Source organism: Micromonospora sp. NPDC002575, assembly GCF_042889525.1.
GTDB classification, from domain to species: domain Bacteria; phylum Actinomycetota; class Actinomycetes; order Mycobacteriales; family Micromonosporaceae; genus Micromonospora; species Micromonospora carbonacea.
This window is the reverse complement of sequence record NZ_JBIARA010000001.1, coordinates 290,266-517,333: the sequence shown is the minus strand read 5'-3', so window position 1 is coordinate 517,333 and position 227,068 is coordinate 290,266. Positions and strand designations below refer to the sequence as shown.

The following is a 227,068-nucleotide window of genomic DNA, read 5'->3' as shown; positions in this document are numbered from 1 at the left end:
GGCGTACGGCCTGCGCCGGGCCCCGGCCCTGTGGGGCTGGACGCTGGTCTACGGCCTGCTGATGCTGGTCGGCTTCCTGCTGTGCTACCTGCCCGGCCTGTACGTGATGGCCGCGCTGAGCCTGTTCGGCCCGGTGCTGATCTTCGAGCGGGGCGCGCCGCTCGGCCGGGCCCGGCAGATGTTCCACGCCCGCCTCGGGCCCGTGCTCGGGCGGATCGCGTTGGTCGGGCTCGCCGCCTCCCTCGCGTCCATGGTCGTGGCCCCGATCCAGTTCGCGGCCGTCCTCTTCGCCGACCCGGCCGACGCCGCCTCGCTGGACGTCTGGAACGTCACGTACGCCGTGGGCGCCGCCCTGGTCGCGGTCCCGGCCGCCCTGGTGTACCTGATCGGCCTGGTCGTCACCTACGCCGAGCAGCGGGCCTACGAGGGACCGGTTACCGCCGCCCGGCTGGCGGGTGAAATCGGCTGAACCGGTGCGCCGGGCCGCGCTGGTCAGACGGCGTGGACCCGGCCCGTCCGGCGCATCGTGCTTGCACTCGGCAGGGCAGAGTGCTAAACAAGTCATTGGCACTCGCCTTGGGTGAGTGCCAATGGTCGGGACGGTGGGGCCACGGCCGCGCGGCGGAAATCCGTCGGGTGGCACATGGCCGGTCGTCGCGGGCTATCCGGCCCGGCCGAGGAGACGTCGTCGTCGCCAGGTGGCGACGTCCCAAGGTGCGTACACCAGGCGGCCCATCCGGGACACACACTCGGGTGGCCCGTGAGTGTCCAGGAGGACAACGCCGTATGGCCAAGATGATCGCGTTCGACGAAGAGGCTCGCCGCGGCCTCGAGCGGGGCATGAACCAGCTCGCCGACGCCGTGAAGGTGACCCTCGGCCCGAAGGGCCGCAACGTGGTGCTCGAGAAGAAGTGGGGCGCCCCCACCATCACCAACGATGGTGTGAGCATCGCCAAGGAGATCGAGCTCGAGGACCCGTACGAGAAGATCGGCGCCGAGCTGGTCAAGGAGGTCGCCAAGAAGACCGACGACGTGGCCGGTGACGGCACGACGACGGCGACCGTCCTGGCCCAGGCCCTGGTCCGCGAGGGCCTGCGCAACGTGGCCGCCGGCGCCAACCCGATGGCCCTGAAGCGGGGCATCGAGGCCGCCGTGGCCAGCGTCTCGGAGGAGCTGTCCAAGCTCGCCAAGGACGTCGAGACCAAGGAGCAGATCGCCTCCACCGCCTCCATCTCCGCCGGTGACAGCACCGTCGGCGAGATCATCGCCGAGGCGATGGACAAGGTCGGCAAGGAAGGCGTCATCACCGTCGAGGAGAGCAACACCTTCGGCCTGGAGCTCGAGCTCACCGAGGGCATGCGCTTCGACAAGGGCTACATCTCCGCGTACTTCATGACCGACCCGGAGCGCATGGAGGCCGTCTTCGACGAGCCTTACATCCTGATCGCCAACAGCAAGATCTCGTCGGTGAAGGACCTGCTCCCGATCCTGGAGAAGGTCATGCAGTCGGGCAAGCCGCTGCTGATCATCGCCGAGGACGTGGAGGGCGAGGCCCTGCCGACCCTGGTGGTCAACAAGGTGAAGGGCGTCTTCAAGTCCGCGGCCGTCAAGGCTCCCGGCTTCGGCGACCGCCGCAAGGCCATGCTGACCGACATCGCCATCCTCACCGGTGGCCAGGTCATCAGCGAGGAGCTCGGCCTCAAGCTGGAGGCCGCCGGCCTCGACATGCTGGGCCGCGCCCGCAAGGTCGTGGTGACCAAGGACGAGACCACCATCGTCGACGGTGCCGGCGACGCCGAGCAGATCCAGGGCCGGGTCAACCAGATCCGGGCCGAGATCGACAAGAGCGACTCCGACTACGACCGCGAGAAGCTGCAGGAGCGCCTGGCCAAGCTGGCCGGCGGTGTTGCGGTGATCAAGGTCGGCGCGGCCACCGAGGTCGAGCTGAAGGAGCGCAAGCACCGCATCGAGGACGCCGTCCGCAACGCGAAGGCCGCCGTCGAGGAGGGCATCGTCCCGGGTGGTGGCGTCGCGCTGGTGCAGGCCGGCAAGACCGCCTTCGACAAGCTGGACCTGACCGGCGACGAGGCGACCGGTGCGCAGATCGTCAAGATCGCGCTGGACGCCCCGCTGCGGCAGATCGCCGTCAACGCCGGCCTGGAGGGTGGCGTCGTCGTAGAGCGCGTCCGCAACCTGGACGCCGGCCACGGCCTCAACGCCGCCAGCGGCGAGTACGTGGACCTGCTGGCCGCGGGCATCATCGACCCGGCCAAGGTGACCCGGTCGGCGCTGCAGAACGCCTCGTCGATCGCGGCGCTCTTCCTCACCACCGAGGCCGTCGTCGCGGACAAGCCGGAGAAGGCCCCGGCCGCCGCGGCGGGCCCGGGCGGCGGGGACATGGACTTCTGAGTCCAGCCCCATCCGGGTTCAGCTACACCGCACGTCGAAGGGGCGGGTCGCGTCAGCGGCCCGCCCCTTCCGCGTCGTGCCAGGCCCGGCCGGCGGTCCCACACCGGCCTCACGTCGGCAGGGGAGGCTGGTCGCGTCGCCGCCCGGCCCGGCCGGACGGCCGGCGAATTCGGATCGGCTCGTCGACGCGGATCGGCTCGTCGACCAGGACCACCGGCTCCTCGGCCGCGAGCGCGTCGCCCCCGGCCATCTCCGCCAGTTGCTCGGCGTCGCCGTAGTCCAGCCGGTCGAACGGCAGTTGCCCCGCAAGGTCCTCGACCGGCACCCAGGCGGCGGAACGTGGAGCGTCGGCCTGCTCGTCGTCCGTGGTCATCGCTGCCTCCTCACCTCGACGGTAGGTGACCGTCGATGGCGGGGCGGCCGAACGGCGCTATCCGCCCCCGTGCCCGTTTCGCCCGCCGCTGCCGTCGGGGCGGGCGCAGGCGGGGGTAAGAAGGGGACCCCTCTCTACCGTATGCGTTAACAGGGGGCCCCTCCTTCAGCTCAGCGCGCCGCGCGGACAGCGGCGTACGCGTCGACCAGGCCGGCCCCGGTGATGTTCGCGTCCCCGCCGCAGGCGTCCGCCGGGTCGCGGGAGGCGTGCGTCGGCCCGGCCGGGACGGCGGTGTCACGCAGGATCCGGCGGGTGCGCTCCAGGTCCCCGACCAGCGCCGGGTTCGCCGACCACATCAGCGCCACCACGCCCGCGACCTGCGGGGCCGCCATCGACGTGCCGTCGAGGGTGGCGTACCCGCCGCCCGGCATCGCGGAGAGCACCCCCACGCCCGGTGCGACCACGTCCGGCTTCGCCGCGCCGGGCACCGGCCCCCGGCTGGAGAAGTCGGCGACCTGCCGGTCCCGGTCGGTCGCCCCGACGGTGAACACGTCCGGGTACGTCGCCGGAGGGTCCTCGATCGACCCGCAGTACGGCCCGGTGTTGCCGGCCGCCGCGACGACGAAGATGCCGGCCGCGTCCAGCGCGTCGGCCGCCGGCCGCAGCGCCGCCGGGTCGCAGCCCTCGATCGGCGGGCAGCCCCACGAGTTCGTCAGCACCTGCGGGGCCCGCTCCGGTCGCCCGTCGGTGAACGGGTCGCCGCCGGCCGGGAACGGGGCCAGCATGAACTGCAGGCAGTCGAGGTAGCGCGCCGGGCTGCCGAGGTTGCGGTCCAGGTCGACGCAGCCGACCCAGCTCGCCCCGGGCGCCACCCCGATCCCGTTCCGCCCGACGGCGCTGCCCGTCGTGTGGGTGCCGTGGCCGCCCTGGTCGGTCGGGGCCCGGGTGTGGTCCCACGGGTCGTACCAGGAGTCGTCGCCGCCCCGGAAGCCGCCGGCCAGCGCCGGGTGCCGGCCGTCCACCCCGGAGTCGGAGCTGCCCACCACGATGCCGGCCCCGGTGACCCCGAGCTGCGACCAGACCCGGTCGGCGCGGAGCAGGGAGACGTTCCACGCCGGCCCGGAGGGCGCCGCCTGGTCGCCCCGGCTGGTCGGCGCGGGGGCCGGCAGCGGGCGCAGCCGCTGGCTCAGCAGCACCCGATCCACCTCCCGGCGGCCCGACAGCCAGGCCCGCACCGCCGGCCCGCCGTCCACCTCGATCGCATTGACCAGGTAGTACGGCGTCGGGTCGAGCCCCAGCCGGGTCACGTCGCGGCGCAGGCCGGCCTGGGTGCGCTCGGCCGTGGCCACCAGCCGCCGGTAGACCTCCCGAGCGCGGGCGTCCCGGCCCGCCTGGCCCGGCCCGCCGGCCGGCACGTCGCTCAGGTCGGCCTGCTCGCGCAGCACCACGAGCAGCCGTTCGCCGTGCAGGCCGGGCTGGCCGGGCCCGAGATAGACCAGCGCCGCCCCGGCGAGCAGCACCCCCGCAGTCGCCGCCGCCACCGGCCGGCTCGGCGCGCGCCCGCGCGGGCGGGCCAGCAGCACGCCGTACACGATTGCCAGGAGCGCGGCCACCGCGAGCCCGCCGGTGGCGGCGACCGCCACCCAGAACGGGACGTCCCGGGTGGTCGCCAGGAGCAGGGTGATCTCCTCCGGGTCGGCGAAGGCCAGCGGCCCGAACGCGGCGAGCCCGACCAGCCAGCGCGCGGGCGCGGGGCCGGCGGGCCCGCCGGAGCGCAGCGCGGGCGTCTGGAGGGCGGCCAGCGCGAAGCCGAGCGGGGGCAGGGTCAGCAGGGCGGGCAGTTGCGCGCCGGACTGCCCGGTGCCGGCGGCGAGCAGCAGCAGCGCCACCCCGGCCACCAGGCCGCCGACCAGCACCAGCCGCGCCGGCCGAGGCGGCGGCCCGCCCGCGAGGCGCGCCCAGAACCGGGCGTCGAGCAGCGCACCGGCGAGGACGCCGACGGCCGCCGAGGCCGCCGCCGCGAGCACGGTCTCCAGCAGCCCGCCGAGCGCGCCGAACCACGCCCAGGGCAGCAGCGTCGCCAGCCCGGCGGCCACCGCCAGCCATGTCACGGCCGGAAGGGGTCGGCGCGGAACGCCCGCCGCGGCGGGCTGAGCAGGCGCGCCGGGGTCGTGCGGCCGGTCGGGTTGGTGCGGCCGGTCGGAGCCGGCTGCCGGTGGCGTCGGCGCGGGGGCGGGCGCGGGGGCCGGCGCGGCGCTCCGGGCCAGCCGGGGCAGCACCACGGCGAGCAGGGCGGCCGTCGCCGCCAGCGCGGCCAGGTACGCCTCGTGGTGCACCGGCGGCAGGGCGCGCAGGCCGGTGAGCGCGCCGAGGGCGAGCAGCCCGGCGAGCCAGGCCCGGCCGGTGGCCCGGACCGCCCCGGACCGGGGCAGCAGGGCCAGCAGCAGCGCCGGCACCCCCGCCAGCAGGACCGTCACGGCGGCGACCACCGGCCACAGCCAGACCACCCGGTCCAGGCCGGTGGCGAGCCGGACCTGGTCGGCCAGCCAGCCGACCAACTCGCCCGGCACGGCGACCGCGACCGTCCAGCACCCGACCACCGCCGCCGCGACCACGGGCCACGGGCCGGGGCGGGCCGGCGGCACGGCCCCGGGCGGCAGAAAGGGACGACCTGCGTACGGACCGACCTCCATCCCCCGACAGTACGGCCAGATCACGGCATGCCGCGTGGTGGCCGTGGCGGCTACGGTGGACGGGTGCGTGACCCCAACGTCTCCCGAAGCGTCGCCGGCCAGCTCTCCCCGGCGCGCCGCGCCGCCGACCTGCGGCGACTGCGCGCCGAGCGGTTCGACGTCCTGGTGATCGGCGGTGGCGTCACCGGTGCCGGCGCGGCGCTGGACGCCGCCTCCCGGGGCCTGAAGGTGGCCCTGGTGGAGGCGCGGGACTATGCCGCCGGCACCTCCAGCCGGTCCAGCAAGCTGATCCACGGCGGCCTGCGCTACCTGGAGCAGTTGGAGTTCCATTTGGTCCACGAGGCGCTCACCGAGCGGGGCCTGCTCGCCACCCGGCTCGCCCCGCACCTGGTCCGGCCGGTGCCGATCCTGGTCCCGCTGCCCGCCGGCAAGGGCGTGCGCGACCTGCCCGGCCGCACCTTCCGCCGCTCCTACTACGGCCTCGGCGTGGCCGCGTACGACGCGTTCGCGGGGCTGTTCGGGGGCGGGCGGGGGATGCCGCTGCACCGGCACCTCACCAGGGAGGGCGCGCGGCGGGTCTTCCCGAGCCTGCGCGCCGACGGCCTCGCCGGGGCGATCCGCTACTACGACGGGCAGGTCGACGACGCCCGGCTGGTGGTCACCCTGGCCCGCACCGCCGCCAGCCTGGGGGCGACGGTGGTCACCAGCACCCGCGCCGTCGGCCTCGTCCGGCAGGCGCGCGAGGTGACCGGGGTCCGGGTCCGTGACCTGGAGGCCCCGCCCGGCTCACCGGACGCCGAGTTCGAAGTACGCGCCCGCGCGGTCGTCGCCGCGACCGGCGTGTGGACCGACGACATGTCGCGGATGCTCAACGACGTCGGGCTGCGCCGTGGCGTCCGGGTCCGGGCGTCGAAGGGCGTGCACCTGGTGGTGCCCCGCTCGGCGATCACCGGCGAGACGGGCCTGATCCTGCGCACCGCCACCAGCGTGCTGTTCGTGATCCCCTGGGGCGGGCACTGGATCATCGGCACCACCGACACCGACTGGCGGCTCGACCGGTCCCACCCGGCCGCGTCGGCCCGCGACATCGCGTACCTGCTGGAGCAGGTCAACACGGTGCTGGACCGGCCGCTGACCACCGACGACATCGAGGGCGTCTACGCCGGCCTGCGGCCACTGCTGGCCGGCGAGGCGGACTCCACCTCCAAGCTGTCCCGGGAACACGCGGTCGTCGAGCCCATGCTCGGGCTGCTGCTCGTCGCCGGGGGCAAGTACACGACGTACCGGGTGATGGCCTCCGACGTGGTGGACCGCGCGGCCCGCCGGCTCGGCGGGGTCCGCCCGTCCCGCACGGCCGACCTGCCGCTGCTCGGCGCCGACGGGTACGCCGCGATGTGGCGGGACCGGGCCGATCTGGCCCGCCGGCACGGCATGCCGGTCGGTGTGGTCGAGCACCTGCTGGAGCGGTACGGCACCCTCACCCTCGACCTGTTGGCGCTGGTCGACGCGGATCCGCTGCTCGCCTCCCCGCTGGCCGGCGCGCCGGAATACCTGGCGGCCGAGGTGACGTACGCGGCCCGCGCCGAGGGGGCGCTGCACCTGGAGGACGTGCTGACCCGGCGTACCCGGATCTCCTTCGAGACCGCCCACCGCGGCCTGGAGTCGGCCGAGCACACCGCCGAGCTGATGGGTGCGGTGCTGGGCTGGGACGCGGCGACCCGGGCCCGCGAGGTCGCGCACTACCGGGCCCGGGTGGAGGCGGAGCGGGAGTCCCAGCTCATGCCGGACGACGCGACGGCGGACGCGGCCCGGCTCGGCGCGCCCGACGTGCGGGGCTTCGCGGCGGACCGGGGCGCCGACGGCGATCCGGTCGAACTCCCGTCGTCCCCCCGCTAGCCGAACCCTTACCGGTGGGCGGGCGACCCCTGTCCGGCCGCTCGGCCGGTACCCGGCCGCAGCATGATCGGGTACGTTCCGGCGCGTGATCCGCCCCTTCCGCGCGCGTTCGATCATCCCGGTGGCCGCCGGCACCCTCCTCGCCGCGGCGCTCGCCGCCTGCTCGGCGGTCGGGCCGGTCCGGCGGTCCGGCACGGCGACCGCTCCGCCGCCCGACGGATCGCCGGCCTTCCCGGCCGGTGGCGCGGCGGCCGGCGGGCCGGTGCGGGTGGACCTGGTGCAGAAGCACGGCCAGGACGGCCCGGTGCGGATGCTGTCCGTCCAGCCCGACGGGCGGTGGGACTGCACCAACTGCGCCGGCGACGACGTCCGGTCGTCCGGGCAGCTCGACCCCGGGCGGACGCAGCGGCTGCGCGCGCTGCTCACCGACGAGCGGCTGGCCGCCGAGACCGACAAGGCGCGGGGCTACCGGGTGAGCTGCATCGACGCGCTGACGTCCGTGCTGGTCACCACGCCGGGCCCGATCACCATCGAGGACTGCCCGGGGGAGGAGCGCCCACCCCTGGGGTACGAGATCCTGCTGCTGCTCACCCAGGCCACCCCGGCGGAGGCCACCGCCTGAGGCCGGCCCGAGGGTCGCCTCAGAACACCTTCCCGGGGTTGAACAGCCCCGCCGGGTCGAGCGCCGCCCTGATGGCCTGGTGCACCCGCACCCCGACCGGCCCGATCTCCCGGGCGAGCCAGTCCCGCTTGAGCAGCCCCACCCCGTGCTCGCCGGTGCAGGTGCCGCCCAACTCCAGCCCGAGCCGCATGATCTCGTCGAACGCCCGCCTGCCCCGCTCCACGCTCGCCGGGTCGGCGCGGTCGACCACGATGTTCGGGTGCAGGTTGCCGTCGCCGGCGTGCCCCACCACCCCGATCGGCACGGCGCACTCCTCGGCGATGCGGGCCACCCCGTCCAGCAGCTCGGCGAGCGCCCCGCGCGGCACCGCCACGTCGTCGATGACCAGACCGCCGTTGCCGCCCGGGTACGCGTCGGCGGCGAACTTCTCCATCGCCGGGTGGGCCAGCCGCCGGGCCTGGAGCAGCGCCGCCGCCTCCACGGCGTCGGTGGCCGCGTACACCTCGTCGGCCCCGGCGGCCTCGCACACCTCGGCGATGCGCGCCAGGTCGTCGGCGGCCCGCGACCCGGTGTCCACGGCGGCCAGCAGCAGCGCCTGCGCGTCCGTGCGCAGCCCCATCGGCTGGTACGCCTCGATGGCCCGCAGGTGGGTGCGGTCGAGCAGCTCCAGCAGGCTCGGGGTGAGCCCCTTCGCGGCGATCTGGGCCACCGCCGCGCCGGCGTCCGCCGTCGAGTCGAAGACGGCCACCAGGGTCAGCGACTCCTCCGGGGCGGGCCGCAGCGCCACGGTCACCTCCGTGATCACCCCGAGGGTGCCCTCCGAGCCGACGAAGAGCCGGGTCAGGTCGTAGCCGGCGACGCCCTTGGCGGTGCGCCGCCCGGTGCGCAGCACCTCGCCGGAGGCGAGCACCACCTCCAGGCCCAGCACGTACTCGGTGGTCACGCCGTACTTGACGCAGCACATGCCGCCCGCGTTGGTGGCGACGTTGCCGCCGATGGTGGACGACTCCCAGGAGCCCGGGTCCGGCGGATAATAGAGGCCCTCCCGGCGCACGGCCCCGGCCAGCGCCGCGTTCACCACGCCGGGCTGGACCACGGCGATCCGGCCCACCGGGTCGATCTCCAGGATGCGGTCCATGGCCACCGTGCTCAGCACCACCGCGCCGTCCACCGCGTTCGCCGCGCCGGCCAGCCCGGTCCGCGCCCCCTGCGGCACCACGGGTACGCCGTGCCGGGCCGCCGCCCGGACCACGCCGGCCACCTCCGCGGTGTCGCGCGGGCGGACCACCACCAGCGGCGTGCCGGAGGCGCACAGGTCGGCCTCGTCCCGCTCGTGCATCCGCAGCAGGTCCGGGTCGGTCAGGACGGCGGCGTCGCCGAGGAGGGCGCGCAGGTCAGCGAGGAGGGGGGATCCGGCCATGCAGCAGAGGCTAACCGGCGGCTAGGTTGGCGGCCATGCTGTACGTGGACCGGCCCCTCTGGCCGGCGCGCGGGCGACTCTGGTCCCATTTGATCAGCGACGCCTCCCTCGCCGAGCTGCACGTCTTCGCCGAGACGCTGGGCGTGCCCCGGCGCGCGTTCGACCGGGACCACTACGACATCCCCGCCGAGCGGTACCGGATGGCCGTGCACCTCGGCGCGAGGGTCGTCCCGAGCCGCGACCTGGTCCGCCTCCTCCGCGCAGCCAACCTCCGCCGCCCCAAACACCTCCACCACCCCCGCCCCCCGCCACCCCCACCCTCCCTCCCCGCCTCCCGCCCCGCCCCCGCCAGCCCCGGTGATCAAGAGGTTTGCGTCATCGCCGAGATCGACTTTGACGCATTTCTCTTGATCACCGGGGCGGGGGAGGGGAGGAGGGGGAGGGGGACGGGAGGGGGGAGGGGGTGGGTGGGGGTGGGTGGGTCAGGGGTGGGTGGGTCAGGGGTGGGTGGATCGTTCGCGGGTGAGGTTGGTGTGGGCCTGGGGGGTCCAGTGGGTTTGCAGGTGGGGGTGGTGGTAGAGGGTGGGCAGGGACAGGAGGGAGTCGAGGATCCGCGCGCGGGCCCGCCGGAAGTCCCCGTCCGGGACGTGCGCGTACTCCTGGCGGACGGCGGCGGCATAGCGGTCGTACTCCTCGGGCGTCCCGGCCAGCACGGCCAGGTCGGCGTCGCAGAGCAGCGCCCCGTCGCGGTCGTCGGCGGCGACCGCGTGCCCGGCGGTGAGCAGCACCAGCCGGCGCACCTCGGCCACCGCCGCCGCCGGCATCCCGAGCCCGGTGAGCAGCGCCTCGGCGACGTCGGCGCTGGCCCGCTCGTTGGCGTCCCCGGTGGCGCGCGGGTCGTAGACCGCGTCGTGGCACCAGGCGGCGAGCCGGACCAGGTCCGGACGGCCGGCGAAGCCGGCGTACGCGTCGATCACGTCGAGGACGGCGGTGAGGTGCCGGACGGTGTGGTAGCGGCGGTGCGGCTCCCGCCAGCGGGCCAGCAGGTCCTCCCCGGCGCGGGTCAGCGCGGGGCCGTCGGGCGCGCCGCCGCCCCGGGCCGCCGCCCGCCACCGGTCCATCAAACCGGCCGCCTGGCCGTCGTCCGGCTCGGCCGTCCCGGCACCGGGCGGGCCGGGCTCGCGGGTGTCGTCCAGCTCCGTCACCCGGCCGAGTCTGCCGCAGCGGGCGAGGATTCGCCGCCCCCACCGCGGGTAGTACCCGCCATGGCCGTGGCCCGGGACCGCCGACCCTCGCTGCTGCGGCGTGTCGGGATGCGCGACGGCGACGGCAACGGCGGGGACGTCGACGCGCCACGGATCGCGGCGGCGATGGAGCAACTGCGCCACCGCGGCCGGGCCACGCTGCACGACCGGCTGCACCGGGTCCGGATGGCGCTCGGGCTGGCCGTCCAGGCCGGGCTGGCCGCCGCGCTGGCCTGGCTCGTCTCCTACGAGCTGCTGCACAACGCGCAGCCGGTCTTCGCGCCGATCTCGGCAGTCGGCACCCTCGCCGCGTCGGTCGGCCAGCGGCTGCGGCGAACCGTCGAGCTGATCGTCGGGGTGGCGGTCGGGGTGTTCCTCGGCGACGTGCTGATCTATTTCCTCGGCACCGGCGGTTGGCAGCTCGGGATGGTGGTGACGGCGGCGATCCTGCTGACCATCTTCTTCGGCGCGAGCGTGGCGATCGTCATCCAGGCCGCCGCCACGGCCGTGCTGATCGTCACGCTCAGCCCGTCCACCGAGAACCTGGAGATACCGCGCTTCGTGGACGCGTTCGTCGGCGGCGGGATCGCGCTGGTGGTGACGGCGATCCTGTTGCCGCTGAACCCGCTGCGGGTGATCAACCGGGCCGCCCGGCCGGCGCTCGACCTGCTCGCCGACCAGCTCGAGGTGGCCGCCGGCGCGCTGCGCGACCGGGACCGGGACCGGGCCCAGGGCGCCCTGGAGCGGCTCCGGGAGAACAAGGCGGAACTGGCCACCTTCACGGAGGCGATCGAGGGCGCGAAGGAGACCAGCACCCTCTCCCCGGCCCGCTGGCACCGGCGAAGCGAGCTGACCCACTACGCCGAGGCGGCCGAGCCCATCGACCGGGCGATGCGCAACAGCGGCACCCTGATCCGGCGCTCGGTCACCATGATCGAGGACGGCGAACCGGTGCCCGACCCCATGCCCGACGCGGTGGGCCACCTCGCCGAGGCGGTCCGCCTGCTCCGCCACGAGTTCGCCGTCGGAGCGGAGCCGGAGAAGGCCCGGGAGCGATCCCTGCGCGCCGTCAGCGAGGCCGGTCGGGCGTACGAACACGGGGTCGGGTTTTCGGGCAGCGTGGTGATCGCGCAGGTGCGGACCACGGCCAGCGACCTGCTGGTGGCCTCCGGCATCGAGCAGCAGGAGGCGAACCGGCTGGTCCGGGAGTCCTTCGGCGAGCAGGAGAAGCCGGCGCCGGAGGCGGGCGAAGCCGAGCCCGGGCCCCGGACGCCGCCCGCCGCCCCATCCGCCACCCCGTCCGTCGGCTGAGGGGCGGGACGGCTCCGCATCAGCGCCACCCGGGACGGCTCCGCATCAGCCCCGCCCAGCCGAGTGGCTCACCCCAGCTCGGCGAGGGCGGCCAGCAGGCGGTCGACGTCCCCCGCCGTGCTGCCCAGGCCGAGGCTCGCTCGCAGGGCGGTCGGCGGCAGGTCCGTCCGGCCGCTGCGGGCCGCCGCCTCGGCGAGCAGCCGCCGGGCCAGCGGGTGGGCGCAGAACAACCCGTCGCGGACCCCGACGTCGTGCCGGGCCGCCAGCTCCGCCGCCATTTCGGCCGAGTCCCGCCCGGCGACGACGAACGAGACGATGCCGACCCGGGGCGCGTCCGGCCCGAAGGTGCGCAGCTCCACCACGTGCGGCAGGCCGGCCAGGCCCCGCCGGAGCCGGGCCAGCAGGGCCTGCTCCCGGGCGTGCAGCTCGTCCCGGTCGGCGTCGGCGAGGGCCGCGCAGACCGCCGCGAGGGCGACCGCGCCGAGCAGGTTGGGGGTGCCCGCCTCGTGCCGGGCCGGGCCGTCGGCCCAGCGCACCTCGTGCGTGGCGTCCCCGACGTGGCTGGTCGCGCCCCCACCCGCCAGGTACGGCGGGGCCGCGTCGAGCCAGTCGCCCCGCCCGAGCAGCACCCCCGCGCCGAACGGCGCGTACAGCTTGTGCCCGGAGACCGCCAGGTAGTCCACGCCGAGCGCGGCCACGTCGACCGGGGCGTGCGGAGCGAGCTGGGCGGCGTCCACGGCGATCCGGGCGGCGTGCCGGCGGGCGACGGCGGCCAGCTCGGCCACCGGCCAGCGTTCCCCGGTCACGTTGCTCGCCCCGGTGACCGCCACCAGCACCGGCGGGCCGGCGGAGCGGCCGGCGCCCGCGGTCCCCGGCGTCGCGTCCCGGCGCAGCTCGGTCAGCGCCGCGTCCAGCGCCCGGACCGCCTCTGCGGGGCTCGCCGGCACGGGCAGCCGCACCGAGCCGCGCGGCCAGGGCAGCAAATTGGCGTGGTGCTCCCCGGCGAACGTCACCACCGTCGTCCCGGCGGGCAGGGCGCGGGCCAGCAGGTTCAGCGCGTCGGTCGTGTTGCGGGTGAAGACCACGTGGTCGCCGGGCCGGGCGCCGAAGAAGTCGCCGACGGTCTGCCGGGCCCGCTCGTAGGCGAGGGTGCAGCGCCGCGACAGCGCGCCCGCGCCGCGGTGCACGCTGGCGTACCAGGGAAGCAGCTCGGCCACGGCGTCGGCCGCCGCCCGCGCGCACGGCGCGCTGGCCGCGTGGTCCAGGTTGGTCTGGCCCGGCACGCCGAGCACGTCGAGCGGCCGCGACGGCGGCGCGGTCCGCGTGGGCAGCGGGGCGGGCGGGGGTACGAGGGTGACGGTCATGCCGACCTCCGGGTCCGGGGACCCCGGGTGACGCCACCGGAGACGGGGTCCGCGCTTGCCCAGCGCCGGACGGGGCTGGGCCCGGTCATCACCCGGGGCACCCCACCGCGAACTCGACGAGGGTTGCCGGCCAGCAAGCCGGGGCTTGACGCTGGCGCTCGTGACCTGACGACAGGATAACGGTCGGCGGATGCGCCCGGAACGGGCGGCGGGGGGTGACTACGCTGACAGAATGGCCGACACCCCATCCGGCGGCGCCCCGGTGCCGCCGTGGACCGCGCCCGACGTCCCCGCGCCGCCCGGCGGGTCCGCCCCCCGGATGCCGCTGCGCCGGCTGGGCTGGCGGCGGTTCCTGGTGTTGGCCCTGGTGGTGCTGCTGATCGCGGCGTGCGCGGTCTACATGCTCGTCGTGCTCGGCTCCAACCTCGGGCCGCAGGCGCTGCTGATCGGGGTGGTCGCCGCGATCCTGCCGGTGCCGGTGCTGGTCGCCTGCTTCCTGTGGCTCGACCGCTACGAGCCGGAGCCGCTGAAATACCTGATCTTCTGCTTCGCGTGGGGCGCGTTCGTCTCCACGGCCGCCTCGCTGACCGTCAACGAGTTCTTCGCCGCCCGATTCGCCGACTGGGGGCTGCCGAACGCCCTCACGGGGGTGCTGGTCGCCCCGTTCATCGAGGAGCTGACCAAGGCGCTCGGGCCCATCCTGCTGCTGATCTTCCGCCGCCGCGAGTGGTCCGGGATCACCGACGGCCTGGTCTACTGCGGCCTGTCGGCGGTCGGCTTCGCCATGGTGGAGAACATCCTCTACCTGGGCGGCTACGGCTACGCCTCCGGCGTCGACGAGTACGGCCCCGCCACCGGCGCGCGGCAGGTCATCGCGATCTTCATCGTCCGGATCCTGCTGTTCGGCTTCGCGCACCCGCTGTTCACCTCGATGACCGGGGTGGGGCTCGGCATCGCCGCCCGCACGGCCGACCGGCGGGTGCGGTTCCTCGCCCCGCTCGCCGGCCTGCTGCTGGCGATGATGCTGCACGGCACCTGGAACCTGCTGCCGTCGCTGGCCCAGGCCACCGGCCAGGCCATGATCGCCCTGTACGGCTACCTCGGCGTCATGGTGCCGATCTTCTTCGCCATGGTCGGGCTGGCCGTCTGGCTGCGCGGCTGGGAGGGACGGCTGACCGAACGCACCCTGCCCGACTACGTGCGGGCCGGCTGGCTCACCCCGCCCGAGGTGGCGTCGCTGGGCAGCCTCGGCCGGCGGCACGCGGCCCGCGCCTGGGCCCGCCGGGTGGCCGGCGACGCGGGACTCAAGGCGATGCGGGGATACCAGTTCTCGGCCACCCGGCTGGCGCTGCTGCGCGACGGGATGCGCCGGGGGCTGGACCGCCGGCCCGTCGACCGGGAACGGACGATCAGGGAGGAACGGGAGCTGCTGGACGCGCTCACCGCGTACCGGTCGTTCTTCGTCGGGCGGGACCCGCAGGCCCCCGTCGGCAGCTGGGACGGCCACCGCTACCACCTGCGGTTCCCCGACGGCTCGCAGCGGCCGGTCGACGCGCCGGACGAGCCGGTCGTGCCGATCCCGGTGGTGCTCGTTCCTCCGCCCCCGCCCCCGGCCCACCCGGCGGGCTACGGCCCGTCCGGCTGGTACGGCCCCCACCGGCCCCCACCCTGGCCACCGCGGGTGGGCTGACGGCCCGCCGTCTGCGCCGGCCCGCCGTCCGCGCCGGCCAGTCGGGCCGGAAAGTCGGGCCGGAAAGTCGGGTCGGGCGGGCCGGGTCAGGTCGTCAGGCCGGTGAGGAAGTCGCCCATGCCCTGGGCCATCACCATCAGGCCCCCGCCGACCGACCTGCACACCTGCGCCGCGCCGTCCGGCCGGAACGCCACGAAATAGATCAGGAACGCGACGCCGCCCCAGAGGAACACCTTTTTCCAGAACACCGGCAGGCTCCCCTCCCCAGGGTGCTGGACGTGCCTGGCGTTCCCGTCGCGGACGGCCGCAAACGATGCGCCCCCCGCCAGGCGGCACACGGTGCGCCCGGGGGGAGGAGTGTCAAGGAGGTGTTTGGAGGGGACCCCTGCTATGCAGAAAGCGTTAACAGGGGGCCCTTCCTTACAAGTAGAGGCCCGTGGAGCCCGTCGACTCCGCCTCGACTCGCTCGGCGGCCACCGCGTGCACGTCCCGCTCGCGCAGCAGCACGTACCCCCGGCCGTGCAGCTCGACCTCGGAGCGGTCGTCGGGGTCGAAGAGGACCCGGTCGCCGGAGACGATCGAGCGGACGTGGGGGCCCACGCCGACGGCGGTGGCCCAGGCGAGGCGCTTGCCGACGGCGGCGGTCGCCGGGATCACGATGCCGGCGGTGGAGCGGCGCTCGCCCTCGCTCCCCTCCAACCGCACCAGCACCCGGTCGTGCAGCAGGCGGATCGGCAGGCCGGAGTCGAGGTTGTCATCGGCGGTCACGACGGAACGGTACCGCGTCCCCGCGGGCCGGTCTGCCGGTGGTTACGGGGTTGCCGCCCGGGCAATGTTGGCGCAACCGCCCTAGGCTGGGACGGTCGGACGTATCCTGTCCCCCCTGTCGTCTGGGCGGGCGGGTTCTGCTGCGGGAGGTGCGCTTGAGCCGCTTCGAGCGGGTACGGGGACGGCTGCGCCGCGCGTACGAGTCGGGACGGGACGCGGTGCGGCAGGCCCGCGCCGACCCGACCGGGCGGGCCGACGCGCCGGGCCACCGCGCGCTGCCCGGCAGCATCGACGCGTCGGCCGAGGCCGGGGTGGCCTCGCCCCGCTCGCCGGGGCCGGCGGCATCGCCGTCGGCGGTCGTGGTCGGCGCCGAGCCGCCCGCCGCGCTGCACAACTCCACCGCCAGCCGCGACGACGCGGACGTGCCGCACGCGCTGCGCATCGGCGCCGCCTGGTCGTGGCGGCTCATCGTCATCGGGGTCGTGCTCTGGGCGCTGCTGAAGGTCGTCGCGACCGTCAGCATCGTGATCATCCCGTTGGCCATCGCCATGCTGCTCTCGGCGCTGCTCGCGCCGGCCGTGGGCTGGCTGCTGCGGGCGCGTTTCCCGCGTTCGCTGGCGACCGCGGTGGTGCTGGTCGGCGGCCTGGCCGCCGTGATCGGCACGCTGACGCTGGTGGTCAACGAGTTCATCAAGGGTGTGCCGGAGCTGAGCAAGAAGTCCTCCGAGGGCGTCCGGCAGATCCAGGACTGGCTCAAGACCGGCCCGCTGCACCTGTCGGACAGCCAGCTCGACCGGTACATCGAGGAGGCGCAGACCTGGATCAACAACAACACCGAGCGGTTCACCAGCGGGGCCGTCTCCACGGCGGCGACCCTGGCCGAGGTGCTCACCGGCATCGTGCTGGTGCTGTTCGCCACGTTCTTCTTCCTGCGCGACGGCAACCGGATCTGGCGGTTCCTGGTGCGGCTGCTGCCGGTGGCGGCCCGGTGGAAGGTCGACGACGCCGGCCGGGCGTCCTGGGAGACGCTGGGCGCCTACGTGCGCGCCACGGTGCTGGTCGCGTTCATCGACGCGGTCGGCATCGGCACCTTCCTGGTCGTCTTCGACATCCCGTTCGCGTTCCCGCTGGCGGCGCTGGTCTTCCTGGGGGCGTTCATCCCGATCGTCGGGGCGGCGCTCTCCGGCGGGGTCGCGGTGCTGGTGGCGCTGGTCGACAGCGGCCCGGTCACCGCCCTGATCATCCTCGGCGTGGTGATCGGCGTGCAGCAGGTCGAGGGGCACGTGCTCCAGCCGCTGATCATGGGCCGGGCGGTGGCCATCCACCCGCTCGCGGTGATCATCGGCATCGCGGCGGGCGTGGTGCTCGCCGGGATCACCGGCGCGCTGGTGTCGGTGCCGCTGATCGCGGTGCTCAACACGGCCGTCCGCCGGCTCGCCGCGCGTACGGTGCCGGACACCCCGCCCGACGCCGTGGTGGTCGCCTCGCAGGCGCCCTGACCGGCCGGCGGGTGAACAGCCCACGCGGCGGCGCGGGCCCGCGTCACGACCTGCCGAGCCGCTCCAGCGCCCCCCGGGCCACCTCCGGGCGCGTCGTATACCAGAACGGGGGCAGCGAGCGGCGCAGGAACGGGCCGTAGCCCCGGGCCGTCTCCAGCCGCGAGTCGAGCACCGCGACCACGCCCCGGTCGCCGGTGGCCCGGATCAGCCGGCCCACCCCCTGCGCCAGCCGGACCGCCGCGATCGGCACGCTGACGGCGGAGAACCCGGAGCCGCCGCCCGCGTCCACGGCGGCGGCGCGGGCCGCCGCGAGCGGCTCGTCCGGACGGGGGAACGGCAGCCGGTCGATCACCACGAGCTGGCAGGAGTCGCCCGGCACGTCGACCCCCTGCCACAGCGACATTACGCCGAACAGGCAGCTCGACTGCTCCTCCCGGAACCGGCGCACCAGCAGCGGCAGCGCCTCCTCGCCCTGGAGCAGGATCGGCAGGTCGGTCTTCGCGCGCAGCAGCTCCGCCGCCTGCTGCGCGGCCCGCCGGGAGGAGAACAACCCGAGGGTACGCCCACCCAGCGCCCCGACCAGCGCCAGCAGCTCCTCGCCGGCCGCGTCGGGCAGCCCCGAGGCGGCCGGGCGGGGCAGGTGCGCCGCCACGTAGAGGATGCCCTGCCGGGCGTAGTCGAACGGGGAACCGACGTCGAGCGACCGCCAGCCCGGCCCCTCGGTGGCGGGCACGGTGCCCGTGGTGGGGCGGCTGCCCGGGGCGGCGGCCACCGGCGTCGCGCCGGCCGGGGCGTCCCCCCGGGCGGTGGCGGCGGCCAGCGCGGCGGCGGCCGGGGACGGCGGGGCGGGCGGCGGCGCCTCCAGCCCCAGCGCCCGGGCCACCGTGTCGAACCGCCCGCCCAGCGCCAGGGTCGCCGAGGTGGCGACGACGGTGCGCTCGTCGTACAGGTGGGTGGCGAGGGTGCCGGCGACCGACAGCGGGGCCACCACCAGGGCCCGCCGGCTGCCGTTGTCGGGCTTCTCCACCCACGCCACGTCGTGCTCGGACTCCTCCAGCAGCCGCTGGGCGGTGGCGGACAGCTCGTCGAGCACCGCCTTGGCCTGCTGCTTGCGGACCGGGTCCGGATCGTCGGACTTGACCTCGCCGATCGCGTCCAGCGCGGCCCGGGTGGCGGCGTCGAGCAGCGTGCACGCCTCGCGCAGCGGGCCGGGGAGCCCGGCCGTGAGCCGGCCGGCGGGCACCTCGGCCAGCCCGACGGCGAGCGCGTCGCCGGCCCCGGTGAGCCGCTCGGCGACCTCCGGGCGCAGCAGCGGCCGGGCCCGCCGGGTGGACCGGTCGATCAGCTCCGGCACCAGCTCGGCCTGGGCCGCCGAGGAGACCCGGTCGGCCAGCTCGTGCGCCTCGTCGACGATCAGCAGCTTGTGCGGCGGCACGATGTGCCGGCCGGCGATCATGTCGACGGCGAGCAGGCTGTGGTTGGTGACCACGATGTCGGCCTCCCGGGCGCGGGCCCGGGACGCCTCGGCGAAGCACTCCGCGCCGAACGGGCAGCGGGACGCCCCCACGCACTCCCGGGCCGGCATCGACACCAGCCGCCAGGCCAGGTCGTCGACGCCCGGGTCCAGCTCGTCACGGTCGCCGGTGTCGGTCTCCATCGCCCAGTCGCGCAGCCGCTCGATCTGCTTGCCGAGCCGGCCCGCCTCGCCGAGCCACCTCCCGCCCCCGCCGCCCGGCCGGGGCTCGACGGCGTCGAACAGGGTGTCCGTCGGCTCGTCCTCCGTCGAGTTGTCCAGCCGGGCCAGGCACAGGTAGTGGTGGCGGCCTTTGAGCACGGCGAAGGTGGGCCGGCGGCCGAGCACGGGCTCCACCGCCTCGGCGAGCCGGGGCAGGTCGTGCTCGACGAGCTGGGACTGCAACGCCAGGGTCGCGGTGGAGACCACCACCGGGCCGTCCACGGTCAGGGCCGGGGCCAGGTAGCCCAGCGACTTGCCGGTGCCGGTGCCGGCCTGCACCAGCAGGTGCTCGCCGGAGGCCACGCACTCGGCGATCGCCGTGGCCATCTGCTGCTGGCCGGGGCGGGCCGCGCCGCCGGGGACCGCGCCGACCGCCGCGGCGAGCAGTTCCGCGGCGTCGGCCCGCTTGCCGCGTCGCCGGGCGGAGGCGCGGGGAAGGGCGGAACCGGGAGCGGTGCGCGGCGGAGTCACCGTGCGAAGGTACCCGTCGCCGCCGACACCGGTCCGCCCCCGCCCCGCGTGGCGGGGTCACGGTACGAAATCTCCCGGCATCGATTCCGTTACTTCCCACCGCGCGACAGGTGGGTGGAATCGACTAGGGTGCGACTCATGCCGAGCGACGTGGTCCGCGTGATCTACCGCAAGTACGACGGCAGCGCCCACCGCGACTACCCGGCCCGCCGCCTGACCACCGACGACCTCGGCGTGTGGCTCGGCGTGCCGGCCGGCACCGAGTCCGTCTACCATGGTCGGCCGTCGGTCGAGCAGATCCCCTTCGTGCTGCTGGTGCCGCACCACGCCTGGTGGACGTGCATGTTCAACCCGCCGCCGCGCACGAGCGAGGTCTACTGCGACATCGCCACCCCGGCCCGCTGGGAGGGCGACGACACCGTCCACCTGTTCGACCTCGACCTCGACGTGGTGCGCCGCCGGGGCACCGGTCTGGTCGAGCTGCGCGACGAGGACGAGTTCGCCGAGCACCGGGAGCAGTTCGGCTATCCCGACGACCTGGTGGCCGAGGCGGAGGCCGCCTCCCGCTGGCTGTTGGGCGCGCTCGGCGACGGCAGCGAGCCGTTCGCCACGGCGTACCGGAAGTGGCTGGCCCTGGTGGTCTGAGCCCGGCGCGGCGCGCGGGCCGTGATCGGCGCGGCGGGCCGGCCCGTCACGAGCGCGGCGGCCAGCCGGCCTCCGGCCCGAGGCCGGGCACCCGGGTCAGCTTGTCCGGGTTGAGCTGGTTGAAGATGCCGGTGATCCGGCCGTCGTGCACGGTGAACGCGGTCACCAGGCGCAGCGGCCGGCCGTCGGTGTGCACGGTCTCGAACTGCAACCCGAGCGCGCCGTCCACCAGCACCGGCCGGGTCCGCAGCCGCGCGCCGTAGCGGCCCGCCCGCCCGAACAGGCCCAGGGTGAACCGGCCCACCGCGTCGGCGCCGGTGACCGGCCGCCGGGCCGCCGGGAAGTGCCCGCCGGAGTCGCCGACCAGCACCACGTCCGGGGCGAGCACCCGGACCAGCTCGGCCAGCTCGCCGGACTCGGTCGCCGCGACGAACGCGGCCACCACCCGCCGCTGCTCGGCCGGGCCGGCGCTGTGCCGGGGCGCGTCGGGCGCGGCGAGGGCCCGCCGGGCCCGCGAGGCGAGCTGCCGGGCGGCCACCGCGGTCGTGCCGAGCACCTCGGCGACCTCGTCGAACGGCACCGCGAACACGTCGTGCAGGACCAGGGCGACCCGCTGCTCGGGGCCGAGCCGCTCCAGCAGCACCAGCAGGGCCGTGCCGAGCCGGTCGGCCCGGACGGCGCGCTCGGCCGGGTCGGGCGCGAAGCCCTCGCCGTCCAGCGGCGTCACGACCGGCTCGGGCAGCCACTGCCCCGGGTACGTCTCCCGGCGCACCCGCGCCGAGCGCAGCACGTCCAGGCAGATCCGCCCGCAGGTGGTGGTCAGCCAGGCGGCCAGGTTGGCGACCTCCGCCCGCCGCGCCGGGTCGCCCAGCGCGCCCGCGCAGCGCAGCCAGGTCTCCTGCACGGCGTCCTCGGCCTCGCTGCGGCTGCCCAGCATCCGGTACGCCAGAGCGGTCAGCCGCCCCCGCTCCGCCTCGAACCCGTCGACCAGCTCCGTCAACGCCGCCCACCTCCCGCGCGCACGATTCTCCCCACCACCTGACGCCCCGGCGACCCCGGACGTGACATCGGCGCTCGACGGGCGGGAGTGGCCGGGGTGGGTGATGATCCAGTCATGAGCGGGTTCCATGGTTCGCGGGCGGACGCCGCCCACGCTGATCGTGACGTCGTGCCGCCCGAGGGGGCGACGATGCGGGAGCTGCTGCGGGTGGGCGGGGACGCCGTCGACCTGGCGGCGATCGATCCCCGGTCGACGCCGGGGCTGCCGGCGTCCGCCGCCGAGGGCGGCGGGGGCCGCAAGGCGTGGGCGCGCGGGCAGGTGCGGCTGCTCGGCGCGACCCTGGGGCGGCAGCAGGAGATGCTGTACGCCGCCGCGCAGGCCGCCGCCGGTCCGGGCGTGCCGACCGGCGCTTCCCCGGCGGACGACGCCGCCCCGGGGCGGGGCCGGCCCGACCGGGTGCTGCTGGTGCTCCAGGCCATGGACTGCGGCGGCAAGGACGGCACGATCCGGCGGGTGGCCGGGGCGATGAACCCGCTCGGGTTGCACATCCGCTCGTTCGGCCGGCCCACGGCCCAGGAGCTGCGGCACGACTTCCTGTGGCGGATCCGGCGGGCCCTGCCGCCGCCCGGGCACGTCGGGGTCTTCAACCGGTCGCACTACGAGGACGTGCTGGTCGCCCGGGTGGAGTCGCTGGTGCCGGAGGCCGTCTGGCGGGCCCGGTACGACGAGATCAACGCCTTCGAGCGGAAGCTGACCGACACCGGGGTGGCCCTGGTCAAGGTCATGCTGCACATCTCGTACGCCGAGCAGGGCGAGCGGCTGCTGGCGCGGCTGACCGACCCGACGAAGCACTGGAAGTACCACCCGAGCGACCTGGACTCCAGGGCCCGTTGGGGCGACTACCAGGCCGCGTACGCCGAGGCCCTGAGCCGGTGCGGCACGGACGCCGCGCCGTGGCACGTGGTGCCGGCCGACCGGAAGTGGTACCGCGACTGGGCGGTGGCGCACCTGCTGCGGGAGACGTTCGACGACCTGGATCTCGGGTATCCGCCGGCGGACTTCGACGTGGCGGCGGAGCGCAGACGCCTGTGCGGCGACTGACCGGCGGCGCGCTCGCCCGACGGTCGACCGGCCGCTCGTGCGGCGGCCGGCCGGCGGTTGCGGGCCGGCTGACCGGTTCCAGGTGAACGACAGGTGAACGACCAGTAAATGGCGGCTGGCCAGGGGTGGGCCGACGAATTCGCGGCCCGGCCGTTTCCTAGCATTCCCGTTGCAGGCACCCCCGGGCGTCCGCCACCCTTCCACCGACACGACGAGGTCCAGGCTGTGAAGTTTTCCTTCCGCCCCACCGAGGGCGCCTTCTACGAGCTCTTCACCAGGGCCGCGCAGAACCTGGTGCGGGGCACCGAGCTGCTGAACGAGCTGGCCCTGCCGGGCGTGGACGTGCAGTCGGTGAGCGAGCGGCTGACCGAGGTCGAGCACGACAGCGACCAGATCACCCACGACCTCTACAAGAAGATCAACTCCACCTTCATCACCCCGTTCGACCGGGAGGACATCTACCGGCTGGGGTCGCTGCTCGACGACGTGATGGACCACCTGGAGGCCGTCGGCAACCTGCTCTACCTGTACGGGCTGACCAAGCTGCCGGCGCTCCCGCGCGAGCTGCACGAGCTGGTCAACGTGCTGGACCAGCAGGCGAAGCTGACCGCCGAGGCGATGCCCCGGCTCAAGTCGATGAAGGATCTCGAGGACTACTGGATCGAGTGCAACCGGCTGGAGAACGACGGGGACCAGGCGTACCGGATGCTGCTGGTCCGCCTCTTCTCCGGCGAGTACGACGCCTTGACGGTGCTCAAGATGAAGGAGGTCGCCGACGAGCTGGAGGCCGCCTGCGACGCCTTCGAGCACGTGGCCAACACCGTCGAGACCATCGCGGTCAAGGAGTCCTGATCCTGTGAGTCCCGAACTCATCGCCGTGCTGGCGGTGATCGCGGTGGCCCTGGCGTTCGACTACACCAACGGCTTCCACGACGCCGCCAACGCGATCGCGACCAGCGTCTCCACCCGTGCCCTGACACCCCGGGTCGCGCTCGCCCTCGCCGCCGTCGGCAACTTCGTCGGCGCCCACTTCGGCGCCGGGGTCGCCAAGACCGTCGGCGACAACCTCGTCACCCTGCCCACCGGCATCGCGAGCCTGGGGGTGGTCTTCGCCGGGGTGCTCGGCGCGATCGCCTGGAACCTGATCACCTGGTACTTCGGCCTGCCGTCGTCGTCCTCGCACGCGCTGTTCGGCGGCCTGGTCGGGGCGACCCTGCTGGCCACCGGCGGCGTCGTGCAGTGGATCAACATCGGCGAGAAGGTGCTGCTGCCGATGGTGCTCTCGCCGATCGTCGGCCTGACGCTGGGCTACCTGCTGATGCTGGCGATCCTGTGGCTGTTCCGCAACGGGCAGCCGGGCAAGCTGAACCGGGGCTTCCGCTGGGCGCAGACCGCGTCGGCGGCGGCCATGTCCGTCGGCCACGGCATGCAGGACGCCGCGAAGACCATGGGCATCGTGGTCCTCGCCCTCTACACGGGCGGTTTCCAGGACGACAAGACCCACATCCCCGGCTGGGTGTTCTGGACGTCGGCGGCGATGCTGGCGGCCGGCACGTACGCCGGTGGCTGGCGGATCATCCGGACGCTCGGTCGCAAGATCATCGACCTGGGCCCGCCGGAGGGCTTCGCCGCCGAGACGGTGGCCAGCTCGGTGCTCTACTTCAACGCCCTGGTGCTCCACGCGCCGATCTCCACCACCCACACGATCACCTCGGCGATCATGGGCGTGGGGGCGACGAAGCGGCTCTCCGCGGTGCGCTGGAACGTGGCCGGCAACATCGTGGTCGCCTGGATCATCACGTTCCCGGCGGCGGCGCTGATCGCCTGCGTCACCTACCTGCTGGTCCGCCCCCTGTTCGGCTGACCGCCGGTAAGGAGGGGCCCCCTGTTAACGCATTCTGTTGTACAGGGGGCCCCTCCTAACCCCTCACTTGTAGTGCACGCCGATCTGCCCGCGGATCTCGTCCAGCAGGCCCATCACCTCCAGCGTGGTGGCGTGCGGCACCAGCGGGCTCTCCGTCAGCCCCGCCGCGAGGCAGCGCTGCACCTCGATCGCCTCGTACTGGTAGCCGCCGCCGGTCAGGTCGGCCGGGATCGTCTCCGGCTCCGCGCCGGCCCGGTGCAGCGTCGCCGACGGCGGCCGGAAGAACGGCGCGGGCAGGTCGACGCGGCCGGCGGTGCCGGTGATCGAGGCGACCAGCGGGCTCGCCCCGATCATGCCGCAGCTCAGCGTCGCCACGGCCCCCGAGTCGTAGCCGAACACGATGCCGGTGTTTTCGTCCACCCCCTCCGGGCCGATCTTCGCCCAGGCCCGCACGTGCTGCGGGACGCCGAGCAGCAGATGGGCCAGGCTGACCGGGTAGACGCCCAGGTCGAGCAGCGCGCCCCCGCCCAGCACGCGGGCCCGCATCCGGCTCTCCGGCGCGAACGGCCCGGCCACCCCGAAGTCGGCCTGTACGCCGGTGACCTGCCCGATCGCCCCGTCGGCCAGCAGCTCGACCACCCGCAGGATCAGCGGGTTCGTGCGCATCCACATGGCCTCCATGAGGAAGACCCCCCGGGCGCGGGCCGCCTCGACCAGCTCGGCGCTGTCGGCCAGGTCGAGGGTGAACGGCTTCTCCACCAGCACCGCCCGGCCCGCCGCCAGGCAGGTCATGGTCGCCTCGTGGTGCGCCGCGTGCGGGGTCGCCACGTAGATCGCGTCCACCTCGTCATCGGCGGCCAGCTCCGCCCAGGACCCGTACGCCCGCTGCGCGCCGTGCCTGTCGGCGAACGCCCGTGCCGCCTCCGGCGTGCGCGAGCCGACCGCGACCAGCTTGGCCCCCGGCACGTGCCGCAGGTCCTCGGCGAAGCGGCCGGCGATGTGGCCGGTCGCCAGAATGCCCCAACGTGTCATGCGCTCACGCTAGCTGGGCGGGCGTCGGCTCCCCGCCGTCGCCGGACCGGCCGATCCATCCTGCGGGACTACGCTCGCGGCATGACGATCGACAGTCACGGCTTTCCCGCCCCGCCGGCCCTGGTCGAGCACGCCCGGCGGTTCCGCGCCGAGGGCGGCACGCCCGCGCCGCCCCGGGTCGCGGCCACCGTGCTGCTCCTGCGCCCGGCCGGCGACGACTTCGAGGTGTACGTCATCCGTCGCGTCGCCGCGATGGCCTTCGGCGGCGTGTACGCGTTCCCCGGCGGCGGGGTGGACCCGTCGGACTCCGCGGCCCACCTCGACTGGGCCGGGCCGGAGCCGGCGGGCTGGGCCGGGCGGCTGGGCGTCGCGCCGGACGCCGCCCAGGCGGTGGTGTGCGCCGCCGCCCGCGAGGTCTTCGAGGAGTCCGGGGTGCTGCTGGCCGGGCCGGGTCCGGCGACCGTGGTGGGCGACGTCAGCGGGGACGACTGGGAGACCGCCCGGCAGGACCTGGAGGCCCGTCGGCGGGGCTTCGCCGACCTGCTCGCCGGGCGGGGGCTGACCCTCCGGTCGGACCTGCTGCTGCCGTGGAGCCGGTGGATCACCCCCGAGTTCGAGCCGCGCCGCTTCGACACGTACTTCTTCGTGGCCCTGCTGCCGGCCGGGCAGCGGACCCGGGACGTCTCCGGCGAGGCCGACCACACCATGTGGGTACGCCCGGCGGACGCCCTGGCCCGCGCGGAGGCCGGCGAGCTGACCATGCTGCCGCCGACCCTGGTGACGCTGGCCGAGGTGGCCGCCGCCGGCGACCTGGCCGGGGTGGCCCGGGCGTCGGCCACCCGCGACGCGGCGACGCCGATCACCCCCCGCCTGGAGCTGCCGGCCGACGGCGAGCCCCGCTTCGTGCTCGGCTGAGCGCCCTCGCCCTGACGGCCGACGGCCCGCTCGGCGTGGCGCTGGGTTAGGAAGGGCCCCCTGTGCAACAGAAAGCGTTAACAGGGGGCCCTTCCTTGCAAGCACCTCAGCCGAAGCGGCCGGTGATGTAGTCCTCGGTCTTCTTCTGGCTCGGGTTGCTGAAGATCTTCTGGGTGTTGTCGTACTCGATGAGGCGGCCCGGGTCGCCGGTCTTCTCGATCGAGAAGAAGGCCGTGCGGTCGGAGACGCGGGCGGCCTGCTGCATGTTGTGCGTGACAATGATGATGGTGAACTTGTCCTTGAGCTGGAACATCAGGTCCTCGATCGCCAGCGTGGAGATCGGGTCCAGCGCCGAGCACGGCTCGTCCATCAGCACCACCTGCGGCTCGACGGCGATCGTGCGGGCGATGCAGAGCCGCTGCTGCTGGCCGCCGGACAGGCCCGCGCCCGGCTTGCCGAGGCGGTCCTTCACCTCGTTCCAGAGGTTCGCCGCGCGCAGCGAGTTCTCGGCCGCCTCGTCCAGGATGGACTTCTTGCGCACCCCGTTGAGCCGCAGCCCGGCCACCACGTTCTCGTAGATGCTCATGGTGGGGAACGGGTTGGGCCGCTGGAAGACCATGCCGATCATCCGGCGTACGGCGGTGACGTCCACGTCGCGGTCGTAGATGTTCTGCCCGTCGATGGTGAGGTCGCCCTCGACGCGGGCGCCCGGCAGCACCTCGTGCATCCGGTTGATCGACCGCAGGAACGTCGACTTGCCGCAGCCGGACGGCCCGATGAGGGCGGTCACGGTCTTCGGCTCGACGGTCAGGTTGATGTTCTCGATCGCCTTGAAGCCGCCGTAGTAGGCGGTGACGTTGGTGGCGTCGACGCGCTTGGCCATGGTGGTGGTACCTCCGGGATTCATCGGCCGAGCCGGTTCCGGCGAGCCAGCAGCTTCGCCGCGATCGTCAGGATCAGCACGAGGGCGACCAGGGTCAGCGCCGCCGTCCACGCGCGGGCCGGGGCGTACTTCGACGCGTCGCCGGCCTGCTGGTAGACGAACAGGGCCAGGGACGACTGGTTGTTCTCGAACGGGTTGAAGTTGATCGCCGCGCCGCCGCCGGCCACGAGCAGCACCGGCGCGGTCTCGCCGGCCGCCCGCGCGATGGCGAGCATGACGCCGGTGACGATGCCGGGCAGCGCGGTCGGGAGCACGACCCGCAGGATGGTCTTCCACTTCGGCACGCCGAGGGCGTACGCCCCCTCGCGCAGCGGCGCGGGGACGAGCCGCAGCATCTCCTCGGTGGAGCGGACGACGGTGGGCAGCATCAGCACGCTCAGCGCCAGCGCGGCGGCGAAGCCGGAGAAGCCCGGCCGGCCGTCGTTGAACACCGGCGAGACGACCAGCACCCAGAAGGCGAGCACGAACAGGCCGGAGACGATGGACGGGATGCCGGTCATCACGTCGACGAAGAACCGGATCGCGAAGGCGAACCGGCCCCGGCCGTACTCGACGATGTAGATCGCGCAGAGGATGCCGAGCGGGACGGTGATCAGCGCGGCGATGCCGACCTGCTCCAGCGTCCCGACGATCGCGTGGTACGCCCCGCCGTTGGCGTCCCGGGCCCCGATGTTGTTCATCGAGGTGCCGAAGAAGTTGCCGTCGAGCCGCTCGACGCCCTTGCTGACCAGCGTCCACACCACGGAGGCCAGGGGCAGGACGGCCAGCACGAACGCGGAGTGGATCAGCGCGCTCCAGGTGCGGTTGCGGGCCGAGCGCCGCCCCTCGACGGCGTGCGCGGCGGCGAAGAGGCCGGCCAGGTAGAGCAGCGCGGCGACGGCCACGACGAGCACGGGGCCGCCGATGCCGGCGCCGTATACGACGGCGGCGGCGACCGCGACGGCCCCGACGGCGATGGCCGGCGGGGCGTACTTCGGCAGCCGCTTCGCCCGGAGCGTGGCCGGCTGGGCCGGCGGCCGGGTGCGGTGGTGGGCGACGGTGGTGCTCATGCGGCCGACTCCGTGAACTCCCGGCGACGGTAGATGATCGCCCGTGCCGTGATGTTGACGATCAGCGTGATGGTGAACAGCACCAGGCCGGAGGCGATGAGGGCGCCCCGTCCGGTGTCGTTCGCCTCGCCGAACGCGTTGGCGATGTTGGCGGCGATGGTGTTGCCGCCGTTGGAGATGAGGTTGAACGAGATGCCGAAGGTGATGCCGAGGGTCATCGCCAGCGCGATGGTCTCGCCGAGCGCGCGGCCGAGGCCGAGCATCACGGCGGCGATGATGCCGGGGCGGCCGTACGGCAGGACGGCGGTGCGGATCATCTCCCACCGGGTCGCGCCGAGCGCGAGGGCCGCCTCCTCGTTGGCGGTCGGGGTCTGGAGGAACACCTCGCGGGAGAGCGAGGTGATGATCGGCAGCACCATGATCGCCAGCACCAGCGCGCCGAGCATGATCGACTTACCGAACGGGCCGTCGCCGCCGAAGATCGGGATCCAGCCGAAGTAGGTGTTCAGCCACACCGAGAAGTCCCGCACCGGGTTGACGAAGATGTCCCGCCCCCACAGGCCGAAGACCACGCTCGGCACGGCGGCCAGCAGGTCGATCAGGAAGCCCAGCGCGGTGCCGAGCCGGCGCGGCGCGTAGTGGGACAGGTAGAGCGCGATGCCCAGCGCCACCGGCACCGCGATCAGCAGCGCCAGCGCGGAGCTGAGCACCGTGCCGAAGGCGAGCGTGCCGATGCCGAACTTCGGGGCGGTGTCGTTGGGCGACCAGCCCTCGTACGTCCAGAAGTTCGCGGTGTTGGCGCGCAGGGCTGGCACCGCCTTGGCGATCAGGAAGACCGCGATGGCGGCGATGATCACCAGGACGGCGGCGCCGGCGGCCAGGGTCAGGCCGCGGAAGGCGCGCTCCGCGCCGAAGGCCCGCGCCCGGGGCAGGCCACCGCCGCCGCCGAGGCCGCCCCCGTCGGGGGTACGGGTGCTGACTGGTGCCTCGGCCACACGCGCCGAGGCACCGGCGGGCCGCTCGTGGCCTGAGGCCACGCGGGTCCCGCCGGTGCCGGCGTCGGCCGAGCGGGGAGGGGTTTCACCCATCTGCTCGCTCGCTTCGAGTTGAGGGAGGTGTGGTGGTGTCGGTGGCGGTCAGGAGAGGTTCTTGACCGCGGCCTCGACCTTGGTGCGGACCGAGTCCGGCAGCGGGGCGTAGCCCAGCTCGGTCAGCTCGGCCTGGCCCTGGGCGCTGGCGGCGTGGCCCAGCAGGCCCTTGACCAGCGGCAGCTTGTCGGCCGCGATGCCCTTGCTGCAGACGATCTCGTACGTCACCAGGACGATCGGGTACGCCCCGGCCTCCTTGGTGCTGTAGTCGACCGACATCTTCAGGTCGTCGCCCTGGCCCTCGATCTTGGCCCCGGCGATGGTCTTGCCCGCGTTCTCGGCGGTCAGCTCGGCGAACTCGCCCGCGCCGTTACCGATCTTGGCCATCTTCAGGCCGGCGTTCTCGGCGAAGGACCACTCCATGTAGCCGATCGAGCCGTCCGCGCCCTTGACGGAGCTGGCCACGCCGTCGGAGCCCTTCGCGCCGGTGCCGCCCGGGGCCTTCCACGCCTTGGCGTTCTCGAAGGTCCAGTCCGCGGCGGAGGTCTTGGCCAGGAACTTGGTGAAGTTGTCGGTGGTGCCGGACTCGTCGGAGCGGTGCACCGTCTGGATGGTGGTCGACGGCAGCTTGGCGTCCGGGTTGTCGGCCTTGATCGCCGGGTCGTCCCACTTGGTGACCTTGCCCGCGAAGATCTTCGCGAGGGTGGCCGGCTTGAGCTGGAGGTTGTCCACGCCGCTGACGTTGTAGGCGACGGCGACCGGGCCGATCACCATCGGCAGGTGGATCGCCGCGCCGCCGCTGCACTTGGCGTCGGCCTGCGGCTGCTCCTCGGGCTTGAGCGCCGAGTCGGAGCCGGCGAAGTCGGCGGTGCCGGCGATGAACGCCTGGATGCCCGCGCCCGAGCCGGACGGCTCGTAGTTGATCGTGCTGCCGGCGCACTTCTGCTGGTACGCCTTGATCCACTCGGCCATGGCGTTCTTCTGGGCCGACGAGCCCTGCGCGTTCAGGGTGCCGGTGGCGCAGTCGGCCGCGCCGGCCGAGCCGGACGCGGAGGCGCCGCCGGCGGGCTCGTTGTTGTCCGAGCCGCATGCACTGAGACCGAGCACCGCAGTAAGAGCGAGGCAGGCGATAGTGCCGTGCCGCTGGAGCTTCACCTGAGGGGTTTCCCTTCACGTCTGGACGGGCCGTTCCCGGCTGGGTGGCCCGGGGGAGGGCCGGCGTGACCCGGCTGAACTGAAAGTTAGGAGGGCCAGGTAGCCGGATCGCCGGTCGCAAGTGAACGAGGAGTGAACAGGTGCGGCCGGGCGGGTTGCCGTGGGCTGAGGAAGGGTTGTCCATTTCGTGAACTCGCGGCCGACTATCGCTATTAATGCGATATATCCGGGCAGCCGTTATCGCGCCGAGGCCGTGGCGTGACACCGCCGTGACTCGCGAAGCGAGGGAAACGCGAAGCGAGGGAAACGCGAGGCCGTCAGCCGAGGTGGTAGTTGACGTGCGCGGACCACCGGGCGAAGCCGGCCCGCTCGTAGAGGGCGACCGCCCCGGCGTTCGACTCGTCCACATAGAGCATCACCCGGTCCAGCCCCCGCCCGCGCAGGTACGCCAGCCCGGCCGAGGTGAGCGCCCTGCCGAGCCCGCCGCCGTGCGCGGCCGGGTCGACCCCGAGCACGTAGACCTCGCCGATGCCGGCCGTGCCGGGCCGGGTGTGCACCTTGGTCCAGTGGAAGCCGAGCAGCCGGCCGGTGTCCGCGGTGACGGCGAGCAGGAACCCGGCCGGGTCGAACCACGGCTCGGCGAGGCGTACCCGCAGGTCGGCAGCCGTCCAGCGGCCCTGCTCCGGGTGGCTGGCGAAGGCCCGGGCGTTGAGCGCGAGCCAGGCGTCGTCGTCGCGCCCCGGCACGAACGCGCGCAGCAGCACCCCGTCGGGCAGGCGCGGCTCGGGCAGCGGGTCGACCAGCGGCCGGCGCAACTGCCAGAGCACCCGGGCCCGGGTGAGGCCGAGGTCGACGCCGAGCGCGGCGGCGGACGGGTGGTCGCCGTGCGCCCAGGCGCGTACCGGCCCGGTGGCGGCGGCGAGGGCCGCGCGGGCCAGCGCCCGGCCGGTGCCCCGCCGCCGGTGCGCGGGATGCACGGCCAGCTCCACGCCGACGCCGCCGGCCGGGTCGGTGGTGTCCAGGTGGGCGTACCCGGTCAGGGTGCCGTCCGGCGCGCGGGCCGTGAGGTGCACGGCCGGGGCGTGCGGGTCGCGCAGCCGCAGCAGCGTGTGCTCGTCGAACGGGTCGGCCCCGTCGGCGTCGCCCGCCGCGCGGGCCAGGGCCAGCACCTCGGCCGTCTCGCCCGGCGTCAGCAGGTCGGCCCGGTTCACCCGGTCGGTCGTCGGCTCGGCGCTGCTCATCGGACCAACGGTAGCCGGTACGCCGCTCGCGCGCGGCCGTCGGCTCGGGCGCCCGTGGGCGGCAGGCCGACGCCCGGGCGACGCCCCGGCTCAGGTGGTGCCCGCGGCCAGGGCCTCCAGCCGGAACCGCGCCGCCAGGTCCGGCAGGAGGCTGCGCAGCGCGTCCACCGTGCCCTGCCGGTTGCCGCCGGCGTCGTGCAGCAGCACGATCGAGCCCGGCTGTGCCTCGGTGGAGACGTCGTGGACGATCCGGGCCGCCCCCGGGGCCCGCCAGTCCGACGGGTCGACGGTCCAGTGCAGCGGGACCAGCCCCAGTTCCTCGGCCACCGACACCACCGGGTACGTCCACGCGCCGCCCGGCTGGCGGTAGTAGGCGATCTCGGCGTCCGGCACGGCGGCCCGGATCGCCGCGTTGGTGCGCAGCAGGTCGGCCCGGATGACATCGGTCGACCGCTTGCCGAGCAGCTCGTCGTGGTGCCATGAGTGGTTGCACAGGGTGTGGCCGTCGGCCACGATCGCCTGGATCAGGTCGGGGTGGCTCTGCGCGTTCTCGCCGACCACGCAGAACGTGGCCGTGATGCCGTACTTTCGCAGCAGCGCCAGGACCTGCGGCGTGTACTGCGGGTCCGGCCCGTCGTCGAAGGTGAGCGCCACCTGCGCCGAGCCCGTGGTGACCCGGGCGCCGAACAGGCCGTCGCCGGCGTCTTCCGGTGGCGGCGCGGTCCGGCCGTCCTGACCGGCCTCGGTGGGCGCGGCAGGCCCTCCGGAGGTGGGCGGCGGCCCGCCCGGGCCGGGGCCGGTCTGCGCCGGCTGGTCGGCGAAGCTCGGGTCGTCCGCGCTCGCGGTGACCCCGGTGGCCTGCCGGGCCGGGCCGGGCACCATGCTGCGGCCCAGCACGTACGCGGAGCCGAGCAGGGAGACCACCACGAGGGTGGCGAGCGCCACGAACCGCCTGGTCGCGTCGACGCGCATCAGTGGTCGCCGCCGCTCGGTCGCGGGGGCCGGCCCCTCGTCGCCCCCGTGTTGATCGCACGCACCGTCGCCCCTTTCCTCGACCACTCGCCAATCAGGGTAAAACTGGCGAGTGCCGCAAAAAGGGCAAACCGGTAATCGGGTCGGTCAGACGGGGATCGGGGCGTGCTCCGACTCGGGCAGCGACCGCGACGGCGGCACGACGAACTTGTAGCCGACCTGGCGCACGGTGCCGATCATCGACTCGTACTCCGAGCCGAGCTTCGCCCGCAGCCGCCGCACGTGCACGTCCACGGTGCGCGTGCCGCCGAAGTAGTCGTAGCCCCAGACCTCGCGCAGCAGCTGGTCCCGGGTGAAGACCCGACCCGGGTGCTGGGCCAGGAACTTCAACAGCTCGAACTCCTTGTACGTCAGGTCGAGCGGCCGGCCCTTGAGCTTCGCGGCGTACGTGTCGGGGTCGATGCTCAGCTCGCCGGCCCGGATCGAGCCGCCGGCCCCGGACGTGGCGTTGCTCAACCGGCCGACCGCCAGCCGTAGCCGCGCCTCCACCTCGGCCGGACCGGCGCTGGCGAGGATGACGTCGTCGACGCCCCAGTCCGCGTTCAGCGCGATCAGCCCGGCCTCGGTGACCACCGCGACCAGCGGCACCCCGAGCCCGGTGGCGTGCAACATCCGGCAGGTGGCCCGGGCCTCGCTCAGCTCCGAGCGCGCGTCCACGAGGACGGCGTCCGGGCTCGGGCCGGCAACCAGCGTGCGGACGTCGCGGGGCGCGGTGCGCACCGAGTGTGGCAGCAGGTCGAGCGCCGGCAGCACCACCGATGGTTCACCTGCGCGCGCGGTCACCAGCAGCAGGATCTCCACACGATCACCTCCGTCCCGGCGGCCCTCAAGGCCGCGCGCGACCAGCAGCACCCTGAGGCGGGGTGCGCTGAGAACTTGCGTGGGTCCCGGCGTCGCTGACGGGCGGGTAACGCCTTGAGCGTAACCGATCGCTCCGTCCGTGCCTCCAGGTCGTTTCCCGTTTGTCTGGCTTGCCCACGATCGCGCCGCAGGTTTTAACGTCGCGGAAACCGTGGCCACCGATCCGACACCCCGGTCTGGCACGATCAGGGCGTGTTTCCCTCGACCTCCTCCGAGGCCGGCCGGGACCCGTGGGCCGACGACGTCCACCCTGGGCCGGCCGGCCGTGCGCACCCACCGGCCCCGCGCACCGGCCCGGACGTCGACGACGACGGGCCCCCGGCGCGCCGCGGGCGACCCCGCCGGCTGCGCCGGGGCGGCGAACCCGCCCGGCGACCCGACGACGAGGCCGTCGACGAGCTGGACGAGGAGGAGATCGAGCCGGTCGAGATCCGCCGGCCGCTCGCCCTGACCGTCGCCGGGTTCGCCGCGCTGCTCGGCGTCGGCCTGGTGCTCGGCGCGCAGACCGCCGGGCCGGGGCACCGGCTGCCGTTCGCGCTCATCATCTTCGGCGTGCAACTGATCTTCGTCCTGGCCTGGACGATGGCCATGCGCCCGCCCGCGTTGCTGCTGGTGGCGCTCACCAGCGCCGTGGTGGCCGCCGCCGCCGACGTCGCCGCCGTGCAGTCCGACGTCGCCGGCCTCGCCCCGCTGGGCTACCTGGCCGCCGGAGGCTTCCTGCTCGGCGTGCTCGGGCAGCTCGTCCGCCGCGTCGACCGGGTCCGGGTCACCGACTCGCTCGGCACCACGCTGCTGATCGTGGTCGGCGTGGTCGCGTTCGCCACGCTGATCGTGCTCAGCCGGATCCCGGCGGGCACCCAGGCCATCACCGTCTGCCTCACCGCCACCGGCGTCGCGCTGACCGTGGCCCGGATCACCGACGCGGTGCTGCCCTGGCCCCGGCTCGCCCCGCAGGTGCCCCGGGGCGCGGCCGGCGTCGTGATCGGCGCGATGGTCGGCACCCTCGCCAGCGCGGTCCTCGGCAGCTTCCTGGTCAGCTTCACCCCGACCAGCGGCGCGCTGATCGGCCTGGTCACCGCCGCCACCGCCGTGCTCGCCGACCTCGCCGTCGGATACGCGGAGGCGGGGCGGCTGATGGCCGGCGAGCCGCCGACGATGTGGGTCGCCCGGCACATGCAGGGCCCGCTCGGCGGCTTCGCCCTGGCGGCACCGGCGGCGTACGCCATGTGCGTGCTGTTCCTCTGACCGTGCCTTCGGCCGCCGGGGGTCGGCCGGTCGGGCGGCTCGGCGCGACGGACGGTTGGGGATTTCCCGCTTCGGGTACTCTCCGGGGCGCCGCGCGGGCGGCACCGGTGCCAGGGGCGCGCCGGCACGACAGAAGGAGGCGGCGTGACGACGGCCCACCCGGCGTACGAGGAACGTCCCCGGCGACGCGGGCGCAAGGTGCTCATCACGCTGCTGGTCCTGCTGCTGATCCTGGGCGGGCTGCTGGTCGCCGCCGACCGGGTGGCCGCCGGGGTGGCCGAGCGGGCCATCACCGACCAGGTCAGCCAGGAGATCGCCAAGCAGGGCGCCCAGTCCTCGCCGCCCGAGGTCGAGGTCGGCGGCTTCCCCTTCCTCACCCAGGTGCTCGACGGCCGGTACGAGCGGATCTCCATCCGGCTGCGCGACGTGCAGGGCTCGGTGAACGGCGACGCGGTGGCCCTGCCCGAGCTGGACGTCGACGCCCGCAACGTGCGGGCCTCCCTGGAGACGCTGCGCACCCAGCAGGGCGACGTGGTCGCCGAGACCGTCGACGGCACCGGCACCATCACGTACGAGAGCCTGGCCGCGCTGCTCAACCGGCCCGGCCTGACCCTCGGCGAGCGCGACGGCCGGCTCGCCGTCACCGCCCCCGTCGACATCCTCGGGCAGAAGCTGACCCTCACCGGGACCGCCGACGTGACCGTCGGCAAGGAGGGCGCGATCTCGCTGCGCTTCAACGACGTTGACGCCGAGGGGCTGCCGAACATCCCGCTGGCCCGCACCATGCTGAGCAACTACGCCAGGGACATCTCGATCGACGTCCCCCTGCCCGACCTGCCCTTCCAGCTCGCGGTGCGCGAGGTCAGGCCGCTGCCGCAGGGCCTGGCGGTGACCGCCGCCGCCAAGGACGTCCCGATCAACTCGGCCGGCTGACCGCCCGCGCCCGCCCACACTGCGCGCGCCGGCCCGGCGACTGTCCGTCGGGACGCGCGTCCCGGATGCTGGTCGGGGCGGTGGCGGTCCCCGGGATGGCTGGTAGTGTCCCTGCTCATGGGGACGCTCCTCACCAAACGGCGCGCGGTCGACCTGTGCCGCGTGGCCACCTGCCTGTGTCGCCCCGTCATCTGACGGCGGGGCTGTCCTCGGCCGCCTGACGGCGGCCACCGGCCACAGGGTCTGCGTACCCTTCCGGTTCTTCCCCCTGAACGCCCGGCAGCGGCGCCGTCGCACGAACCCGTGATCCCGTCCTTCCTCTGGGTCCCGCGCGTGGTGCGACAGCCACAGACTTCGTCCTCGCGCAGGCTCACCATCCACCTCACCAGGGAGTGATCTGATGAGTCGCGACACCGCACTCGTCTCGGCCGAGTGGGCCGAGAAGAACATCGACGCCCCGGGCGTCGTCTTCGTCGAGGTCGACGAGGATACCTCGGCCTATGACACCGGCCACATCGCCGGCGCGATCAAGCTCGACTGGCGCAACGACCTCCAGGACCCGGTCCGCCGGGACTTCGTCAACAAGTCCCAGTTCGAGGCGCTGCTCTCCGAGCGCGGCATCTCCAACGACGACGTCGTCGTCCTCTACGGCGGCAACAACAACTGGTTCGCCGCGTACGCGTACTGGTACTTCAAGCTCTACGGCCACCGCGACGTCAAGCTGCTCGACGGCGGCCGCAAGAAGTGGGAGCTGGACGCCCGCCCGCTGGTGACCGACGCGGTGACCCGCCCGGCCACCCAGTACGTCGCGCAGGAGCCGGACACCTCGATCCGCGCCTTCCGCGACGAGGTCGTCGCCGCCATCGGCACCAAGAACCTGGTCGACGTGCGCAGCCCCGACGAGTTCGCCGGCCGGCTGCTCGCCCCCGCCCACCTCCCGCAGGAGCAGGCCCAGCGCGCCGGCCACATCCCCACCGCGATCAGCGTGCCGTGGTCCAAGGCGGCGAACGAGGACGGCACCTTCAAGTCCGACGACGAGCTGCGCAAGATCTACGCCGCGGCCGGGCTGGACGACAGCAAGGAGACCATCGCCTACTGCCGGATCGGCGAGCGCTCCTCGCACACCTGGTTCGTGCTCCAGGAGCTGCTCGGCCACGCCAACGTGAAGAACTACGACGGATCCTGGACCGAGTACGGCTCGCTGGTCGGCGTGCCGGTCGCGCTCGGCGACGAGCCCGGGGAGGCCTGAGCCATGACCGCTCCCACCGCTCCTACCGCTGCCGGGTGCGCCGCGCCCGACCAGGCCGCCCCGCTGCCGGCCAGCCTGGACCTGGAGAAGGAGACCGTCATCACCGGCCTCGTCCGGTCTGAGGTGGGCGACGCCGTTCCGGGCGCGTACGTCCGGCTGCTCGACTCGACCGGTGAGTTCACCGCCGAGGTGGTCACCTCCCCGGCCGGCCAGTTCCGGTTCTTCGCCGCGCCGGGCACCTGGACGCTGCGGGCGCTGTCCCGGCACGGCAACGGCGACACCACCGTGACGGCCGCGCGCGGCATCAACGAGGTGACGGTCACCGTAGCGGCGTAGGTGCAAGGAAGGGCCCCCTGTTAACGCTTTCTGTATAGGAAGGGCCCCCTCCTAACACCTGCGCACCGCACGCGCATCGGCTCGGGCCGGTCGCCCCGCCCACGGGGTGACCGGCCCGAGCCGTGCGCGCCCCCGTCGCGGCGGTCACCCGCGCACCACCCGGGGGGCGTGATCGTGCTCGATCTCGGATGGAGTGGCCTCACACGTGGGGCGATGCCACTCCTTCCCTGATCGAGCACGATCTTGAGCGACGGACGGGGGTGCTCCGGACGGGTGAGCCCCGAACGGACGCGGCCGGCCCGGTGCGCCCGTTCGGCAGCCCCTACCCGTCCGACGCCTACCCGTCCGACGCCTACCCGTCCGCCGCCTGCTCGGCTGCGCGCTGCACCCGGGCGCGGTGCTCCGCCCACCGGCTCGCCTCGCCGTACGGCAGGTTGTCGGTGCCGTGGAGCAGCCCGGCGGTGCCGTCGATCGTCTCCCGGACGATGTCCGCGTGCCCGGCGTGCCGGTGGCTCTCGGCGGTCACGTGCACCAGAATCCGGTGCAGGGTCAGCCGGTTGCGGCCGGCCGGCCACCAGGCGACGGCGCCGATCGCGTCGAGCGGCAGCGCCTCGATCGTCGCGTCGGCGTGTGCCCAGGCCCGGCGGTAGAGCGCGACGATCTGCTCGCGGGACTCGTCGGCGGTCGCCCACATGTCGGCGTTGGGGTCGGTGTCGGAGTCGATCCAGGGCATCGGCTCGTCGTACGGTCGGCCGAACGTGGGCCCGAAGTAGCCGAACTCGACGCCGGCCAGGTGCTTGACCAGCCCCAGCAGGTTGGTGCCGGTCGGGGTCACGGGCCGGCGGATGTCGTACTCGGAGAGCCCGTCGAGCTTCCACAGCAGGGCCTCGCGGGCGTCGCGCAGGTATTGGTGCAGGTCGGCCTTGGCGTCGGGTGGCGTCATCCGCACACCCTCCCACCCGCACCCCCGCCCCGGGCCGGGCGGGGGCGGGACGGGCAGGGCCAGTTGCCTCGGCGGTCGCGGCCGGTCGGGGGCGCGAGGGGCCGGTCGGGGGCGCGAGGGGCCGGTCGGGGGCGTGAGGGGCCGCGCGCCGGGCGGGCGTTCGGCCCCACGTGACACGATGAGCGGGTGAGTGGTGCTGCCCCTGCCGGATACGCCCCGCCGACCGGCCCCGGCGGAAGCGGAGAACCGACGCCGCCGGCCCGCCGGTCCCGTTGGCTGCTCGCGGCGACCGTGGCCTGGGCGGTGCTGCTCGGCGTACTCACCTGGGTCTCGGTGCGCGACGACGGGCCGACGGTCCGCGAGCAGCGCAGCCTGGCCCAGGCCGGGCCGGTGGTCGACCGCGCGGTGGGTGAGCTGGTCGCGGCGGCCGGCGACCGGGCCGTCGCGCTCACGCCGGCCCGGACGGAGCCGGGCTGCCGGGTGACCCCCCTGCTCGACGGCGCGACCCTGGAGCGCGGCGTGGAGATCCTCGACCCCGCCGCCGACCCGCGCGCGGTGCTCACCGAGGTCGCCGACCGGCTGCCGGCCGGCTGGGAGGCCGGGGTCCGGGTGACCGGCGACGGCCCCCGGCTGCGGGCCGACGCGGGGGAGTTCGTGCTGGTCGAGGGCCGCCCGGCTGGCGACGGCCGGCTCCGGCTGACCGTCCGCACCGGCTGCCGGCCCGTCGGCGACGGCTACCGCCCGCCGTCGGCCCAGGGCGGCCCGGAGGCGGACGCGCTCGCCGCCGCACTGCGGGCGCTGGCCGCCCCCGCCGGGCCGGCCCCCGAGCTGCTCGCCGCGCCCTGCCCGGGCGGCGACCGTCAGGCCCGCACCGCCCGCGTCGCCCTCGACCCCGCCCCGGCCGCGCCGGCCACCGCGCTCGCCCCGGCCGCCGGCCGCGCGGTCCTGTTCGACACCCCCGAGGGGTACGCCTACCGTGCCGGCGCGGTCACGGTGGCCCTGACCGGCGGCGACCTCACCGCCACCACGCCCTGCCCCTGACGCCCGCCGCCACCACGCCCCGCCCCTGACGCCCGCTGCCACCACGCCGCCGAGCCGGATGGGGCTCAGCGGCGCACCGGGTCGCTCGCGGTGCGGCTGCGGCCCAGCGCGTCGACCAGCCCCCACCGGCCGGGAATGTCGAGCAGCTCCACCCGGCCCATGCCCTCCGGCACCGCCGGATCGATGATCAGGTGCTCGCCCTGCGGCTGAAGGCCGAGCATCACCCGCAGCAGCAGCAGCGGGCTGCCGGCCGACCACGCCTGCGGGCTGCACGCCGTCGGATACTCCACCGGATAGTCGGTGAGGTCCCGCTCGTAGCCGGCGAACGCCTCCGGCAGCCGCCCGCCGAAGTGCTGGGACGCCGACAGGATGCCCTCGCAGATCCGGCCGGCCTCCTCGCGGAAGCCGTACCGCCACAGGCCCCACGCGATGATCGAGTTGTCGAACGGCCACACCGTGCCGACGTGGTAGCCGATCGGGTTGTAGCGGCCCTGGTCGTCGGCGAGCGTACGCACGCCCCAGCCGGAGAACAGCCGGGGCCCGAGCAGGTGCGCGGCGACCCGGCCGGCCTTGTCGGCGTCGACGATCCCGCTCCACAGCAGGTGGCCGATGTTCGACGACAGGGCGTCGACGGGCCGCCCGTCCGGGTCCAGCGCCAGCGCGTAGAACTCGCGGTCGGGCAGCCAGAAGTCCCGGTTGAACCGTTCCTTCAGCTCCGCCGCCTCCCGCTCCAGCCGCTCGGCGTACGCGGGATCGTTCCAGACCTCGCGGGCCAGCCGCGCCCCGCGCAGCTTCGCGTCGTACGCGTACCCCTGGGTCTCGCAGGTGGCCCGGGGAAAGCCCGGCAGCCGGCCGTCCGAGTAGGAGATGGCGTCCCAGGAGTCCTTCCAGCACTGGTTCGCCAGCCCCGTCGCCGGGTTGCGGGTCCGGTACCAGACGTACCCGGTGCCCAGCAGGTCGCCGTACGTGTCGATCCACGCCAACGCGCCCCGGGCCGGGGCCTCCAGTTGCCGCACCAGCGCGGTGTCGCCGGTCCACCGCTCGTACTCGTCGAGCAGGATCACGAACAGGGGCGTCGAGTCGGCGGCGCCGTAGTACGGCGAGTGCGGCTGCTCCTCGAACCCGGCCGTCTCGCCGTACCGCAGCTCGTGCAGGATCTTGCCGGGCTCCTCGTCGCGGAAGTCGTCGACCCGGAACCCCTGGAGACCGGCGAGCATGGTGATCGTCGGCGGCACCAGGTCCGGCAGGAACGGCAGCATCTGGAGCGAGGTGAAGATGCTGTCCCGCCCGAACAGGGTCATGAACCAGGGCAGCCCGGCGGCCAGCAGCCGCACCCCGAGGGCGATCGACTCGTAGCGCAGGGCCGCCAGGTCGCTCAGGCTGCGCCGGTACGCCCCGGCCAGCGGCTGGCAGTCGCAGCCGAGCTTCGGCGCCCGCGCGACGACCTCCTCGTGCTCGGCCTGGATGTCGGCGATGGACCGGTGCGCGCCGAGCGGCAGGCTGTCCCGGACGTCCTCCTCCCGGGCCCCGTAGATCACCGTCTTCACGTCGAGCCGGGTGGTCCACTCCCCGTGCGGCTCGACACGCATCCGGAACGTCATGCCCGCCGGGTCGACGGCCGCCGCGGCGCTGCTGCCCACCACGGTCTCCCGGTGGAACCCCTCGCGCCGGTACGTGAACCGCAGCTCGTTCTCCCCCGGGGCGGCGGTGGCCCGGCCCTTCTTGCGCCGGGTCTGCTTGATCTCGAACAGGTCGGCGAAGTCGGCCCCCATGTCGATCCGGACGACGAACTCGACCTCCCGCCCGGAGTGGTTGAGCACCGTCAGCTCCTCGACGAAGCTGCCGCCGACGGACCGGCTGCGGATCACCGACACCTTCGCGTCCAGGTAGTGCGTCGGCGCGCCGGGCACCAGGAAGAACCGGGAGCGGTACGAGAACGCGTCGTCGATGGAGAGCGGATGCAGCCGCTCCCCGTCGACGGTCAGCACCCAGGTCGACAGGAACCGCGTGTCGAACGAGAACAGCCCGGTCGGGAAGTTCTGCGACGGCTCGATGTCGCCCCGCCGGTCGCTGACCAGGAAGGTGTTGCCGTCGAGGATGCTGACCTGCTCCCTCACGCGGGCTTCCTCACACCGGCCGCCCGCTCTGCTCCCGGGCCACCGCCCGGGGATCCCGGGTGCCCGGCGGGTCGGGGAAGAACTGCCGGAAGACCAGGTAGAGCAGCACGTCGCCGGCGAGCGTGCTCTCGTTGCGCAGCATCGACGAGATGCCGTGCGCCCGGCCGGTGACGAGCCGGTCGAACAGGTCGGCGCTGCCGAACCAGTAGGCGTCCGCCGGCCCGGTGTCCCGGGTGACCCGGGCCGAGCCGGGAGCCATCTCCACCCGCCAGTGCTCGCTGTCGGCGCCGGAGGTGAGCCGGAGCAGGAGCGTGCCGCGCACCGGACCGCGCAGGACGGCGGGGGCGCGCGCCGGCAGCGTCGCGAAGAACCGCTCCGTCGCCTCGGTCGTCGCCCCGGTCACAGGGAAGATCGTAGGCAGGGCAGGGGACGAGCCGGGTGGTTATCGACACTCAGTAGACGAGTGCCCGCGCCCCCTCGGCCATCGCCTCCTCGACGAAGACCGCCGCCCCGGCGATCCGCACGCCGGGCAGCACGTCGCCGGGGCCGATGTCGCGCCGGGCCGCGCACTGGGTGCAGGCGGTCACCCGGCCCGTCGTCAGGATCACGTGCAGCAGCTCGCCCAGCGGTGCGGAGTGCGGCAGCTCGAACTGCTGCGCCCGCCCCGGCAGCGCGAACCAGGTCGACTCCCCGGTCAGCCAGAGCGACACGTCCACCCCGGCGGCGGCGGCCGTGGCGGCGACGGTGAATGCCTGGGCGCACCGCTCCGGGGCGTCGGCCCCGGCGGTCGCCTTGACGACGAGAGAGCGGGCCATGGGGCCCAGCATAGGATGGCCGGGATGGTTACCGAGATCGGGTTCGTCAGCCTGCTGGTCGCCGGCCTGGGCGCGCTCGCCGGTGGCCTGGTCTACGCTGCCGTACGCATCTCGAGAGGACGTTGGTGACCTGGTGAGCGAGAACCCCCTCCAGCCGCCGTGGCTGAACGCGCCCCCGGTCGAGGAGTACCCGTACGAGGAGAGCCACGACCTGCGCGTCGGCCCGAAGCTGCACCCGACGCTGGACGGCCTGCTGCCGTACGTCGGGGTGTGGCGTGGCCGGGGCCGGGGCGGCTACCCGACGATCGAGGACTTCGACTTCGCCCAGGAGATCCGGATCAGCCACGACGGCCGGCCGTTCCTGCACTACGAGTCGCGGGCGTGGATCCTCGACGAGCAGAGCCGGCCGGTGCGCCCCGGTGGCCGGGAGATCGGCTGGTGGCGTCCGGTGCTCGACGGCGACGGCCGGGCCACCGACGAGCTGGAGGCCCTCATGTCGGTGCCGACGGGCGTGATGGAGCTGCACATCGGCAAGCGCAAGGGCACCCAGGTCGAGTTCGTCTCCGACGCCGTGGTGCGCACCGCCACCGCCAAGGAGGTCACGGCCGGCCACCGCCTCTTCGGCATCGTCGAGGGCGCTCTGCTCTACGCGCAGGACATGGCCGCCATGGGCCACTCCCTGACCCCGCACCTCTCGGCCCGCCTGATCCGCGTCGCCGGCTGACCCGCGCCGCCCGGCCTCGCCGCTCCTGCCCTCAGCGGGGGTGGGCCAGCAGGGCCTGGGCGGCGTCGGTGTGCGCCGAGCGCGGCAGACGCGCCCCGTCCAGGGTGTGCACCGGGGCCAGGCCGCGCAGGGACGAGGTGAGCCACACCCCGTCGGCGGCGCGGAGCCCGGCCGGGGTGACCATCCGCTCCTCGGCGGTCAGGCCCAGATCGGCGGCGTGGTTCAGCAGCCAGGCGGCGGTCACCCCGGGCAGGATGCCGGTGGCGGCGGCCGGCACCGTGCACAGGGTGCGCCCGGCCACCCAGACGACGTTCGCGGTCGGCCCCTCCAGGGCGTAGCCGTCGGTGGAGATCCACAGCGCGTCGTCCACGCCGTGCCCGGCGGCCCAGCGGCGGGCGGCGGCGCTCGCCGCGTACGACGTCGACTTGATGCCGACCGGGAGCCAGCCCAGGGCGGGGCGGGCGGTGGCGGCCACGCCCAGCGGCAGGGTCGCCACCGAGATCCCGGCGCGCCGGGCCTGCCGCGCGGCGGCCGGCACCTCGGCGAGCGTCGCGTGCGTCGACGGCGGCCCGCCGGCCTCCGGCCCCCGCGTGCAGACCAGCCGCAGCGCGCCCTCCGTGTCGACCGGCCAGCCCGCGCAGACCTCCGCCAGCAGCTCGACCAGCAACCCGGCCGGCGGCAGCGGCAAATCGATCCGGGCGGCCCCCCGGGCCAGCCGGGCCAGGTGCTCGTCGCGCAGCCAGGGCCGCCCGCCGCGCACGTGCATGGTCTCGAAGAGCCCGTCGCCCTGGAGGGCGCCCAGGTCGTCGCCGCGCAGCACGGGCGCGCCGGCCGGCACGACGCCCCGCCCCAGCACCGCGACCCGCGCGCCCGCCCCGCCTGCCGTCTCCGCCCCGCTCTCGGTCCCCGCCACGACCGGTGAGCCTAGTCGCGTACCCACGTGGCGGCCGGCGCGTCGCGGCGGCCGAACTATGATCGGACGGTGTCCGAGTCATCCCTCGCGGAAGTGCTCCGCGCCCGTGGGCTGCGGCTGACGGCGCAGCGGCAGCTGATCCTCCAGGCGGTGCTGGATCTCGGGCACGCCACACCCGAGCAGGTGCACACCGCCGTGCGCGAGGTCGCCGCCGGGGTCAACATCACCACCATCTACCGCACGCTTGAGCTGCTGGAACGCCTCGGCCTGGTGACACACACCCACCTGTCGCACGGCTCGCCCACCTACCACGCGGCCGGCGAGCACCAGCACGTCCACCTGGTCTGCCGGGAGTGTGGCGCGATCGACGAGATCGACCCGGAGCTGCTCGGGCCGCTGGCCGACCGGCTGGTCGCCGAGCGCGGCTTCCGGGTGGACATCGGGCACGTGGCGCTGTTCGGCGTCTGCGGGCGGTGCGGCGAGGGCGGCGCGGACGACGGCGCGCCGGGCCGGGGCGAGGACGGGGAGCGGAAATGATCGACATCGCGGGCGCGGTGGCTGCCGACGCCATCGACGAGGAGACCCGGGACCAGCCGGAGCCCGCCCACCGGGCGGCCGGGGTGCGGTCCGTCGCGGCCCACTACGGCGACCCGCTGCGGGAGCAGCGCGTCCTCGACACCGCCGTCGGCCTCGTCGACCGGTCGCACCGGGGCGTCGTCGCCGTGCCCGGCGAGGAGCGCATCGGCTGGCTGCACACCCTCACCACCCAGCACCTGGCCGCGCTGGCCCCCGGCGAGGGCACCGAGCTGCTGGTGCTCTCCCCACACGGGCACGTCGAGCAGCACGCCATGGTCGCCGAGGACGGCGACACCACCTGGCTCGACACCGAGCCCGGCGCGACCGGTGGCCTGCTGACATACCTCGAGAAGATGCGGTTTTTCAGCAAGGTCGAGCCGCGCGACGCCACCGCCGAGCACGCCCTGCTCTCGCTGGTCGGCCCGGAGGCGGCCGGGGCGCTCGCCACGCTGGGCGTGACCGGGCTGGCCGAGCCCGACGCCGTCGCGGTGCCCGGCCCGAAGTTCCGCGCCGGCGAGCTGCCGCCCCGGCCCACCGTCCGGTATGCTGTCGCGCCGCTGCCCGGCGGCGGGTGGGCCCGCCGGGGCCCGCTGGGCGTGGACCTGCTGGTGCCCCGCCCCGCCATGGACCGGGTCGTCGCCGAACTGCGCGGGGCCGGGGTGCCGCCGGTGGGGCTGTGGGCGTACGAGGCGATCCGGGTGGCCGCCCGGCGGGCCCGCGTCGGGGTGGACACCGACCACCGGACCATCCCGGCCGAGGTGGACCTGATCGCCCCGGCGGTGCACCTGGACAAGGGCTGCTACCGGGGCCAGGAGACGGTGGCCCGGGTGCACAACATGGGCCGGCCGCCGCGTCGCCTCGTGCTGCTGCACCTGGACGGGGTGACCACCGACCGGCTGCCGGCCGCCGGCACGCCGGTGACCCTCGACGGCCGGGCGGTCGGCTTCGTCGGCACGGCGGTGCTGCACCACGAGCTGGGCCAGGTCGCGCTGGCGGTGCTGAAGCGCAACGTCCCCGACGACGCCCGCCTGCTGGTCGGCGAGTCGGCCGCCGCCATCGAATAAGGAAGGGCCCCCTGTTAACGCTTTCTGTATAGGAAGGGCCCCTTCCTAACCGCCGCGGGCGGGGCGCGGGTGGCGCGCGGCGCGACGGCCGGCTGGCGGACGGGCGCGTCCGCTGGGGGAGCGCGCGTCGTCGACCGGGCCCCTGCGGGGCGTCTAGGATCGCCGGCATGACGACAGGGACGTTGATCACAGTTGCCCCCACCGGCGCGGAGTCGGCCAAGGCGGAGGTCCCGGCCCTGCCGGTGACCCTCGACGAGCTGCTGCTGACCGCCAAGGAGTGCGAGGCGCTCGGCGCCGCCGTGATCCACGTCCACATCCGCGACGACGAGGCGCGGCCCACGCTCGACCAGGGGCGGCTGCGGGAGACCGTGGCGGCGCTGCGCGAGGGCACCGACCTGATCGTGCAGCTCTCCACCGGCGGCGCGGTGACCGACCCGGAGGCCGACCGGCTGGCCGTGCTGGACGCCGGGCCGGACATGGCGTCCTGCACCATGGGCACGCTCAACTTCGGCGACGACGTCTTCCTCAACCGCTGGGAGTTCATCGTCGACCTGCACACCCGGATGCAGGAGCGCGGCATCGTCCCCGAGTACGAGATCTTCGACCTCGGCCACCTGACCGCCCTGCAACGGCTCCTCGGCAAGCACGGCCTGCCGCACGGCGGGCACGTGCACGTCGACTTCGTGATGGGCGTGCCGGGCGGCATGCCGGGCACCACGTCGACCCTGGCCGCCGCCCACCAGGCGCTGCGCGACCTGCCGGAGGGCACCACGTTCTCGGCCACCGGCATCGGGCGCAGCACCATCCCGGTGCTGCTGGCCTCCCTGTCGGCCGGCGGGCACCTGCGGGTCGGCATGGAGGACACGGTGACGTACGCGAAGGGCCGGCCGGTCGAGTCGAACATGCAGCTCGTGGCGCGGGCGGTGGGCTTCGCCCAGCTCGCGCAGCGCCCGCCGCTGACCACCACGCAGGCCCGCGAGCTGCTCGGCGTCGCGCCCCGCTAGGTCCCGGCCGGGCGGCGCGCGCCGGTAAGCCCCGGCCGGGCCGTCGCCCCTGTCGCGGCGCGGGTTGCTGCGCTGGTCACCCGCGTTTCGCCGCCCGCCGGCCCCTCGGTACCGTCCACGCGTGAGCAAGACGTACTCAGGTGGCGTGCCGCTGGCCGAGGTGGTCCGCTCCGGGTTTGTGGAAGGGCTGCACCGCGGCTCGGTGGTGGTGCTCGACGCGGCCGGCGCGACGGTCGCCGCCGCCGGGGACGTGGGGTCCCCGGTCTTCCCCCGCTCGGCCAGCAAGCCGATGCAGACGGTCGGCATGCTCCGTGCCGGGCTGCCGCTGACCGACCCGGCCGACGTGGCGATCGTGTCGGCCAGCCACGCCGGGGAGGAGTTCCACGTGGCCCGGGTGGGCGCGCTGCTGGCCGGTGCCGGGCTGGACGAGTCCGACCTGGGCTGCCCGCCCGACCTGCCGATGGGCGAGCTGGCCCGGGAGGCGGTGCTGCGCGCGGGAGGCGGGCCCACCCGGGGCCGGATGAACTGCTCCGGCAAGCACGCCGGCATGCTGCTCACCTGCCTGGCGGCCGGCTGGCCCCGCGCGGGCTACCGGCAGCCGGAGCACCCGTTGCAGCTCGCGCTGCGGGCGACAGTGCAGGAGTGCACCGGTGAGCCGGTGGCGGCGGTCGGGGTCGACGGCTGCGGCGCGCCGGTGCTGGCCGTGTCGCTGACCGGGCTGGCCCGCGCGTACCTGCGGCTGGTCTCCGCCGGGCCGGGCTCGCCGGAGCGTGCCGTCGCGGACGCCATGCGGGCGCACCCGGAGCTGGTCGGCGGCACCTGGGCCGAGGACAGCCGGCTGATGCGCGGCCTGCCCGGCACGCTCGCGAAGATCGGGGCGGAGGGGGTGATCGCCGCCGCGCTCCCGGGCGTCGGCGCGGTCGCGCTGAAGATCGACGACGGGGCGACGCGGGCCCGGATGCCGGTCCTGGTCTCCGCGCTGCGCCGGCTCGGCGTCCGGGCACCCGTCCTCGACGAGTACGCCGAGCTGCCGCTGCTCGGCGGCGGGGTCCCGGTCGGGGCGGTCCGACCCGTCTGGTGACGGTGAAAGGAAGGGCCCCTTGTTAACAGACGGGTGTTAACAAGGGACCCTTCCTTTCACCGCAGGAAGTCCAGCAGGGCGTCGTTGACGGCGTCCGGCCGCTCCAGGGGGAGCAGGTGCCCGGCGTCCGGCACGTCCGGCAGCCGCACCGCGTCCGGCGCCTCGGCGGCGATCCGGTCGGCGAGCCGGCGGATGTCCGGCACGTCGGCGGCCCCGGCGGCCACCAGCACCGGCACGCGCAGCTCGCCGAGCCGCTCGATCGCGGGCGGGTCGAGTTCGGCCACCTCGACGGCGCTCAGCGCCAGCTCGGCGGCGAGCGCCCGGCGGTCCATCTCCTCGGCGAACCGGATCAGCGCCGGGTCGACGTCTTCGGGGCGGCGGCCCGGGCCGACCACCCAGAATCGCACCTCGCCGGCCGCCGTGGCCGCGAAGTCCTCGGGGTCGGTCTCGCCGATCAGGTCGTCCCAGAGGTCGTTGGCCTCCTCGGACCACTCGTTGCCGCTGACGGCCGTGCCGAACAGGGCGAGTGCGCCGACCCGATCCGGGTATGCGAGAGCCGTGTCGACGGCCACGGCCCCGCCGAAGGAGCATCCGACGAGGGCGGCCCGGGGCAGTTCCAGGGCGTCGAGCAGGCCGACCACGTCGTCGTGGTGGGCGAACGGGTCGGTGGGCAGCTCGGAGTCGCCGTAGCCGCGCAGGTCGACGGCGATCACGCGGTGCCGGGCGGCCAGGGCGGGCACCTGTCCCCGCCACATGCGCCGGTCGGCGATGCCGGCGTGCAGCAGGAGCACGGGCGTTCCGTCACCCGTGTCGTCGTACGCGAGCTTCGCGCCGTTGATCTCGATCTTCGTCACCCCGGGGAAGGTACGGACCGGACGCACGGTGCGCAACAGCGTCAAGCGGGGCGGCTTCAACGCTGGCGGCGCCGACCAGGGCGTGAGACCTCGCTAACTCGGGTTAGCGTTTTGCTTGCAGTAGCTAGCAGGGCCGGTTAGCGTGGGGTCATGGCCACTCCCAAGGACCTACCCGACGTCGGCGGGTTCATCCGTGACCTGCGGCGCAACGCGAAGATCTCGCTGCGGCAGCTCGCCGAGCAGGCGGGCGTCAGCAACCCGTACCTCAGCCAGATCGAGCGCGGCCTGCGCAAGCCCAGCGCCGAGGTGCTCCAGCAGCTCGCCAGCGCGCTGCGGGTCTCCACCCCGGCGATGTACCTGCGGGCCGGCCTGCTCGACGACAAGGAGGGGCAGGGCGTGCTCGCCGCCATCGCGGTCGATCCCGACCTGACGATGGCGCAGAAGCAGTCCCTGACCCAGATCTACGAGACGTTCCGCCGGGAGAACAGCCGGCTCGCCGAGGCGGAGGCCGCCACCGAGGCAGCCGAGGCCACCGCCGAAGCCGCCCAGGCCACCGAAGCCACCGAAGCCACCGCTCAGGCCGGCCCGGCCGCCCCGCCGGCCCCGTCCGCGCCGGGCACCGCCCCGGAGGCCCCGGGCACGGTCACCCCGGCCGCGACCGGACCCACCACGCCGGAGGGCACCCCGACCGAGGCGGTCCTGGAGTCGGTCGCCGTCACCGAGTCCGGCCCGGCGCCCGCCCCGCCCAGCAGCGCGCCCGCGAGGAAGGCCGCCGAGAAGGCGACCGCCGTCGAGACCGAGCAGACCGCCGCCGCGGTCGAGGAGGAAAAGTCATGACCCAGCCGAAGACCAACCGCATCCCGGCCCCGCTCTACGCCGCCGCCGGCGCCGGCGACCTGGCCCTGGAGCAGCTTCGCAAGCTGCCCACCGTGGTCACCGACCTGAGCGGCAAGGTCGCCGCCGACCTCGGCGGCAAGGCCGTCGTGACCGGCTTCGAGCTGCGCCAGAAGGCCACCGAGACCCTGCGTACGGCCAACCAGACCGCCGCCGAGCTGCGTGGCCGGTCCGTCCCGGCCGAGCTGAACCGGCTGCGCGAGGCCGCCGACGTCAACCGCCTGCGCGAGGCCGCCGACCTGAACCGGCTGCGCGAGGTCGCCGACGTCAACCGGCTGCGCGAGCTGACCGACCTCGACCGGCTGCGCGGGCTGGCCGCCCGGAACGCGGCCGTCGTCGTCGCCGGCGCGCAGGCCGCCCAGGAGCGGGCCCTCGCCGCGTACGCGGAGCTGGTCGCCCGTGGCGAGCGGGTGGTCGGCGCCGGCGTGCTGGAGGCCGCAGACACGGTCAACGCCGACATCGCGGCGACCGAGGCCGAGCGGAACGCGGTCCCGGCAGCGCCCGCCGCGCCCGCCCCGGCGGCGAGGACCGACGTCCCGACCCCGGCCGACGTGGCCGAGGTCGTCGAGGCCAAGCCGGCCGCCGCCCGGGCCCCGCGCACCCGCGCGACCAAGGCGGCCACGACCAAGGCGGCCACGACCAGGGCGACCGCCAAGACCGGTGCCGAGGCCGACGCCAAGGCCGAGGCCGCCGGCGGCCCGGCCCCGGAGGCCGCCGACACCCCGTCGGCCAAGCTGCCCAAGGCCACCCGGCGGACCCGCCCGGCCGCCGAGTAGCCGACCCGGCCCGCGTGGCCCCGGGCGACCGCCCTGCCCGGCCCGCGCCGCGACCGGCGGACCCGGCCCGCCGGAGGGAGACGCCGCACGACCCCGGAGACGTCCTGGCGGACGGATCCGGGGTCGTCGGCATAAGCTTGCCGGCATGGCCATCGCCGCGCCGATCTTCGCTTTCCAGGTCCAGTATTGGATCACCATGCTGCTGCTGGTGTTCGCCCTCGTCATCGAGGGGGTGGCGCTCGTGCACGCGATCACCCAGCGCGGCGAGGGCTTCGCCGCGATCGGCACCCTGCCCAAGGGCGGGTGGATCGCCATCCTCGCGGTCTGCCTGGTGCTCACGCTGCTGACCAACAACGTGCTGAACATCTTCGGCCTGATCGGCATCGCCGCCGCCCTGATCTATCTGCTGGACGTCCGGGTCGGGCTGCGTGACCTGCACGACGGCCGGGGATCCTCCTGGTGAGAGGGTTCCGCTGGCCCCCGCCGCCGGACGGCGGGCCACGGACCTGGGGCCCCGGCCCGGGCGCACCGCGCACGGGCCGGCCGGCCCTGCCCGAGCCGGAGACCGAGCTGGTCACCACCCCGCACGGGGCGCGCCTCGAACAGCTCGTCACCGGCGTCGGCGACCCGGTCACCGTGTTCGCGCACGGGCTGGGCAACGGCATCGCCACCACCCGCCCCTTCGCCAGCGGCGTCGCCGGCCGCAAGGTCTTCTTCCAGTTCCGGGGGCACGGCCGCTCCGACGCGCCCCCCGGCCCGTGGAGCTACCTGGACCTCGCCCGGGACCTGCGGGCCGTCGCCGACCTCGGCAACGCCACCCGGGCGTTCGGCGCGAGCCTCGGCGCGGGCGCGCTGTGCCGGCTGCTCGCCGAGAGCCCGGAGCGCTTCGACCGGCTGGTCTTCTTCCTCCCGGCGGCGCTCGACCGGCCCCGGACCCCGGCCGCCCGGGACCGGATCGCCGCCCTGATCGAGGCGGTGGAGAGCGGCGACGCCTCCGCCGTCGCCGACGTCGTGTCGGCGGAGCTGCCGCCCGCCGTGCGCAACACGCCCGCCGGCTGGGCGTACCTGCGGCAGCGGCTCGACCACCTGCTGCGTGACGGCCTCGCGGCGGGCCTCGCCGCCCTGCCCGACCAGGCCCCGCTGGGCGACCGGGCGGAGCTGGCCGCGGTGACCGCCCCGGCCCTGGTGCTCGGCTGCGCGGGCGACGACCTGCACCCGGTCGAGGTCGCCGAGCAGCTCGCCGCCACGCTGCCCCGGGCCACCCTCCACGTGTACGACCGCCCGGGCGTGCTCTGGTCGGAACGCGCCGACCTGCGGGAGCGGATCTCGGGGTTCCTCAACGGCTGACGCCGGCCGCCGGTCGGCGCGGCGAACACCCCGATCCGGTCGACGTCGATCATGACGCGGGACACCGGTTCGCGAAACCGGACTTCGGCTGTCAGGTATGGCTGTCAGGGTCGACGCATGACAACGAAACCCCTGACCGGGAGGGTCGCGCTCGTCGCCGGGGCGACCCGGGGCGCCGGCCGGCAGATCGCGATCCAACTCGGCGCGGCCGGGGCGACGGTGTACGCCACCGGGCGCAGCAGCCGCACCGCCGGCCGCTCCGAGCTGGGCCGGCCCGAGACCATCGAGGAGACCGCCGAGCTGGTCACCGCCGCCGGCGGCACCGGCATCGCCGCCCGGGTCGACCACCTCGTGCCCGAGCAGGTGCGCGACCTGGTCGCCCGGATCGACGCCGAGCAGGGCCGGCTCGACGTGCTGGTCAACGACGTCTGGGGCGCCGACGCCCTGATCACCTGGGAGAAGCCGGTCTGGGAACAGCCGCTCGACGCAGGCTTCCGCACCCTGCGGCTCGCGGTCGACACCCACGTCATCACCAGCCACTTCGCCCTGCCGCTGCTGATCCGCCGCCCCGGCGGGCTGGTGGTGGAGATCGGCGACGGGACCCGGGAGTACAACGACGCCCACTACCGGCTGTCGGTCTTCTACGACCTGGCCAAGACCTGCGTGAACCGGCTCGCCTTCACCCAGGCGCACGAGCTGGAGCCGCACGGCGGCACCGCCGTCGCGCTCACCCCCGGCTGGATCCGCTCCGAGTCCATGCTCGAGCACTTCGGCGTCACCGAGGCCACCTGGCGCGACGGCGCGGCGACGGACCCGCACTTCCTCATCTCGGAGACCCCGGCGTTCGTCGGGCGGGCCGTCGCCGCGCTGGCCGCCGACCCCGACCGGGCCCGCTGGAACGGCAGGTCGACCTCCAGCGGCGAGCTGGCCCGGGTGTACGGCTTCACCGACCTCGACGGCAGCCGACCGGACGCCTTCCGCTACCTCGACGAGGTGGTGCACGGCGGCAAGCAGGCCGACGCCGCCGACTACCGCTGACCGCCGACTACCGCTGACCGTCGCCCGTCTGCCGGTGACCCTCCCGTCCGCCGCCCGGCCCGTCGTACAGCGCGGCGAGCCGGGCGGCGGCAGCGGCCACCCGCCCCCGCAGCTCCGGCGGATCGAGCACCTCCACCTCCGGCCCGAGCCGCAGCGCCAGGTGGTACGCCACGTCGACGGACTCGATCGGCAGCCAGGTGACCACCCAGCCGTCGCCGTCGGGCGCACCGGCGGCGGCCGTCGCCTCCGCGTACCCGAAGGGGGCCTCCGGGGCGCTGCGGAGCTCGCGCAGGCCGGCGGGGCTCAGCCGGACGCGGACCCGGGTCCGCTGCATGCTCCGCAGGAACGCCTCGGCCTGCTCGCGCCAGTATCCGCCGAGGTCGAAGCCCTCGTCGCGGTCGAACGTGGCCCCGCCCGGTGCCACGTCGACCACCCGGTCGACCCGGTACGTGCGCGTGCCGTCGCCGACGCGGGCGACCAGATACCAGGTCCCGCTCTTGAGGACGAGCCCGTACGGCTCGACCCGCCGGACGACCTCGCCGTCGCCGCGCCGGTAGCGCAGCTCGACGACCCGGTCGTCCCACACCGCGCGGGCCAGCTCGGCCAGCCGGGGCGGCGGGGACGCGTCGCGGAACCAGCCCGGCACGTCCAGGTGGAACCGCTGACCGGCGCGGGCGGGCGCGTCGCGCAGCGCGGGCGGCAGCGCGGCCAGCACCTTCAGCTCGGCCGAGGCGACCGCGTCGGCCAGCCCCATGTCGCCCGCCGGCCCGGGCAGCCCGGCGAGGAACAGCGCCTCCGCCTCGTCCCGGGTGAGCCCGGTCAGCCGGGTGCGGTACCCGCCGAGCAGCCGGTAGCCGCCGGCCCGGCCCCGGTCGGCGTAGACGGGCACCCCGGCGGCCGACAGCGCCAGCACGTCCCGGTACACGGTCCGCTCGGAGACCTCCAGCTCGCGGGCCAGCTCGGCCGCCGTCATCGCCCCCCGCGCCTGAAGCAGCAGCAGCACCGAGATCAACCGTGAGGCCCGCACCCCACCATTGTGTAAGGAAGGGCCCCCTGTTAACGCCTGCGGTAGAGAAGGGAACCCTTCTCGCCCCGCCCCGCGTTGCTCGGCGGGCCGGGCGGGACGGCCGCCGTTAGGCTCAGCGGTCGTGAACGTACCCAGCAGCATCACCGCGCCGGTGACCGGCGCCGTCGGCCGCTTCCTCTCCGGTGTCGGGCTGCTCCTGCGCGGCATCGGCCTCTATGTCCGCAGCCCCGGCCTGATGCTGCTCGGCATCGTGCCGGCGCTGATCTCCGGAGCCCTCTTCGTGGCCGCCTTCGCCACCCTCGTCTACTTCGTGGACGACCTCGCCGCGCTGGTCACCCCGTTCGCCGACGACTGGTCCCGCACCGCCCGCAGCCTCGTCCGGGTCGTCGCCGGCCTGGCGTTCCTCGGCGTCGGCGGGCTGCTCGCGGTGCTCACCTTCACCGCCGTGACCCTGGCCATCGGCGACCCGTTCTACGAGAAGATCTCCGAGCGGGTCGAGGAGCGCCTCGGCGGTACGCCCGGCGCGGTGGAGGTGCCGTTCTGGGCGTCGCTGCGCCGCAGCATCGTCGACTCGCTGCGGCTGGTGGCGATCTCCGTGCTCGTCGGGATCCCGCTCTTCGCGGCCGGCTTCATCCCGGTGGTCGGCCAGACCGTCGTGCCGGTGATCGGGGCGGCGGTCGGCGGCTGGTTCCTCGCGCTGGAGCTGGCGGGGGCGCCGTTCTACCGGCGCGGGATGCGGCTGCCCGACCGGCGGACGCTGCTCAAGGCCGACCGGCCGACGACGCTGGGCTTCGGGGTGGCCGTCTTCGTGTGCTTCCTGATCCCGCTCGGCGCGGTGCTGGTCATGCCGGCCGCGGTGGCCGGCGCGACCCTGCTCACCCGCCGTGCGATGGGCCAGCCCATCGAGCGGCCGAGCCGCCCGGTCGAGGAACGGTGAGGTGGAGGCCGACCGTCAGCCCAGCTCGCGGAGGCAGGACCACTGGCTGGTCACCGGCCGGTAGCCCAGCCCTCGGTTGATCGCCAGCATCGGCCCGTTCGCCGCGTCGTTCGAGGTGTACGCGACGCGTACCCCCGATGCGGCGGCCCGGTGCAGCGCGGTCGTCTTCACCAGTCGGGCCAGCCCTCGTCCCCGATGCTGCGGCACGGTGCCGGTGTAGTCCGACCACATCCGGTCGCCGTCCCGCTTGACGAGGCTGAACGCGACCACCGCCCCGTCGGTCATGGCCACCGTGCTGGCCTGCCGGTCCAGCCCGAGGTTGTCCCAGATCTCGTACCGGAAGCTCTGGTAGCTCATCGCGTCCACCGGCACGTCGCCCGGTTCGTCGGCCGCCGCCGCGCACACCGCCCGGTACAGCTGCTCGGGCCCGACGTCGGCCAGCGCCGACAGGGGTACGCCGGGGGCGGCGGGCGGCAGCGGCGGCACGGACCGCAGCTCCAGCGCCGAGTAGCGCAGCTCCCGGCCCGGGGCGAAGCCGTGCCGGCGGGCGAACGGCAGCGCGTCGTCCAGCGCCCAGGCGCGCACCCGGCGGATCCCGAGCGGGGCCAGGTGGCCGAGCGCGGCGGTCAGCAGCGCGGAGCCGTAGCCGCGCCCACGGTGGTCGGGGTGGACGTGCAGCAGCGAGACGCAGCCGAACCCGTCCTCGGACGTCCGGCCCTCGCGGTGGGCCGACACCCAGCCGACCACGGTGCGGTCGACCTCAACCACGAAGGCCGTCCAGTCCTCGCCGGGCGACGGCTCGGCGATCATCTTCCGGGTGGAGGCCACGCCCCGCACGACGTACGGGTGGACGAGCGCCCGCAGGGCCACCACGTCGGGGGCGTCGTCCGGCCGGGCGACGCGCACCGGCACCACGGGATCGCTCACCCGCGCGACGCTAGCGCGCCCACCGGCCCTCCCACCACGCGTTTACGCCCCGCCGTAGTCGGTGAGAAGGGAACCCCTCTCTACCGTATGCGTTAACAAGGGGCCCCTCCTTGCACCACGCGCCTATGCTGAACCGGACAAAAGGTGCAAGGCTTTGGGAGTGCGTCGCGTGGAAGCTGCCCGGTGGAGGTTCGCGGTCTCGGTGACAACGGCCTGCATGGCGGTGCTCGGGGCCGCGGGCCTGGCCCCGGACCTGCCCCGGCGCGAGGTCCGGCCCGACCCGTTCACCGGACGCCCGCCCGGGCCACCGGCGCCGCCCGCGCCAGCGCCCGGTCCACGTACGACGATCCGGCTGGACCCGGCCGACGCGCCGGTCCGGGCGGCCGGGCGCGAGCCGGCCTGCGCCGCGGGCCTGGGCGGCGGGCCGTATCCCGACGAGGACGTGTGGGTGTTCGGCCTGCCGGCCGGCGGGGTCGGGGCCCGGTTCGTCGCGGTGACGCCCGAGTTCGTCGCCCCGAACCGGGAACGGGTCGCCCTGACCGTGCCCACCGAGGGCGGCGCGCTGACCGTCGACGACGCCGGCGTCGGCGCGGCGTGGCTGCGCCTGCCCGCCGGCTGGACCCTGACGGGCGGCTCGGCGGCGATCGCCGGGGACGCCGGTTCCTTCGCGCTCACGGCGGTCTGCCCGGCGTCCGCGCCGCCGTCGCCCGGACCGTTGCCGGAGAACTGACCGTCGCCGGAGAACTGACCGTTGCCGGGTGGTTGACCGGTGCCGGACGACTGACCGTTGCCGGCCGGCTGACCGCTACCGGCCGGGCTCCCGGACGGCGGCGACCGCCTCCACCTCGACGAGCTGGTCGTCGTAGCCGAGCACGGTCACCCCGAGCAGGGTGCTCGGCGGCTCGTGGTCGCCGAACGCGTCCCGGACCACCTCCCACGCGGCCACCAGGTCGGCCCGCCTGGTCGACGCCACGTACACCGTGGTCTTGACGACGTCGGCGAGCCGCGCCCCGGCGGCGGCGAGCGCGACCTCCAGGTTGGCCATCACCTGCCGGGCCTGCGCCGCCGGGTCGCCCGGCGCGACCGTACGCCCGTCGGCGTCCAGCGGGCAGGCGCCGGCGGCGAACACCAGCCGGGCGGGCGGGGCGACGGTCGCCGCGTACGCGTACTCGGCGACGTCGGAGAGTTCGGACACGCGCACCAGCGCCACGGCATCGCTCACCCGCGCGACGCTAGCCGGCCGGCCGACGCCCCGCCACGCGATAACCGCCCCGCCGCATCCACGCCCCGCCGCAGGTGGTGAGAAGGGAACCCCTCTCTACCGTATGCGTTAACAAGGGGCCCCTCCTTACGCCGAGGCCCGCAGGACCAGCTCCGTGGGCAGCACGAGGGCCGGCTCGACGTCCTCGCCGGCCGCCATCCGCAGGAGCTGACGGGTCGCCTCCCGGCCCAGGTCGACGATCGGCTGCCGCACGGTGGTCAGCGGCGGGTCCGTGTACGCGGCCGTCTCGATGTCGTCGAACCCGATCATCGCCACGTCGGCGGGCACCCGCCGCCCCGCCTCGCGCAGCGTCCGCATGGCGGCGTGCGCCATCAGGTCGGACGCGGCGAAGACGGCGTCGGTGTCGGGGTGGGCGGCGAGGAGCTGCCGCATCGCCGCCGCCCCCGACTCCCGGGTGAAGTCGCCGTACGCGACGCGCTCCGGCAGCCCCGCCTCGGCGATTGCCGCCCGGTAGCCGGCGAGGCGTTCCACCCCGGCGAACATGTCCTGCGGCCCGGCGATGGTGGCGATGCGCCGCCGCCCCGAGTCGAGCAGGTGCCGCACGGCCCGGGTCACCCCGCCGACGTGGTCGACGTCGACGTACGGCACGCCGACGTCGCCGAGGAACCGCCCGCTGCACACCACGGGGATGCCGAGCCGGGCCAGCCGGGCCGGCAGCGGGTCGGCCCCGTGCAGCGAGGCGAAGACGACCCCGTCGACGTGCCGCCCGGTGGTGAACCGTTCCACCCGGGCGTGCCCGGCCGGCGAGCCGGCGAGCATCAGCACGAGCTGCTTGTCGGCGGCCTCCAGCTCCTGCGCGACGCCCCGGATGATGCTCGGGAACACCTGGTCGTCGGAGAAGACCCGGGTGGCCTCCTCGGGCAGCACGAGGGCGATGGAGTCGGTCCGCTGGGTGACCAGGCTGCGGGCGGCCAGGTTCGGCACGTACCCCAGCTCGGCCACGGCCTGACGGACCGCCTCCCGGATCGGCTCGGCGACGGTGGTGGAGCCGTTCACCACCCGCGACACGGTCGCCCGGGAGACGCCGGCCCGCCGGGCCACCGCCTCCAGGGTCGGCCGCTGGGCCGTCGTCATCGGAGCGCTCCCCACCTCGTCACAGCCCGTTCCGGGAGATCACCTCCTGGTACCACCGGGCGCTCGCCTTCGGCGTGCGCCGCTGGGTCAGGTAGTCGACGTGGACGATCCCGAACCGCTTGCGGTACCCCTCGGCCCACTCGAAGTTGTCCAGCAACGACCATACGAGATAGCCGCGCAGGTCCACCCCCCGGCCGATGGCCGCGTGCACGGCCCGAAGGTGCCCGTCGAGGTAGGCGATCCGGTCCGCGTCGACCACCCGACCGGTGGAGTCGGTCGTGCGGTCGGGGAACGCGCCGCCGTTTTCGGTGATCATCAGCGGCAGCCCCGGGTAGTCGGCGGCCAGCCGGTCCAGCAGCCGGCCCAGCCCGGCGGGCTCGATCGCCCAGCCCATGTCGCTCACGGACCCGGTCGCCGGCAGGAACTCCACCGCCCCCTCGGTGCCCGGCCAGGCGCTGCCGCCGGCCCCGTCCGGCCGCCCGGCCACGTGGGTCGGTGAGTAGTAGTTGATGCCGAGCAGGTCGATCGGGGCGGCGATCAGCTTCTCGTCGCCGTCGCGCAGGAACGTCGCCGGGTCGACCATCCGGGACACGTGCTCCAGCACGTCGGCGGGATAGCCGGCGCCGGTCAGCGGGTCCAGGAAGATCCGGTTCTGCAACCCGTCGACCAGCCGGACCGCCGCCGCGTCCGCCGCGCTGTCCTGGTCCGCCGGCTGCACCGCCGCCGGGTTCAGGGTGATCCCGACGGCCTCCGCGCCGCCCGCGCGCAGCGCCCGGACCGCCAGGCCGTGCCCCAACAGCAGATGGTGTACGGCGGTGAAGGCCGCGCCCGCGTCGCTCACGCCGGGGGCGTGCACCCCGTTGCCGTACCCGAGGTAGGCCGAGCACCACGGCTCGTTGAGCGTGGTCCAGGTGCGGATGCGGTCGCCGAGCCGGCCGTGCACGGCCGCCGCGTACGTGGCGAAGTGCTCGGCGGTCTCCCGGTTGGTCCAGCCGCCCCGGTCCTCGAGGGGCTGCGGCAGGTCCCAGTGGTAGAGCGTGACGATCGGGTCGATGCCGTTGGCGAGCAGCGCGTCGGTGAGCCGGTCGTAGAAGTCCAGCCCGCGCGGCTCGACGGGCCCGGTGCCGTCGGGCTGGATCCGGGGCCAGGCGATCGAGAACCGGTACGCCTTCAGCCCCAGCTCCGCCATCAGGGCCACGTCGTCGGCGTACCGGTGGTAGTGGTCGCACGCGACGTCGCCGGTGTGGCCGGCGAAGACCTTGCCCGGCGTCCGGCTGAAGGTGTCCCAGATCGACGGGCCGCGACCGTCGTCGCGGGCCGCGCCCTCGATCTGATACGACGCGGTGGCCGCGCCCCAGACGAAGTTGTCGGGGAACCGTAGCTCGCTGCTCGTGCTCACGCCTTGACCGCACCTTCCATGATTCCGCCGATGATCTGGCGGCCGAATAGGACGAATACCAGCAAAAGTGGCAGAGTTGCGATGGCCGTGCCGGTGAAGACCTGCGACATGTCCTGGTAGTAGCCGTCCGACAGCGCCCGCAGGGACAGCTGCACCGTCGGGTTCTCCGGGTCGTTGAGCACAGCGTACGGCCAGAGGAAGTCGTTCCAGGTCGTCATGAATGTCAGCAGGCCGAGGACGGCGGCGGCCGGGCGCAGCGCCGGCAGCACCACGTTCCAGTAGATCCGCGCGGTGCCGCAGCCGTCCATCCGGGCGGCCTCGATCAGCTCGGTGCTGACGGCCTGGCTGGCGTACTGGCGCATCATGAACACGCCGAACCCGGTGACCAGCGCCGGCACGATCACGGCCGGCAGCCGGTCGTTCCAGTTGAGCTTCGTCATCAGCAGGTACAGCGGGATCACCCCGAGCTGGGTGGGGATCATCATCGTCGCGATGATCACCAGCAGCAGCCCGTTGCGGCCCCGGAACCGCAGCTTGGCGAAGGCGAACCCGGCCAGCGTGGAGAAGAAGACCACCGACACGGTGACCGTGACGGCCACGATCGCCGAGTTGATCAGACCGGTGAGGAAGTACGCGTCGGTGTTGTCGAACAGCCGGGCGATGTTCGCGCCCAGGTTGCCGCCGGGGGTGACCGGCGGCGGTATCTGGCCCATCGCGTCGCTGGAGCGGCTGGCCACCACGAACATCCAGTAGATCGGGAAGACCGACAGCAGGGCGGAGACGGCCAGGGCGGCGTACGTGAGCCGGCCGGCGGACCAGAGCTTGTTCATCGGGTGCGCTCCTTCCGGGGCCGGCGGACCCGGGCCGGCCCGTCGGTGCCGCCGAGCCGGCGCAGGATCACCACGTTGATCGCCGCGACGATCGCGATCAGGGCGAACAGCAGCCAGGCCACCGCCGAGCCGTAGCCGAAGTTGTAGTGCGGCGCGAAGGCGTTCTCGAACATGTACATGGTCATCGTCTGCGACTCGCGCAGCGGCCCGCCCCGGATCGGGTTGGTGCCGGAGTGGAACATCCGGGGCTCGGTGAAGAGCTGGAGGCCGCCGATGGTCGACACGATCACCGCGAAGATGATCGTCGGCTTGAGCAGCGGCACGGTGATCTTCCAGAACTGCCGGGCCCGGCTGGCCCCGTCGATCGCCGCCGACTCGTAGAGGTCGCGGGGGATGGCCTGCATGGCGGCGAGGAAGATCAGCGCGTTGTAGCCGGTCCACCGCCAGTCGACCATGGCGGAGATGGCCACCCAGGAGGCGAACCGGTTGGACTTCCAGTCGATCGCGTCGACGCCGACCAGGTCGAGCAGCCAGTTGATCATGCCGAACTGCCGGCCGAACAGCACCCCGAAGACGATCGCCACGGCGGCGGTCGAGGTGACGTTCGGCACCAGCACCGCCATCCGCCAGGTGGTCCGGGCCCGCAGCCGCCGGTTGAGCAGGCTGGCCAGCCAGAGCGCGGCGAACAACTGCGGCACGGTCGAGATGACGAAGATGCCGAGGGTGTTGACCACCGAGTGCCAGAAGTCGGGGTCGGCCATCAGCCGGGCGTAGTTCTCCCCGCCGACGAACGGGTGCTCCGCGGCGAGCAGGTCCCAGTCGTGCAGCGACACCCAGAACGTGTACGCCAGCGGGTACGCCCCGAACACGCCGAAGAGCAGGAAGAACGGGGCGATGTAGAGGTAGGGGGAGTACTTCTCGTCGAGCCGGCTGAGCCGGTACTTCCGGGGCGGGCGTGCGGTGCTCCGCTCCGCAGGTGTCACCGGTGGCAGGGCGTCGAGCTGGACGGCCATTGGCCCGGTCACTCCTTTCCGCGTCTGCGCGGCGCGGGCGGCGCCCCGACGTGCTGGAGCGCCGCCCGCGCGTCCGCGTCGGGCCTACTTGGCGGCGGCCTTCTTGGCGTTGTTCACCGCGTCGGTCCACGCCTGCTCGGGGCTGCGCTGACCGAGGTCGACGGTGCGGACGGCGTTCTCCACCTCCGTGCGGACGGCCTGGTTCTTCGGGCCCATGTAGACGGGCTTGAGGCTCTTCGCGCCAGCCGCGAAGATCTTGCCGACGGGGGCGTCGGAGAAGTACGCGTTCTTGGAGTCGGCCACGGCCGGGTCGTCCAGCGCCTGCGGGTTGGACGGCAGCGGGCCCTTGGCCTTGAACGCCCCGATCTGCCCCTTGGCGCTGGTCAGGAACTTCGCCAGCTCGATCGCCTCGGCCTGGTGCTTGCTCTGCTTGGGCACGGCGAGGAAGGAGCCACCCCAGTTGCCGCCGCTGCCGGGCACCTGGGCGATGTCCCACTTGCCCTTGGCGGCCGGGCCGGCGTTGCCCTCGATGACGCCGGTCATCCAGGCCGGGCAGGCGATGGTGGCGAACTTCGCCTGCTTGAACGCCGAGACCCACTCCTCCGACCAGGAGCCGTACTTGCCGGACAGGCCGGAGTCGAGGATGTCCATCGTGGTGTCCCACGCCTGCCGCACGGCCGGGTTGCTGTCCACCACCAGGTTGTTGGCGGTGTCGTAGTAGTGGTAGCCCTGCGCGTTGCCGGCGGTCTGCAGCACGATGGTGTTGAAGATGTTGGTGGCCGAGTCCAGGAACGCCGCGCCGGTGTTGGCCGCCTTGAACTTCTCGCCGGTGGCGATGTAGTCCTGCCAGGTGGGCCAGAGCTTGGACACCTCGTCGCGCTGGGTCGGCAGCCCGGCCTTGGCGAACAGGTCGCTGCGGTAGCACATCGCCATGCCGCCGACGTCGGTGCCGAGGCCGATGAGCTGCTTGCCGTCGGCGGTCAGCGCCTGGTTCCACTTCCAGTCGAGGAAGTTGCCCTTGAGCTCGGCCGCGCCGTGGTCGAGCAGGTTGACGAAGTTCTGCGGGTTGGCCTTGTACTCGACGAGCAGGCCCTCCTCGATGGCGACCACGTCGCCGGCGCCCTTCCCGGCGGCGAGCCACTGGGTGAGCTTGGGCGAGTATTCGTCGAGGTTGCCGCCGGTGCCCCGCTCGACGATCTTCACGTCGGGGTGGGCGGCCATGTACTCCTGGTAGAGCTCCTGGTAGCCCATCTGGCCGAAGACGTCGACGGTCAGCGTGACCGGCCCGCCCTCGGCGGACTCGTCCCCGCCGCAGCCGGCGGTGGTGAGCAGTGCGGTGGCCGCGACGAGGGCCACGGCCGCGAGGCGGCGGCGTGGAAAGACACCCATCTTGTTCTCGGACCCCTCTCAGGTCGTGCGGGTGGTGGTGGGGACGGGGGTGGAACCTTCGAGAGAGCGCTCTCACAAGAGAGTGGTCGCTGTCCATGCGGATGTCAATAGAGCGCTCCCGGGGCGAAAGGAAGGGCCCCCTGTTAACGCATTCGGTAGAGCAGGGGCCCCTTCCTAACGCAGCACGAGACGTGGCCCCCGGCATCGCCGGGGGCCACGTCAGGCGGGAAAGGGACGGGTCAGCCGGTGCGCAGGCCGTCGAGGAGGGCCCGGTCGCCCCGGACCCCGAGGGTGTCGAAGCTGACCCGGCCCATCAGCGCCAGCAGCAGGTCGCTCGCCGTGCCGGTGACCTCGACCCGGGCGCGGTGGTCGTCGTGGTCGAGGATGGTGTCGGTGTCCAGCAGCGCCACGCCCTCGCCCCGCAGCCGCAGGTACCAGTCCTGGCCCGCGTCGGGCGCGGCCAGGTGCACCACCCCGTGCCACTGGCCCTTGGCCGTGCGCCGGCCCGCCGGCAGCCAGGTGTCCAGCACCTCGCTCACCCCGTCGGCCGCGAGCTTGGCCTCGATCGGCTCACCGGCGGCGATGGCGAGCTGGGCGTCCCAGCGGTGCACCGACGTCTCGTGCGCCATCCGGCGCGGCCAGAAGCCGGCCTTCTTCGGCTGCGGCGCCCAGTTCCACGTCGGGGCCTCCGGGTCCAGGCCGTCGAAGGTCGCCATCAGCCGGTCGTACGCCTGCTGCCAGAACTCCACCGCGGACGTCCCGGCGGGCGGCGCGGCCGGGACGCTCGGGCGCTCGGGCCGGGTGGTGCCCCCGGTCGTCACGATGACGTTCACCCAGCCGTAGACCTCGGCGAGGTGCACGGTCAGGTCGGTGATCGTCCAGCCGGGGCAGGAGAGCACGGGTGTCTCGGGGGGAGCCTCGGCGACGGCGGCGGCGAACGCGGGACCCTCGGTCCGCAGCGCGCCGATCCAGAAGTCCTTCGTGCCGTGCAGTCTGCTCATCACGATCCTCCCGGGCGACCGCGCCACCAAGTGGGTGCCGCGGCTCCCTCTCAGCCTAGGGTGAAAGGCGTGTCAGACGTTAGTGCCCACCCGGCCACCGAAACCCGCGCCGCCGACCCGACCATGTTGGCGCACTACACCACGCTGTGCCTCGGTGGCCCGGCCGGACGGATCGAGACCGCTGCCAGCGCCGAGGAGATCGTACAAAAGGTGCAGCAGGCCCGCCTGCGGGACGATGAGGTCCTGATCCTCGCCGGTGGCAGCAACGTGGTCGTCGGCGACGCCGGCTTCCCCGGCACCGTCGTGCTGGTGCGCTCCCGGGGCCTGCGGGTCGTCGCCGAGGACGCCGACACCGTCACCGTGCGGGTGGAGGCCGGCGAGCCGTGGGACGACCTCGTCGCCGCCACGATCGCGAACGGCTGGTCCGGGCTGGAGTGCCTTTCCGGCATTCCCGGGTCGGCGGGCGCCACCCCGATCCAGAACGTCGGCGCGTACGGCCAGGAAGTCGCCGAGACGATCACCGGGGTACAGGTGTACGACCGCGCCGACGAGAGCCTGGGCCGGGTCGAGGCGGCCGACTGCGGCTTCGCGTACCGGTCGAGCATCTTCAAGTACAGCGAGCGGTGGGTGGTGCTGTCGGTCGACTTCCGGCTCGCCCGCTCCCCGCTGTCCGGCCCCGTCCGCTACGCCGAGCTGGCCCGGGCGCTCGGCGTCGAGCCGGGCGACGCGGTGCCGCTGGCCGACGCCCGGGCCGCCGTGCTGCGGCTGCGCGCCGGCAAGGGCATGGTGCTCGACGCCGCCGACCCCGACACCCGCTCGGTGGGCTCGTTCTTCACCAACCCGGTGCTCGACGGCGAGGCGTACGAGCTGCTGCGCGGGCGGGCCGCCGACCTCGGCGAGCCGCCGCACTGGCCCGGGGCCGGCGGCACGGTGAAGGTGAGCGCCGCCTGGCTGATCGACAAGGCCGGCTTCGCCAAGGGCCACCCCGGCCCGGAGGGGGTGGCCATCTCCAGCAAGCACACCCTCGCCCTGACCAACCGCAGCGGCACCGCCAGCACGGCCGCCCTGATCGCCCTGGCCCGCGACATCCGCGACGGCGTGCACGCCCGCTTCGGCGTGCCCCTGCACCCGGAACCGGTCCTGGTCAACTGCGCCGTCTGACGCGGCGGGGCCGGGGGCACGCCGGCTCAGGCGGGAGCGACGGCGGACCAGGCGACGGTCAGCTCGCCGTGCCGCCAGCGGCGGGGCCCGTCGACGATCGGCCAGCCGGCGTCGCGGACCGCCCCCACCGCGCGCAGCCACCGCTGCCGGGGCCCGAAGGGCGCGTACGCGGCGGCGGAGCGCCACGCGTCGTCCAGGTCCCGCAGCAGGCCGTGGATCGCCTCGCCCGGCACGTTGCGGTGGATCAGCGCCTTCGGCAGCCGCTCGGCGAGCTCGGCGGGGCTGCCCAGCGTGGTGAGCTTCGCCGCCAGGGTGAGCGTGCGCGGGCCTTCCGCGTCGATCAGCAGCCAGCCGCCGAGCCGGCCCAGCTCGTCGCAGGTGCCCTCGACCAGCAACCCGCCCGGGGCCAGCCGCCCGGTGACCGCACGCCAGGCGGCGTCGACCTCGGCCTCGTCGTACTGCCGGAGCACGTTGCACGCCCGGACCAGGGCGGGCCGCAGCCCGGCCAGCTCGAACCCGCCCCGGGCGAAGGTGAGCCGGGGCGGGTCGGCGGCCGGCTGCGCGGCGGCGACGCGTACCGGATCGATCTCCAGCCCGACCACCCGCACGTCGGCGCGGACCCCGGCGGCCAGCCGGGCGCGCAGCTCCACGGCGGTGACCGGGCTCGCGCCGTAGCCGAGGTCGACCACCAGCGGGTCCGCCGCGTCCCGCAGCCGGCCGCCGCACGTCTCGACGATCCAGTTGTCGACCCGGCGCAGCCGGTTGGGGTTGGTCGTGCCCCGGGTGACGGCCCCCTGCGGCCGGGCCGCCGCCTCCGCCCGTGACCGGGGCCCCATCAGCCCGCCCGGTGCACCTTGTGCTGCGCGGCCTGGGCCAGCGGCCGGACCACGAGCCGGTCGACGTTGACGTGCTGCGGGCGGGTCGCGCACCAGGCGACGCAGTCGGCGACGTCCTCGGCGACCAGCGGCTCGGCCACCCCGGCGTAGACCGCCTCGGCCCGGTCGGCGTCGCCGCCGAAGCGGACCAGCGCGAACTCGTCTGTCCGCACCATCCCCGGGTCGATCTCGATCACCCGGACGGGCCGGCCGCACAGCTCCAGCCGCAGCGTGCCGGCGACCGCCGTCTGCGCGTGCTTCGCGGCGCTGTAGCCGCCCCCGCCCTCGTAGACGACGTGGCCGGCGGTCGAGGAGACGATCACGATCGTGCCGGCCCCGGACGCCTCCAACGCGGGCAGCAGCGCCTGGGTGACCCGCAGGGTGCCGAGCACGTTCACGTCGTACATCCACTGCCAGTCGCCCACCGACCCGGACTCCACCGGGTCGAGCCCCCGCGCGCCGCCGGCGTTGTTGACCAGGAGGGTGACCGGCCCGGGGGCCGCCGCCGCGGCGGCGGCGAGGCCCGCCACCGACTCCGCGGACGTGACGTCGCACCCGACGGCGGTGGCCGACCCGCCGGCCGCCTCGATCTCCGCGACGAGCGCGGCCAGCCGGTCGGCGCGCCGCGCGGCGGCCAGCACGTGGAACCCCTCGGCGGCCAGCCGGCGGGCCGTGGCCGCGCCGATCCCGCTGGACGCCCCGGTGACGATCGCGACAGAGGTCATCGGGCCATTCTCACCCCGCCGCGACTCCGCGCGCGCCGCCGGCCGGCCGGTCGCGCCAATGAGGTCCGTCACGCCGGCCCCCACGTCCGGCGCGGCCGAGGCCCTGGCCCGGGCCGATGAGGTCCGTCACGCCCGGGGGACGCCGGGACGCATTTCCGGTGCCCGATGGGGAAGATGACACGCGGCGCGCGGGTTGTCCGAGGAGCGCCGGTCGTGCGGGACGGCATCAACCGTGACAGAGGGAGCGGACGTGGCGGAACAGCACACCGGCGTCGGTCGTCAGCGAGGTACCCAGCCGTGGCCGCGCCCCCGGCGCATCGCCACCCTGTCGGTGCACACCTCACCCCTGCACCAGCCCGGCACGGGCGACGCGGGCGGCATGAACGTCTACATCCTGGAGGTCGCCCGCCGGCTGGCCGAGGCCGACGTCGAGGTGGAGATCTTCACCCGGGCCACCTCCGGCGACCTGCCGCCGGTGGTCGAGATGGCCCCGGGCGTGCACGTCCGGCACGTCACCGCCGGTCCCCTGGAGGGGCTGACCAAGGAGGAGCTGCCCGGCCAGCTCTGCGCGTTCACGGCCGGGGTGCTGCGCACCGAGGCGGCCCGCCCGCCGGGCCACTACGACCTGATCCACTCGCACTACTGGCTCTCCGGGCAGGTCGGCTGGCTGGCCCGGGAGCGCTGGGGGGTGCCGCTGGTGCACACCGCGCACACCCTGGCCAAGGTCAAGAACGACCGGCTCGCCGCCGGGGACCGCCCCGAGCCGAAGGCCCGGGTCATCGGCGAGGAGCAGGTCGTCGCCGAGGCCGACCGGCTGGTCGCGAACACCCGGGTGGAGGCCCGCGACCTGCTCGACCGGTACGACGCCGACCCGGCCCGGGTCACCGTGGTCGAGCCGGGCGTCGACCTGGACCGGTTCCGGCCCGCCGCCGGGGACCGGCACGCGGCCATGGTCGCCGCCCGCCGCCGGCTCGGCCTGCCGACCGGGGGGTACGTGGTCGCCTTCGTCGGCCGGATCCAGCCGCTGAAGGCCCCCGACGTGCTGATCCGGGCCGCCGCCGCCCTGCGGGAGCGGGACCCGCTCCTCGCCGACGAGCTGACCGTGGTGATCGTCGGCGGCCCCAGCGGCAGCGGGCTGGACCGGCCCACCGCCCTGATCGAGCTGGCCGCCTCGCTCGGGATCGCCGACCGGGTGCGCTTCCTGCCGCCGTGCACCGGCGACGACCTGCCGGCCGTGTACCGGGCCGCCGACCTGGTCGCGGTGCCGTCGCACAACGAGTCGTTCGGGCTCGTCGCCCTGGAGGCGCAGGCGTGCGGCACGCCCGTGCTGGCCGCCGCCGTGGGCGGCCTGGTGACCGCCGTGCGGGACCAGGTCAGCGGGGTGCTCGTCGCCAGCCACGACCCGGTCGACTGGGCCCGTACGCTGGCCGGGCTGCTGCCGGACCGGGCGCGGCGGGTGACCCTGGGGCGGGGCGCCGAGCAGCACGCCCGCAACTTCTCCTGGGACCGCACCGTCGGCAACCTGCTCGCCGTCTACGGCGAGACGATCGCCGAGCACCGGCAACGGCTCGCCGCCCGGCTCGCGGCGGACCCGGCGCTCTCCTGCGCCTGGTGAGCAAGGAAGGGCCCCCTGTTAACGCATACGGTATAGAAGGGCACCCTTCTCACCCACCGGCCGTAGAGTGGGGCCGATGAGCGCGAGGAGCCAGGTGTCCGCCCTGATCGAGTCGTTCTGCGCCGAGCGGGAGCTGGCGGTCGAGTCCACCGGCGAGGCGTCGTACGCGGTGACCCTGCCCGGCACCCACAAGCTCAAGACGATCTGCAACCTCGTCGTCGGCGAGCACGCGCTGCGGATCGAGGCGTTCGTGATGCGCCAGCCGGACGAACGGCGCGAGGAGCTGTGGGCCTGGCTGTTGCAGCGCAACGCGCGGATGTACGCCGTGTCGTTCTCCATCGACGCGGTCGGCGACGTCTACCTGACCGGCCGGGTGAACCTGGCGGGGGTCGACGGGGACGAGTTGGACCGGCTGCTCGGCAGCGTGCTGACGTACGCCGACGAGTCGTTCGACACGATGCTGGAGATCGGCTTCGGCACCGCCATCCGGCGGGAGTGGGAGTGGCGGGTCAAGCGCGGCGAGTCCACCGCCAACCTGGCCGCGTTCGCGCACCTGTTCGAGCCGTCGCCCGCCGGTAGGGCCGCGTCGGGAGGTTCGGAGCCGTCCTGACGGGTATGCCGCACCGCGCGGTGCGGCACAGGGATCCACCGCGCGCCGAGGACGGACTGTCGAGGAGCGGAGCATCCCATGGCTCAGCGGAACAGCTCAGGTCGCGGCGGGACTGCGACCAGGACGAGACGGCAGACGGGCAACCAGACCCCGAACACCCCGACGATCTCCGAGTCGGAGATCTCCCGCATGCGGGTGGACGACATCCGTGGCCAGCTACGCCGTCGGGGCGTCGCCGGGATCTCCGTGCTGCGCAAGCCGGAGCTGGTGAAGGCCCTGGCCCGCACCCTGCGCGCCGAGGGCCGCGGCGCGGCGCGGCGCAGCACCGGGCCCGCGGGCCGCGCCAGCGCCACGAAGGCCAAGACCGCCGGGGGTACGCGCACCGCGGCCGCCGCCCGAGCGAAGGCGACGCCGGCACGGGCGAAGGCGGCTCCGGCCCCGGCGCGGGCGAAGGCGGCCCCGGGCCGGGCGAAGGCGGCCCCGGCGCGGGCCAAGGCGGCCCCGACCCGGGCGAAGGCGGCTCCGGCGCGGGCGAAGGCAGCCCCGACCCGGGCGCGGGCGAAGGCGGCCCCGACCCGGGCCAAGGCGGCTCCGGCCGCGGCCTCGGCACGCAGGGCCGCCCCGGCGAGGAAGGCCGCCCCGGCGCGGGCCGGCCAGGGCGGGGCCCAGCGGTCGGCGATCCGGACCGGCCGGTCGTCGTCCCGCTCGGCGCGGTCCTCGCAGCCGATCACCTCGCTCCAGGACCGGCCGGAGCGTCCCGGGCGCAGCCTGGTCACCACCAACCACGAGGTGATCCAACGCTGGGCGCGGGAGCGCAACGCCCGCCCGGCCACGATCGCGGGCACGGAGCGTAACGGCCGGGCGGGGGTGCTGACGTTCAACCTGCCGGGGTACCGGGAGAGCAGCCGGGTGCGGGAGATCAGCTGGGACGAGTGGTTCCGGACCTTCGACGGCCGCCGGCTGAACCTGATCTACCAGGAGCAGCTGCGGAACGGGCGGCCGAGCAACTTCTTCCGCACAGAGTCGCCCGATCGTGAGGACGCCTGAGGGTTTGCGGGGCCGGGGCACGGGTAGTCGGGTGTGCCGGCGGTGACCCGGAGAGCGGGGGCCGTTCCGGACGGTGACCCTGTGACCGGCGAGACAGCCGCTCCGGGTTGAATCCACAACCAGGGGAAACTAGCTTTATTGCACGCGCCACGCTCGGAACCGTTCGGGGGAGCGGTGGATCGATCAGATCCGTGCACGAGCGCAGGCGCAGGAACGGGTGGATCCCGCCGTTGGGGGACGGCGCCACCCGTTGGAACCGGCGGCGCGAGCGGGCGACGCTTACGGGGGTGAGTGTCGCCCGCCGCCGCCGGCACGATGCGGGCGCCCATCACGACCACTGGTCGAGGTGGGCGCTTTGCGTCGCCCCGGTCGCGCCGGCTCCCGTACCCCCGGATCTTGGACAGCCTCAGCTCACGACGGACGTCAGCTGTCCACGTTTCGCGGGGCCGGCCGGCGCGCCGACGGGCTCGGCCGGCGGGCGCAGCGCGGCGGCCCGCCGCTCCCGGGCCGGGCCGGAGGCCAGGTGGGCGACCGCCACCACGACGCCGACCGCCGCGCAGCCCAGCCAGAGCGCCGCGTTGCCGGCCTGCTGCCGGACCAGGCCGCCGACGATCGGCGCGCTGGCCCCGGCGACCTGCCAGGACAGCGAGAAGACGCCCTGGTACCGGCCGCGCAGGTCGGCGGGGGAGAGTTCCGCGATCAGGGTGGAGTTCGACGGCGAGTTGAGCATCTCGCCGAGGGTCCAGACGAGCACGGTGAGGGCGTAGAACCAGGCGGCGTCGGCGAACGCGGTCAGCCCGAACCCGACGCCCATCACCACGGCGGCGAGGGCGAGCACGTGCGAGCGGCTGCGCAAGCGGATCAGCCGGGGCACGAAGAGCTGCCCGGCCACGATGAGCACCCCGTTGAGCGCGATCACCAGGCCGTACGTCGACGGGCTCAGGCCGTCGTCGCCCATGGCGATCGGCAGCATCGAGATGTGCTGGAGGAAGACCAGCGCGCCGAGCAGGTTGAGCGCCACGAAGCCCAGGTAGACCCGGTCGCCGAGGATGGTGCGCAGCGCCCCCCGGGGGCGGGCGGCCCCGGCGGGGAGCGCGGCGGCGCGGGCCGGGGCGCGGGTCTCGGCCACCTTCACGAAGATGATCACGGCGGTGGCCAGGGTGGTCGCCGCGTCGATCACGAACAGCAGGAGGTAGCTGGCCTCGGCGGCCAGGCCGGCGAGGATCGCCGCGCAGGCGAAGCCGAGGTTGATCGCCCAGTAGTTGAGCGAGAACGCGCGCAGCCGGTCCCGCTCCGGAACCACGTCGATCATCATCGCGCCGAACGCCGGACGGGCCGCCTCGGCGAACAGGCCGAGCAGCAGCGCCCCGCCGGCCACCGCCCAGAGTTCCTCGGCGAGGCCGAGGACGAGCATCATGCCCGCCGCGCCGAGGTGGGCGGTGAGCAGCGTCGGTCGCCGGCCCCACCGGTCGGCGAGCGTCCCGCCCAGCGTCGTGCCGACCGCGCCGCCGACGCCCCACAGGCCGAGCACGAGGCCGGCGGCCAACTCGTCGAAGCCGCGTTCCTGGGTGAGGTAGATGGCCAGGAAGATCAGGACGAACGAGCCGAGGCGGTTGATCAGAGTGCCCGTCCACAGGTACCAGAAGGTCCTCGGCAGCCCGCCCGTGGTGTCCCGCAACCAGCCCCGCATCGCCCGCACGCCCGCGCCCCGCTTCCGGTAATGACCGATGTATCCCAAGCGCCTTACAACCTAGTCGCGGGCCCGGAGGCCGGTCACCGGCTTTTCCACGTGGTGGTCGTCACCGCAGGTCCCCGCGTGTCCGTCGACGGCGTGCGGCAGGATGATCGGCATGACTGCGAGCGAAGGGCCCACCGTCGGGACGCTGGTCCTGCTGCGGCACGGCGAGAGCGACTGGAACGCGAAGAACCTCTTCACCGGCTGGGTCGACGTCGACCTGACCGCCAAGGGCGAGGCGGAGGCGCGCCGCGGCGGTGAGCTGCTGCGCGAGCACGACCTGCTGCCGGACGTGGTGCACACCAGCGTGATGCGCCGGGCGATCCGCACCGCGGAGCTGGCGCTCAACGCCGCCGACCGGCACTGGATCGCGGTGCGCCGGTCGTGGCGGCTCAACGAGCGCCACTACGGCGCCCTCCAGGGCAAGAACAAGAAGCAGACCCTCGACGAGTACGGCGAGGAGCAGTTCATGCTCTGGCGTCGGTCGTACGACACCCCGCCGCCGCCGATCGCCGACGACGACGAGTGGTCGCAGGTGGGCGACCCCCGGTACGCGCTGCTGCCGACCGAGCTGATGCCGCGCACCGAGTGCCTCAAGGACGTCGTCGAGCGGATGCTGCCGTACTGGTACGACTCGATCGTGCCGGACATCCTGGCGGGCCGGACGGTGCTGGTGGCCGCGCACGGCAACTCGCTGCGCGCGCTGGTCAAGCACCTCGACCAGATCAGCGACGAGGCGATCGCGAAGCTCAACATCCCGACCGGCATCCCGCTGCGCTACGACCTGGACCCGCAGCTGCGTCCGCAGGTCCTCGGCGGGACGTACCTCGACCCGGCCGCCGCCAAGGAGGCCGCCGCCGCGGTCGCCAACCAGGGCCGCTGACCCGTTAGGAAGGGCCCCTTGTTATCGCTTTCGCGATAACAAGGGGCCCTTCCTAACGCCTGGGGCGCTCACTCGGCCGCGGCGGCGGGCTCCCCGGTGATCAGGTAGACGACGTGCTCGCCGGCGTTGACCGCGTGGTCGGCGAACCGCTCGTAGAAGCGGCCGAGCAGGGTGGCGTCGATCGCCGTCTCTACCCCGTACGGCCAGTCGTCGCCGAGCAGCACCCCGAACAGGCTCTTGTGCAGGTCGTCCATGGCGTCGTCGTCGCGGTCCAGCTCGGCGGCGAGGTCGGCGTCGGGCTTGGCCAGCACCGAGCCGATCTTCTCGGCCATCCGGTCGGCGATCGACGCCATGTCGACGAAGACCGGCCGCAGCTCCGCCGGCACGGCCGGCGAGGGGTGCCGGCGCAGCGCGGTCTTCGCCACGTGGTCGGCCAGGTCGCCCATCCGCTCCAGGTCGGCGGCCACGTGCAGGGCGGTGATCATGGCCCGCAGGTCGGACGCGACGGGGGCCTGCCGGGCCAGCAGGTCACAGACCCGCTCCTCGACGTGCCGGTAGAGATCGTCGATCTCGGCGTCCCGCTCGATGACGTTCTCGGCGGCCTGGCGGTCGGCGGTGAGCAGGGCGCGGGTGGCCTGGCGCATGGCCGCGCGGATGGCCTCTGCCATGTCCACCAGCAGCTGGCTGACAATCTGGAGGTCGGCCCGGAACTCGTCGCGCATCATCACGTCCTGTGGTCGGTGGTCGCCGGCCCGGGGGTACGGGTGTCGGCGCTGGTCTGGCAGGGTGCGCGACAACCGTAGGCCGGGGGAGATGACCGGAGGTGAACGCCGGTGAACGACGCGGGACCGACGGGTGAACATCGCCGGAAGCGAGGGCGTTTCATCCTGTTTGTGGCGATGTCCAGATGAACAATGACCCTACGATCGCCGGGTGGAGTGGGCGGTGACGGCGGCGGCGGTCGTGACACTGGTGGCCGGGCTGGCCATCGGGTCGCTGCTGCCTCGGCTCGTCCGGTCGTGGCGTCGCCGCGGCCCGGCCGCCGGGCGCGGCGGTCCCGCCCGCCTGTTCCGGACCAGGGGGAGGCCCGTGATGGTCGACGAGCAGCAGACCGGCCTCTCCAGCCTGGGCCGCCGCACGGTGGACTCGCTGCGGGCCGGCGTCGTGGTGCTCGACTCCGACGACGTCCCGGTCCTGGTCAACCCGGCGGCCCGCGCGATGGGGCTGCTGCGCACCGGGCCCACGCCCGGCTCGATCGCCGCGCACCCGCTGATCCGTACCCTCGCGGGGCAGGTCCGGCGCACCGGCGTGCGGCGCGAGATCGAGCTGGACCTGCCGCGCGGTCGCGACGCCTCCGGCCCCGACCCGCTCGGCGTGCACCTGCGCGCGATGGCCATCGGCGGCGGGCACGTGGCCGTGGAGGCGGCCGACGTCACCGAGTCGCACCGGCTGGCCCGGGTCCGCCGGGACTTCGTGGCCAACGTCAGCCACGAGCTGAAGACGCCCATCGGCGCGCTGCAACTGCTCGCCGAGGCGCTGCTGGACGCCACCGAGCCGGCCGGCGCGGCGGCCCCCGACCTCTCCGAGGACCTGGTGGCCGCGCGCCGGTTCGCCGAGCGCATCCAGCACGAGTCGACCCGGCTCGGGCGGCTGGTGCAGGAGCTGCTGGAGCTGACCCGGCTCCAGGGGGCCGAGCCGCAGCCCGCCCCGGAACCGGTCGCCCTGGACTGGGTGATCGCCGAGGTGATCGACCGTACCCGCACCACCGCCGCCGCCCGACGGATCGAGGTGGCCACCGAGGGTGAGCGCGGCCTGACCGTGTACGGCAGCGACACCCAGCTCGCCACGGCCGTGGCGAACCTCGTCGAGAACGGCATCACCTACTCCGGCGAGGACACCACCGTCCGGGTCACCACCCGGGCCGACGGCGAGCACGTCACGATCTCCGTCGCCGACCAGGGCATCGGGATCGCCCCGACGGACGTCGAGCGGATCTTCGAACGGTTCTACCGGGCCGACCAGGCCCGCTCCCGGGCCACCGGCGGCACCGGCCTCGGCCTGGCCATCGTCAAACACATCGCCAGCAACCATGGCGGCCGGGTCGAGGTGTCGAGCACTCTTGGTGGTGGGTCGACGTTCACCCTCCGGCTGCCCGCCCGTCCACCGGACGACCTGCTGCCGACACCGCAATCGGATGGGATCGAGGCCGGCCCGGCCGAGCTCCGGCAGGTCCGACCGCTATGAAAGGAATACCCCGTTGAGCCGCGTTCTGGTGGTCGAGGACGAGGAGTCGTTCTCCGACGCCCTGTCGTACATGCTCCGCAAGGAGGGCTTCGAGGTCTCGGTCGCGGCCACCGGCCCGTCCGCCCTCACCGAGTTCGACCGGACGGGCGCGGACATCGTGCTGCTCGACCTCATGCTGCCCGAGATGTCCGGCACCGAGGTGTGCCGGCAGCTCCGCCAGCGCTCGCACGTGCCGATCATCATGGTCACCGCGCGGGACAGCGAGATCGACAAGGTGGTCGGCCTGGAGATCGGGGCCGACGACTACGTGACGAAGCCGTACTCGCCCCGGGAGCTGGTGGCCCGGATCCGGGCGGTGCTGCGCCGGCAGAGCCCCGACGTGGCCGAGTCGGGAGCGCCGACCCTCGCGGCCGGCCCGGTGCGGATGGACATCGAGCGGCACGTGGTCACCGTGGACGGGGGCGCCGTGCAGCTCCCGCTCAAGGAGTTCGAGCTGCTGGAGCTGCTGCTGCGCAACGCCGGCCGGGTGTTGACCCGGGGCCAGCTCATCGACCGGGTCTGGGGCGCCGACTACGTCGGCGACACGAAGACCCTCGACGTGCACGTCAAGCGGCTGCGCTCGAAGATCGAGCCGGAGCCGTCCGCGCCGCGCTTCATCGTCACCGTCCGGGGCCTGGGCTACAAGTTCGAGCCGTGACCGGGCCCGCCCGCCGGGCCGTCACGCCGCCCAGCGGTAGCGGCGCTCCGGCCGGCCCGCGACGCCGTACCGCAGGCTGACCTCGGCCCGGCCCGTGTCGGAGAAGTGCTCCAGGTAGCGGCGGGCGCTGACCCGGGAGATGCCCACCCGGTCGGCGCACTCGGCGGCCGAAAGCGTGCCCGGGTGCTCGCGCAGGGCACGCCCGACCAGCTCGGCGGTCTCGGGGCTGAGGCCCCGGGGCAGCGCCGAGGTGGGGATGTGCGCGCCGGCCCGCGACAGCACCCGGTCCACGTCGGCCTGGTCGCTGACCACCGCGGCCCGGGGCGAGTTGCGCCGGGCGGCGTACTGCTCCAGCCGGGTCCGCAGCTCGTCGAAGTGGAACGGCTTGAGCAGATAGTTGACCGCGCCGTAGCGCACGGCGCGGCGGACCGCCTCGGCCTCCCGGGCGGCGCTGATCACCAGGACGTCGCAGTCGTGCCGGGCGGCGCGCAGCCGGGTGACCACGTCCAGGCCGAACATGTCCGGCAGGTAGAGGTCGAGCAGCACCAGATCGGGGCGGAACTCCTCGACGGCGGCGACGGCCTGCTCCCCGGTGCTCGCGGTGCCGACGACCCGGAAGCCGTCGACGCGCTCCACGAACCCCCGGTGGATCCGGGCGACCATGAAGTCGTCGTCCACGATCAGCACGTCGATCATCGGACCCCCTCCGCGACGGCGGTCACCGACATCCGGGCGGTGAACATGGCCCCCTCCGCGGTGTTCGTCACCGCGACCTCGCCGCCGCGACGCTTGCACACCAGGCGGGTGAGCGCCAGCCCGATGCCGCGTTCCCCCTCCCGCGCGGCCTTCGTGGTGAAGCCGTGCGTGAAGACCTCCTGGGCGAGCTCCGGCGCGACCCCCGGCCCGGAGTCCCGCACGACGATCTCGACCGACGCGGCGTCCCGGCGCAGCTCGACCTCCACCCAGGCCGGCCCGTCGCCCCGGGCGACCGCGTCGTCCCCGTCGCCGGGCGAGCCGCCGCCCGGTGGGCCGGACCCGTCCGGGCCGCCCGCGACCGCCTCCACCGCGTTGTCGACCAGGTTGCCGAGCACCGTGGCGACGTCGACGGCCAGCTCCGGCTCCAGCCGGTCCAGGCCGGTCCGGTCCGAGATGCGCAGCTCCACCCGCCGCTCGGCGGCCAGCGCCGACTTCGCCATCAGCAGCGCCGCCACCGCCGTGTCGTGGATCCGGCTGGTCACCGTCAGGTCCAGCGACGCGCGGTGCCGGCTCAGCGCGTCGACGTACCGGACCACCTCGTCGTGCTCGCCGATCTGGATCAGCCCGGAGATGGTGTGCAACTGGTTGGCGAACTCGTGGGTCTGCGCCCGCAGTAGCTCGGTGGTGCTGCGGAACGAGCCGATCTCCCGTTCCAGCCGGGCCAGCTCGGTGCGGTCCCGCAGCGTGGTGACCGAGCCGAGCCGGCGGCCGTCCTTGGCCACCGTCATCCGGTTCATCACCAGCACCCGGCCGCCCCGCACGACCACCTCGTCGCGGGCCTCCGGGCCGCCGGTGCCGGCCAGCACGTCCCGCAGCCGGCCGGAGATCCGCAGGTCGGCGAGGCTGCGGCCGAGGCAGTGCTCGGGCAGGTCGAGCAGCCGGCGGCCGACCGCGTTGACCAGGGTGACCCGCTGGTGCGGGTCCAGGGCGATCACCCCCTCGGCGATGCCGTGCAGCAGCGCCTCCCGGTGCTCCGCCAGCCCGGCGATCTCCCGGGGCTCCAGGCCCAGGGTCTGCCGCTTGATCCGCCGGGCCAGCAGCCACGACCCGGCCACCCCGAGCAGGCTGGCGATGCCGAGATAGGTGAACAGGTACGACGACGCGCCGACCAGCCGCTGCGACCAGGTCGGTGCCGCCTCCCCGATCACCACCACGCCGAGGTGGTCGCCGAGGTTCTCCGCCCCGGCGCCGAGCACCGGCACCTGTGCGACCAGTTGCCGGGACGCGCCGACCGCCAGCTCGCCCGACCAGCTACGCCCCCGCGCCACCCCGGGGTCGCCGAGCGGCAGTGGGGCGCCGACCAGGGTCGGGTCGGTGGAGGCGACCACCCGGCCCCGGGCGTCCGCGACGGTCACCGAGGTCACCCCCGACTGGGTACGCGCGTTCTGCACCAGCGGCGCGACCAGCTCCGCCGGGGCGGGCGTGTTGAGCCGGTCGCGCAGCAGCGGGTTGCCGGCGAGCTGCTCGCCGAGGGCGGCGACCCGCCGCCCCTCGACCCGGTTGAAGGTCGCCGCCGACTGGGCCAGCGACACGGCGGCCACCGCCACCAGCACGACGACGACGATCGCGAGCTGGAGGACCAGCAGCTGCCCGGCCAGGGTGCGGCGGGGCGTGACCACGACCACAAAGACCTCAATCTCCGCTGGTGACAGAAGGGAGACGGCACGGCCGTCCGGAAGCCATCATCTTGCCGCCGGACTCCTTCGAAACGGAAGAGAAACATGATGGCAACTCGGAGAAACCTGCTGGTCATGGGCGTCGCCGCCGTCACGGCGCTGGCGCTGGGCGCCTGCGGCGCCACCGCCGACGACGAGGGCGGCTCCGGTGCCGACGGGCCGGTGACCGGCCTGCGGATCATGGTGCCGAACACCCCCGGCGGCGGGTACGACACCACCGCCCGCACCGCCGCCAAGGTGATGGAGGACGCCAAGATCGCCACCGGGGTGCAGGTGTTCAACCTGCCCGGCGCGGGCGGCACCGTCGGCCTCCAGCGCACCGTCAACGAAAAGGGCAACGGCAAGCTCGCCATGCAGATGGGGCTGGGCGTGGTCGGCGCCTCGTACACCTCGAAGTCGCAGGCGACGCTCACCCAGACCACCGCGCTGGCCAAGCTGATCGAGGAGGCCGGCGCGATCGTGGTGCCGAAGGACTCGCCGTACCGGACGATCGGCGACCTGGTCACGGCCTGGAAGGCCAGCCCGAAGGGCCTCGCCGTCGGCGGCGGCTCGTCGCCCGGCGGCCCCGACCACCTGCTGCCCATGCAGCTCGCGCGGGCCGTCGGCATCGACCCCCGCCAGGTCAACTTCGTCTCGTACGACGGCGGCGGCGAGCTGCTGCCGGCCCTGCTCGGCGGCAAGGTGGCCTTCGGCGCGAGCGGCTTCGGCGAGTTCCTCGACCAGGTCGAGGCCGGTCAGCTCCGGGTCCTCGCGGTCACCAGCGAGTCGCCCATCGAGGCGCTGAAGGACGTGCCGACGCTCAAGGCGTCCGGCATCGACCTGGTGTTCACCAACTGGCGGGGCATCGTCGCCCCGCCCGGCATCTCCGACGCCGACAAGCAGGTGTGGATCGACGCGCTGACCAGGATGCACGAGTCGGCGGAGTGGAAGGCCGAGCTGACCAAGCGCGGCTGGACCGACGCCTTCGTCACCGGCGACGCCTTCGCCACCTTCCTCAACGAGCAGGACAGGTCGGTCGCCGACCTGCTCAAGCAGCTCGGGCTGGCATGACCGGCCGGACGACCCGCCCGGACCCGGGCGGCGCGCCCCCGGCGTACCCCGAACGGAAGCCGGACCGGGCCGGGGCCGCCGACGCCCCGCGGCCGGACGACGCCGCGCAGGCCGCGCCGGGCCCGGACGGGGCTCCCGGCCCCGGCGGGCGGGCGGCGGCCCGGGGCGGCGACCGGGCCCAGTACGGGGTGTGCGCGTTCCTCGCGCTCGTCGGCGGCCTGGTCGTCGCGGACGCCCTGCGCACCGGCCACGCGATCAGCCCCGCCGACCCGGTCGGCCCGAAGCCCGTGCCGATCCTGCTCGGCGCGCTGCTGCTGGTCGTCGCGGTGGTCTACGCCGTCGACGTGGCCCGGGGCGGCCGGGGCGAGCCCGAGGCCGGCGAGGACGTCGACCTGACCACCCCGATCGACTGGCGCACCGTGCTGCTGCTGATCGGCGCGTTTCTGGTCAACGCCGTGCTGATCGACCGGCTCGGCTGGGTGATCAGCGGGACGCTGCTGTTCTGGGGCTCGGCGTTCGCGCTGGGCAACCGGCACCACGTGCGGAACCTGCTGATCGCCGTCGCGCTGTCGCTGGTCACCTTCTACACGTTCGCCATCGGGCTCGGCGTCAGCCTGCCCGCCGGCGTGCTGCAAGGGATCCTGTAGATGGACAACCTCACCAACCTGCTCGACGGGTTCGCCAACGTGGTGACCCCGACGAACCTGCTGATCGCGCTGCTCGGCGTGACCATCGGCACCGCCGTCGGCGTGCTGCCCGGCATCGGCCCGGCCATGACCGTGGCGCTGCTGCTGCCCGTGACGTACGGGATGGAGCCCACCCAGGCGTTCATCATGTTCGCCGGCATCTTCTACGGCGGCATGTACGGCGGCTCCACCACCTCGATCCTGCTCAACACCCCCGGCGAGTCGTCGTCGGTGGTGACCGCCATCGAGGGCAACAAGATGGCGAAGGCGGGCCGCGCCGCGCAGGCCCTCGCCACCGCCGCGATCGGCTCGTTCGTCGCCGGCACCATCGCCACCCTGCTGCTGGTCGTGGTCACCCCGCCGGTCGTCGCGTTCGCCGTCGGCCTCGGCGCGCCGGACTACTTCGCGCTGATGCTGCTGTCGTTCGTGGCGGTCACCGCCGTGCTCGGCGCGTCCCGGGTGCGCGGCTTCGCGTCGCTGCTGATCGGCCTCGTCATCGGCATGGTCGGCATCGACACCGTCAGCGGCCAGCAGCGCCTCACCCTCGGCGTGCCGCAGCTCGCCGACGGCATCGACGTGGTCGTGGTGGCCGTCGGCATCTTCGCCGTCGGCGAGGCCCTCTGGATCGCCGCGCACCTGCGCCGCCGGGCCGCCGAGGTGATCCCCGTCGGCCGGCCGTGGATGGGCCGCGACGACTGGCGGCGCTCCTGGAAGCCGTGGCTGCGGGGCACCGCGTACGGGTTCCCGTTCGGTGCGCTGCCGGCGGGCGGGGCGGAGATCCCCACCTTCCTGTCGTACGCCACGGAGAAGAAGCTCACGAAGCACCCGGAGGAGTTCGGTCGGGGCGCGATCGAGGGCGTCGCCGGCCCGGAGGCCGCGAACAACGCGTCCGCCGCCGGCACGCTCGTGCCGATGCTGGCCATCGGCCTGCCCACCAACGCCACGGCCGCGGTGATGCTGGCCGCCTTCCAGCAGTACGGCATCCAGCCCGGCCCGCTGCTGTTCGAGCGGGAGTCCGGCCTGGTCTGGACGCTGATCGCCAGCCTCTTCGTGGGCAACCTGCTGCTGCTCGTGCTCAACCTGCCGCTCGCGCCGGCCTGGGCGCGGCTGCTGCGGATCCCCCGCCCGTACCTCTACGCCGGCATCCTGTTCTTCGCCTCGATGGGCGCGTACGCGGTCAACGCCGCGCCGTTCGACCTGTTCCTGCTCCTCGCGCTGGGCCTGCTCGGGTTCGGCATGCGGCGGTTCGGGCTGCCGATCCTGCCGCTGATCGTCGGCGTGATCCTCGGCCCGCGCGCCGAACTCCAGGGCCGGCGGGCGCTGCAACTGTCCGGCGGGGAGCTGCACGGGCTGCTCGGCGGCTGGGTGTCCTGGTCGATCTACGCGGCGATCGCCGTGGTGCTGCTCTGGCCGCTGCTCGGCCGGTTCGTCGTACGTCCCGTGCGGGAAAGGTTGGTGACCCGATGACCGTGCTGGTGGGGTACGTGCCCTCGGCGCTGGGCGAGGCGGCCCTGCGGGCGGCCGTGGAGCAGGCCCGGTTCCGCGCCGAGCCGATCCTGGTGGTGAACACCTCGCGCGGCGACGCGTACGTGGACCTGCGGCTGGCCCAGGAGCCCGACCTGGACCGGGTGTCGCGCGAGCTGACCGCCGCCGGGGTGCCGCACACGGTGCGGCAGCTCGTGCGGGGCCGCGACGCCGCCGAGGAGATCGTCGACATCGTCGAGGCGGAGGACGTGTCGCTTGTGGTGATCGGCGTGCGGCACCGCACCCCCGTCGGCAAGCTGATCATGGGGTCGACGGCGCAGGAGATCCTGCTCCGGGTGCCCTGCCCGGTGCTGGCGGTGAAGACCGGCTGAGCAGGTCGGCCGCGCTGGTCGGCCGCTGCCGGCCGAGGCGTTAGGAAGGGGCCCTTCCTATGCAGAAAGCGTTAACAGGGGGCCCTTCCTTACAAGCTGGCCGGGTGGGGGGCCACCTGGCCCTGCCGCAGCCGGGCCGCGCACAGCTCCGCGAGCTTCGCGTACGCCGCCGCGCCGACCAGCGCGGTCAGCTCCGGGCCGTACGAGACGTACATCGGCTCGACGCCGACGTGCGCGTCCGTCGACGAGGTGCACCACCAGTCGAGGTCGTGCCCGCCCGCGCCCCAGCCCCGCCGGTCGAACTCGGCCAGCGTGGAGACCAGCACCTTCGTGTCGTCCGGCCGCTTGTGCCACTCCTGGTCCCGGCGGATCGGCAACTGCCAGCAGACGTCCGGCTTGTATTCCAGCGGGTGCACCCCGTCGCACAGGGCCTGGGCGTGCAGCGCGCAGCCGCCCCCGCCGGGGAAGTCGGCGTCGTTGAGGAACACGCACGGCGCGTCGACGGCGCGGGTGGCGGTGCGCCGGGCCGGCGTCTTGCCGTCGACCGTGTCGTTGGCGGTCCAGTTCTTGAACCCGCGCCGGAAGTGCTGCCAGTTGTCCGGGGTGAGCCGCTTGACCGCCGCCCGGACCCGCTTCTCGTCGTCCGAGTCGGTGAAGAACGCCCCGTGCGAGCAGCAGCCGTCGGCGGACCGGCCGGCGACGATGCCGTGGCAGCCCCGGCCGAACACGCACGTCCAGCGGGACAGCAGCCAGGTCAGGTCGGCGCGGATCACGTGCGTGGCGTCGGCCGGGTCGACGAACTCGATCCACTCCCGGGGAAAGTCCAGCCCCACCTCGCGGCTGCGCGGGTCGTCGGGGTCGTCCACCAGGACCTGGATCTCGATCTGGCTCGTCACCCGGACCAGCGTACGCCCGGTGCCCCGTTCGCGCCGGCGAGCCACCGAACCGGGCAGGCCCTAGTGTCTTCGGCATGCGACTGGGAGTGCTCGACGTCGGTTCCAACACCGTGCACCTGCTGGTGGTCGACGCCCACCACGGCGCGCACCCGTGGCCGGCGCACTCGGAGAAGGTGGTGCTCCGCCTCGCCGAGCAGATCGGCCCGGACGGCGCGCTCACCGAGGCCGGCGCGGACGGGCTGGTCCGGGCGGTCGCCGCGGCCCGCGCCTCGGCGACCCGGCTGGGCAGCGACGACCTGCTGGCCTTCGCCACCTCCGCCGTCCGCGACGCCACCAACGCGGCCGAGGTGCTGGCGAGGGTGCGCGACGCCACCGGCGTACGGCTGGAGGTGCTCTCCGGCGCGGACGAGGCGCGGATGACGTTCCTCGCGGTCCGGCGCTGGTTCGGCTGGTCGGCGGGGCGGCTGCTCGCCCTCGACATCGGCGGCGGCTCGCTGGAGGTCGCCGCCGGCATCGACGAGGATCCGGCCGTCGCGGTCTCCCTGCCGCTCGGCGCGGGCCGGCTCACCCGGGACCGGCTGCGCATCGACCCCGACGGCGCGGAGCCGCCGCCGGCCGCGGCCGTGGCGGACCTGCGGGAGTACGTCGACGGGCTGCTCGACCCGGTGGTGGAGAAGATGGCCGAGGTGGGCTGGGAGCGCCCGGTGGCCACCTCGAAGACGTTCCGCACCCTGGCCCGGCTGGCCGGGGCGGCCCCCTCCGGCGCCGGCCTGTGGGCCCGGCGCAGCCTGACCCGGGACGGGCTGCGGCAGGTGCTCGGGTTCGTCCGGCACATCCCGCCGCGCCACCTGAGCGAGCTGGAAGGGGTGAGCGTCGACCGGGCGCACCAGCTGCTGGCCGGCGCGGTGGTGGCCGAGGCGGTGATGCGCCGGCTCGACGTGCCGTCGCTGGACATCTGCCCGTGGGCGCTGCGGGAGGGGGTCATCCTGCGCCAGCTCGACCGGCTCACCGAGCGCTGACCGCCCGATGACCAGGCGTAACGCCCCGGCGACCCGATGTGGCGCTACGGGCGGTTTGCGATTACTCGTCACGATGCCGCAACGTGGGCCGGGCTACGCTGGCAGCTGTGACTTCCCGCGTCCCGGTGCTCCTGTCCACGTCCTCGGTGTTCCCTGAGCGGACCGCGGCGGCGTTCCAGCTCGCCGCGGCACTCGGGTACGACGGCATCGAGGTGATGGTCTGGACCGACGCCGTCAGCCAGGACGCCGGCGCGCTGCGCGGCCTCGCCGAGCACTACGGCGTGCCGGTGCTCTCCGTCCACGCCCCCTGCCTGCTGGTCACCCAGCGGGTGTGGAGCCCCGACCCGTGGGAGCGGCTGCGCCGCGCCGCCGAGCTGGCGGACACCCTGGAGGCGCCCACCGTCGTGGTGCACCCGCCGTTCACCTGGCAGCGCGACTACGCCCGTAACTTCGCCGCCGGGCTGGACGAGGTCGCCGGGCGGTTCGCCGGGCTGCGTTTCGCGGTGGAGAACATGTACCCGGTGCGGATGGCCGGCCGGCAGTTCGTCCCGTACGTCCCCGGGTGGGATCCGACCGAGACCGGCTACCCGTCGTACACCCTCGACCTGTCGCACTGCGCGGCCTCGCACACCGACGCCCTGGCCATGGCCGACCGGATGGGGTCGGGCCTCGCCCACGTGCACCTCGGCGACGGCACCGGCGAGGGGCGCGACGAGCACCTGGTGCCGGGGCGCGGCGGCCAGCCCTGCGGCGAGCTGCTGCGCTCGCTGGCCGGGCGCGGCTTCACCGGCTCGGTGGCCGTCGAGGTCACCACGCGGGGCGCGAAGAGCCGCGCCGTCCGCGAGGCCGACCTGCGCGAGGCCCTGGAGTTCGCCCGCGCCAACCTGACCGCGCCGTCCCCGGTCGACGCCTGAGCCGCGCCTCCCGCCTGCCGGGCCGGCGCCCGGGTCGACCCGGCCGGCTCAGCTCACCGGGGTCAGGGCCTTGGCCGGTGCGGTGACCTGCTGCTCGCCGATCGCCGCCCGCTTGCGGGCCCGGTGCGCGGCCACGTGCGACCGGGTGGCGCAGCGCTCCGAGCAGAACCGCCGGCAGCAGTTCGACGAGGTGTCCAGGTAGACGTTGCCGCAGCGCTCGTCGGCGCAGACCCCGAACCGGGCGCTGCCGTACTGGCAGAGCCACACCGACAGGCCCCACACCGCGCCGGCCAGGTATTCGGCGCTCACCGACGCGCCCCGGCTGGTGACGTGCATGTGCCAGTCGCTGGAGTCGTGGCCGGAGATGCGCGGCTGCACCGGGTACGCCTCCAGCAGCGCGTTCAGCTCGGCGACGGCCTCGATGTCGCGCCCCGAGGTGCCGTAGTCGAACACGTCCCGCAGCCGCTTCTGCGCCCGCCGGAAGATCGCCAGGTCCCGGTCCGCGACCTCGTCGCGCATCCACGCGTTCTCGTCGGGGAAGAGGGCCCGCAGGTCGTCGAGGTCGTCCAGCCGGGCGTTGACGAGGTCAACCCCGGTCCGGGCGTACGCGTCGAAGTTCACACCCCAACGGTAGACGACTCACGTCAGGCGCGGCGTGTCGATGTAGTGCGGCAGGAACCGGGCGTAGTTGTCGGTGATGAGGCTGGCGCTCTCCCGCAGGCCGAGGCCGGCCGGCTCGCCGTCGACGATCCAGCTGCCCAGCACCACGTGGTTGCCGTCGAAGCTCGGCAGGGCCCGGAACTCCTGGTAGCAGAAGCCCTCGTCGCCGTAGTCGCTGGGATTGTGGACCTCCCCGGCGGGCGTGACGATCCGCACCGACCCGCCCTCGCGGCCGAGCAGCGGCTTCGCCACGTACTCGGTCATCTGCCGCGGCGAGTCGAGGTACGCGGGGAGCAGGTAGTCGTGCCCGGGGTGCAGCTCCCACAGCACGGCGAGCAGCGCCTTGTTGGACAGCAGCAGCTTCCAGGCCGGCTCGATCCAGGTGGTCGGGGTGCCCGGCTCCAGCGCCAGCGGCCCGTACGGCTCGGCGAGCATCCACTCCCAGGGGTAGAGCTTGAAGCAGGTGGTGACCGGCCGGTCGGCGGTGTCGACGAAGCGCCGGCCGTCCCAGCCGATGTCCTGGATCGGCAGCAGCTCCGCCTTCAGCCCCGCCTGCCGGGCGGTCTCGGCGAGGTAGCCGGCCGTGATCTGGTCCTCGCCCGACTCCTCCTCGTTCGACCACACCACGTGCACCTGGTCGTCGTGCAGGCCCGCGCCGATGCGCGCCCACGCCGCGACGAGGCGCTCGTGCAGGCTGTTCCACTGGTCCGCCGCCGGGCGCGTGTCCTCCAGCCAGAACCACTGCACGATGCTCGCCTCGACCAGCGAGGTGGGGGTGTCGGCGTTGTATTCCAGCAGCTTCGGCGGCCAGCTGCCGTCATAGCAGAGGTCGAAGCGCCCGTAGAGGCTCGGCGGGCCCTCGTGCAGGGAACGGGCCACCGCCTCGGCCGCCCACCCGGGAATGCCGAACTCGGCGTACCGGCCCCGGGCCACCACGTGCTCGGCGGCGGCGACGCACATCCGGTGCAGCTCGGCGGTCGCCTCCTCCAGCCGGAGCACCTCCTCCAGCCCGAAGACGTACGCGGCGGTCTCGTCCCAGTACGACGCGATCCCGCCGTCGGGCAGCTCCGTGTCGACGTAGACCAGGCCCTGCGAGCGGACCGTGGCGTCCCAGCCCGGGCGCGGGGTGGCCGCCTCGCGCCGCACGTCAGCCGCCGCAGGAGGCGAGGTGGGTGCCGAAGCCGCCGCGTTCGGGCACCGCCGCGGTGGTGACCGGCCGGGAGTCGGCGCGCCCGGCGTCGGTGGCGGTGGTGACCGGCCGGGAGTCGGCGCGCCCGGCGTCGGTGGCGGGGGCGCCCGGCGCCGGCACGTGCATCGCCAGCGCCACGGTCGTCCCGCCGCCCACCGGTCCGAGCGCGCAGTCGTCGTCATCGTCGTCGCCGGAGGGCAGGTTGCAGCCGGAGAGGGTGAGCGCGAGGGCGGTCAGCGCGCCGAGCTGCACGGTGGCCGATCGGAGCCGGCGTCGGGGGCGTTGTTCCACGGCATCGTTGTAGCTGATCCGCGCCACGTCGCCCGCCGCCGGGCTGTCCGGTAAGGAAGGGCCCCTTGTTAACGCATTCGGTAGAGAAGGGTTCCCTTCTCTACCGCCACGGTTAATAGGGGGCCCTTCCTTCAGTCCCGGCGGGGGCCGCCGCCCGGCGAGGTGGTGCCCCCTGGCGTTACGCTCAGCTCATGCTCCGTTCCGTCATTCTTGCCGCCTCCCGGTCATCCCAGGTCGAGCGGCTCGTCGAGACGGCCCCGTTCACCCGGGACGTCGTCCGTCGGTTCGTCGCCGGCGCCGGCACCGACGACGCGTTGCGCGCGACCCGCGAACTCGTCGCCGAGGGCCTCGCGGTCACCCTCGACAACCTCGGCGAGGACACCGTCACCGCCGAGCAGGCCACCGCCACCCGCGACGAATACCTGAAGCTGCTGAAGCTGCTCTCCGACGCCGGGCTCACCCCGGCCGCCGAGGTCAGCGTGAAGCTCTCCGCGCTGGGCCAGCGCTTCGACGAGCGGCTCGCGTACGACAACGCGCGGGCGATCTGCGTCGCGGCGGACGAGGCGGGCACCACGGTCACCCTGGACATGGAGGACCACACCACCACCGACTCGACGCTGGACACGCTGACGCGGCTGCGCAAGGACTTCCCGGCGACGGGGGCGGTGCTCCAGGCGTACCTGCGGCGGACCGAGTCGGACTGTCGCGAGCTGGCGTACGCCGGGTCCCGGGTGCGGCTGTGCAAGGGCGCGTACCGGGAGCCGGAGTCGGTGGCGTACCAGGCGGCCCGCGAGGTGGACAAGTCGTACGTGCGGTGCCTGAACGTCCTGATGTCCGGCGACGGGTACCCGATGCTGGCCACCCACGACCCGCGCCTGATCGCCATCGGCGAGGACCGCGCGCGCTGGTTCGACCGGGGGCCGGAGCGGTTCGAGTTCCAGATGCTCTACGGCATCCGGCCGGAGGAGCAGGCCCGGCTCGTCGGCGACGGCTACACCGTGCGCACCTACCTGCCGTACGGCACCGACTGGTACGGCTACCTCATGCGCCGCCTCGCCGAGCGCCCCGCGAACCTGGCCTTCTTCGGCCGGGCGCTGATGTCGAAGAAGTGACGGGCCCGGCGAAGAATCGCCACCCCCAGCGGTCCCCTGACGGGCCGGCGGAGACCCTCGTCCCGCCGGCCCGTTCCCGTCGGGCGATGAGTCCGCCGCGTCCCCGCAGAGCACCCGCGGCCCGGGGCCGTCGACCCCGGGCGTCGACGTTGGCTAATCGTGCTAGCTTTTTGGCTATGACTACTAGCTGCGTTGAGCGGGACGGCGGGCGGATCGCCTACGAGGCGCACGGGGAGGGCCCGCTCGTGGTCCTCGCGCACGGCATGGGGGAGCACCGGGCGGCCTACCGCCACCTGGTCCCGCTGCTGGTCGACGCCGGCTACCGGGTGGCGTCGGTGGACGTTCGCGGGCACGGCCGGTCCAGCGCCGGCTGGCCGACGTACGCCCCGGCCGAGGTCGGCGGCGACCTGCTCGCCGTCGTCCGCGCCCTCGGCGGCGGCCCCGCCACGCTGGTCGGCAGCTCCTCCAGCGGCGCCGCCGTGGTCTTCGCCGCCGCCGACGCCCCCGACCTGGTCGGCGCGATCGTCCAGGTGGGCGCGTTCGTCACCGAGCGGAAGCTGAACCCGGCCCTGCGGCTGGCCGTGGCTGCCGTGCTGCGCAGCCCCCGGCTGTTCGGCATGTTCCACCGCAGCCTCTTCCCCTGCGGCCGGCCGGCCGACTACGCCGCGTACCGCAAGGCGATGGTGGCCAACCTGCGCGAACCCGGCCGGATGGCGGCGATGCGCGGGGTGGCGGCCCCGGCCGAGCCGCACTGGACCACCCGGGCCCCCGAGGTGCGCCAGCCGGTCCTCGTGCTGATGGGCACGAAGGACCCCGACTTCCCCGACCCCGGCGCCGAGGCCCGGGCCGCCCGGCGGCTCTTCGCCACCGCCGAGGCCCGCATGATCGACGACTCGGGCCACTACCCGCACGCCGACCGGCCGGCCGAGACCGCCGCCCAGCTCGTCGCCTTCCTGACGGCCACCGCTCGTGCCTAGGGCCGGGCTCAACCAGCAGGTCGTGGTGCGCGAGGCGGCCCGGCTCGCCGACGAGGTCGGCCTCGACCGGCTCACCCTCGCCGCGCTGGCCGGCCGGCTCGGCGTCGCCCTGCCCAGCCTCTACAAGCACGTCAAGGGCGTCGACGCGCTGGCCCAGAAGCTCGCCGCGCTGGCCACCGCCGAGCTGGCCGACGCGCTCACCGCGGCCGTCGCCGGCCGCGCGGGCGAGGACGCCCTGCGCGCCGTCGCCGCCGCCTACCGCGACTACGCCCGCCGGCACCCCGGGCGCTACGCCGCCGCGCAACGCGCGCCCGACCCCGGTGACCCCGACCACGTCGCCGCCGCCGGGCGGGCCGTCGGCGCGATCTACGCCATCCTCCGGGGGTACGGCCTCGACGGCGACGACGCCGTCGACGCCACGCGGGCGCTCCGCAGCGGACTGCACGGCTTCCTCGCCCTGGAGGCCGCGGGCGGCTTCGGGCTGCCGCGCGACGTCGACCGCTCGTACGACCGGCTCGTCGCCGGTCTGGACGCGGCGTTCCGCTCCTGGCCCCGGGAAGGCTGACCGGCCGGCGGCCGGGCTGCGTACCGCTGGGCCGTGGCGCGCTCGCACCAGCCGCCCCGGAGGTCGTACCCTTCGCCGGGTGACCGACGGCTTGGACGGCATGCACCGGTGGGACCAACCTCGACGGCGTCGGCCCTGGCCCCTGTGGGCCGCACTCGGCGTGGTGCTGGTGCTGATCACCTGCGGCCTGCCGTCGGTGCTGCTGGCCGGCGTGCTGCACGAGGCGGCGGGCCGGCCGACCATCGGTCGCCTCGGGCCCACCATGCCCGAGGACCCGGCCGTCCAGGCCGCCCGGCAGCTCGGCGAGCGGATCTCCGGCCAACTCGACCGCCAGGCCGCCGCCCTGCTCGGCGGCGACCGGGCCGGCTTCCTCGCCGTCGCCGAGCCCGCCGCCCACCCCGCCCTGGCCCGCCGGTACGCCGCCCTCCGGGCCCTGCGGGTCACCGTGTGGCGGCCCGAGCAGACCGGCCTGCCGGCCACCGTGGCCGGGCGGCCCGACGAGTGGCGGATCGTGGTCCGCTTCCAGTACTGCTTCGTGGTGCCCGGCTGCCGGCCGAGCCCCGTGTTCGTCGGCACCCGGTGGCGGGACTCCGGCGGGCAGGTCCGGCTGGTCGCCATGGAGGAGTCCCGGTCCGCCGAGACCGGCACCCGGCCGTGGGAGGTGAGCGACCTGGTCGTCGCGGTGGGCCCGCGCACGGTCGTGGCCACCACCCCGGCGCTGCGCGGGAAGCTCCCCGGCCTGCTCCGCCAGGCCGAGGCCGCGGCGCGCACCGCCGACGCGTACGCGGTCGCCGGCCCCCCGCCCGACCGGTACCGGGTCTTCTACGCCGGGAAGGCGGAGTGGCTGAGCTGGTACGGCGGCGGTCGCCCGGAGTGGACCGGCGGGTACGCCGTCACCGTCGGCGGCGGCCACCACGAGGTGGTGCTCAACGCCGACGGGCTCTCCGCCACCGGTGCCGACGACCTGCTCCGGCACGAGCTGACGCACGCCGCCTCCCTGCCCGAGCGCGGGTACCCGGGCCGGGAGACGTGGTGGCTGGTGGAAGGGCTCGCCGAGTACGCAGGCGTCGGCGGAGCACCGGTCGGCCGGTACGAAGGGCTCGCCGAGGTACGCGAGCTGCTGACGCCGGGCGGCGGCTGGACCGGCCGGCTGGACGACCTCACCCCGGCCGAGGACGCCTCCGCCCGGCGCGTCGGCGGCAGCTACGGCGTCGGCTACCTGGCCGTACGGCACCTCGTCGACCGGTTCGGCGAGCAGCGGGTGCTCGCCTTCTTCAAGGCGGTGGTGCACGACCGGCGGACTGCGGAGGAGGCGTCGGGGGAGGCGTTCGGGCAGCCGTGGGCGGGCCTGCACGACGAGTGCGTCGCGTACGCCCGCACGGCGGTCGGCTGACCCGTCCTGCGCTGGTGCCGCGTCCGCCCACCGTCGTGAGCGGACGCGGCACCACCGTCGGTCAGGGGATCTCCGCCCAGGCGACGAATGCGGCACCGGCAGACGGCTGGTCGGTCTTGTAGATCCGGCCGTCGGTGCTGCGTCCCAGCAGGGTGATCGCGTTGTTGCCGTTGAGCACGGCGGTCGGGTCGCTGTCGAAGCCGTCCGTCGGCTGGCCAGAACTCATGATGCTCCAGGTGCCGAAGCTGCCGCCGACAGCGGACTGCTGCGTGCCCCAGACCTTGCCGTCGGTGCCGCGTCCGTACAGGACGAACCTGTCGTTGCTGGTGCGCAGCGCCGCCGGGTCGCCGACGAATGTCGGCTGGCCCGTGCCCATGACCCCCCACGCGCCGAACGCGGCCCCGGCCGAGGGCTGACCCGCGCCGTAGAGCTTGCCGTCCGCGCCGACGGCGTAGAGCACGAGCGTGCCGTTCGCGCCGAGCAGCGTGGCCGGGTCGCCGGTGAACCCACCCGTCGGCCCGCCCGTGCCGACCGTCACCCAACTGCCGAACGCGGCGCCCGGCGAGGGCTGGGACACGCCGTGCATCTTCTTGTCGCCAGCCCGCGCGTAGATGACGATCGCGCCGTTGGCGGCCTTCGTGACCGTCGGCCGGCCGGTGACACCCGCCCCGCCCGTGCCGATGCGTACCCAGGGTCCGAAGGTGCCACCCACGGTCGCCTGGGCGGTCCCCCAGATCCAACCGTCGGCCGCCCGGGCGTACAGGGCGATGGTGTTGCTCGTGGTGAGCACGGCGTTGGGGTCGCTCGCGAAGCCGGCCGGCGGCTGGCCGGTGCCGATGGCTCGCCAGGTGGTGAACGCCGCGCCTACCGACGGCTGGCCAACCCCGTACATCTGATTGTCGACGCCACGCGCGTAGAGCACGATGGTGCCGTTGGCGCCCTTCAGCGCCGTGGGCGAGCCGACGAAGCCACTGCGGTCCCCGATGCGCACCCAGGGCCCGAACGCGCCGCCTGCGCTGCTCTGCCCGCTACCCCAGATCCAGCCGTCGGCGCCGCGCCGGTAGGCGAGTACCGCGCCGGTCGCCGAGGCGACGGCCGCGACCTCACCGCTGCTGCGGGTGTCGACCTCCACGGTCCAGATCCGGTCCCAGGTCTGGACGTGGGCCAGCTCGCCACCGAACCAGCCGCCGTGCGCGGTGGCGCTGGTACGGTGGCTGCCCATCCGGAACAGCCCTGAGGCGGTCCAACCAGTGGGGTGTGTGGCCCGCCCGGCGTTCACGCCGCTGACGTACAGCGTCATCGCGCCGCTGGTCTTGTTCCAGCTCGCCGTCACGTGCGTCCAGACCCCGACGCGGGCGGTGCCCGGAGCGCTCAGCGCAGTGTCGAGGACCGGGCTCGCGACGTCGGTACGGGCCATCGTGAAGCGCCACGACGCGTCGACCGCGTTGGTCCAGAGTCGGAAGCGGGCCGTGTTGGTCCCGCTCTGGGAGAGCACCGTCCCGCCGAGGGCGGCAGGCTTGACCCACGCGGAGATCGTGAAGTCCGCGTTGGTGTTCACCGCCGACGACGTGGTGAGCGTGCCGGTGGTGGTGGCGGGTGAGGGATTCAGGACGACGTCCGGGTCGAACGCGTCGCCGGTGCTCCACGACACGCCGGCGGTGGCCGTGGCGTGCAGCGTGCCGGCGCTGTCCTTCGCGGTGGTGACCGGTCCGTCCGTGCCGTCGTCGAGCTGCCAGCTGTGGTTGGAGGTGACCAGCGTCTTCGCTGGTTGCGCGGTGACGGTGCCGAGCCCGCCGGCCAGGTCACCGGCCAGCCAGGCCGTGGTCACCCCGCCGGCCCCCACGGTCCACAGGTCCGCCGTGCCGTCACTGTCGATGTCAGCGGCGCGTAGCGCCAGGTCCGCGCCCGTGTTCCAGGTCTCGTGCAACTTGTACGAGGTGTGGCTGAGCTGGTTGACGCCGTCGAAGGCCAGGTCGGTCCACAGGTAGAGGGCACCGGTCGTACGGTTCCACAGGAACATGACGGTGCTGTCGGACAACTGGGCCGTGGTGATGGTCCACTTGTCCCAGTCGGACCCGCCCGTCGGCGTCGGCTGGCTGATGGTGAGCGGGTCGGCGTAGAGCGCGGTGGCGTAGAAGTTCGAGTAGTAGGTCAGGTGGTGCCCGACGGTGCCGTTCCCGCTGATGCCGATCAGCTCCGGATAGCCGGTGCCGGCCCCGCGGATGTCCCCGGCATTGGCGAGTCGGAGCGGCAGGGTGCCGTCGGCGTCGACGAGCAGGTCGCCTGCGATGCTGAACTGGTTGCCGCTGAGCTGCGCCTGGATGACCGAGCCGTCACCGTTGTTGCGGAGCACGCCGCCGTTGCCCGTCGCGGGATAGTAGACGAGAGTGTCCTGGAGGCCGGTGCCGGTGAAGTGACCGGTGATGACCTGCGCGCCGTCGAAGTCCGTGGGGGAGTTGTCCCCGGTGACCCCGTTGCCGCGGGCCCCGATGTTCGTCCCGGCCACGGCGAGCTGCTCGCTGCCGCCCGGTGCGAGCCAGAGCCCCGGGGGAAGCCCGTGGGTGGCCCCGACGGCGACCAGGTCCGGGGCGGCGTCGCCGTTGAGGTCGCCGTCCGCCGCGACGGCCGCTGGGTTGGAGTTGAACGTGACGCTTTTGCTGTCACCGATATTGCCACCGGCGGAGACGCTGGTGACGGTCAGGGTGTTGGTGAACCGGGTCGGAGTGACGGCGATGGCCGCGGTGCCGTTGGTGGCGGACACGTCCGAGGGCGGGCCGGCATTGAGCTGGTAGACGTACCCGCTCGGGTTGGTGCCGTCGGCCTTGGCGATGTCGACCGTGAAGGACTGGCCGATGGTGGTCGTCCCGTCCGCGATCTCCGGGATGGCGGGCGCTCCCGGGCGGGTCGGGTCGAAGGTGAACGAACAGACCCCCGACCAGTCGCTGGTCATGTCGAAGTCGGTCGCCTGCACCTTCCAGGAGAAGCTCGTGCTCGCCCCGTTGGCTGCGGTCCGCAGGGTCGCGACGGGTACGACGAGAACCGCCGTGCTGCCCGAGGAGTAGGTGAGCAGGTTCGGGTTGGAGGAGGCCAGCGCGGTCTGGGTGGCGTCGGCGGTCTTCCACAGCTTGAAGGCCACGCCGAGGGTGCCGCCGTTGCGGTCGGAGACCGGCGCGTACAGCGACACGGAGGCGTCGCCGACCGTGCTGGTGCCGGCGCAGGCCGTCGGTGGCGAGGTGGTCAGCCCGGTCGGCTTGTTCGGCTTGTGGTTGTAACGGATCGTCAAGGTCGGGCTGGTCTGGTCGAACTCCTTCCAGCTCTCGGTGTCGCTCGCCTCGTTAGCGGCGATCATCCGCAGGGTACGGGTGGACTTCTGTGCGGTGACGTCGGCCTTGATCTGGTTGGTGACGTCGAAGGAGACGGCGGCGGCGTCGCAGCCGCTGTAGCCGTACGCGAAGCTCTTCGACGCGGCGAGCGGGCCGTTGCTGACGCCCTCCCAGTGGTTCCAGGTGGCGTTGGACGAGGTCAGGGTGGTCGCGGGGGCGTAGACGTTGACGGTCCTGGCGGTGCAGTTCCACGACCTGGTGTTGGTGATCTTGAACAGCGCCGAGTCGATCGTCGCCCCGGCAAGCGTGCTGTAGGGGACGGGGAAGTTGATCAGCGTCTGGGAGCGCTGGCTGCCCGAGTTGCCGACCTGCATCCGGCCGATGAGGTCGGGCGTGTCCTTCCAGTAGTTCGTGGACTGGTGCTGATAGGAGATGGTGGCCCAGCCGGACATCTTCGGACCTACCGGCGTCCAGTTGAAGGTGGGGTCGAGGTACACGGGATAGACGGTCCCCGGGCCGGTCAGCAGTGCCCGGTCCGGGGTGAGCCGAAGCCGGTCGGGCCTGATAGACACCTTGATCGCCGCGCTGCGGGCGGTCCGGCCGGGCGCGGAGGCGCTCGATGCGGCGGCGGCCCCCTCGCCGACGCCGGCGTTGGAGTCCCACATGGTCGGCGCGGGGGCGGTGAGGACGGCGTGGCCGGCGCGGTCGCGGCCCGTGATGTTGCCGGTCTTGTCGGCGGTGAGGGTGACGCCCCGGACCGTGGTGCTGAGGTCGAGGGTGGACAGCCTCGGGTCGGCGGCGGCCCGACGGTTCTTGACGACGAAGACGTGGGAGAAGCCGCCCTCGGGGGTGACCCGTACGGTCAGGTCGACGCCGGGCAGCACCTCGGCATAGGTGGCGGTGGGCCCGGACAGCGTGGGCGCGGGCAGGGCCAGCGGCGCGGTGAGCGAGAGCGCCCGGTCGCCGCTGGTCAGCTCGGCGAGCGGGCCGGTGCCGCCGGGGGAGAGCCGGACCTGGTTCGTCGTCACCGCCGGGGTGATGCTGCCGTCGGCGTGGCGGACCAGGGTCGCGTCGAGCGTCTTCCACTGTCCGTCGACCCGGCTCCGGGTCGGCACCGCGGTCTGAGTCAGCTCGACCGTGCCGTCAGGAAGGGCGGTCACAGTGGAGGTGGAGGTGCCTGCGGCGGTCGCCTCGACGGGCCGGCCCATCCGCCGGGCCTCGGCCACCGCCCGGTCCACGCCAAGCGGGGCGGCGGCCGGCTTCGCGGCGGGCGCCGACGGCGCCGCCTCGGCCGGCCGCGCGGGGAGCGAGGCGACGCTGGCGGCGAGGAGGCCGAGGCTGACGCCGGCCGCGACGGCCCTCCCCCCGAGGGTCCATCGTGGTGGGTGAGCTGCGAGCATGAAGCGGTTCCTCCCCGTGTCCGTGGCCGGTGACGCCGGGCGGCGTCCGGTAGGCGGCCACAGTGAAGCAGCCCCAGCGGCCCCCGGGGAACGTCGAATCTCACCATCGGTCGCCCCTTTGAGACTCTCTGCGACGGATTCAGGCGATGTGATCTCGGTCTATCGTTACCGCGCCGTGACCTTCCGTTGGGTGGAACGTGAGAGATTGTCCGCGCCGCGCGGGTGCTCGTCCGGACACTCTGCGTGGCATTTCTCGTCTCTCGTGGAGTGGGGTACGCATGGTCGGGCACGGGGGCATACGCCTGTTGACTGGTCCGGGGCGGCTGGTCGCGGTGGCCGTGGCGGCATCGCTGGCGGCGGGAGTGCTGTCCGGCGCTCCGGCGTCGGCGAGGCCCCTCGACGACGGCGGGCAGGCGAAGCTGCCCCCGGTGTCCCCCGGCCGTTCGGTCACCGGCGTCAAGCCGTTGCCGACGCGGTTCGTGCCGCCGGCCGACGACGCGAGGTCCACCCATCGCCCGTCGCGGACGGCGTGGCCGAAGGCCGCGTCAGCGCGGCTGGATCTGGGCGTGCCGGCGGCGGCCGAGGCGCGGGTGACGGCACCGGCGAAGGCGCGGGCGGCGGGGACCCCGGTGTGGGCGCAGCCGATCGCCGAGGGCGGCCGGTACGCCGGCCCCCGACGGCTCGACGTACGTGTCGCGGACCGGGCCGCGGCGGAGGCCGCGGGGGTCGACGGCATGCTCCTGTCGGTCACCCCCTCGCCCGGGGCCACCCCCGGAAAGGTGCGGGTCGGCGTAGACTACGCCGGCTTCGCCGAGGCGTACGGCGGGAACTACGGCTCGCGGCTGAGGCTTGTACGGCTGCCCGCGTGCGCCCTGACCACCCCGGCGGCGGCCGGGTGCCGCACAGCGACGCCGCTGCCCTCCGCCAACGACGTCGCGGCGGACACCGTGTCGGCCGAGGTCCCGCTGGCGGGCGCCGCCGCCGGCCCGACGATCGTGCTGGCGGCGGTCGCGGCCGCTGGCGACGAGGGTGGCGTGGGCGGCACCTACGCCGCGACCGACCTGTCGCCGTCCCAGTCGTGGAGCGCGGGCGGCAGCACCGGCTCGTTCAGCTACACCTACCCCGTGACGGTGCCGCCGACCCGCTCCAAGCTGGTGCCGAAGGTGGCCCTGTCGTACGACTCGGGTGCCGTTGACGGGCAGACCTCCTCGACCAACGCCCAGGCGTCCTGGGTCGGCGACGGCTGGACGACGCCGCGGTCGTACGTCGAGCAGACCTTCGTCTCCTGCAAGGACGACCCGGGCGGCAGCCCCTCCCCGGTCGAGACCCACGACCGCTGCTACGCCGGTCCCCTCCTGACGATCGCGCTGAACGGCTCGTCGAGCGCCCTGATCTGGGACGCCACCAAGCAGGTGTGGAAGCTGGAGAACGACACCGGGGCCAAGGTCGCCCGGGTGACCAGCTCCGGCAACGGCAGCGGTACGCACGACACCGACTACTGGCGGGTCACCGAGCGCGACGGCACCGTCTACGAGTTCGGCCGCAACCGCCTGCCCGGCTGGAGTTCCGGGAAACCGGAGACGAAGTCGGTCGACACCGTCCCGGTCTACTCCCCGCACTCGGGCGACCCCTGCTACGACTCGGCCGGGTTCTCCTCATCGGTCTGCACCATGGCGTACCGGTGGAACCTCGACCATGTCACCGACGTCCACGGCAACGCGATGGCCTACTACTACGACCAGGCCACCAACCACTACGGCCGCAACATGGGCGCCACCGACGTCAGCTACGTCCGGGACAGCCGCCTTGCCCGGATCGACTACGGCTTCCGCGACGGCTCGGCGTACGGCACGGTGCCGAACCGGGTCGTCTTCGCCACCGGCGACCGGTGCCTCGCCGGCACCTGCCAGCCACTGAACTCGGCGAACAAGGCGAACTGGCCGGATGTGCCCTTCGACCTGGTCTGCAACGCCGGCACCGACTGCCCGGCGTGGAGCCCGTCGTTCTTCTCCACCGTCCGGTTGACCTCCATCGAGACCCAGCAGTACGACACCATCACCTCGACGTATCAGAAGGTGGACTCGTACGCGCTGGCACACACGATGCCGGCGACCGGGGACGGCACGTCCCCGACGCTGTGGCTGTCCTCGATCACCCGCACCGGGCACGACACCACCTCCGGCGGATCCGCCACCCCCATCGCGCTGCCGTCGGTGTCGTTCAGCGGCGTCAAGCTGGCCAACCGCGTCGACGTCACCGGCGGCCTGCCGAGCTTCTACCGGCAGCGGATCTCGGCGATCACCACCGAGACGGGTTCGGTCGTCTCGCCCAGCTACGAGCTGCCGCTGACCTGCACCGCCCCGGTCACCACCAGCCCCGCCTCGAACACGAGGTCCTGCTACCCGATCCACTGGACGCCCGACGGTTACACCGACCAGATCCGGGACTGGTTCCACCGGTACGCCGTCACCCGGGTCACCGCCACGGACCCCACCGGCGGGGCACCCGCCACCTCCACCAGCTACGAGTACGTCGGCGGTGCTGCGTGGCACTACGACGACAACGAGGTGGTCAAGGCCAAGTACCGCACGTACGGCCAGTTCCGCGGCTACGGCAAGGTCAGGGTGCGCGCCGGCGACGGGGTCAACGACCGCCGCACGCTGTCCGAGACGACCTACTACCGGGGCATGAGCCGCAACAACAACACCACGGTCGTGAACCTCACCGACTCCGCCGGCGGTGTCCACGAGGACATCGACCAGCTCGCCGGCCGGGAGTTGGAGTTCACCAGCCACGTCGGCGACGGCGGCCCCGTCGACAGCTCGACGGTCACCTCCTACTGGGTGTCGGACGCGACCGCGACCCGCACCCGCACGGGCCTGTCCCCGCTGACCGCGACGTTCGCCGCGCCCGCCCGGGTCTGGCGGCGGCAGGCGGTCACCACCGGCGGCACCACGACCTGGCGGTACAGCGCGACCGACAACTCGTACGACGCCTCGACCAGCTCGGCCACCTTCGGGCTGCTGAAGCACTCCTACGAGCACACGGTGCCCGCGAACGCCGCCTACGACCGGTGCACCACCACGTCGTACGCGGCGCCGAACACCGGCCGCAATCTCGTCGGGCTGACCAGCGAGACCGAGACGGTGGCGGTGGCCTGCGGCGGCTACGCCCAGGGCCCGTCGGCGTCGTCCCCGGGCAGCGTGAACACGCTGACCGCCCCGACCACGGTCAACCGGCCGACGCAGGTCGTCTCGCACGTCCGGACGTACTACGACGACCCGACCTTCGCCACGACGTTCCCGCAGGCCGCCGCGCCCACCCGGGGCACCGTCACCATGGTCCGCAAGGCGTCCGGCTGGGCCCTGAGCGCGTACACCTACCAGACGACCGACCGCGCGGAGTTCGACGCGTACGGCCGGGCCACCGGCACCTGGGACGGCAACGGCAACAAGAGCACTGTCAGCTACACGGACAACGCCGCCGGCCTCACCACCGGCCTGACCGTGACGAACGCGGAGGGTCACGCCACCGCCAGCGTCGTCACGCCGATGCGGAACCTGACCACCAGCAGCACCGACGCGAACAACGTGGTGACCCGCACCCAGTACGACGCGCTCGGCCGCCGGACCTCGGTCTGGCTCGCCTCCCGGGCCACCAGCAATTCGGCCCACCTCAAGCACACCTACACGGTGTCGAAGACCGGCCCGTCGGCGACGACCACCCAGACGCTGAACAACAGCGGCGGCTACCAGAAGACGACCACCATCTACGACGCCCTTCACCGGGTGCGGCAGACCCAGGCGGACACCCCGCAGGGCGGGCGCATGGTCACCGACACGTTCTACGACAGCCGGGGCTGGGTGCGGGCCACGTACAACGGCTGGTGGGACGCTGCCGTCACACCGGACACCACCCCGGTGTACGCCGACAACCTGCTGAAGAAGGCGCTGAGCCAGACCTTCAACACGTACGACGGACTCGGCCGGGTGATCCTGGCCGAGGCGGCCCGCGACGGCGTGGTCAGGTCGGCGACCCGGACCGTGTACAACGGTGACCGGACGACGGTCGTCCCGCCGACGGGCGGCACCACCACCACGGTCGTGACCGACCCGATGGGCCGGACGCAGCAGCAGCTCCAATACACCTCGGCACCGACCCTGACCAGCCCGGCCGATCCGTTCATCGGGAGCTACCACCTGACCGGCGGCACCACCGTCGCCACCGGCTACGGCTACGACGCGGGCGGCAACCAGTCCACCCTGACCGATCCGGCCGGCAACGTCTGGACCCGCCAGCACGACCTGCTCGGGCAGGTGGTGAGCCGGGACGACCCGGACGCCGGCACCAGCACGACGCGCTACGACGGGGCCGGGAACATCGTCGAGACGACCGACTCCCGGGGCAAGACGACCTCCTTCACGTACGACAAGATCAATCGCAGGACGGGCAGCTACGCCGCTGCTCTCTCCGCGCAGGCGACCGGCAACCAGCTCGCCGCCTGGGTGTACGACAACGACAACGCCGCCGAGCCGACGATGGCCAATCCCGTCGGCAAGCTGACCACGAAGATCGCTTTCCGCGGCGGCGCCGAGTACCGGACCCAGTGGACGGGCTTCAATGCGTTCGGCTCGTCGACCGGCGAGAAGATCGTCATCCCGGCCGTGGAGGGGCTGCTCGGCAACACCTACGGATACACCCACAGCTACCACAGCTCGACGGGCAAGCCGCTCGGCGACACCTTCCAGGCCCGGGGTGGCCTGCCCGCCGAGACGGCCATCCGCGGCTACAGCGGCGTCCTCGACCTGCCCAGCACCCTCGGTGGCCTGGCCACCTACGCCAGCTCCACCGAGTACGACGCGTGGGGCCGGGTGACCCGGGGCGTCCAGGGGCCCGCCACGAGCGCGGCGTCGATCGTCAACACCTACGACGACCACAACGGCCGGCTGCTCCAGCAGAAGGTCACCAGGACCACGACCACGACCACCGACGTCGGCAGGCAGGACTACGCGTACGACCTGTACGGAAACATCGTCAAGAACGTCGATACCCGCTACCTGCCGGGCACCGCCGCCGAAACGGAGTGCTACCGGTACGACGCGCTGCTGCGGCTCACCAAGGCGTGGACCGCGACCGACGACTGCGCCGCCACCCCGACGACCGGCAACCGCACGATGGTCGGCAGCGGCATCGGCGCCACCAGCGCCTACTGGACCGAGTGGGAGATCGATCCGCTCGGCAACCGCACCAAGCAGACCCAGTACTCGCCGACCGGCGGCGCCGACACCGTCACCACCTACACCTACGACGGCAACGGCGGCGGGCAGCCGCACACGCTGACCGGAACGACCACCAGCGGCGGGCTCACCGGCAGCACCTCGTACGCGTACGACAGCGCCGGGAACATGACCACCCGCCAGGCCGGGCAGGGCACCCAGACCCTCGCCTGGGACGACACGGGTGAACTGGCCTCGGTGACCGGCGGCACGGACGGGGACAGCTCCTTCCTGTACGACGCCGACGGCAACCTCCTCATCCAGCGGGACCCGGGCACCACCACGCTCTACCTGGCCGGCGAGCAGATCACCCTGAACACCGGCACCCAGACGCTGAGCGGCATCCGATACCACGCCCTGCCCAGCGGCGCGGTGGCCTACCGGACGGGCAGCGGCACCGCGTACGGCTTCGTCCTGCCCGACCACCAGGGCACGCCCAGCGTGTACCTCAACAACACCGCCCAGGTGCCGACCTGGCGGCAGTACACCCCGTACGGCGCGCCGCGCGGTGCGACGGTGACGGCCCCCGACAACCGGGGGTTCCTCAACCAGCCGCTGAATCCGAACACTGGCCTGACGCAGGTCGGCGCCCGCAACTACGACCCGACGATCGGCCGGTTCGTCTCGCTCGACCCGCTCCAGGACCTGGCCGACCCGCAGCAGTGGAACGGCTACTCGTACGCCAACAACACGCCGGTCACCTCCAGCGACCCGTCCGGGCTGATCCCGGACGACTGCAAGTACTTCGACTGCTACGGCTACGACCCGAGCAAGGGCTGCCCACACGGCTGCGGCTCGACGGACAACGTGACGTGGGGCGAGGAGAACGGGAAGGGAAGCTCCAAGCCCAACAAGGAGAACCACCCGAGGGACCTCGGCTACGGCATCCAGGTGCCGGAGAGCGTGCCGTTCGAGGATTTCATGCGCCGCTGGCGCGAACAGCGCGCGAACTGGTTCGCCACGCGGGGCGAGGGCAGCGACAGGGCCGGCATGCGCGACGACACCGCCGTGCTCGCCATGAACATCTGCAGTGAGATGGGCAGACCGGGCGGGTGCAAGGAGTGGATCGAGGAACTCTGGGAGATCCACTACCAGTGGGGTGCCGACACCCTCCCCATGGACGAGGGGGGCCTCCCCAAGCCCTCCGCGGGTACGAGCATCGGCAAGGGGAAGGGGGGCAGGGGCACCGGCTCCCGTAGCGCCGGTTGCATGAGTTTCAGCGGTGACACCCGGGTCCTCATGGCCGACGGGAGCACCAAGAAGCTCGAAGAGGTGCAAGTCGGCGACGAGGTGATGGCGGCCGACCCGGAGACCGGCGAGCAGGGCCCCCGCACCGTCACCCACGTCTGGGTGCACGAGGACGACCTCGTCGACCTCCGGATCGGGGACGCCCTCGTCACCACCACGGAGGACCACCCGTTCTGGAACCACACGGACCGCGAATGGCAGCGCGCCGACGAGATCGATCGGGGCGACCTTTCGCTGAGCCATGACGGCAGAACCCGCTCGGTGGGCGGATTGCAGCCGTCGTCAAGGTACGTCGCCCTCGCCTACAACCTCACCGTCGACGACATCCACACGTACTATGTGTTCGCCGGTAACACGCCGGCACTTGTACATAACACTGGGCCATGTGTGCCAGGCATCGATGCTCTGTCGCAGGCAGGTCAGGCCGCTGACCGCGGAGGATTTACCGTTGCTGGTCGCTCATTGACCAAGCACGGCGCTGGAGCGCGTAGCGGAAACTCGTTGTTCCCGCAGGCTCGGGGCAATCCGGCTCAGGTGAACGAAATTGCGCAGAATCAACTGGATGATATCCTTACCGACCCGGGATCTGTGATGACTAGCGGTTACCGCGGACGCTTCGGGCATACTATTGAATACTCCGCGCCTGATGGCAGGGGTGTAGTATTCGATTCTAACGGCAGGTTCCTCTTCTTCAAGGAGTAGCGGGTGGGCGGCCTTCCAGTCAACGCTTTCCGGATCGAATTAACCAGTCCTCCCGATCGCGATTTCGTTGTCGCGAACATCATGGTGGGTGGCGATGAGTTTGCCGAGATAAGCCAGGAGGCCGAGTCTCTCAAGGTTGAGGTCTACCCTCGTCGTGATGGTGGACCCTGGTGCCTGGATTATGAGGAGCTGAGTCATGTTCTGGGGCTTGCTAAAGAGCGACTAAGTGGAACTCGCGAATGATCTGATTCGTGTCGTCGGTGCTACTCGATATCTGTCGGAGAAGGAACTTGAACGGCGGGCCGTGCAGACGATTCAATCAGTTGTATTGAATGTTTGCGGGCGCTCGGCTGTGTGAAGAAGGGCGGAACCCCGACCGTGATCCTCTGGCGAATCCGAGCCCATCGGGTCGAAAATGGTGGCCCGTTGTCGACGAAACATCCGGGTGGCGCAGGGTGTGCAGTCGCCTGGGTGTCCATCTTCGGTGGTGGCGCTGGTGCACGATGTTGATGATCTACCGCTGTCCGGGCTCGACGGGGCACCTGCGACACTGAAGCGCTCCCAGTGCGGGGCCCGGTCCGCGTCCGGAAGCGGCCTGGGGCCCCCGCCCGGTGGCTCCGGTGGCGCCGCCGGGGCCACCGGGTGCCTTGATCGACTCCATGTCGGCGACATGGCGGGGTCAGGGGTGCCCGGATACCGCCATGTCGCCGACATGACGCAAGCCCGACCGGCCGCGGCCCGGCCCGGGCGGGGCGGAACGGCAGGCCACGGGCGGGGGAAACCCGTCCCCGGCGGGATCAACATGCGCGAAGGGATCGCGCCGGTCACAGCCGTCCCGCTACCGTACTGGTAACACGCGCGTAGCCCGTCCTGGGAGGATCCCGTCCGGCGGCACGCGCCGGGGCATGGGATGGGGCGGTGGGCCATGACCGGTTCGCAGTCCGACGGCAGGCTGTCGGAGGTCAGGTTCCTCACCGTCGCCGAGGTGGCGACGGTGATGCGGGTGTCGAAGATGACGGTCTACCGGCTGGTGCACAGCGGCGAGCTGACCGCCGTGCGGGTCGGCCGGTCGTTCCGGGTGCCCGAGCACGCGGTGCACGAGTACCTCCGGGGCGCGTTCCAGGAGACCGCCTGACCCGTTTCAGGAGGCCGCCTGACCACCGCCGCCTGACCACTGCCGCCTGATCGGCGGCCCGGTGAGGCCACGGAGCGGCGCGCCGCAAAGGTCGACGAGTGCGACGTAACGGGCATCGACGGGGGCGCGTTGGTCCTGCTGAGGCTCTCCCGCTACCCTGGACCGGACCGTGACCGCACACCGGTGCGCCCGCCGCACGCCAGCTGGTCCGGCCCGTTGTCCGCAAGCGGCCCTCGACGCCACCGCGTGGTGTCATCCGGTCCGCCCCGCACGTTGCATCGAAAGGCTGTCGTCGTATGGGCTCGGTGGTCAAGAAGCGCCGCAAGCGCATGGCTAAGAAGAAGCACCGCAAGCTGCTGCGCAAGACCCGCGTCCAGCGTCGCCGTCTCGGCAAGTGACCGGGGCCGGGCCCACCGCGGCCCGGCGTCCCGTGTCGCTTGCCAACAGTCGACCCTCGGAGGCTCAGGTGATCAGGCCGCGGTTGCCCCGGCTCGATCCCACCTGCCGGGGTAGGTGCACGACGTGACCCCCGGTGGCACCCCAGGTGCCCCGGGGGTGGTCGTCGTCACCGGGGTCAACCGCTACCTCGGCGCGCACGTCGCCGCCCGCCTCGCCGCCGACCCCCGCATCGAGCGGGTGATCGGCGTCGACCCGACCGCCCCCAACCCGGAGGTCGCCGGCCTGCTCGACCGGGTCGAGCGCATCCGGCTCGACCTCGGCTCGCTGGGCGGCCTCCTCGCCGACCTCGACGTCGACGCCGTGGTGCACCTCGCCCTCGTCACCGCCCCCGACCCGCAGCAGGGCGGCCGGTCGGCGATGAAGGAACAGAACGTCATCGCCACCATGCAGTTGCTCGCCGCCTGCCAGCGGGCGCCCCGGCTGTGCAAGCTCGTCGTCCGTTCGTCGACCGCCGCGTACGGGGCGTCGTTCCGGGACCCGGCCGTCTTCACCGAGGAGACCGAGCCGCGCGAGGTGCCGCGCGGCGGTTTCGGCCGCGACATCCTCGACATCGAGGGGTACGTTCGCGGCTTCCGCCGCCGCCGGCCCGACGTCACCGCCACGGTGCTGCGCTTCGCGCCGTTCATCGGCTCCACCGCCGACACCACCCTCACCAGGTATTTCTCCCAGCCGTTCGTCCCCACCGTCTTCGGGCGCGACCCCCGGTTGCAGTTCGTGCACTTCGACGACGCGCTGGAGGTGCTGCACCGGTCGGTCGCCGAGGAGCACCCGGGCACGTTCAACGTCGCCGGGCCGGGCGTGCTCGCCCTGTCCCAGGCGATCCGGCGGGCCGGGCGGGTCGGGGTGCCGGTGCTCGAACCGGGCCTGTCCGGGGCTGTCGCGCTGGCCCGCAGCCTCGGCTTCGGCCGGTACGGCCTGGACCAGGTCGACCTGTTCGTGCACGGTCGGGTCGTGGACACCTCCGCCCTGGAACGCGAGTACGCTTTCGCGCCCCGCTCGACCGCCGCCGCGTTCGACGACTTCATCCGCGCCCACCAGGGCGGCATGGTGGTCACCCGGGAGCAGTTGGCCGCCGCCGAGCGGGCCGTGCTCGACGGCATCCGCCAGGTGCGCGCGGCCGTGCGGGAGCAGTCGTGAGCGAGCCGCACGAGGAGCGCGGGCGCGCCGGGGCCAACGGCCGGTACGACGTACCGCTGGTGGCGGCCCGGCCGGACGTGGAGCCGGCGCGGCGCAACGGCCACCACCCGGCACCGGGGCCCGCCGAAAAGCCCGCCAGCGGCCCGGCGGACCCGCAGCCGATCCGGCGGGAGCCGTCGGCGGGGCGGGGGCTGCCGGAGCTGCCCGAGCCGGCGGCGCGCGCCCCACGGAACGCGGCGGTGCCGGACGGGCCGGGCGACGTGTGGGACCGGCGGGTCGCCTCGGGGCTGGCGTTCCTGCGGCGGCGGCTCTCCGGCGACTATCAGGTGGACGAGTTCGGGTTCGACCCGGAGCTGACCGAGTCCGTCTTCCACCCGGTGCTGCGGCTGCTCTACCGGGACTGGTTCCGCACCGAGGTCACCGGGCTGGAGCACGTGCCGGCGGACGGCGCCGGCCTGGTGGTCGGCAACCACTCGGGCACCGTGGCGCTGGACGCGCTGATCCTCTCCGCCGCCCTGCACGACCAGCACCCGGCCCACCGCTACCTGCGGCTGCTCGGGGCCGACCTGGTGTTCCGGATGCCGGTGGTGTCCGAGATCGCCCGCAAGACCGGCGGCACGGTCGCCTGCAACCCGGACGCCGAGCGGCTGCTCCGCTCCGGCGAGGTCGTCGGCGTCTTCCCCGAGGGGTTCAAGGGCGTCGGGAAGCTCTACTCCGACCGGTACAAGCTGCAACGCTTCGGCCGGGGCGGGTTCGTCTCGGCGGCGCTGCGCACCGGCACCCCGATCGTGCCGGTGGCGATCGTCGGCGGCGAGGAGATCTATCCGATGCTCGCCGACATCAAGCCCCTCGCCCGGCTGCTCAAGCTGCCATACTTCCCGGTCACGCCGACGTTCCCGTGGCTGGGCCCGCTCGGGATGGTGCCGCTGCCCAGCAAGTGGCTCATCGAGTTCTGCCCGCCGATCCCGACCGCGCACCTGACCGAGTCGGCCGACGACCCGCTGGTCGTGTTCAACCTCGCCGACCAGGTGCGGGAGACCATCCAGCAGACCCTGCACAGCCTGCTGGAACGCCGCCCCGACCCGTTCGGCCCCTGACTCGCCGGCACCGGCCGCGCGCCACCGGACGCGGGGCGGCGGGTCGTCAGCGCAGGCGGCGGCGCTTCTGTAGCGCCATCCCGGCGCCGACCGCGCCCGCGAGCAGCCCGGCCGCCGCCGTCGACGGCACCGCGATCTTCACGGCCCGCCGGCCGGTGCGGAAGTCCCGCACCTCCCAGCCCCGCTGCCGGGCCTGCCGCAGCAGGGCGCCGTCCGGGTTGATCGCCACCGCCCGACCCACGGCCGACAGCATCGGCAGGTCGTTGGCGGAGTCGCTGTAGGCGGAGCAGCGGGCCAGGTCCAGCCCTTCGACGGCGGCGAGCTGGGTCACCGCCTCGGCCTTGGCCGGCCCGTGCATCAGGTCGCCCACCAACCGCCCCGTGTACGCCCCGTCGACCACCTCGGCGACGGTGCCGATCGCCCCGGTCAGCCTGAGCCGGGACGCGATCACCCGGCCGATCTCGACCGGCGCGGCACTGACCAGCCAGACCCGCTCCCCGGCGTCCAGATGGCGTTGCGCGAGCCGGCGGGTGCCGGCCCAGATCCGGGGGGCCATCAGCTCGTCGAAGATCTCCTCGGCCAGCCGCTCCACGTCGTCGACCCGCCAGCCCTCGATGAACGCGAGCGCCGCGTCCTTGGCCTGCGACATGTCCCCGGCGTGTTCGGTGGCGAGCACCCGGAAGCGCAACTGCTGCCAGGCGAACCGGGCCAGGTCCCCGGTGGTGAAGTAGTTGCGGGCGGCGAGCCCGCGGGCGAACCAGTAGATCGACGCGCCCTGCATCATCGTGTTGTCCACGTCGAAGAAGGCCGCGGCGGCCGGATCGGGGGCGACCGGGGTGGCGGGCGCGGCCTCGGTCTCCGCCCAGCCGGCGGTGTGACCGAGCCGGTCGGTGCTGACCGTCATCCTGCCGTTGCGGGCCACCCGACCTCCCTCGCTCGACGACCCCGACGAGTGTTTCCCCGCGAGCGTAGCCGGGCGGCGCGGTCGCCCCGCCCGCTGCGGCGAGAACTGTGGCGCGCGCTGCTTCCGTAGGAAGGGGCACCTTGTCGACGCATAACGGTGCACAGGGCCCCCTTCCTCACGACGGGGGACATCGGGGACCCCCGCGCCGGGAACGCTGGGAACGGGCGTGCGGCCAGGGCCGCCGGGAACGCGGGCGTCAGCGGTCGCCGGGGCAGGCCGCCGGCGTCGGGCCGAGGGCGTCGCTGCCGGCGGGCGCGGGCAGCTCGCACTCGATGGCCGCGCGCAGCGCATCGGAGCGCTTGCGGATCGCGTCGAGCAGGGCGATCGACTGGCGGACCCGGTCCCGCTCCGCACGGCTGGCCCCGTCGAGCAGGTCACCGACCGCGCGGCGCTGCCCGGTGACGAAGGCGTTCACCGATTCCAGACCCGCCGGGTCGGAACGCTGCGCGGCCGTGGTGGTGAGCAGGCGTACGCCCTGACGGGTGTCCGAGTCCATGTCGTCGAGGACGGCGGCGAACCCGAGCTGGTCCCCGCGCAGCGCGGCGGCCTCGCCGAGCCGGGTGCGGGCGAAGTCGAGGAAGAGCTGGCCGCGGCTGAGGTCCGAACTGGCCAGGGCGAGCTGGGCGCGCTCCGTGGAGCGCTTCATCCCGTAGAGGGCGTCGCCGGGCACGGCGTTCTCGCTGGCGGCGGAGATGCCGGAGACGGCGATCGCGCCGGCGGTGACCCCGAGCAGGATGGCGCCCCGGGCCCGGGCCCGGCGGGCGGTGACGGCTGGCAGGAACGGGCCGCGCGGAGCGGCGCCGACGGCGCCGCGCTGCCCAGGCGTGCCGCGCTGACCGAGCATGCCCCGCTGGGCGGCCGGCGCGGCCTCCGGGGCGGTGGCCCCGACCCCGACGCCCTCCCGTTCGGCGGCGGCGACGAGCATCGCCCGCAGACCGGTGCGGAAGTCGGGGTCCACCGCGACGGGCGGAGGGTCGGCGTTGAGCTGCCGGCCGACCGCGACGAGCGCGGCGAGGTGGTCGTCGGCCCGGGACCGGACGTGGTGACGTCGGCCGCCGTTGGCTTCGTCGAGAAGCTGCGCGAAGCGCTCGGCGCGCCGGCGGGAGAAGAGGTTGCTGGTCACCGCAGGCACCTCCTCTCGCTGGTCACGGCCGGTCGGCCGCTGTCGGCACCAGCGACCGGTGGCAGCGTGCACCCAGGACGAAGCTCGTGGCGGGCTGCGTTGTCCGGGCCGTCGGCCCGGGGATGCCGGAGAACCACCGGTCGCACCGGGAGAAACGCTCCGCCCCCGGCACGGGTTACGGGGCCGGCGGGAGCGAAATCACGAAGAGTGATGGGCGTCACGGCGCCGCGTCCGGCGCTCCCGTCCGCGCCGCGCCCCGGTCGGCGTACGGGCGGGAAGCTGCCGTCGGGTCGCGCGCCCCGCGCGGACGCCGCCGACCGGGCGGTCGGCCTGGCCTGCGGAGGACGAACCGCCGTGCGGGGTGGCGCACGGGCGGGGCGGCTCAAGGGGCGGCGGACGGCGCGCCGGCGCGGCGGCGGTGGCGGTGGCGGTGGCCGGTCAGGGCTGGAAGCCGTCCGGCAGGAGCCGGGCCAGCGCGCGGACCGCACGGTACTGCAATGCCTTGATCGCGCCCTCGTTCTTGCCCATCGCCCGGGCCGTCTCCGCCACCGAGAAGCCCTGGAGGAACCGCAGCACGATGCACTCCTGCTGCTCCGGGTTGAGCTGTTTGACGGCGGTGAGCAGGGCGACGTTGGTGATGTGCTCGACGACCGCCGCCTCCGGGCTGCCCTCCGGGCCGCGGTCCTCCCGGTCGGCGTCCAGCACGTCGCCGGTGGTGACCTCAAGCCGGTACCGGCCGGACTTGAAGTGGTCGGCCACCAGGTTCCGGGCGATCGTGACCAGCCACGCGCCGAGGTCCCGGCCCTGCCAGGTGAAGCTGCCGATCCGTTTGAGGGCGCGCAGGAACGTGTCGGAGGTGAGGTCCTCGGCGAGCTGCCGGTTGCCGACCCGGAAGTAGACGAAGCGGAAGACGGTGTCGACGTAGCGGTCGTAGATCAGCCCGAACGCCTCGGCCTCGCCAGCCTGGGCGCGCTCGACCAGCTTCCAGACCTCGGTGGCCGGGTCCGACGGGTCGGGGCGGCTCGGGAAGCCGGTCGGTGTGCCGCCGCCCGGGGGCCCGGGCGGCGGCGGTGGCGGGTTGGCCGGCACCGCCGGCAGCACCGCGGTCTCGCCCGCCGACGGATCGGCCACCGGCGGCGTGTCGCCGCTGCGCCGGCCCTGCGCCGGCATGGTGGGCCGGGCGGGTGACGCCACCCGTCCGCCGTTGCCCCCCGGCGTCGCCGGACGGGGCACCGCCTCGTTGGGGTGGGACCGGTTGCGTAACCGTCTGGACGCCCCGTCGCCGCGTACGGCGAGGCGGGACACGTCGTCCACCGGGTTCCGCCCGACGCCCAGCCGTTCGTTGAGGACGGCACGGGCCGCCGCGGCCAGCCCGACCGGTCGTTGCGCGTAGCCGAAACTGGTCACCGTGCCTCCCCGGTCAGGGTCGCCACGGGCCGCTGGGCCGCCCGGGCGCGGGCGCGGCCGGGGCCGTCGGTCAGGGCTCGTCCGGGACGTGCCGACGGGCGGCAGATCCCCTTGAGGTACGGGTCCAATGCGCTCACAGGCACGGGGGCCTCCTCGGGCTGAGGGGTGTCGACTCACGGCAAATGGGGTGAGTCGACCCGAGTGATAATAGGGCCAACGTCACCCGCGCGTGGCAAGTCCGTTACACAGAGCAGAAGTATTTGCTTCCGCGTCGCACCGGTGGCGGACCGGTTGTCCGTCGGGGGAGGTTGACTTTCGCGTGGCGGGCTGGTTAGGGATAACCCCAGCTCAGCGCCCGATCGGGCCGCTCGGCGAGGGGTCGGTGCGGCGGCGGTGACGACCGCCCGCACGGGGCGTCGTCGGCGTCGCAGTGGGCCCGGAGGGGCGCGTCCGCACACGGTGCGTTGCCGAGTCGGCGGTACCGGTGTGTCGCACCGGCGGGCCGGGGGAGACTGTCCGGGCGCGGGGCCGCCGGAGGACGGGCCCCGGCCGACACCCGCACGGAGGTTTCCCGATGTCCAGTGACGCCCGGCTCACCCTGATCACCCGCCCCGGCTGCCACCTCTGCGAGGACGCGAAGGCGGCGCTCGGCCGGGTGGTCGCGGTCACCGGCGACCGGTGGATCGAGAAGGACGTGACCGCCGACGTCGAGCTGGAGCGCGAGTACGGCGACCGGCTGCCGGTGGTGCTGCTCGACGGGAAGGAGCACGGGTACTGGCGGGTCGAGGAGGAACGCCTGCTGCGGGACCTGACCACCCCGCAGCTCTGACCGCGACCGCGCCGTGGTGACCGCGACCCGTCTGTGACCGCGACCGCGCCGGTGTGACCGCGACCCGTCGCGCTGGCCGGCCCGGCGGTCCCCACGGTGGCCGTCCGCCGCCTATCGTGCTCGGATGACCCCTGCGCGCCCCCACCTCGTCTGGGACTGGAACGGCACCCTGCTCAACGACCTCGACCTGGTGGTGGCGGCCACCAACGCCGCGTTCGCCAGCGTGGGCGGGCCGACGGTCACCGCGGACGAGCACCGGGTGCGGTTCCGCCGCCCGATCGCCGACTACTACGCCGGGGTGCTCGGCCGGGCGGTCGACGACGAGGCGTTCGGCGAGCTGGACCGGATCTTTCACGACGCGTACCGCAGCGGGTTGACCACCTGCGCGCTCGCCGACGACGCGGCGGCGGCGATGGCGGCCTGGCCGGGCAGCCAGTCCCTGCTGTCCATGTGGTTCCACGACGAGCTGGTGCCCGCCGTGCGCTCCTACGGGCTGACGGAACGGTTCACCAGGGTGGACGGGCTGCGCGCCACCGTCGGCGGCGACCGCAAGGCCGAGTCGCTGGCCAAGCACCTGTCCGGGCTGGGGGTGGACGGCCGGGCGGTGGTGCTGATCGGGGACTCGATCGACGACGCCGACGCCGCCGAGTCGGTGGGCGGCCGGGCGGTGCTGTACACGGGGGGCTTCACCGACCCGGCCCGGCTGCGGGCCTCCGGCCACCCGGTGGCCGACACCCTCACCGAGGCGGTCGCCCTGGCCGCCGGCCTGCGCTGACCGCGAGGCTGGCTGGGCGGCAGGGCGGTGCGGCGGTCAGCCGCGCAGGTAGGCGAGGACGGCCAGGACGCGCCGGTGCTGGGCGGTGTCCGGGGGCAGGCCGAGCTTGGTGAAGATGTTGCGGACGTGCTTCTCCACCGCGCCGTCGGTGACCACGAGGGCACGGGCGATGGCGGTGTTGGAGTGCCCCTCGGCCATCAGGGCCAGCACCTCGCGCTCGCGCGGGGTCAGCTCCCGCAGCGGATCGTCGCGCCGGCGGCGGACCAGCAGTTGACCGACCACCTCCGGGTCGAGCACGGTGCCGCCGGCGGCGACCCGGGCCAGCGAGTCCAGGAACTCGTCGATGTCGGCCACCCGGTCCTTGAGCAGGTAGCCCACCCCGCCGCCGGCCCCGCCGGTGGTGGCCAGCAGGTCGTCGGCGTACGACACCTCGACGTACTGGGACAGCACCAGGACCGGGGCACGGGGGACGAGGCGGCGGGCCTCGACCGCGGCGCGCAGCCCCTCGTCGGTGTGCGACGGCGGCATCCGCACGTCGACGATCGACACGTCGGGCCGGTGGGCGACGACCGCCTCGACCAGGGCGTCGCCGTCGCCGACGGCGGCCACCACCTCGTGCCCGCGCTCGGTCAGCAGCCGGACCAGCCCCTCCCGGAGCAGCACGGCGTCGTCGGCGATCACCACCCGCATGGTGCTGCTGTCTACCACGCCGTGGCCCTCGGCGTCGCCGGACCCGCCCGCGGCGTCGTCGGGAGTGTCGCCGGTGGGCGCCGGGGCGGTCGTCGTCACAGCGGGAGGTCCGCGCGGACCTCGGTGGGCCCGCCGGCCGGGCTGACCACGTCGAGCCGGCCGCCCGCCGCGCGCACCCGGTCGGCGATCCCCGTCAGCCCGTGCCCCTTGGCCAGGTGCGCGCCGCCACGGCCGTCGTCGGCGACGGCGACCACCAGCCGGTCGTCGTCGCGGGTAAGCGCGACCCGGCACTCCGTCGCCCCGCTGTGCTTGGCCACGTTGGTCAGCGCCTCGGCGACCACGAAGTAGGCGGTGCTCTCCACGGCCGGGTCGAGTCGCCCGTCCGGGGCGTCCAGCCGGGGGTCGAGCCGCAGTTCGATCGGGATCAGGCCGCGCCCGGCGAGGGCAGCCAGGGCGCTGGGCAGTCCCCGGTCGACCAGGATCGGCGGGGCGATGCCCCGGGACAGGGCGCGCAGCTCGGCGAGGGTGTCCCGGGTCTGCGTGACGGCCTCGTCGAGGGTCCGGCCGGCAGCCTCCGGGTCGTCGGCGAGCTGGTGCCGGGCCCGGCTGAGGTCCATGGCGAGCCGGACGAGGCGCTGCTGGGGGCCGTCGTGGATGTCGCGCTCCAGCCGCCGCAGCGCGGTGGCCTCGGCGGAGGCGGCGGCCCGCCGCCGCTCCTCCAGGACGGTGATCCGGCTGCGCATCTCGGCCACCCGGGTGAGCAGGGCGCGGGCGAAGCCCGCCCGCAGGCGCGCACACCCCCGTACCACGAGCGGCAGGGTGACCAGGAAGAACAGCCCGGCGGCGGTGTTGATCCCGATCCGGGCGGCGGCCGAGTCGCCCAGGCCGAGCAGCTCGCTGAGGGACTGGTCGTCGGGCGGGTGGGGCAGCGCCCAGTCGTAGGCCGAGTAGAGGGTGCCGACGAGCGCGGCGGCCCACCAGGTGACGGTCACCACGAAGGTGACGAGGGCCACGGCCAGGTTGAGGATGCCGTGGGCCAGGTCGAGCCAGGACTGCACGTCCCCGATGGGTACGAGGATCCGCCGCCAGGCGCCGGCCCCCGCCTCGGCCCGGCGGTACTCGGGCCGCACCCGGTCCTGCCCGAGCACGGCGGTCAGCCGCAGCCGCTCCACGTCGGCGAAGCCCCGGGCGGCGTAGAGGGTGGCGGCGAGGACGGGCAGGCCGATCACGGTCACCACCAGCCCCACACCCAACGCCAACCCCGCCAGCAGGACCACGAAGCCGGCCACGGCGAGCGGGAAGCCGAGCAGCACGTACCCGGAGTCGCGCAGGAGTTGGCGGGGGACGCTGGGCGGGAGGGCGGCCGGTTCGGCCGTGGCGGCGGCGGTCATGGTTCGAGGCTAGGTACGCCGGCCCCGCCGCCGGAATCCCGTCGGCCGTCCTCTTGCTGGTGGTGCCAGCCCTACCTTCGGCCGGGGACCCCGCTGGGCGGGACGGGGCGGCGGCGGGCGCGGCGCTCGCGCGATTGGTGACGGAAGTCGGGAATGAGCAATAATCGGCGCGGGCCACGCGAGGCGCCGGATCGATCTTGGGGGGTGGAGGGGCAGGTGGAGGCGGGTCGCCGGTCTTCAAGATCGCGATTTGTGCGTGTCTTCACAAGCGCCTACTCTGTAGTTCCGACGCGTCCTGCTAGCACAGCCGGCAATCTCGGTCGCCAGCGGGAGTCCCGACACGGCAGGCGACCGAAGCCGGCCGAGGATCGCACCGCACGGAGTCTCATGAGTCAGCAGCACCGTCACCCTGGCGCGTCCGGCCGCGCCGGTGCCGTACCGGCGCTCCCGGACCTGCCCGAGGCGACCGTCGCGCGGCTGCCCGAATACCTCCGCGCCCTGCACAACCTCGCCGAGTCCGGTCACGAGACCGTCTCCAGCGAGGGCCTGGCCAGCGCCGCCGGGGTCAACTCCGCCAAGCTCCGCAAGGACCTGTCCCACCTCGGCTCCTACGGCACCCGCGGCGTGGGCTACGACGTCGCCCTGCTGGTCGAGCAGATCGAGTTCGTGCTCGGGCTCACCCAGCGGCGGGCCGTCGCACTGGTCGGGGTGGGTAATCTCGGTCACGCCCTCGCCGGCTACGACGGCTTCGCCAGCCGCGGCTTCCGCATCGCCGCCCTGCTGGACGCCGACCCGGGGCGGGTCGGCGAGGAGATCAACGGCCTGGTCGTGCGGCACGTCGACGAGCTGCCCCGCATCGCCGCCGAGGAGCCGATCGCGATCGGTGTGATCGCCACCCCGGCCCGGGCCGCCCAGGCGGTCGCCGACCAGCTCGTCGCCGTCGGCGTGACGAGCATCCTCAACTTCGCGCCGTGCGTACTCTCGGTCCCGGACGGTGTCGACGTGCGCAAGGTCGACCTCGCCATCGAGCTGCAGATCCTGTCCTTCCACGAGCACCGCAAGGCGTCGCTGACCGCGCTGCCCGCCACCGGCGGCGCCGCCCTCACGGCCCTGCCCGGCGGGCTCGCGGCCACCGACCCCCAGGAGGCGATCGGCACGTGAAACTGCTCGTCGTCGGCGCGTCCTACCGCACCGCCCCCGTCGCCATCCTGGAACGGTTGGCGGTCGGCCCGGCCGACCTCACCCGCACCCTGGACCGCCTGCTCGCCCAGCCGTACGTGAGCGAGGCGGTGCTTGTCTCCACCTGCAACCGGGTGGAGGTCTACGCCGCCGTGTCCGGTTTCCACGGCGGCCTCGGCGACGTCTGCGCCGTCCTCGCCGAGCAGGCCGGCACCCCGCCCGCGAGTCTGGCCAACCACCTCTACGTGCACTACGACGCCGCCGCCGTCGACCACGTCTTCCGGGTCGCCGCCGGGCTGGACTCGATGGTCGTCGGCGAGGCCCAGATCCTCGGCCAGCTCCGCGACGCGTACCACTGGGCCACCGGCGCCGACTCCGCCGGCCGGCTGCTGCACGAGCTGATGCAGCAGGCGCTGCGGGTGGGCAAGCGGGCGCACGCCGAGACCGGGATCGACCGGGCCGGCCAGAGCGTGGTCAGCGCCGCGCTCGACCTGGCCGCCGGCCACCTCGACGGCGCGCTCGCCGGCCGCCCGGCCCTCGTGGTGGGTGCCGGCGCGATGGGCGCGCTGGGCGTGGCGACGCTCTCCCGGCTCGGCGCGGGGCCGCTCACCGTGGCCAACCGGGGGGCCGACCGGGCCGTGCGGCTGGCCGAGTCGTACGGGGCCAGCGCCGCGCCCATGGCCGGGCTGACCGACGTGCTCTCCACAGTGGACATCGTAGTGGCCGCCACCGCGGCCACCGAACCGGTCCTCACCCGCGAGGTGGTCACCCGGGCGCTCGCCGGCCGCGACCCCGACCGGGGCCCGCTCGTGCTGCTCGACCTCGCCGTTCCCCGCGACGTCGAGGCCGGCGTGGCCGGGCTGCCCGGCGTCGAGGTGATCGACATCGACCGGATGGCGGCCGTCCTGGCCGGGGGCCCCGCCGCCGCCGAGGCCGCCGCCGTCGAACGGATCGTCACCGCCGAGGTGGAGTCCTTCCTCACCTGGCTGCGCGGCGCCGACGTGGCCCCGACCGTGGCCGCCCTGCGCGGCCGGGCCGAGGACGTGGTCGCCACCGAGCTGCGCCGGCTGGCCCAGCGCCGCCCCGACCTCAGCGACGACCAGCGCGCCGACGTGGCCCGCACGGTGCACCGGGTCGTGCAGCGGCTGCTGCACCAGCCCACCGTGCGGGTCCGTCAGCTCGCCGCCGAGCCCGGCGGCGACCAATACGCGGCGCTGCTGCGCGAGCTGTTCGACCTCCAGGTCCCGCAGACGTCCCCGGTCGACACAGTTCCCGACGTCGTCGACACCGACCCCACCCCGTATCCCGGAGGCGAGAGATGACCGCCCCCCTGCGCCTCGGCACCCGGGGCAGCGCGCTGGCGATGGCCCAGTCCGGCCAGGTAGCCGCGGCGCTCACCGAGGCGACCGGCCGCGAGGTCGAGCTCGTCGAGGTGGTCACCGCCGGCGACCGCTCGTCCGCCCCCGTGCACCGGCTCGGCGTCGGCGTCTTCGTCTCCGCGCTGCGCGACGCCCTGACCGCCCGCGCCATCGACCTCGCGGTGCACTCCTACAAGGACCTGCCCACCGCGGCGGCCCCCGGGCTGCACGTCGCGGCGGTCCCGCCCCGCCAGGACCCGCGCGACGCGCTGGTGGCCAGGGGCGGGCGCACCCTCGCCGAGCTGCCGCCCGGCGCCGTCGTCGGCACGGGCGCGCTGCGCCGCATCGCCCAGCTGCACGCGCTCGGGCTGCAACTTGAGGTCACCCCGATCCGCGGCAACGTGGACACCCGCCTGGCGCGGGTCCTCGGCCCGGACGCCGACCTCGACGCGGTCGTCCTGGCCCGGGCCGGGCTGGCCCGGCTCGACCGGGCCGACGTGATCACCGAGACGCTCGACCCGATGCTCATGCTGCCCGCGCCCGCTCAGGGCGCGCTGGCCGTGGAGTGCCGGGCCGACGACACCGACCTGGTCGAGCTGCTCGCGGTGCTCGACCACGCACCGTCCCGGGCCGCGGTCGCCGCGGAACGGGCGCTGCTGGTCACCCTGGAGGCCGGGTGCAGCGCACCCGTCGCCGCCTATGCGGAACTCGCCGAAGGCGACGCCGGCGATGAGATCTACCTGCGCGGGGCGGTGATCAGCCCGGACGGCACGCGAGACCTCCGGCTGTCCCGCACCGGAACGCCCGCCGACGCGGCGGAGATCGGCAAGGCACTCGCCGCCGAACTCCTCGAACTCGGCGCCGACTCGATCCTCGGCCACGAAGGAAACGCCGGTCCGGGGACCCAGCAATTTGGGAGCACAGAATGACCCGCACCCGTAAGCCCGTCGGCCGTATCGCGTTCGTCGGGGCCGGCCCCGGCGACCCGGGCCTGCTGACCCGCCGGGCGCACGACGCCCTGGTCGACGCCGACCAGGTGGTATACGACCGGGGAGTCCCCGAGTCGTTGCTCGACGCCGTGCGCGCCCAGGCCAAGTCCGACGCCCAGTTCTCCCCGGCGGAGGGCGTGCCGGGCGACGTGGCGAAGGTGCTGATCTCGGCCGCGAGGTCCGGCCTGAACGCCGTGCACCTGGTCGCCGGCGACCCGTTCGGGCACGACTCGGTGGTCAAGGAGGTGCAGGCGGTCGCCCGGACCGCCGCGCACTTCGAGGTGGTGCCGGGCGTCGGCCAGGCCGAGGGCGTCGCCACGTACGCGGGCGTGCCGCTGCCGGGCGTACGCACCGCCGCCGACGTCGAGGACGTCACCACGCTGGACTTCGACGCGCTCGCCGCCGCCGTCGGCCGGGGCTCGCTGGCGCTCGCCGTGGACGCCGGTGACCTGGCCGCGATCCGCGACGGCCTGCTCGCCGCCGGGGTCGACGGCGCGACCGGCGTCGGGGTGACCGGCGACGGCACCGGGGAGACCCAGTACACGACCACGTCGACCGTGGACTCGTTCGTCGCGGCGGCGCTGGGCTTCACCGGCCGGGTCGTGCTCACCGTCGGCGAGGGCGTCGGCCAGCGCGACAAGATGAGCTGGTGGGAGAACCGCCCGCTGTACGGCTGGAAGGTGCTCGTCCCCCGCACCAAGGAGCAGGCCGGGGTGATGAGCGCGCGGCTGCGCGCGTACGGGGCGATCCCGTGCGAGGTGCCGACCATCGCGGTCGAGCCGCCGCGCACCCCCGCCCAGATGGAGCGGGCCGTCAAGGGCCTGGTCGACGGCCGGTACGCCTGGGTGGTCTTCACCTCGGTCAACGCCGTCCGCGCGGTGTGGGAGAAGTTCGCCGAGCACGGCCTGGACGCCCGGCACTTCGGCGGCGTCAAGATCGCCTGCATCGGCGAGGCCACCGCCGACGCCGTGCGCGCGTTCGGCATCCAGCCGGAGCTGGTCCCCGCCGGGGAGCAGTCCTCCGAGGGGCTGCTCGCCGAGTTCTCGCCGCACGACGAGATCCTCGACCCGGTGGGCCGGGTGCTGCTGCCCCGCGCCGACATCGCCACCGAGACCCTCGCCGCCGGGCTCACCGAGCGCGGCTGGGAGGTCGACGACGTGACCGCGTACCGCACGGTCCGGGCCGCCCCGCCGCCCGCCGAGATCCGCGACGCGATCAAGTCGGGCGGGTTCGACGCGGTGCTGTTCACCTCGTCCTCCACGGTCCGGAACCTGGTCGGCATCGCCGGGAAGCCGCACGCGCGTACGGTTGTCGCGGTCATCGGGCCCAAGACGGCGGAGACCGCGACGGAGTTCGGCCTGCGGGTCGACGTCCAGCCTCCGCACGCCTCGGTGCCCGACCTCGTGGAGGCGCTCGCCGCCTACGCCGTCGAGCTGCGCGAGAAGTTGGCCGCCATGCCGGCCAAGCAGCGCCGCGGGTCGAAGGTGCAGGGGCCGACCGCCCTGCGGTTCCGCTAGTCGCACCGGCCGCACGGCCAGCACGCACAGGGAGGCCCCTCATGCCGTACCCCGAGATCCGGCCCCGCCGGCTGCGCCGCAACGCGGCCGTGCGGCGGCTGGTCTCCGAGACCCGCGTCGACCCGGCCGAGCTGGTCGTGCCGATGTTCGTCAAGGAGGGGCTGACCGAGCCGCGGCAGATCGCGTCGCTTCCGGGGGTGCTCCAGCACTCCCGGGACTCGCTGCGCAAGGCCGCCGCCGAGGCGGTGCAGGCCGGCGTGGGCGGGATCATGCTCTTCGGGGTGCCGGCGACGCGGGACGAGCGGGGCTCCGGCGGCATCGACCCGGGCGGCATCCTCAACGTCGCCATCGCCGACGTGGTCGCCGAGGTCGGCGACGCGACCGTGGTGATGAGCGACCTGTGCCTGGACGAGTTCACCTCGCACGGGCACTGCGGCCTGCTCACCCCCGACGGTGAGGTGGACAACGACGCCACCCTCGCCGCGTACGCCGAGATGGCGGTGGCCCAGGCCGCCGCCGGGGTCGGCATGGTCGGCCCGTCCGGGATGATGGACGGCCAGGTGGGCGTGGTCCGCCGGGCCCTGGACGCCGCCGGCCACGCCGACGTGGCGGTGCTCGCGTACGCGGCGAAGTACGCCTCCGCCTTCTACGGCCCGTTCCGGGACGCGGTGGAGTCGTGCCTCGACGGGGACCGGCGCACCTACCAGCAGGATCCGGCGAACCTGCGGGAGTCCCTGCGCGAGGTCGCCCTGGACGTCGCCGAGGGCGCCGACCTGGTGATGGTCAAGCCGGCCCTGCCCTACCTCGACGTGGTGGCGGCGGTGCGTGCGGCGGTCGACGTCCCGGTCGCCGCCTACCAGGTCTCCGGCGAGTACGCGATGGTCGAGGCCGCCGCCGCCAACGGCTGGGTCGACCGGGAACGGGTCATGCTGGAGACGTTGACCTCGATCAGGCGAGCCGGGGCGCAGGTCATCCTCACCTACTGGGCGGTCGAGGCCGCCCGCCTGCTCCGCGACCGTTACTGAGCGCATCCGGGCTGCGCACCCTCGTTGCCCTGTCGCTTCCTGTCGTTCCCTGTTGCACCTTTTGTGCGCCTTTCCTGCCGGACCCCAACTCTCTCTTTCGCCTCCTTTGCTCTGCACCCACGGGCGCAACGCTCACCCAGGGTGACTGTTGCGTCAGCGGGTGCAGAGCAAAGGGGCCGCGAGGAGTTGTCGCCCGCGCCTCGGCCGGGGCCCCCGTGGGCTCGCCAGACGCCCGGTTATCCACAGCCGCGTGGGGCGGGGTTGCGACCGGTCCGCGCGGGCGGGGAACGTGAACCCATGCCAGCCCACTCCCCGCCACAGCAGCCCGACGACGCCCCCGGAGGCGACGACGCCGAGACCGGCGACCCGACAGCAGCCGAGCCCACAGCAGGCGAGCCCACAACAGCCGAGCCCACAGCAGGCGACGAGTCGTCGGCGATGCTGACCGAGCCGTTCGACATCCCGTGGCCGGCGGCCGGCATCATCCGGGCCGTGCGGCGGCGGGCCGACGCCAGCCAACGCGAGCTGGCCGCGTACGCCGGGGTGCACCCGTCCACGGTCGGGCGGATCGAGGCCGGCGCGCTGACCCCCAGCATCGCCATGCTGCGCCGCCTCCTCGCGGCGGCGGGCTTCCGGCTGGCCGTGGTGGACGAGTTCGGCCGGGTGCTGCAGCCGATGCGCGATCGCGATGACGCCCGCGACGGGGCCGAGCGTCGTTACCCGTCCCACCTGGACACCATTCTCGACCCCGAGCCGGGGGAGTGGTGGGCCGACGTCTACGGGCTGGCCCGCCCGCCGGAGACCTTCTACCGCAACCGCGCCTACCGCGACGCGATGCGCCGCCGCAGCCGGTGGGAGGTCCGGGTCGCCAAGCTCCGGCACGTGCCGCCACCGCCGCGCGCCGTCCCCCCGTACGGCTGACGGCCCGCCACCCGGCCAGGAAGCCGGGCGACGGGCCGCCGTGCAGCCGTGCAGCCGTGGTGCGGGTCAGTCGTCGTCGACGATGGTGCCCACGGCCAGCGGGTCGGCCAGGTGCAGGCCGGGCACGCCGGCCACCAGCAGGTTCACCTTCTCGTCGGCCTCGCGCTTGCGGTCACCGCGCACGGTGACCGCGAAGGCCAGCGAGGTCTGCCCGGCCGCGAGCACCTTGCAGCCGACGTACGGCTCGTAGTCCGACCCGGCCTGCGCCGTGGTGCCGTACGTGGCGGCGCAGATCAGGGCGGGCTGGGACAGCGGCCGGGACACGGTGACGGTGAAGGTGAGCGGGCGGGTGCCCTTGTCGCCCTCGGCCACCGTGGCGTCCGCGACGCTCAGCGAGGCGCGGGAGCGGAACCGGGCCACCTGCGGGTCGTGGTCGCTGGAGCCGCGCGACCCGTCCCCGGTGAACTCCGCCGGCCAGTCGGCGTTGACGTGCGCCGCCCGCACCTGCACCAGGTCGTCGCGCAGCGCGTCGTTGACGAACAGGTGGTCCAGCGTCTGCGCCTGCCCCTCGAAGCTGTACGAGTACGCCGACGACGGCACGTCGGCGACCAGGTCGTCCCACAGGCTGTGCAGGCCCGCGTCGTACAGGGCGGCGAGCTGGTCCGACGGGGTCGGGTCGGCCCCGGTGGCGATCGGGTCGTCGGGGCGGGGGAAGACGTTCAGGTCCCCGCCGTACACCACCCGCGCCTTCGGGTCCGCGTTGTGGATCGCGGTGACCAGCGCCGCGCCGTAGCGGGCCTGCTCGGTGCGCTGCCCGACCCGGCTGTCCGGCCCCGACGAGAAGTGGTTGCTCAGCGCCCACAGGTGGTACCCCTCGGACGAGCCCGGGGCCGCCTTGACCCAGAACTTGCCGAGCTGCGGGGCCCGGGTGTAGACGTTGTTGCCGTCCTTGCCGGTGGAGGTGTCGGTGTCGGCCGGCAGCACCGCGTTGAGCGCCTTCGGGTTCTGCACGTCCGCGTTGGACGGCAGCCCCGCCGACCGGTACGGCACCGTCGGCGCGGAGCCGAGCAGCGGGTCGGCGGCGGTCGCCTCGGCCAGCGACAGCCGGTCCGTGCGGTAGAGGAAACCGGCGGTGATGCCGCGGGCGTCCGCGCCGGTCCGGTCGTACGCGGCGGCGTACGCGGGCCCGCCCGCAGCGGCGACGGCCAGCGCCAGCTCCTGGAGGGTGTCCGGCGCGCCGTCGGCGTCGTTCGTGTCGCCGCACACCAGCGCGCCCCCGGAGACGGAGCAGATGTCCTGGTCCTCGGCCTCCTGCACCAGGATCAGGTCCGGCGAGTGCAGATCGGTGCGGATCTGGTCGGCGAGCGCCGCCAGGTGCTCCCGGTAGTCGGCCTCGCTGGCCGGCACGTAGTCGAACGGCGGGCTGACCCCGGTGCAGCCGGCGTTGCCGGTGAAGTCGCAGCCGTCGAACGGGTCGTCCCGGTGGTCGTAGAGGTTCTCCACGTTGTACGTGGCGACCGCGATCTCCCGGGACCGGTCGGCCGGCTGCGGCGGGTTGTTCTTCGACGGGTCGGCCCCGGCGGCGAAGGCGGCCTGCTCGACCTGGACGCCGTACTTCTCGAACGAGTAGTAGAGCGCGCCGTACGCGTCCCCGGTGAGGGTGTCGAAGGTCCGGGCCGGCGGCAGCAGGGCGGCGTTGTCCCCGGCGGTGGCCTTGACGCCCATCGCGCCCAGCATGATCCGCTGGCCGTTGCCGTCGTCGAAGCGGCGGGTCGGGTCGTTGTCCAGCGGGTGCGCGTCGCGGAACACCCGGCGGGCGTACGCGTCGGCGCGGCCCAGCAGCGGGTCGTCGCGGTCGACCACCCACACCTCGGAGTCCGCGGTGGACGCGAACACGTTCCGGCCGCTCACCGCGCCGCTGCCGGCCCGCACGCGCAGCCGGGCGCCCTCGTGCCGCTCCCAGAACCGCTGCGCGGCGGCGAAGTCGGCCGGGGGCACCGCGTCGGCGACGGCGACGACGGCGTTCACGTCGAGGCCGGAGGCGATCTTGCGGACCAGCGAGGCCCCGGAGAGCTGGGTCATGTTGTAGTACTCGGACACCCGGGCCCGCAGCACCACCTCGTCGCCCACCGTCGGCACGTAGCCGCCGATCAGCGACGTGAACGTGCCCATGAAGACGAAGATGCCGTCGGAGGAGGACGGGTCGCCGTCGGTGTCGTCGGCGCGGCTCTGCAGGAAGAAGCCGTGCTGGTCGGCCCCGGCCGAGGTCCGGGCCAGGGTGCGCTGGGTGATCACGCCCCGCACGTCGTACAGGCTGCTGCTCGTGCCGTTGCCGGAGGCCGGCGCGAGCGGCGACCGGTCGGCCGGGCCGGACTCGGCGTCGGTGGTCGGGCCCTGCACCTCGCCGACGGTCAGCTCCCGGGTCACGGTCACGGCCAGCGCGCAGGTGGCGGTGGCGCCGTCCGCGTCGGTCGCGGTCACGGTCACGGTGTACGCCCCGGCGGCCAGGTCGGCGCTGGTGGCGACCGTGGCGCGGGCGGTGCCGCCGACGGCGTCGGCCGGGGTGAACCCGGTGCGGCTGATCGTGCCCGTGGCCGGGGCGGGGCTGACCGAGGTGACCGCCAGGTCGACGATCCTGTCGTCCGGGTCGGTGGCGGTGACCTCGCGGCTGGCGGCGGTGCCGGCGGACGTGGTCAGCGCGCCGCCGCAGGTGACCGTGGCGGGCTGGTCGACGGGGCCGCCGCCGTCGACGGTGTGCGCGCCCAGCCCGTCGAACGTGTCGGTGGCGTAGCCGGCCCACTGGGCGGCCGGGTCGAAGGCGTCCGAGGGGTCGGTGTCGCCGGAGGTGACCGTGGGCAGCCGCCGCAGCGTGTTGTCGGCGGTGCTGGTCAGGCCGGTGCCCCACTCGGTGCCCGGGTCGACGCCGACCTGGCCGATCGAGTCGAGCACCGTCGTGCCCCGGCGCAGCACGATCGCGTCGTCGCCGTTGAAGAGGCTGGCCCCGGTCGTCTGGTCGGCCTGGGCGAGGATCGCCGGCGCGGCCGAGGCGGCGGCGAAGACGAACGTGTCGCCCGCGGCCACCGTCCCGGTGAGGGCCAGGGTGGTGGCCGTGGTGCTGCCGTTGAAATAGAGCTGGAGCTGGTAACCACCGGCGGTGAGGTCGACGGGGGCACCGGTGCCGTTGTACAGCTCGATCGCCTTGTTGTTGGACGAGCCTTCGACGTACTCCGAGATGAACAGGTCGGTGGGCGCGGCGCTGGCCGCGGTGGGTGCGACGCCGATGACCGGGATGGTGACGGCTACGGCGGTCGCGAGCGCGGCAGTTCTGCGGCGCGGGCGCATGGGGCCTCCACGATGGGTGGACGTGAACGAACGCACGTTAAGCGGCGGCGCTGTCCGCCGTCCATCCCCCGCGGGGCGCTTTGGTGAATTGCCGACTCAGCCTCCGAGCCGGTGCACCAACTCAGCCACGTCCACGCCGTATTCGCACCACTCCCGGTCCGGGCGGTATCCCAGCTCGGCGTTGACCTTCAGCATCGCCTCGTTGGCCTGGGCGTTCCAGGTCTGCACCTCGGTCAGCGCGGGCTCGGCCGAGCGCAGCTCCAGCAGCATCCGGGCCTTGATCGCCCGGTCGATCCCGTAGCCCCGGTGCTCCTGCACCACGATCGTGTCGTACTGGTCGGCCCGGGTCGGGTGCTGCGCCGGCACCACCACCTCGGTCAGCCCCGCCACCTCGCCGGTGCGGTCGTGGGTGGCGAGCACGATGTACGGCTTCATGCCGCGCCGGTGCAGCGTGGCCAGGCTGTCCCGCAGCCGCTGCGGGTCGTACGAGCTGGGGCGCAGCTCGCCGTCGTCGACGTCGCGCACCTCGGCCTTCGCCCGCGCGTACGCCTCGATCAGGTCGTCCGGCGGGCCGCCCGGGCAGAACCGCACCTGGTAACCCGCGCCGACGCCCGTGGCCATCTCGGCCAGCGCCGACCAGTCCACCACGGACAGGTCGAGCACGCTGCGGGTCTCCACGTACTCCCGGGAGAAGCCCAACGCCTCGTAGAACGCCACCGCCGGGGTGCCGCCGACGACCTCGACCCCGATCGACTGGAAGCCCTCCTGGTAGACCCGGCGGGCGGCCACCCGGGTCAGGTCCCGGCCCAGGCCGGTGCGGCGCACCGACGGATGCACCAGCACCTCCAGCACGCCGATGTCGCCGAGCAGCAGCACGTGGCCGTGGCCGAGGATCGGGCCGGGCGCGCCACCGGCGGCCGGGTCGGCCTGGGCCACCCAGGCGATCCGCCGCTCGCCGGGCATCACCTCGGAGAGGTATTCCCGCAGGTGGCTGCCCTGCCACGGCGGATCCTGCGGGAGGTCGGCCGCCAGCACCGCGTTCAGCGTGTCCAGCAGCGACGCGAGCTCGGCGGACGACGCGGCCCGGGGGTCCCATTCGCGCACCATCACCCGTCTAGCTTGCCGCTTACGGCAGCTTGACGGAAGTGTCCAGTTCCCGGATGCGCCCGGTTTCTCCCCGCGCGCCCGGGCGGTCGACGCACGGGCGGCGGCGGTCACCTCACGGGCGGCGGCTGGCCAGCCCGTACTCGTTGGCCTTGTCGAAGACGTCCTGGGCGTAGCGGCGCACGTCGTTGTACGACAGGATGGCCCCCCACCAGTCGCCGGGGACCGTCATGTTCCGGCCGCCCTTGCACAGGTAGTTGCCGGCGGCCAGCGCCGCGTCGTCCAGGTCGTGCGGGTTCTTGCGCCCGTCGTTGTCGGCGTCCGCGCCGATCTCCTGCCAGGTCGTCGGGATGAACTGCATCGGCCCGATCGCCCGGTCGTAGACGGTGTCCTTGTCGTACAGCCCCCGGTCGGTGTCGGTGATCCGCTGCCGCCCGCCCTTGCCGTCGAGCGGGTCGCCGATGATCTCCGGGAGCGCCTGCCCGTCCGGGCCCAGGGTCGCGCCGTTGGCCTGGCCGTGGCGCGACTCGACGTACCCGATCGCGGCGAGGGTGGTCCAGCTCAGCCGGCACCCCGGGGTGGTCTGGGCGAGCGCCAGCTCGGCGTACCCGTACGCCTGCATGGCCACCGGCGAGATGCCGACCTTCGCCCCGGTCTGCTGCGCCCACGCGGCGAGCGCGTCCGCCGGCCGGCCGGTCGGCGCCGGCACGACCGGCCCCGCGCTCGCGCCGGGCACCGCCGTCGCGCCGGGCGGCAGCGCAGTGGCCGACCCGCCGGGCAGCAGGCCACCCTGCGGCGTCGCCGTGCCGGCCCCCGGCGTGCCGGCGGTGCCGCCCACCGCCACCGGGCGGGGCTTCGGCGCGGACGCCGGCACCAGCAGCGCCCCGGCGGCGGCGGTGCCGGCGACCAGGACGAGCAGGAACAGGCCGGGCAGGGTGAGCCGGCCGCTTGGGCGGCGGGACCAGGCGCGGGTGGCGCGGGCGGCGGCGACCGCCGCCTGCCGGGGCGGGGGCATGCGTACGGCGTGGGCGAACGGCACCCGACGCCGGCGGGCCACCCCGGTCGGCTTCGCGGCTGGGCCCTTGCCGTCGGGTTCTGTGCGGCCGGCCCCCGGCTCCTCGCCGTCGGCCTCCCCCTTGGCGGCCCCCTTCGCGGCGGGCCCCTCCTCGGCGGCCTTCTCCTTCGCCTCCGGCTCGTCCGGTTCCGCCTTCGTCGCCTCCGGCTCGGTCGGCTTCGGTTCGGTCGCCTCCGGCTCGGTCGCCTCCGGCTCGGTCGGCCTTGGCTCGGTCGGCTCCGGCTTCTTCGCCTCCGGCGTGGCCGGTTGGGGCGTGGCCGGTTCCGGTTTGCCCGGTTCCGGGTCGGCCGGCGGCAGGGCGTCGGCGGGCGGCTCGCCACGCAGCCAGGGCCGGCGGGGGCGGGGCACCCGGGCACGCGGCGGCACGCCACCCGGATCGTCGGGCGGCGCGGCCGGTCGCAGGGCCCGAACCGCCGGTCTGTCCTCGCCGTCCACCACCCGTCGAGTATCACCCATGTCCCGCCCGGCGTCAGGACCGGTCGTACCCTGGTGCCATGCCCCGGTACGAGTTCCGCTGCCGCGCGTGCGGCGACACCTTCGAGGTCAACCGTCCGATGGCGCAGGCCGGCGAGCCGGCGCCCTGCCCGAGCGGGCACGCCGACACCGTCAAGCTCCTGTCCACCGTGGCCGTGACCGGCCGTGGCGGCGGAGGTGCGGCGGCGCCCGCCCCCTCCGCGGGCGGTGGCGGCGGCTGCTGCGGTGGCGGGTGCGGCTGCTGACCTCGACCCGACCGGCCCGTCGGGCCCGGCCGACCTGGCCCGACGGGGCCGTACCGGGCCGGGTCCTGCCGTTTCCGGCCCCGGTTGGCACCTTGGGGCGGATTGCGCCCATCCGTTCTCACGATGCGTGACGGCCCGACCATAGGGCAGCATGTACCCGTCGTCACGGGGGCGGAGGTTCGACGTATGTCGCCAGGGATCCACCTCCCGAGCGGATGGGTGACCTTCGTGTTCACCGACATCGAGGGTTCGACGCGCCTGGCCCAGCTGCTCGGTCCCGGGTACCGTCCGGTGCTGCGGGAACATCGCAGGCTGCTGCGGGACACCCTGGCCCACACCGACGGCGCGGAGCTGCTCACCGAGGGCGACTCGTTCTTCATCGCGTTTCCCGACGCGGGTGCCGCGCTCACCGCCTGCCTCACCGCGCAGCGCGCGCTCGCGACGCACGACTGGCCGGCCCCGGAGGCCGCGCCCCGGGTCCGGATGGGCCTGCACACCGGCTGGGCGGAGCCCCGCGACGGCGAGTACGCCAGCCACGAGGTGCACCGGGCCGCCCGGGTCGCCGCCGCCGCCCACGGCGGGCAGGTGCTCTGCTCGGCGGCCACCGCGCGGCTCGCCTCCCCGCTGCCGGCGGGCGCGTCCCTGCTGGACCTCGGCCTGCACCGGTTGCGCGGCTTCGACGACCGCGAGCGGCTGTTCCAGCTGCTCGCGCCCGGCCTGGAGCGGCAGTTCCCCCGGCCGCGCACCGCCGACGCGGTGGCGCACAACCTGCCGACCCAGGTCACCTCCTTCGTCGGCCGGGAGGCGGAGCGGGCCGAGCTGCGCCGGCTGACGATGGGGCACCGGCTGGTGACCGTGCTCGGGGCGGGCGGGGCCGGCAAGACCCGGCTCGCCGTCGAGCTGGCGGCCGGCATGGTGGAGGAGTATCCGGACGGTGTGTGGTTCGTCGACATCGCCACGGTGACCGACCCGGGGCTGGTGGCGTTCGCGGTCGCCGCCGTGCTCGGGCTGCGTCCGGAGCCCGGCCGCCGGATGGTGGACACCCTCGTCGAGTACGCCGCCGCCCGCCGGATGCTGGTCCTGCTGGACACCTGCGACGCCCAGCCGGCCGCCTGCGCCGAGCTGATCTCCCGGCTGCTCGCCGGTGGGGGAGGGGTCCGGGTGCTGGCCACCAGCCGCGAGTCGTTCGGCCTGCCCGGCGAGGTGGTGTGGCGGATACCGCCGCTGTCCGTCGAGCCCCGGCCGGGCGGCGCGGAGAGCGACGCGGTGGCGCTCCTGCTGGACCGCACGGCGGCGGCCCGGGGCGGCCGGGAGCCGGCCCCGGTCGAGTCGGCCGACCTGCGGCGGGTGGTACGCCGGCTCGACGGGCTGCCGCTCGCCATCGAGCTGGCCGCCGCCCGGCTGCGGGTGCTCTCCGTCGGGCAGCTCGCCGAGCGCCTCGACGACGTGCTCGGCACCCTCGACGCCGGCCGGGAGGCCCCACAGCCGCCCCGGGACGAGCACGGCTGGACGGGCAACCAGCAGGACACCGTCGACCTGGTGGCGGCGTCCCGGGGCAACGCGCCGCCCACCCCGGCGACCCGTGCCGTGCAGCGTTCGGCCGCCGAGCGGCACCTCACCATGCAGGCCACCGTCACGTGGTCGTACCGGACGCTCGGGCCCCGGGCGGCCCGGCTGCTGCGCTGGCTGGCGGTCTTCGCCGGCCCGGTGGACCTGCCGACGGTGGAGTGGCTGCTCGACGACGACCCGCTGGATCCGCTGTCGGTGCTGGTGGACAAGTCGATGATCCTGGCCGAGCCGCACGCGTCGGGCAGCACGTACCGGATGCTCGACCCGATCCGGGCGTACGCGGCGCGGCGGCTGGCCCAGGCGGGCGAGGAGCGGGCGGCCCGGGACCGCCACCTGGCCTGGTCGACGCGCGCGCTGCGGCGGGCCCACCTCGGGCCGGACGGCCGGCCGACGACCCTTTCCCTGTACGCCCTCGACCCGCTCGCCGGCGAGGTGCGCGCCGCGCTGCGCTGGTGCACGACCGGCGGCAGCGCCCGGGACGGGCTGCGCCTGGCCGGGGGCCTGGACCAGTGGTGGCGGGAGCGCGGGCTGGCCCGGGAGGGACGCCTCTGGCTGTTCCGGCTCTACGGCCGGATGGCCGAGACCGGGGAGCACGTGCCGGACGCCGAGCTGGCCGCCGCGTACCACATGCACTCGCTGCACGCCGGCGCGGACGGCGAGTTCGCGGAGGAGCTGCGCTACTCCCACCAGGCCGAGGCGGCGGCCCGCCGCGCCGGCGACGCCGGCCTGCTGGCCCGGGTGCTGGCCGGGCGGGCCGCCCCGCTGGTCGACATGGGGCAGTTCGCCGACGCCGAGCGGGCCTGCCGGGAGGTCATCGCCTGGGCGCACGAGCGGGAGGTGGCGGGGGACGCCCTCTTCGCGGTGCTCAGCCTCGCCGAGCTGCTCTGGCGGCGGGGCGCGCTGGCGGAGGCCGCGGAGCTGCTCGGCGCGGCCCGCCCGGTCGAGGCGGTCCGCCCGGCGGACCGGGGGCGTCGGTCGGTGGACATGCTGCTCGGTATGGTGGCGCTGGCCCGAAGCGACCTGGTGGCCGCGCACGAGCACCTGCTGGTCGCGTTGCGCTCCCGGATGAGTCACGGCTTCCACCGCCGGGCCTGCGACAGCCTGAACGCGGTCGCGGTGCGCTGCGCGGCCGGTGGCGACCCGCTGACCGCCGCCCGGCTCTTCGGCGCGGCCCAGGCGACCCGGGAGAGCCTGCGCTCGACCCCCGGCATCTACGGGGCTTACTGGCTGGAACGGCAGGCCGAGCTGCGCCGGGAGATGGGCGACGTGGCCTTCGACGCCGCGTACGGCGCGGGGAGCGAGCTGGGGCTGGAGGAGGCGGCGGCGATGGCGTTGGCGGTGGAGCACCCCGACCTCGGGGTGGACTCGACCCGCTTCGCCGTCACCGGAGCACCGGCCCCCGCGCCGGCGACCGCCCCCGCGCCGGCATCCACTTCCACGCCGGCATCCGCTCCCGCTCCCGCGCGTCCCGCCGAGGGCTGCTGTTAGGAAGGGTCCCCTGCTATGCAGAATGCGTTAACAGGGGGCCCTTCCTTGCACGTCAGCGCTCGGCGGCGGCCTTGATGCGGGCGGCGCGGTCGATGTCGGCCTGCCGGACCGCCGCGACCGAGCCGAAGATGCTGACCGCCTCGTAGTAGGTCCACGCGAGGCTGTAGCAGGCGGGGCGGACCACCGAGCTGTACGTGGCGCAGACCCGCTTCAGGTCCTCGTAGAAGGCGCTGTCCAGCCGGGCCTTGTTGGCCGGGAACTGGCCCATCTCCTTGTAGTTGCGGTAGCCGAAGTCGTGCCGCTGGCAGGAGAGCTTGAAGTTGAACCCGAGCGGGTTGTCCGGGCTGGACGAGCAGTAGTCGGTGGACCAGTTGAAGGCGTACTCGGCCCAGGCGGACTGGTTCTGCCGGGCCGAGTTCCAGGTGTTGTAGCTGCTGGCGCTGGTCTGCGTCCAGCTCGACAGCACGCTGAGCTTCTGGCTGGTGCTGACGGCGGCGGCTGCGGGGGAGGCGACCGCGAGCGCCGCGAGCAGGGCGAGCGCGCCGGAGGCGAGGAGGGTGGCGAGGCGTCTGGGCACGGGGGGACCTCCGCGGGGGTGGGCGGTGCGGGTGGTTACCGGCGGGTCACCGGATTCGACAAGTGTCGATCAAACCGCGGACGGCCGAGTACGTCATAAACCAACATCTGGTGACATGAGTTGAAACAGACGAATGCCCCGGACGCTGGGGCGCCCGGGGCACTCGCCCGTGCCGTCAGCCGTCAGCGCACGAAGCGCGGCGGGCTGACGGGGCTCTCGTTCGACAGCCGGTCCAGCGCCGTCACGTGGTACGTGTACCGCGCGCCGGCCGCGGCCGTGGTGTCCACCCAGGACTGGGTCGCGCCGGGGGCGGCCCGGACGGTACCGACCAGGTGGGACGCGTCGGCGAAGCCGCACGCGCCGGCCGGGCCGGTCCCGTCGAACCGGTAGATCGCGTACGACGTGGCCCGGCCCAGCGGGCCCACGCCGTCGGCCGGCTGCCGCCAGCTCAGCCGCACCCCGTCGGCCTGGCGTTGCGCGCCGGTGACCACCGGGGCCAGCAGCGGCTTCGCCGGCAGGTGCGGCATCGCCGGCGTCAGGGCCGGCAGCGAGTAGTGCTCGGCGGCGTAGAGGTCGGTCGCCCCGAGCCGGTTCGCCCGCACCTGCACGGCCGAGAAGTGCACGTTGCCCAACACCTCCGGGTACGCCCGGTTGAGCGTCAGGTGGTCGGACAGCTCGCGCGGGTTCTGCCAGTACGTGCCGTACGCCGGGTCGCCGCTCTTGTAGTCGGCCTGGCCGATGTAGAGCTGTACGCGGGTGCCGCGCACCGTCTCGGCCCACCACGGCACCAGCCGGGCGTAGTCGGCCGCCGGGTACTGGCCGATGTACCAGTAGAGCTGTGGCACGATGTAGTCGATCCACTCCTGCTTGACCCACTTGCGGGTGTCGGCGGAGATGATGTCGTACGACTGGCTGCCGGTGGTGTCCGAGCCGTTCGGGTCGGCCGACGCGTTGCGCCAGATGCCGAACGGGCTGACCCCGAACTTCACCCACGGCTTCGCGGCCTTGATCCTGTCGTTCATCTCCCGGATCAGCAGGTCGATGTTGTCCCGCCGCCAGTCGGCCCGGTCGGTGAAGCCCCGGTTGTACTGGGCGAACGTGGCGTCGTCCGGGTACTGGTAGGTGCCGCTCGGGTACGGGTAGAAGTAGTCGTCGAAGTGCACGCCGTCGACGTCGTACCGGGTGACGGCGTCCATCATGGCGGTCTGGACGAACTCGCGGACCGCCGGGACGCCGGGGTCGTAGTAGAGCCGGCTGCCGGCGACGCCGGCCGGCGGGTACGCGAACGTCCACTCGGGGTGCTGGCGGGCCGGGTGGCCGGGCGCGAGCTGGGTGAGGTCCGCGCCCGCGCCGCCGGGGGCCGGCATGGAGATCCGGTACGGGTTGAACCAGGCGTGGAACTCCAGGTTGCGCTTGTGCGCCTCGTCGACGAGGAACGCCAGCGGGTCCCAGCCCGGGTCCTGCCCGCGCACCCCGGTCAGGTACTCCGACCACGGCTCGTGCGGCGACGGCCAGAACGCGTCGGCGGTGGGCCGGACCTGCACCACCACCGCGTTGTGGTGCAGCCGCTGCGCCAGGTCGAGCCAGCCCAGGTATTCGGCCTGCTGGGCGGCGACGCGGTCGGGGGCGGTCTGCGACGCCTTCGTCGGCCAGTCGATGTTCACCACCGACGAGATCCACATGGCCCGGAACTGCCGCTTCGGGGCGGCCGGGTCGGTGGCGCAGGGCGCGGCGGTGCCGGGGCTGGCGGACCCGGCCTGCGCGGCGGCGCGGGTTTGTGCCGCCGACGCGGAGGCGCCGGCCGGTGCAGCTGCCGCGGGTGGGGCGGCGACGAGCGCGCCGAGCAGGGCCACGGCCAGCCCGGCGGCTCTGAGCCGAGTTGCCTTCATCCGGTGCGTCCCTTCGGTGGGGCTCGGCGGGCGGGCGCGATGCTTGCTGCGGCAAGAACCGCCGCAGCCGATCTTTCGCTGGTAGGAAATTTTCACATCGGGCGGGCCCGGCGCAAGACCTCCGCCCGGTTCGATGCCCGCGCGGCCCCGAACTCCGCCGGGGCGAGCCGGGCTGCGCGGCGGACCGTGACCACATCGACACCCAAAGTCGTGATTCGCCGATCTTCGGGCTGGGTAGCTTGCCCGGTCACCGGCCGCCACGGTGGTGGTCGCACGGTGGGAGGGGTGAGCGCGGTGTCCGTGCTGCGTACCAAACCGATCAAGGACGTGATAGCCCAGGGCGAGGCGGACGGCGAGGGCGGCGGCCCCGGCCTCAAGCGCCGCCTCGGCGCGCGTGACCTCACCGGCTTCGGCATCGGCATCGTCATCGGCACGGGCATCTTCACGCTCACCGGCATCGAGGCCCGCGACAGCGCCGGCCCCGGCGTGGTGATCTCGTTCGCCATCGCCGGCGTGGTCGCGCTGCTCGCCGCCCTCTGCTACGCCGAGCTGGCCTCCAGCGTGCCGACAGCCGGCAGCGCCTACACCTACGCGTACGCGACGATGGGCGAGATCGTCGCCTGGATCATCGGCTGGGACCTGCTGCTGGAGTTTGCCCTCGGCGCGGCCGTGGTGGCCCGCGGCTGGTCCGGCTACCTCGCCGAACTGCTCGGCCTGCCCACCGCCTGGTTCGGCGAGGAGGGCAGCATCGTCAACGTCGGCGCGATCGCCGTCGTGCTGCTGCTCGGCGTCGTGGCGATCGTCGGCATCCGCGAGTCCGCCCGGGTGACCAACCTGCTCGTGCTGGTCAAGGTGGCCATCTGCGTCTTCATCGTCGTCGCCGGCCTGTTCTTCGTGAGGGCCGCGAACCTCACCCCGTTCATCCCGCCGGCCGAGCCCGCCGGGGCCGGCGACGACGGCATCAAGCAGCCCGTCACCCAGGCCCTGTTCGGGCTCGAACCATCCGTGTTCGGGTTCGTCGGCGTGCTCAGCGCCGCCGCCGTGGTCTTCTTCGCGTACACCGGCTTCGAGGCCGTGGCCAACCTCGGCGAGGAGACCCGGCGGCCCAAGCGGGACCTCACCCTGGGCCTGCTCGGCACCCTGCTGATCTCCACCCTGCTCTACATCGGCGTCTCGCTGGTCGTCGTCGGCATGGTCCCCTACACCGAGATCGACCGGGGCGCGCCGATCGCGTCCGCCTTCAACGCGGTCGGGGCCGAGTGGGCCGGCGTCCTCGTCTCCATCGCCGCCGTCGCCGGCCTGACCAGCGTGATCCTCGTGGACCTGGTGGCCATGGGCCGGATCGGCTTCGCCATCAGCCGCGACGGGCTGATCCCGCCGTCGGTGGCCGAGGTGCACCCGCGCTGGGGCACCCCGTACCGGATCTCGGCCGTTATGACGGTGGCCGTGGCGCTGCTCGCCGGCTTCCTGCCGCTGTCGGCCCTGGCCGACCTGGTCAGCATCGGCGCGCTCTGCGCGTTCGTGCTGGTGTCGGTGGCCGTGCCGATCCTGCGCCGCAAGCGGCCCGACCTGGAGCGGCCGTTCCGGGTGCCGTTCTCGCCGGTGCTGCCGATCGTCTCCGCGCTGGCCTGCCTCTACCTGATGCTCAACCTGTCGGTGGAGACCTGGATCCGGTTCCTGATCTGGATGGCGCTCGGCGGGATCATCTACTTCGGCTACGGCTACCGCCGCAACCGCCTGGCACGCAAGGAAGGGCCCCCTGTTAACGCCTGAGGTAGAGAAGGGTCCCCTGCTCACCCGCCGGGGTGGCGCTACCCGCCGGCGGGGGTGGCGCTACCCGGCGGCGGGGACGAAGCGTAGCAGGTTCCAGGAGACCGCCGGCAGCAGCACCGCGCAGCGGCCCCCGTCGGGGGCGGGGGCCGCCAGCTCCCGGGGCGTGACCCGGTCGGGCTCGGCCTCGGTGTTGACGGCGTCCGGGTCGGCTGCGGCGGCGAGGGTGAGGTGGGCCGCCCCGGCCAGGCCGGGCAGGCCGCGCAGGTCCAGGTCGAGGGGGAGGTCCGCGACGCCCCGGTTGACCGCGAGGACGGTCAGCGCGCCGGTCTCCTCGTCGTGCAGCGCCACGGTGTCCAGCACCGGGACGTCTCCGTAGCGCTTCGTGGCGTACGTCGGGCCGACCGGCTCGGTGCGCAGCACGGTGCCCCGGGCGTGGCGTGCGGTGAGGGCGAACGGGTGGAAGATGCTCTGCCGCCAGGCGGGACCGCCGGTGCGGGTGCGGATCGGGGCGATCACGTTGGCGAGCTGCGCCTGGCAGGCCACCCCGACCCGGTCGGCGTGCCGGAGCAGGGTGATCAGCAGGTCGCCGACGACCACCGCGTCGACGGCCGTGTAGTCGTCCTCGATGAGGGTGGGGGCCTCGACCCAGCCGCGCCGGTCCAGGTCGGCCTGGAGGCGGGACTGGTACCAGACGTTCCACTCGTCGAACGAGATCTTCAGCTTGCGCCGGTGCCGCTGCTTCGCCGCCACGTGGTCGGCGGTGGCCACCACCTCGGCGATGAAGTGGTCCATGTCGACGGCCGAGGCAAGGATGCTGGCCCGGTCGCCGTCGGCGGGGTCGTAGTAGGTGTGCGCGGAGATGTAGTCCACGTGCTCGTAGGCGTGCTCCAGCACCGTCGCCTCCCAGGAGGCGAAGGTCGGCATGCCCCGGCCGGAGCTGCCGCAGGCGACCAGGCTGACCGACGGGTCGATCAACTTCATCGCGCGGGCGGTCTCGGCGGCGAGCCGGCCGTACTCGTCGGCGGTCTTGTGCCCGACCTGCCACGGGCCGTCCAGCTCGTTGCCGAGGCACCACAGCTTCACCCCGTACGGCTCCGGTGCGCCGTGGGAGCGGCGCAGGTCCGACAACCGGGTGCCGCCGGGGTGGTTGGCGTACTCCAGCAGGTCGCAGGCCTCCTGCACGCCCCGGGTGCCGAGGTTGACGGCCATCATCGGCTCGACGCCGGCCGCCGTCGCCCAGGTCATGAACTCGTCGAGGCCGAAGGCGTTGGTCTCGATCGTCTTCCAGGCGAGGTCGAGCCGGCGGGGCCGGTCGGCGACCGGGCCGACGCCGTCCTCCCAGCGGTAGCCGGAGACGAAGTTGCCCCCGGGGTAGCGGACCACGGAGACGCCCAGCTCCCGGGTCAGCTCCAGCACGTCGCCGCGCAGGCCGTGCGGGTCGGCGCTGCGGTGGCCGGGCTCGTAGATCCCGCCGTAGACGCAGCGCCCCAGGTGCTCCACGAAGGACCCGAAGATCCGGCGGTCGGCCGGCCCGATCGCGAAGGCCGGGTCGATGGTCAGCTTCGCGGTCACCGGGAAATCCACCTTTCGTCGCCGTCCCGTCGGTTCTATAACGTTGTACTCAACGCTGTAAAGAGGCGGCGTAACGCCCGCGGCACCCAGCGGGGAGGCGGCAGTGCGACACACTCTCGACCGCTGACTACGCCAATGGCCCCGTCCACATGCGACGGTCGTGCCGCCGGCTGCCGCCGAGCGGGTGTCAGGCGAAGAAGCGGGCCAGGTGCGGCGGCTCCGGCGCCGGGTCGTCCGGGCCCAGCGGGGTCAGGTCGGCGAAGATGCTGGCGCCGTCGCAGCCCACGTGCAGGGGATACCAGCGCGGGGTGCCCGGCGGGCGTTGCAGGCAGATCCCCTTGACCGTCTGCACGTCCAGCAGCCGCACGTGGGTCGGGTCGGCCACCGCGTTCACGTGCCCCCACCAGGGGCTCATCACGTGCAGCACGCCACCCGGCCGCAGCACCCGGTGGCACTCGTCCACCAGCGGCAGGAAGTCGATCAGATGCTCCAGGATGTGCACCGCGAACAGCACGTCCACCGAGTCGTCGGCCAGCGGCAGCGACCCGGACAGGTCGGCCACCGCGTCCACCCCCGGGGCCGGGTAGATGTCCAGCCCCAGGTTCTGCGGATACTGCTTGGTGCCGCCGCAGCCCAGGTCCACCACGACCGGGTCGCGGCCGGCGACCCGCACCCGGCACCAGACGCCGAACACCCCGGCGAGCCGGCCGACCAGGTTGCGCACCAGGCGCAACTGCCCGGCGTCGGCGGCCTCCCCGGTCAGGTGGGCCACCCCCCGGTCGAAGCGCACCCGCACCGCCAGGTCGCGCAGCCGCCCGTCGTGGGCCGCCTGATCCGCCCACGCCTCGGCGAGGAACTCGTCGACCGCCCGCAGCCGTTCGGCCGAGGGCGCGGTCAGGGCCGTCGCGACCATGGGCCACCTCCGGTGCGCCCGTACCCGGCTGGGCGGGCGCTACACCCTGGCCGGGCAAGGTCCCCCGAAGGAGGACGAGCCGTCAGCCGGTGATCCGCCGGGCGGCCCGGCCCGCGCCCCGGATCCGCTGCCGGGGCGGCGCGACGGCCGTCTTCGGCCGCTTGAGGTGGTAGCGGTGCAGCTCGCTGCTGCCCGGCTGCGACGGGTCCTCGCTCATCCCGACCAGCTCCCAGCCCTGGTCGCCGGCCCGGTTCAGGTGGGCCAGCGCCGTGTCGCCGTACGGGGTGACGTCGACCATCGAGCCGTCCGGGCCGTACCAGATGAACACGAGCTCCCAGCCGACGTCCGTGCTGGCCGCCTGGCGGCGTCGGACCAACAGCGCGTACTCCCACTTGAGCATGGAGTCATTGTCACCCCGCCGGCCCCGGTCGGCACGCCGTCGGGCCTGGCGATCCGCCCGCCGTCAGTCCTCGGCGATCCGGCCGGCGTCCACCCGCACCCGCCGGTTGACCGCCACCGCGTCCAGCATCCGCCGGTCGTGCGTCACCAGCAGCAGCGTCCCCGGGTAGCTGGCCAGCGCCGACTCCAACTGCTCGATGGCCGCCAGGTCCAGGTGGTTCGTCGGCTCGTCGAGCACCAGCAGGTTCACCCCGCGCCCCTGCAACAGCGCCAGCGCCGCCCGGGTCCGCTCGCCTGGCGACAGCGACGCCGCCGTCCGCAGCACGTGATCGGCGCGCAGGCCGAACTTGGCCAGCAGCGTCCGCGCGTCCGCCGGCGACAGCTCCGGTACGGCCAGCCGGAACGCGTCCAGCAGCGGCTGCTCGCCGAGGAACAGCCCCCGGGCCTGGTCGACCTCCCCGACCACCACCCCCGGGCCCAGCGCGGCGTGGCCGGCGTCCAGCGGCAGCCGCCCCAGCAGTGCGGCGAGCAGCGTCGTCTTGCCGGACCCGTTCGCCCCGGTGATCGCCACCCGGTCGGCCCAGTCGATCTGGAGGGTCACCGGGCCGAGGGTGAAGCTTCCCCGGCGTACCACGGCATCGCGCAGCGCGGCCACGACGGCGCCGGCGCGGGGCGCGGCGGCGATCTCCATCCGCAGCTCCCACTCCTTGCGCGGCTCCTCGACCACCTCCAGCCGCTCGATCAGCCGTTCCGTCTGCCGGGCCTTCGCCGCCTGCTTCTCCGAGGTCTCCCCACGGTGGTGCTTGACGTTCTTGTCCCCGTCGGTGGCCTTGCGGCGGGCGTTGCGCACGCCCTTCTCCATCCAGGCGCGCTGCGTGCGGGCGCGCGCCTCCAGGCCGGCGCGGGTGTCGGCGTACTCCTCGTATTCGGCGCGGGCCTGGCGGCGGGCCACCTCCCGCTCCTCCAGGTACGCCGCGTAGCCGCCGCCGTAGTGGCGCACCTGCTGCTGGTGCAGGTCCAGCTCCAGCACCCGGGTCACCGTGCGGGCCAGGAACTCGCGGTCGTGGCTGACCAGCACCGTGCCGGCGCGCAGCCCGGTGACGAAGCGTTCCAGCCGGTCCAGCCCGGCCAGGTCCAGGTCGTTGGTGGGCTCGTCGAGCAGGAACACGTCGTAGCGGCTGAGCAGCAGCGAGGCCAGCCCGGCGCGGGCCGCCTGGCCGCCGGACAGGGCCGTCATCGGGTGGTCGAGGTCGACCATGAGCCCCAGCTCGGCGGCCACCTGCTCGGCCCGCTCCTCCAGGTCCGCCCCGCCCAGGCCCAGCCAGCGTTCCAGCGCCTCGGCGTACGCGTCGTCGGACCCGGCCGCCCCGGCCGCCAGCGCCTCGGTCGCCGCGTCCAGGGCCGCCTGAGCCGCCGTCACCCCCGTCCGGCGGGCCAGGAAGTCCCGCACCGTCTCCCCGGGCCGGCGCTCCGGCTCCTGCGGCAGGTGCCCGACGGTCGCGGTGGGCGGGCTCAGGGTGACGCTGCCGGCCTCGACGGGCAGCAGCCCCGCGAGGGTACGCAGCAGCGTCGACTTGCCCGCCCCGTTCACCCCGACCAGGCCGATCACGTCGCCCGGGGCGACCACCAGGTCCAGCCCGGAGAAGAGCAGCCGCTCCCCGTGCCCGGCCGCGAGATCCTTGACCACCATCGTCGCGCTCATCAGCACCCGAGCCTAACGACCGCGCTACGCGCGCAAGGAAGGGCACCTTGTTAACGCCTTTTGTATAGGAAGGGCCCCTTCCTAACACCTCGTCCGGCTGCAACTTCCTGTGGCGGAACACTCGCGGTCCGGCCGGTGTTGTGCCAGCGTCGGATCAGGTGCCGGCGCGAGACGAGGAGGTGGGTCGATGGACCTTCTGGCGGACTACCGACGGGCGACCATGTTCTTCGAGATGGGTGACGCGTCCGGGGCGGTGCGGCTGCTGGAGCCGATCGTCGAGGCCGAGCCCGGCAACTCCGCGGTGCGGCAGTTGCTGGCCCGCGCCTACTTCCAGACGGCGCAGCTCAACCGCGCCGAGGAGCAGCTGCGCGAGCTGGTCGACCGGGACCCGAGCGACCACTACGCGCACCACGTGCTGGGCCGGACGCTGGAGCGGATGAACCGCCCGGCGGACGCGCTGCGGCACCTGCGCATCGCCGCCGCGATGTACTCGACGAACACCGACTACACGACCGCGCTGCGCCGGGTGGAGAGCCGGGTCAGCGGCGGTCACTGACCGCGCCGCCGGGGGAGGGGCAATGCGCCCTTCCCCGGCACGCACCGCGTCGGGCCGGGCATCCCCGCGCGCTGATCAGTGGCCACGCCCCGCGCCGGAGGCGCGCCAGGGCCGGCGCGCCTCCGGCGCGACTCTTCGTAACTGTGCCCCCGAACCCGCCAGACATCTCGTCCCCCCTTTGCTCTGCACCCACCGACGCACACCCCCGCTGAGCTGGGAATACGCAAGCCTGCGTGGGGTGGCAGACCTGGTGGTCGCTCACGCTGGGTTGCCGTTGCGTACGTGGGTGCAGAGCAAAGGACGCGCGCTGGCGGTGGTGCCGCCGGGCTGGATCGCTCGCGTGGTGTCCCGCCGTGCTGCGGGCCTACCATGGGCTGCCATGGGAGTCGCGCAGGTGGTGGAGGCGGAATGAAGCTCAAGCTGGACCTGCACGACATCTTCAACAAGGGCCACGACATCGACCGCGCCCTGCGCGGGATCATGGACGAGGCGGTGGCGAAGAAGGCCACCCTCGTGGAGATCATCCCCGGCAAGGGCTCTGGCCAGCTCAAGAAGCGGGTCCTGCGCTTCCTCGACCAGAAGGACGTCAAGCAGCTCTACCACCGGGTAGAAAAGGACTCGAAGAACTTCGGCCGCCTCTTCGTCCACTTCCGCTGGAAGTGATCACGGAGTGGCGCGCTGCCCTGCCTGGGCGGCCCTACCGGACGAAGTCCGCTGCCAAAGGCTGAGAGGCGCGGCAGCGAAGAGGAACGCGCCCTGCGTGCTCTCGTCCGGCTGGTGCAGCACCTGAGCCTCGACGGCAAAGCCGGCGTCGCGGAGCCAGGCGCTGACCCGTTCGGGTGGCCGCCGCACCCGCTGGAACTGCCCGAGAACCGCCGGCGGGGCTCAGGTCGGGCATGGAGCCGACCTCGAACCGCAGGCCGGGATGGGCGCGCCGGGCGCGGTCGATCATGGCGGGCGCGAGGTCGATCCCGAAGGCGTCGACGCCGAGGCTGTGCAGGTGGGCGGTGATCCGCCCGGCTCGCAGCCGATGTCCGCCACCGGTCCCGCGCGCGCTGCCGGCCCGCACAGCTCCGCGAACAACGCCAGGATCCCTCGCGGCCGGCGTGGAGATATGAAGATCTTGGAGGATTTCGGCCCCTGAAGGGGCCGTTCCGCTCCAAGATCTCCCCAGTTCCGGGGCGCCGCCGGTGCCGGGCGGGCCCCGGCGAACCCCACCCCCTACAGCGGGTACGTGCGGGCCACCGCCAGCATCTCCGAGCTGTGCGAGCCGACCACCCCGACGTCCGCGGGACGGGGCCGGAACCCGGGGACGCCGTCCAGCCCGTCGCTGGCGTCCATCGCGCGCAGCGCCGCCGGCCCGACACCGCCGGCCAGCACGAGGGTGACCTCGATCCCCTCCGGCGGCGGGGCGTGGAACACGATGCCGAAGCCCCAGGGGGTGCCGGTGGCGCGTCCGCCGGGGACCGCCCGGCCGGCCACCACCGCCGACTCGACCTCGGTCGCGCCGTCGACGTGCAGGGTGAGCAGGCGTACGGGCCGCTGCGGCGTGACCCGCACCCGCACGGTCCGCTGTCCCGCAGACCTGGTGTCGGCGAGGACCTCCAGCTTCGGCGCGGGCAGGTTCGCCGCCTGCGCCGGCCCGGCCCGTAGTTCCGTGTCGCCGAGCCCGGGGAAGTCGGCGACCGGCCCCACCCCGTCGACGAACTGAGCCGTCCAGGGCTGGGGGTCGGTCTCGTGGCTGAGCCAGCGGGCCTGCCCGGTGCCGGCGTCGAGGGCGTACATCAGGTGGGTGGGCACGGGGTGGGCGGCGTCGAACCGGTCGACGGCGAGCCCGACCCCGGCGAACACCACCGCCGCGAGCCCGGCGGCGACGGCCGGGAGCGCGCCGGCCCGGCGGGCGCGGGCGGCGACCAGGCCGCGCTGGCCGCCGGCCTCGGGGTGCAGCAGGTCCACCACGGGCAGCGCGGCCAGCCCGAGCAGCACCGCGAACAGCGCGGCGACGCCGCCCATCGCCATGCCGAGCGCCGGGAACAACAGGACCACGGTCGGCAGCAGGATCACCACGGCCACCGCGCCGGCCCCGGTCGCCGCGAGCACGGGCCACGGGCCGTCGATCCGCACGGCGAGCGCGGTCAGCCCGGCCGCCGCGCCGGCCAGGGCGGGCAGGGTCGTCAGGTACGCCCCGCCGGGCGCCAGCACCGCGAGCACGACGCCGAGCACGGCCAGCCAGCCCAGCCCGCCGATCGCGAGGGCGGCGGGGCCGACCCGGCGGCGGGTCAGCGCGTACCAGGTGAACAGGGTCGCGGCGGCGAGCGCCACCACGGCGAGCCGGTACCAGGTGGGCCGGTACGGGTCGAGCAGCTCGGCGTAGCCGGGCCGGACGGCGGCGACGCCCGCCCAGAGCAACTGCGCGCCCAGCGGTGCGACGACGATCGGCGCCAGCCCCAGCGCGAAGCCGGCGGCGAGCCGCCCGTACGTGGTCCGACCCCGCCGCCGGGCGAGCCAGCCGAGCGCGGCCACGGCCAGCAGGGCGGCCACGGCCAGCGGGAGGACCAGCCAGCCGGGGTAGCGGGCCAGCCCGCCGGGGACGGGGAAGTAGGTGGCGTCGTGCCCGGCGTCGAGGGCCTTGAGGTCGGCGCGGCCGAACTCGCGGGCCAGGCCGAGCGCGTTGTCGCCGTGCTGCTGGAGGCTGGCCCGGTCCATCGCGGCGGGGGTGTCCAGCGGCGTGTGGTAGACCGCCCCGCCGTCGATGTACGCGGAGTTGAGCCCGACGAAGCCGGCCCGGTCGAGGAACGCGGTGAAGTCGGTGTCGTTGGGCAGCGCCCGGTAGATCTCCACGGCGAAGGAGGTGCCGACGGGGTGCGGGGCGGCCTGGCCGAACACGTCGACGAGCTTCGCGTTGTCCCGGGACGTCTCGAACATGATCACCGGGCCGGTCGAGCCGCGCGCCTCCAGGTTGAGCACGACCCCGCCGTCGGCGGCGAGCGGGTGGTCGGCGGCGAACGCGGACGCCCCGCAGAGGCACGCCTCCTCGGCGTCGGTGAGCACGAACACGACGTCGTTGCGGGGCCGGGGGCCGGCGGCCAGCGCGCGGGCCACCTCCAGGATGGTGGAGGTGCCGGCGGCGTCGTCGTTGCCGCCGGGGCCGGACTGCACCGAGTCGTAGTGGGCGACCAGGAACACCTTGCCGGTCGGGTCGGTGCCGGGCAGCCGGGCGACGACGTTGCGGACCCGGGCCAGGGTTGTCCCGGCGGCGGCACCGCTGAGCTGCCCGGCCTCCCGGGCGACGGTGTCCTGCACCGAGGTCTGCAGGCCGAGGCCGCGCAGCACGCCCTCCAGGTGGGCGCGGACCTGGTCGTTGGCCGGGCTGCCGGCCGGGTGCGGCCGGGCCGCGATCGTCTCCACGTTCCGGTACGCCCGGGCGGCGCTGAACTCGTCGGCGGGGGCGTCGGCGGGGCGCGGGGCGGGGGTGTCCAGGTCGTACGCGACGGTGCCGCCGACGGCGAGCAGGGCGGCGAGCGCGGCGAGGGCGGCGAGCGGGCGGCGGCGGGGCCGGGCCAGCGCCCGGTCGGCGGCGCGGGTGGGGGGCGGTGCGCCCACGGGGACTCCTCGGTGGTGGGGCCGGGCCGGGCCTCGGGGTGGTGGGCCAGGGGTGGCCACCATCCTGCACCGCCGGGGCCCGCGGCGGGACTCCGGCGGTGGCAGGCCGGGCCCTCGCGGGGCACTTGCTCCCTTTGTCCGCACCTGGTGGTGATCGGCGGCATCCCGGCCGTGCCGGACCCGTCGTGTTGTGTGGGAGCGTTGTCTAATACAGGATCAGCAGGGCACTCGGAAGGAGCCCGACATCACCAGCGATCTCCCGCGTCCCGGTGCGGTGACGCGGCCGCCCCGGGGGGCCGGCCCTGCCGGTTCCCCCGTCGTGCCGCGGGCGTTCCCGGCCGGCCACGGCCTGGGGCGTCACCCGGTGCTGCCGCCCGGCGAGCGGCTGCGGGTGCTGCTGGTCGAGGACGACGAGGGCGACGCCTTCCTGGTCGGCGAGTTGCTCGCCGAGACCAACTCGTCGATCGACCTGCTCGTCGCCACCAGCCTGAGCGAGGCCCGGCAGCGGGTGATGGGCGTCGACTGCGTGCTGCTCGACCTCGGCCTGCCCGACGCGCAGGGGCTGGACGGGCTGCGCCAGGTGCTGGAGATGTCCAGCGGCGCCGCGGTGTGCGTGCTGACCGGGCGCTCCGACGAGCACCTGGGCATCGTCGCGGTCGCCGAGGGCGCGCAGGACTACCTGGTCAAGGGCCAGGTCGACGGGGTGCTGCTGGCCCGGGCGCTGCGCTACGCGGTGGAGCGCAAGCGGGCCGACGAGAACGCGCGGCGGCTGCGCGAGGTGGAGCTGCGCCAGGCCGAGTCGGCCCGGCTGGAGCGCGGCCTGCTGCCCCAGCCGCTGATGTCGACCGACGAGGTGGCGGTGCACACGTTCTACCGGCCGGGCCGGCACGCGGCGCTGATCGGCGGCGACTTCTACGACGTGGTGCAGACCCGCCCGGACCGGGTGGACCTGATCGTCGGCGACGTCTGCGGGCACGGCGTGGACGAGGCGGCGCTGGGGGTGGAGCTGCGGGTGGCGTGGCGGGCGCTCGTGCTGGCCGGGGTGCCCGACGACGAGGTGCTGCCGGCCCTGGAGCAGGTGCTGATGAGCGAGCGCCGGCTCCAGGAGATCTTCGCCACCGTGGCCACCGCCCGGCTCGACCTGGCCGGCAACGCCGCCACGGTCCGTCTCGCGGGGCATCCGCCGCCGCTGCTGCTGTCGGGGGGTAAGGTCGCGCCGGTGCCGGCGCCGGGCGGCCTGCTGCTGGGCGTCCGCCCCCGCCGCCCCGTGGCCTTCGACCTGGAGTTCGACACCGATGACTGGTCCCTGTTGATGTACACCGACGGCCTGATCGAGGGGCGCGTCGGCGACGGCGACGAGCGGCTCGACGTCCCGGGCCTGACCGAGCTGCTGGGCGACCGGGACAATCTCGCCGTGCCGCTGGCCGAGCTGCCGGCGTGGCTGGTCGGGCGGGCCGAGCAGATCAACGGCGGCCCGCTCGCCGACGACGTCGCCATGCTCCTGGTGACCCGGGGCGGTGGCCGGTGACCGCACGCACCGCCGGCTGGACCCTGCGCCGCCGGGTCGTCGTGCTGCTCGCCGTCGTGGGCGTGCTGCTGGGCGCGTCGGTGGCGGTGGAGATCGCCGTGGCCGCGAAGAACCGCGACTACACCCACGCGGTGCTCGACCGCACCGGCCCGCTGCGCGCCCAGTCGCAGGAGCTGCTCAGCGTGCTGGTCGACCAGGAGACCGCGATCCGGGGGTACGCGCTGACCGGCGACCGCCGGGACCTCGAACCGTATGTCCAGGGCGGCGAGCGCGAGCAGCAGATCTACCGGAGCATGCGCGACCTGATCGGCGTCTATCCGGCGCTGGGCCGTCAGCTCGACACGGTCGAGGCGGAGGCCGGCCGGTGGCGCAGCACGGTCGCCGAGCCGGTGATCCGGACCACCGAGGAGCAGGGCACCACCGCCGGTCGGGCGCTGATCACGGAGGAGTCCCGGCAGCGCTTTGACGTCATCCGCACCTCGGTCGCCCAGCTCCAGGAGGGCATCCTCGTCGAGCGCGAGAAGGGCGCCGACAACATCTACCGCACCAGCAGCATGCTGGTGCTGCTGCTGGTCGGGGCGGCGATGGTGGTGGCGGTGGCCGGCGCCGTGCTGCTGATCTCGCTGGAGCGGATGGTGGTCCGGCCGCTGACGGGCCTGGCCGAGCAGGTCCGCGAGGTGGCCAAGGGCGACTTCCAGCACCGCATCACCGGGGCCGGGCCGCCGGAGTTCCTGCGGCTCGCCGACGACGTGGACGCGATGCGCCAGAAGATCGCCAAGGACCTGGCCGAGGTGCGGGAGGCCCGGGAACGCATCGAGTGGGTCAACAGCCAGCTCCAGAAGCAGGCCGAGGAGCTGGTGCGGTCCAACCGGGACCTGGAGCAGTTCGCGTACGTCGCCTCGCACGACCTGCAGGAGCCGCTGCGCAAGGTGGCCAGCTTCTGCCAGCTCCTGCAGCGCCGGTACGCGGGGCAGCTCGACGAGCGCGCCGACCAGTACATCGCGTTCGCCGTGGACGGCGCGCAGCGGATGCAGCGGCTCATCAACGACCTGTTGGCGTTCTCCCGGATCGGGCGGCTCACCACCGGCTTCACCGAGGTCGACCTCAACGAGGTCATGGGCGACGTGGCGGGGCAGACCGAGGCCGCCCGACAGTACGCCGACGGCGAGCTGACCTGGGACGCGCTGCCGACGATCCGCGGCGAGGAGCCGCTGCTGACGAACCTGCTGGCCAACCTGGTCAGCAACTCGATCAAGTTCCGCCGCCCGGACGTGCCGCCGCGGGTGCACGTCTCGGCGCGGCTGGTGGGCGACGAGTGGGAGATCAGCTGCCAGGACAACGGCATCGGCATCGAGCCGGAGTTCGCGGACAAGATCTTCGTGATCTTCCAGCGGCTGCACTCGAAGGACGCGTACCCGGGCACCGGCATCGGGCTGGCGATCGTCAAGAAGATCGTCGAATACCACGGCGGCCGGGTCTGGGTGGACACCGGCACCGCCGAGGGCACCGCGATCCGGTTCACCCTCCCGGCGCTGCCCGAGGACGTCGAGGCCGCCGCGCGGGCCGCCGAGCAGCCGCCCGCCGACGGGGCGACGGGCGACGGGGCGACGGCGGACGACGATCCGGCGACCGGTGGGTCGACGGCGAACGACGCGGCGGCCGGGACCGGCCCGGCGGAGGACGGCGCGCCGGCCGACCCGGCGACGCCGGCCGGCGACGGCGGGGTGCGGGTGGAGCTGCCCCGCCAGGGCGGCGCGCGGGCGGTGGGGACCGGCGGGGCCCCGGACAGCGACGGCACGAAGGAGGCGGTGGGATGACCGCGCCCGCAGACGGCAGGAGCCCGATCGAGGTCCTGCTGGTCGAGGACGACCCGGGTGACGTGTTGATGACCCAGGAGGCGTTCGAGGAGCACAAGCTCCGCAACCGGCTGACCGTCGTCTCCGACGGCGCGGAGGCGCTGGCCTACCTGCGCCGGGAGGGCAAGTACGCGGACGCGGTGACGCCGGACCTGATCCTGCTCGACCTGAACCTGCCCCGCCGGGACGGCCGGGAGGTGCTGGAGGAGATCAAGCAGGACGAGCAGCTCTGCCGCATCCCGGTGGTGGTGCTGACCACCTCCCAGGCCGACGAGGACATCCTGCGCAGCTACCAGCTCCACGCGAACGCGTACGTCACGAAGCCGGTCGACTTCGAGCGGTTCATCGCGGTGGTCCGGCAGATCGACGAGTTCTTCGTCAGCGTGGTGAAGTTGCCGCCGCGTGGCTGACCTCACCGACACCCTCGCCGACGACGTCGCCGAGCTGCTGCACCGCGCGGCGGCGGACGTCGTCCTGCCCCTGTTCCAGCAGCTCGACGACGCCGACGTGACGGAGAAGGCCCCCGGCGACCTGGTCACCGTCGCCGACCAGCGGGCCGAGGAGCTGATCAGCGCCGGGCTGCGCCGGCTGCGCCCCGGTTCCGTGGTGGTCGGCGAGGAGGCGGTCGCCGACGATCCGGCCCTGCTCGGCCACCTGCGCGACGGCGGGGACGTCTGGCTGGTCGACCCCGTCGACGGCACCGCCAACTTCGCCGCCGGGAAGCGCCCGTTCGCGCTGATGGTGGCGCTGCTGACCGGCGGGGAGCAGGCCGGCGCGTGGGTGCTGGACCCGCTGGGCGGGACGCTGGCCGTCGCCCGCGCGGGCCACGGGACGACGGTGAACGGCGCGCCGGTGCGCGTCGGCGACGCGGTGCCGCCGCCGGGCGAGCTGCGCGGCACGGCGATGACCCAGTTCCTGCCGCCGAAGCTGCGGCGGCGCGCCGAGGCCGGCGGGGAGCGCATCGGCGCGCTGCTGCCCGGCCAGCACTGCGCCGGCCGGGAATACCTCGACCTGCTCGTCGGCGACCAACAGTTCGTGCTCTTCTGGCGCACCCTGCCGTGGGACCACGCCCCCGGCGTGCTGCTGGTCCGCGAGGCCGGCGGGGTGGCCCGCCGGTTCGACGGCAGCGACTACCACCCGGCCGAGGACGCGCCGGGGCTGCTGGTCGCCGCGAACGAGCGGGTGTGGGCCGAGGCCCGCGAGGCGTTGATCCTCGACTGACGTTGGCGGGGGCATCCGGCGGGGCGTCCGCCGCCGCCCGGTCCGGTATCCTGACCGGCGGTCTCCGCCAGCGGGCCGCCGCCCGGCGTCGGTTGGGGGCCGCCGCGCGCCACCGGGAGCCGGTGGTCGAGGGAAGGGACGCCGCCGTGCCCAGGACCAGCCTCATCCGGCGTCGCGGCCGGAGGCCGCTGACCGTGCTGCTCGTCGCCGTGGCGCTGCTGCTCGGCGTGGGCGCGGTGCCCGCCGCCGCCGAACCCAACGAGGGCGGCACGAAGAAGCTCCGCGAGGCGCTGGAGTCCGCCGCCAAGGGGCACATCGAGGCCAAGGCGAAGCTCGACAACTCCAAGCGCCGCCAGCAGCTGCTCACCGCCCAGCTCAAGACCGTCGAGACCCGGCTGGTGGGGCTGACCGCGCAGGTCGGCGAGGTGGCCGCGCAGTCGTACCGGCTGGGGCGGGTGACCGCGCCGGCGCTGCTCATCCAGTCGGTGTCCCCGGAGGCGTTCCTGAACCGGGCCGTCGAGCTGGACGTGATGGCCCAGCGGGACAGCCGCCGGCTGCGCGAGCTGATCGACACCCGGGACGAGGCGAACCGCGCCAAGATCGCCATCGACGCCGAGGTGCGGGAGCAGCAGAAGCAGCTCGCGGCGCTGGCCAAGAAGAAGCGGGAGGCCGAGACCGCGCTCGCGGCGGTCAGCTCCGGCAGCGGCGCCGGGTTCAGCGGCGGCTCCGCCTCGGCCAGGCCGGCCCCGCGCAACTCCGACGGCAGCTGGCCGTCCGAGTCCTGCTCGGTCAACGACCCGACCACCTCCGGCTGCATCACCCCGCGCACCCTGCACGCCCTCCAGCAGGCCAAGGCCGCCGGCTACAAGCGGCACGTCTCCTGCTACCGCAGCGGCGGCAGCGGCGAGCACCCCAAGGGACGCGCCTGCGACTTCTCCGCCGCCACCAACGGCTTCAAGGACGAGACGGCCACCGGCGGCGACAAGGCGTACGGCGACAGCCTGGCCAACTACTTCAAGAACAACGCCAGCCGGCTCGGGGTGCTCTACGTGATCTGGTACCGGCAGATCTGGATGCCGAACACCGGATGGCGGGCGTACAGCGGCAGCGGCAGCCCCGCCGCCGACCACACGAACCATGTTCATCTCTCGATGTACTGACCCGGGGACCCAGCTTCGCTGCGTACCATCGCGACGGTGAGCAGCTCATCGTCGCCCGCCGCCGTGGCGCAGGCGCGGCCCGCGCCGCCTGACGCCCGCGCCCTGCCAGGCGGCCTCGCCGCGTTCCTGGTCTTCTTCTCCAGCGGGGCGGTGCTCGTGCTGGAGACCGTCGCGCTGCGCCTCGTCGGCCCGTACGTCGGGGTCACCCTCGAAGTGACCAGCTCCGTCATCGGCATCGCGCTCGGCGCGATCGCGTACGGGGCGTGGACCGGCGGCTGGCTGGCCGACCGGCGGGACCCGCGCGCCCTGATCGCCCCGGCGCTGGTGCTGGCCGGAATCGCCACCGCCGTCACCCTCCCCGTCGTGCGGTACGCGGGCGAGGTGCTGCGCGGCGGGGCGGCCAGCGCCGTGCTGCTGCTCACCGCGCTCGCCGTGTTCGTGCCGGCGGCGCTGCTCGCGGCGGTCACCCCGCTCGTGGTGAAGCTCCAGCTCGCCGACCTGCGCCGCACCGGGCAGGTCGTCGGCCGGCTCTCCGGCATCGGCACGCTGGGCGGCATCACGGCCACCCTGCTGACCGGTTTCGTGCTCGTCGCCGCGCTGCCCAGCAGCGTCATCCTGCTCGCCCTCGCCGTGCTGCTCGGCGGCACCGGGCTGGGGCTCGGCGCGTACCTGCACCGGCAGGGGCGCGCGGGGCTGGCCGGGGCGGGGGCGGGGCTGCCCGGTCCGGGCCGGGCCAAGGCCGTCCTCGCGGTGCTCGGGCTGGCCGGGGCGGGGCTGACCACCATCGCCCCGAACCCGTGCGACGTGGAGACGGCGTACCACTGCGCGTCGGTGGAGACCGACCCCGGCCGGCCGTCCGGGCGGACGCTGCTGCTCAACTCCGCCCAGCACTCGTACGTCGACCTGGCCGACCCCACCCACCTGGAGTACGCGTACACGCAGTGGATCGGCGCGGCGGCCGACGTGGCCGCCCCCGCCGGGCAGCGGCTGGACGCCCTGCACCTGGGCGGCGGCGGGTTCACCGTGCCGCGCTACCTGACCGCCACCCGGCCCGGCACCCACAACGCGGTCTTCGAGATCGACGGCGGCCTCGTCGAGCTGGACCGCCGGGAGCTGGGCGTGCGCACCGGCCCCGACCTGCGTGCCGAGGTCGGCGACGCGCGGGTGCTGCTCGACGCGGAGCCCGCCGACAGCCGGGACCTGGTGGTCGGCGACGCGTTCGGGCACCTCGTGGTGCCGTGGCACCTCGCCACCCGGGAGATGGCCGCCGGGATCAACCGGGTGCTGCGCCCCGGCGGCATCTACGTGCAGAACGTCATCGACTACCCGCCCGGCCGGTTCGTCCGCAGCGAGGTGGCCACCGTCGCCGCCGCGTTCCGGCACGTCGCCCTCGTCGCCCCGCCCGACGCGGTCGCCGGCCGGACCGGCGCGAACTTCCTCATCGTCGCCTCCGACGCGCCGCTGCCGTTGGCCCCGCTCGCGCAGCGGATCAACGCCCTGCCCGAGGCGGCGATCGTGCTCTCCGGCGACGTGCTGGCGTCCTTCGTCGGGGACGCGCTGGTGCTCACCGACGACTACGCCCCCGTGGACCAACTGCTCGCGACCGCCTGAACGGGTGAAACGCTGACCGATTCTGACCGCCCGGGGTTAGGACGGCGCGCGTCGGGCAAAACCTCCGACCATGGGTGGAGCGGTCCTCAACGGCGCGCAGCTGCTCGGCGAGCGCTACCGGCTCGTCGAGCAGCTCGGCGCGGGCGGCATGTCCGTCGTGTGGCGCGGCTACGACGAGGTGCTGGGCCGGCAGGTCGCGGTGAAGGTGCTCGCCTCCCGGCTGGCCAGCGACCGGGCGTTCCGGCACCGGCTCCGCGCCGAGGCCCAGGCCGCCGCCCGGCTCTGCCACCCCAACATCACCAACGTGTACGACTACGGCGAGTCCGAGCAGGCCGGGCTGACCGTCCCGTACGTCGTCATGGAGCTGGTCGACGGCGGGCCGCTCAGCGCCCGGCTCGGCCGCGGCGGGACGCTGCCCTGGCGGGAGGCCGTGACCATCGGCGCGGAGGTCACCTCGGCGCTGGCCACCGCGCACGCCCGGGGCGTGGTGCACCGGGATGTGACCCCGGGCAACGTCATGCTCACCTCCACCGGCGTGAAGGTCGTCGACTTCGGCATCTCGGCGCTGGCCGGGGAGAGCGAGAAGGGCGCGGAGGGCACGCTGCTCGGCACCCCCGCCTACCTGGCCCCGGAGCGGCTGAACAACGGCCAGGTCTCCCCGGCCACCGATGTGTACGCCCTCGGCCTGCTGCTCTACCGGATGCTCACCGGCCGGCTGCCCTGGCAGGCGAGCACCACCACCCAGATGCTGCGCGCCCACATGTACGCCGAGCCGGAGCCGATGCCGGACGTGCCGGGGCTGCCCGCCGAGGTGACCGCCCTGGTGCACCGCTGCCTGGCCAAGCGCCCCGAGGACCGCCCGGCCACCGCCGAGGTGGCCCGCACCCTCGCCGAGGCGGCCGGGATGCACGCCACCGTGCCCGTGCCGTCCGCGCCGGGCGCGGGTGACCCGGCCCGGCTCGACCCGGACGTGCTCGCCAACGCCGGCACCACGATCCTGCCCTGGTCGACGGAGACCGGCGCGCTGCCCTTCCCCGGCCGCACCCGCACCCGGCGGGCGGTGGCGCGGCGGCGTCGGCTCGAGGCGGGGGTGGCGGCGGCCGGCCTGGTGGCGGTGACCGCGACGATGTGGGGCCTGACGTCCCGCAGCCCGGCCAGCGGCGGCATCGACCGGCCCATCGAGGCCCGGATGGGGCTGACCGGGCCGCCGCCCTGCGCCGTCGACTACGCGCTGCGCAAGGACTCCGGGAAGGACTTCACCGCCGAGCTGACCCTCACCAACACCTCGGAGCGGGAGCTGCGCGACTGGACAATGAGCTTCGCGTTCCCCGGCCAGCAGACCGTGACGAAGACCGACCCGGCCGTACGCCAGCAGGGGCGCACGGTCGAGGTGCGCCCCGCCGCGGGCCAGCCCGCGCTGGCGCCCGGCGCGGCCCGGAAGGTGGCCCTGACCGGCCGGTACACCGGCGCGAACCCGCTGCCGCTGGAGTTCCGCCTCGGCGACGCCGAGTGCCGGGTGCGCGTCTCCGGCGTCGCCGGGACGGTGCCGACCGCCAAGCCCACCGCCAAGCCGACGAAGACCCCGGCGAAGCCCACCACGAAGAAGGCCACGGTCGCGAAGGCCGGCTCGGCGGGCGGCAGCGGTTCGGGCGGCGGTGAGAAGGCCCAGCCGGACAAGCCCAGCAAGCCCGACAAGCCTGACAAGCCCGACAAGGGTCCCAAGGGCAAGGGGAAGGGGAAGGGGAAGTAGCTCAGGTCAGCTCGGCGAAGCGCTGCACCTGGGCGATGCTGCCCTCCACGATCAGCACACTGCCCGGGGCGAGGACGGTGCCCGGGTCGGCGTACCGGAACGGCTCGCCGGGCAGCTTCGCCCCGACCACCATCACCCCGTAGCGGTCCGCCGGGACCAGCTCGCGCAGCGGCCGTCCGACCAGCGCGCCCGGCACCCGCACCTTGGCGATCGCGAAGTCGTCGCCGAACTCGATGAAGTCGAGCATCTTGCTGACGATCAGGTGCGCCACCCGCTCCCCGGTCTCCGCCTCCGGGAAGATCACGTGCTGGGCGCCGACCGAGCCGAGGATCTTCGCGTGCTTCTCCGACGTGGCCCGCGCCCAGATCTCTGGCACGCCCAGCTCGGCCAGCCCGAGGACGGTCAGCACGCTCGCCTCGACCGACGCGCCGATCGCCACGACCACGCGCGGGAAGTCCGTCACGCCGAGCTGCCGCAGCGCCCCCTCCTCGGTCGCGTCGGCCTGCACCACCCGGTCCAGGTACGGCGACCAGCGCTGCACCCGCTCGCCGTTGCGGTCGATGGCCAGCACCTCGTGGCCGAGCTGGGTCAGCGAGGCGGCCAGGTGGCAGCCGAACCGCCCCAGCCCGATCACCGCGACGCCACCGTCGTCTGAGTTCCTAGCCGACAATGGGTTGCTCCTCCGGGTAGCGGTACAGCCGTCGTCGGGTGTTCAACGCGATCGCCGACCCGAGGGTGAGCGGCCCGACCCGACCGACGTACATGAGCACGGCCAGCAGGAACTGGCTCGGCTCGGCGGCGGTCGACGCGACGCCCGAGGAGAGCCCGGTGGTGCTGAACGCCGAGGTCACCTCGAACAGCGCCCGGTGGTAGGCCATCCCCTCGGTGAGCAGCAGCAGGACGACCGTGCCGCCGACCACCAGCGCGACGCTGAGCAGGGCGATGGTCAGGGCCTGCCGCAGGCTCGCGGTGGAGACCCGCCGCCGGCCCACGGTGACGTCCGGCTCGCCGCGCAGCTCCGCCCAGATGGCGAAGCCGAGCAGGAAGAACGTGGCGACCTTGATCCCGCCCGCCGTGCTGGCGCTGCCGCCGCCGATGAACATCAGCGCGACCAGCAGCGGGACGCTCTCCTCGTCCAGCCCCGCCGGGTCGAGGATGGCGAACCCGCCGGTGCGGATCACCGCGCTCTGGGTGAAGGTGGCCAGCACCTTGCCGGCGACGTCGTATCCGCCGACGGTGCGCGGGTCGAGCCACTCGGCGGCGAGCAGGCCGACGAAGCCGACGACCAGCAGCACCGCGCTGCCCCACACGGTGAGCTTGGTGGCGATCGCCCAGCGGCCCGGCGTCCGCCACCGGCGGGACGCCTCGAACAGCGCGGGGAAGCCCAGCCCGCCGACGATCGTGCCGAACGCGATCGGCAGGCAGATCCACGGGTCGCGGGCGAACCCGACCAGGCTGTTGGAGAAGAGCGCGAAGCCGCCGTTGTTGAACCCCTGCACGGCGTGGAAGAAGCCGTACCAGAGGGCCCGGCCCGGCGGGTAGTCGTAGCCGAGCCAGAACCGGCCGGAGAGCACGGCGGTCATGGCCACCTCGCAGCCGGCCATGGTCCCCGCGATGCGCAGCAGCAGCCCGCGTACGTCGCCGATGCCGAACTCGGCGGTCTCGGCCTGCACCAGCAGCCGGTTGCGCAGCCCGAGCTGCCGGGCGACCACGAGCACCACCAGGGTCGCGCCGCTGAGGATGCCGAACCCGCCGACCTGGGTCAGCACGGTGATCATCACCAGCCCGAACCCGTTCCAGTACGTCGGGGTGTCGACCACGGACAGGCCGGTGACGGAGACCGCCGAGGTGGCCGTGAAGAACGCCGTGCCGAACGGGGTGAACCGGTGCGTGCTGGTCGCGGCCGGCAGCATCAGCGCGGCGGTGCCGAGCAGGATCGCCGCCAGGAACCCGAACGGCACCAGCCGCACGGGGTGACGGAGAAACCGGCGCACCAGACAATCTTCCGTTCCCCGCCGGCCGCCGGTGCCGAAACGGCCATCTGTCCGTCAACCGACCCCGGTCTGCTGGGCGCGATCCCCTCGACGACAGGAGACGGCGTTGCGACGTACCCTTTCCGCCCTCGGCCTGGCCGGCACGCTGCTCGCGGCGGCCGTGGTGGCGCCCGCCATGAGTGCCTCCGCGAAGCCGGAGGCCGCCTCGGACCGGTCCGCGGCCACCGACCGGCCGCTGGTCGTCGGCCACCGGGGCGCGAGCGGCTACCGGCCCGAGCACACCCTGGAGGCGTACCGGCTGGCGATCCGGATGGGCGCCGACTACATCGAGCCGGACCTGGTCCCGACGAAGGACGGCCAGCTCGTCGCCCGGCACGAGAACGAGATCTCCGGTACGACCGACGTGGCGGACCACCCCGAGTTCGCCGCCCGCAAGACCACGAAGACCATCGACGGGGTGCCGGTGACCGGCTGGTTCACCGAGGACTTCACCCTCGCCGAGCTGAGGACGCTGCGGGCCAAGGAGCGGCTGCCCCAGGTGCGGGTCGCCAACACCGCGTTCGACGGCAGGTTCCCGGTGCCCACCCTCCAGGAGGTCATCGACCTGGCCCGCGCCGAGAGCAGGGCCCGGGGCCGCACGATCGGCGTCTACCCCGAGACCAAGCACCCGAGCTACTTCGCCTCGATCGGGCTGCCCCTGGAGGAGCGCCTCGTCGCCGTGCTCAAGGCGAACAAGCTCACCCACCGCGGCGACCCGGTGATCATCCAGTCGTTCGAGACGGCCAACCTGCGCAAGCTTGCCAAGCTGACCGACGTGAAGCTGGCCCAGCTCCTCGACGCGTCCGGCCGCCCCTACGACTTCACCCTCGCCGGCGACCCCCGCACCTACGCGGACCTGGCCACCGCCGACGGCCTGAAGTGGATCGCCGGGTACGCCGACGGCGTCGGCGCGAACAAGAACCTGATCGTCCCCCGGGACGCCGCCGGCAGGCTGCTCGCCCCCACCGCCCTGGTCCGTGACGCCCACCGGCTCAAGCTGGTGGTGCACGCCTGGACGTTCCGGGCCGAGAACCAGTTCCTGCCGGCCGACTTCCGCATCGGCGCAGACCCGAACGCCCGCGGCGACATCACCGCCGAGTACGAGCTGTTCTACGGCCTCGGCCTGGACGGCGTCTTCGCCGACCAGCCGGACACCGCCGTCGCCGCCCGCGCCGGCCTGCCCCGCCACTGACCGACCTCGCCCGAACGCGGCCCGCCCCCCTCCGCCGGGGGCGGGCCGCGCTGGTCCGGACGGGCCGCGCCTGCCTTGACGCGCCGCCGTGGCAGCTCGGGCACCTGTTGCGCCGGCTCGGGAGCTGATGTCGTGGATGGATCGGTCCCGCACCGCCACGTTCCGAGCGCAGGTTAGTCAGGCAGTGCGCGGTCCGACCCGGGTCGAGCAGCCCTGGCTCGGTGCCGAGTCATCTACGACATCAGCTCCCAAGGCGGCAGAACGGGGCCCAAGCCCAGGCGCAGCCCGTCATGTCGGGCAGGTGGGGGTATCGGCGAGGCAGGACACGCCCATGTCGCCGACATGAAGTCGATCATGGCCGGCAGTCGGCCGCCAGCGGCGGGCAGCTATGGCGGGCGGCGACGGCCGCCGGCAGTGGCGGGCGGCGACACACGGGCGGGGCCGCCGGTGGATACGCGGCCCGGCGCGCGTGCGGGGCGGCCCCACCTCAGCGGGCCCACTGTCCGGGCGGGCCACCCATTCACCGTTACTTGTGTGTTTCCGCCACATGGCTCGTGGGTGACGTCACTTCTAGCGTGGTCCGACACATGACGTTAACTTCCTCCGAGTCCTCACGTGGAGTCGCAATGACGGTCCGGACGACGCGGCGGGTGTTCCTCTCCGCCGCCACGATGATGGCCGCGGCGCTCGCCGCGACGGCCTGTGGCAGCCCGCAGGACACCGCCTCCGGCGGCGGCGACGGCGCCGCCCCGGTGAAGGTCGGCCTGGTCTACTCCCAGTCGGGAGCGCTGGCCAGCTACGGCAAGCAGTACATCGAGGGGTTCCGGGCCGGGCTCGACTTTGCCACCAAGGGCACCGGCAAGGTCGGCGACCGGGCGATCGAGGTCACCGAGGCCGACGACGCGGGCGACCCGGCGAAGGCGGTGTCGGCGGCCAAGGACCTGATCGGCAAGGGCACGAAGATCATCGCCGGCTCGACCTCGTCGGGCGTGGCCCTCCAGGTGGCCCCGATCGCCGCCCAGAACAAGGTCCTGTTCATCTCCGGCCCGGCCGCCACCGACGCCGTGACCGGGGCGAACCGGTACACGTTCCGCTCGGGGCGGCAGTCCTACCAGGACGTGGTGACCGCGAGGTCGTTCATCGGCGACCCGACCGGCAGGAAGGTCGTCGTGTTCGCCCAGGACGGCGCGTTCGGCGACGCCAACGAGGCCGCCGTCAAGGCCGTCATCGGCGGCGCCGGGGCCACCGTCAGCAGCGTCCGCGCGCCGGCCAGCGCCACCGAGTTCACCCCGTTCGCCAGCCAGATCAAGTCCGCCAAGCCCGACCTGCTCTTCGTCGCCTGGGCGGGCACCACCGCCCCCGCCATGTGGCAGACCCTCGACCAGCAGGGCGTGCTCTCCGCCACCACCGTCGTGACCGGGCTGGACATCCGCGCGTCCTGGCCCACGTTCGGCGCGGCCGGTGCCAAGATCTCCTTCCTGTCGCACTGGTTCGACGGGGCCGCCGACACCGAGGCCGCGAAGGCCGCCAAGGCGAACGTCCCCGGCGGCACCCTCGACCTGTTCCACCCCGACGGCTTCGCCGCCGCGCAGATGGTCGTACGCGCGGTCGAGCAGGGCGGCGACGACGTGGACAAGATGATCGCCGGCCTGGAGGGCTGGAGCTTCGAGGGCGTCAAGGGTCCGATGACGATCCGCGCCGAGGACCACGCCCTGCTCCAGCCCATGTTCCAGGCGAAGCTGGCCGGCAGCGGCAGCGCGTACACGGCGACCGCGCAGAAGAGCCTGACCGGCGACGAGACCGCGCCGCCGGTCGGCCAGATGAAGGGCTGACCCGTGCTCGCCACCCGCGCTCTGACCTGGCGGATCGGTGAGGTCGCCATCGTCGACGGCGTGCACCTCGACCTGGCGCCCGGCGAGTTCCTCGGCGTGATCGGGCCGAACGGCGCCGGCAAGACCTCCCTGTTCAACCTGATCACCGGCCTGCGCCCGCCGACCGGCGGCCAGGTGCTGCTCGACGGCGAGGACGTCACCGCCCTCCCGCCGCACCGGCGGGCCCGGCTCGGGCTGGGGCGTACCTTCCAGTCGTCGTCGGTGTTCGGCTCGCTCACCGTGCGGGAGAACGTGCGGCTCGCCGTACAGGCGCACCGGGGTGGCTCGATGAAGCTGTGGCGGCGGGCGGCGGCCGACCGGGGGGTAACCGCCGCCGCCGACGCGGCGCTCGACCGCGTCGGCCTGCGCCACCGGGGCACGGCGCTCGCCGGCACCCTCGCCCACGGCGAGAAGCGCAAGCTGGAGATCGCCCTGCTGCTCGCCGGGGAGCCCCGGGTGATGCTGCTCGACGAGCCGATGGCCGGCGTCAGCGCCGAGGACGTGCCCGAGCTGGTCGCGGTGATCCGGTCGCTGACCGGCGACAGCGGCCGGTCCGTGCTCATGGTGGAACACCACATGGACGTGATCCTCGAACTGGCCGACCGGATCGCCGTGATGCACCACGGCGCGCTGCTGGCCTGCGACACCCCGCAGACCGTGATGGCCGACGCCACCGTCCAGGAGGCGTACCTGGGGGAGGCGCTGTGACGGGCGAACCGGTGCTGACCGTCGCGGACCTGTCGGTGCGCATCGCCGGGCTGCACATCCTCCAGGGGGTGTCGTTCACCGTCGCGCCGACCGGCGTGACCGTGCTGCTCGGGCGCAACGGCGTCGGCAAGACCACCACCCTGCGCGCCGTCCTGGGCCTCACGCCCCGGGGCGGCGAGGCGCGCGGCACCGTGCGGATGGGCGGGCGGGACCTGCTCGGCCGCCCCACCCACCTGCTCGTCCGCGCCGGGCTCGGCTACGTGCCGGAGGACCGCGACGTGTTCGCCGGGCTCACCGTCGCCGAGAACCTGCGGCTCGCCGAGCGGCGGGGCGCCACCCCGGCGTACGACCGGGTCTTCGCGCTCTTTCCCGAGCTGGACCGGCGCGGACGGCAACGGGCCGGCTCGCTCTCCGGCGGGCAGCAGCAGATGCTCGCGATCGGCCGGGTGCTGCTCAACGACAACCGGCTGCTGCTGGTCGACGAGCCGACCAAGGGGTTGGCGCCGAAGGTGGTGACCGAGGTGGCCGAGGTGCTGGAACGGGTCGCGGAGACGGTGCCGGTGCTGCTGGTCGAGCAGAACCTCGCCGTGGTGCGCCGGCTCGCCACCGACGCGGTGGTGCTCTCCGCCGGGCGGGTCGCCTGGGCCGGCGGCGCGGGCGAGCTGCTGGGCTCGGCGGAGCTGACCCGCTCGCTGCTGGGCGTGGGCTCGGGCGAGGTACGCGCGTGAACACGATCGTGCTGCTGACGCTGACCGGGCTCGGCCTGGCGGCGCTGTACTTCCTCGTCGCGTCCGGGTTGTCGCTGGTCTTCGGCCTCGCCGACGTGCTCAACTTCGCCCACGGGCTGTTCCTCGGCGTCGGCGCGTACGGGACGTGGTGGGCGGCCGGCAACCTGCCCGGCGCCGGCGGCGAAGGGCTCGGCTTCGTACTCGCCGTCGCCTTCGGGGTGGCCGCCGGCACCCTCGTCGCGGTGCTCGTCGAGCTGGTGCTGATCCGGCCGCTGTACTCGCGCACCATCGAGCAGGTGCTCGTCACCGTCGGCCTGTCGCTGGCCGGGGTGGCGCTGCTCCAGGCCACCTGGGGCGCGGACGCCCGGCCGTTCCCCCGCCCGCAGTGGACCCGGCAGGTCACGCAGCTCCTCGGCGCGCAGGTGCCCAACGGCGGGCTGCTGCTGATCGTCGCCGCCGCGGCGGTGCTGGGCGCGCTGCTGGCGTTCCTGCGCTGGACCCGGTACGGGCTGATCATCCGGGCCGGCGTGGAGAACCGGGAGATGGTCACCGCGCTGGGCATCGACGTGCGCAAGGCGTTCACCCTGGTCTTCGCCATCGGCGGGGCCGCCGCCGCGCTGGCCGGCGCGCTGGGCGGCGTCTACTTCGGCACCGTCTCGCCCGGCCAGGGCGGCTCCCTGCTGATCTTCGCGTTCATCGTGGTGGTGATCGGCGGCATGGGCTCCGTCGTCGGCTCCGCGTACGCGGCCGTCGCCGTCGGCCTGCTGCAACAGTTCGTCAACTACTACGGCGCGTCCGGCGTCGGCGACCTGTGCGTCGTCGCGCTGCTGGCCGTGGTGCTGCTGCTGCGCCCGCAGGGCATCGCCGGAAAGGTGGCTCACGCATGACCGACTCGGTGGTCGAGGCGCCCCCGGCGCGGGTGCCGGACGAGCTGACCCCGCGCCGGCGGGGCTGGCACGGGCTGCGGCCGTACCTGCCGCTGGTGGCGCTGGCCGTGGCGGCGGTCCTGCCGTACTCGACGCTGGAGCTGCCCGGGATCTTCGAGGGGCCGCTGAACTCGCCCGGCACCCTGCAACTGCTCGCCGTCTGCCTCGTCTTCGGCGGCCTCGCCGCCGGCTACGACCTGCTGTTCGGCCGCACCGGGATGCTCTCCTTCGGGCACGCCCTCTACTTCGCCGCCGGCGTGTACGGCACCGACATCCTCGTCACCCGGGCCGGGCTGCCGCTGTGGCAGGCCGCGTTGCTCACCATCACCGGCGGTACGGTGCTGGCCGGGCTGCTCGGCGCGGTGGCGCTGCGGACGGCCGGGATCGCGTTCGCCATGGTCACCCTCGCCTTCGCGCAGGTCGGGGCGATCCTGGTGGCCCGGGACTTCGGCGGGCTGACCGGCGGCGAGGAGGGGCTGCCGCTGGACGTCTCCGGGCTGCCCGCCGGGCTGGTCGGGGTGGCCAACACCGTCAACCTGTACTGGCTGGCGCTGGCGTACCTCGCGATCGTGGTCCTCGTCGTGCACCGGGTCTCCGGCTCGCCGACCGGGCGGGTGCTCGCCGGCCTGCGTGACGACGAGCGGCGGATCGGGGTGCTCGGGCTCGACCCGTACCGGTTCAAGCTGGTCGCGTTCACCCTGGCCGGCGGGCTCGCGGCGGGCGGGGGAGTCGTCTACTGCCTGATCGTCGGCGGCGCGTCGCCGCACGTCACCTCCAGCGAGCTGACCCTGTCGCTGCTGGTGATGGTGGTGCTCGGCGGCCCCGGCACCCGCTGGGGTCCGGTGCTCGGCGGCGTCGGCTACATGTACCTGGACCACCGGCTCACCGCGTTCGGCAGCAGCGACGCGGTGGAGTCGCTGCCGGCGTTCCTGAGCCGCCCCCTGAGCCAGCCGCTGTTCGTCCTGGGCACGGTGTTCATCCTGGCCGTCTACTTCTTCCCCGGCGGCCTGGCCAGCCTCCGCTCCCGCCTCGCCCCGCTGACCCGCCACCTTCCCGCCCGCCGCACCCCTTGATCGACAGGGTGGGGGTCCGGGGCTGGTAGGAATGGGGGGTGGATCAGCAGGGACGGGTGCGGGAGCGGGCCGAGGCGGTGCTGCGTCGGCTGGCCGGCGACCACGCCCGGCTGCGGGAGGACCAGTGGCGGGCCATCGAGGCGCTGGTGGTCGACCGGCGTCGGGTGCTCTGCGTGCAGCGCACCGGGTGGGGCAAGTCGGCCGTCTACTTCGTGGCCACCGCCCTGCTGCGCGACCGCGACGGGCAGCCGTCGCCCGCCGGCGCGGGAGCCACCGCCGCCGGGCCGACGGTGATCGTGTCGCCGCTGCTGGCGCTGATGCGCAACCAGGTCGAGGCCGCCGCCCGCGCCGGCATCCGCGCCCGCACCATCAACTCGGCCAACCTCGACGAGTGGGACGCGATCACCGCCGAGATCCGCGACGGCGCGGTGGACGTGCTGCTGATCAGCCCCGAGCGGCTCAACAACCCCGACTTCCGGGACGCGGTGCTGCCTCAGCTGGCCGCGACCACCGGGCTGCTTGTCGTCGACGAGGCGCACTGCGTCTCCGACTGGGGGCACGACTTCCGCCCCGACTACCGCCGGCTGCGCACGTTCCTGGCCAACCTGCCGGAGCGTACGCCCGTGCTCGCGACCACGGCCACCGCGAACGCCCGCGTCACCGCCGACGTCGCCGAGCAGCTGGGCGACGCGCTGGTGCTGCGCGGCACCCTGGACCGGGAGTCCCTGCGCCTGGGTGTGCTCGACCTGCCCAGCCCCGCGCACCGGCTCGGCTGGCTCGCCGACCACCTGGACCGGCTGCCCGGCTCCGGGATCGTCTACACGCTGACCGTGGCGGCGGCCGGGGAGACCGCCGAGTTCCTGCGCTCCCGGGGCTACCCGGTCGCCTCCTACACGGGGCAGGCCGAGGACGCCGACCGGCGGGCCGCCGAGCAGGACCTGCTCGACAACAAGATCAAGGCGCTGGTGGCGACGAGCGCGCTGGGCATGGGCTTCGACAAGCCCGACCTCGGCTTCGTGGTGCACCTCGGCGCGCCACCGTCGCCGATCGCCTACTACCAGCAGGTCGGCCGCGCCGGCCGCGCCGTCGAGCACGCCGAGGTGCTGCTGCTGCCCGGCGCGGAGGACGCGGCCATCTGGCGCTACTTCGCCTCGCTGGCGTTCCCGCCCGAGGAGCAGGTGCGCGCCGTGCTGGCCGCCCTGCACACCGACCGGCCGCTGTCCACCCAGGCCCTCGAACCGATCGTCGACCTGCGCCGGGCCCGCCTCGAACTGATGCTCAAGGTGCTCGACGTCGACGGCGCGGTCCGCCGGGTGCGCGGCGGCTGGCTCGCCACGGGCGAGCCCTGGGTCTACGACGAGGCCCGGTTGCGCCGCGTCGCCCAGGCGCGCACCGCCGAGCAGCGGGCCATGCGCGAGTACGCGACGACGCCCGGCTGCCGGCTGCGCTACCTGCGGGAGTGCCTCGACGACGCCGGGGCCGGCGACTGCGGCCGGTGCGACCGGTGCGCGGGCCCGCTGTTCACCGCCGACGTGTCGCCGCCGGCGCTGGGCGCGGCCCAGGGGTTCCTCGGCCGCCCCGGCGTCGACATCGCGCCGAAGAAGCTGTGGCCGACGGGGCTGGACGCGGTGGGCGTACCCCTGAAGGGCCGGATCCCACCGGCGGAGCAGGCGCTCCCGGGGCGGGCCGTGGGGCGGCTGTCGGACCTGGGCTGGGGCGGCCGGCTGCGGGAGCTGGTCGGCCCCGGCGCGGCGGACCGGCCTGTCCCCGACGACGTGGCCGGCGCGGTCGTCGAGGTGCTCAAGGCGTGGGCGCACGGCGACGACCCGTGGCCGCGCCGCCCCGTCGGCGTGGTCGTGGTCGGTTCCCGGCGGCGGCCGGAGCTGGTCGGCTCGCTCGCGGAGCGGATCGCCGCGGTGGGCCGGCTGCCGCTGCTCGGCCGGGTGACGCCCGCCGGGCCCGCCGGCCCGGACGGCCCGCGCGGCAACAGCGCCCAGCGGGTACGCGCGCTGCACGACGCCTTCGCCCTGCCGGACGGGCTGGCGGACACGCTCGCCGGGCTGGACGGGCCGGTGCTGCTCGTTGACGACCTGGTCGACACGGGCTGGACGCTGACGATGGCAGCCCGGCTGCTGCGCCGCTCCGGCGCACCCGACGTGCTCCCCCTGGCGCTGGCCGTCGCCGGCTGACGGGTGCAAGGGTGCAAGGAGGGGTCCCCTGTTAACGCATTCTGTTGTACAGGGGGCCCCTGCAAACAAAAGTTCCCCGGCATTGCGGATTGCGACCAGTGCCACGCCGCGCGGTCGCTGACCAGGTCGGGCGGGGCCCGGCGGTACGGTGGCCCCATGACCGAGCAGCTTCCCGACGGCGGGGAGCCGCAGCAGCCCGGGGTGCTGGTCGACCGGGGCACGCTGCGGCTCGCGCTGGTCGTCGGCGGGCTGGTGCTCGCGGTCCTGCTCGGGTTCGGCCTCGGTCGGCTCAACCCGTCCCCGGCGGCCGGCAGCTACGCGCCGACCCCGGCCGGCGCGGACCACACGCACGCGCCGGGCACCGGTGCGCACGACCACGGCGGCACCGCCGACGGGGGCGACCCGACGGGCGTCGGCGGCCTCACGGTCAGCTCCGGCGGCTGGACGCTGACCCCGCTGGGCGCCGACCTTGCCGCCGGGCGGGCCGGCGAGTTCCGGTTCCGGATCCGGGACGCCCAGGGGCGGCCGGTGACCCGGTTCGCGGTCGTGCACGACAAGCCGATGCACCTGATCGTGGTGCGCCGCGACCTCACCGGCTACCAGCACCTGCACCCGACGATGGCCACGGACGGCACCTGGTCGGTCCCGCTGACCCTGCCCGAGGCGGGCGTCTGGCGGGCGTACGCGGACTTCACGCTGGTCACCGACGACGGCGGGCAGAGCGCCCGGACGTTGGGCGTCGACCTGGCCGTCCCGGGGGAGTACGCGCCCCGGCCGCTGCCGGCGGCGTCCCGCACCGCCACCGTGGACGGCTTCGCGGTGAGCTGGTCCGGCGAGCCCACGATCGGCGTCACCCGGCCGCTGCGGTTCGAGGTGCGCGCCGCCGACGGCGGCGTGCCCACGCTGGAGCGCTACCTGGGGGCGTACGGGCATCTGGTGGCGTTGCGCGAGGGCGACCTGGGCTACCTGCACGTGCACCCGGAGGCGGGGCCGCCGACGGCGGGGGTGAGCTTCCAGGTGACCGTGCCGGGCCCGGGCCGCTACCGGCTCTACCTCGACTTCCAGGTCGCCGGCGTGGTGCGGACGGCCGAGTTCACCCTGACGGTGCCCTGACCCGCCCGCCATGCCGCCGTTGGTGCGGCAGAGCGATCCGGTGGCGCGGGCGGCGGGGCGGCTCGCCATGCCGGCGGGGCGGCTCAGCCGGCGTGGCGGACCGGGCGGCGGGCCAGGTAGCGGAGCAGGTCGCGGATGTGGTGCTTCTCCTCGGCCGGCACGGCCGGGTCGGCCAGCCGTTGGAGGATGACCCGCACGTCGGCCTCGACCGGCCCCTCGTCGCCGCGTCGACGGGGGACGGGCCCGGAGTCGGGCAGCCCGAGGGCCCGGAAGGCCGCCGTCACGGGCAGGTCGAGCGCGGCGCAGAAGCCACGCACCTTCGCCAGCTCCGGGTAGTCCTGCCAGTCGCCGGCGAGCCAGCGGAAGACGGTGGACCGGCCGACCCCGGTGTGCGAGGCCAGGTCGCTGACGGTCCAGCCCCGTTCCTCGCGGGCGTCGTCGATGGCGCGTCGCACGAAACGCGCGAACGCCATCTGCGGCGAAACCTCTGGCGAAGCCATTCCTGCGCGGTCTTCCTTCGGGCCGGAGCACCGGGCGGTGCCCCCTGAGGGTAGTACCACCGGTGGCGGAAGCAAGCGTTTGCTCGCCCCCTTCGTCCCGATCGGTGCCGTACCGGGGTGGCTACCTGCGAATACCTCTCATGTTCCTTCCCGCCGAGTGGGAACGTTCCCACGGGAAGCGTATCGGTCGCTGCGGGTGATTGCCGTACGTCAACTAAGCTCGATGCTCGTCCGCCCGCCGTTCGTGACCGCCGCGACCGCCATGAGGAGCAGCATGACCGAACCGAGCCGTCCGGTGCCGCATCGTCCGGGTGCGGTGAGTCTCTTCTTCGTCGCCAAGGCCGGCGTCTTCGCCGCCGGCTTCTGGGGCTGGCTCCTCGTCCTGGTGTTCCACGCCGACCGGGTGACCGGGGCGCACGTCCTGGCCGCCACGGGGGCGGTCACCACGACGCTGGCCGGCGTGGTGCTCGGCGTACGCCTGGCCCTGCAACACAACGCGGCGGTGCGACACGCCGAGCTCAAGCGGCTGCTGGTCGACATCTCCTGGAACGCCTTCGCCGCCGCGGGCAACGCGGAGACCCCGGCCAAGGTGGTGCCGTTCCCGACGGTGGCCCCGGACGAGCGGCGCGGCGGCCGGGGGCGCGGCGACCGGTTCTCGGCCTTCGACCGCAGCGCCGGCAACGAGCGGGCCCCGGGGCGGGACCGGGGCGGCAGCGGCGACCGCCGCCGCTGAGCGGACCGGCACGAGAACGGGACCCGGTGCCGGACCGGCGCGGGCCGGGGCCGCAGCAAGGGCGGGCCGGACCGGGTCAACCGGCCGGCGGCGTGGCGAGCAGCGTCTCCAGGCGCGGCGTCACCTGCCACTGGTCGACCAGCGCCCGGTAGTCCGCCCGCTGCTCGGCCGCCGGTGGCCCGCCCGCCCGGCGCGCCCGGATCAGCAGGTTCCGCGGGGTGTGCCGGGAGTCGACGAACTCGACCACCTCGGTCCGGTACCCGTGCAGCCGCAGCAGCGCGGCCCGCAGCGAGTCGGTCAGCACGTCCGCGAAGCGCTCGCGCAGGATGCCCTGCCGGGTCAGCAGGTCGTACGGGGCCGGCGCCGGCCGGGCCCGCAGCTGGGCGGCGAGGTCGTGGTGGCAGCACGGCGCGGCGAGCACCCAGCGGGCGTCCCAGCGCACCGCCCGGGCCAGCGCCTCGTCGGTGGCGGTGTCGCAGGCGTGCAGGGCCAGCACCAGGTCGGGCGCGGGGTCGACCACCGCGTCGGCGATCGTGCCGGCCACGAAGGTCACCCGGTCCGCCCAGCCGAGCCGCCCGGCCAGCTCGGTGTTGCGGCGTCGCTGGTCCTCCCGCACGTCGACGCCGACCAGCCACACGTCCAGCCCCCGCTGGGCGAGGTACCGGTACGCGGCGAAGGTCAGGTACGCGTTGCCGCAGCCCAGGTCGACCACCCGCAGCGGACCGGTGAGGTCGTCCGGCAGGGTCGCGGCCAGCGCCCGCAGGAACGCGTCCACCTGCCGGCGCTTCGCCGCCGAACCGCCGATCTCGGCGAAGATCGCGTCGCCCGGGTCGAGCAGCCACTCCTTGGCCCGGTCGTGCCCGCCCGCTTCGGCGGCGGGCCGGGCAGCGGCGGCGCGGTGCACCTGCGCCTCGCCGGACTTGGTCACCCGGAGCTGGAGCGTCACGTCGGTGGTCTCCACGTGCCAGTTGCCGAACGGCTCGGCCAGCAGGGCGTCCACGGCCGCGCCGGCCTCCGCGCCGGGCGCGAGGTTGCGGGTGTACGGGCGGGCCCCGTCGGAGGTGGCGATCTGCAACCTCGGGCCCGCCTTGAGGGCCACGGGGCGCAGCTCGGCGCGGACCACCGAGGGCCGGTGCCCCTTGCGGCGGCCGGCGGCGACGGCCCGGGTCAGCGCGGGGTCGAGCAGCAGGGCCCGGACCTCGGTCAGGGCGGCGTCCAGGGGTTCGGGCATCTCTCCATCTTCCTCGCCGGGAATCTCCCCGGCGCGGCGGGCGGCGGGCGGCGATCTCCCGGCGGGACGCCGGGTGTGCCGGCGCGCCCCGCCCGGTCGACCGACGCCGCAACGGGACATCCCCCGCTCCGGCGGGCCGGGCGGGGGATGTCGACGGTCGCGCGTGGGTCAGTCGGCGGTCGCCTCGGCGGGCGTACCCGGGCCGGAACCGCCGCCCCGGCGGCGTCGGCGGCGGCGGGGCTTGGCCGGATCGCCGTCGGCCGCCGCCGTGGCGGGCTCGGCGTCGGACGGCTCGGCGGAGACCACCACGGTCGGCTCGCCGGCCACCACCTCGCCGGCCCGGCGGCGACGCCGGCGGCGCGGGGTGCGTGCCTCGCCCTCGGCGGCCTGCTCGGCCGGGCCACCGGCGGCGTCGCCGTCGGGCCGGCCCCGGCGGCGCTCGCCGCGGCCACGGGACTCGCCCCGTTCGCCCCGCTCGCCGCGCCGGGAGCCCCGGCCGCCGGTCTCGCCGCGCCGGGACCGGCCGCCGAGGTCCTCCTCGACCTCCGCCGACAGCCCGGCCCGGGTCCGCTCCGCCGTCGGCAGCGTGCCGGTGACGTCGCGGGAGATGGCCAGGTCGGTGTAGAGGTGCGGCGAGGTGTGGTACGTCTCCGGCGGCTCCGGCATCTCCAGCCCGAGCGTCTTGTCGATGATCCGCCAGCGGGGCATGTCGTCCCAGTCGACGAAGGTCACCGCGACGCCCGTGGCCCCGGCCCGGCCGGTGCGGCCGATCCGGTGGGTGTAGGTGTCCTGGTCCTCGGGGCAGTCGTAGTTGATGACGTGGGTGACGCCGCTGACGTCCAGGCCCCGAGCGGCCACGTCGGTGGCGACCAGGATGTCGATCTTGCCGGCCCGGAACGCGCGCAACGCCCGCTCCCGCGCGCCCTGGCCCAGGTCACCATGGACGGCGGCCACGGCGAACCCGCGGAAGTCGAGGTCCTCGGCCACCCGGTCGGCGGCCCGCTTGGTGCGGGTGAAGATCATGGTGAGGCCGCGCCCCTCCGCCTGGAGGATGCGGGCCACGATCTCGATCTTGTTCATCGAGTGGGTGCGGTAGACGAGCTGCTCGGTCTGCGGCGACGGCCCGGTCTCGGCGGTGTGCCCGGCGTGGATCGTCATCGGCTGGCGCAGGAAACGCCGCGACAGCGTGACGATCGGGTCCGGCATGGTGGCCGAGAAGAGCATCGTCTGCCGGTCCTCCGGCAGCATCGCCAGGATCTTCTCGACGTCGTCGAGGAAGCCCAGGTCGAGCATCCGGTCGGCCTCGTCGAGCACCAGCGCGCGCACCCGGTCGAGGCGCAGGTGCTTCTGCTTCTGCAGGTCCATCAGCCGGCCCGGCGTGCCCACCAGGATCTCGACGCCCTTGCGCAGCGCGTCGATCTGCGGCTCGTACGCCACGCCGCCGTAGATCGGCAGCACCCGGACGCCCCGGGTGCGCCCGGCGGCGTCGAGGTCCTTGGCGACCTGGATGCCCAGCTCGCGGGTGGGGACGACGACGAGGGCCTGCGGCACGCCGTCGCCGCCCTCGGCCGGGGCGAAGACGCGCTCCAGCAGCGGCACGCCGAACCCGAGGGTCTTGCCGGTGCCGGTCGGCGCCTGGCCGATCATGTCGACCCCGCGCAGCGCGATCGGGATCGCGTACTCCTGGATGGCGAAGGCGCGGGTGATGCCGGCCGCGGCCAACGCCTCGACGGTCTCCGGTCGGGCGCCGAGCTCGGCGAAGGTGGGTGCCTCCGGGCGGACCGGGGCGTTCGGGGCCAGCTCCTGGCCGGCTGTCGGATCGAAGATCTGATCGCTCATATGGATTTGGGGGTGCCCTCTCGTGGTGCGCCCCTCAGGTCCTCAGGGCGCGGACGGTAGTGGCGCGGGCCACACGGTCGGGGGCGGAGATCGCCGAGCCGGACCGGGCCGCACGCGCGCCGTGGTGCAGGGCTTCGGGTCGGATCGACCCTTCGCCGGATCAGCGCCCACGGCAACTGCCCCATACTACCTGAGCCGCCCCGGTGTCGTCCCTGTTCAGCGCAGGGCCCCGACGGTCGGGGTCGGTGATTGTGACCTGGGTCACTTCGACCCTACCCGATTGCGCCCTGTTGCGGCGCGTTCGGGTGGGTGGGGAGGTCCGGCCGGCCGACCTGCGCGGTCGGGCCGGCCAGCGCCTCTGGGCCGCCGGTCTCCGACGGGGAGATCAGCGAACGGTGAAACCGACCGCCCGGGGCGACGCCTCGGCGATCTCGACGTAGGCGACCTTGTTGACCGGCACGATGACCCGCCGGCCCTTCTCGTCGGTCAGGGAGAGCGTCCCTTCGTCCTTCGCGAAGGCGTCAGTCACGATCTGCTCGATCTCGGCCGGCGACTGCGCGCTCTCCAGAACCAGCTCGCGCGGCGCGTACTGCACGCCGATCTTGACCTCCACGGTGCCTCCTCAACTGGGGCGAAAAAGCCGCCGTGGGAAGGCTATCCGATCTCACGGCCGGATGTTCAGGCTGACTCACCCTGCAGGGGGAAGCTGGCGATGCCCCGCCAGGACAGCGCCGCCACGAGCGCCTCGGCCTCGGCCTTCGGCACCTGCCGGCCCCCGGCCAGCCAGAACTGCGCAGCCGTCTCCGCCGCGCCGACCAGGCCGGAGGCGAGCAGCTCGGCGTGCGCCCGGCTCACCCCCGTGTCGGAGATGATCGTGTCGGTTATCGCGGCGATGCAGCCCTGCTCCACCCGCTCCACCCGCTGCCGCACGGCCGGGTCGTTGCGCAGGTCGGACTCGAAGACCAGGCGGAACGCCTCGCTCTCGTGGTCGACGAAGTCGAAGTACGCGCGGACCGACGCGCCGACGCGCTCCTTGTTGTCGTTGGTGCCCCGCATCGCGTCGTGCACCTTGGCCACGATCGCGTCACAGTGCGTGTCCAGCAGCGCCAGGTAGAGCTCCATCTTGCCCGGGAAGTGCTGATAGAGCACCGGCTTGGAAACCCCCGCCCGTTCGGCGATGTCGTCCATCGCGGCGGCGTGGTAGCCCTGCGCGACGAACACCTCCTGCGCCGCCGCGAGCAGCTGCTTGCGCCGCGCGGAGCGGGGCAAACGCGTGGGCCGGCCGGCGGTCTGGGCACCGTTCCCCACAGCCGTCATGGGAACCTCCGAAACTGGTCGTACGAGCCGGCATATCGCCCGAACCGGTCGGGGTCGACGGACCCCGCGCGGAATTGGCCCGCCGCTGTAACTTATCGCCACTGTCACCACACGGTAGCCTCAGCGGGGGCGACCAAGGAGCGCGCGGTGAGTGAAGCAGGGCAACCCGGTGCCGCCACCCCGGGAGAGCACGGCGACGGCACGGGTCGGCAGGACGACCTCGCCCGTTCCGTCAGCGGGTGGGCGCCCTCGGCGACCGGCTGGTCCAGTGGCGACGGCGCGGCGCGGGAGGCGGCGCCCGGCTGGGGCCGCACCGAGCCGGCGTCCGGCTGGGGCGCGTCGTCCCCGCGGCACGGCGACCTGCCGGCCCCCCTGCCCGGCCCGGCCACCCGGGGCGAGTCCGCCACCCGGGTCAACGGTCACCCGCACGTCAACGGCGTGAGCCACACCGGGGAGGAGCCGCGCCCGGGCCGGCCGACGCCGGTCAGCGCGCCGCCGCTCGCCGAGGGCGCCCCCTGGGAGACCGACGACGACCGGCTGGCGGTCCCCGCGCAGCGCCCGGCCCCCGCCCTGGAGCGGGCGGCGGGCCCGCCGCGCGGCGACGACACCGACCCCGCCGCCCGGCACTCCTCCGACGACCAGCCGGCCCCTCGCCTGGGCCGCTGGCCGGACGGCGGCGTCCCGGCGTCCGCGCCCCCCGCCGGCCAGGCCCCGCCGGCCGACCCCGGCTTCGACGCGCCGCGCGGCTTCCCCGCCGACCGGGCCCCCGATCAGGGCGCGACGGCCGGCGGGCCCTACGACTGGGCCCACCGATACCCGCCCGAGGCCGACGATCCGCGCGGCTATCCGGCCGAGCCCGCCCGTGGCGGCTATCCGGCCGAGCCGGGCCGTGGCGGTTACCCCGGGGAGCCCGATCGCGGCGGCTACCCCGACGCGCCCGACCAGGTGGCGGCCCGGGGCCGCGACGAGAGCGCCGGGCCTCCCCCGCCCGGCTGGGCCGGCCCCGACTGGAACCGCCCGAGCTGGGGCGGGGGTTGGGCCCCGCCGTGGTCCCGCGACCAGGGCGAGCCGGCCGGTCGCCGCTCCCGCGACGACGACGAGCCGGCCCGCCGGTCCCGCGACGACGGGTCGGCCGGGCGTCGCTTGCGCGCCGACGAGGACGCCGCCGACCGCCACCCCGGCATCGACGAGCTGGCCGGGCGGCGGGCCCGCGCGGAGGCCGAGCAGGCCGCCCCGGCCGGCGCGGAGGCCGAGCAGGCCGGTCCGCCGCCGCGCGAGGGCCGGGCCGCCGACGACCGGGCCCCCCAGGCCGGTCGGAGCCACCCGCCGGAGCCGAGCCGCCCCTACGCCGCCGAGCCGGTCCGGCCGTACGAGCCGGTGCGCGCCGAGCCGGCCCGGCCGTACCAGCCGGTGCGGGCCGAGCCGGTCCGGCCGTACGAGCTGCCCCGCCCCGGGCCCGACCCGGCCGCCCGGCCCGCTTCGGAGCCGGCCGAGCGCCCCGCCTGGGCCGGCGTCCACCCGGCGTCCGCCCCGCCCGCCGCCGGGCCCGAGACCTCGGCCGCCGCAGCCGTCGACCCGGCCGAGGTCCGGGCCGCCGCAGCCCGGCCCTTCCGGCTCCGTCCGGTCCCCGAGGACGCCCCGGCCACCGACGCACCCGGCCAACCGCCGACCGCCACCAGTGCCGGGCCGACCGCCGCACCCGCCACGAGCGGGATCGGCCGGCTGGTCCGCACCCCGCCCGCGCCCGCCCCGACGAGCGCACCCCCGTACGCGGCCCGCCGATCCGCACCCGACCCGGTGACGCCGGCCGCCCCGGCCGACGGGGGCCGGCAGCCGGACCGCACGGCGGTGCTGCCGCAGCGCGTCCCCGCCGAACCGGACGTGCCCGTCGTGCCGGAGCCGCCAGCCGTGGAGCCCCCCGCCGAGACCCCGGAGCTCGCCCGCATCGCCACCCACCTTCGTCGCGACGACGAGCCCGCCCCGCCGCAGGAGCGGCCCGAGGGGTTCGACGTCAACGCCATCCTCGACGCCGTTCGCGGTGTCGCCGGGGTGCGGGACGCGGCCCTGCGCCGCACCCCGGCCGGCGCGCACAGCCTGCGGCTCGACCTCGCCGACGGCGCCGACCCCGCCGAGGTGAGCCGCCAGGTGGCCCGCCTGCTCCAGGAGCGGATGGGGCTGGCCGCCGCGCCGCAGGACGTCCCGGGGATGCCGAGCGCCCCGCCTCCGCCCGTGCGCCGCCGCTCCGCCGAGGCGCGCCCCGACCTGCGGGGCACCGCCCCCCGGCCCGCCGACCCCCGGGCGGCCGGCCGGCTGCCGGAGGGCCGCCCGCCCGCCGACGCGCCGCCGCACCGGCTCGACCGCCGGGCCGACCCGGCGGGGGAGCCGCCGCGCCGACGCCGCCAGGCGACCGCGCACCGGGGCCGGGCCACCGTGGAGGAGCCGGGCCAGGTCAGCGCCGCCCCCGCCGGCCTCGCGACGGGCAGCCCGGCGACGCTCGGCTCGTCGTACTCCGGTGGGCAGATGACCACGACGGAGACCGCGCCCTCGCGACCGCTGGACACCGGCGGCGCGCCGGGGCCCCGCGTGGTGATCGACCACGTCCAGGTCAGCACGTTCGGCCTCGACGCGAACGTCGAGGTACGGCTCCTCGCCGACGGGGAGGCCGCGTCCGGATACGCGACCGGGCCCGCCGTGGACGGCTACGTGCTGCGGCTCTGCGCCGTGGCCGCCGCGGCGGCGGTGGACCGGCTGCTGCGCGGCGGCGAGCAGGAGCCCGAGCGGGGCCGGTGCTTCGTCGAGCACGCGGCGGTGGTGCCGTTCGGCAACTGCGAGGTGGCCACGGTGGTGGTGCTGCTGGTCTGCGACGGCTGGGTCGAGCAGCTCGCCGGCTCGGCACTGGTGGCCGGCGATCCCCGGCAGGCCGTCGTCCGGGCCACCCTGGCCGCCGTCAACCGACGCCTTGAGGCGCTGCTGGCCTGATCGACCGCAGGCGGGACGCCGCCGGCGCGGGCAGACTTGGTGGCATGAAAGCCGCCATCCTCGGGCCGGAGCACCACCTGCCCCCGCACGCGACCCCGCCGCCGTGGCCGGGTCGGGAGGTACGCCTCGACGGCTCCCTCACCTACGTCCGGGACACCCCGGCCACCGCACCGGGAGCCGAGCCGGCGCTCTACGTCCACGGCCTCGGCGGGTCGTCGCAGAACTGGACCGACCTGGCCGGGCTGCTCGCCGACCGGCTCGACGGCCAGGCCATCGACCTGCCGGGTTTCGGGCACAGCGAGCCGAGCCGGCGCTACACCGTCCCCGCGTTCGCCGAGCACGTGGCCCGCTGGATCGAGCACTCCGGCCGGGGCCCGGTGCACCTGCTCGGCAACTCGCTGGGCGGGGCGATCTCGGTGCGGGTGGCCGCGTTGCGCCCGGACCTGGTACGCACGCTGACCCTGATCTCCCCGGCGCTGCCCTTCCTGGACTTCCGCCGCTCGTTGCAGGGCCGGATGCTGCCCCTGCTGGCCGTTCCGCGCGGGGAGCGGCTCGTCGGCTGGCAGTTGGCCCGGCTGGACCCGAAGGTGATGGCGCAGCAGGTGATGGAGTCCTGCGTGGCAGACCTGACCCGGATCAGCGAGCAGCGTCGGCAGGAGGCGCTGGAGGAGATCCTGCTGCGCTACCAGGCCGCGCACTACGCCTCCGTGTACGTGCGCACCTTCCGCGGCCTGGTCTCCAGCTTCCTGCGGTCGTACCTGCGGGGGCCGGAGTCGCTGTGGCGGCTCGCCGCGGCGGTGCGGGTGCCGACGCTGGTGATCGGCGGGTCCGCGGACCGGCTGGTCGACGTGCGGGTGGCGCCGCAGGCCGCCCGGGTGATCCCGGACAGCCGGCTGTTGATGCTGCGCGGCGTCGGGCACGTGGCCCAGCTGGAGGTGCCCCGCACGGTCGCCCGCGCGGTGCTCGGGCTGCTCGCCGAAGTGGCGAACCCCGTGACGGTCCGTGACGTGGCATCCTGACCGGGATGCCCGGATTCCTGCCTCGACGCGCTTCCCGCCCGAATTTCCCCGCAGCTCTGACCGCCCGACGGCGTACGCTGCTGTCTGCTGCCGCCCTCGCCGGGTGCATCCTGGCCGGCGCGGTCCTGCTGGCGGCCCGGCCCCCGACCGCCGGGCCCCCGCCCGACGTCGAGGCGCTGGCCGTGGATCAGGCGGCCCGCACGCCGGCCGCGGCGGGCGGCGTGGCCCTCCCGCCGGCGTCGCCGAGCCCCGGCGGCCCGCCGGCGGCGGCTTTCGGCGGCCCCCCGCCCGTCGACACCGGCCCCCCGCCGGGGCCCGGCGCGTCCCCGGTGCTGCGGATCCCGGGCCCCGTGCCGTCGGCCGGTGGGGGTGGCTTCCAGTACGACGACCGCCCCGGCGCGGTGCTCGGCACGGCCGGCGCGCTGCGCCGCTACCGGGTGGCGGTGGAACGGGAGGCGGGCGAGGACGTGGGCGACTTCGGCACGGCCGTGCAGGAGGCGCTGGCGGGGCCGGGAAGCTGGGTGGACAGCGGCCGGCTGCGGCTGCAACGGGTGCCCGGCGCGGCCCGGCACGACTTCACGGTCTACCTGGCCACGGCCCGTACGGCGGGGCGGATGTGCGCGGCCGGCGGGGTCGACATCCGGGTGGGCGGGCGGCCCTACACCTCCTGCCGCGCGCCGGGGAAGGTGATCATCAACCTGGACCGGTGGCGGCTGTCGGTGCCGCACTTCGTCGCGGCCGGGGTGCCGCTGGCGGTCTACCGGACGTACGTGGTGAACCACGAGGTCGGGCACCAGTTGGGCCACCGGCACGAGCGCTGCCCGAAGCCGGGCCGGCCGGCGCCGGTGATGATGCAGCAGACCCTCTTCCTCAACGGCTGCGTGGCCAACCCGTGGCCGTACCGCGACGGCCGCCGCTACGCCGGCCCGCCCCTGTGACCGGTCCCCTGCCGCAGTGACCGGGGCGGCTCCCGGCGCTGTGGTCGGGGCGGGTCGCAGCGGAAAGGCGAGGGCTTTTCGCGCTGAAGGCCGTAAAGGCACAGTTAGGCGCGATTTGTCTGTCAGGCTGACGGGGTGACTTCCCTCTCCCCATCCGGGGCGTACCGCCCCCGGCGGCCGGGTCGCCCGCGCCCCCGTACGGTGCTCGGCGGCCTGTCCGCCCTGGTGGCGGTCGCCGCCGCCGCGTTCCTGGTCCTCGGCGCGGTGCCGCCGCCCGGGCCGGCGGGCCCCGGCGGGGCGGGGGCCGGGGCGGGCGGCCGTAGCGTCGACGCCGCCCCGGCCGACCGGGCCGACCAGGACGGCCGGGCCGAGCGGGCGGACCAGGACGGTCGGGCCGAGCGGGCCGACCAGGGGCAGGCGGGCGACTGGCCGACCAGCGGGCCCGGCCGGTTCGCGACAGCGGCGGGCCGGTCCCCGGTCCAGGGCACGGGCGGGCCGGTGCGCCGCTACCGGGTGCTCGTCGAGCGGGACACCGGCCAGGACCCGGACGCCTTCGCCGCCGCGGTCGACGAGGCGCTGGGCGACCCGCGGAGCTGGATCGCCTCGGGCGAGCTGCGGCTGCAACGGGTGGCCGGGCCCGAGCCCGACGCCGCCTCCGGCCCGGACGCCGCCGCCTCCGGCCCGGGTGCCGCCCCCGCCCCCGCCGCTTCCGCCCCTGACGACGACGCCTCCGCCGATGCGGACTTCACCATCTACCTGGCCACCCCCGTCACCTCCGAGCGGATGTGCGCGCTCGGCGGGCTGCAGACCGAGCGCTACACCTCCTGCCGCCTGCCGGGGCAGGTGATCATCAACCTGGCCCGGTGGATGGAGGCGGTACCGGACTACGGCGCCCCGCTGGACGTCTACCGCGCGTACGTGGTCAACCACGAGGTCGGGCACGAACTCGGCGAGCTGCACGAGGCGTGCCCGGGGCCGGGCGAGCCCGCGACGGTGATGCAGCAGCAGACGTACGGCCTCGACGGCTGCGTCGCCAACCCCTGGCCCTACCTCGACGGCAAGCGGTACGCGGGGGAGTCGACCCCGGGCACCTGAGTTATTCCCGCTCCCGCATGTCGGGCGGGTGTCCCTGCTCATGGCCGATCGGCGCTTCGGCGAGCGACAATGGCTCGTCACCCACGCCGATCCCGGGGAGTCCACCGTGTCGTTGCCCCCGCTCGTCGAGCCCGCCGCCGAGCTGACCGTTGACGAGATCCGCCGCTACTCGCGCCACCTGATCATCCCCGACGTCGGGGTCGAGGGGCAGAAGCGGCTGAAGAACGCCCGGGTGCTCTGTGTGGGCGCCGGCGGTCTCGGCTCACCGGCTCTGCTCTACCTGGCCGCCGCGGGCGTCGGGACGCTCGGCATCATCGACTTCGACACCGTCGACGAGTCCAACCTCCAGCGGCAGGTCATCCACGGCGTCTCCGACGTCGGCCGGTCCAAGGCGGAGTCCGCCGCCGCGTCGATCCGCGAGATCAACCCGCTGGTCACCGTGGAGATCCACAACACCGCGCTGGACCGGGACAACGTGCGGGAGATCTTCTCCGGCTACGACCTGATCGTCGACGGCACCGACAACTTCGCCACCCGCTACATGGTCAACGACGCGGCGGTGCTGCTCGGCAAGCCGTACGTCTGGGGGTCGATCTACCGGTTCGACGGCCAGGCGTCGGTGTTCTGGGCCGAGCACGGCCCCTGCTACCGCTGCCTCTACCCGGAGCCCCCGCCGCCCGGCATGGTCCCCTCCTGCGCCGAGGGCGGCGTGCTCGGCGTGCTCTGCGCGTCGATCGGCTCGATCCAGGTCAACGAGGCGATCAAGCTGCTCGCCGGCATCGGCGAGCCGCTGGTCGGCCGGCTGATGGTCTACGACGCCCTGGAGATGAGCTACCGCAAGATCAAGGTCCGGAAGGACCCGAACTGCGTGCTCTGCGGCGAGAACCCGACGGTCACCGACCTGCTGGAGGACTACGAGGACTTCTGCGGCGCGGTCTCCGAGGAGGCCCAGGAGGCGGTGGTTGACGCGACCATCACCGCGGCCGAGCTGAAGGAGTGGCAGGACGCCGGCAAGGACATCTTCCTCGTCGACGTCCGCGAGCCCGCCGAGTACGAGATCGTCCGGATCCCCGGCTCGACGCTCATCCCCAAGGGCGAGATCATCTCCGGCGAGGCGCTGGCGAAGCTGCCGCAGGACAAGCAGATCGTGCTGCACTGCAAGTCCGGCGTCCGCTCCGCCGAGGCGCTCGCCGCGCTCAAGGCGGCCGGCTTCCGCGACGCGGTGCACGTCCAGGGCGGCGTCCTGTCCTGGATCAAGCAGATCGACCCGTCGCTCCCCGCGTACTGACCGCGGGCGGGCGCAAGCGCGGGCGGGCGCAAGCGCGGGCGGTGCAAGCGCGCGGCGCAAGCGCGGGCGGTGCAAGGAAGGGCCCCTTCTTAACGCTTTCGGTCGAGAAGGGGCCCCTTCTCACACCCAGCCGCCGGCCGGTGACACCTGCTCGCCCAGTGTCGCCCGGCCGACCATCCGAGGTGGGATCGCGTTTGCGCCGGTAGCGTTCCTGCCGTGGTCGACTTGGACGCCGCGATCGGGTTCGTGGTGGCACACGGTGACGCGGTGGAACGGGCCCGGCTGTCGTGGCTGCGGGCCGGCGCGGCGCCGTCGCCGGAACTGCTCGACAGCGCCGAGGTGGGGCAGACGCCCGACGGCGGCTGGCCCGCTGTGTGGGGCGCCGACCTCGCCTCGGTCGACGCCACCTGCTTCCGCCTCGCCGAGCTGGACGACCTCGGCGCCCTGGGCCGTCCCGCCGCCCGCCGGGCGCTGGACTGGCTGGCGTCCCGGCAGCAGGCCGACGGCGGCTGGGAGGAGGACGCCGCCCTCGCCGACGACGCCCCCTGGTGGGCCCGGCCCGGCGACCCCGAGGCGCGGCTGTACCTGACCGCCACCGTCACCTTCTGGCTCACCGTCGCCGACCTGCACGCGCGGGCCGTCGGCAGCACGTACGCGGGCGTCGTGCAGGCCGCCGTCCAGGCCCTCGCCGGGCAGCTCCAGCCGGACGGCACCTTCCCGTCGTACCTGGCCGTCGGCTGGCTGAGCGCGGCGGTCTTCCACCAGCAGGAGCTGTTCTACGAGTCGGCCCGGATCCAGGTGGCGCTGGCCGACCGGATGCCGAAGCTCTCCCCGGCCAACGCGGCGTCGCTGGCCGCCGCCCTGCGCCGGGTCGGCGTCGACGAGCAGCACTGGACGCTGGTCGCGGCCCGCCGCCGGCTGGCCGAGACCCAGCGCAGCGACGGCGGCTGGGAGAGCGACGACGGCCACCAGTTCGACGTGCACACCACCCTGGCGGCCATCCGCGCCTGCCGCTGACGCCCCTGCCGCTGACGCCCCTGCCGCTGACGCCCCTGCCGCTGACGCCCCTGCCGCTGACCGCCCCGCCGCCTGCCCCGGGCTCCGCCCAGCGGGGTGAGAAGGGAACCCTTCTCTACCGTATGCGTTAACAAGGGGCCCCTCCTTACAGTCACCCCCGCAGGTGGCCGTCGCCCGTCACCACGTACTTCGTGCTGGTCAGCTCCGGCAGGCCCATCGGCCCCCGGGCGTGCAGCTTCTGCGTCGAGATGCCGATCTCCGCGCCGAAACCGAACTCGCCGCCGTCGGTGAACCGGGTCGAGGCGTTCACCATCACCGCCGCCGCGTCGACCCGGGCCACGAACTCGCGGGCCGCCGACTGGGAGTCGGTGACGATCGCCTCGGTGTGCCCCGTGCCGTACCGGCGGATGTGCGCCACCGCCGCGTCGAGCGAGTCGACGACGGCGACGGAGATGTCCGCGGACAGGTACTCCGTGGCGAAGTCCTCGTCGGTCGCCGGCACCACCGCCGACGAGTACGCGGCGACCTCCGGCGAGCCGTGCACGGTCACCCCGGCCTCGGCGAACGCGGCCAGCGCCGCCGGCAGGAACGCGTCCGCGACGGAGGCGTGCACCAGCAGCGACTCGGCGGTGTTGCAGGTCGACAGGCGCTGGGTCTTCGCGTTAAGGGTGATCGCGAGGGCCTTGGCGAGGTCGGCGGCGGCGTCGACGTACACGTGGCAGTTGCCCACCCCCGTCTCGATCACCGGCACCGTCGACTCCTCGACGACGGTGCGGATCAGCGACGCCCCGCCGCGCGGGATCAGCACGTCGACCAGGCCGCGCGCCCGCATCAGCTCCTTGACCGAGTCGCGGGAGCTGGCGTCGAGCAGCTGTACGGCGTCCGCCGGCAGCCCCGCGTCGGCGATCGCGTCGCGCAGCACCGCGACCAGGGCCGCGTTGGAGTGCGCCGCCGAGCCGGAGCCGCGCAGCAGCGCCGCGTTGCCCGACTTCAGGCAGATCCCGGCGGCGTCGACGGTCACGTTGGGGCGGGCCTCGTAGATGATTCCGACCACCCCGAACGGCACCCGGACCTGCCGCAGCTCCAGCCCGTTGGGCAGGGTCGAGCCGCGGACCACCTCGCCGACCGGGTCGGGCAGCGCGGCCATCTCGCGCAGCGCGTCGGCGATGCCCGCCACCCGCGCGGCGTCGAGGGCGAGCCGGTCCAGGATGGCCGCGCTCAGCCCGGCCTCCCGCCCGGCCGCCAGGTCCGCCGCGTTCGCGGTCACGATCTCGGTGGTACGCGCGACCAGCGCGTCGGCCATCGCCACCAGCGCGGCGTCCTTGGCGGTACGCGTGGCGACCGCCAGGGCCTCCGCCGCGCCCCGGGCCCGCCTGGCCTGCTCGACGACGCTCATCCAGCTCACTCCTCACGGTGTTAGGAAGGGACCCCTGTACAACAGAATGCGTTAACAGGGGGCCCCTGCTTACAGCAGCACCAGGTCGTCGCGGTGGACGACCTCACGTTCGTACGCCGGCCCGAGCGCCGCCGCCAGCTCGCCCGTCGAGCGGCCGAGCAGCCCCGGCAGCTCCACGGCGTCGTAGTTGACCAGCCCCCGGGCCACCGGCGCGCCCCCCGCGTCGACCAGGTCGACCGGGTCGCCGGCGGTGAACGCCCCGTCGACGGCGGTGATCCCGGCCGGCAGCAGCGACTTGCGCCGCCCCACCACGGCGGCCACCGCGCCCGCGTCGAGGTGCAGCCGGCCGCGCGGGGTGGTGGCGTGGGCCAGCCAAAACAGCCGGGCGGTCGGGCGTCGCCGCTGCGCGTGGAACAGGGTGCCGACCTCGTCGCCGGCCAGCGCGGCGGCGGCCAGTCCGGCGGCGGTGAGCACCACGGGGATGCCGAAGCCGGTGGCGATCCGGGCCGCCTCGACCTTGGTGACCATGCCGCCGGTGCCGACGCCGGCCCGCCCGGCCCCGCCGATCTGCACGCCGGCCAGGTCGCGCTCGTCGCGGACGTCGGTGATCCGGGTCGACCCGGCGCGGGCCGGGTCGCCGGTCCACAGGGCGTCGACGTCGGAGAGCAGCACCAGCAGCTCGGCGTGGACGAGGGCGGCGACGAGGGCGGCGAGCCGGTCGTTGTCGCCGAACCGGATCTCCTCGGTGGCGACGGTGTCGTTCTCGTTGACGATCGGCACGGCCCGCAGGTCGAGCAGCTTGCGCAGCGTCCGGTACGCGTTGCGGTAGTGCGCCCGCCGGGTCACGTCGTCGACGGTGAGCAGCACCTGCCCGACGGTGAGCCGGTGCCGGGCGAAGCCGGCCGCGTACCGGCCGATCAGCAGGCCCTGGCCGACGCTGGCGGCGGCCTGCTGGGTGGCCAGGTCGCGCGGGCGGCGGCTGAGCCCGAGCGGGGCGAGCCCGGCGGCGATCGCGCCGGAGGAGACCAGCACCACCTCGCGGCCGTCGGCGGCGAGCCGGGCGAGGGTGTCGACCAGCGCGTCGACGCGGGCGTCGTCGAGGCCCCCGGACGCGGTGGTCAGCGAGGACGAGCCGATCTTGACGACGACCCGCCGGGCCGAGGTGACTGCGAGACGCACCCGCCCATTCTGCGCGGTCGGGTCGGCGGGCCCCGGCGGCGTTCCCATATCGTGGCAGCTCGTGACACCTGCGGAGTACGTCGAGGCGGTCCTGGAGCTGGTCGAGCGCATCCCACCGGGGCGGGTGATGTCCTACGGGGCGGTCGCCGACGCGCTGGCCGAGCGCTCGGGGCGGGCGTCGGCGCGGCTGGTCGGTTCGATCATGGCCCGGCACGGGGGCGGGGTGCCGTGGCACCGGGTGGTCACCTCGGCGGGCCGCCTGCCGCCCGGCCACGAGGCCGAGGCGCGGGCCCGGCTGCGCGCCGAGGGCGCCCCGCTGGGCGGGACGGGGGTGGACATGGCCGCGGCGGCCTGGTCGCCGGAAGAGGGGATGTGACCGCGACCATAACGTGAGTAACATTCGGCGTCATGACGCTGCCGCCGGCCGGACCCGGGACGCCGCCCGCAGCCCGGTCGTCGCCGACCGGCGCGGGCGGGGCCGCCCCGAGGCCCGGAGGCCACGTCCTGCCCCGCCGGGTGCACGCCGGCTACGCGCTCGGCTCCCTGGTCACCGGGGCGTTCGGCACCGTGCCGGGGCTGCTGCTCCTGCCCTACCTGACCGACACCCTCGGCGTCGCCGCCGGGGTGGCCGCCCTGCTGGTGCTGCTGCCGAAGGCGTGGGACGTGCTGGTCAACCCGGTCGCCGGGCGGATCTCCGACCGCACCAGGTCGCGCTGGGGGGCCCGCCGGCCCTACCTCCTGCTCGGCGGCCTCGCCCTCGCCGCGCTGTTCGCCGCGATCTTCGCCGCCCCGTTCGGCGTCGGCCCGGCCGCCGGCGCGTACGTCGCCCTCGCCTTCCTGGCCACGGCGACCGCGTTCGCGTTCTTCCAGGTTCCCTACGTGGCGATGCCGGCCGAGCTGACCGACGACTACGCCGAACGTACCCGGCTGATGAGCTGGCGGATCGCGGTGCTGGCGGTGGCCATCCTGGTCTCCGGTGCGGTGGCCCCCGCCGTGGTGACCGCCGGCGGCGACGGCGTCGCCGGGCACCGCTGGATGGGCCTGTTCGTCGCCGCGCTGATCGTGCTCGGCGCCCTCGGCGCGTTCCTCGGCACCCGGGGCGCGCCCACCGGCACGGTCGGCGAGAGCGAGCCGACGCTGCGCGCCCAGCTCGCCGTCGCCGCCCGCAACCGGCCGTTCCGGGCGCTGCTGGTCTGCTTCGTGATCCAGTCCGCCGGGGTCGCCACCATCCTGGCCGGGGTCAGCTACTTCGCCGACCAGGTGCTGCGCGACCCCACCACCGGCCCCACCGTGCTCTTCGCCTGCTTCGTCGGGCCGGCGCTGCTGGTGATGCCGCTGTGGACCCGCGTGGGCGCGCGGGTCGGCAAGCGGTCCGCGCTGGTCGCCGCGTCCGCGCTGCTCACGGCAGGAGCCGCCGGCCTGGTCGCCGCGCCGGTGCTGCCGGCCGTCGCGGTCTATTCCGTGGTCGCGGTCGTCGGCGTCGGGTACGCCGGCCAGCAGGTCTTCGCGCTGGCCATGCTGCCCGACTGCATCGCGTACGACACGGCGCGCACCGGCCGCCGGCAGGCCGGCGTGTTCACCGGCCTGTGGACGGCGGGGGAGACCTTCGGCCTCGCCCTCGGCCCCGGCATCTACGGCATGGTGCTCCAGCTCAGCGGCTACGTCTCCTCCGAGACCGGCACGGCGGCCGTCCAGTCCGACGCGGCCCGCCTCGGCGTGCTGCTGGGCTTCACGGTGCTGCCCGCCCTGCTGGTCGGCCCGCCCCTGCTCCTGCTGCGCCACTACACGCTCACCCGGGACGACCTGCTGACCGCCGCCGACCACCACCAGACCGGCCACCACGAGAGGGGCGTCACCGCCGCATGAGGGACGACGAGGACACCGGCCGGGCGCTGCCCGAGCGCGGACTGCCGGCCGAGCAGGTGCTCGACGACGTCAGGGCGCTGCGCAAGGGCGACCGGCCCACGCACGGCGGGCGGCTCTTCGCGTACGTCTACGACCCGGCCGTGCCCGGCCTGGACGAGCTGGCCGCCGCCGCCCACGCGAGCAGCGCGCACGTCAACGGCCTCGACCCGACGGCGTTCCCGTCGCTGCTGGCGATGGAGAACGCGCTGGTCGGGGCGGCGTCCCGGCTGCTCGGCGGCGGCACCGGCACGAGCGCCCCCGACGTCGTCGGCAGCGTCACCAGCGGCGGCACCGAGTCGCTGATCCTCGCCGTGAAGGCCGCCCGCGACGCCCGCCCCGACGTCGCCGCGCCCCGCATCGCCGTGCCGGTGACCGCCCACGCGGCGTTCGCCAAGGCCGCCCACTACCTGCGGGTCGCCCTCGACCCGGTGCCCGTCGACCCGGTGACCCTGCGGCCGTCCGCCGCCGCCGTGGCCGCCGCGATCGGCCCCGACACGGTCCTGGTGGCCTGCTCCGCCCCCTCGTACGCGCACGGCGTCGTCGACCCCGTCGCCGACATCGCGGCCGTGGCCGACGAGGCCGGGGTGCGCTGCCACGTCGACGCGTGCTTCGGCGGCTGGACGCTGCCCTGGCTGCGCCGCCTCGGCGAGCCGGTGCCGCCGTTCGACTTCGCCGTCGCCGGGGTCACCTCGATCTCCGTCGACCTGCACAAGTACGCGTACGCACCGAAGGGCGTCTCCGTGCTGCTGCACCGCACCCCGGCGCTGCGCGCCCCGCAGTTCTTCGCGTACGCCGACTGGCCCGGCTACACGATGGTCAACCCGGTGATCGCCTCCACCCGCTCGGGCGGCCCGATCGCCGCCGCGTACGCCACCCTGCGCCACCTCGGCGAGGACGGCTACCTGCGGCTCGCGGCGGCGACCCGCGACGCCGTGGCCGGGCTCGCCGACGCGGTACGCGGCACCGGCGGGCTGCGGCTGCTGGCCGAGCCCGAGTCGACGGTGGTCTGCTTCACCTCCACCGATCCGACGCTGGACCTGTTCGTGCTGGTCGACGAGCTGACCGCCCGCGGCTGGCACACCCAGCCCCAACTCTCGTACGCCGACCTGCCGGCCAGCGTGCACCTCACGGTGACCGCCGCGGTGGCCCCCCGGGTGGCGGAGTTCGGCCCCGACCTGGCCGACGCGGCGGCGGCGGCCCGGGCCGCCGGCCCGGTGAAGCTGCCCGCCGAGCTGACCGCGCTCGCCGCGACCCTGACCCCGGACGCGCTCACCCCGGAGCTGGTCGCCGGCCTGGCCGCCGCCCTCGGCCTCGGCGGGCCGGCGGACGGCGCTGGCGGCTTCGCGCCGGACGCCACCGTCAACGCCCTGCTCGACGCCGCCCCGCCGGCCCTGCGGGAGCGGCTGCTGGTCGAGTTCGTCGGCCTGCTGCAACGCCCGACCTACTGAGCCGCCCGTGCCGGCCGGGCGCTGTGGTTGACTGGCGCGGAGGAGAGAGGGGGCGGTCATGCAGCTGCCGGCAGTGCTCGGGGAGCCGATCCGGTTCGTGCTGAACTGGGGCCGCCGCTACTCGCTGTGGGTGTTCAACTTCGGCCTGGCCTGCTGCGCGATCGAGTTCATCGCCACCAGCATGGGCCGGCACGACTTCATCCGGCTGGGCGTCATCCCGTTCGCCCACGGCCCGCGCCAGGCCGACCTGATGGTGGTCTCCGGCACGGTCACCGACAAGATGGCCCCGGCGATCAAGCGGCTCTACGACCAGATGCCCGAGCCAAAGTACGTCATCTCCTTCGGCGCGTGCTCCAACTGCGGCGGCCCCTACTGGGACTCGTACTCGGTGACCAAGGGCGTCGACCAGCTCATCCCCGTCGACGTGTACGTGCCCGGCTGCCCGCCCCGCCCGGAGGCGCTGCTGCACGGCATCCTGCGCCTCCAGGAGAAAATCGCCGCCGAGCAGTCGGGCGTGGGCGGCGTCCCCCGCCCCGACCCCCTGGCCTCCCCGGCCGACGCGGCTGTCCCGGGGGCCTCCTCGGCCCCCGCCGCCTCCACCGCCGACGCCGTGGCCGCGCCCGCCGTAGCCCGGCCGCCCCGCCCGGTGAACTCGCTGACCGCCCCGCCGGTCCGCCCGCCCGCCGTCCCCTAGCTGTACTGCCCGGGCAGGGCGGTGCCGAGCGACGCCTAGGCAGATCTTGGAAGATTCCGGCCCCCGGAGGGGCCATCTGCTTCCAAGATCTCCCGTTCGCGGGCCGGCTTCCGCAGCATCCCGTCCCCGGTCATCAATCATGAGGTGACAGAACGCGGCCTGGCTCGCCGGCGGCATGACTCCAGCGTGGCCCTTTGCTCTGCACCCGCCCACGCAACGCTCACGCAGGGTAGTCGGCGGCTGCCCACTTCCACCCATTCGTAATCTTGTATATGGCTGGCTCCATAGTGGTGTTGCGTGGGTGGGTGCAGAGCAAAGCGAGCCGTGGGTGTCCTGTGTCGCCAACGCTTCGTCACCCAGAGCGACACTCGCGGTCTCCGCTGCTGGCTGTCCACAGATCACTCGGCGTGCTCGTGGCGTCGGGTTCGGCGCGGCGGTCCGACCACCTCGCCTGGCCCCGCTCGGCGCAACCCCAGGGGCTAGGCGGGGTGGTGGCAGGGTGGGATTAGCCTGCGGCCATGAACCAGTCTGCGGACCAGCGTTCCGCCTTCATCGTCGACGTGCTGACCGAGGAGTTCGGCGCGTCGATGGCGCTCGACCCGGCGGCCTTCCGCCGCAAGTTCCGCAAGATGGCCGCCTCGCCGTTCGCCTTCTACCGGGGCAGCGCCTCGCTCTTCTACGCCGACCAGCGCGGCGACTTTGCCGACGACGCGTTCCTCGACGAGCGCACCAGCCGGGTGTGGATCCACGGTGACCTGCACGCCGAGAACTTCGGCACCTACATGAACGCCTCTGGGCGGCTCGTGTTCAACGTCAACGACTTCGACGAGGCGTACGTCGGGCCGTTCTCCTGGGACCTGCGCCGCCTCGCCGCCAGCGTCGCCCTGCTCGGGTACGCCAAGGCGCTCTCCGACCGCGCGATCGGTGACCTGGTCGCCGGCTTCGCCCGGTCGTACCTGACGGAGCTGCGGGCCATCGCCGCCGGCGGGGACGACGCGATCGGCTCCATCACCCTCGACAACGCCGACGGGGTGCTGCGGCGGGTGCTCCAGCAGGCGCGGCTCAACACCCGGGTGGACCTGCTCGCCGCGCAGACCACCGTCGACAACTACGAGCGGCGGTTCTCCCTCGGCGACGGGGTGTTCGAGATCGACGGCGACACCCGGGAAAAGGTCTGCGCCGCGTTCGCCGACTACCTCGGCACGCTGCCCGAGTCCTCGGCGAACCTGCGCCCGGTCTCCGCGCACATCAAGGACGTCGTGCTGCGCAAGGGGGTGGGCATCGGCTCGGCCGGGCTGCCGTCGTACAACCTGCTGCTGGAGGGGCACACCGAGGCGCTGGAGAACGACGTCGTCATCTACATGAAGCAGGCCCAGGTGCCGGCGGTCGCCCGGCACATCGACGACGAGCGGGTGCGGTCGTACTTCCGGCACCAGGGGCACCGGACGGCGGAGTCGCAGCGGGCGCTCCAGGCCCACGCGGACCCGTGGCTGGGCTTCACCGAGCTGGACGGGGCGGGCCAGCTCGTCGCCGAGGTCTCCCCGTACGCCGCCGACCTGGACTGGTCGGACGTCAACGAGCCGGAGGAGCTGGCCGGGGTGCTGGCCGACCTGGGCCGGGCGGTGGCCCGGATGCACTCGGTCGCCGACGACGAGTCCAGCCACGACCTGGTCGACTACTCCACCGAGGAGGCGATCGTCGCGGCGGTCGACACGGACCCCGATGGGTTCGTCGCCGGCCTGGTGGAGTTCGCCCACGCGTACGGGCTGCGGGCCCGCGAGGACCACCAGCTCTTCGTCGACCTGTTCCGCAACGGCCGGCTGCCGGGCATCTGAGCGGGGCGAGCCGGGCGCTCAGGCGGTGAAGTCGAGCACCACCTTGATGTCGCCGCCGGTGGGGGTGTACGCCTCCGCGTACGCCGCCACCGGCACCCGCCGGGTGATCAGCGCGTTCAGCCAGGACTGGTCGGCGCGGGCCAGCGCCGTGGCGGCCAGGTCCCAGTGCCGGCGGTTGGCGTTGACCGAGCCGAACACCACGTTGTTCTCCAGGACCAGCTCCCGGTTGAGCGCCCCGGCGTCGAAGTCGAGGCTCCGGCCGCCGCTGGACACGCCGGTGAGGCAGACGATGCCGGTCGGACCGGCCTTGCACATCGCGTCGAGCACGACCGCCGGCGCGCCGGTGCACTCCACCACCACGTCCGGCACCAGGTCGAGCTGCCCGACCGGCCCCGTGTGGTACGTCGCGCCGAGCGCCCGCACCAGGTCCGGCTTCGGCCCGGTCTCGGCGCGGTCCAGCACGTGCACGGCGAACCCGCGCTGGGTGGCCAGCAGCGCCGCCAGCAGGCCGATCGGCCCGGCCCCGGTGACCAGCACGGTCTGCGGCTGCCACTCGGCGCGGGTCCCGATGCGCTCGATGTGGTCCCACGCCTTCGCCACCACGCTGGTCGGCTCCAGCAGCATCCCCACCGGGGCCAGGACCGGGTCCAGCCCGACGGCGAAGCGGGGCTGCACCCGCCACCGGTCCCGGGCGAAGCCGGGCAGACCCTTGATGCCGTGCTCCGTGTACTCGCCGTTGCGGCACATGTCCCACTCGCCGACCGCGCAGTTGGCGCAGGGCACCGGGTCGGGGTGCCGGACGATGCCGACCACCAGGTCGCCGGGGCGCAGGGTGCCGCTCGGGTCCTCCAGCACCCGGCCCAGCGACTCGTGCCCGAGCACCAGGGCCGGCGCGTCGGGCGGGGCCTCGCCGTAGGCGCCCTCGACGATCTCGTGGTCGGTGCCGCAGATCCCCACGGCCAGCGCCTCGACGAGGATCGACCCCTCCTCGGCGTGCGGCTCCGGGTAGTCGTCCACGAGCCGCAGCGAGTCGCGGACTCCGGGGTTGACGGTCACGGCGCGCACGACCCCCATCCTTCCCCGCCGGGCGCGCCGCCGCCCGGTGAATCCGGCATCCGGCCCGCCGCCCGCCCGGCAGAACCGGCATCCGGCCCGCCCCGGGGGACCGGCGTCGGTCATAGGATCAGCGGCATGACTCCCGAAGAGGTCGGCCAGCGGCTCGTGGCGCTGCTCGCGCCCGTCGAGGCCACCGCGTCGGTGTCCGGCGGCCAGGCGTACGCGCGGGCCACCGTCGACGTACCCCCGGCGAGCTGGCGGGACGCGCTGCGCGCGGCCCGCGACGACGCCGACCTGGGCTGCGACTTCTTCGACTGGCTCTCCGCCGTCGACCAGCTCGCCGACGGCTGCGAGGTGGTCGCCCACCTGTGGTCGACGGTGCGTCGGCACGGCCTGCTGCTGCGCACCCGGGTGCCGTGGGACGCGCCCCGAGTGGACTCGGTCGTCGACCTCTATCCCGGCGCGGCCTGGCACGAGCGGGAGACGTTCGAGATGTTCGGCGTGGACTTCCCCGGGCACGGCGAGCTGCGTCCGCTGCTGCTGCCGCCCGAGTTCGAGGGGCACCCGTTGCGCAAGGAGTTCGTGCTCGCCTCCCGGGTGGCGAAGCCGTGGCCGGGCGCGAAGGAGCCGGGCGAGTCGACCGCCGCCGGTGGCCGCCGGGCGGTGCGCCCGCCGGGGGTGCCGGCCCCGGGCGAGTGGGGGCCGGCGGCGCCGCCCGCCGCCGCACCGCCCGCCGGCACGGGGCGGGGCGGCGACGCGCAGCGGGGCGACGGCGGCGCGGGCGACGGGGGCGCGGCCTGATGCCCGACTGGCTGGAGGCCGTGCTCCGGGTGGCCGGCGTGCTTGTCGCCTTCCTCACGCTGCCGCTCGTCGTCGGGCAGGCCGAGCACAAGGTGATGGCGCACATGCAGGGCCGGCTCGGCCCGATGTACGCGGGCGGCTTCCACGGCTGGGCGCAGCTCGTCGCCGACGGGGTCAAGTTCGTGCAGAAGGAGGACGTGACCCCGCGCGAGGCGGACCGGGCGGTGTTCCGGCTGGCCCCCGTGGTGGCCCTGGTGCCCTACCTGCTCGCCCTGCTGGTGATCCCGCTCGGGCCCGGCGACCTGGTGGGCCAGCCGCTGGACATCGGCCTGTTCTTCGTCCTGGCCGTGGTCGGGGTGGGCGTGGTGGCGGTGCTGATGTCGGCGTGGGCGTCGGCCAACAAGTACAGCCTGCTAGGCGGGCTGCGCGGGGCCGCCCAGCTCCTCGGCTACGAGCTGCCGCTGGTGCTGGCCGCCGCGTCGGTGGCGATGGCGGCCGGCACGCTGAGCCTGCCGGGCATCGTCGAGGCGTGGCGGCCCTGGTGGCTGCTCTGGCAGGCCCCCGCAATGATCGTCTTCTTCGTCGCGGGGCTGGCCGAGATCCGCCGGCCCCCGTTCGACATGCCGGTGGCCGACTCGGAGCTGGTCTTCGGCTACCTGACGGAGTACACGGGGCTGCGCTTCGCGTTCTTCCTGCTCGCCGAGTACGTCGGCATCGTGGTGATCGCCGCGCTGACCACCGTGCTCTTCCTCGGCGGCTGGCAGGGCCCGTTCGCCGATGCCCAGCTCGGCTGGCTGTGGACGCTGCTGAAGGTCTTCGCCGTGTCGTTCGTGATCATCTGGCTGCGGGTGTCGTACCCCCGGCTGCGCGAGGACCAGCTCCAGCGGCTGTGCTGGCTGGTGCTGGTGCCGGCCTCCCTCGCCCAGCTCGTCCTCACGGCCACCGTCCGCGTCTGGATGTAAGGAAGGGCCCCCTGTTAACGCTTTCTGTTGTACAGGGGACCCCTCCTAACACCGGGAGCAGCCGTGCGGCGGCCGGCGGTTACGGGGCCGCGTAGAGCAGGCGGTTCGGCGAGCCGGGGCCCGGGTTGATCACCACGCCGGTGGTGGCGGCGGCGATCAGCGCGCTCTTGGCCTGCGCGAGCGTGGCCGTCGGGAACTGCTGCCGGTAGCGCGCCATCCAGCCCGTGACGTGCGGCGCGGCCATCGAGGTGCCCGACCAGCCGGAGGCGACCGCCGTGTTCGAGGCGATGCCGGCGGAGGTGATGTTCACGCCGGGGGCGAAGACGTCGACGCAGGTGCCGTAGCTGGAGAACGACGCCCGGGTGTCCGTGACGTCGGTCGCGGCGACGGTGACGCCCCGGGGCGAGCGGGGGCCGTTGGTGCAGGCGTCGGTGTTGAAGTTGTTGGCGATGAACACGGGGTGCACGCCCGAGTCGATCAGGTTCTCGGCGGCGGTGTTGGGGGTGGTGCCGTACCCCTGAAGGCTGAAGTTCGCCACCGACACCGGGTCGTGGTGGGCGGCGATCCAGTCCATGCCCTCGATCAGGTCCGTCGTCCAGCCGGAGTTGTCGCACTGGAGGACGCGGACGGCCTTGATGGTGACGGCCTTGGCGACGCCATAGGTCGCGCCGCCGACGGTGCCGGCGACGTGCGTGCCGTGGCCGTGGCAGTCGTTGGTGCCGTTGCCGTCGCCGACCGCGTCGTAGACGCCGCTGGCCCGGCCGCCGAAGTCGACGTGGGTGGCCCGGATGCCCGAGTCGACCACGTAGACGGTGACGCCGGAGCCGGTCGACGTGTAGCCGAAGCTGTTGTTCAGCGGCAGGTAGTGCTGGTCGATGCGGTCCAGCCCCCAGGACGGCGGGTTCGGCTGCACGGCCTGCGTCGTGAAGTCGTCGGCGCCGCCGCCGTAGATGCGGCTGTCCCGCTCGACGTACGCGACGGCGGGGTCGGCCCGCACGGCGGCGAGGGCGGCCGGGGTGAGCCGGGCGGCGTACCCGTCGAGGACCCGGGTGTAGCGGTTCAGCACCGTGCCCCCGGCGCGCTCGGCGAGGGCGGCGGCCCGGCTCGTGCGGGCGGTGCGCGTGGCGCGGTCGGTGCCGGCGGGCGGGTCGGCGAGCACCACGATGTACCGGTCCGGCGCGGCCTCCGGCCCGCCGGGGCGCAGCGGGGCGGGCGCGGGACGGCCGGGCTCCGCCGCGCCGGGGGCGGCCGACGCCGGTACGGCGAGGGTGGTGACGAGCGCTCCGGTGATCATGCCGGCCAGCACGCCGAGGCGTGCCGTTCTGCGACCTGGCTTCCGCAAGGCGGATCTCCTCAACTGTGGACAGCCTGCGCCGAACACCGGCGAAGGCCGGCGGCACAGGCCCCTCAAGTCGATCAGCCTGAATTGAAGCGAGTGTTAACCAGTGAAGACTATCGATTAATTCGGGACGCCCGCCGGGACGCCCGCCCGCCGGGACGCCCGCCCGCCGGGACGCCTGCCAGGGTGCCGCGTGGGCCCCGGGACGACCCCCGTTCAGCCCAGCGGGGTGTGCGCCGGGTCGACCCGCTCGGCGGGCGGCGGGGGCGGCGGCGGGGTGCCGTCACCGAAGGGCCGGCCGCCGAGGGCCTCCCGGCCGTGCGGGGCGAGCCAGTTCGCCAGGTCCGGGCCGAGCGGGACCACCCCGGTCGGGTTGATGTCCCGGTGCACCTCGTAGTAGTGCCGCTTGATGTGGTCGAAGTCGACCGTGTCGCCGAACCCGGGGGTGGTGAAGAGGTCCCGGGCGTACGCCCACAGCACCGGCATCTCCGCCAGCTTGCTCCGGTTGCACTTGAAGTGGCCGTGGTAGACCGGGTCGAAGCGGACCAGCGTCGTGAACAGCCGCACGTCGGCCTCGGTGATCGTGTCGCCGACCAGGTACCGCTGCCCGGACAGCCGCTCGGTCAACCAGTCCAGCCGGTCGAACAGCCGCCGGTACGCCGCCTCGTACGCCTTCTGGCTGCCGGCGAAGCCGCACCGGTACACGCCGTTGTTGACGTCGGCGAAGACCACGGCGTTGACCTCGTCGATCTCGTCGCGCAGCCGGTCCGGGTACAGCTCGGGCGCGCCCTCGCGGTGGTACGCCGTCCACTCCGTCGACAGGTCCAGGCTCATCCGGGCGTAGTCGTTGGTGACCACCTGCCCCGTCGGCACGTCCACGATCGCCGGCACGGTGATCCCCCGCTCGTAGCCGGGGAACCGCTTGAAGTACGCCTCCTGCAGGCGCTCGATGCCGAGCACCGGGTCGCGCCCGCCCGGGTCGAGGTCGAACGTCCAGCTCCGGGCGTCGTGCGTCGGCCCGGCCACCGCCATCGAGAGGGCGTCCTCCAGGCCGAGTAGCCGGCGCACGATGATCAGCCGGTTGGCCCACGGGCAGGCGCGGCTGACCGCCAGCCGGTAACGCCCCGGCTCGACCGGCCAGCCGTCCCGCCCGTCGGCGGTGATCCGGGTGGCGATGTACCGCTGGTCCCGGGTGAACTCCCCACCGGGCTCCACGTACTTGCCGCCGGGCTCTGCACCGCTCGCGCCGGGCTCCGAGCCCTTGCCGCCGGTCGTCGCGCCCGCCTCGTCGCCCACGTCGCCCCCTGCCGTCCGCCTCGCCGTCTCCGTCCGTCCCATCTTGACCGATCCGCCGCCGCGGGGCCCGCTTCGGCGGGCAGCGAACCGCGCGCGACTACGCTTCCCGGGTGAACGACGTGGAGGCGGCGGCCCGGCGCTTCGTCGCCGACGTGTGGAACGCCGGGCGCGAGGAGTCGGTGTACGAGCTGGTCGCGGCGGGCTGCCCGGGGCTGGGCGGGACGGGCCCGGAGGCGGTCCTGGCCTGGCACCGGGAGCGGCGGGCGGCCTTCCCCGACCTGCGCTACAAAGTCGTGGACGTGGTGGCCGCCGCAGACCGGGTGGCCGTGCGCTGGCGGGCCGCCGGCACCCAGGCCGGCCCGTTCGGGCCGGTGCCGCCCACCGGGCGCGTGGCGAGCTTCTCGGGAGCGACGTTCCTGCGCTTCGACCCGGCGGGGCGGATCGTCGACGTGTGGCACGCCACCGAGCTGTTCCAGCTCCTCCAGCAGCTCGGCGTCGAGATGCTCCCGCCGCTCACCGGCCCCTGACCCCGCTGCCGCTCACCGGCTCGGCACGCTGGGCGGGACCGCTCACAGGTGCCGGGGCGTGATCCGGGCGATCGACAGGTTCACCGGGAACGGCTCGCCGGTGTCGACGAACTTCGTCCAGCGGCCGGTCTCCGTGTAGACCTCGTTCACCGGGTCGATCCGGTGGGTGTGGACGGCCAGCTCGCCGTCGCCGGTCTCGATCCGCCAGTAGAACGGGATGCCGGCCTGCGCGTAGAGGGCCGGCTTGAGCACCCGGTCGATCGAGCGGGTGCTCGGGGAGACGACCTCGACGGCCAGCACCACCTCGTGCGGCGCGTACCGCGACGGCGAGCGCCGGGCGGCCTCCGCCGTGGTGACCAGCACGTCCGGGACGAAGCAGCGGGTCCGGTTGATCCGCACCTCGACGCCCTGGGTCACGTCGTACTCGTCGGGGCACTCCTCTTCGAGCGCGACGCCGAGCCGCATGGCGATGGTCTGGTGGATGCGGGTGGGGGAGGGGGACACGAGCAACACTCCGTCGAGCAGTTCGCGGCGGCGACCGTCCTCGGGCAGCCCGTCGAGGTCGTCGGTCGTCCACCCGCCCTCGGGCGGGACGTCGCTCTGCAACGCGGCGGTCATGGGACAGGTCCTTCCCGGCGTGTCGTTCTCCCCGCCGTCACCGTACCGCGCGAAGGGCCGGGTGGTGGTCGCGCGCGCCGGGGGCACAGGGCAGGATGGGCGGCATGGGCGAGACGAGCGGGCGGGGCGTGCCCGGCGAGGGGCTGGCGAAGGGGCTGGCGGTCACGCTGCGCACGATGACGCGCCGCTCGACCACCCAGCAATATCCGGACGTGGCCCCCGAGCTGCCGCCCCGGTCCCGGGGCGTGATCGCGCTGCTGGCCGAGAACTGCACCGTCTGCATGCTCTGCGCCCGCGAGTGCCCCGACTGGTGCATCTACATCGACTCGCACAAGGAGGAGGTGGCGGTGCCCGGCGCCGCCCGCCCCCGCCAGCGCAACGTGCTCGACCGGTTCGACATCGACTTCTCGCTCTGCATGTACTGCGGCATCTGCGTCGAGGTCTGCCCCTTCGACGCGCTCTACTGGTCGCCCGAGTTCGAGTACGCCGAGTACGACATCCGGGACCTGCTGCACGACAAGGACCACCTCGGCGAGTGGATGGCCACCGTTCCCCCGCCGCCCGCGCACGACCGCAACGGCGAGCCGGCGAAGGAGGAGGCCACCGCCGCGCGCAAGGCCGCCGCCCCCGCGGGGTCCGCCGCCCGGCCGACCCCCGCCCGGGTACGCCCCGAGCCCGGCCCCGCCGCCCGCCCGACTTCCGCCCCGCCCGGCCCGGCCCCGGGCACCGCCCCGGCGGACGGTCCCGCCGCCCCGGCGGACGGTCCCGCCGCCCCGGCGGACGGTCCCGCCGCCCCGGCGGACGGTCCCGCCGCCCCGGCGGACGGCACCCCCACCGACCCGGGTGCCGCCCCGTGACCGGTGCGGACGCGCTGCTGCTGGCCCTCGGCGCGGTGGCGGTCGGCGCGGGGGCGCTGGTGGTGACGACCCGCCACCTGGTCCGCGCCGGCCTCTACCTGGTGGTCTGCCTGGGCGCGCTGGCCGGCGTCTACCTGGTGCTCGCCGCCGAGCTGGTGGCCTGGGTGCAGGTGCTGATCTACGTGGGCGCCGTGGTGGTGCTGCTGCTGTTCGCGGTGATGCTGACCCGCGCCCCGATCGGCGCGTCCGACGACCTGGACCGGCCCGGCTGGCCGGCGGCCCTGATCGGCGGCGGCGTCGGCCTCGGGCTGGCCGCCCTGCTGGTCGACGCGTACCGCTGGACGCGGGTGGACCTGCCCGCGCCGGGCACCGCCGAGCGGCTCGGCGAGCAGGTGTTCCGCACCTGGGTGCTGCCGTTCGAGGTGCTGTCGGTGCTGCTGCTGTCCGCCCTGGTCGGCGCGGTCGTGCTGTCCCGCCCCGACATCGGCCGCCGCCCGGCCGAGGGCACGGGCCGGGGCGCAGCGGGCGGCGCGGTAGCCGGCCAGGACCGCGCGGGAGGCCGCCCGTGAGGCCCGTCGTCCCGTACGTCACCGCCGCCCTCCTGTTCGGCCTCGGCACCTACGGCGTGCTGCGCCGCCGCAACGCGGTGCTCGTGCTGATGGCGGTGGAGCTGATGCTCAACGCCGTCAACCTGATCCTGGTCACCGCCGACGCCACGGTCCGGGCGGCGCTGCCGCACGCGGGGCAGGTCTTCGCGCTGTTCGTGATCGTGCTGGCCGCCGCCGAGATCGGCGTCGGGCTGGCCATCGTGCTCCAGCTCTACCGGCTGCGGGCCAGCGTCGCCGTCGACGAGGTGCCGCTGACCGAGCCGCCGGCCGGGTCACCGGTCGAACACGCGGGGCGGGCCACGACCACCGGCGAGGTGACCCCGTGACCGGCCTGCTCGGCGCGCTGCTGCCGGCCGTACCCCTGGTGGCGGGTCTGGTGGGGTTGCTGCTGCCGCCCGTGTCGCGCGCCGCGGGCGCGCGGGCCGGGGCGGATCCGGCCCGCCGGGTCGCCGTCGGGCTCGGCGTGGCCGGCGCGGCCGGCGCGCTGCTGGTCGCGGTCGCGCTGCTGGCCCGGGTCGGCGCGCCCGTGGAGACGTCGACCACCTGGGTCGACCTGGGCGGCCTGCGGGTCACCCTCGGCGTCCGGCTCGACGGCGCGGCGGCCCTGGTCGCCGTCGCGGTGGCGGCGGTGGCCCTGGCCGTGCAGGTCTACTCGGTCGGCTACCTGCGGGGCGGGCAGCACGACGAGGCCGGCGTCGACGTCGACCACCGCTACCCGCCGTACGCGGCGCAGATCAGCCTCTTCACCGCCGCCATGCTGCTGGTGGTCGTCGCCGGTGACCTGGTCATGCTGCTCGTCGGCTGGGAGGTGATGGGCCTCTGCTCCTACCTGCTCATCGCCCACGACCGCCGGCTGCCCGGCGCGCCGGCCGCCGCGATGAAGGCGTTCCTGGTCACCCGCGTGGGTGACGTCGGCTTCCTGCTCGGCATCGCCCTGCTCGGCGTCTCGGCGGGCAGCTTCCGCATCGCCGACGTGCTCGCCCACGACCACGCCGCCGGCACGCTCACCGCCGCCTGCCTGCTGCTGCTGGCCGGGGTGGCCGGCAAGAGCGCCCAGTTCCCGCTGCACACCTGGCTGCCCGACGCGATGGCCGGCCCCACCCCGGTCTCCGCGCTGATCCACGCCGCCACGATGGTCGCGGCCGGCGTCTACGCGGTCACCCGCCTCTTCCCGCTGTTCGAGCGGGCCCCGGCGGCGCTGGCCGTGCTCGGGGTGCTGGCCTCGGTGACCCTGCTGCTCGGCGCGCTCGCCGCCACCGCCCAGGACGACCTGAAGCGGGTGCTGGCCTGGTCGACGGTCTCCCAGCTCGGCTACATGACGGGCGCGCTGGCCGTCGGCGCGCCGAGCGCCGCGCTGTTCCACCTGCTCACCCACGCCGCGTTCAAGGCGCTGCTGTTCCTCGCCGCCGGTGCGGTGATCCACGCCCTCGGCACCCCGCTGCTGTCCCGCATGGGTGGCCTGCGCTCGACCATGCCGGTGACGTTCTGGTGCACGGCGCTGGGCCTCGGCGCGCTGGCCGGCGTCCCCCCGCTGGCCGGCTTCTGGAGCAAGGACAGCGTGCTCGCCGCCGCCCAGTCCGCCGCGCTCGACTCCGCCGGCCCGGCCCCCGCCTGGGTGGGCTGGCTGGTGTGGCTCGCCGGGCTGGCCGGCGTCGCCGTCACCGCCTGGTACGCCACCCGGCTGCTGCTGCGCGCGTTCCTCGGCACGTCCCGCCCGCCGCTGCCCCCGCACGACCGGCCGATCTCGCTGCGCCCGCACGACCCGCCGGCCGTGATGCGGGTGCCGATGCTGCTGCTCGCGGTGCCGGCCGCGCTGCTCGGGCTCGCCGCGTTCTGGCCGGCGTTCACCGGCCGGCTCGGCGCGGCCGAGGGGGAGTGGACCCACGTCGGCCCGGCGCTGCTGCTGCCGCTGGCGCTGCTCGCCGCCGGGGCCGCCCTCGCCTGGGCCGGCTGGCGACGGGACCGGGCCGCCGACCCGGCCCGCGCCCTCGGCCCGCTGGGGCCGGTGTTCGCGGCCGGCTTCCGGCTCGACGACGTGCAACACGCCCTCGTCGTACGCCCGGTGACCGCCCTCGCCCGGTTCGCCCGCGCCGCCGACGAACGGGTGGTCGACGGCGCGGTGGAGGGCACCGGCCGGGGCGCGGGCGGCCTCGGCGGGGCGCTGGCCGGGCTGCACCGGGCCGCGCTGCCCCGGGCGGCGGCCGGGGTGCTGGCCGGGGCGCTGCTGATCGGCCTGGCCGCCGTGCTGATCGGGGGCGTCGCGTGAGGGCGATCGAGGAGCGTCGCGTGACGGCGATCGGGGGAGCCGGATGAGCCTCGGACAGGTCCTGCTCGTCGCCGCGCTGGCCGTCCCGGCCCTCGGCGCGGCGGTGGTCGCCCTGCTGCCCGGTGGTGACCGGGCGGCCCGCGTCGCCGGCACGGTGGCGGCCGGGCTGACCTTGCTGGCCACGCTGCCCCTGGCCGGCGGCGACCGGAGCTGGACGGCCTTCGGGCCCGCCCCGGCGGTGCGCCCCTGGCACCGGCTCGACCTGCCCTGGGTGCCCGCCCTCGACCTGCGCTTCCACCTGGGCGTCGACGGCATCTCCTACCCGCTGGTCGTGCTGACCGCCCTGCTCACGCTGCTCTGCTGCGCGTACACCCTGTGGCGGGTGCCCGACGGCGGCGGCAGCGGCCGGGCCCTCGTCGCGTTGCTGCTGGTCGTCGAGGTCGGCATCCTCGGCACCTTCCTCGCCCTCGACCTGGTCCTGTTCTTCGTGTTCTTCGAGGTCGTCCTCCTGCCGATGTACGCGATCATCGCCGGCTGGGGCGGGGCCGACCGGCGGCGGGCGGCGGCCAAGTTCGCCCTCTACACGCTGCTCGGCTCGGTGCTGCTGCTCGTCGGCGTCTACGTCGTGGTGGCCGCCGCCGGCACCGCCGACCTCCTCGCGCTCACCGGCGGCACGGGGCTGTCGCGGGGCACCCAGCTCGCCGCGTTCACCCTGCTCGGGCTCGCGTTCGCGGTGAAGAGCCCGCTGTGGCCGCTGCACTCCTGGCTGCCCGACGCGCACACCCAGGCGCCCACCGTCGGCAGCGTGATCCTCGCCGGGGTGCTGCTCAAGATGGGCACGTACGGGCTGATCCGCGTCGCCGTCGGGGTGGCCCCGGAGGGGGCCCGCTGGGCGGCCCCGGTGCTCGGGGTGCTCGCCGTCGCCGCCATCATCGTCGGCTCGCTGGTCTGCCTCGCGCAGGGCGAGCTGAAGCGGCTCATCGCCTACTCCAGCGTCGGCCACATGGGGTTCGTGCTGCTCGGGGTGGCCACGCTCACCGCCACCGGCCTCCAGGCCGCGCTGATCGGCAACGTCGCGCACGGGGTGATCACCGGCCTGCTGTTCTTCCTCGCCGGGGCGATCAAGGACCGCGCGCACACCGGGGCGCTGGCCGAGCTGTCCGGGCTGCGGGAGACCGCGCCCCGCCTCGCCGGCCTGCTCGGCTTCGCCGCCGTCGCCTCGCTGGGCCTGCCCGGCCTCGCCGGCTTCTGGGGCGAGGCGTTCGCCGTGGTCGCCGCCATCGGGCGGGGCGGCCCGCTGTGGACCACCCTCGGCGTGCTGGCGGCGGTCGGCGGGGCGCTGACCGCCGCGTACCTGCTGCGGCTGCTGCGCCGGGTCACCCACGGCCCGGCCAGCCCGGCGGTCGGCCGGATCGGCCCCGGCCTCGCCGCCGCCGAGTGGACGGCCTGGGCCCCGCTGGTGCTGCTCGCCCTCGCCGTCGGCCTCGCCCCCACCCTGGTCCTCGGCGTCGCCGCCGACCCGGTGGCGGCCCTCGTGGGGGTGCTCAGATGAGCCTGGTGCAGAGCGTCGACAACGTGGCGCTGCTCCCGGCGTACCTCGCCGCCGGCACCGCCGTCCTGGTGCTGCTGGCCGACCTGCTGGTGGCCCGGGCCGCCGCGACGGTCGCCGTGGCCGCCGCCGGTGCGGTCGCCACCGGGCTGGGCAGCGCGGTCGTCGGGGCGGGCGGGCCGCGCGCCACGTTCTGCGTCGCCGCCGACTGCTCGTACGTCTTCGGCGGCCGGGCCGCCCTCGTCGGGGCGCTGTTCGCGCTGCTCACCCTCGGGGTGCTGGCCCTGTCCGGCCCGGCGCTGCGCGCCGGGCGGTCGCCCGTCGGCGAATACTGCTTCCTGCTCGCCTGCTCGATGACCGGCGGCGTGGTGCTCGGCGCGGCCGGCGACCTGATCACCCTGATCGTGGCGCTGGAGACGCTGACCCTCCCGCTGTACGTGCTCGTCGGCCTGCGCCGGGGCAGCCTCGCCTCCGCCGAGGCGGCGGTCACGTTCTTCGTGGTGAGCGTGGTCGCCACCACCGTCACGCTGCTCGGCGCGGCCCTGCTCTACGCGGTCACCGGCGGCCTGCACCTCGACCGGGTCGGCGCGCTGCTCGCCGGGCGACCCGACCTGCTGGACGTGCCGCTGACCACGGCGGCGGTGGCGCTGGTGCTGCTCGGGCTGGCGTTCAAGGTGGCCGCCGTGCCGTTCCACGCCTGGGCCCCGGCCACCTACGACGGCGCGCCGCTGCCCGTGGCGGCCTACCTGTCGACCGCGTCGAAGCTGGGCGGGGTGGTGGCCCTGCTCGCGGTGGTGCAGCGGGCGCTGCCGGCCGAGGTGACCGGCCCGGTGCTGGCCGGGCTCGCCGTGCTCACCATGACCGTGGGCAACCTCGTGGCGCTGCGCCAGCGCCGCACGGTGCGGCTGCTCGCCTGGTCGTCCGTGGCCCAGGCCGGCTACATCCTGGCCCCGCTGGGCGCGCTCGCGCTGGCCGCCGGGCGCACCGCCGACGCCCGCGCCGCCGCGTACGCCGCCGCCGTGGCGTACGCCGTGTTCTTCGTGGTCCTGGAGCTGGCCGCCTTCGCGGCGCTGGTGGCCCTGCGCCCGGCCGACGCCGACGGCGGCAGCCTCGCCGACCTGCGCGGCGCGGCCCGGCGGCGGCCCTGGGTGGCGGCGGCGTTCGCGCTGGCCCTGGTCGGGCTGGCCGGGCTCCCGCCGGGGCTGGCCGGCCTGTTCGCCAAGGTGACCGTGGTGCGGGCGCTGCTGGACGGCGGCGCGGGCTGGCTGGCGCTGGTGGTGGCGGTCAACGCGGTGATCGGCCTGGCCTACTACCTCCGCCTCGCCGCCACCCTCTACGCCCCGCCCGCCGAGACACCAGCTCATGAACCCGTCGCCCGGCCGGCCTGGGCGGTGCTCGGCACCCTCGCCGTGGCCACCCTGGTCGCCCTGGCCGTCGGCTTCGCCCCGCAGCTCGTGCTGGACCTCGCCGCCCGCTGAGCGGGTTGCCGGGCCACCACCCCCGACCTCAGCGTTTCCGCAGGTCGATCCCAGACAACTCACAGCGTTGAGACGGATGGTTGGCGGGTACCGAGGTGTTGTACCGGTCAGCGGACCCCGCGCGGTCCGCGCACCGAAGGAGCGATCGTGCATCACAACCGTCTGAAGACCGCAGCGCTGCTCGGCCTGCTGACCTCGCTGATCCTCGCGGTCGGCTACTGGTTCGGCGGCAGCGGCGGGCTCGTCGTCGCCGTCGTCGTCTCGTTGCTGATGAACGGCGTGACCTACTTCTACTCCGACAAGCTCGCCCTGCGCTCGATGCGGGCGCAACCGGTCAGCGAGGCACAGTTCCCCGAGCTGTACCGGATGGTCCGCGAGCTGGCCACCGAGGCGCGGCAGCCGATGCCCAGGCTCTACGTCAGCCCCACCTCCCAGCCCAACGCGTTCGCCACGGGCCGCAACCCGGCCAACGCGGCGGTCTGCGTCACGCAGGGGATCACCGAGATCCTCGACTACCGGGAGCTGCGGGGCGTGATCGGGCACGAGCTGTCGCACGTCTACAACCGGGACATCCTCATCTCCAGCGTCGCCGCCGGCCTCGCCGGCATCATCACGATGCTGGCCAACATCGCCTGGTTCATCCCGCTCGGCGGTGGCGACGACGAGGACGCCCCCAACCCGATCGTGCTGCTGCTCACCCTGATCCTCGGCCCGCTCGCGGCCACCGTGATCCAGCTCGCGATCAGCCGCAGCCGCGAGTTCCAGGCCGACGAGTCGGGGGCCCGGCTCACCCGGGACCCGCTGGCCCTGGCCAGCGCCCTGCGGAAGATCCACCTGGGCACCCAGGCCCGGCCGCTGCCGGCACAGGGGCAGCTCACCAGCACCGCCCACCTGATGATCGACAACCCGTTCAAGCGGGGCGGCGGCATCGCCGCGCTCTTCTCCACCCACCCCCGGATGGAGGAGCGGGTCGCCCGGCTGGAGCGGATGGCCGCCAGCGCCGGCCCCGTGCAGTTCCAGCGCTGACCCGTCCCGACCCCGAACCCGCCCGCGCCCGGTCCGACCGGGCGCGGGCGTTTCGTCTGGTACGCGACGAGACGCGCACCATAACCAGTTCACTCCCGCCAGGCTGCGGCGTTAGGGTCGGAACGTTTCCGGCTCGTTACATGCTTTCGTTGCACCCCTCTCGTCGCACCCCCTGGAGGTTCCCGTGGCCGCACTGCGCCAGTACCTCGGCGTATGGCGGATCCCCGGCGCGCCGATGCTGCTCGTCCTCGGCGTCATCGGCCGGCTCGGGATCGGCATGACGCCGCTGGCGCTGCTGCTCGTCGTGCAACAGGTCACCGGGCGCTACTCCCTCGCCGCCGTCGCCGGTGGCATCTACGCCCTCGCCGGTGCCGCGCTCAGCCCCGTCGCCGGCCGCGTCGCCGACCGGGTCGGCCCCACCCCCGTGCTGCTGGCCACCGCCGTCGCCCACCCCCTCGCGCTCGGCGGGCTGCTCTGGGCCAGCCGCGCCGACGGCGCCAGCATCGCCCTGATCTACCTCGCCGCCGGGGTGGCCGGTGCCACGTACCCGCCGCTGACCGCCGCGCTGCGCGGCGCGTGGAACGACCTCACCAGCCCCGCCACCGGCCGGTACCACCTGCGCAACACCGCCCTCGGCGCGGAGACCGCGCTCCTCGAAGTCGTCTTCGTGCTCGGTCCGCTGCTGGTGGCCGCGTTCGTCCTGCTCGCCGACGCGGCAGCCGCCCTGGTCGGCGCGGCCGTGGTCACCCTCGCCGGCACCGTCGCCGTCGCGCTCGGCCGGGTCATGCGCGGCTGGCGTCCCCACCCGAAGGAGCACCACGCCCGGGGGCTCGGCCCGCTGCGCGTCGGCGGCTTTCCCGCCCTGCTGCTCTGCATCGCCGGCCTCGGCATCGCGTTCGGGGCCGCCGGGGTCATCGTCCCGGCGTTCGCCGGCAACCAGCCCACCGACGACCCGGAGAGCATGGCCGGCGTCCTGCTCGCGGTCTGGGGCCTCGGCAGCGCCGCCGCCGGCTTCTGGTTCGGCGTCCGCAAGCCCGCGGCCAACATGACCCGCCAGTTCGCCTGGCTGCTCGCCGCCGTCGCCGCCACCTTCGCCGTGTACGCGGTGATGCCCGGCCCGCTCGCCCTCGGCGTCGCGCTGGTCGTCGGCGGGGCCGCCATCGCCCCCGCGCTCACCCTGGAGAACACCCTCGTCGGGCGGATCGCCCCGGCCGGCATGCTCAACGAGGCGTACACCTGGGCGGTGACCATCATGGTCGCGTCCAGCGCCGCCGGAGGCGCGGTGGCCGGGCTGATCATCGACCACGCGGGCGGCGTGCCGTGGGCGTTCGTCTTCGCCGGTTCGGCCGTCGCCGTCGGGGCCGCCGTCGCCGCGCTGCCCGCCGGCCCCATCGCCCGCGCGGAAGCCACGGCGGTACGCGTCGAGCAGACCCTCGCCGCCTGAGCTGCGGCCTGCTGCTCGGGGCTCCTCGGCGGCGGCTGCTGCTCGGGGCTTCTCGGCGCGGCGTGGGGCTGCTCAGCCGCTGCGCGGCGCGTACATGATGACGGCGACCCCGACCAGGCAGATGGCCGCGCCGACGACGTCGTAGCGGTCGGGCCGGAACTTGTCGACCACCATGCCCCACGCGAGCGACCCGGCGACGAACACCCCGCCGTAGGCGGCGAGGATGCGGCCGAAGTTCGCGTCGGGCTGGAACGTGGCGACGAAGCCGTAAAGGCCGAGCGCGACCACGCCGCCCGCGATCCAGAGCAGCCCCCGGTGCTCCCGCCAGCCCTGCCACACCAGCCAGGCCCCGCCGATCTCGGCGAGGGCGGCGAGCAGGAACAGCAGGATCGAGCGGGCGACCGTCATGCGTCAGACCGTAGCCGTAGGGCCCCTCGTCAGCGGTGGACGGGATGGCAGGAGCGGGGGCGCGGTGCGCGCCAAGCGCGGCGAGTCAGCGGTACCTTGTCACAAGCAACCGGGCGGCACGGGCGGAGGGATCTTGGTCGGGCAAGTGAATGAAATCGGCGCTGTTGATCTTTAGCGGTCCAGGTCAAGAAGTCTGTTCCCCGCGCACGCGGGGGTGATCCCCGGTCCAGGCCGACCACGGCCAAGCTGTGCGACCTGTTCCCCGCGCACGCGGGGGTGATCCCGTGGCGGCGCGGGCCTCGGTGGTGGTGAGCAGCTGTTCCCCGCGCACGCGGGGGTGATCCCAAAAACCAGTCGTTGATCGGATCGCTGATCGACTGTTCCCCGCGCACGCGGGGGTGATCCCTGATCTGACCGACGTCTAGGAATGGCCCCGAGCTGTTCCCCGCGCACGCGGGGGTGATCCAGCGACACAGGCCGATCACAAGATCCCTGTGGCCTGTTCCCCGCGCACGCGGGGGTGATCCGGCCGGGGGCGGCAACTGCGACTCATCAAGGGACTGTTCCCCGCGCACGCGGGGGTGATCCCTGTTCTCCACCACGTCGGGTGGCCAGGCGGTCCTGTTCCCCGCGCACGCGGGGGTGATCCCGGGAAGCGTGACTTTCGTCAAAGGCAGCTCACCTGTTCCCCGCGCACGCGGGGGTGATCCGGGGCGACGGAGGGCGCACCGCACATCTGGCCCCTGTTCCCCGCGCACGCGGGGGTGATCCCTGGCGGATGGTCGCCCTCGGGGAGCTGCCCGACTGTTCCCCGCGCACGCGGGGGTGATCCCATCCCCGGCACCAGCGTCACGGTCCACGCGAGCTGTTCCCCGCGCACGCGGGGGTGATCCCATCTCCGAGTTGCGCCACGGCAGCACGATGCCGCTGTCCCCGCGCATGCGGGGGTGATCCGGGCTGCCCGTCCGAGGCGCAGATGCGCCGCCACTGTTCCCTGCGCACGTGGGGTGATCCCAGCCGGTAGCGGAGCCAGGCCGTCCACAGGCCGTCAAAGGCCGGAGAAGGGCGACCAACGACGACCAAAGCCCGCCCGGTTCGCCCAGCTCACAACAGCGTGCCTCGCTGCCCAACCAGGGGCCCGACCGAGCCGTTAGCGATAGTTGGTGAACTGGAGGGCGATGCCGAAGTCCTCGCTCTTGAGCAGGGCGATGACGGCCTGGAGTTCGTCCTTCTTCTTGCCGGTGACCCGGAGCTGGTCGCCCTGGATCTGCGCCTGGACGCCCTTCGGGCCCTCGTCGCGGATCTTCTTGCTGATCGCCTTGGCCTTGTCCGAGTCGATGCCCTGGACCACCTTGGCGTCGATCTTGAAGATCTTGCCCGAGGGCCGCGGCTCGCCCGCGTCCAGGGACTTCAGCGAGATGTTCCGCTTGACCAGCTTCTCCTTCAGGACGTCCAGGGCGGCCCGGACCCGCTCCTCGGTCTCCGCCTGGAGGCTGATCGCCTCCTCGCCCGACCAGGAGACCTCCGCGCCGGTGCCCCGGAAGTCGAACCGCGTCGAGAGCTCCTTCTCCGCCTGGCGGAGGGCGTTGTCGACCTCCTGCCGGTCGACCTTGCTCACGATGTCGAACGACGGGTTCGCTGCCATGCTGATGCTCCTGCTGTCCGGCGGTCAGTGCACGTACGCGCCGCCAACCAGCGGCACGACCCCCTGACGGTACCCGGTTGCGCTCGCCCCGGGAGCAACCGCTATCCTTGGCTCCGCTGCCACGCCACGGCGCGGTGGCGACGCCCTGGCGGGTTGCCCGAGCGGCCAATGGGAGCGGACTGTAAATCCGTCGCGAAAGCTTCAGAGGTTCGAATCCTCTACCCGCCACCAGGTGCGACAACGGCCCCTGACCAGCAGGAATGCTGATCGGGGGCCGTTTTCGTCTGTCCGGCCGGGTCCGGCTCGGTCCAGCCGATTACGACTGGTTGTGGGCAGGAGGTGGGCAGGTCGATCTTGCCGCGGAGGCTGTTTGGGTCGGCGTTGGTGGGGCCGGGTGGGCCGCCGTGCGTCCGGGCGGGCTATGAGCGGCTGAGAGGCGCGGCGGGGGCGACTCGGCTGCGGTGGGCGGGCCGGTGGCAAGCCAGCCCCGGGGTTGGACTGACGCGGCAGCCGGAAGCCCCGACCCTCGATCAGATCGACCGCTTCGGCTTCCGTACCGCCTGATGGTCGTCCAGGTATCTGGAGCTGCCGTACGGGGCGGCGGCCGGCGGATTGCCGCCGGCCGGCTTCCCGCCCGCGCCGCGCGAAGCGCGGCGCCTTAATCCAATACAGAGGAATTCGGCAGCGCGAGTGGATTGAATTATGTCGTCGCCGCAGCTTCGCCAACGCCGAACATTGCTATTGAGCGTGAAATGCCATGCAGTTGGAGAATCGCGATCGGCGGTATGCGGGTACGTGAGTTGAGTAGATCACTTTGGAAGTGCCGCAGTCCCATGCCCTAGCTGCGACGGTGGCGCTGCCTGTTTCAGGCGTCTAAATCCCCCTGGCAATGATTCGTCGTGAATGGCAAGGAGGTACGAAGAAGCGTTCGCTTGTCTCAATCCGCGTAATTCACCGACGGTCTGGATGGCTGATTGGCCTATCCCAAAAGCGAATCCGACGCCAGTCGCGAGTGTCGTAAAAATGTTATTGCCGCCAGCAATCTGACTGATTGCTGCGGCTGCGATCGGTGGTACTGCCGCTTGGGTTGATATGATTCCAAAACACCCATTCAGTCGCCTCTGCTGAAGTGATTTCTGCAGTTCGACAAGTCCGGGATATACCTCTCGCTCGTACTTGACGCTCAAGATATCCCTAAGTGCGTTACCGTCGATCGTGCCAGTCTCGGCTGACATGAATGATCCTGTGCTGGCCTGCTGCATGTAATGCTGGAAAGCAACCAATGCAGCCCGATGTTTCGATCTAATGTCTACAATGACTTCCGCAGTGAGGCGATCCGAAGCCGCAGGCAGAACCGCCCGTACAGAGGCCATGCCCAGCAAGCCTGACAAGTCTTCTCCCAGGTCAACGGGGGGCAGTTGGCCGCCTGGCTGGAGGAGTGCCTGACGCATGATATCGCTCGTCCAACTGAATGAGCCTAAGAGTGGGGAGTGATAGATGCTCATTGGTTTTGCGAGATTGACCCTCGCAAGATCTTGCATAAGCATGCTGTAGTAGATTCGGCCGAGATTGGATGGCGTCAGCAGTCGATCCCACATCTGGTAGATGTTCTTCTTGAAGGATCCGACCTGTTCATCAAGAACCGCCTCTCGGAGCGTGTCGGGGATGAAATCTGTATAGATTCCAAACGTCTTTACGTCGCTCCTGGCAGGTCTGGCTCCTTGAAACCTCATTACTTCCCTGAGTTCCGGCCCTGATTGACGAATCACCTCGACTAGCGGGGCCGCCACTCTGCGTTTGTCGGCGCGAGAGAGTTGAACCTTGCGAATTATTCCATGGTCTACAAGGCCATCGAAAAGCTTGTCGCACCTGGCATTAATTTGGGGCGGGGGTAGAGGGTAATTATATTCGTCTGACACGCCTGGAATGAGAACTATGAGACGATCGAAATATAAGGCTGCCGAAATCAAGGAATTCTCGTTGACGTCGCGTTGCCTCATGAATCCTGTGACCACTCATTGATTATATAGGTTATGTCAACGAGAAGGAGGTCGGCGCGCTGCAATACCAGTCCATTCGCTATGGTAATTCTTGTCGGCGGTAGCTTGTGATCCTGAGTCGGATATGTTCCAAAAGGGTCTTGTCGGGATGACGTTCTGCGGGCGTGATCATTCACCCGGTCGCCGGCAGTTCTTAATTTACTGTAGCCGCGGTAGGTGCGGCTCATGCTTGCGCCGCCTGGGGGTCTCGACTTGCCGTTGGGCGTGCGTGGGGCGGCCTCACGCCTACCTTAAGAACGGAAGCTTTCTGCGGGCGCCGGCGTATTGCGCGGCCGGGGTCGGAGCATCCGCGGTGCGACGGGCGGCGCCCACGCGCCCGTGCGTGCGACCCGTGAGGAGGGCGTATCAAAGGCGCGAATTGTTGTATTGCTTCGTCTGAAGCAGTCGGTCACATGGCCCGCCGTCATCGCGGGCCGATGCTCCGGGTCGGCGACAAGCGGGCAGGCGGACTTAGGACGTCCAGCGGTACCCCGCGGACAGGCCCCCGGTCTGGGACGAACAAGCGGCGGCGTGGGTCGACCCGGACACCCGCCACCCGCTGACCACCTGGACCGAAGCCCTCGACGCCATCGACGACAACCCCGACGCCGAACCCGTGCACGTCGTCCGCTTCGGCACCCAGGTCGACGCGCGCGGCGTCATGCGCGGCACCGCCGACGCCGAGCGGACTATCCGGTACGTCACGAAGTACATCACCAAGCACATCGGCGACTGCCACAAAGCAACTACCGACCGACAACGCAAGCACCTCGACCGGCTATGGAACCAACTGGGGGTCACCCCGTGCACCGACCGGTGCGCCAACGGGCTGCTCTACGGCGTCCAGCCGAAGAAGTCACACGCGAGGCTCAAACCGGGCCGCTGTAAGGGCAAAGTCCACCAGCGGGACACCCTCGGCATCGGCGGCCGACGCATCCTCGCCTCCCGCGACTGGTCCGGCAAGACCCTCGCCGACCACAAGCACGACGCCCGCGCCTGGGTCCGCGCACTGCTCGGCACCACCACCGACGGCGCCCAGCTCGTCGACGACCAGGGCGAAACGCCCGAGCGGGTCCGGCACGCCTGGGAACTCGCCCGACCTGACGGCCCCGACGTGGGGCCCCTGTCGCACCGGCTCACGCGGTCGATCAGCGAACGCGCCCGCTGACGCTCCGAACTACTCGCTGCCAAGGACCGGGCCGCCCAGGGGCCGCCAGATCTTCGGCAACTCAGCACAACGCACAGCACGAGGGGGAGGGAACAAGACCGAGGAGTTGTTGACCGTGCCGGAAGTGCTCGCCGAGCTGCGCGTACCGCGCTCGACCTGGTTCTACTGGCGGCAGACCGGCAAGGGGCCGCGGGGCATCAAGCTCCCGAACGGGCAACTGCGGGTCCGCCGGTCGGCGCTCGGCGGTGGCTCGGTGAGCTGGAGCAGGACGCGGCGTGAAGTGCTACGAGGTCCAAATTTGGGAGATCGGGAAGCGCGCCGACCGGAAGGCTCGGCCCTGGCGGGTCCGCTGGGCGGTGAGTGGCCGGCGCTTCGAGGAGATGTTCCGTACCAAGGCCCTGACGCACTCGTTCCGCGCCGAGCTGGTCCAGGCGTCCAACGCGGGGGAGCCCTTCGCCCCAACCACCGGCCGCCCGGTCTCCGACGCGAGAACCAAGAACCCCACCACCTGGTACGCGCACAGCCGCGCGTACGTCGAAATGAAGTGGCCCCGGGCGGCGGCCAAGACCCGGCGGTCGATCGTCGAGGCGCTGACCCCCATCACGGTGACCCTGACCCGGCCGACGAAGCGGGGCCGACTGGATGCCGCCCTGCTCCGCGAAGCGCTCTACCTCTACGGCCTCAACCCGCGCCGCTGGTCGGACGAGATCCCGGCCGAACACGCGGCGGCGCTGGCCTGGCTGGAAACCGCGTCGCTGCCGGTCGTCGAGCTTGACTCGCCCGCCATGGTCCGACGCGTCCTCGACAGCCTCTGCATACGCCTCGACGGCAAGCCGGCTGCGGCCTCGACCGTCCAGCGCAAGCGGGCCACCTTCTACAACGCCCTCGGGTACGCCGTCGAGCTGGAGCTGATCGACTCCAACCCGGTCGACCGGGTCCAGTGGACCGCCCCCGAGGTCGCACAGTCCATCGACCGGCGGGTGGTGGCGAACCCGGCCCAGGTCGCCACGCTGCTGGAGTCGGTGAAATCTCTCGGCAAACGCGCTGACAGGGTCACCGCGTTCTTCGGCTGCCTCTACTACGCGGGCATGCGGCCCTCGGAAGCGGCGGACCTGCGACGTGAAGACTGCGACCTACCCGGGCGCTGCCTCGCCTGCGGAACCGACTTCGACGACCTGGCAGCGGTCAAGCCCTCGGCGTCCTGTGACCACGAGAAGATCGAATACCGCTGGGGCCGCCTGGTGCTCGCCGGCACTTCGCCGCGCGCAGGCTCGCACTGGACCGATGACGGCGGTTCGCACGAGCGGCGCGGCCTCAAGCACCGGGGCCGGCAGGAAACCCGGACGGTCCCCATCCCGCCCCGGCTCGTCGAGCTGCTCTGCGCGCACGTCGAGAATCACGGCGTCGGCCCGGACGGTCGGTTCTTCCGGGGCCTGCACGGCGGGCCGCTCTCCGAGTCGGTGTACGACCGGTGGTGGAAGCTCGCCCGCGAGAAGGCGCTGACCGAATCGCAGATTGCCTCGCCGCTCGTCCGCCGGCCCTACGACCTGCGGCACGCGGCGGCCTCGCTCTGGCTGAATGCCGGCGTCCCGCCGACCGAGGTCGCCCGCCGCCTGGGCCACGGCGTCGCCGTCCTGCTCCGCGTCTACGCCAACTGCATCGACGGGGGAGACGACACCATGAACGACAAGATCGGTGACGCCCTCGGATGATGGCGGAACCGCGGAGGGTGCAGGGCGAGGGATAAGCACACCATTAAGTCATGCGGACCCAGCTGCTCATATCCAAGTGATGCGCCAGCACTTTGGCTGGCGCGCGCCCTGTAGAGTGCATGTTCGCCGAGAGGCACCGCGTGACTCCCCCTGCCGCTACGGTCCACTGTTAGATGCCGAGGTGCCGCATGAAGCCTGCATACCGCGATCTCTACTTCGGCATGAGCGATGCCCGCAATGAGATTACCGAGGACGAGTCGTCTTTCATCAAAAGCTATGTCGATCTCAACAACGCCTCACAAGCTCTAGTCAACGGCCGGAAATTCCTCGTCCTGGGACCTAAGGGAACAGGAAAATCCGCCTTGGCGTGGTACCTGCGGGCAACGGAGCGAGAGGGGAGTCACCTCGTCCACGTTCGAGACGCCACCACCCTACCTTTGGCCGAAGTGCCCAGAGTGCAGACTGGGCAGGTCGCTGGCCCCGAGCGAACAGTCGTAGCCTGGAAGTTCATTCTGCTCTGCAACTACCTGGAGCTCCTGCTAAGCGACAAAGATTGCACGCTGCAGTTTGATAAAGAAGTGCAAAGGGTTGCGAAGTTGCTTCGAAATTTCGGCTTCATGGGAGACGCTTCTGGGCGCGCATTGCTAAATGCCTCTAGTACCACCATTCAAATCCCCTTGCCTAAATTGGGGCCAATTTACAAGCGCGAAAGCAAGCCAAGTCTGAACATCTACAACCTAGTCCCTTACATGGAGACGTGGGTATCGCAGGCCTTCTCATCGTCAAGGCATGTCCTTCTTGTTGATGGCTTGGACTCAATCTTTCTAAATGACGAGAAGTACGATGAGAGTCTTGCTTCGCTCGTGCAGGCCGCCTACGCGGTGAACCAAAAATTGATGTCGTCCGAGACGTCCGGAAGCATCGTCCTGCTGCTCCGAAATGATGCCTTCTCTCGAATCGCGCTCTCGCTGCCGGATTCACAGAAGATGCGCGATGACCTGGCATTCGACCTGGACTGGCGCGTCCTGTCCGGAGCGGCTGGCGTTAACGCTCCCCTAATTCAGTTGGCAAACCAAAAGGCCGCCAAGGCGCTCGACGTTGAATCCGTGCGAGTCCTGGAGTATTTTCCCCCCCAAATCAAGGTGGGTCAGCGCGGGCAGGGTCAGTCATTTAATACGCTGAAGTACCTGCTGAACATGACTCGGCACACGCCGCGAGACCTTTTGCGTCTGTTTGAAGAGATCCGCAAGGTCGAGGCGTCTGGAATCTACGGATCCAAGCCGCGGGAGTACCTTGACCAGGAGGTCATCCGAGAAGGCGTGCTTCAGTACTCCAGCAAGTATTTTGTTGGCGCCATCTCGAATGAATTCGCGGGCGCCGAGGGTGGGCCGGAGAGTGCCGTATCGGCAATCTCTGCACTCAAGGCGCTCGACAAGCAGCAATTTAATGCTAAAGAATTCACGGCTGCACTGGAGGACCTGGGTCATGCAACGATCAGTGCCGATAAGCTACTGACGCTGCTCTTCTATGCCGGGGCCATAGGTAATATGGTGGCAGGCCGAAGTGAGAGTTATATGCACTTCTACCACCGGCGTGATGACTCCGAGGTCTACCTGAAGGGATCGTTCATCCTTCACAACGCACTCGTTCACGCTTGGAATGTCCATAGGGGTGGTTAGGATCCTGCCGTCCCCCGGAGAGGATGCGGCTGGTGCCTGCCGTGGGCGGATCGTGGGCGAGAGCCTGAAGATCACGGGATCGAGGAAGGTGAAATGCCAGCTAAACGCCCGTGCCTCTACCGGAATCAGGTGCCCCCTGTAAATCCGTCGCGAAAGCTTCAGAGGTTCGAATCCTCTACCCGCCACCATGTGCGACAACGGCCCTTGACCAGCAGAAATGCTGATCGAGGGCCGTTCTCGTTGATCTCGTCGAGTCCGGCTGGGTCCAGCGCTCTATGGCTCGTTGTGGGCGGGTCGATCATGCTTTTGAGGGCTTGGGTGACCCCTGCCCCGGCGTCTCGGGTGGTGGCCACTGGCGGGGGCGTGCGGACCGGCTGAGGGGCTTGCTGGTGGCCGACAGTGGCGAGAGGTAGGCCGGGGGCAAGCCAGTCCCGGGGTTGGACTGGCGCGGTAGCCGGAAGCCCCAAGCAGCGACCAGGCCGATCCGTTCGGCTTCCGTACCGCCTGGCGTGATCGCGGCCTCTTGACCTGTGGTGGGGACGTCACCTCGGTGACGAGCGCTTCGCGGCAGGAGCGTGCGTTGAGAGGTCTGGACCGTAGGTGTCTTGACGGAGGTCGCATCGGGCTAGCGGCAGCCTGCTCCGCTGGCCGCCAGAAAACTCAGCGCTGTGGAAGCGGGGTGCGGCTACGGTGTCGGCGTGCGCATCACCGGCCGTGGCGTCGAACCGGTCACCGAGGTGACCTACTATCGGGCGCGGTCCGGCGGCGGCACCGAGACGGCCCGGCTACCGGTCGGACGCCTGGGCGTCGAGGCATTACCCGCCGGCTGCGACGCGGTGCTGGTCACCGGGGATCTGCAGGGCGTGGCGCCGTCGCCGTGGGGCGGCCCGCCCGTGCTGCTGGGCGTCGCGCTGGCTGACTATCTGCCGGTGTGGGCCGAGCAGGGGCTCATCCCACCGTCGGAGCGCCTCGCCGTGGTCCTCGTCGGGGACCTGTACTCCACCGCCCATGCCGACCGGCGCGGCGCCTCCGGCGAGGTCGCCGACGTGTGGTGGGCGCTGGTCGCGATCGGCTGCCGGCTGGTCGTCGGGGTGGCCGGCAACCACGACGTCATCGCCAGCGACCAGCTGGCCGAGCTCGGCCCCGCCGCGGCGCTGCTGGACGGAGACTGGATCGACCACGGCGGGGTGCGCTTCGCCGGCGTCGGGAGCATCATCGGCGACCCGCGCCGGCCTGGCCGCCGCAGCGAACCCACCCAGCTGGCCCGCATCGGCGCCGCGCTTGCCGCCGATCCCGCCCTGCTCGTTTTGCACGAAGGTCCCCAGGGCGAGGGCAACGACCAGCCCGGCCATCCCGCCATCGGCGCCCACCTGCGCACCCAGGCGCCGGCCCTAACCGTGTGCGGGCACGTGCACTGGGAAACGCCCCTGGCCCGCCTCGGCGCCGGGCACGTGCTCAACGTCGACGGCCGGGCCATCGTGTTGACGCATCAACCGCCGCTGTAGGGACCCGGCTGCGCATGCGGCCCTAGGCGAGGTAGACGAGCAGCAAGCCCTTGAGCAGCTGGCCGCCTTCAGCCTCCTGGCCCGTTGGGTGGATTCGGCGACAGTTGAATTTGTCCCCTGGTGGTGCTTTGCCCTCGCTTAGGCGACTTTATGGCTTATTCGCCGTTGTTGATCGCCTCACCTGCGTCGCATGTGGGCCTCGTCGTCTGTGTCGAGCTTGTACCAAAGGGCCTTTCCGGTCTCGGCGTCGGTGGCCCGCCCCGGGTGTCAGTGGCTTTCCGGACTACCCACCCAATTCAAGGGGGAGTGGTCCGCAAGGTCACCAGCATCGGCCTCTACAGCGCCGAACCCGAGTCCGGTTGCAACCCACATCGTGCGTCGCTTGGCTGGGGCGGGCCGGGGTCAAGTTGGCAGTGGGACGTGCTCGTCGAGTCGGGTGCAGTAGACGATAGTGGCGTCGTCGCGGGTCTTGCCGCGTGGCCACCTTGTGCCATACGGGTCGCTTGCCTCCGCGCTGCGGACCCGTCGGATCACCCCAGCCGGACCTTCTGTGCCGAGGAGCGCGAAGACCTCGGGCCAGTCTGCGAGGTGAAACCGGTCAGTGAGTCTGCTGGCACCGTCGCTCAGCAAAGCTGCTGATGCAAGATCACAGAGCGGGCGGCTTCCGGTAAGAGCCTCGGACGCTGCTCGCGGGTCGCCCGCGGCTACCCAGAACCCGCCGGGCTGGTTCCGGTGGCGTCTCATGGCTTCGATGTACTCGCGGCGGGCCTGGTGGTGTTCAGGGGTGTCGTTGACGGCGGAATCCATGGCGGCCCGGTACCGGCGGCCGACTTCCGCCTCCCGGCTGTCGGTGATGACGAGCGGCTTTCCCCCGCGCTGCTCCAAGACAAGGACGGAGTCCGCGAGCACCAGATAGTCCACGTGATCGCCGGTGATCCGGAGCATGACCACTGTGGCGGACGGACTGCTCGGGTCGTTGACGTCGCAGGTTCCACAATGGCTGTCGGCTACCTCCCCTATGGCGTCGGCCAGGAGGGCCGTGAGGTCGTGATCGGCCTCAGGAACCAAGCGGGACAACAACGCTCCGCCGAGCCGGCGGGTGTACCAGGCCACGCCGTGGGAACAGGTCGAGGTGGTGCCTGAGAGGCCAGCGCCGTCCAGTAGCACGACTGCGTGCGGGACGCTGCCCGTGAAGTCTTCGTTAGGCTGGTCGTGCTTTCCGGGGCTCGTCGCCATCGCGACCTGCATGGTTGCCTTCCTCCAGCCGGTAGAACGGCGTCAGGGTCTTGACCTCGCGAGGTTCGTTGGTGCCCGCTTCGTACTCGGTGCCAACAAGCACGGAGAAGTTGGCCGTGCTGACCTGGGCGAAGAGTTCGGTGAGCTGGGTGCAGATCAGGTGGACCACGCCAAGCGAGCCGGGCGGATGGATGCCCGTGAAGACGATGAGCGATCCGAGGCCGTCGGGACGGGGAAGCCGACCAAGGTAGGCCACGTCCGAGGTGGTCGGCGGGTCCTGGTCCTGGCCGGAGCGATAGACGATGCCCGTGGCCCGGTCGACGAGCGTCCAGGGTCCGTCGCTGGCTCGCTCGAACTGCAGGACCGGATCCTGGGCGAGCGCCTGGGCGACCGCATCGGAGATACGGGGACCGCAGATCACCACCAGGTTCGGGCGGTTGAGGTCGATGTCTCCGCCGACCGGGACGTGCTCGAAGGAAGGCTCCAAGCCCAGGCTGCGTGCAAGCTCGCCGAGCCGTTGCGCTGCGGCGACGTCTTCGATGGCGACGACCGGTCGGGCTCTGATCGCCTCTTCCTTGAGGGGCGTGGCGATGGAGACTCCGCCCATCCCGAGGAAAGCGCCTTCGGGCGCGGGGCCACTGTGGCGGATCTGGTGAATTCGGCCGCGCGTCAGTCCTACCTTCTGCGCAATGTGTGCATATGACATGCCCGCGTCGTGAAGTTCCTGGATGACGCGTCGACGCAGACGAGCAAGCTCGGTGACCTCCTCCTGAGCCTCTGCCATACGAGATGTCGCCTCCCGTAACAGCTCGTACGGGTCACGTATGGCGGCGATCCTGTCCACTTCGCCCGGCATGTCGGTCCTCGTGATAGGTGTCAGGGCGTCGAGCCCCCTTGACGCTCCAACCGTACCGACCCTACCGTGCTGTATATCCCCCTAGACAAATGAGGCGGCCTCCAAGGCCGACTGTCTAGGGGGGTAGACGGAGATCCAGGAGGGCCGGCAATGACCCCGAACGCGATCAACCTTCCGGTGCCGCTCAGAGAGGTGGCGGCCCAGGTGAGGCGACGTCTTCGGACGACCTCGCCTGTCCACACCTCTGATCTGCCCAGGAAGCGGGAGTGCTCGTGATCTCCGGGGTCGTGTCGATTGTGTTCGGTGGGCTGGTGCCGGGCTTCCTGCTCGGGTTGCTCGCCTTCCGCGTCAAGTCCCGCTGGTGCCCGCGCTGCGGCGAGTCCACCCTGGCCATGCCGCCGGTGGAGCAGGACAGATGAGCGCTCGCGACGAGGTGCCGATCGGGCGGCGGATGGCGGAGCTGCGGGCCCGCCGGGGGATGAGTCAGCAGGTCTTCGCCGACCGGATCGGCAAGTCCAAGAGCTGGGTCGACAAGGTCGAACGAGGCGTACGCACCCTCGACCGGCTCTCCGTCATCGAAACCGTCGCCGCCGCCCTCGGCGTCACCCCGACGATCCTGCTCACCGGCAAGCCCCGCCGGGAAGGCGTCACCGACACCGACGCCGCCGTGGAACGCATCCGCACGGCGCTGGCCCGCCACGACCCACCCGGGGCCGACGCCGACAGCCCGACCGCGCGGCAGCTCGACGACCGGGCCGGGCACGCCTGGGCCGCGTACCGTAACGGCCACCACGCCCAGGTCCTGCGCGCCCTGCCCGACCTGCTCGCCGCCACCCGGCACACCACCCGCGCCGAGCCGGCGGCCGACCCGCCCGTCCGCGTCTACCGGCTGACCGCCCAGACGCTGGTCAAGCTCGGCCAGCCCCACCTCGCCTGGCTGGCCGCCGACCGCGCCATGACCGCCGCCGCCGGCGACCCGCACCGCACCGCGCTCGCCGCCGTCTCCCTCGCCCAGGCCCTCCGCGCCCTGCACCGGGGACGCCTCGCGCAGGCCGCCGCGCTCAGCGCCGTACACCAGACTGACCCGGCGGCGCACGACCGCCCGCCGGACCCCGGCCTCGCCGGGACGCTGCTGCTCGAAGCCGCCCTCGCCGCCGCAAGCTACCGCGACGCCGCCACCGCCCACGACCTCACCGAGCGCGCCGCCCACCTCGCCGCCGCGCACGACGGCCACCATCAGCGTGACGGCGACGGCATCGCCTTCGGCTCCGCCGCCGTCACCGTCGCCCGCGCCCTGGTCGCCACCCAGCTCGGCGACCACCACCAGGCCGTGACCATCCATCGGTACGCCACCAGCGGCGACGGCTGGCACCGGCTTCCCGCCGAGCATCGCGCCGCCCACCTCATCGACATCGCCCGCGCCCACCTCGATCTGGGCGACCCGCGGGCCGCCGGCCGCGCCCTGGTCGCCGCCGACCAGATCGCCCCCGCCGAGGCGCGCACCCGCCCCGCCGCACGCGCCGCCCTCACCGCCGTCGTCCGCACCGGACTCACCGCCGCCGACGTTGCCCGCCTCGCCGCCACCATCGGCCTCACCCGGCAGTAGGCAGCCGCCCGATCGTGCCGCACTACTGCCGTCGCGCCGCCGGCCCTGCGGCCCCGTCCGACGGTGCTACCGGCTCCGGCAGCGCCCGACGGTCGGCCACGAGGATCGTCCGCCGTGTGCCGGTATCCGGTTCGCCGTGTCGCGCCGGTGACGAGCAAGCGACCAAGGTGTTGCCATCCGGGAACGAGTGGGGTGGGGATGGCGCTTCGGGAGTGCGGCCGGGCGTCGTGCGTGATGTCGTATCCGACTCAGCTCCAAAGGCACCGCGGGAACCGCCCGCCGGGGCAATGGCAATGGGCGGCGACTCCGCCCTTTCCGGGGAAATCGAATGGGCGCGCGGCATCGCGCCGTCTAGCCTCGCGAAGATGGACGATGCTGACGAGCGCGCCTTGGTCGAGCACGGATACGACGCGTTGTCATACCACTACCGAGCGGACGATGCCGGGGACGGCCAATACGCTCCGTGGCTGGCCGCATTGCACCGACGCCTGCCGGCCGCGGCGGCGGTCCTCGATCTCGGCTGCGGCTGTGGCGTGCCGGTTGCACGCTTCCTCGCCGCCGCCGGGCACCAGGTGACGGGCGTCGACATCAGCTCCGTGCAGGTCGAGCGGGCGCGCCGCCTGGTGCCCACCGGGACCTTCCTCCGCGCCGACGCCACCCGCGTCGACCTGCCGCCGGGCTCGTTCGACGCCATCATCTGCCTGTACGCCCTCATCCACCTGCCCCTGCCCGAGCAGCCCCGCCTCATCGGGCGGATCGCCACCTGGCTGCGCCCGGGCGGCTGGCTGCTGGCCACCGTCGGCGACAGTGCCTGGACGGGCACCGAGGACAACTGGCTCGGCGGCCCCGCCGCCATGTGGTGGAGTCAGGCCGACGCGTCGACCTACCGCACCTGGCTGCGGGAGGCCGGGCTGCTGGTCACCGCCGAGGAGTTCGTGCCCGAGGGGACGAGCGGGCACACCCTCTTCTGGGCCCGGCGACCCCCAGCCTGACCGGTTCGGCGGGCGGGGCGCCACCATGTCGGGCAGGTGGCGGTATCCGGCGGCCGGGATACCGCCATGTCGCCGACATGGCGGGCCCCGCCCCGCCCGGCCCCGCCCAGCCCCGCCCCGGGGTCGACGCGGGGTCGATGCGGGTTCGGGACGAAGGTCCCTTTCGATATCTCGTCGTCTGTGGTGTGCTGTTTCCCGATGCGTGGCGCCAGGGGGCTGGAGCATGCATTCAATGAATTTCCATGATTGGCGCGCTAGGTCCGAGTGTTCGCCAAATGAAGGACGGCGTGGAACGCGGGAACGCAGGGGTATCACCCCGCCAGGCAGGGCGTCCTGCCGATCGGTCGGACTTGTTGCCGTCCAGGCGGAGCCCGGCCACCGAGGGCTTTGTTGCCCTCAGTGGGTGTGGCACCATCATGGAATCTTCACGCCCCCCGTGCTGCCCGTTTCGTGACAGGAGCCCCACAGATGCCTACTCAAAAGCTGGGTCGGCTGCTCGGCTTGACCCTGATGCTCTTCGCGCTCGCCTCGGGTGCCGCTTCGGTCGCCTCCGTCGCCGGTGCTCCGGCCAAGGGCTCGGGCGACCTGGTGAGCCTCGAGTTCGAGTGGAACTAGGTTCTTCGCAGTTCGTGTGACACCGCCGCCGCCCGGCCACCCACCGGGCGGCGGCGGTAGTGGCCAGACACGGGCCAGGCATCGGCGCGGAGTTCACTCTCGGTGACAACAAGGGAGCAGGATGACGAGCCGAGCGGCAGCCGTGCGACGGCGCGGGACTGACCTGGCCTGGCTGATCACCGGGCCTTTGGCGTTCCTGGCGGTCATCTGCTGCCTGCTGATCGCGCTGGTCACCGACGACAAGCAGGAAGCCTACGGCGAGTGGGGCCTGGGCCTGCTGCTGCTCACCGCCCTGGTCGCCGCCCACCTGCCGGTGCTGAGCTTCATCGTCCGGCGGCAGACGCTCTCCGCCACGATCACCGAGATCCCGCTGGTCCTGGCGCTCTACTATCTTCCGCCGCTGACCCTGGTGCTGGTGGCCACCCTGGCCGCCCTGATCGCCCAGCTCCGGCGGCGGCTCGGCCCCGCCAAGTTCGCGTTCAACGTCGCCCGGTCCGCCGCGGCGACGTCCCTCGCGGGCCTGGTCCTGCTGGCGTTGCCCCCGATCCGGGGGGTGGGCCCCGGCACGTGGGGCATCCTCTTCGCGGCGGTCAGCACCGTCACCCTGGTCACCCTCGCCGCCGTGGTCGGCGTGATCACGCTGCTCCAGGGCTGGCAGGCCGGGCTGGAGGTGGTCCGGACGTCCACCGTGCCGCTGCTCGCGGCGGCGGTGAACGCGACCGTCGGCCTGATCATCCTGCTCGCGCTGAAGGCCACCTACTGGTCGCTGCTGCTGCTCGGCGCGCTCGCGATCACGGTGGCGCTGGTCTACCGGGCGTACGCCCAGTTCCTCCGCCAGCACCGCACGCTGGCCGACATCTACGACCTGACCCGGGCGATGACCCGCAGCGGCCAGGACGGCACGCTGCCGGACGCGCTGCTCGGCCGGGTCCGCGCCCTCATGCAGGCCGAGTACGCCACCCTGTGGCTGCCCGCCCAGGGCCGGCACCCGGAGGTGCTGCTGACCGCCCGCATCGACGGGCGGGGCCTGCTCGACTTCTCGAAGATCCCGGCGACGGTGCGGGAGCAGGTCGTGCAGCAGCGGCAGACCGTCGCGCTCGGCGCGCGGCTCGGCGGGGACCGCGTGCAGTTGGCCATGCTCCGGGCGGAGTCGACCAAGGACGCGATCGTCGTGCCGCTGCGCTCCGGCGAGGCGGTGATCGGCACGCTGGAGGTGGTCAACCGGCTCAGCGACGTCGGCCACTTCACCGCGGCGGACGTGCCGGTGATCGAGACGGTCGCCGCCCACGCGGCGGTGGCCCTGGAGAACTCCCGGCTGGTCGACCGGCTGCGCCACGACGCCTACCACGACACGCTGACCAAGCTGCCCAACCGGCGGCGGATCAGCGCGGCGCTCGACGAGGCCGTGAAGATCCGGGCCCCGGGCGAGGTGGTGGCCGTCCTGCTGTTCGACGTCGACGGGCTGCGCCAGGTCAACGAGTCGCTCGGGCACGCGGCCGGCGACCAGGTGCTCGCCGAGGTCGCCGTCCGGCTGCGCGACTCCGCGCCCTCCTCGGCGCTGGTCGGCCGGGCCGGCGGCGACGAGTTCCTGGTGACGCTGCGGCTGGAGAACGCCGAGGCGGCGCTGGAGCTGGCCGCCCGACTGCGCGAGGAGATCCGCGCCGAGATGGTCTTCGACGCGTTCACGCTGGACGTCGACACGGCCGTCGGCGTCGCCGTGCACCCCGACCACGGCAGCGACGCCGCGACCCTGCTGCAACGGGTCGACCTGGCCGCCACGGCGGCGAAGTCCATGCCGGGCAGCATCCAGTTGTTCAACCCGGCGCTGGAGTCGCGCTCGCTGCGCCGCCTCGGCCTCGCGGGCGACCTGCGCAAGGCCCTCGACGACGGCGCGCTGGAGGTCTACTTCCAGCCGAAGGTGACGCTGCGGGACCGTCGGCTGGTCGGGGTGGAGTGCCTGGCCCGCTGGGAGCACCCGGCGCACGGCGAGGTCGCCCCGGAGGACTTCGTGGCGGTGGCGGAACACACCGGCCAGTTGGGCAGGCTCACCGAGGTGGTGTTGCGGGAGGGGCTGCGGCGCAGCCGGGACTGGGCGCACGCCGAGCAGCCGCTCGCCGTCGCGGTCAACCTCTCCGCGCGTACGCTCACCGACCGGCACTTTCCCGACCGCGTGCGCGAGCTGCTCGCCGAGTACGACGTGCCCCCGCAGCGGCTCACCTTCGAGATCCGCGAGGCCGGGGTGCTCGACGGCACCGACCGCCCGATCCCGACGCTGCGCCGGCTGCGCGACCTCGGGGTGCGGCTGTCGGTGGACGACTTCGGCACCGGCTCCTCCTCGCTGGCCTACCTGCGCCGGCTCCCCGTGCACGAGGTGAAGGTCGACCGCTCCTTCGTGCAGGGCATGGCGACCGACCCGGGAGACCTGGCCATCGTCAACGCCGTGGTGACCCTCTCCCAGCAGTTCGGCCTCGCGGTGGTGGCCGAGGGGGTGGAGAGCGAGCTGACCCTGGAGCTGCTCCAGGACATCGGCTGCGAGATCGGCCAGGGCTTCCTGTTCAGCCGGCCGCTGCCGTACGAGCGGCTGGAGGCGTGGTTCGGGGCCCAGTTGGAGTCCGAGGCGCTCGTCACCCCGGACGTCCGGCGGCTGCGCATCGTCCCCTGAATTTGACATGAACATGGTGCTGAGCTGGGAGAACGTTGCGACGCGCAAGGGTGGGGGGATCCGATTTCACCTCCGGCGCGGGGCCGTGTACTCTTACCCCTGCGCGGCCACCGAGTGATCGCGCAGGCCCCCTTAGCTCAGTCGGCAGAGCGTCTCCATGGTAAGGAGAAGGTCTACGGTTCGATTCCGTAAGGGGGCTCAAAGGGTCCGGCTGGACCCGCCACGGCGGTGTAGCTCAGATGGCAGAGCAAGCGGCTCATAATCGCTGTGTCGCCGGTTCAAGTCCGGCCACCGCTACTCTCGTCCTCCGGGCCAGCTTCCGGTGGTCGGTGGGATGGGCGCCATAGGCGCCCACTTTGCATGTCCGCGTCGCCAGCGCGTAGGCTGAGGCGCTGTAGTTGTTGTCCGTTAGCGAGGAAGGCACTCCGCCGTGGCGAAGGCTACCGATGTCCGGCCGAAGATCACTTTGGCGTGTGTGGAGTGCAAGGAGCGCAACTACATCACGCGCAAGAACCGCCGCAACGACCCGGACCGCATCGAGCTGAAGAAGTTCTGCCCCCGGGACGGCAAGCACACGGTTCACCGCGAGACCCGCTGACCCGTCGCCGGCTCCTGCCGGCCAGCACGACACCCGATCGCCGATCCGGAGCGAGCGCGCGGCCAACCGGCCGACCGTCCGCCCCCGGGTCGGCTTTCGTGCTTCCCGTGTAGGTTCTCGGGCATGTCCCTGGACCCGTCCTACGTCGGCCGGACCTATCCGCCGACCGCCCCCTACCAGGTGGGCCGTGAAAAGATCCGCGAGTTCGCCACGGCGATCGGCGCCGCCGACCCGGCGCACCACGACCCGGAGGCCGCCCGCGCGCTCGGGCACCCGGACGTGGTGGCCCCGCCGACCTTCCCCGTGGTGATCACCATGGCCGCCACCCGGCAGATCGTCGACGACCCGGCCCTCGGGGTCGACTACAGCCGGGTGGTCCACGGCGACCAGCGGTTCGCCTACACCCGGCCGGTGGTGGCCGGAGACGAGCTGGTCTGCGTGAACACCATCGAGGACATCACCAGCCGGGGCGGGCACGACTTCCTGACCACCCGCACCGACGTGAGCACGGCCGCCGGCGAGCCGGTGGTCGCCGTCTGGTCCAAGCTCGTCGTACGCGGGGAGGGCTGACATGGAGCTGTCCACCCGGACCTTCCGGGTCACCCGGGCCGACCTGGTCCGCTACGCGGGCGCGTCGGGCGACTTCAACCCGATCCACTGGAGCGACCGGGTCGCCACCGGCGTCGGCCTGCCCGGGGTCATCGCGCACGGCATGTTCACCATGGCCCTGGTGGGCCGGGCGGTCGCCGAGTGGGCCGGCGCGCCCGACGCGGTGGTCGACTATGGGGTCCGGTTCGCCCGCCCGGTGGTCGTCCCCGACGACGACGCCGGCACCGAGATCGAGGTGTCCGCGAAGGTCCGCGAGGGCGCGGGGGAGGGCCTGACCAGGCTCGACATCACCGCGACGTGCCGGGGCGAGAAGGTGCTCTCGCAGGCCCGGGCGGTGATCCGCACGCCCCGCTGAGCAGGTCGCGCCACGCGCGGGGGCAGACCGGTTGGGAAAGTCGGGTCGGTACCCGTACACTGGTCCGCCGTGGGGCAAGTGACCCCGCCCGGTGCGTCATGGCCGGGTCGGGCGAGCGTTGCCGCACAGGGGTGTAGCTCAATTGGCAGAGCAGCGGTCTCCAAAACCGCAGGCTGCAGGTTCAAGTCCTGTCACCCCTGCGCCTCAGGCCTGACCGTTCCCGTGGGTCGCGCCGCCAACCGGCGGCGTCCGGCCCGTGGTGGTGGCATCGGCGGGGTGGTTCCGAGGCATCGGGGCCCGTCCGTCGATCCGCCGGCCGCGGCCCGTCGCGGGACGGTTGGTCCGGCCGGCGTGACCAGCGCCGCGCACGCCGCACGGCGTGCGACCCGATTCCCGCGACGGAGGGCGAAGTGGCCGAGAACAAGCGGCGCAGCGAGGACGCCGGCGACGACGACCGTCTGAACGACGAGGTCGCCGACGACGTGGCCGCCGACGACGACGCCTCCGACGCGGACGAGCCGGTCTCCCGCGGTGGCACGGCCACCCGGGCGCGGGCCAAGGCCGAGTCGGCCGACGAGAGGAAGACCCGCAAGGACACCGAGCGGATCGGGCTGTTCGCCCGCATCGCGCGGTTCTTCCGCGAGGTCGTGGCCGAGCTGCGTAAGGTCATCTGGCCGACCCGCAAGGAGCTGCTGACCTACACCGCGGTGGTGGTCACCTTCGTCGCCGTGATGCTGACGATCGTGGCCGGCCTGGACTACGCCTTCGCGAAGGGCGTGCTGTGGGTCTTCGGCAACCCCAGCTGACCGGCTGATCCAGCCGATAGTTACGGAAGTGAGCGAGCGTGCCTGAGTACGACGAGACCGCCGAGACCACGGACGAGCAGTCCGCGGTGGCGACGGCGGCCAACGATGAGTCGGTCGAGGCCGCCAGCGAGCCGGACTTTCCGACCACCGAGCCCGCCCCGGACGAGGACTACGACCCGGTCGCGGAGCTGCGCCAGAAGCTGCGCTACGCGCCGGGCGACTGGTACGTGGTGCACTCGTACGCCGGCTACGAGAACAAGGTCAAGACCAACCTCGAGACCCGGATCACGTCCCTCGACATGGAGGACTACATCTACCAGGTCGAGGTGCCGACCCGGGAAGAGGTCGAGGTCAAGAACGGCAAGCGGTCCCAGATCCAGGCCAAGGTCTTCCCGGGCTACATCCTGGTCCGGATGGAGCTGACCGCCGAGTCCTACTCCTGCGTGCGGAACACCCCGGGGGTCACCGGCTTCGTGGGGGCGACCGACCGGGCCGACCGGCCCGCGCCGCTGAGCCTCGACGAGGTGCTCAAGTGGCTGGCCCCGGCGGTCGAGACCGAGCAGAAGAAGGCCAAGCCCGAGGTCAAGGTCCTCGACTTCGAGGTGGGCGACTCGGTGACCGTCACCGACGGCGCGTTCGCCTCGCTGCCGGCGACGATCAGCGAGATCAACGCCGACCAGCAGAAGCTCAAGGTGCTGGTGTCGATCTTCGGCCGGGAGACGCCGGTCGAGCTGAACTTCAACCAGGTCACCAAGATCTGACGTCCCGTCTCGCCGGCGGTGGGCAGCGGCCCGCCGCCGGCGAGGCCGTTCACGCCCCCGGTGCCGGCCCCGCCGGACCTCGCCGCATCCGGTGGCGGAGCCTTGCGCTAACCTAGAACGTCGGCCGTCGCATCGCGCTGACCGTGCGCGCCCCCGGCCGGCACCTTTCCCAGTTCCAAGCCCCAGGAAGAGACATGCCTCCGAAGAAGAAGCTCGTCAAGACGTTCACGCTTCAGCTCAAGGCGGGCCAGGCGACCCCGGCGCCGCCGGTCGGCCCCGCGCTCGGCCAGCACGGCGTCAACATCATGGAGTTCTGCAAGACCTACAACGCGCAGACCGAGGCCCAGCGGGGCGACATCGTCCCCGCCGAGATCAGCGTCTACGAGGACCGCAGCTTCACCTTCGTCCTGAAGACCCCGCCCGCCGCCCAGCTGCTGATCAAGGCCGCCGGCGTGCAGAAGGGCTCCGGCAACCCGCAGAAGGAGAAGGTCGGCTCCGTCACCCGCGCCCAGCTGCGGGAGATCGCCGAGAAGAAGATGGTCGACCTCAACGCCAACGACCTCGACCAGGCTGAGAAGATCATCGCCGGCACCGCCCGGTCGATGGGCCTGACCGTCGGCGACTGACCTCGCCCCACCGCCTCACCCGATCAGTTCGTGGGAGGGCACGCGGAGCGCCGCGGCCCGCCATAGACCACAGGAGTAAGCAGAGATGCAGCGCAGCAAGACCTACCGCAAGGCCGCCGAGGTCATCGACCGGTCGAAGCTCTACACGCCGGCCGAGGCGGTCAAGATCGCCAAGGACACCACCAGCACCAAGTTCGACGCCACGGTCGAGGTCGCCATGCGCCTCGGCGTCGACCCCCGCAAGGCGGACCAGATGGTCCGCGGCACGGTCAACCTGCCGCACGGCACCGGCAAGACCGCCCGCGTGATCGTCTTCGCCGCCGGCGCGAAGGCCGAGGAGGCCGTCGCCGCGGGTGCGGACGAGGTGGGCACCGACGAGCTCGTCGCCCGCATTCAGGGCGGCTGGCTCGACTTCGACGCGGCGATCGCCACGCCGGACCAGATGGCCAAGATCGGCCGGATCGCGCGGATCCTGGGCCCGCGCGGCCTGATGCCGAACCCGAAGACCGGCACCGTGACCATGGACGTCACCAAGGCCGTCTCGGACATCAAGGGCGGCAAGATCACCTTCCGGGTGGACAAGCACTCCAACCTCCACCTGATCATCGGCAAGGCCTCGTTCTCCGAGACCCAGCTGATCGACAACTACGCGGCGGTCCTCGACGAGGTGCTGCGGGCCAAGCCCTCGGCGGCCAAGGGCAAGTACCTCAAGAAGGTCACCCTCACCACCACGATGGGCCCGGGCGTGCCGGTCGACCCCAACCTGATCAAGAACCTCCAGGAGGGCGTCGAGGCCTGAGCACCACCGCCTCGCCGGGGCCCCGCCACGACTCGTGGCGGGGCCCCGTCCGTCTGTCCGGTGTGGCAGGCTCGCGGCATGCGCTGGGAGGACGTCTGGCTCCGTTACCACCGGCGCGGCCCGTGGGTGCTGCGGCAGGTCGACCTGCGGCTGGGCGCAGGCGAGGCCGCCGTCGTGCTCGGCCGCAACGGCGTCGGCAAGTCCACGCTGCTCCAGCTCGCGGCCGGGGTGCTCCGGCCGGCCCGGGGCCGCGTCGTCGACCGGCCCCGGCACGTCGGCTGGGTCCCGGAGCGCTTCCCCGCCGACCAGCCGTTCACCGTGGGCCGCTACCTCACCGGCATGGCCCGCGTCGCCGGCCTGGGCGGGGCCGAGGCCGCCGAGGCCGTGCGGCGGTGGACCGAGCGGCTGGGCCTGGGCCCCTTCCACGGGGTGCGGCTGCCCGAGCTGTCCAAGGGCACCGCCCAGAAGGTCGGCCTGGCCCAGGCGATGCTCCGCCGGCCCGGCCTGCTCATCCTCGACGAGCCCTGGGAGGGCCTCGACGCCGCCGCCCGCGACCTGGTCCCCGCCCTGATCGACGAGGTGCTGGCGGCCGGCGGGTCGGTGCTGGTCAGCGACCACCGGGGCGAGACGGCCCGGCTGCCGGGCGCGGCCCGCTGGACGGTCGCCGACGGCACCGTCACCGCGCAGGCGTCGACCGACGCGCCGCCGGGGGCGCTCGTCGTGGTCGAGGTGGCGGTCCCGGCCGCGCGCGCCGCGGGTGCCGTGGCCCGGCTCCGCGCCGACGGTCACCACGTCCTTCGCGTACGCGCCGACCCCGCCCCGCCCGACTCCCCCGTTCCCGCCGGGGGCCCACCCGCTCCCGCCCCCGATCCCGGGGCGGGCGGGCAGGCGCCCCGGTGACCGCGCTCGTGCGGCTGCGGCTGGCCGGCTTCCTGCGTACCGGACGGGCGGTCGCCCCGCTGCTGGCCGGCCTGCTCGCCCTCGGCGTCCTCTACGGCGGCGGCCGGGCCCAGCCGGCGGAGGCGTACGGCGTGTCGGCGGTGGTGCTCTTCCCGGTGCTGGCGTGGCAGACCAAGCTTTTGCTCGACGTCGAGCCGGACGTGCAGCGCCGGCTGGCCCTGGTGCTCGCCGGCGCCGCCCGGGAGTGGGCCGCCGGGCTGCTCGCGGGGGTGGTGGCCGGGCTCGGCACGGTCGCCGTCGCGCTGGTCTTCCCCTAGCTGGTGGGCGGGGTGTCCGGCCAGGCGGAGCCGGGCGGCCCGTCGGTGGCCGCCGGGGTGGCCCTCGGCGTCTGGGCGCACCTGCTCGCCCTGCCCGCCGCGGTGGCGCTGGGCGCGCTGGCCAGCCGGGCGGTGACGGGCAGCGCCGGTTACGGGGCGGCGGTGCTGGCGCTCGGCGCGGTCGGCTCGTTGGTCCTCGGCCTGTCGGCCTCGGTGGTCCCCTGGCTCGCGCCCCCGGTGCTGCCGGTCGCCCGGGCCACGGCCGACGGCCCGTCCCCCGCCTCGGTTGCCCTGCTCACCGCCTGGGCCGTCGCCTGGAGCGCGGCGGCGCTCGCCGGGTACGCCTGGCGGCGGCGCGCCCGCGCCTGAGAGGTCCGGCCGGCGGGGGAGTGACGGGGCGCACCCGGGGGCGATTTGGTGCTCACGGGGCGTGTCGCGTAACCTTGCGGCGAAGTACCACCCAGAGACCGCTGGTCACCGTGCTCCGGCACGGTCGAAGGTCCCGATCCGACGGGCGACCCGCGCAGGGCGGCAAGCGAAACTCGGCTGTGTTCCCGTGGTCCGCCGACTGCGGCGCGACCGGCCGGCCCTCGCCCCGTGCGCCCTGCGCCGGGGCTTTTCTCGTTGTCGCGGCCCTCCGGTACCGGGAGGCCCATCCGGCCTGCTGGTGGATCAGCCTGGAGCAACGAGAGAGGAGGGACATGGCGGACAAGCCGATCCGGGCCGACAAGGCCACGGCAGTCGCTGAGATGACCGACAACTTCCGCAACGCGGGAGCTACGGTGCTGACCGAGTACCGTGGTCTGACGGTTTCCCAGCTCACCCAGCTGCGGCGCTCGCTCGGCAAGGAGACCACCTACACGGTCGCGAAGAACACGCTGGCGAAGCGTGCCGCGGCCGACGCGGGCATCTCCGGCCTCGACGAGCTGTTCACCGGTCCTACCGCGCTGACTTTCGTTTCGGGCGACGTCGTCGAGGCGGCGAAGGGGCTTCGCGACTTCGCGAAGGCCAACCCGAAGCTCGTCATCAAGGGCGGCGTCTTCGAGGGCAAGGCCATTTCCGCGGCCGAGGTCACGAAGCTCGCCGACCTGGAGTCCCGCGAGGTGCTGCTGGCCAAGCTGGCCGGCGCGATGAAGGGCAACCTGAGCAAGGCCGCGGCCCTGTTCCAGGCTCCGCTCTCCAAGGCCGCCCGCGCGGCGGCCGCCCTGGCGGACAAGAAGCGCGAGCAGGAGGGCGCCGAGGCGGCCTGAGGCCGCGTCCGGCGCACCCACGTTCTTAGACAACCGTTAGAAAGGACGCCAGCCATGGCGAAGCTCAGCACCGACGAGCTGCTCGACGCGTTCAAGGAGATGACGCTGATCGAGCTCTCCGAGTTCGTCAAGCAGTTCGAGGAGACCTTCGAGGTCACCGCGGCCGCCCCGGTCGCGGTTGCCGCCGCCGGTGGCGCCGGTGGCGCCGCCGCCGCGCCGGCCGAGGAGGAGAAGGACGAGTTCGACGTCATCCTCGAGGCCGACGGTGGCAAGAAGATCCAGGTCATCAAGGTCGTGCGCGAGCTGACCGGCCTGGGCCTCAAGGAGGCCAAGGACGCGGTCGAGGCCGCGCCGAAGGCCATCCTGGAGAAGGTCAACAAGGAGACCGCCGACAAGGCCAAGGCCAAGCTCGAGGGCGAGGGCGCCAAGGTCACCCTCAAGTAATTGAGGTAGGACTCAGGCGTGCGCCCGGCTCGCCTCACGTGAGCCAGGGCACATCGCGTCGCGGCGGGGGGGGGGGGGGGGGCCGCGCGGAACAACCCCCCACCCCCCCCCCACCCGTAAGACCAACGACAACAAAGCTAAGACCAGGCGCCCCAGCGCCACCACCCAGCGCG

General features: G+C 73.9%; 201 protein-coding genes, 4 tRNA genes, 2 pseudogenes, 1 CRISPR repeat array and 1 riboswitch (1 of these 209 cut by a window edge). Of the genes and pseudogenes, 131 read left to right on the top strand and 76 right to left on the bottom strand.

Translation table 11 applies throughout. The features are described from left to right. Together ACFYWL_RS02365 and groL are read left to right on the top strand one after the other, a co-directional pair. Positions 1-469, top strand: the end of a protein-coding gene (locus ACFYWL_RS02365) for a hypothetical protein (protein ID WP_386966149.1). 767 nt of this gene lie to the left of the window's left edge; only the last 469 of its 1,236 coding nucleotides appear in the window; its start codon lies off the left edge, out of view; it ends in the stop codon at positions 467-469. Positions 470-786: 317 nt separating this feature from the next. Beyond that, positions 787-2,409 carry a chaperonin GroEL gene (gene groL / locus ACFYWL_RS02360; protein WP_178066567.1) on the top strand — a complete coding sequence of 541 codons (1,623 nt, stop codon included), beginning with the start codon at positions 787-789 and terminating at the stop codon, positions 2,407-2,409. Positions 2,410-2,518: 109 nt separating this feature from the next. On the opposite strand, the gene ACFYWL_RS02355 is transcribed toward groL, so the two are convergent. Together ACFYWL_RS02355 and ACFYWL_RS02350 are read right to left on the bottom strand one after the other, a co-directional pair. Further along, positions 2,519-2,782 (bottom strand): hypothetical protein, encoded by a 264-nt coding sequence (locus ACFYWL_RS02355; RefSeq protein ID WP_386966146.1) that lies wholly within the window; start codon positions 2,780-2,782, stop codon positions 2,519-2,521. Between the two features lie 170 nt (positions 2,783-2,952). Next, the gene (locus ACFYWL_RS02350; protein WP_386966144.1) at positions 2,953-5,475 is read right to left on the bottom strand and encodes a S8 family serine peptidase; all 2,523 of its coding nucleotides are present in this window, start codon (positions 5,473-5,475) and stop codon (positions 2,953-2,955) included. A gap of 27 nt (positions 5,476-5,502) precedes the next feature. Here ACFYWL_RS02350 and ACFYWL_RS02345 point away from each other — a divergent pair, with 27 nt between their 5' ends. Continuing rightward, positions 5,503-7,371: a glycerol-3-phosphate dehydrogenase/oxidase gene (locus ACFYWL_RS02345; RefSeq protein WP_386966142.1), complete on the top strand. Its 1,869-nt coding sequence runs from the start codon at positions 5,503-5,505 to the stop codon at positions 7,369-7,371. A gap of 85 nt (positions 7,372-7,456) precedes the next feature. Beyond that, on the top strand, positions 7,457-7,993 hold the full coding sequence (locus ACFYWL_RS02340) for a hypothetical protein (RefSeq protein WP_386966141.1): 537 nt from the start codon (positions 7,457-7,459) through the stop codon (positions 7,991-7,993). A 19-nt stretch (positions 7,994-8,012) separates the two neighbouring features. Here ACFYWL_RS02340 and ACFYWL_RS02335 read toward each other — a convergent pair whose 3' ends face one another. Then, positions 8,013-9,413, bottom strand: a complete 1,401-nt coding sequence (locus ACFYWL_RS02335) for an FAD-binding oxidoreductase (RefSeq protein ID WP_386966139.1) — start codon at positions 9,411-9,413, stop codon at positions 8,013-8,015. Between the two features lie 35 nt (positions 9,414-9,448). Between ACFYWL_RS02335 and ACFYWL_RS02330 the strand changes: the two are divergent. Next, positions 9,449-9,664, top strand: a pseudogene (locus tag ACFYWL_RS02330) (DUF4031 domain-containing protein); the annotation flags it as partial. A gap of 246 nt (positions 9,665-9,910) precedes the next feature. On the opposite strand, the gene ACFYWL_RS02325 reads toward ACFYWL_RS02330, so the two are convergent. Next, positions 9,911-10,534 carry a metal-dependent phosphohydrolase gene (locus tag ACFYWL_RS02325; protein WP_386966739.1) on the bottom strand — a complete coding sequence of 208 codons (624 nt, stop codon included), beginning with the start codon at positions 10,532-10,534 and terminating at the stop codon, positions 9,911-9,913. A 192-nt stretch (positions 10,535-10,726) separates the two neighbouring features. Here ACFYWL_RS02325 and ACFYWL_RS02320 point away from each other — a divergent pair, with 192 nt between their 5' ends. Beyond that, positions 10,727-11,968 carry an aromatic acid exporter family protein gene (locus ACFYWL_RS02320; RefSeq protein WP_386966736.1) on the top strand — a complete coding sequence of 414 codons (1,242 nt, stop codon included), beginning with the start codon at positions 10,727-10,729 and terminating at the stop codon, positions 11,966-11,968. Between the two features lie 68 nt (positions 11,969-12,036). On the opposite strand, the gene ACFYWL_RS02315 is transcribed toward ACFYWL_RS02320, so the two are convergent. Further along, positions 12,037-13,332, bottom strand: coding sequence for an aminotransferase class V-fold PLP-dependent enzyme (locus ACFYWL_RS02315; protein WP_386966136.1), 1,296 nt, complete (start codon positions 13,330-13,332; stop codon positions 12,037-12,039). A 46-nt stretch (positions 13,333-13,378) separates the two neighbouring features. Then, a riboswitch (SAM riboswitch) is annotated at positions 13,379-13,498 on the bottom strand. Positions 13,499-13,522: 24 nt separating this feature from the next. Between ACFYWL_RS02315 and ACFYWL_RS02310 the strand changes: the two genes are divergently transcribed. Beyond that, positions 13,523-15,022 (top strand): PrsW family intramembrane metalloprotease, encoded by a 1,500-nt coding sequence (locus tag ACFYWL_RS02310; protein WP_386966134.1) that lies wholly within the window; start codon positions 13,523-13,525, stop codon positions 15,020-15,022. A gap of 86 nt (positions 15,023-15,108) precedes the next feature. On the opposite strand, the gene ACFYWL_RS02305 is transcribed toward ACFYWL_RS02310, so the two are convergent. Then, entirely contained in the window at positions 15,109-15,270 is a 162-nt protein-coding gene (locus ACFYWL_RS02305) for a hypothetical protein (RefSeq protein ID WP_386966789.1), read from the bottom strand. A gap of 172 nt (positions 15,271-15,442) precedes the next feature. Next, positions 15,443-15,790 (bottom strand): GroES family chaperonin, encoded by a 348-nt coding sequence (locus ACFYWL_RS02300; RefSeq protein ID WP_386966131.1) that lies wholly within the window; start codon positions 15,788-15,790, stop codon positions 15,443-15,445. An 86-nt stretch (positions 15,791-15,876) separates the two neighbouring features. Between ACFYWL_RS02300 and ACFYWL_RS02295 the strand changes: the two genes are divergently transcribed. Continuing rightward, on the top strand, positions 15,877-17,289 hold the full coding sequence (locus ACFYWL_RS02295) for an AI-2E family transporter (protein WP_386966734.1): 1,413 nt from the start codon (positions 15,877-15,879) through the stop codon (positions 17,287-17,289). 43 nt (positions 17,290-17,332) lie between these two features. Here the strand turns inward: ACFYWL_RS02295 and ACFYWL_RS02290 are convergent, their stop codons facing one another. Further along, the gene (locus ACFYWL_RS02290; protein ID WP_386966129.1) at positions 17,333-19,495 is read right to left on the bottom strand and encodes an ATP-dependent DNA helicase; all 2,163 of its coding nucleotides are present in this window, start codon (positions 19,493-19,495) and stop codon (positions 17,333-17,335) included. A 138-nt stretch (positions 19,496-19,633) separates the two neighbouring features. Here ACFYWL_RS02290 and ACFYWL_RS02285 point away from each other — a divergent pair, with 138 nt between their 5' ends. Then, positions 19,634-20,140: a DUF402 domain-containing protein gene (locus ACFYWL_RS02285; RefSeq protein ID WP_386966126.1), complete on the top strand. Its 507-nt coding sequence runs from the start codon at positions 19,634-19,636 to the stop codon at positions 20,138-20,140. A 46-nt stretch (positions 20,141-20,186) separates the two neighbouring features. Here the strand turns inward: ACFYWL_RS02285 and sigJ are convergent, their stop codons facing one another. Then, complete coding sequence (sigJ, locus tag ACFYWL_RS02280) at positions 20,187-21,140, bottom strand: RNA polymerase sigma factor SigJ (protein ID WP_386966124.1); 954 nt, start codon at positions 21,138-21,140, stop codon at positions 20,187-20,189. A 189-nt stretch (positions 21,141-21,329) separates the two neighbouring features. Here sigJ and ACFYWL_RS02275 point away from each other — a divergent pair, with 189 nt between their 5' ends. The 3 genes from ACFYWL_RS02275 to ACFYWL_RS02265 all read left to right on the top strand — a co-directional run bounded on the left by ACFYWL_RS02275 (position 21,330) and on the right by ACFYWL_RS02265 (position 24,105). Further along, the gene (locus ACFYWL_RS02275; RefSeq protein WP_386966731.1) at positions 21,330-22,241 is read left to right on the top strand and encodes a PPK2 family polyphosphate kinase; all 912 of its coding nucleotides are present in this window, start codon (positions 21,330-21,332) and stop codon (positions 22,239-22,241) included. A 225-nt stretch (positions 22,242-22,466) separates the two neighbouring features. Continuing rightward, positions 22,467-23,093 carry a DUF47 domain-containing protein gene (locus tag ACFYWL_RS02270; RefSeq protein ID WP_043965192.1) on the top strand — a complete coding sequence of 209 codons (627 nt, stop codon included), beginning with the start codon at positions 22,467-22,469 and terminating at the stop codon, positions 23,091-23,093. Between the two features lie 4 nt (positions 23,094-23,097). Further along, positions 23,098-24,105, top strand: coding sequence for an inorganic phosphate transporter (locus ACFYWL_RS02265; RefSeq protein ID WP_074472375.1), 1,008 nt, complete (start codon positions 23,098-23,100; stop codon positions 24,103-24,105). A 63-nt stretch (positions 24,106-24,168) separates the two neighbouring features. Here ACFYWL_RS02265 and ACFYWL_RS02260 read toward each other — a convergent pair whose 3' ends face one another. After that, positions 24,169-25,137 carry a Gfo/Idh/MocA family protein gene (locus tag ACFYWL_RS02260; RefSeq protein WP_386966119.1) on the bottom strand — a complete coding sequence of 323 codons (969 nt, stop codon included), beginning with the start codon at positions 25,135-25,137 and terminating at the stop codon, positions 24,169-24,171. Between the two features lie 81 nt (positions 25,138-25,218). Here ACFYWL_RS02260 and ACFYWL_RS02255 point away from each other — a divergent pair, with 81 nt between their 5' ends. Then, positions 25,219-26,052 carry an NUDIX hydrolase gene (locus ACFYWL_RS02255; protein WP_386966117.1) on the top strand — a complete coding sequence of 278 codons (834 nt, stop codon included), beginning with the start codon at positions 25,219-25,221 and terminating at the stop codon, positions 26,050-26,052. A gap of 106 nt (positions 26,053-26,158) precedes the next feature. Here the strand turns inward: ACFYWL_RS02255 and pstB are convergent, their stop codons facing one another. The 7 genes from pstB to ACFYWL_RS02220 form a co-directional block, all read right to left on the bottom strand. Beyond that, positions 26,159-26,935: a phosphate ABC transporter ATP-binding protein PstB gene (gene pstB / locus ACFYWL_RS02250; protein WP_074472378.1), complete on the bottom strand. Its 777-nt coding sequence runs from the start codon at positions 26,933-26,935 to the stop codon at positions 26,159-26,161. Between the two features lie 20 nt (positions 26,936-26,955). Then, complete coding sequence (gene pstA / locus ACFYWL_RS02245; protein ID WP_386966115.1) at positions 26,956-28,044, bottom strand: phosphate ABC transporter permease PstA; 1,089 nt, start codon at positions 28,042-28,044, stop codon at positions 26,956-26,958. Beyond that, positions 28,041-29,132 carry a phosphate ABC transporter permease subunit PstC gene (gene pstC, locus ACFYWL_RS02240; protein WP_386966112.1) on the bottom strand — a complete coding sequence of 364 codons (1,092 nt, stop codon included), beginning with the start codon at positions 29,130-29,132 and terminating at the stop codon, positions 28,041-28,043. Before pstC ends, pstA begins: the two co-directional genes overlap by 4 nt. Before the next feature lie 48 nt (positions 29,133-29,180). Beyond that, a complete protein-coding gene (gene pstS / locus ACFYWL_RS02235; RefSeq protein WP_386966109.1) occupies positions 29,181-30,287 on the bottom strand; it encodes a phosphate ABC transporter substrate-binding protein PstS in 1,107 nt (368 codons plus the stop codon). A 317-nt stretch (positions 30,288-30,604) separates the two neighbouring features. Further along, entirely contained in the window at positions 30,605-31,528 is a 924-nt protein-coding gene (mshD, locus tag ACFYWL_RS02230) for a mycothiol synthase (protein ID WP_386966107.1), read from the bottom strand. A gap of 90 nt (positions 31,529-31,618) precedes the next feature. Continuing rightward, entirely contained in the window at positions 31,619-32,500 is an 882-nt protein-coding gene (locus ACFYWL_RS02225) for a polysaccharide deacetylase family protein (RefSeq protein WP_386966104.1), read from the bottom strand. A gap of 147 nt (positions 32,501-32,647) precedes the next feature. Beyond that, positions 32,648-33,361 carry a response regulator transcription factor gene (locus ACFYWL_RS02220; protein WP_043965210.1) on the bottom strand — a complete coding sequence of 238 codons (714 nt, stop codon included), beginning with the start codon at positions 33,359-33,361 and terminating at the stop codon, positions 32,648-32,650. A 252-nt stretch (positions 33,362-33,613) separates the two neighbouring features. Here ACFYWL_RS02220 and ACFYWL_RS02215 point away from each other — a divergent pair, with 252 nt between their 5' ends. From ACFYWL_RS02215 to ACFYWL_RS02195, 5 genes are all read left to right on the top strand, one after another. Beyond that, positions 33,614-34,666, top strand: coding sequence for a hypothetical protein (locus tag ACFYWL_RS02215; RefSeq protein WP_386966102.1), 1,053 nt, complete (start codon positions 33,614-33,616; stop codon positions 34,664-34,666). A 144-nt stretch (positions 34,667-34,810) separates the two neighbouring features. Next, complete coding sequence (locus ACFYWL_RS02210) at positions 34,811-35,599, top strand: DUF2993 domain-containing protein (protein WP_386966099.1); 789 nt, start codon at positions 34,811-34,813, stop codon at positions 35,597-35,599. A 117-nt stretch (positions 35,600-35,716) separates the two neighbouring features. Beyond that, positions 35,717-35,794: an Ms5788A family Cys-rich leader peptide gene (locus ACFYWL_RS02205; protein ID WP_311202345.1), complete on the top strand. Its 78-nt coding sequence runs from the start codon at positions 35,717-35,719 to the stop codon at positions 35,792-35,794. A gap of 205 nt (positions 35,795-35,999) precedes the next feature. Beyond that, positions 36,000-36,848, top strand: coding sequence for a sulfurtransferase (locus ACFYWL_RS02200; protein WP_386966097.1), 849 nt, complete (start codon positions 36,000-36,002; stop codon positions 36,846-36,848). A gap of 3 nt (positions 36,849-36,851) precedes the next feature. Then, positions 36,852-37,184: a DUF1416 domain-containing protein gene (locus ACFYWL_RS02195; protein ID WP_386966094.1), complete on the top strand. Its 333-nt coding sequence runs from the start codon at positions 36,852-36,854 to the stop codon at positions 37,182-37,184. A gap of 352 nt (positions 37,185-37,536) precedes the next feature. Here the strand turns inward: ACFYWL_RS02195 and ACFYWL_RS02190 are convergent, their stop codons facing one another. Next, positions 37,537-38,127 (bottom strand): DinB family protein, encoded by a 591-nt coding sequence (locus tag ACFYWL_RS02190; protein ID WP_386966093.1) that lies wholly within the window; start codon positions 38,125-38,127, stop codon positions 37,537-37,539. Between the two features lie 186 nt (positions 38,128-38,313). Between ACFYWL_RS02190 and ACFYWL_RS02185 the strand changes: the two genes are divergently transcribed. Further along, positions 38,314-39,168 carry a hypothetical protein gene (locus ACFYWL_RS02185; protein ID WP_386966091.1) on the top strand — a complete coding sequence of 285 codons (855 nt, stop codon included), beginning with the start codon at positions 38,314-38,316 and terminating at the stop codon, positions 39,166-39,168. Between the two features lie 65 nt (positions 39,169-39,233). Here ACFYWL_RS02185 and ACFYWL_RS02180 read toward each other — a convergent pair whose 3' ends face one another. From ACFYWL_RS02180 to ACFYWL_RS02170, 3 genes are read right to left on the bottom strand one after another with little or no spacing between them, the layout of a single operon-like run. After that, entirely contained in the window at positions 39,234-41,285 is a 2,052-nt protein-coding gene (locus ACFYWL_RS02180; RefSeq protein WP_386966089.1) for a glycogen debranching N-terminal domain-containing protein, read from the bottom strand. Positions 41,286-41,295: 10 nt separating this feature from the next. Beyond that, the gene (locus ACFYWL_RS02175) at positions 41,296-41,688 is read right to left on the bottom strand and encodes a hypothetical protein (protein ID WP_386966087.1); all 393 of its coding nucleotides are present in this window, start codon (positions 41,686-41,688) and stop codon (positions 41,296-41,298) included. A 49-nt stretch (positions 41,689-41,737) separates the two neighbouring features. Beyond that, positions 41,738-42,112, bottom strand: a complete 375-nt coding sequence (locus ACFYWL_RS02170) for a DsrE family protein (RefSeq protein WP_074472393.1) — start codon at positions 42,110-42,112, stop codon at positions 41,738-41,740. Between the two features lie 12 nt (positions 42,113-42,124). Between ACFYWL_RS02170 and mtfM the strand changes: the two genes are divergently transcribed. Then, complete coding sequence (gene mtfM, locus ACFYWL_RS02165; RefSeq protein ID WP_278129622.1) at positions 42,125-42,229, top strand: small membrane protein MtfM; 105 nt, start codon at positions 42,125-42,127, stop codon at positions 42,227-42,229. A 1-nt stretch (position 42,230) separates the two neighbouring features. Then, positions 42,231-42,824 (top strand): FABP family protein, encoded by a 594-nt coding sequence (locus tag ACFYWL_RS02160; protein WP_386966726.1) that lies wholly within the window; start codon positions 42,231-42,233, stop codon positions 42,822-42,824. A gap of 31 nt (positions 42,825-42,855) precedes the next feature. Here ACFYWL_RS02160 and ACFYWL_RS02155 read toward each other — a convergent pair whose 3' ends face one another. Continuing rightward, complete coding sequence (locus tag ACFYWL_RS02155; RefSeq protein WP_386966083.1) at positions 42,856-43,737, bottom strand: aminotransferase class IV; 882 nt, start codon at positions 43,735-43,737, stop codon at positions 42,856-42,858. A 69-nt stretch (positions 43,738-43,806) separates the two neighbouring features. Between ACFYWL_RS02155 and ACFYWL_RS02150 the strand changes: the two genes are divergently transcribed. The 4 genes from ACFYWL_RS02150 (at position 43,807) to ACFYWL_RS02135 (ending at position 47,462) form a co-directional block, all read left to right on the top strand. Continuing rightward, a complete protein-coding gene (locus ACFYWL_RS02150) occupies positions 43,807-44,274 on the top strand; it encodes a Fur family transcriptional regulator (RefSeq protein ID WP_386966080.1) in 468 nt (155 codons plus the stop codon). After that, entirely contained in the window at positions 44,271-45,377 is a 1,107-nt protein-coding gene (locus ACFYWL_RS02145; RefSeq protein WP_386966074.1) for a YgfZ/GcvT domain-containing protein, read from the top strand. The genes ACFYWL_RS02150 and ACFYWL_RS02145 overlap by 4 nt, the downstream gene beginning before the upstream one ends. 167 nt (positions 45,378-45,544) lie before the next feature. Beyond that, positions 45,545-46,381, top strand: coding sequence for a 3-keto-5-aminohexanoate cleavage protein (locus ACFYWL_RS02140; protein ID WP_386966072.1), 837 nt, complete (start codon positions 45,545-45,547; stop codon positions 46,379-46,381). 121 nt (positions 46,382-46,502) lie between these two features. Next, positions 46,503-47,462, top strand: coding sequence for an asparaginase (locus tag ACFYWL_RS02135; protein WP_386966069.1), 960 nt, complete (start codon positions 46,503-46,505; stop codon positions 47,460-47,462). 56 nt (positions 47,463-47,518) lie between these two features. On the opposite strand, the gene ACFYWL_RS02130 is transcribed toward ACFYWL_RS02135, so the two are convergent. Next, positions 47,519-48,316, bottom strand: coding sequence for an alpha/beta fold hydrolase (locus tag ACFYWL_RS02130; protein WP_386966067.1), 798 nt, complete (start codon positions 48,314-48,316; stop codon positions 47,519-47,521). A 150-nt stretch (positions 48,317-48,466) separates the two neighbouring features. Between ACFYWL_RS02130 and ACFYWL_RS02125 the strand changes: the two genes are divergently transcribed. From ACFYWL_RS02125 to ACFYWL_RS02105, 5 genes are all read left to right on the top strand, one after another. Beyond that, positions 48,467-49,153 carry a helix-turn-helix domain-containing protein gene (locus ACFYWL_RS02125; RefSeq protein WP_386966065.1) on the top strand — a complete coding sequence of 229 codons (687 nt, stop codon included), beginning with the start codon at positions 48,467-48,469 and terminating at the stop codon, positions 49,151-49,153. Then, a complete protein-coding gene (locus ACFYWL_RS02120; RefSeq protein WP_386966063.1) occupies positions 49,150-49,986 on the top strand; it encodes a hypothetical protein in 837 nt (278 codons plus the stop codon). The genes ACFYWL_RS02125 and ACFYWL_RS02120 overlap by 4 nt, the downstream gene beginning before the upstream one ends. Before the next feature lie 145 nt (positions 49,987-50,131). Further along, a complete protein-coding gene (locus tag ACFYWL_RS02115) occupies positions 50,132-50,449 on the top strand; it encodes a DUF2516 family protein (RefSeq protein ID WP_043965247.1) in 318 nt (105 codons plus the stop codon). Then, the gene (locus ACFYWL_RS02110; RefSeq protein WP_386966061.1) at positions 50,446-51,333 is read left to right on the top strand and encodes an alpha/beta fold hydrolase; all 888 of its coding nucleotides are present in this window, start codon (positions 50,446-50,448) and stop codon (positions 51,331-51,333) included. Before ACFYWL_RS02115 ends, ACFYWL_RS02110 begins: the two co-directional genes overlap by 4 nt. A 117-nt stretch (positions 51,334-51,450) precedes the next feature. Then, the gene (locus tag ACFYWL_RS02105) at positions 51,451-52,371 is read left to right on the top strand and encodes an SDR family oxidoreductase (protein ID WP_386966058.1); all 921 of its coding nucleotides are present in this window, start codon (positions 51,451-51,453) and stop codon (positions 52,369-52,371) included. Between the two features lie 7 nt (positions 52,372-52,378). Here ACFYWL_RS02105 and ACFYWL_RS02100 read toward each other — a convergent pair whose 3' ends face one another. Next, the gene (locus ACFYWL_RS02100) at positions 52,379-53,398 is read right to left on the bottom strand and encodes a helix-turn-helix transcriptional regulator (RefSeq protein ID WP_386966055.1); all 1,020 of its coding nucleotides are present in this window, start codon (positions 53,396-53,398) and stop codon (positions 52,379-52,381) included. 121 nt (positions 53,399-53,519) lie between these two features. Here ACFYWL_RS02100 and ACFYWL_RS02095 point away from each other — a divergent pair, with 121 nt between their 5' ends. Beyond that, positions 53,520-54,335: an EI24 domain-containing protein gene (locus tag ACFYWL_RS02095; RefSeq protein WP_386966052.1), complete on the top strand. Its 816-nt coding sequence runs from the start codon at positions 53,520-53,522 to the stop codon at positions 54,333-54,335. Between the two features lie 15 nt (positions 54,336-54,350). Here ACFYWL_RS02095 and ACFYWL_RS02090 read toward each other — a convergent pair whose 3' ends face one another. Continuing rightward, a complete protein-coding gene (locus ACFYWL_RS02090) occupies positions 54,351-55,247 on the bottom strand; it encodes a GNAT family N-acetyltransferase (protein WP_386966723.1) in 897 nt (298 codons plus the stop codon). 217 nt (positions 55,248-55,464) lie between these two features. Here ACFYWL_RS02090 and ACFYWL_RS02085 point away from each other — a divergent pair, with 217 nt between their 5' ends. After that, complete coding sequence (locus ACFYWL_RS02085; protein WP_386966050.1) at positions 55,465-55,992, top strand: hypothetical protein; 528 nt, start codon at positions 55,465-55,467, stop codon at positions 55,990-55,992. A 75-nt stretch (positions 55,993-56,067) separates the two neighbouring features. On the opposite strand, the gene ACFYWL_RS02080 is transcribed toward ACFYWL_RS02085, so the two are convergent. The 7 genes from ACFYWL_RS02080 to ACFYWL_RS02050 form a co-directional block, all read right to left on the bottom strand. Further along, complete coding sequence (locus ACFYWL_RS02080) at positions 56,068-56,484, bottom strand: RidA family protein (RefSeq protein WP_386966048.1); 417 nt, start codon at positions 56,482-56,484, stop codon at positions 56,068-56,070. A gap of 126 nt (positions 56,485-56,610) precedes the next feature. Beyond that, on the bottom strand, positions 56,611-57,618 hold the full coding sequence (locus ACFYWL_RS02075; RefSeq protein ID WP_386966045.1) for a LacI family DNA-binding transcriptional regulator: 1,008 nt from the start codon (positions 57,616-57,618) through the stop codon (positions 56,611-56,613). A gap of 19 nt (positions 57,619-57,637) precedes the next feature. Then, complete coding sequence (locus ACFYWL_RS02070; protein ID WP_386966042.1) at positions 57,638-59,017, bottom strand: GH1 family beta-glucosidase; 1,380 nt, start codon at positions 59,015-59,017, stop codon at positions 57,638-57,640. Further along, positions 59,014-59,847, bottom strand: coding sequence for a carbohydrate ABC transporter permease (locus ACFYWL_RS02065; RefSeq protein WP_043965268.1), 834 nt, complete (start codon positions 59,845-59,847; stop codon positions 59,014-59,016). The genes ACFYWL_RS02070 and ACFYWL_RS02065 overlap by 4 nt, the downstream gene beginning before the upstream one ends. After that, positions 59,844-60,860 carry a carbohydrate ABC transporter permease gene (locus tag ACFYWL_RS02060; protein WP_386966038.1) on the bottom strand — a complete coding sequence of 339 codons (1,017 nt, stop codon included), beginning with the start codon at positions 60,858-60,860 and terminating at the stop codon, positions 59,844-59,846. The genes ACFYWL_RS02065 and ACFYWL_RS02060 overlap by 4 nt, the downstream gene beginning before the upstream one ends. A gap of 84 nt (positions 60,861-60,944) precedes the next feature. Then, positions 60,945-62,249 carry an extracellular solute-binding protein gene (locus ACFYWL_RS02055; protein WP_386966034.1) on the bottom strand — a complete coding sequence of 435 codons (1,305 nt, stop codon included), beginning with the start codon at positions 62,247-62,249 and terminating at the stop codon, positions 60,945-60,947. A gap of 239 nt (positions 62,250-62,488) precedes the next feature. Continuing rightward, positions 62,489-63,250 carry a maleylpyruvate isomerase family mycothiol-dependent enzyme gene (locus ACFYWL_RS02050; protein ID WP_386966032.1) on the bottom strand — a complete coding sequence of 254 codons (762 nt, stop codon included), beginning with the start codon at positions 63,248-63,250 and terminating at the stop codon, positions 62,489-62,491. Positions 63,251-63,319: 69 nt separating this feature from the next. On the opposite strand from ACFYWL_RS02050, the gene ACFYWL_RS02045 reads away from it, so the two are divergent. Continuing rightward, positions 63,320-64,411 carry a UDP-N-acetylmuramate dehydrogenase gene (locus ACFYWL_RS02045; RefSeq protein ID WP_386966029.1) on the top strand — a complete coding sequence of 364 codons (1,092 nt, stop codon included), beginning with the start codon at positions 63,320-63,322 and terminating at the stop codon, positions 64,409-64,411. Between the two features lie 26 nt (positions 64,412-64,437). Here ACFYWL_RS02045 and ACFYWL_RS02040 read toward each other — a convergent pair whose 3' ends face one another. Next, complete coding sequence (locus ACFYWL_RS02040; protein ID WP_386966026.1) at positions 64,438-65,247, bottom strand: class I SAM-dependent methyltransferase; 810 nt, start codon at positions 65,245-65,247, stop codon at positions 64,438-64,440. Then, entirely contained in the window at positions 65,247-66,011 is a 765-nt protein-coding gene (locus tag ACFYWL_RS02035; RefSeq protein WP_386966023.1) for an SDR family NAD(P)-dependent oxidoreductase, read from the bottom strand. The genes ACFYWL_RS02040 and ACFYWL_RS02035 overlap by 1 nt, the downstream gene beginning before the upstream one ends. A 250-nt stretch (positions 66,012-66,261) precedes the next feature. On the opposite strand from ACFYWL_RS02035, the gene mshA reads away from it, so the two are divergent. The 3 genes from mshA to ACFYWL_RS02020 all read left to right on the top strand — a co-directional run bounded on the left by mshA (position 66,262) and on the right by ACFYWL_RS02020 (position 69,283). After that, positions 66,262-67,626 carry a D-inositol-3-phosphate glycosyltransferase gene (mshA, locus tag ACFYWL_RS02030; protein ID WP_386966020.1) on the top strand — a complete coding sequence of 455 codons (1,365 nt, stop codon included), beginning with the start codon at positions 66,262-66,264 and terminating at the stop codon, positions 67,624-67,626. A gap of 76 nt (positions 67,627-67,702) precedes the next feature. Next, on the top strand, positions 67,703-68,236 hold the full coding sequence (locus ACFYWL_RS02025) for a YbjN domain-containing protein (protein ID WP_386966018.1): 534 nt from the start codon (positions 67,703-67,705) through the stop codon (positions 68,234-68,236). A gap of 189 nt (positions 68,237-68,425) precedes the next feature. After that, a complete protein-coding gene (locus ACFYWL_RS02020) occupies positions 68,426-69,283 on the top strand; it encodes a hypothetical protein (RefSeq protein WP_386966720.1) in 858 nt (285 codons plus the stop codon). Between the two features lie 406 nt (positions 69,284-69,689). Here ACFYWL_RS02020 and ACFYWL_RS02015 read toward each other — a convergent pair whose 3' ends face one another. Beyond that, entirely contained in the window at positions 69,690-70,982 is a 1,293-nt protein-coding gene (locus ACFYWL_RS02015; RefSeq protein WP_386966717.1) for an MDR family MFS transporter, read from the bottom strand. A 151-nt stretch (positions 70,983-71,133) separates the two neighbouring features. Here ACFYWL_RS02015 and ACFYWL_RS02010 point away from each other — a divergent pair, with 151 nt between their 5' ends. Further along, positions 71,134-71,901 (top strand): phosphoglyceromutase, encoded by a 768-nt coding sequence (locus ACFYWL_RS02010; protein WP_043965291.1) that lies wholly within the window; start codon positions 71,134-71,136, stop codon positions 71,899-71,901. Between the two features lie 68 nt (positions 71,902-71,969). Here the strand turns inward: ACFYWL_RS02010 and phoU are convergent, their stop codons facing one another. After that, positions 71,970-72,623 (bottom strand): phosphate signaling complex protein PhoU, encoded by a 654-nt coding sequence (phoU, locus tag ACFYWL_RS02005; RefSeq protein WP_386966015.1) that lies wholly within the window; start codon positions 72,621-72,623, stop codon positions 71,970-71,972. A gap of 211 nt (positions 72,624-72,834) precedes the next feature. Here phoU and ACFYWL_RS02000 point away from each other — a divergent pair, with 211 nt between their 5' ends. Both ACFYWL_RS02000 and ACFYWL_RS01995 read left to right on the top strand, forming a co-directional pair. After that, entirely contained in the window at positions 72,835-74,145 is a 1,311-nt protein-coding gene (locus tag ACFYWL_RS02000; protein WP_386966012.1) for a sensor histidine kinase, read from the top strand. Between the two features lie 13 nt (positions 74,146-74,158). After that, the gene (locus ACFYWL_RS01995; RefSeq protein ID WP_386966009.1) at positions 74,159-74,842 is read left to right on the top strand and encodes a response regulator; all 684 of its coding nucleotides are present in this window, start codon (positions 74,159-74,161) and stop codon (positions 74,840-74,842) included. Between the two features lie 21 nt (positions 74,843-74,863). Here ACFYWL_RS01995 and ACFYWL_RS01990 read toward each other — a convergent pair whose 3' ends face one another. Together ACFYWL_RS01990 and ACFYWL_RS01985 are read right to left on the bottom strand one after the other, a co-directional pair. Next, on the bottom strand, positions 74,864-75,538 hold the full coding sequence (locus tag ACFYWL_RS01990) for a response regulator (RefSeq protein ID WP_386966006.1): 675 nt from the start codon (positions 75,536-75,538) through the stop codon (positions 74,864-74,866). Continuing rightward, positions 75,535-77,217 (bottom strand): ATP-binding protein, encoded by a 1,683-nt coding sequence (locus ACFYWL_RS01985; protein WP_386966004.1) that lies wholly within the window; start codon positions 77,215-77,217, stop codon positions 75,535-75,537. Before ACFYWL_RS01985 ends, ACFYWL_RS01990 begins: the two co-directional genes overlap by 4 nt. A gap of 105 nt (positions 77,218-77,322) precedes the next feature. Between ACFYWL_RS01985 and ACFYWL_RS01980 the strand changes: the two genes are divergently transcribed. Genes ACFYWL_RS01980 through ACFYWL_RS01965 form a run of 4 tightly spaced genes read left to right on the top strand, consistent with a single transcriptional unit; the run spans position 77,323 to position 80,866 of the window. Then, complete coding sequence (locus ACFYWL_RS01980) at positions 77,323-78,324, top strand: Bug family tripartite tricarboxylate transporter substrate binding protein (protein WP_386966001.1); 1,002 nt, start codon at positions 77,323-77,325, stop codon at positions 78,322-78,324. Further along, positions 78,321-78,971 carry a tripartite tricarboxylate transporter TctB family protein gene (locus ACFYWL_RS01975; protein ID WP_386965998.1) on the top strand — a complete coding sequence of 217 codons (651 nt, stop codon included), beginning with the start codon at positions 78,321-78,323 and terminating at the stop codon, positions 78,969-78,971. Before ACFYWL_RS01980 ends, ACFYWL_RS01975 begins: the two co-directional genes overlap by 4 nt. Further along, the gene (locus ACFYWL_RS01970; RefSeq protein ID WP_386965995.1) at positions 78,972-80,477 is read left to right on the top strand and encodes a tripartite tricarboxylate transporter permease; all 1,506 of its coding nucleotides are present in this window, start codon (positions 78,972-78,974) and stop codon (positions 80,475-80,477) included. Next, positions 80,474-80,866 carry a universal stress protein gene (locus tag ACFYWL_RS01965; protein WP_386965992.1) on the top strand — a complete coding sequence of 131 codons (393 nt, stop codon included), beginning with the start codon at positions 80,474-80,476 and terminating at the stop codon, positions 80,864-80,866. The genes ACFYWL_RS01970 and ACFYWL_RS01965 overlap by 4 nt, the downstream gene beginning before the upstream one ends. Before the next feature lie 89 nt (positions 80,867-80,955). Here ACFYWL_RS01965 and ACFYWL_RS01960 read toward each other — a convergent pair whose 3' ends face one another. Then, positions 80,956-81,762 carry a hypothetical protein gene (locus tag ACFYWL_RS01960; RefSeq protein WP_386965990.1) on the bottom strand — a complete coding sequence of 269 codons (807 nt, stop codon included), beginning with the start codon at positions 81,760-81,762 and terminating at the stop codon, positions 80,956-80,958. A 74-nt stretch (positions 81,763-81,836) separates the two neighbouring features. On the opposite strand from ACFYWL_RS01960, the gene ACFYWL_RS01955 reads away from it, so the two are divergent. Together ACFYWL_RS01955 and ACFYWL_RS01950 are read left to right on the top strand one after the other, a co-directional pair. Continuing rightward, the gene (locus ACFYWL_RS01955; RefSeq protein WP_386965987.1) at positions 81,837-82,781 is read left to right on the top strand and encodes a Ppx/GppA phosphatase family protein; all 945 of its coding nucleotides are present in this window, start codon (positions 81,837-81,839) and stop codon (positions 82,779-82,781) included. A gap of 107 nt (positions 82,782-82,888) precedes the next feature. Beyond that, complete coding sequence (locus tag ACFYWL_RS01950) at positions 82,889-83,695, top strand: sugar phosphate isomerase/epimerase family protein (protein WP_386965984.1); 807 nt, start codon at positions 82,889-82,891, stop codon at positions 83,693-83,695. Between the two features lie 48 nt (positions 83,696-83,743). Here ACFYWL_RS01950 and ACFYWL_RS01945 read toward each other — a convergent pair whose 3' ends face one another. Genes ACFYWL_RS01945 through ACFYWL_RS01935 form a run of 3 tightly spaced genes read right to left on the bottom strand, consistent with a single transcriptional unit; the run spans position 83,744 to position 85,835 of the window. Further along, positions 83,744-84,316, bottom strand: a complete 573-nt coding sequence (locus ACFYWL_RS01945; protein WP_386965982.1) for a CGNR zinc finger domain-containing protein — start codon at positions 84,314-84,316, stop codon at positions 83,744-83,746. An 18-nt stretch (positions 84,317-84,334) separates the two neighbouring features. Beyond that, on the bottom strand, positions 84,335-85,501 hold the full coding sequence (locus tag ACFYWL_RS01940) for a glutathionylspermidine synthase family protein (protein ID WP_386965979.1): 1,167 nt from the start codon (positions 85,499-85,501) through the stop codon (positions 84,335-84,337). 1 nt (position 85,502) lies between these two features. Further along, positions 85,503-85,835, bottom strand: coding sequence for a hypothetical protein (locus ACFYWL_RS01935; RefSeq protein WP_386965977.1), 333 nt, complete (start codon positions 85,833-85,835; stop codon positions 85,503-85,505). Between the two features lie 191 nt (positions 85,836-86,026). Here ACFYWL_RS01935 and ACFYWL_RS01930 point away from each other — a divergent pair, with 191 nt between their 5' ends. The 4 genes from ACFYWL_RS01930 to ACFYWL_RS01915 all read left to right on the top strand — a co-directional run bounded on the left by ACFYWL_RS01930 (position 86,027) and on the right by ACFYWL_RS01915 (position 89,882). Next, on the top strand, positions 86,027-86,947 hold the full coding sequence (locus tag ACFYWL_RS01930) for a proline dehydrogenase family protein (RefSeq protein ID WP_386965975.1): 921 nt from the start codon (positions 86,027-86,029) through the stop codon (positions 86,945-86,947). Positions 86,948-87,123: 176 nt separating this feature from the next. Then, on the top strand, positions 87,124-87,924 hold the full coding sequence (locus ACFYWL_RS01925) for an alpha/beta fold hydrolase (RefSeq protein WP_386965972.1): 801 nt from the start codon (positions 87,124-87,126) through the stop codon (positions 87,922-87,924). Then, positions 87,917-88,489, top strand: coding sequence for a TetR/AcrR family transcriptional regulator (locus ACFYWL_RS01920; protein ID WP_386965969.1), 573 nt, complete (start codon positions 87,917-87,919; stop codon positions 88,487-88,489). Before ACFYWL_RS01925 ends, ACFYWL_RS01920 begins: the two co-directional genes overlap by 8 nt. A 79-nt stretch (positions 88,490-88,568) precedes the next feature. Then, positions 88,569-89,882, top strand: coding sequence for a hypothetical protein (locus ACFYWL_RS01915; RefSeq protein ID WP_386965966.1), 1,314 nt, complete (start codon positions 88,569-88,571; stop codon positions 89,880-89,882). A gap of 61 nt (positions 89,883-89,943) precedes the next feature. Here the strand turns inward: ACFYWL_RS01915 and ACFYWL_RS01910 are convergent, their stop codons facing one another. Next, positions 89,944-94,605, bottom strand: coding sequence for a LamG-like jellyroll fold domain-containing protein (locus ACFYWL_RS01910; RefSeq protein WP_386965964.1), 4,662 nt, complete (start codon positions 94,603-94,605; stop codon positions 89,944-89,946). 305 nt (positions 94,606-94,910) lie between these two features. Between ACFYWL_RS01910 and ACFYWL_RS01905 the strand changes: the two genes are divergently transcribed. The 6 genes from ACFYWL_RS01905 to ACFYWL_RS01880 all read left to right on the top strand — a co-directional run bounded on the left by ACFYWL_RS01905 (position 94,911) and on the right by ACFYWL_RS01880 (position 105,659). Next, positions 94,911-101,831, top strand: coding sequence for a polymorphic toxin-type HINT domain-containing protein (locus ACFYWL_RS01905; protein WP_386965961.1), 6,921 nt, complete (start codon positions 94,911-94,913; stop codon positions 101,829-101,831). 3 nt (positions 101,832-101,834) lie between these two features. Then, positions 101,835-102,074 (top strand): hypothetical protein, encoded by a 240-nt coding sequence (locus ACFYWL_RS01900; RefSeq protein WP_386965959.1) that lies wholly within the window; start codon positions 101,835-101,837, stop codon positions 102,072-102,074. Positions 102,075-102,756: 682 nt separating this feature from the next. Then, positions 102,757-102,966 (top strand): helix-turn-helix domain-containing protein, encoded by a 210-nt coding sequence (locus ACFYWL_RS01895; RefSeq protein WP_007073166.1) that lies wholly within the window; start codon positions 102,757-102,759, stop codon positions 102,964-102,966. Positions 102,967-103,262: 296 nt separating this feature from the next. Further along, positions 103,263-103,364 carry a 30S ribosomal protein bS22 gene (locus tag ACFYWL_RS01890; RefSeq protein WP_007465623.1) on the top strand — a complete coding sequence of 34 codons (102 nt, stop codon included), beginning with the start codon at positions 103,263-103,265 and terminating at the stop codon, positions 103,362-103,364. Positions 103,365-103,488: 124 nt separating this feature from the next. Continuing rightward, positions 103,489-104,562 carry an NAD-dependent epimerase/dehydratase family protein gene (locus tag ACFYWL_RS01885; protein ID WP_386965957.1) on the top strand — a complete coding sequence of 358 codons (1,074 nt, stop codon included), beginning with the start codon at positions 103,489-103,491 and terminating at the stop codon, positions 104,560-104,562. A 200-nt stretch (positions 104,563-104,762) separates the two neighbouring features. Next, on the top strand, positions 104,763-105,659 hold the full coding sequence (locus ACFYWL_RS01880) for a lysophospholipid acyltransferase family protein (protein ID WP_386966715.1): 897 nt from the start codon (positions 104,763-104,765) through the stop codon (positions 105,657-105,659). A 46-nt stretch (positions 105,660-105,705) separates the two neighbouring features. Here ACFYWL_RS01880 and ACFYWL_RS01875 read toward each other — a convergent pair whose 3' ends face one another. From ACFYWL_RS01875 to ACFYWL_RS01865, 3 genes are all read right to left on the bottom strand, one after another. After that, positions 105,706-106,563, bottom strand: a complete 858-nt coding sequence (locus tag ACFYWL_RS01875) for an HAD family hydrolase (protein WP_386966713.1) — start codon at positions 106,561-106,563, stop codon at positions 105,706-105,708. Between the two features lie 256 nt (positions 106,564-106,819). Further along, the gene (locus ACFYWL_RS01870; protein WP_386965955.1) at positions 106,820-107,746 is read right to left on the bottom strand and encodes a DUF5667 domain-containing protein; all 927 of its coding nucleotides are present in this window, start codon (positions 107,744-107,746) and stop codon (positions 106,820-106,822) included. Positions 107,747-108,184: 438 nt separating this feature from the next. Further along, positions 108,185-109,153, bottom strand: coding sequence for an ECF subfamily RNA polymerase sigma factor, BldN family (locus ACFYWL_RS01865; protein WP_386965952.1), 969 nt, complete (start codon positions 109,151-109,153; stop codon positions 108,185-108,187). A 574-nt stretch (positions 109,154-109,727) separates the two neighbouring features. Here ACFYWL_RS01865 and ACFYWL_RS01860 point away from each other — a divergent pair. Further along, entirely contained in the window at positions 109,728-109,982 is a 255-nt protein-coding gene (locus ACFYWL_RS01860) for a glutaredoxin family protein (RefSeq protein WP_386965950.1), read from the top strand. Between the two features lie 124 nt (positions 109,983-110,106). Next, a complete protein-coding gene (locus tag ACFYWL_RS01855) occupies positions 110,107-110,757 on the top strand; it encodes an HAD family hydrolase (protein ID WP_386965948.1) in 651 nt (216 codons plus the stop codon). A 36-nt stretch (positions 110,758-110,793) separates the two neighbouring features. Here ACFYWL_RS01855 and ACFYWL_RS01850 read toward each other — a convergent pair whose 3' ends face one another. Both ACFYWL_RS01850 and ACFYWL_RS01845 read right to left on the bottom strand, forming a co-directional pair. After that, positions 110,794-111,447, bottom strand: coding sequence for a response regulator transcription factor (locus tag ACFYWL_RS01850; protein WP_386966711.1), 654 nt, complete (start codon positions 111,445-111,447; stop codon positions 110,794-110,796). Between the two features lie 95 nt (positions 111,448-111,542). Beyond that, positions 111,543-112,838 carry a sensor histidine kinase gene (locus ACFYWL_RS01845; RefSeq protein ID WP_386965946.1) on the bottom strand — a complete coding sequence of 432 codons (1,296 nt, stop codon included), beginning with the start codon at positions 112,836-112,838 and terminating at the stop codon, positions 111,543-111,545. A 387-nt stretch (positions 112,839-113,225) separates the two neighbouring features. Here ACFYWL_RS01845 and ACFYWL_RS01840 point away from each other — a divergent pair, with 387 nt between their 5' ends. From ACFYWL_RS01840 to ACFYWL_RS01815, 6 genes are all read left to right on the top strand, one after another. After that, a complete protein-coding gene (locus tag ACFYWL_RS01840) occupies positions 113,226-113,999 on the top strand; it encodes a redox-sensing transcriptional repressor Rex (protein ID WP_386965943.1) in 774 nt (257 codons plus the stop codon). Continuing rightward, positions 113,996-115,339, top strand: a complete 1,344-nt coding sequence (locus tag ACFYWL_RS01835; protein WP_386965940.1) for a glutamyl-tRNA reductase — start codon at positions 113,996-113,998, stop codon at positions 115,337-115,339. Before ACFYWL_RS01840 ends, ACFYWL_RS01835 begins: the two co-directional genes overlap by 4 nt. Continuing rightward, positions 115,336-116,304, top strand: coding sequence for a hydroxymethylbilane synthase (hemC, locus tag ACFYWL_RS01830; RefSeq protein ID WP_386965938.1), 969 nt, complete (start codon positions 115,336-115,338; stop codon positions 116,302-116,304). Before ACFYWL_RS01835 ends, hemC begins: the two co-directional genes overlap by 4 nt. After that, complete coding sequence (locus ACFYWL_RS01825; protein ID WP_386965936.1) at positions 116,301-117,881, top strand: uroporphyrinogen-III synthase; 1,581 nt, start codon at positions 116,301-116,303, stop codon at positions 117,879-117,881. Before hemC ends, ACFYWL_RS01825 begins: the two co-directional genes overlap by 4 nt. 41 nt (positions 117,882-117,922) lie before the next feature. Next, positions 117,923-118,906, top strand: a complete 984-nt coding sequence (hemB, locus tag ACFYWL_RS01820; RefSeq protein WP_386965933.1) for a porphobilinogen synthase — start codon at positions 117,923-117,925, stop codon at positions 118,904-118,906. A 297-nt stretch (positions 118,907-119,203) separates the two neighbouring features. After that, complete coding sequence (locus ACFYWL_RS01815) at positions 119,204-119,827, top strand: helix-turn-helix domain-containing protein (protein WP_386965931.1); 624 nt, start codon at positions 119,204-119,206, stop codon at positions 119,825-119,827. Positions 119,828-119,893: 66 nt separating this feature from the next. Here the strand turns inward: ACFYWL_RS01815 and ACFYWL_RS01810 are convergent, their stop codons facing one another. The 3 genes from ACFYWL_RS01810 to ACFYWL_RS01800 form a co-directional block, all read right to left on the bottom strand. Beyond that, the gene (locus ACFYWL_RS01810) at positions 119,894-123,169 is read right to left on the bottom strand and encodes a lamin tail domain-containing protein (protein ID WP_386965929.1); all 3,276 of its coding nucleotides are present in this window, start codon (positions 123,167-123,169) and stop codon (positions 119,894-119,896) included. Positions 123,170-123,265: 96 nt separating this feature from the next. Beyond that, positions 123,266-124,276, bottom strand: a complete 1,011-nt coding sequence (locus tag ACFYWL_RS01805) for a GNAT family N-acetyltransferase (RefSeq protein ID WP_386966708.1) — start codon at positions 124,274-124,276, stop codon at positions 123,266-123,268. Between the two features lie 112 nt (positions 124,277-124,388). Next, entirely contained in the window at positions 124,389-125,786 is a 1,398-nt protein-coding gene (locus ACFYWL_RS01800) for a lytic murein transglycosylase (protein WP_386965927.1), read from the bottom strand. A gap of 56 nt (positions 125,787-125,842) precedes the next feature. On the opposite strand from ACFYWL_RS01800, the gene ACFYWL_RS01795 reads away from it, so the two are divergent. Together ACFYWL_RS01795 and ACFYWL_RS01790 are read left to right on the top strand one after the other, a co-directional pair. Next, positions 125,843-126,067: a zinc ribbon domain-containing protein gene (locus ACFYWL_RS01795; RefSeq protein ID WP_386965917.1), complete on the top strand. Its 225-nt coding sequence runs from the start codon at positions 125,843-125,845 to the stop codon at positions 126,065-126,067. A 186-nt stretch (positions 126,068-126,253) separates the two neighbouring features. Then, complete coding sequence (locus ACFYWL_RS01790; protein WP_386965914.1) at positions 126,254-129,124, top strand: ATP-binding protein; 2,871 nt, start codon at positions 126,254-126,256, stop codon at positions 129,122-129,124. Between the two features lie 52 nt (positions 129,125-129,176). On the opposite strand, the gene ACFYWL_RS01785 is transcribed toward ACFYWL_RS01790, so the two are convergent. Continuing rightward, the gene (locus tag ACFYWL_RS01785; protein ID WP_386965912.1) at positions 129,177-129,701 is read right to left on the bottom strand and encodes a phospholipase; all 525 of its coding nucleotides are present in this window, start codon (positions 129,699-129,701) and stop codon (positions 129,177-129,179) included. A gap of 182 nt (positions 129,702-129,883) precedes the next feature. Then, complete coding sequence (locus ACFYWL_RS01780; protein WP_386965910.1) at positions 129,884-131,590, bottom strand: family 10 glycosylhydrolase; 1,707 nt, start codon at positions 131,588-131,590, stop codon at positions 129,884-129,886. 294 nt (positions 131,591-131,884) lie between these two features. On the opposite strand from ACFYWL_RS01780, the gene ACFYWL_RS01775 reads away from it, so the two are divergent. Beyond that, entirely contained in the window at positions 131,885-133,363 is a 1,479-nt protein-coding gene (locus tag ACFYWL_RS01775; RefSeq protein ID WP_386966706.1) for an amino acid permease, read from the top strand. Positions 133,364-133,423: 60 nt separating this feature from the next. Here the strand turns inward: ACFYWL_RS01775 and ACFYWL_RS01770 are convergent, their stop codons facing one another. From ACFYWL_RS01770 to ACFYWL_RS01755, 4 genes and pseudogenes are all read right to left on the bottom strand, one after another. After that, positions 133,424-134,935 carry an alpha-N-arabinofuranosidase gene (locus tag ACFYWL_RS01770; RefSeq protein ID WP_386965908.1) on the bottom strand — a complete coding sequence of 504 codons (1,512 nt, stop codon included), beginning with the start codon at positions 134,933-134,935 and terminating at the stop codon, positions 133,424-133,426. Positions 134,936-135,122: 187 nt separating this feature from the next. Continuing rightward, on the bottom strand, positions 135,123-135,848 hold the full coding sequence (locus ACFYWL_RS01765; RefSeq protein ID WP_386965905.1) for a methyltransferase domain-containing protein: 726 nt from the start codon (positions 135,846-135,848) through the stop codon (positions 135,123-135,125). A 154-nt stretch (positions 135,849-136,002) separates the two neighbouring features. Further along, positions 136,003-136,248 (bottom strand): annotated as a pseudogene (locus tag ACFYWL_RS01760) (hypothetical protein); the annotation flags it as partial. Positions 136,249-136,311: 63 nt separating this feature from the next. Continuing rightward, positions 136,312-137,949: an ABC-F family ATP-binding cassette domain-containing protein gene (locus ACFYWL_RS01755; protein ID WP_386965902.1), complete on the bottom strand. Its 1,638-nt coding sequence runs from the start codon at positions 137,947-137,949 to the stop codon at positions 136,312-136,314. Between the two features lie 187 nt (positions 137,950-138,136). On the opposite strand from ACFYWL_RS01755, the gene ACFYWL_RS01750 reads away from it, so the two are divergent. Together ACFYWL_RS01750 and ACFYWL_RS01745 are read left to right on the top strand one after the other, a co-directional pair. Further along, positions 138,137-138,505 carry a tetratricopeptide repeat protein gene (locus ACFYWL_RS01750; protein ID WP_386965899.1) on the top strand — a complete coding sequence of 123 codons (369 nt, stop codon included), beginning with the start codon at positions 138,137-138,139 and terminating at the stop codon, positions 138,503-138,505. Positions 138,506-138,913: 408 nt separating this feature from the next. Then, a complete protein-coding gene (locus ACFYWL_RS01745; RefSeq protein WP_013736060.1) occupies positions 138,914-139,168 on the top strand; it encodes a Smr/MutS family protein in 255 nt (84 codons plus the stop codon). A 558-nt stretch (positions 139,169-139,726) separates the two neighbouring features. Here the strand turns inward: ACFYWL_RS01745 and ACFYWL_RS01740 are convergent. Next, positions 139,727-142,108: a M28 family peptidase gene (locus ACFYWL_RS01740; protein WP_386965894.1), complete on the bottom strand. Its 2,382-nt coding sequence runs from the start codon at positions 142,106-142,108 to the stop codon at positions 139,727-139,729. 319 nt (positions 142,109-142,427) lie between these two features. On the opposite strand from ACFYWL_RS01740, the gene ACFYWL_RS01735 reads away from it, so the two are divergent. From ACFYWL_RS01735 to ACFYWL_RS01705, 7 genes are all read left to right on the top strand, one after another. Continuing rightward, a complete protein-coding gene (locus tag ACFYWL_RS01735) occupies positions 142,428-143,636 on the top strand; it encodes a PP2C family protein-serine/threonine phosphatase (RefSeq protein ID WP_386965891.1) in 1,209 nt (402 codons plus the stop codon). Then, positions 143,633-145,453: an ATP-binding protein gene (locus ACFYWL_RS01730; RefSeq protein WP_386965888.1), complete on the top strand. Its 1,821-nt coding sequence runs from the start codon at positions 143,633-143,635 to the stop codon at positions 145,451-145,453. The genes ACFYWL_RS01735 and ACFYWL_RS01730 overlap by 4 nt, the downstream gene beginning before the upstream one ends. Next, positions 145,450-145,902, top strand: a complete 453-nt coding sequence (locus tag ACFYWL_RS01725) for a response regulator (RefSeq protein WP_386965885.1) — start codon at positions 145,450-145,452, stop codon at positions 145,900-145,902. Before ACFYWL_RS01730 ends, ACFYWL_RS01725 begins: the two co-directional genes overlap by 4 nt. After that, a complete protein-coding gene (locus tag ACFYWL_RS01720; protein WP_386965882.1) occupies positions 145,895-146,713 on the top strand; it encodes an inositol monophosphatase family protein in 819 nt (272 codons plus the stop codon). Before ACFYWL_RS01725 ends, ACFYWL_RS01720 begins: the two co-directional genes overlap by 8 nt. Positions 146,714-146,859: 146 nt before the next feature. Further along, complete coding sequence (locus ACFYWL_RS01715) at positions 146,860-147,873, top strand: coiled-coil domain-containing protein (protein WP_386965880.1); 1,014 nt, start codon at positions 146,860-146,862, stop codon at positions 147,871-147,873. Positions 147,874-147,909: 36 nt separating this feature from the next. Next, the gene (locus ACFYWL_RS01710) at positions 147,910-149,484 is read left to right on the top strand and encodes a fused MFS/spermidine synthase (RefSeq protein WP_386965877.1); all 1,575 of its coding nucleotides are present in this window, start codon (positions 147,910-147,912) and stop codon (positions 149,482-149,484) included. A 70-nt stretch (positions 149,485-149,554) separates the two neighbouring features. Then, positions 149,555-151,234, top strand: coding sequence for a protein kinase (locus ACFYWL_RS01705; protein ID WP_386965875.1), 1,680 nt, complete (start codon positions 149,555-149,557; stop codon positions 151,232-151,234). 1 nt (position 151,235) lies between these two features. On the opposite strand, the gene ACFYWL_RS01700 is transcribed toward ACFYWL_RS01705, so the two are convergent. Together ACFYWL_RS01700 and ACFYWL_RS01695 are read right to left on the bottom strand one after the other, a co-directional pair. Beyond that, on the bottom strand, positions 151,236-151,904 hold the full coding sequence (locus ACFYWL_RS01700) for a potassium channel family protein (protein WP_386965873.1): 669 nt from the start codon (positions 151,902-151,904) through the stop codon (positions 151,236-151,238). Then, positions 151,894-153,228, bottom strand: coding sequence for a TrkH family potassium uptake protein (locus ACFYWL_RS01695; RefSeq protein WP_386965870.1), 1,335 nt, complete (start codon positions 153,226-153,228; stop codon positions 151,894-151,896). Before ACFYWL_RS01695 ends, ACFYWL_RS01700 begins: the two co-directional genes overlap by 11 nt. A 106-nt stretch (positions 153,229-153,334) precedes the next feature. On the opposite strand from ACFYWL_RS01695, the gene ACFYWL_RS01690 reads away from it, so the two are divergent. From ACFYWL_RS01690 to ACFYWL_RS01655, 8 genes are all read left to right on the top strand, one after another. Next, positions 153,335-154,459 carry a glycerophosphodiester phosphodiesterase gene (locus ACFYWL_RS01690; protein ID WP_386965867.1) on the top strand — a complete coding sequence of 375 codons (1,125 nt, stop codon included), beginning with the start codon at positions 153,335-153,337 and terminating at the stop codon, positions 154,457-154,459. A 626-nt stretch (positions 154,460-155,085) separates the two neighbouring features. Beyond that, positions 155,086-156,291, top strand: a complete 1,206-nt coding sequence (locus ACFYWL_RS01685; RefSeq protein WP_386965864.1) for a substrate-binding domain-containing protein — start codon at positions 155,086-155,088, stop codon at positions 156,289-156,291. Between the two features lie 3 nt (positions 156,292-156,294). After that, positions 156,295-157,038: an ABC transporter ATP-binding protein gene (locus ACFYWL_RS01680; RefSeq protein WP_386965861.1), complete on the top strand. Its 744-nt coding sequence runs from the start codon at positions 156,295-156,297 to the stop codon at positions 157,036-157,038. Continuing rightward, on the top strand, positions 157,035-157,766 hold the full coding sequence (locus ACFYWL_RS01675) for an ABC transporter ATP-binding protein (RefSeq protein WP_386965859.1): 732 nt from the start codon (positions 157,035-157,037) through the stop codon (positions 157,764-157,766). The genes ACFYWL_RS01680 and ACFYWL_RS01675 overlap by 4 nt, the downstream gene beginning before the upstream one ends. After that, on the top strand, positions 157,763-158,653 hold the full coding sequence (locus ACFYWL_RS01670) for a branched-chain amino acid ABC transporter permease (RefSeq protein ID WP_386965857.1): 891 nt from the start codon (positions 157,763-157,765) through the stop codon (positions 158,651-158,653). Before ACFYWL_RS01675 ends, ACFYWL_RS01670 begins: the two co-directional genes overlap by 4 nt. Beyond that, positions 158,650-159,765 carry a branched-chain amino acid ABC transporter permease gene (locus ACFYWL_RS01665; protein ID WP_386965854.1) on the top strand — a complete coding sequence of 372 codons (1,116 nt, stop codon included), beginning with the start codon at positions 158,650-158,652 and terminating at the stop codon, positions 159,763-159,765. Before ACFYWL_RS01670 ends, ACFYWL_RS01665 begins: the two co-directional genes overlap by 4 nt. Positions 159,766-159,803: 38 nt before the next feature. After that, the gene (locus ACFYWL_RS01660) at positions 159,804-161,954 is read left to right on the top strand and encodes a DEAD/DEAH box helicase (protein WP_386965852.1); all 2,151 of its coding nucleotides are present in this window, start codon (positions 159,804-159,806) and stop codon (positions 161,952-161,954) included. A 156-nt stretch (positions 161,955-162,110) separates the two neighbouring features. After that, positions 162,111-163,067 carry a hypothetical protein gene (locus ACFYWL_RS01655; protein WP_386965850.1) on the top strand — a complete coding sequence of 319 codons (957 nt, stop codon included), beginning with the start codon at positions 162,111-162,113 and terminating at the stop codon, positions 163,065-163,067. A gap of 83 nt (positions 163,068-163,150) precedes the next feature. Here ACFYWL_RS01655 and ACFYWL_RS01650 read toward each other — a convergent pair whose 3' ends face one another. Then, a complete protein-coding gene (locus ACFYWL_RS01650) occupies positions 163,151-163,567 on the bottom strand; it encodes a helix-turn-helix transcriptional regulator (protein ID WP_386965847.1) in 417 nt (138 codons plus the stop codon). Positions 163,568-163,841: 274 nt separating this feature from the next. Here ACFYWL_RS01650 and ACFYWL_RS01645 point away from each other — a divergent pair, with 274 nt between their 5' ends. Next, positions 163,842-164,300 carry a hypothetical protein gene (locus tag ACFYWL_RS01645; RefSeq protein WP_386965845.1) on the top strand — a complete coding sequence of 153 codons (459 nt, stop codon included), beginning with the start codon at positions 163,842-163,844 and terminating at the stop codon, positions 164,298-164,300. A gap of 76 nt (positions 164,301-164,376) precedes the next feature. Here ACFYWL_RS01645 and ACFYWL_RS01640 read toward each other — a convergent pair whose 3' ends face one another. The 4 genes from ACFYWL_RS01640 to ACFYWL_RS01625 form a co-directional block, all read right to left on the bottom strand. Then, positions 164,377-165,531, bottom strand: a complete 1,155-nt coding sequence (locus ACFYWL_RS01640) for a class I SAM-dependent methyltransferase (protein ID WP_386965843.1) — start codon at positions 165,529-165,531, stop codon at positions 164,377-164,379. 168 nt (positions 165,532-165,699) lie between these two features. Next, positions 165,700-167,370 (bottom strand): DEAD/DEAH box helicase, encoded by a 1,671-nt coding sequence (locus ACFYWL_RS01635; RefSeq protein WP_386965841.1) that lies wholly within the window; start codon positions 167,368-167,370, stop codon positions 165,700-165,702. A gap of 385 nt (positions 167,371-167,755) precedes the next feature. Then, positions 167,756-167,983, bottom strand: a complete 228-nt coding sequence (locus ACFYWL_RS01630; protein WP_007073114.1) for a DUF3107 domain-containing protein — start codon at positions 167,981-167,983, stop codon at positions 167,756-167,758. A 65-nt stretch (positions 167,984-168,048) separates the two neighbouring features. Continuing rightward, the gene (locus tag ACFYWL_RS01625; protein WP_074472473.1) at positions 168,049-168,687 is read right to left on the bottom strand and encodes a TetR/AcrR family transcriptional regulator; all 639 of its coding nucleotides are present in this window, start codon (positions 168,685-168,687) and stop codon (positions 168,049-168,051) included. 945 nt (positions 168,688-169,632) lie between these two features. Here ACFYWL_RS01625 and ACFYWL_RS01620 point away from each other — a divergent pair. The 6 genes from ACFYWL_RS01620 to ACFYWL_RS01595 all read left to right on the top strand — a co-directional run bounded on the left by ACFYWL_RS01620 (position 169,633) and on the right by ACFYWL_RS01595 (position 177,023). Next, positions 169,633-171,666 (top strand): hypothetical protein, encoded by a 2,034-nt coding sequence (locus ACFYWL_RS01620; RefSeq protein ID WP_386966703.1) that lies wholly within the window; start codon positions 169,633-169,635, stop codon positions 171,664-171,666. A gap of 44 nt (positions 171,667-171,710) precedes the next feature. Then, on the top strand, positions 171,711-172,685 hold the full coding sequence (locus ACFYWL_RS01615; RefSeq protein WP_386965838.1) for an alpha/beta fold hydrolase: 975 nt from the start codon (positions 171,711-171,713) through the stop codon (positions 172,683-172,685). Positions 172,686-172,690: 5 nt separating this feature from the next. Then, positions 172,691-173,623: a DUF3152 domain-containing protein gene (locus tag ACFYWL_RS01610; protein WP_386965835.1), complete on the top strand. Its 933-nt coding sequence runs from the start codon at positions 172,691-172,693 to the stop codon at positions 173,621-173,623. A gap of 135 nt (positions 173,624-173,758) precedes the next feature. Further along, entirely contained in the window at positions 173,759-174,718 is a 960-nt protein-coding gene (locus ACFYWL_RS01605; RefSeq protein WP_386965832.1) for a DUF3152 domain-containing protein, read from the top strand. A 40-nt stretch (positions 174,719-174,758) separates the two neighbouring features. Then, positions 174,759-176,006, top strand: coding sequence for an adenylyltransferase/sulfurtransferase MoeZ (moeZ, locus tag ACFYWL_RS01600; RefSeq protein WP_386965830.1), 1,248 nt, complete (start codon positions 174,759-174,761; stop codon positions 176,004-176,006). Between the two features lie 216 nt (positions 176,007-176,222). Further along, a complete protein-coding gene (locus tag ACFYWL_RS01595) occupies positions 176,223-177,023 on the top strand; it encodes a prenyltransferase/squalene oxidase repeat-containing protein (protein WP_386965827.1) in 801 nt (266 codons plus the stop codon). Positions 177,024-177,174: 151 nt separating this feature from the next. Here the strand turns inward: ACFYWL_RS01595 and ACFYWL_RS01590 are convergent, their stop codons facing one another. Then, positions 177,175-178,419, bottom strand: a complete 1,245-nt coding sequence (locus ACFYWL_RS01590; protein WP_386965824.1) for a glutamate-5-semialdehyde dehydrogenase — start codon at positions 178,417-178,419, stop codon at positions 177,175-177,177. Positions 178,420-178,488: 69 nt separating this feature from the next. Beyond that, entirely contained in the window at positions 178,489-179,646 is a 1,158-nt protein-coding gene (gene proB / locus ACFYWL_RS01585) for a glutamate 5-kinase (protein ID WP_386965822.1), read from the bottom strand. A gap of 13 nt (positions 179,647-179,659) precedes the next feature. Here proB and ACFYWL_RS01580 point away from each other — a divergent pair, with 13 nt between their 5' ends. From ACFYWL_RS01580 to ACFYWL_RS01560, 5 genes are all read left to right on the top strand, one after another. After that, positions 179,660-179,974 carry an MGMT family protein gene (locus ACFYWL_RS01580; RefSeq protein ID WP_386965820.1) on the top strand — a complete coding sequence of 105 codons (315 nt, stop codon included), beginning with the start codon at positions 179,660-179,662 and terminating at the stop codon, positions 179,972-179,974. A gap of 32 nt (positions 179,975-180,006) precedes the next feature. Beyond that, a complete protein-coding gene (locus ACFYWL_RS01575; protein ID WP_386965817.1) occupies positions 180,007-181,464 on the top strand; it encodes an MFS transporter in 1,458 nt (485 codons plus the stop codon). Further along, positions 181,461-182,951: a pyridoxal phosphate-dependent decarboxylase family protein gene (locus tag ACFYWL_RS01570; RefSeq protein WP_386965815.1), complete on the top strand. Its 1,491-nt coding sequence runs from the start codon at positions 181,461-181,463 to the stop codon at positions 182,949-182,951. Before ACFYWL_RS01575 ends, ACFYWL_RS01570 begins: the two co-directional genes overlap by 4 nt. Positions 182,952-183,009: 58 nt before the next feature. Then, on the top strand, positions 183,010-183,645 hold the full coding sequence (locus tag ACFYWL_RS01565; RefSeq protein WP_386965812.1) for an NADH-quinone oxidoreductase subunit B: 636 nt from the start codon (positions 183,010-183,012) through the stop codon (positions 183,643-183,645). Between the two features lie 518 nt (positions 183,646-184,163). After that, the gene (locus ACFYWL_RS01560) at positions 184,164-185,480 is read left to right on the top strand and encodes a DUF2252 domain-containing protein (RefSeq protein WP_386965810.1); all 1,317 of its coding nucleotides are present in this window, start codon (positions 184,164-184,166) and stop codon (positions 185,478-185,480) included. 18 nt (positions 185,481-185,498) lie between these two features. On the opposite strand, the gene ACFYWL_RS01555 is transcribed toward ACFYWL_RS01560, so the two are convergent. After that, a complete protein-coding gene (locus ACFYWL_RS01555; RefSeq protein ID WP_386965808.1) occupies positions 185,499-186,545 on the bottom strand; it encodes a glucose 1-dehydrogenase in 1,047 nt (348 codons plus the stop codon). Positions 186,546-186,671: 126 nt separating this feature from the next. Here ACFYWL_RS01555 and ACFYWL_RS01550 point away from each other — a divergent pair, with 126 nt between their 5' ends. Both ACFYWL_RS01550 and ACFYWL_RS01545 read left to right on the top strand, forming a co-directional pair. Continuing rightward, on the top strand, positions 186,672-187,337 hold the full coding sequence (locus tag ACFYWL_RS01550) for an NADH-quinone oxidoreductase subunit C (RefSeq protein WP_386965805.1): 666 nt from the start codon (positions 186,672-186,674) through the stop codon (positions 187,335-187,337). Beyond that, entirely contained in the window at positions 187,337-188,299 is a 963-nt protein-coding gene (locus tag ACFYWL_RS01545; RefSeq protein ID WP_386965802.1) for an NADH-quinone oxidoreductase subunit H, read from the top strand. Before ACFYWL_RS01550 ends, ACFYWL_RS01545 begins: the two co-directional genes overlap by 1 nt. A 79-nt stretch (positions 188,300-188,378) precedes the next feature. Here the strand turns inward: ACFYWL_RS01545 and ACFYWL_RS01540 are convergent, their stop codons facing one another. Continuing rightward, positions 188,379-189,641, bottom strand: a complete 1,263-nt coding sequence (locus tag ACFYWL_RS01540; RefSeq protein WP_386965800.1) for a S8 family peptidase — start codon at positions 189,639-189,641, stop codon at positions 188,379-188,381. Between the two features lie 213 nt (positions 189,642-189,854). Continuing rightward, positions 189,855-190,976 carry a glutathione S-transferase family protein gene (locus ACFYWL_RS01535; RefSeq protein WP_386965798.1) on the bottom strand — a complete coding sequence of 374 codons (1,122 nt, stop codon included), beginning with the start codon at positions 190,974-190,976 and terminating at the stop codon, positions 189,855-189,857. Positions 190,977-191,044: 68 nt separating this feature from the next. Here ACFYWL_RS01535 and ACFYWL_RS01530 point away from each other — a divergent pair, with 68 nt between their 5' ends. Next, positions 191,045-191,461, top strand: a complete 417-nt coding sequence (locus tag ACFYWL_RS01530) for an ester cyclase (RefSeq protein ID WP_386965795.1) — start codon at positions 191,045-191,047, stop codon at positions 191,459-191,461. 42 nt (positions 191,462-191,503) lie between these two features. Here ACFYWL_RS01530 and ACFYWL_RS01525 read toward each other — a convergent pair whose 3' ends face one another. Continuing rightward, positions 191,504-192,079 carry a Uma2 family endonuclease gene (locus tag ACFYWL_RS01525; protein ID WP_386965792.1) on the bottom strand — a complete coding sequence of 192 codons (576 nt, stop codon included), beginning with the start codon at positions 192,077-192,079 and terminating at the stop codon, positions 191,504-191,506. 104 nt (positions 192,080-192,183) lie between these two features. On the opposite strand from ACFYWL_RS01525, the gene ACFYWL_RS01520 reads away from it, so the two are divergent. The 8 genes from ACFYWL_RS01520 (at position 192,184) to ACFYWL_RS01485 (ending at position 201,307) form a co-directional block, all read left to right on the top strand. Continuing rightward, positions 192,184-192,936 carry a NuoI/complex I 23 kDa subunit family protein gene (locus tag ACFYWL_RS01520; protein WP_386965790.1) on the top strand — a complete coding sequence of 251 codons (753 nt, stop codon included), beginning with the start codon at positions 192,184-192,186 and terminating at the stop codon, positions 192,934-192,936. Further along, positions 192,933-193,505 carry an NADH-quinone oxidoreductase subunit J gene (locus ACFYWL_RS01515; protein WP_386965787.1) on the top strand — a complete coding sequence of 191 codons (573 nt, stop codon included), beginning with the start codon at positions 192,933-192,935 and terminating at the stop codon, positions 193,503-193,505. Before ACFYWL_RS01520 ends, ACFYWL_RS01515 begins: the two co-directional genes overlap by 4 nt. Then, complete coding sequence (nuoK, locus tag ACFYWL_RS01510; RefSeq protein WP_386965784.1) at positions 193,502-193,870, top strand: NADH-quinone oxidoreductase subunit NuoK; 369 nt, start codon at positions 193,502-193,504, stop codon at positions 193,868-193,870. The genes ACFYWL_RS01515 and nuoK overlap by 4 nt, the downstream gene beginning before the upstream one ends. After that, positions 193,867-195,810 (top strand): NADH-quinone oxidoreductase subunit L, encoded by a 1,944-nt coding sequence (locus ACFYWL_RS01505; RefSeq protein WP_386965782.1) that lies wholly within the window; start codon positions 193,867-193,869, stop codon positions 195,808-195,810. Before nuoK ends, ACFYWL_RS01505 begins: the two co-directional genes overlap by 4 nt. 43 nt (positions 195,811-195,853) lie before the next feature. Next, positions 195,854-197,362, top strand: coding sequence for a NuoM family protein (locus tag ACFYWL_RS01500; protein ID WP_386965780.1), 1,509 nt, complete (start codon positions 195,854-195,856; stop codon positions 197,360-197,362). Continuing rightward, entirely contained in the window at positions 197,359-198,837 is a 1,479-nt protein-coding gene (locus tag ACFYWL_RS01495) for an NADH-quinone oxidoreductase subunit N (RefSeq protein WP_386965778.1), read from the top strand. The genes ACFYWL_RS01500 and ACFYWL_RS01495 overlap by 4 nt, the downstream gene beginning before the upstream one ends. Positions 198,838-198,984: 147 nt before the next feature. Then, the gene (gene htpX, locus ACFYWL_RS01490) at positions 198,985-199,863 is read left to right on the top strand and encodes a zinc metalloprotease HtpX (protein WP_386965776.1); all 879 of its coding nucleotides are present in this window, start codon (positions 198,985-198,987) and stop codon (positions 199,861-199,863) included. A 184-nt stretch (positions 199,864-200,047) separates the two neighbouring features. Then, positions 200,048-201,307 (top strand): MFS transporter, encoded by a 1,260-nt coding sequence (locus ACFYWL_RS01485; RefSeq protein ID WP_386965773.1) that lies wholly within the window; start codon positions 200,048-200,050, stop codon positions 201,305-201,307. 72 nt (positions 201,308-201,379) lie between these two features. On the opposite strand, the gene ACFYWL_RS01480 is transcribed toward ACFYWL_RS01485, so the two are convergent. Both ACFYWL_RS01480 and ACFYWL_RS01475 read right to left on the bottom strand, forming a co-directional pair. Beyond that, complete coding sequence (locus ACFYWL_RS01480) at positions 201,380-201,715, bottom strand: YnfA family protein (RefSeq protein ID WP_043965452.1); 336 nt, start codon at positions 201,713-201,715, stop codon at positions 201,380-201,382. 193 nt (positions 201,716-201,908) lie between these two features. Further along, positions 201,909-202,729: a CRISPR direct-repeat array (repeat unit 28 nt; unit sequence CTGTTCCCCGCGCACGCGGGGGTGATCC). Between the two features lie 136 nt (positions 202,730-202,865). Further along, the gene (locus ACFYWL_RS01475; RefSeq protein WP_043965453.1) at positions 202,866-203,360 is read right to left on the bottom strand and encodes a YajQ family cyclic di-GMP-binding protein; all 495 of its coding nucleotides are present in this window, start codon (positions 203,358-203,360) and stop codon (positions 202,866-202,868) included. 147 nt (positions 203,361-203,507) lie between these two features. Here ACFYWL_RS01475 and ACFYWL_RS01470 point away from each other — a divergent pair. Next, positions 203,508-203,591, top strand: a tRNA-Tyr gene (locus tag ACFYWL_RS01470). A gap of 578 nt (positions 203,592-204,169) precedes the next feature. On the opposite strand, the gene ACFYWL_RS01465 is transcribed toward ACFYWL_RS01470, so the two are convergent. Beyond that, positions 204,170-205,375 (bottom strand): hypothetical protein, encoded by a 1,206-nt coding sequence (locus ACFYWL_RS01465; RefSeq protein WP_386965770.1) that lies wholly within the window; start codon positions 205,373-205,375, stop codon positions 204,170-204,172. 583 nt (positions 205,376-205,958) lie between these two features. Here ACFYWL_RS01465 and ACFYWL_RS01460 point away from each other — a divergent pair. The 4 genes from ACFYWL_RS01460 (at position 205,959) to ACFYWL_RS01445 (ending at position 211,463) form a co-directional block, all read left to right on the top strand. Continuing rightward, positions 205,959-206,567, top strand: a complete 609-nt coding sequence (locus ACFYWL_RS01460) for a replication initiator (protein WP_386966700.1) — start codon at positions 205,959-205,961, stop codon at positions 206,565-206,567. Positions 206,568-206,842: 275 nt separating this feature from the next. Next, positions 206,843-208,279, top strand: a complete 1,437-nt coding sequence (locus ACFYWL_RS01455) for a tyrosine-type recombinase/integrase (protein ID WP_386965767.1) — start codon at positions 206,843-206,845, stop codon at positions 208,277-208,279. A gap of 188 nt (positions 208,280-208,467) precedes the next feature. Continuing rightward, the gene (locus ACFYWL_RS01450; RefSeq protein ID WP_386965765.1) at positions 208,468-209,958 is read left to right on the top strand and encodes a P-loop ATPase, Sll1717 family; all 1,491 of its coding nucleotides are present in this window, start codon (positions 208,468-208,470) and stop codon (positions 209,956-209,958) included. A gap of 698 nt (positions 209,959-210,656) precedes the next feature. After that, positions 210,657-211,463 (top strand): metallophosphoesterase, encoded by an 807-nt coding sequence (locus ACFYWL_RS01445; protein WP_386965762.1) that lies wholly within the window; start codon positions 210,657-210,659, stop codon positions 211,461-211,463. 402 nt (positions 211,464-211,865) lie between these two features. On the opposite strand, the gene ACFYWL_RS01440 is transcribed toward ACFYWL_RS01445, so the two are convergent. Both ACFYWL_RS01440 and ACFYWL_RS01435 read right to left on the bottom strand, forming a co-directional pair. Further along, positions 211,866-212,711, bottom strand: coding sequence for a protein phosphatase 2C domain-containing protein (locus tag ACFYWL_RS01440; protein ID WP_386965760.1), 846 nt, complete (start codon positions 212,709-212,711; stop codon positions 211,866-211,868). Beyond that, the gene (locus ACFYWL_RS01435) at positions 212,665-213,555 is read right to left on the bottom strand and encodes a sigma-70 family RNA polymerase sigma factor (RefSeq protein ID WP_386965757.1); all 891 of its coding nucleotides are present in this window, start codon (positions 213,553-213,555) and stop codon (positions 212,665-212,667) included. Before ACFYWL_RS01435 ends, ACFYWL_RS01440 begins: the two co-directional genes overlap by 47 nt. Before the next feature lie 272 nt (positions 213,556-213,827). Between ACFYWL_RS01435 and ACFYWL_RS01430 the strand changes: the two genes are divergently transcribed. From ACFYWL_RS01430 to rplL, 20 genes are all read left to right on the top strand, one after another. Then, positions 213,828-213,974, top strand: a complete 147-nt coding sequence (locus ACFYWL_RS01430) for a hypothetical protein (RefSeq protein ID WP_357747063.1) — start codon at positions 213,828-213,830, stop codon at positions 213,972-213,974. Then, positions 213,971-215,161, top strand: coding sequence for a helix-turn-helix domain-containing protein (locus ACFYWL_RS01425; protein WP_386965754.1), 1,191 nt, complete (start codon positions 213,971-213,973; stop codon positions 215,159-215,161). Before ACFYWL_RS01430 ends, ACFYWL_RS01425 begins: the two co-directional genes overlap by 4 nt. 365 nt (positions 215,162-215,526) lie before the next feature. After that, positions 215,527-216,153, top strand: a complete 627-nt coding sequence (locus tag ACFYWL_RS01420) for a class I SAM-dependent methyltransferase (protein WP_386965752.1) — start codon at positions 215,527-215,529, stop codon at positions 216,151-216,153. A gap of 468 nt (positions 216,154-216,621) precedes the next feature. After that, complete coding sequence (locus tag ACFYWL_RS01415; RefSeq protein WP_386965749.1) at positions 216,622-216,768, top strand: hypothetical protein; 147 nt, start codon at positions 216,622-216,624, stop codon at positions 216,766-216,768. Positions 216,769-216,889: 121 nt separating this feature from the next. Further along, positions 216,890-219,430 carry a putative bifunctional diguanylate cyclase/phosphodiesterase gene (locus tag ACFYWL_RS01410; protein WP_386965747.1) on the top strand — a complete coding sequence of 847 codons (2,541 nt, stop codon included), beginning with the start codon at positions 216,890-216,892 and terminating at the stop codon, positions 219,428-219,430. A 126-nt stretch (positions 219,431-219,556) separates the two neighbouring features. Beyond that, positions 219,557-219,629, top strand: a tRNA-Thr gene (locus ACFYWL_RS01405). A gap of 25 nt (positions 219,630-219,654) precedes the next feature. Further along, a tRNA-Met gene (locus ACFYWL_RS01400) sits at positions 219,655-219,727 on the top strand. Positions 219,728-219,860: 133 nt separating this feature from the next. Further along, complete coding sequence (rpmG, locus tag ACFYWL_RS01395; RefSeq protein ID WP_013288652.1) at positions 219,861-220,028, top strand: 50S ribosomal protein L33; 168 nt, start codon at positions 219,861-219,863, stop codon at positions 220,026-220,028. Between the two features lie 123 nt (positions 220,029-220,151). Further along, positions 220,152-220,598 (top strand): MaoC family dehydratase N-terminal domain-containing protein, encoded by a 447-nt coding sequence (locus tag ACFYWL_RS01390; RefSeq protein ID WP_386965744.1) that lies wholly within the window; start codon positions 220,152-220,154, stop codon positions 220,596-220,598. A 1-nt stretch (position 220,599) separates the two neighbouring features. Continuing rightward, a complete protein-coding gene (locus tag ACFYWL_RS01385) occupies positions 220,600-220,992 on the top strand; it encodes a MaoC/PaaZ C-terminal domain-containing protein (RefSeq protein WP_282328220.1) in 393 nt (130 codons plus the stop codon). A gap of 127 nt (positions 220,993-221,119) precedes the next feature. After that, a tRNA-Trp gene (locus tag ACFYWL_RS01380) sits at positions 221,120-221,192 on the top strand. Positions 221,193-221,402: 210 nt separating this feature from the next. Further along, entirely contained in the window at positions 221,403-221,798 is a 396-nt protein-coding gene (secE, locus tag ACFYWL_RS01375) for a preprotein translocase subunit SecE (RefSeq protein ID WP_077938286.1), read from the top strand. Between the two features lie 38 nt (positions 221,799-221,836). Next, positions 221,837-222,559 carry a transcription termination/antitermination protein NusG gene (gene nusG / locus ACFYWL_RS01370; protein WP_386965741.1) on the top strand — a complete coding sequence of 241 codons (723 nt, stop codon included), beginning with the start codon at positions 221,837-221,839 and terminating at the stop codon, positions 222,557-222,559. 194 nt (positions 222,560-222,753) lie between these two features. Then, positions 222,754-223,185, top strand: coding sequence for a 50S ribosomal protein L11 (gene rplK, locus ACFYWL_RS01365; protein WP_386965738.1), 432 nt, complete (start codon positions 222,754-222,756; stop codon positions 223,183-223,185). A gap of 85 nt (positions 223,186-223,270) precedes the next feature. After that, entirely contained in the window at positions 223,271-223,984 is a 714-nt protein-coding gene (gene rplA, locus ACFYWL_RS01360; RefSeq protein WP_386965735.1) for a 50S ribosomal protein L1, read from the top strand. Positions 223,985-224,062: 78 nt separating this feature from the next. Further along, the gene (locus tag ACFYWL_RS01355; RefSeq protein ID WP_386965732.1) at positions 224,063-224,884 is read left to right on the top strand and encodes an ATP-binding cassette domain-containing protein; all 822 of its coding nucleotides are present in this window, start codon (positions 224,063-224,065) and stop codon (positions 224,882-224,884) included. Then, positions 224,881-225,201, top strand: coding sequence for a hypothetical protein (locus tag ACFYWL_RS01350; RefSeq protein ID WP_386965730.1), 321 nt, complete (start codon positions 224,881-224,883; stop codon positions 225,199-225,201). The genes ACFYWL_RS01355 and ACFYWL_RS01350 overlap by 4 nt, the downstream gene beginning before the upstream one ends. Positions 225,202-225,213: 12 nt before the next feature. Further along, entirely contained in the window at positions 225,214-225,570 is a 357-nt protein-coding gene (locus tag ACFYWL_RS01345; RefSeq protein WP_386965727.1) for a hypothetical protein, read from the top strand. Positions 225,571-225,902: 332 nt separating this feature from the next. Further along, complete coding sequence (gene rplJ / locus ACFYWL_RS01340; RefSeq protein ID WP_043965482.1) at positions 225,903-226,451, top strand: 50S ribosomal protein L10; 549 nt, start codon at positions 225,903-225,905, stop codon at positions 226,449-226,451. A gap of 54 nt (positions 226,452-226,505) precedes the next feature. Beyond that, positions 226,506-226,895 (top strand): 50S ribosomal protein L7/L12, encoded by a 390-nt coding sequence (gene rplL / locus ACFYWL_RS01335; RefSeq protein WP_074472514.1) that lies wholly within the window; start codon positions 226,506-226,508, stop codon positions 226,893-226,895. Positions 226,896-227,068 lie beyond the last annotated feature (173 nt).

Bases quoted from the DNA above. Each gene is read 5' to 3' on its own strand.
- ACFYWL_RS01925 (WP_386965972.1), top strand. From the start codon at position 87,124: ATGACTACTAGCTGCGTTGAGCGGGACGGCGGGCGGATCGCCTACGAG.
- ACFYWL_RS02335 (WP_386966139.1), bottom strand. From the start codon at position 9,413: ATGGCCGGATCCCCCCTCCTCGCTGACCTGCGCGCCCTCCTCGGCGAC.
- ACFYWL_RS01565 (WP_386965812.1), top strand. From the start codon at position 183,010: ATGCAGCTGCCGGCAGTGCTCGGGGAGCCGATCCGGTTCGTGCTGAAC.
- ACFYWL_RS02105 (WP_386966058.1), top strand. From the start codon at position 51,451: ATGACAACGAAACCCCTGACCGGGAGGGTCGCGCTCGTCGCCGGGGCG.
- ACFYWL_RS01765 (WP_386965905.1), bottom strand. From the start codon at position 135,848: ATGGTCGCGACGGCCCTGACCGCGCCCTCGGCCGAACGGCTGCGGGCG.
- ACFYWL_RS02055 (WP_386966034.1), bottom strand. From the start codon at position 62,249: ATGGGTGTCTTTCCACGCCGCCGCCTCGCGGCCGTGGCCCTCGTCGCG.
- rplK (WP_386965738.1), top strand. From the start codon at position 222,754: ATGCCTCCGAAGAAGAAGCTCGTCAAGACGTTCACGCTTCAGCTCAAG.
- ACFYWL_RS01520 (WP_386965790.1), top strand. From the start codon at position 192,184: ATGGGCGAGACGAGCGGGCGGGGCGTGCCCGGCGAGGGGCTGGCGAAG.
- ACFYWL_RS01755 (WP_386965902.1), bottom strand. From the start codon at position 137,949: ATGAGCGCGACGATGGTGGTCAAGGATCTCGCGGCCGGGCACGGGGAG.
- ACFYWL_RS01855 (WP_386965948.1), top strand. From the start codon at position 110,107: ATGACCCCTGCGCGCCCCCACCTCGTCTGGGACTGGAACGGCACCCTG.
- ACFYWL_RS01745 (WP_013736060.1), top strand. From the start codon at position 138,914: ATGAAGCTCAAGCTGGACCTGCACGACATCTTCAACAAGGGCCACGAC.
- ACFYWL_RS02310 (WP_386966134.1), top strand. From the start codon at position 13,523: ATGCGCCCGGAACGGGCGGCGGGGGGTGACTACGCTGACAGAATGGCC.
- ACFYWL_RS01415 (WP_386965749.1), top strand. From the start codon at position 216,622: ATGCCTACTCAAAAGCTGGGTCGGCTGCTCGGCTTGACCCTGATGCTC.
- mshD (WP_386966107.1), bottom strand. From the start codon at position 31,528: ATGAGCAGCGCCGAGCCGACGACCGACCGGGTGAACCGGGCCGACCTG.
- ACFYWL_RS01590 (WP_386965824.1), bottom strand. From the start codon at position 178,419: ATGAGCGTCGTCGAGCAGGCCAGGCGGGCCCGGGGCGCGGCGGAGGCC.
- ACFYWL_RS01990 (WP_386966006.1), bottom strand. From the start codon at position 75,538: ATGATCGACGTGCTGATCGTGGACGACGACTTCATGGTCGCCCGGATC.
- ACFYWL_RS01840 (WP_386965943.1), top strand. From the start codon at position 113,226: ATGAGTCAGCAGCACCGTCACCCTGGCGCGTCCGGCCGCGCCGGTGCC.
- pstB (WP_074472378.1), bottom strand. From the start codon at position 26,935: ATGGCCAAGCGCGTCGACGCCACCAACGTCACCGCCTACTACGGCGGC.
- ACFYWL_RS01655 (WP_386965850.1), top strand. From the start codon at position 162,111: ATGACCGAGCAGCTTCCCGACGGCGGGGAGCCGCAGCAGCCCGGGGTG.
- groL (WP_178066567.1), top strand. From the start codon at position 787: ATGGCCAAGATGATCGCGTTCGACGAAGAGGCTCGCCGCGGCCTCGAG.
- ACFYWL_RS01705 (WP_386965875.1), top strand. From the start codon at position 149,555: ATGGGTGGAGCGGTCCTCAACGGCGCGCAGCTGCTCGGCGAGCGCTAC.
- rplA (WP_386965735.1), top strand. From the start codon at position 223,271: ATGCAGCGCAGCAAGACCTACCGCAAGGCCGCCGAGGTCATCGACCGG.
- hemB (WP_386965933.1), top strand. From the start codon at position 117,923: ATGCCGTACCCCGAGATCCGGCCCCGCCGGCTGCGCCGCAACGCGGCC.
- ACFYWL_RS01645 (WP_386965845.1), top strand. From the start codon at position 163,842: ATGACCGAACCGAGCCGTCCGGTGCCGCATCGTCCGGGTGCGGTGAGT.
- moeZ (WP_386965830.1), top strand. From the start codon at position 174,759: ATGGCCGATCGGCGCTTCGGCGAGCGACAATGGCTCGTCACCCACGCC.
- ACFYWL_RS02035 (WP_386966023.1), bottom strand. From the start codon at position 66,011: ATGACCTCTGTCGCGATCGTCACCGGGGCGTCCAGCGGGATCGGCGCG.
- ACFYWL_RS02010 (WP_043965291.1), top strand. From the start codon at position 71,134: ATGACTGCGAGCGAAGGGCCCACCGTCGGGACGCTGGTCCTGCTGCGG.
- ACFYWL_RS01495 (WP_386965778.1), top strand. From the start codon at position 197,359: ATGAGCCTGGTGCAGAGCGTCGACAACGTGGCGCTGCTCCCGGCGTAC.
- ACFYWL_RS01640 (WP_386965843.1), bottom strand. From the start codon at position 165,531: ATGCCCGAACCCCTGGACGCCGCCCTGACCGAGGTCCGGGCCCTGCTG.
- ACFYWL_RS01575 (WP_386965817.1), top strand. From the start codon at position 180,007: ATGACGCTGCCGCCGGCCGGACCCGGGACGCCGCCCGCAGCCCGGTCG.
- ACFYWL_RS01665 (WP_386965854.1), top strand. From the start codon at position 158,650: ATGACCGACTCGGTGGTCGAGGCGCCCCCGGCGCGGGTGCCGGACGAG.
- ACFYWL_RS01615 (WP_386965838.1), top strand. From the start codon at position 171,711: ATGAAAGCCGCCATCCTCGGGCCGGAGCACCACCTGCCCCCGCACGCG.
- ACFYWL_RS02040 (WP_386966026.1), bottom strand. From the start codon at position 65,247: ATGGGGCCCCGGTCACGGGCGGAGGCGGCGGCCCGGCCGCAGGGGGCC.
- ACFYWL_RS01450 (WP_386965765.1), top strand. From the start codon at position 208,468: ATGAAGCCTGCATACCGCGATCTCTACTTCGGCATGAGCGATGCCCGC.
- ACFYWL_RS02125 (WP_386966065.1), top strand. From the start codon at position 48,467: ATGGCCACTCCCAAGGACCTACCCGACGTCGGCGGGTTCATCCGTGAC.
- ACFYWL_RS02205 (WP_311202345.1), top strand. From the start codon at position 35,717: ATGGGGACGCTCCTCACCAAACGGCGCGCGGTCGACCTGTGCCGCGTG.
- ACFYWL_RS01845 (WP_386965946.1), bottom strand. From the start codon at position 112,838: ATGACCGCCGCCGCCACGGCCGAACCGGCCGCCCTCCCGCCCAGCGTC.
- ACFYWL_RS01780 (WP_386965910.1), bottom strand. From the start codon at position 131,590: ATGAAGGCAACTCGGCTCAGAGCCGCCGGGCTGGCCGTGGCCCTGCTC.
- ACFYWL_RS01635 (WP_386965841.1), bottom strand. From the start codon at position 167,370: ATGAGCGATCAGATCTTCGATCCGACAGCCGGCCAGGAGCTGGCCCCG.
- ACFYWL_RS01975 (WP_386965998.1), top strand. From the start codon at position 78,321: ATGACCGGCCGGACGACCCGCCCGGACCCGGGCGGCGCGCCCCCGGCG.
- ACFYWL_RS01560 (WP_386965810.1), top strand. From the start codon at position 184,164: ATGAACCAGTCTGCGGACCAGCGTTCCGCCTTCATCGTCGACGTGCTG.
- ACFYWL_RS01895 (WP_007073166.1), top strand. From the start codon at position 102,757: ATGACCGGTTCGCAGTCCGACGGCAGGCTGTCGGAGGTCAGGTTCCTC.
- ACFYWL_RS01440 (WP_386965760.1), bottom strand. From the start codon at position 212,711: ATGCAGGTCGCGATGGCGACGAGCCCCGGAAAGCACGACCAGCCTAAC.
- ACFYWL_RS01875 (WP_386966713.1), bottom strand. From the start codon at position 106,563: ATGACGGTCAGCACCGACCGGCTCGGTCACACCGCCGGCTGGGCGGAG.
- ACFYWL_RS02050 (WP_386966032.1), bottom strand. From the start codon at position 63,250: ATGAGCAGACTGCACGGCACGAAGGACTTCTGGATCGGCGCGCTGCGG.
- ACFYWL_RS01535 (WP_386965798.1), bottom strand. From the start codon at position 190,976: ATGGGACGGACGGAGACGGCGAGGCGGACGGCAGGGGGCGACGTGGGC.
- ACFYWL_RS01385 (WP_282328220.1), top strand. From the start codon at position 220,600: ATGGAGCTGTCCACCCGGACCTTCCGGGTCACCCGGGCCGACCTGGTC.
- ACFYWL_RS02170 (WP_074472393.1), bottom strand. From the start codon at position 42,112: ATGCTGGGCCCCATGGCCCGCTCTCTCGTCGTCAAGGCGACCGCCGGG.
- ACFYWL_RS01355 (WP_386965732.1), top strand. From the start codon at position 224,063: ATGCGCTGGGAGGACGTCTGGCTCCGTTACCACCGGCGCGGCCCGTGG.
- ACFYWL_RS02345 (WP_386966142.1), top strand. From the start codon at position 5,503: ATGCCGCGTGGTGGCCGTGGCGGCTACGGTGGACGGGTGCGTGACCCC.
- phoU (WP_386966015.1), bottom strand. From the start codon at position 72,623: ATGCGCGACGAGTTCCGGGCCGACCTCCAGATTGTCAGCCAGCTGCTG.
- ACFYWL_RS01790 (WP_386965914.1), top strand. From the start codon at position 126,254: ATGTCGCCAGGGATCCACCTCCCGAGCGGATGGGTGACCTTCGTGTTC.
- ACFYWL_RS02225 (WP_386966104.1), bottom strand. From the start codon at position 32,500: ATGCGCGTCGACGCGACCAGGCGGTTCGTGGCGCTCGCCACCCTCGTG.
- ACFYWL_RS02325 (WP_386966739.1), bottom strand. From the start codon at position 10,534: ATGGACCGGTGGCGGGCGGCGGCCCGGGGCGGCGGCGCGCCCGACGGC.
- ACFYWL_RS02285 (WP_386966126.1), top strand. From the start codon at position 19,634: ATGCCGAGCGACGTGGTCCGCGTGATCTACCGCAAGTACGACGGCAGC.
- ACFYWL_RS01930 (WP_386965975.1), top strand. From the start codon at position 86,027: ATGCTCCGTTCCGTCATTCTTGCCGCCTCCCGGTCATCCCAGGTCGAG.
- ACFYWL_RS01410 (WP_386965747.1), top strand. From the start codon at position 216,890: ATGACGAGCCGAGCGGCAGCCGTGCGACGGCGCGGGACTGACCTGGCC.
- ACFYWL_RS01435 (WP_386965757.1), bottom strand. From the start codon at position 213,555: ATGCCGGGCGAAGTGGACAGGATCGCCGCCATACGTGACCCGTACGAG.
- ACFYWL_RS01685 (WP_386965864.1), top strand. From the start codon at position 155,086: ATGACGGTCCGGACGACGCGGCGGGTGTTCCTCTCCGCCGCCACGATG.
- ACFYWL_RS02350 (WP_386966144.1), bottom strand. From the start codon at position 5,475: ATGGAGGTCGGTCCGTACGCAGGTCGTCCCTTTCTGCCGCCCGGGGCC.
- ACFYWL_RS01890 (WP_007465623.1), top strand. From the start codon at position 103,263: ATGGGCTCGGTGGTCAAGAAGCGCCGCAAGCGCATGGCTAAGAAGAAG.
- ACFYWL_RS02195 (WP_386966094.1), top strand. From the start codon at position 36,852: ATGACCGCTCCCACCGCTCCTACCGCTGCCGGGTGCGCCGCGCCCGAC.
- ACFYWL_RS01750 (WP_386965899.1), top strand. From the start codon at position 138,137: ATGGACCTTCTGGCGGACTACCGACGGGCGACCATGTTCTTCGAGATG.
- ACFYWL_RS01970 (WP_386965995.1), top strand. From the start codon at position 78,972: ATGGACAACCTCACCAACCTGCTCGACGGGTTCGCCAACGTGGTGACC.
- ACFYWL_RS02120 (WP_386966063.1), top strand. From the start codon at position 49,150: ATGACCCAGCCGAAGACCAACCGCATCCCGGCCCCGCTCTACGCCGCC.
- proB (WP_386965822.1), bottom strand. From the start codon at position 179,646: ATGGGAACGCCGCCGGGGCCCGCCGACCCGACCGCGCAGAATGGGCGG.
- ACFYWL_RS01810 (WP_386965929.1), bottom strand. From the start codon at position 123,169: ATGCGCCCGCGCCGCAGAACTGCCGCGCTCGCGACCGCCGTAGCCGTC.
- ACFYWL_RS02020 (WP_386966720.1), top strand. From the start codon at position 68,426: ATGCGGGTGGACGACATCCGTGGCCAGCTACGCCGTCGGGGCGTCGCC.
- ACFYWL_RS01650 (WP_386965847.1), bottom strand. From the start codon at position 163,567: ATGGCTTCGCCAGAGGTTTCGCCGCAGATGGCGTTCGCGCGTTTCGTG.
- ACFYWL_RS01860 (WP_386965950.1), top strand. From the start codon at position 109,728: ATGTCCAGTGACGCCCGGCTCACCCTGATCACCCGCCCCGGCTGCCAC.
- ACFYWL_RS02275 (WP_386966731.1), top strand. From the start codon at position 21,330: ATGCGGGAGCTGCTGCGGGTGGGCGGGGACGCCGTCGACCTGGCGGCG.
- mtfM (WP_278129622.1), top strand. From the start codon at position 42,125: ATGGTTACCGAGATCGGGTTCGTCAGCCTGCTGGTCGCCGGCCTGGGC.
- ACFYWL_RS01825 (WP_386965936.1), top strand. From the start codon at position 116,301: ATGACCCGCACCCGTAAGCCCGTCGGCCGTATCGCGTTCGTCGGGGCC.
- ACFYWL_RS02140 (WP_386966072.1), top strand. From the start codon at position 45,545: ATGACGACAGGGACGTTGATCACAGTTGCCCCCACCGGCGCGGAGTCG.
- ACFYWL_RS02190 (WP_386966093.1), bottom strand. From the start codon at position 38,127: ATGACGCCACCCGACGCCAAGGCCGACCTGCACCAATACCTGCGCGAC.
- ACFYWL_RS01525 (WP_386965792.1), bottom strand. From the start codon at position 192,079: ATGACCGCCGCGTTGCAGAGCGACGTCCCGCCCGAGGGCGGGTGGACG.
- ACFYWL_RS02025 (WP_386966018.1), top strand. From the start codon at position 67,703: ATGAGCGCGAGGAGCCAGGTGTCCGCCCTGATCGAGTCGTTCTGCGCC.
- ACFYWL_RS01550 (WP_386965805.1), top strand. From the start codon at position 186,672: ATGACTCCCGAAGAGGTCGGCCAGCGGCTCGTGGCGCTGCTCGCGCCC.
- ACFYWL_RS02145 (WP_386966074.1), top strand. From the start codon at position 44,271: ATGATCGACATCGCGGGCGCGGTGGCTGCCGACGCCATCGACGAGGAG.
- rplL (WP_074472514.1), top strand. From the start codon at position 226,506: ATGGCGAAGCTCAGCACCGACGAGCTGCTCGACGCGTTCAAGGAGATG.
- ACFYWL_RS01725 (WP_386965885.1), top strand. From the start codon at position 145,450: ATGACCGCGCCCGCAGACGGCAGGAGCCCGATCGAGGTCCTGCTGGTC.
- ACFYWL_RS01850 (WP_386966711.1), bottom strand. From the start codon at position 111,447: ATGCGGGTGGTGATCGCCGACGACGCCGTGCTGCTCCGGGAGGGGCTG.
- ACFYWL_RS01500 (WP_386965780.1), top strand. From the start codon at position 195,854: ATGAGCCTCGGACAGGTCCTGCTCGTCGCCGCGCTGGCCGTCCCGGCC.
- ACFYWL_RS02075 (WP_386966045.1), bottom strand. From the start codon at position 57,618: ATGACGACGGCCCAGCGGCCGACCCTGGAGGCGGTGGCCCGGCGGGCC.
- ACFYWL_RS01815 (WP_386965931.1), top strand. From the start codon at position 119,204: ATGCCAGCCCACTCCCCGCCACAGCAGCCCGACGACGCCCCCGGAGGC.
- ACFYWL_RS01475 (WP_043965453.1), bottom strand. From the start codon at position 203,360: ATGGCAGCGAACCCGTCGTTCGACATCGTGAGCAAGGTCGACCGGCAG.
- ACFYWL_RS02320 (WP_386966736.1), top strand. From the start codon at position 10,727: ATGCGCGACGGCGACGGCAACGGCGGGGACGTCGACGCGCCACGGATC.
- ACFYWL_RS01980 (WP_386966001.1), top strand. From the start codon at position 77,323: ATGGCAACTCGGAGAAACCTGCTGGTCATGGGCGTCGCCGCCGTCACG.
- ACFYWL_RS01625 (WP_074472473.1), bottom strand. From the start codon at position 168,687: ATGACGGCTGTGGGGAACGGTGCCCAGACCGCCGGCCGGCCCACGCGT.
- ACFYWL_RS01910 (WP_386965964.1), bottom strand. From the start codon at position 94,605: ATGCTCGCAGCTCACCCACCACGATGGACCCTCGGGGGGAGGGCCGTC.
- ACFYWL_RS02355 (WP_386966146.1), bottom strand. From the start codon at position 2,782: ATGACCACGGACGACGAGCAGGCCGACGCTCCACGTTCCGCCGCCTGG.
- ACFYWL_RS01390 (WP_386965744.1), top strand. From the start codon at position 220,152: ATGTCCCTGGACCCGTCCTACGTCGGCCGGACCTATCCGCCGACCGCC.
- ACFYWL_RS01420 (WP_386965752.1), top strand. From the start codon at position 215,527: ATGGACGATGCTGACGAGCGCGCCTTGGTCGAGCACGGATACGACGCG.
- ACFYWL_RS02255 (WP_386966117.1), top strand. From the start codon at position 25,219: ATGACGATCGACAGTCACGGCTTTCCCGCCCCGCCGGCCCTGGTCGAG.
- ACFYWL_RS01610 (WP_386965835.1), top strand. From the start codon at position 172,691: ATGCCCGGATTCCTGCCTCGACGCGCTTCCCGCCCGAATTTCCCCGCA.
- ACFYWL_RS01545 (WP_386965802.1), top strand. From the start codon at position 187,337: ATGCCCGACTGGCTGGAGGCCGTGCTCCGGGTGGCCGGCGTGCTTGTC.
- ACFYWL_RS01570 (WP_386965815.1), top strand. From the start codon at position 181,461: ATGAGGGACGACGAGGACACCGGCCGGGCGCTGCCCGAGCGCGGACTG.
- ACFYWL_RS01955 (WP_386965987.1), top strand. From the start codon at position 81,837: ATGCGACTGGGAGTGCTCGACGTCGGTTCCAACACCGTGCACCTGCTG.
- ACFYWL_RS02115 (WP_043965247.1), top strand. From the start codon at position 50,132: ATGGCCATCGCCGCGCCGATCTTCGCTTTCCAGGTCCAGTATTGGATC.
- hemC (WP_386965938.1), top strand. From the start codon at position 115,336: ATGACCGCCCCCCTGCGCCTCGGCACCCGGGGCAGCGCGCTGGCGATG.
- ACFYWL_RS02060 (WP_386966038.1), bottom strand. From the start codon at position 60,860: ATGGCCGTCCAGCTCGACGCCCTGCCACCGGTGACACCTGCGGAGCGG.
- ACFYWL_RS02200 (WP_386966097.1), top strand. From the start codon at position 36,000: ATGAGTCGCGACACCGCACTCGTCTCGGCCGAGTGGGCCGAGAAGAAC.
- ACFYWL_RS01425 (WP_386965754.1), top strand. From the start codon at position 213,971: ATGAGCGCTCGCGACGAGGTGCCGATCGGGCGGCGGATGGCGGAGCTG.
- ACFYWL_RS01795 (WP_386965917.1), top strand. From the start codon at position 125,843: ATGCCCCGGTACGAGTTCCGCTGCCGCGCGTGCGGCGACACCTTCGAG.
- ACFYWL_RS02065 (WP_043965268.1), bottom strand. From the start codon at position 59,847: ATGAACAAGCTCTGGTCCGCCGGCCGGCTCACGTACGCCGCCCTGGCC.
- pstC (WP_386966112.1), bottom strand. From the start codon at position 29,132: ATGGGTGAAACCCCTCCCCGCTCGGCCGACGCCGGCACCGGCGGGACC.
- ACFYWL_RS01805 (WP_386966708.1), bottom strand. From the start codon at position 124,276: ATGGTGCGCGAATGGGACCCCCGGGCCGCGTCGTCCGCCGAGCTCGCG.
- ACFYWL_RS02315 (WP_386966136.1), bottom strand. From the start codon at position 13,332: ATGACCGTCACCCTCGTACCCCCGCCCGCCCCGCTGCCCACGCGGACC.
- ACFYWL_RS02260 (WP_386966119.1), bottom strand. From the start codon at position 25,137: ATGACACGTTGGGGCATTCTGGCGACCGGCCACATCGCCGGCCGCTTC.
- ACFYWL_RS01965 (WP_386965992.1), top strand. From the start codon at position 80,474: ATGACCGTGCTGGTGGGGTACGTGCCCTCGGCGCTGGGCGAGGCGGCC.
- pstA (WP_386966115.1), bottom strand. From the start codon at position 28,044: ATGAGCACCACCGTCGCCCACCACCGCACCCGGCCGCCGGCCCAGCCG.
- rplJ (WP_043965482.1), top strand. From the start codon at position 225,903: ATGGCGGACAAGCCGATCCGGGCCGACAAGGCCACGGCAGTCGCTGAG.
- ACFYWL_RS01480 (WP_043965452.1), bottom strand. From the start codon at position 201,715: ATGACGGTCGCCCGCTCGATCCTGCTGTTCCTGCTCGCCGCCCTCGCC.